Origin of the sequence: Haladaptatus sp. R4 (assembly GCF_001625445.1) — an archaeon.
In the GTDB taxonomy this organism is placed as follows: domain Archaea; phylum Halobacteriota; class Halobacteria; order Halobacteriales; family Haladaptataceae; genus Haladaptatus.
In genome coordinates, this window is record NZ_LWHG01000011.1 from 783,768 (window position 1) to 1,007,941 (window position 224,174).

A 224,174-nucleotide genomic window follows, 5' to 3' on the forward strand; every position below is an offset into this window, starting at 1 on the left:
GGTTTTCGCCGTTCCCGGTGGACCGACGAACAGGAGTTTTCCGATCTCACGCAGCCCGATTTGGGCGAGATACTCGCGGTGCTCGATGGCCTTCACGATCTTGTGGATCTCGGCCTCCTGGTCCGCCGTGAGCACGAGGTCGTCCAGCGTCAGTTCGACCTCCTCGGGTGCGTAGACGTCCACGAGGTCGAGCATGCTTTCGCCGTCCTCGTCTTCGTCCTCGTCGAAGTGCTCTTCGAGGAGGCTGTCTATCCACGCCCGGTCGGATTGCACGGGGCGGTTCGCCTCGCGCACCTCGTCGTAGGTCACGTCCACGCCATCCCGGTCTTCGAGGGCGTAGGCGAGCGTCGGATTGCGCTCGACTCGCTCCTCGTCGCGGTCGGCGAACCACTCTTCGGCCATCTCCTGTTGAGTGAGTTCGAGCCCGCCCGAGAAGGTATCCCGGTCGGTAAACATCAGTTCGGAAATCGCTTCCCACGGTTGATCGAGACCGGTCGCTTCGCGCGCCGTCTCGATGGTCGTCCGAAGCGGCCGCTCTATCGTTCCGTCGTGCCAGAACACCTGCCGAATTGCCGGTGGCAGGTCGTTTTCGTCCAGATCTCTATTCTCGCTGTAGACCCGCGCAGTGAGCAAGAATTCGATTACGTCCAGCGCCCCGCTGTTCATTCTCCCGTGGGTAATCACGGCAGAATCTTAAGGGCGTCGGAGACGCTTCGTCGTCGTCAACCGTCGACCCCCGTAATTCGTGTCACACACAGTCACGCACACACATCGCGTTCGCGTCGGCGTTACGACGACAGGGAACTGTTCTTACGACGATAGAGGGGAGTTCTTACGACGACAGAGAACTGTTCTGCACGTAGATGACCGTCGTGCTGACGGTACAACCACTGTTGTAGCTGAACCGCTGGAACTCGTAGCGCGTGTAGCCGGACATGTAGCCCTCGATGTCCTCTGCGGTGCTGTCTTCGCTGGAACAGGTCGAGACGTTGGCCGGTGCGATGACGATTGGCGGTTTGTCCCCGCTCAACGCGGAGGCGTTCTGCGTGCTGGCCATCTGCGCGTCGGCGGTTTCGAGGTACCAATTGAGCGGGAGGCGGGCGAACCACCCTTCTCCGCCTTCACCGCTCTCGACGGGATACACGTCGTCCGCGGCCTCGTTCGACGAGTAGAACTCACTTCCGTAGAACAGCACGTCCGTTCCCTCGTTTTCGCGTGAGATGCGTTCGAGGGTATGAAGGAGCGGCTTCGAGTGCGTCGAGGAGGACTGTGCGTACTGGACGAACTGGTTATCGGGGTCCTGTGGGTGCTGGTAGGTCGTGCTGTAAGCCGTCGTTCCGGCGGAAGCGACGACGAGCAACAGCAGGACGGCGGCGGCCGCGAGGCTCACGTCGTCGTGGTCCTCGTACGCCTCCCATCCCCAGCGGAAGACCAGCGCGAGGCCGACGGCCGCCGGGAACGCGAGTGGGATGATGGCGTGAATGGCGGCCCATCCGGCCTTGATGTCCATCACGAGCGGGTAGCCGAGGATGCTGGCGACACCCCAGTAGAAGCCGAACGCGACGATGTCACGGGGCCGGTCACCCGAATAGCGGTCGAGGACGAACCCCACGACCGCGAGAATACAGAGCGCCAACGCGCCGACTTTCAGCGTCGTGAGGAGGTGTTCGAGGTAGGGGAGATAGGCGTGGTCGGCGTGTCCCTGCCACCCGATGAAGTTGTTTCCGACCGTCACTGTCGCGGCGACGAGCACCTTCGGAATCATCTCCGGGTGCGAAAGGGACTTCCAGAGGCCGGGACCTGACTGGCCCTGCGAACGCGGCGCGTAGAAGTAGATGAAGATGATCAGGAACTCGATGACGGCGGCGAGGCCGACTCCGAGCGCCTTGAGAACCGAGTTCATGACCGACCGGTCCCCTTCCATCAGTCGAACCGCGCCGATTCGGTAGCGTCGCGGAACCGCCGCCCCGACTCCCTCGTTGCCGACGCGCTTGAGCATGAGACGGTGGTCGTACAGCAGGACGCCCGCGCCGACCCAGCAGGCCACGTACAGCAGAGCGTTTTCCTTCATCGTGAAGCCGAGCGCGAAACAGGCCACGGCCGCGAAGAAGTACGACAGGCGGCGGGTGTCGAAGTAGCGGACGAGGAAGCCGAGCGCGAACACCATCGCTACCCCGAGAATCACGTCGTTTCGCATGAACCGCGAGTAGTAGAGCAGAACGGGATTCGCAGCGAAGAGGAAGGCGAGTGCGACCGTTTCGGAGGGCCTGAGTCGCTCCCGGAAGAGGAGCGCGGCGAGCGGGAGCAGTCCACCCAGGAGAGCGACGACGAACCGCATGGTGAAGTCGTTCGCGCCGAACAGCGAGAACACGATGGAGTTCACCTGCATCAGGAACGGACCGTGGATGATGTGTCGATAGTACCAGACGCCGTTCTGCGAGTACGTGTAAATCCAGTACGCAACCCTCGCTTCGTCCTGATGGGCGACACGCGCGCCGAGGTTCACGAGGCGGAGGGCAAGCCCGACGACGGTGATGAGGACGACGAGCGGAACCGGCTCGGTGAGTCGCTGGAGGAGGCTCGATTCGTCGCTCGACGTGAGCGGGCGAGTACGTTTCTGGGCGGTGTCGGAACCTTGCATCGTCTGAAGTTACCGACGATATGGTATGGGTCCGGACAAATAGTTTCTGAAGCCCCATCGATTGTCAATAAACTTTCAAACTGTTCTCCATTTACTTCGCGTTCTACCCCCACTTAAGGACGTAGAGCGAGAATCGTCAATCATGGATAGCGATACCACACCAGTCATCGTGAAGGCGATTCGAACGCCACAGGGCAAGGAAGGTGGCGTCTTCGCCGACGTTCGAAGCGAAGACCTCTCGATCCCGCTCGTCAACACGATCCTCTCCGAGACGGGGGTAACCGGAGACGACATCGACGACCTCATGTGGGGCGTCGCCCAGCAACGCGGGGAACAGGACAACAACGTTGCCCGCGTCATCGCGCTCCTCTCGGACCTCGGCGAGGGCGTCCCGGCGACGAGCATTAACCGATGGTGTGCGTCCTCCATGCAGGCGCTCATCAGCGCGAGCGACGCGATTCGGGCGGGCCAGCGCCAAGCCATCATCGCCGGGGGCGTCGAGAACATGTCCCGCGTGCCCATGAGCGGCGGGTACGAGGGGCGGGGCATCCACCCGGAGATGGCCGAGAAGTACAACCTTCCCACGCTCCAGATGGGAATGACCGGCGAGAAGGTCGCCGAGGTGTACGAGGTGTCCCGCGAGGAACAGGACGAGTACGCGCTCCGAAGCCAGCAGCGCGCCGCCGAAGCGACAGACTCCGGCCGCTTCGACGACGAAATCGTCCCCATCGAAACCGAGGACGGACTGGTCGAGGAGGACGAAGGGATCCGACGCGGCACCAGCATGGAAGCCCTGCAGGGCCTCCCGAGCGTGTTCAAGGCGGACGGCACCGTGACGCCGGGCAACGCCTCCCAGATTTCCGACGGGGCGTCCGCCCTTCTCGTCACCAGCAAGGCGTTCGCGGACGAACACGACCTCGAAATCATGGCCACCGTCGGCGACAACAACGTCGCGGGCGTGGACCCGACCGTGATGGGAATCGGCCCCGTCCCGGCCACGAAGGGCCTGCTCGAACGGACGGGCGAGAGCATCGACGAGTTCGACCTCGTGGAACTGAACGAGGCCTTCGCCAGTCAGACGCTCTACAGCCAACGCGAACTCGGCGTCCCGGACGACAAGTTCAACGTCAACGGCGGCGCAATCGCCATCGGCCACCCGCTCGGTGCCTCTGGCGCACGTCTGCCCGTGACGCTCGTCCACGAGATGCAAAAGCGCGACGCGAAGAAAGGACTCGCCACGCTCTGTGTCGGCTTCGGACAGGGTGCGGCAATCACGCTGAAGCGCGAGTAATCGACGCGAATCCCCGATTCGCGGGCGACGAGTGACTGTCGAGGTGGGACACCTCGAAAGGAACGAGGAAGTCCTTTTGGTCGAGCTTTTACAGGGAACGAGGGAGCGGAGCGACCTCGTGACCGTCGTAAAGGGTCGTCGTGGCAGGGTGCGGCGATAACGCTGAAGCGCGAGTGAACTCACCGTCCGCTGAATTTTTCACTCTTCTTTCACGGATTCCGGGACAGAATAATTACGGAGCAGGTCGAGTTGCGGAATGTGTCTCGAAGTCGCCCCTCCACGGCCACGCTCGCGTGGCTCGTCCCGCCCCTCCTCGCCAGCCTCATCGTTTTCGCGGCGTACCTGCTGACCCATCCGTACCCCGCCGAGGGCGGCGGCCTGTATCTCGCGATGGCCGACGCGATTCGCGCTCACGGCTACCGCCTCCCGGCACGGGTCCCGCACTACACGCCGAACGGAATTCCGTTCGGCTACCCGCCGCTGGCCTTCTATCTCGTCGCGTTCATCCGCGACGGGTTCGGCGTCGGTCCGCTGACGCTGACCCGCTATCTTCCCGGTCTCGTCACCGTCCTGACCGTCGTTCCGGTCTACTTCCTCGGCCGCGAGGTGTTCGCCGGAACCCCGGATCGAAACCGGCGCGCAGGACTCGCGGCGCTCGTCGTCGCCGTCAGCCCCGCCGTGTTCAAATGGCACCTCTCGGCTGGTGGCATCGTCCGCGCCCCGGCGTTCCTGTTCACCGTGACGGGGCTGTACGTCGGGATTCGCCTGTTCCGGGAGAAACGACTCGTGTGGGCGGTTGCGGGAGCGGTCCTGTTCGGCCTGACCTGCCTCACACACCCCTCCTATCCCGTGTTCTTCGCCACGAGCTATTTCGTCTTCTTCCTCGTCTTCGACCGCTCGCTCGCGGGACTCGCTCGCGGCGCGCTCGTCGCGGCCGGTGGCCTGCTCCTCGCCCTGCCGTGGTGGTGGGGGGTCGTCTCGGTCCACGGAGTCGGCCTCTTCACCCGAACCGCTGGCTCGCGCCTCGGCATCGGGCAGGGGTTGTTCTGGTTCCCGTCGAAGTTCCTCTACGGCCGTCGCACGCGATTTCTGCCCGTCTGGCACGTCCTCACGCTCGTCGGCGTCGTCGCGCTCACGCTACGGAAGCGCTACTTCCTTCCGTTCTGGTTCGCCGCGACGGTGGTGATGTTCCCGAAGCCGCGGTTTCTCATGCTCATCGGCGCGCTCGTCGTTTCCGCGCTCGTGTTCGACTGGCTATCGACCGTCGCGGCGTCGCGGTCGGAAACCGACCGCGGCCGTCTCTCGGCCGACGGCGGGCGATTGGCGCGCGTTTCGCTCGTGCTCCTCCTGTTGCTTTCGGCCTACGGCGTGGCGACGGGCGGACTGTACGCCAGCAACTACGGGTCCATTCCGGCGCGTCCGCTGGATCGATTGCAGCAGGACCCCATGCCATCGTACATCGACGGGGACGACATGACGGCGATGCGGTGGGTGCGGGAACGGACGCCCGCCGACGCGACAGTGCTCGTTGCCGGGGACGCGGCCGAGTGGTTCCCGGTGTTCGCAGAGCGGACCGTCGTCGCCTCGCCGTGGGGGGCCGAGTGGCTCCCGCCCGACCGGCGCGAACGCCAGATCGACCTCTATCGTGAGAGTTCGACCTGCGCGTCGGCGAAGTGTCTCCGGAAACTGCTCGCCCGGGACGACGTATCGCCCGATTACGTCTACCTTACGCGGGAAGGGTCACGGAGTTGGATCGCCCGCGAGACGCTGACGACGGCACAGTGGCGGGGGATGTTGGGGAGGCTAAACGGATCGGCCGGAACGAGCGTCGTCTTTCGAAATCGGGACGTCGCGGTCGTGAAAGTCGAATCGTCTCGGGGATAGCGACCTCGGGGGTGACGGTGACGACTTCGGCTTCCGCTTTCACGTCGCCCGACCACTCATGCCCCGTGCCGTCCGCCTTCCCGTCAACCGACCACGCACGCTCCGTGCCGTCCGCCTTGTGACCGATGTCGAATTCGGGGAGGGCTTGTTTCTCCGACGAAGAGTTGTAAACAGACGAATATCTTTTTGCGCTCAGCTACCCAAGGTGTATCGTGCACAGGGCAGGGCGGGGGACTGGCAACGTTCGACGATGAGTATCGAACCATCGACGGGACCGGAGCCGATTTCGCGCGACACCGCGTTCGAAATCCTCACGAACCCACGGCGTCGGTACGCCCTCTCTTACCTCCGGTCGAAATCGGAGCAGGTCTCCATCGGCGAACTCGCCGAAGCGGTCGCCGCGTGGGAACAGGACACCAGCGTCGAACTCGTCTCCTCGAAGGAGCGAAAATCCGTCTACACGTCGTTGTACCAGACGCACCTGCCGAAGATGGCGGATGCGGGCATCATCGTCTACGACAGACAGCGCGGGCAGGTGCAACTCAGCGACACCGCGACCGAACTCGACAAGTTCGTCCACCCACCGTCGAGGGGTCGAAACTGGAGTCGATACTACCTCGCACTCGCCGTTCTCGGGGCGTTCACAATCCTCTGTAATTTCCTCGGAATGTATCCGTTCACCCTCGTGAACGTCCTCGTCTACGTCGGCCTGCTTCTCGGCGCGTTCGCCGTCCTCTCGGCCGTCAACCTCGAATTCGTTCGACGACGGCGTTAGGACTGACACATGGAGATGGTCTCCCTGACGGACTCCTTCCGCCCGAGGAACGTGACGTGGTCCCCTTTCTGGAGCGTGAACCCCTTGTTCGGGACCTGCGTTTCGCCGTCCCGTCCGACGAGCGCGATGAGGACGCCGTTCGGCATTTCGGCGTCCAACTCGTCGATGGTTTTACCGACCAGACTTTCGGCGGTGATCTCGATCTCCTGCACGTCGCCGCTCCGCCCGAGTTCCGTCATCCAGTTCGAGAGCGCCGGGCGTTCGATGACGTTGTCGATGGCCCACGCGGTGGCGAGCGACGAGGAAATCGTCCGGACCCCGAGGTCCTCGAAGGCGTCCACGTTGTCCGGGTTGTTCGCCCGGGCGATGATGGTCTCCACGTCGAACTTCGACTCGGCGAGTTGTGCGACCAGCAGGTTCACGTCGTCGTCGCCGGTGGCGGCGACGACGATTTTCGCATTTCCTGCCCCGGACGACCGGAGTACTTCTGTGTCCGTGCCGTCGCCGTCGTGGACGGTGTATCCCTCCTCGCGGGCGGTTTGCACTATCGTTTCGTCCTGCTCTATCAGCACGACGTTCTCTCCACGGTCTTCGAGGCGTGCGGCGAGCGACCGGCCCACCTTCCCGCCTCCGATGATGAGTACGCGCATTGGAATCACGTTCAGATATTCAGCGATAAATCGGGCGAACCCGCCTTCGAGCACGACGGTCACGACGATGACCAGGAAGACGGTGCCGATGAGCACCGTCGCCGCGTGCTCCGCGTTCGGAATCACGTCGGCCGAGTTACGGATGCGGAAGGCGAACAGGGTCGCGACGGACGCCGGGATGATGCCGCGCGGGCCGACGAAACTCATGAACAACTTCTCGTCCCGCGTGAACCGCCCGCCCGATGTCGAAATGAAGACGATGAGCGGCCGGATGACGAACATCACGACGAACACGACGATGGCCCCTCCGATCCCGAGCGCGAAGAGGTCTTTCGGCTTGAGTAAGGCCGCCAGCGTGATGAACACGAACGAGAGGACGACCAGCGTGATGTCCCCCTTGAACTCCTCGATCTTCTCCTCGTAGGGGAGGTCCGCGTTGCCGAGAAGGATACCGGCCGTCGCAACCGCCGCGATGCCGGACTCCCTGGCGACGATATCGGCGGCGGCGTAAGCGGTCAACGCGCCGACCAGCACCAACAATCGGGAGTTCTGCGGCGCGTTCCCCGGCGAGAGGTTGAGATGTCGGAGGATGTACCAGATTATCCCGGCGACGAGGATTCCGACGAGCATGCCGGTTCCGAGGCGGCGAACGAACGACGCGAAGAACTCGCCGACGTGGAACGTGTCCGATCCGGTGAGAACCAACACCTCGAACATCACGACGGCGAGAATCGCGGCCGTCACGTCGTTGGCGATTCCCTCGGTTTCGAGTGCGGCCGCGACCCTGTCCCTGACCGGGACGACCGACAGGATCGGCGTGATGACCGTCGGACCGGTCGCGACGAGCAACGACCCGATGAGTAGCGAGAGGTCCCACGGTTGATCGAGCGCGAACCGGATGACCGTCGCCGTCCCCAACAACGAGATGAGCGCGCCGACGGTGACGAGGCGAATCTGCGCCGACGGTGCCTCCCGTAGCTTGTTCACCTTCAGATGGAACGCTCCTTCGAAGACGATGATGGCCACGCTCAGTCCCACGATGGACGAGAGCGCGTCACCGAACGCCGACGGATTCAGCAGGTGTAACCCGACCGGTCCGAAGACGATCCCTGCCGCGATGAGAAACAACACGCTCGGCACTTGAAACCGATCCGCGAGCACCTGTGAGATGACACCGAGTCCGATGATGGCGGTGACTATGTACAGCAATTGCGCACTCGCGCCTCGGCACTCACTGCTGGCCCTCCATGTACCGGGTAGGAGAGGGTGGACAGTTATAAAATCAATGGAACAAACGCGCGACTGCACGGGGTGGGTCACGAATATTGGTGGGCGTTTGTTTCGATCTTCGGAATAAAACGCTCTGTTTGTCAAAAACACGCCCGACAGAGAAACGGCATTGGTGTTCGGTTTAGGGGGAACTGATATGAATCTAGCTGGAAACTGATTTGTTGTCGGCAATCGATAGCAGCGAACGGGGTCTCATGGGGAACGGACATTCGACGCGGCGAGCGGTGCTCGGGTTCGGTAGTGTAGCGGCCGGTGTCGGCATCGTTGGAGGGTTCGGACAACGACCCGAGAGCGACGCCGATTGCACGTCCGGCGACGACGGGACGACCGACGAAACGAACGCGCCGGTGGACGTTCGGGGGGCTATCTACTTCCCGTCGCGGGCGTTCAACACGTTCCAGATGTGGAACGGCTACGATTCGGACGTCATCGAGCGCGACCTCTGTTATGCGAGTCGTATCAACCTCAACGCGTTACGGGTGTGGTTGAGTTTCGAGGCGTGGCAACGGGAGCCGACGCGGTTCGGACTCCGACTGGAGCATTTCCTGACGACGGCGGCGGACCACGGGTTGCGGGTGCTGTTGGGCATCTTCGAGGGTATCGGGACGAATCCAAGCAACCACGCCCTGACGAACAGGGACCCGATCACCGCCCGTCCGGTGTTCTCGCCGTCGCGGAAGATCATGGAGCAGTCGAAACGGTGGCACCTTCCGCGGGAGTTCATCCGGTGGTTCATGGACCGCTACCGCGACGATTCTCGCCTGTTGGCCATCGAACTCATCAACGAACCGTGTTGGCGGCCGTGGAAGCTACAGTTCGCACAGGGGATGTTTCGGACGCTGTGGAACCAACGCGGACGGGTGCCGCTATCGGTCGGTTCGACGAACATCGAGAACAACGAGCAGTATCGAAAGTGGGGGAGCGAGGTGTTCCAGTGTCACAGCAACTTCGGGCGCACGAAGAAGAACTATCGGAACCTGTTGGAGCGTATCGACGCGGCCGAGCGTCGCTTCGGCCGCCCCATCTGGCTGTCCGAGTGGCAGTGTCTCAAGCCCCCGCGCAAGGGACAGGGAACCCATCCGCCGAACTACTCGTCGCTCGCGCCGTTGATTCGGCGGGCGGGCGTCGGGAACTTCTTCTGGTCGCTGATGGTCAAACCGGCCTATCAGGTGTACCGCAGGAGACAGGGATTGTTGAGCGGGATCTTCCACGAGGACGGCGCGGTCTGGAGTCTGGACGACGCGCGTGCCATCAAGGCCATGTCCGGCGACCCGTCGTTTTCGGGAGAGGAACGTCAGGAGTGGCCGGAGTGGGCGAAACCGGTCGAGCGGTCGCTGACCGACTAGATATCACGGATCGCTCGCTCGGCGGCGTCGAGCGCTTTCTCGCGGTCGAATTCCGCGACGATGGATTCCAGTTCTTCGGGCGAGGTGTCCGTGAGTTCGCGGGCGTGTTTCGTCATGTTCGGCAGCGCTCGAATGATGTTGTCGATGATCGGAACCGCGGCGGTTCGCGGCGAGCGCGAGAGCGGATTGAGGTCGATGACGATTTCGGTTTTGCCCATCTCCGCGAGCGCTTCGGCCCGGTCGCCGTCCTCCAGCGGAACGAGAACGACGTCCGCGTCGTAGATACCGTCCGCGTCCACCTTCCCGCGTTCGTGTTCCAAGCCCGGAATCCGGGCGTCGGCGGTGAGTCCCTTGACGTTCTCCGCGCCGTGCGCGCGCAGGTGGTCGGCGATGGCCCGCATGCGTTCTTCGGTTCGGCCGAACAGGTTGACCTCGATGTCCGCGCCGGTGGCCTCGGCGAGTTCGACGGTTTCCTTCGGAACGAGCGCCGCCACGTTGCCGTTCACGGAGAGCACGGCGTGGTCGGCGAGGAGCAACTGCGCCGCCGCCGCACGCTCCGCGTCGTCGGCGCTCGGGAGTGTCGCTTCGCCCAGCAGGTAATCGAACGCCTCGCCGCGCCCTTCGGCGATGAGGCCCTGCTTGCTCGTGACTCCCTTCTCGACGCCGTCCTCGATGCGGTGTCGCGTGAGAAGCGATTGCTGTCGCGGATGGTCCTCCGGAATCTCTACCTCGTGGCTCATGGTCGATATCGGAAACGGAGGGTCAAAACAGCCGTGATTTCCCGTTTCTGTGGGCGGTTCGATGCTCACTCGATGAGCGTCCGAGCGTGGTGGGTCCGGCACGCGTTCGCGTCGTAGCCCGCGTCGGAGAGTCCGGAGTCGAGCGCGAACACCGTCTTTCCGAGCATCGCCATCGACGCCCGTCCCCCTTCGTCGTGAACGTCCTCGATGACGTCCCGAACCTCGTCGGTGAGCAGTTCCGCCCGCTCGGCGAACTCGTTGGACTGTTCCATGAACGTCTCCATCGTCGGTTCGTTCACCAACGCGACGAGCGCCTCCACGCCCGCCTCCGAAAGCCGGGTCGTGCTCCCCGAGAGGACTTCCGCCGTCGAGAGTTCGCCCAGCGAGAGATACTCGATGTTGGCCCGCGTCGGGACCCCATCGAGGCGATTGTGCGCCGGTGCGCCCGGTTCGAGGCGGATGGGAATGCCGCCGCGGGCCTGTGCAACCACGTCACCGAGTCCGGTTCCGGCCTCGACTTCCGCCCGGTGTGCGATGGTGACGAGTTCGTTCTCCGAGCGGCCGCCGCCGAACACGTCGTTCGCGGCGAACGCCGTTCCGAGTGCGAGCGCACCCGAGATTCCGAATCCGGCCCCCAGTGGAAGCGTCGTCTCTGCCGAAATACGGGCCGTCAGGTCGAGGTCGTCCAACACTCGACGCCCGGATTCGACGGCGGCGAACTCGCCGTTCAGGTCTATACTCGTCTCCGCTGCCGGTTCGACGGTCACGGTGACGCCTTCCGAAAGTGTCAGCCCCGCCCCGCGAGACCCCGCTCGCTCGGGGTCGTCGTCCTCGTGGATGCTGAAGAACCCCGTGATATGGCCGGGAACGAACGCGCGACCAACCTCGTCGCTCATACCTCCCGGTTTCGGCCGACGGCGTATAACGGTTAAAATTCGTCCGCGTCGTCGCTCCCCGTCTCGTTCCCGTTCGGTCGGACCGTCTCGAAGTCGTCCACGGCGCGGGCCGCCAGTCGCGCCACGCGAAGGGGTTCGGGACGCCCCCCTTCGGGTGTGAACGCGCGCACGACTTCCGTGGCTTCGTCGGCATCCATTCCGACGTGGCGAACGAACACCGTTTCGCCGTCCACGGCGATTTCGCGGCGAGGTGGCTGTTTTCGATAGGTCTCCCGGCGTTGGTCGAGTTCGTCGCCCGAAAACTCCGACTCCAGCGATTCGAGCAGGCCGTCGCTCTCCTCGAAGGTGACGTCGATGACGGGGCGGTCGACGGCATCGTGGAGGCGGTGCATGTCCAGCACGTTGTACCACGCGAGGGCGATTCCACTGACCATGACATAGCGCACGTCCTCGCGGTCGAGGCGCTCCACGAGGTCGATTATCGAGTCCGTGAGGTCGGTACCGCCTACCGTACAGGTTCCAAAAACAAAGCCATCGGTCACCCGGCTTGCGCGGGTAACGACGCCAGCGAGCGTGCTGGTGTCGCGGCGATAGGACTCCGCGACACCGAGCGCTCGAACACCGGATTTCACGCTACTCTTCTTCGTCTTTCATCTCGTTGAGCCGGTTCAACAGCTCGTCGTTCGACGCACCGAACTCGAAGTCGACGCTTCCCTCGTGGTCGTGTTCAGACGTTTCGACGCCGCTGTCGTCGTCTAAGTCCGCGCTATACTCCTGGTTCTCTTGTTCAGATTCGTCGTAGCTCCCGAAGCCCATGCGTTGTATGGTTGGAGCTTCGAACACTAAAAACGCTCGCCGCCCGTCAGAATTTTGGTAGATGGGAGGAAACAGTCCCGTATGCAAGTCGTTAACGTCACTGCCGACGCCGAGACGTTCACCTGCAACGCCTATCTCGCGCTCGGCGACCGCCCGGTCCTCGTGGATGCCGGGACGATGGACGGCGTCGTGGACGTGCTCCACGACTACACGGACATGCTCGATGCGGTCGTCCTTACACATCAACACGGCGACCACGTCGGGGAACTCGACGCCGTACTGGACGAGTTCGACGCGGAACTCGCGGCCTACGGACCACACCCCCGCCGCGATCAGGCGATTGCGGACGGTGACACCGTCCAAATCGGCGACGAGGAGTTCGAAGCCATCCACACGCCCGGGCACGCCGACGACCACCTCTCCTTCGTGAGCGATTCGACCATCTTCAGCGGCGACGTCGTCGTGCACGACGACGGCGCGTTCGACTACGGCAGTTTCGGGCGCACCGACATGGCGGGCCAATCCCGCGAGGAACTCATCGAGAGCATCAGCGAAATCCTCGACCGGATGCCGGATTCCGTCGAGCACATGTACGCCGGGCACGGCGAGGAGTTCCACGGGGATGTACGCGATGTCGTCGAGACTGCGCTGGAGCGGGCGGAGAAGCGGGAGCCAAAGTACCCGGAATAACTTCGAAGACGCCGTTTCATTGCTGTGTGCTAACACGTTTCACGAGACCTTTTCTCGCCGGTACTCCAGTGTTCGAAGTATGCCCGGACCTACATTTCTACGTGGCGACCGGATCGAACTCAGAACGATAGAGGAGGACGACTTGGACTTCCTGCAGGGGACGATGAACGATCCGACCGTCCGCCGATACCTCGGTAGCCGCTCGCCCATCAACGGCGAGCAGGAACGGGAATGGTTCGAGGAGCGCGCCTCGGACACCGACGAGGATCACGTCCACCTGCTCATCTGTCGCGGCGAGGAAGTCATGGGGTCGATCAGTCTCTACCCGAAGGATTCGACCGGCGTGAACGCCGAAATCGGTATCTCCCTCGCGGAGGGGTTCTGGGGCAACGGCTACGGAACCGAGGCGGCCCGGCTCATCACCGACTTCGGGTTCCGCGAACGCCGTCACCACCGAGTTATAGCTCGGGTGTTCGAGGGCAACGTCGGTTCCGCTCGTATCTGGGAAAAGCTCGGCTTCCGCCACGAGGCGACCCACGTCGAATCCGCGTTCCTCGACGGCGAGTACGTGAACGTCGATTTCTTCGCCGTCCTCGAAGACGAGTGGTTCGGACGGGACGAGTAGCGATTCGTCTCCCCGTTCGACTCCAACGAAAAACCGCGAAACCGATTATGCGCTGCGCGCTTCCTTGCTCTTCGGGCGGAGCTTGCTGTAGCCGCATTTGCGGCATTTGTCCGCCTTCTGTGGGTTGCGTGCGTTACAGCGCATGCAAATCATCTTTTCGAGCGTTCGTTTCTCTGCTGCGTCGAAACTGGCCATACCGTGCGTTTTCGTCCGCGCGCGTTTAAACGTTATTGAGTTACCGCGTCGTTTCCGTCCGCATCGATTCCCCGCGTCGTCCCCGTTCGCCTCCGTCCGTTCTACTCCTCCCCGGCGTCCAGATATTCCTGCTGTACGGCCACTACTTCCGTCGAATCCTCGCAGTCGGCGTATCTGCGGAGCGGTTCCTCGTTCAGTTGGAGAAACGTCTCGCCCCATCTGAACTTCGAGAGGATTCGCTCGGCCTGCGCACGTTCGCCGAGGATACAGAGCCCCGCCGCGAACGCCTCCACGGTGTTCAACCGGAACGGTTTCCCGTAGTTGACGGGGTTCGCGGCGACGAGAAACGGCAGTGCACGGTGCAGTCCCGGCATCTCGAACAGCGCCCGCTCGGCGCTCTCCCACGAGCAGTCGAGGGCGACGAGCGTGTCCGTTTCGGCGCGGTCCGCGGGCGAGAGCGCCTGCTCCGCGTGCGGATTGAGCACGATGCCGTACGGCGTCGCCCGCGCGCTTCGGTGGAGTTCCGTGAGGTCGAACCGGGCGAGCTTCCGGGCCGTACACTTCTTCGGGTCGTCGTCACCCTCGTACCGGACGTGGAGGTTCACTGCCGAACGCTTGGCGTGGCTCGGTAAAAAGTGGCGCGAAGAAAGCCCCGCCGGGGTGTGACAGGCGGAGCGGGGCTGTATGGAAACAGTATCCTCTTGTCGTACCTGACCGGATTTCACCGGCGACTGAACCAGTGTACACGTACCGTAAAGGCATTTATATGACCCCTATTGTCCCGTCGTGTTTCTTCCGTCGTCTCCGGAGACAAACGTAGTTTCCGCCGAGGGGCTAAAGAGGGTCCTCCGCGTCTCCCCGCGTATGGACTCCGAAGTGGTCGTTCGCGCCTACTACGACGCCATCGACGCACACGACTACGAGACGTTCGCCGGACTGTTCGCGCCGGACGTGGTGCACTACCGCCCCGACCGCACCATCGAAGGCCGGGACACGCTCGTCTCGTTCATGCGTGACGACCGACCGAACAAGGAGACGAGCCACGAACTCTCCCGCATCGCCGAAAACGGCGGAACGACGGTTGCCGAGGGTCGGTTGCTCGACGCCGACGGTGACGTGCTGTTCGCCTTCGAAGACGACTTTTCGCTCACCGACGGCCAAATCACCGAAATCCGCACTCGAACTCGTTAATTCTCCATCTCTCCCGTGAAATATTCCGGAGCGACATGGAAACTGTAATTCCGCGATAGCTGTTTACATATCAACCCGGTCTTATTCGACATTTGGTATCCTGTTGCATACCGGATGGCATCATCACAAACGACGGACCGAGGCACGCGGAATAGACTCATGGGGACGATAGCGTTACTGGCTATCGTGCTGCTGATCGCGGCGGCGATCGGGCAGTATCGGTTGTTTTCGTATCTGGCCGCGCTGTTCATCGTGGCGAACTTCGGCGCGGCCGCCATCGAGCGAAACGACGGCGAATTCGACCTCGCGCCGTACACCGGGTTGGTAGCCGGTTTGGGCGTGGTTTTCGTCGTCGGGTTCACGGTGATCTGGTCGCAGTGGAACCCGGACGTGACCGAGTACACCTACGTTCTCGGACTTCCGGTTTCGACGCTGGCGTACTTCGTCTTCCTCTGGTTGCTTCCGATCCTCGGCGCGCTCTACTACGCGCTCGTCTTCCCGGAAATCGGGAACGACGACGCGGTAGACGACATCCTGGACGAGGCGCGACGGGTTCAACGACGGGAGCGATTCCCGTTGTCGGTCGCCAGCCCCGACCCCGATGGCGGTGTGGGTAACGCCGAGGGGACGCCGTCGGAGAACACGGCGTCCGGAACCCCACAGAGCGCGACCCAGGAGTCGCCGCAGGCCGAAGGAGGGAACCGGCGATGACGCCCCTTCCGATCCCGCTACAGGAGATTCCGGTCACCGACAGTCCGTACGTCCTCCTGTTCGGCGGGGTCTATCTGCTGATCGTGCTGGGAATCGGCGTTTGGGGGTACCTCCGAACGGAGAGCACCGAGGACTTCCTCATCACCGGAAAGAGCATCGGGACGTGGGTGCTCGCGTTGACGGCCTTCTCGGTCATTCAGTCCGGGTTCGGGTTCGTCGGCGGCCCCGAACTCGTCTACTCGTTCGGGACGACGGCGCTGTGGATTTTCTTCACGGCCCCGCTCGGGTTCATCATCACGTGGGTACTCCTCGCCAAGCGAATGCGCCTGTTGGCGGACATCCGCGACGTGTTGACGCTCGCGGACGGGATGTACGTCAGATACGAGAGCGCGTGGGTTCGCGGACTCACAGCAATCTCCGTCATCGTCGGCGTGATGGCGTACTTGGCGACGAACCTCGCCGCGCTCCAGTACGTCATGCGCGCCATCTTCGGCCTGTCGGTGATGTGGGGACTGCTCATCGGCGCGTTCATCCTCCTGCTCTACAGCATGCTCGGCGGCATGATCGCTGGCGTCTGGACCGACTTCGTGCAGGCGATCACGATGATCTTCGGATCGGTGTTCGTCTTCGCCTACGCGCTGTCGTTCGGCGGCGGGATGAGTTCGATTTCGCACAACCTCGCCACCGCCGACCCGGCGTTCATCTCGCCGTTCGGCGCGATGGGCGCACCGACCGCGACCATCTTCACGGCGCTCGGGTGGTGGATCCTGTTCTCGGTCGGCGCGGCCGGACAGCCACATCTGGTCACCAAGTTCTACATGAGCCGCAACCTCAAGATCCTGCGCTGGGGTGCGCCCATCGCGGCGGCGACGTACGCGATTTCGAGCCTCCTCGCGTTCTCGACCGGACTGTCGATGCGCGCGATGGTCGAAGCCGGTTCGACCGCCGCCCCGAAGAGCGCCTCCATCGTCGGCCCCGTCTTCGTCCTCAACCACACGCCCGGCGCGGTGGCCGGACTGATCCTGGCGGCGCTGCTCGCGGCCATCATGAGCACGAGCGACTCGTTCCTCAACATCGGCGCGGCGGCGGTCTCCCGCGACATCCCGCGGGCGCTCGGCCGACCCATCGACGACGACAAGACGGAGCTTCGGGTGACGCAGGCCGCGCTGGCCGGTCTCACCGTCGCATCGACGCTCATCGTCTTCTACTCGCAGACGCTGGTCGGGATTCTCGGCACCATCGGCTGGGGGTTCTTCGCGGCGGCGTTCTTCGCCATCGCGGCCCTCGGCCTGAACTGGAAGGGCGCGACGAAGGAGGGTGCGATCGCCGCCATCCTCGGCGGGTTGGCAGTCAACCTGTTCTACAGCGCCGTGCCGCACATCGCCGATACCGCAGGGCTCTCGGGCGTCAGCGAGTTCATCGGGAGCCTCTACCCGTTCACCGAATCGTTCCCGGTCGGAACGGTGGCGCTGTTGGTCGCCATCGCACTGTTCGTCGGCGTCTCGCTGATAACGCAGGACAGACGGACCGTCCCGGAGGATATCGCCGTCCTGCTGGAGGGATAGAATGAGCATGACAGAGACACGAGACGGCGAGGACGAAACGCGTATCGCCCACCTCTCGGGGTGGTTCCGTCGGCGACCCACGTCGATGGAGTACTGGGAACTCCTCGTCACGGAGGAGCGTCTCGTCTGGTGCTTCGTCGGCGAGTCGTTCAAATCGATGCTGTTGCGGGCGGACACCGGCGAACGCGGTCGCGGCGAAATCGAGGATGCGACGCCGGACCGGGCGCTGTCGCTCGACGAGCGGAACTTCGCCGTTCCGCTCGACTCGCTGGAATCGGTTCGGCTACGAGACGGCACCCTGTTTCGGCGAGCGAAGTTGGTGGTGACGTGGAAAGAGAACGACGAGGCCGACTCGTACGAACTGTACGCGACGAAGACGGCCGATTCGCAGGTTGACGACGTCGAAGCGCTCGCGGACGACCCGCGACTCTCGCACGTCGATGTCGGCGTCGAGACGACGGACGGGTTGTTCTGATTTCGGTCGCGTTTCTGTTTTTCCGGTTACTTGCCGATCAGCGCGTCCTCGGAATCGACCTCGGGGAGGACACTGACGACGCGTTCGAGGAGTTTCCCCTCGGCACGTCGCAGGTTGTTCGAGGTCGCCGTCTTCGAGATATCGAACTCGTCGGCCAACATGCCGAGCGTCGCGCGCCGGGGTGTCTGAAAGTATCCCCCTTCGACGGCTTTCGTGAGCGTATCGCGCTCCGTTTCGGAGAGTTCCCGACAGCCGTCGATGACGTTTTTCGCCGCGCCGAGGTGCTGGATCACGTCGAGGTACTCCTCGAACGACGTGGCGTTTCGACTCTCGACGCGGACGTCGTTCCCGTCTTCCAACTCCGAGAGGGCGTTGTCCGTGTTGTCGGCGGTGTCGAACCCGACGCTCCACAGTTCGCTCCCGTCGCGGATCTGAAACGGCCCGGTGATGTAGCCGTCGTGTTCGCGGATCGTTCGCATCGCGTTCGTCTGGCCGATGAAGGACTTGATGACTGCCGTGTCACCCCGCCGCGAGAGCAGTTCGAACTCCAGCATTCGGTCGTGTTCCTGGAGCGCGCCGAGGCCGTTCGTCAGCGCCCCCCGGTCGTCCCCCTGCACGAGAATCCTCGTCTCCAACTTCTGCTTGGCGGTGTTGAAGTCCCAGTGCATGGTGTGAAACGAGACGTCCGTCTCGTCCGTCACGTCGATGTACGGACAGTCGTACTGCACCATGTCCATCGTTACCGAAATCATAATCCAACTCATCGTTCATTATGGAAATAGATGGCGGAACCCATCTTTTTTAAGTAATTCTACAATGAGAATGTAATCTCGGGAGGGTCTCCCCTATTTGTCGAGTTTCCCATGAAGGACTTTCGCCGCCGTGAGTATCGGGTCCCAGACGGGACCGAACGGCGGTGCGTACGCCAGATCGAGGTACTCGACCTCCTCGACGGTCAGTTCGGCGTGGAGCGCGGTCGCCGCTGTATTGATTCGCTGTGCGACCCCCTCGTGACCGACCATACTCGCGCCGAGGAGGCGACCGGACTCGCGGTCGGCGGTCAACCGAACCGTTATCGGCGACCCGCCGGGGTAGTAGTGTGCCCGTGATTCCTGCTCGATGACCTGCGAAACGGGGTCGAACCCGGCGGCTTCGGCTATCTCGTGGTCGATGATACCCGTCCGGGCGACTTCGAGTCGAACGCCTTCACGACCGCCGTCCCGACGATGTCCCCGACGGGTGTCGGTTCTCCCGTCACCGTTTGCCCGATTGCCCGTCCTGCCCGGTTCGCGGTCAACGCGAGCGGAACGTAGTCCGGCGACCCCGTCACGGCGTTGCGCGCTTCGGCGCAGTCGCCCGCCGCGAAGACGTGGTCGTCGTTCGTCCGTCCGTACTCGTCGGTCGCGATTGCACCCGTCTCGCCCGATTCGATCCCGTTCTCTTCCGCGAGTTCGGCGTTCGGTGCGATGCCGGTCGCCACCAGCACCACGTCCACCGGAACCTGTTCACCACCCGCTTCGATTCCGGTGACGCGACCGTCATCGCCGACGATGCGTTCGACCGTCGTGTCGAGGGAGAGGGAGACACCGTTCGATTCGAGGTGGTCTTCGACTTCCTCGGCGACGTCCGCCCCGAAGGGGGCGAGCACGTGCGGTAACATCTCGAAGACGGAGACGTCCAGACCACGGGCGTCGAACGCTTCGGCCATCTCCAGGCCGATGTAGCCGCCACCGATGATGCCGACGGCGGGGGACGTCGCGGCGAGGTACTCGTGCACCTGTGCCCCGTACCCTTCGCGGAATTCGTCGCCCGGTACTCCCGCCGCTGGCGCGAGGGCGCGTTTGACGGTCGCCGCCGACTCCATGCCGTGAAGCGTGAACACGCCGTCCAACTCCGCACCGTCGATGGGCGGGACGACCGCCCGCGCCCCGGTCGCGACGAGCAGGTCGTCGTACGACTGTTCGATCCGCTCACCGTCGTGGACGGCCGTGACCGTCATCCTGCTCCGGTCGATATCGACGACCTCGTGGTTCTGCCGCAGATCGATGCCGCGTTCCGCGACCGCCTCCGGAGTGAGCGTGACGAGGTCGTCCAACGACTCGATGTCGTCTTTCACGTAGTACGGAAGCCCACAGGCACCGTAAGAAACCCACTCCCCCTTCTCGAAGACGACGACTTCGAGGTCGGGGTCGTCCCGCTTTGCCTTGCTCGCGGCGCTCATTCCCGCAGCGTCACCACCGATGACGACGAACGTTTTCCCCATACGGGACACTTGGACGGTGACGGCTAAAACAGTATTGCACAAATCGAACAATACGAATTGGTCGAACGGCTCAGTCCCGCTCGCCCGATCCGAGGGCACTCTCGCCGACGGGGTCGTGACCCTCGATGACTTCCGTGCCGCCCATGTACGGGCGGAGCGCTTCGGGCACCGTGACGGTGCCGTCGTCGTTCTGGTAGTATTCGAGGATGGCGACCATCACGCGCGGGAGCGCGAGGCCCGAGGCGTTCAGCGTGTGGAGGTATTCGGCCGATTCGTGGCGCTCGGGCCGGTAGCGAAGCCCTGCCCGCCGCGCTTGGAAATCCTCGAAGTTCGACGCCGTCGAGACTTCGAGCCAGCGGCCGCCCGCTTCCGGTCCGTCTTCCATGTCGTCGCCGGGTGCCCACACTTCGAGGTCGATCTGTTTGGTCGCCTTGAAGCCGAGGTCGCCCGTACAGAGTTCGAGAACCCGATACGGGAGTTCGAGGCGTCGCAGGACCTCTTCGGCCTCGTCCAGGAGCGCATCGAGGCGGTCGTAGCTCGTTTCGGGTTCGACGAAGTTGACCATCTCGACCTTGTTGAACTGGTGGACGCGCACGATGCCGCGGGTCTCGGTTCCGTGCTCACCGGCTTCGCGCCGGAAGTTCGGCGTGTACGCCTGATGTTTCAGCGGCAGGTCGTCGCGCAGGAGGATGTCCCCGGCGTACATGTTCGTCACCGGAACCTCGGCGGTCGGGCAGAGCCAGAGGTCCTCGCCCTCGATCTTGTACGCGTCCTCGGCAAACTTCGGCAGTTGGCCCGTCCCCGTCATCGAGTCGCTGTTGATCGGGATCGGCGGGAAGATGTCCACGTACTCCTGTTCGCGGTGGACGTCCAGCATGAACTGCATGATGGCGTGTTCGAGCCGTGCGCCGTCGCCCTTCAGGAAGTAAAAACCGCTTCCGGTCGTCTTGGCCGCCCGCTCCTCGTCGATGATGTCGAGTTCCTCACCGAGGTCGTAGTGGGGCACCACGTCGGCGGGCAACTCGCGCAGGTTCTCGAACCCTTCCCGGCGGACCTCCACGTTGTCGTCCTCGTCGGCCCCGATGGGGACGCTTTCGTGCGGAACGTTCGGGATTTCGAGGCTTCGTTCTTCGAGTTCCTCCTCCAGTTCGCTCGCACGCTCCTCGATTTCCTCCAGATCCGCCTTCAGCGCACTCGAACGTTCGATGGCTTCCTGTGCTTCCTCCTCCTTGCCTTCCTGCTTGAGTTCGCCGATGCTGCGGCTGACCTCGTTTCGCTCGTGGCGGAGGTCGTCGCCCTGCGATTTGAGTTCACGCCACTCGGCGTCCAACTCCAGAAATCCGTCCAGATCAACGTCGTCACCTCGGTGTTCGAGACCCTCCCGTACTTCGTCCGGGTGTTCCCGAATGTACTTCCTGTCGAGCATTCCTGTCTCGGGTTTCAACACCCCTGCAAAAAACCGTGTCGCTATCGAGGGATACTGTGACACTGTCGGCGACGGGAGATATCGGATCGTTTCGATCCGTCGGCCCGGAAGGTAGTGCGAGTAACGACTACGCTATTTCCGAGAGACCACCCACAAGATCACGCCGAGTCCGACGAGCAGCAGTGCGTACGAACCGGCGGCGATTGCGGCGTCGGTCGTCGTCGCATACCCGTCCATCTGAAAGGTGATAACCTTCCGAACGAGCGCGATGAGTCCGGCGTACACGGTCGCCCGGACGACCCCGACTTCGCCCTCCGACTCGATGTAGGCGATGATCGTTCGATAAATCTCGGCGACGATGAACAACAGGAGGATCACGTCAATGAGTTCGAGCAGCGTTCGCGGATCGGTCGCACGTCCGGCACGGAGAAACGAGAAGGCGAGAAACCCGAAATCCAGGAGACCGACGACGAACAAGCCGACGAGCAGATAGGCGGCGACGAGTTCCGCGATGCGCATCACCGACTCCGAGTAGGCGACGGCCTCATCGATATCCATGTGGTCCGTGCGATTGCCACCACCGTAGAATTTCCGCCGAAACATCACTTCGTGGTGTAACCCTCCGCGGTATCGCCGACCCACGACGATCGTTCGGTCACACGATCGTTTTTACCGCCGCTCCGCGTAGTATCGCGCATGAACGACCCCGACATCACGCCCGCCGTCACCGCCGCCGCGGACGATATCTCCGAGATGGAGATCCGCGGGGCGGCGACCATCGCGGACGCGGCAGCGGCCGCCATCAGCGAGCAGGCGCAGGCCAGCGAGGCCGACACGCCGGACGCGTTTCGAGCGGAAATCCGGGCCGCCGCGCGACGACTCCACGAAACCCGACCGACCGCGGTGAGCCTTCCGAACGCGCTGCGCTACGTGTTGCACGGGATGAAAGGGGATACCGTCGAGGAACTGCGCGCGAGCGTCATGGCGACCGTTGAGGAGTTCCGATTGGACCTCGACCAGGCGCAGGACAACCTCGGTCAGATCGGCGCGAACCGCCTCCGCGACGGCGACACCATCATGACCCACTGCCACTCGACGGATGCGCTCTCCTGCGTGCGAAAGGCGTTGGACGACGGCAAGGAGATAAGCGCCATCGTCAAGGAGACCCGACCGCGAAAACAGGGTCACATCACCGCCCGCCAACTCCGGGACTGGGACGTTCCGGTCACGCTCATCGTGGACAACGCGGCCCGCCGGTATCTGGACGACACCGACCACGTCCTCGTCGGCGCGGACTCCATCGCCGCCGACGGGAGCGTCATCAACAAGATCGGAACCTCGGGGCTGGCCGTGAACGCCCGCGAACGCGCGTTCCGATCATGGTCGCGGCGCAAACCCTGAAGCTTCATCCGGGGACGATGACGGGCCACACCGTGGAAATCGAGATGCGCGACGAACGCGAGATTCTCCCCGACGTCGAGCGCGACGACGTGGGCAACGTCCGCGTCGAAAACCCCGCGTTCGACGTGACACCGCCGCGCTACGTGGACGCAATCGTGACCGAACGAGGACAGTTCCCGCCCGAGAGCATCGTGACGCTGATGCGGGAGATGTTCGGGGACCAACAGAAGGGTGAACCGTGGGACGAACGATAGCGGTGCCCAAGTCGTTAAGCCAGTAGAAACGAGATACGGGACAGTATCATGGCGGTCGTTGCCGAACTCACCCTGAAACCGTTCGACTTCCCGCTGGGAAAACTCCTCACCGCTGGCGCGCGGATCCACATCGAATTCGAACGAATCGTCCCCGTCGGACCGCGTGTCGTCCCGGTTTTCTGGGCGTGGGGGGACGATTTGCCCGATTTCGAAGAGCGAGTGCGGGCCGGGTCGTACGTCAACGACCTCACGGAACTCGACCGCGTCGACGACCGCGTCCTCTATCTCATGGACTGGGAGATTCCCGACGAAGCGTTCCTCGAAGGACTTCAGGAAACGAACGGCATCATCAGGTCCGCGGAGGGATACGACGGCGAGGATTGGTCGTTCGAACTGCTCTTTCCCTCGTACGATGATCTGTCCGAGTTCCACAACTACAGTCTAGAAAACGACATCGAGTACACCCTCGGGCGGATCTATACCCTTCGGGAGGCGGGGAAGAACCAGCTTTCCTTGTCGCTCACCGAGAACCAGCGGGAAGCGTTGCTCCTCGCGCTACAGCGCGGTTATTTCTCCACGCCGAGTCGTGTAACGCTCGATGAGTTGGCGGCGGAACTGGATATCAGCCAGCAGGCGCTCTCCGAGCGTATTCGACGCGGAAACGAATCGCTCCTCGAACAGACGCTCCTCGATCCCGAGAGCGACGACAAACGTGAATGACCTGTCACCTCCGCCTCCACTTATAAATGCCCAGTTCGAACAACCTTATTTTTGAATTTGGTGCGTCCAGTATCCCCCGAACGGATCCGAAATGGAGGAAACCAATTCTCACCGACGTCCCCCGCTTTCCATCGACGACATCCTGACGGTAATGGCCGACTCCCATCGCCGCAGGCTCCTCGGTCATTTGTCGTCCACGTCCGAGAACCGGAGTTCGGTCCCGGAACTCGTCGACGCCATCCGGTCGGAAGCTGACGGGGGCGCACAGTCAAAGGAGCGGATACGGCACCGACTGCTTCACGTTCACCTCCCGAAACTGAGCGAGCACGGACTCATCGAACACGACGAACGGTCGAACGAGGTGCGATACGTCGAGATCCCACCAGCGGAAACCTTCCTCGACGAAATACGGTCCGATTCCGACGGCGATTCCGTCGACGACGATTCCGTCGACGGCGGTTCTCCCGACGCCGACGCCGCCGATGCGGATACTTCCGGCGACGGTTCCATCGATGGGGACACGTAGCGGTTGCGCTCGATACCCGCCGTTAGCCGCTGTCGACGGACGAAACACGATTTAACGAATCGTCGATGTGAAAGTGGCACAGACCGCAAACCTTTCCACACCTCCGTTCGCGTGTCCGAGTATGGTACTGCCGGACGGGTTCGCACTCCCCCCATTGCTGTATCTTCTTCCGCTTCTGCTGGCGGTCGGTGCCGTTCTCTGGTTGCTCTGGGAGGCGGAGCCGACTATCGGGGAACGAACCGTCGTATCGCTCGCGCCGTGGATGGTCGTCGGCGCGGGATTCAATGCATTGCATCAACTCCCGAACTCCCCGGTTCCCGACGTCATCGATCCACTGTTCGGGACGCCGTCCGTCTATCTCACGACGTTCGTACTGGCGGGAATCGTTTGGCTACTCGCGATCCATCAACTTCGAACTCCCGTCCCGCGTGCGCTCGCGAGCGGCGGTTTGGTTGGCGTCGCACTCGTCCTGGTCGTCGCGCTGTGGTTCGGCATCGAACACGACAGCCTTCGACTGTTCTGGCCGTTCGTGGCGCTCGTCGTCGCGGTCATCCTGACGGGAATGCTCTGGGCCGCGACGCAGTTCTTCTATCCGGATGTCGCCATCATCACGGGTGCGGTCGGCGTCCTCACGCTGTTCGCACACGCCTTGGACGGCGTCTCGACGGCCGTCGGCATCGACGTTCTCGGGTTCGGGGAGCAGACGCCGCTCTCGCGGGCCATCCTCGAAATCGCCCATTCGATTCCCGCCGGGGATTCGCTCGGTGTCGGCTGGCTGTTCGTCCTCGTCAAACTCGCCATCGCCGAGTTCGTCGTCCTGCTGTTCGCGGATTACGTCGCCAGCGAACCGACCGAGGGCTATCTCCTGCTCGGCGTCGTCGCCGCCGTCGGACTTGGGCCGGGTGCACACAACCTCATCCTGTTCGCCATCACGGGCTAAGTCGTCGGGATTTTTTACTCCTGCCGAGGAACGTGAACGGTATGCCGTCCACGAACCGCGCCGGGGGAGTTCGCGTCGTAACTGCCGGACATATCAACTGGGATGTGACGCTCAGAGTGGACGCCTTACCCGAACCCGACGGAGAAGCGCGCATCACCTCACAACAGCGCTCCGGCGGCGGGAGCGCAGCGAACGTCGCGTCGCACTCTCTCGAATGGACGTTTCGACCGGCCTCGTCGGGAGCGTCGGTTCGGACGACAACGGTCTGCTGGTGCAGCGCGAACTCACGAGCGCGGGCGTCGATTGTACGCACGTCCTCGAAGTAGCGGGCATCGAGACCACGACGAAGTACCTGATCGTGGACGAAAGTGGCGAGGTGATGGTGCTCGGCAACGAGGGTGCAAACGAAACCATCGCACCGGACGACATCGAACCCGGGTACGTCCGTGCGGCCGACCACCTCCACCTGACCAGCCAACGACCGGACACGGCGGCGGAACTGGCACGAATCGCGACGGAGGCCGGGGTGACCGTCAGTTTCGACCCCGGCCGTCGCCTCGCCGAGCGGGACTTTTCGCGGGCGCTCGCCTACTCCGACATCGTCTTTCTGAACGACCGAGAGGCAGCGACGATTCTCGACCGTGATTTGGAACACCCCTCCTCGGAACTCCACGGGCGGGTCGTCGTGATCAAACACGGTCGGAACGGCGCGCGGGTCGACACGACCAATGGCGTCTACACCCACCCCGGATTCGGCGTCGAATCGGTGGATTCGACCGGCGCGGGCGACGCGTTCGCGGCGGGGTTCATCACCACCTTGCTCGATTCGGACGACTACGAACGGGCGCTGGAGTTCGCCAACGCCTGTGGCGCGCTCACGTCGATGGCCGCCGGGGCGCGAACGTCCCCGACGCGGGCCGACGTCGAGACGTTCTTCGACGAGCGGTTTTAAATCTCGTTCGGGCCGCCAGCGCTCTGTACCTGCCACCCGCCGCGAATTCCACAGGCTTCCCGCACCTCGTAGACGATTTCGGTTTCCGGTCCCATCCGCTCGCCGCCTTCCACGGACTCGACGCGGAGCGGGACGTCGAGTGTATCGCCACAACAGCCCACGTCGAGGAACTCCTCCCACACGTCGCCCGCTTGGACGTGATCCTTCGTCTTCCGGAGGTACGCGAGGAAATGCCTCGTTCCGATCTGAAATTGCCCCCAACTGCTCAGATCCTCGGGATACGAGACGACGACTCGGGTCGCCGATTCGCCCGTCTGCTGTGCGTTTTCTGTCGCCATAGTGATGTAGAGGAGCGCGAGACAATTATGCCTTCGTACGACTTTTTCCCTTTTACACTCCCGTTTCGCATGACTGTTTTGGCCGTAGTAATTAAGAAAGCTTATTCAGGGCCGTCCCGGACCCATCCGTTATGGTAGAGTTTCAAGTACCGGAGGTCGATTACACCCGGTACTCGAATCGGCAATTAGCGGGGGTTCCCCTCGCCATTCTCGTGCTGGCGTTGCTTGTCCTCGCCGGTTGGTACATGGCAACCGGCGCACCAGTGACGCCCGGCATCGATTTTACAGGCGGAACGGAAATGAGAATTCAGACGACCGCGTCCCAACATCACATCGAGACGTCGTTCGATTCTCAGGTCGCGTCGGTGACGCCGTCGGCATCGCAAAACAACGTGTACCTCGTTTCGTTCCAAAGTACTGATACGAACTCGCTGACGAATCAGGCACAGAGTAACGGATACGAGGTACTCTCGGTGCAGAGTACGTCCGCGAACTTCGGAGCGGGTGCCCAGCAGCTCGCGCTGTACGGTATCGTCGCGGCGTTCGTGGGGATGAGCATCATCGTCTTCCTGATGTTTCGCTCGTTCGTCCCCTCCATCGCCGTCGTCATCTCCGCGTTCGGCGACATCGTGATTCCGCTCGCGTTGATGGACGTGTTCGGCATCAAGCTTTCACTAGGTACCGTCGCCGCGCTCCTGATGCTCATCGGTTACAGCGTGGACTCGGATATCCTGCTCAACAATCACGTCCTCCGGCGCTCGGGTGACTTCTACGAGAGCACCTATCGCGCGATGCGGACCGGTGTGACGATGACTGTCACCTCGCTTGCCGCGATGGTCGTGATGACCCTCGTGTCCGCCTTCTTCCAAATCGGGCTTCTCACGTCCATCGGCGTGATTCTCGTGATGGGACTGGCGACCGACCTCATGAACACCTACATGCTCAACTTGAGCCTCCTTCGCTGGTACAAATACGAAGGGGTGGCGCGATGAGCATCCGCGACCATTGGCGTACCGGGTTGCTCCTCATCCTCCTGCTCGGGAGCGCGTTCGCGCTCTTCGTCCCGCAGGGTGGGAACAGTAACAGCCTTTCCGCAAACGCCACCTCTTCCGGTCCGACCAACCTGAAGTACGGGCTCGACCTGGCGGGTGGGACGCAAATCCGTGCGCCCGTCAACGGTGTCACCGCCGAACAGGTACACATCGCCAACGGAACGTCCCAAACCGACCTCCAGAAGAGCGTCGCCAGCAACATCAAGGGCGTCGGTCAGGCGGACGTGAAGTTCCGGGCCACGCAGTCTGCGACTGTCGGCACCATCGAGGTGTACTCGAAGAACGTCAAACCGGCACAGCTGAAATCCGCGCTCGACAGCGCGAACGTCGAGTACGGCACCGTTCGACAGGGTGTGACCGCACAGACGCGCTCGGAAATCGTCAAGGTGTTGAGCGACAAGATTTCGAAGGCCGGACTCGCCGGTGGCCGCGTCCAGCAGGTTACGGCCGCGAACGGCGACCACTACATCCAGATCGAGATGCCGAACGCGAACCAGTCCGAGATGCAGGAATTGGTCACCCACCGCGGTCAAGTGTCCATCGTCGCCCACTATCCGACGGACAACGGCACCGCGAACACGACGGTGATCACCAAACAGAACATCACCAACGTCGGGCCTGCACAACAGAGCCAACGGGACCAAACGTGGGGCGTCAGCGTCTCGCTCACCGACGGCGGTGCGAAGTACTTCTCCAAGGTGATGAAGGATCGCGGATTCACCAGTTCGAAGGGAACATTCTCCTGTAACTATCCCGGGCAGTCCCCGGACCAGGCGGGATACTGTCTCTACACGGAAACCGACGGGAAAATAGTGTCGGGCGTGAGTATGGGTGGTCTCGCAAGCTCCATCAACAACGGCGATTTCCAGAAGAATCCGACGTTTACGATTACGACCGGTCACAACGCCTCCGAGGCGCGGAAGATCCAGATCAACCTGCAGGCCGGTGCGCTCCCGGCCTCACTCGACACGCAGGCGGGTTCGACGACCTACCTCGCGCCGAGTCTGGCGAGCCAGTTCAAACTCTACTCGCTCCTCGCGGGTATCGCGGCGGTGCTGGCCGTCAGCGGCGTCGTCTTCATCCGCTACGGGAAGAAGGAGGTCGCCCTGCCGATGATCCTGACCGCCCTCTCCGAGGTGTTCATCCTGCTCGGCTTCGCTGCGGCGATCAGTTTGCCGCTCGACCTCTCGCACATCGCGGGATTCATCGCGGTCATCGGGACCGGGGTGGACGACCTCATCATCATCGCCGACGAGGTGATGAGCGAAGGAAAGGTCAGTTCCTCGCGCGTCTTCCAATCGCGCTTCCGCAAGGCGTTCTGGGTCATCGGGGCCGCCGCCGCGACGACCATCATCGCAATGAGTCCGCTGGCAGTCCTCTCGCTCGGTGACCTGCAAGGGTTCGCCCTCATCACCATCCTCGGCGTCCTCATCGGCGTGCTGGTGACGCGACCGGCGTACGGTGACATCCTGCGCTACCTGCTGACGGACCGATAAGCTGTCTAACTTCTCACCGTTTTCTTCGAATTTTGGTCGTGCTGTAGTAGTCGATCTCGACCGGCTCTCGGCTGTGTGAAGATAATATCTGTGATATAAACAAATACATTGATATAAATTTATATAAAATTAATCAATCTAGAAATAGAATTTATCTGTGTAGACTATCCATCTGAAGTTGCAATGTCTGATCGAGATACGAACGAGGACGTCAAACGGAGCGACGTGCTACGAGACGTCACAAAAACGGCGTCGGAGACGAAGACGAAACGACGGGGATTCCTCCGTTCCTCCGGTGGTATCGCCGCATCGCTCGCTGCACTTCCCTTGGTTTCGAGGGTCACTTCCGCAGCCGAGCCGCAATCGGCCGAGGAGCGGCTTCACGAGCTTGCAAAGAAGCACGAGTCGCCCGAAGTCGCCCGCAAAGCGGTCGAAGAGACGGGAGGAGAACTGCTACGTGCGCTTTCGACCCGTGGACTGCTGGCGGATGCCGACGTGAACTCGCTCGGTATCGAGGAAATCCTCCCCCATCAAGACAGCAGTAAGGTGGACGACGGCGTCATCGTTCTCGCGTACGACCACAAAGGGACGCTGACGACGCAAGTGCAGATAATCAAGCGACTCGCGGATAGCAGGCTCCGTATCATGGTGGAACCACAACTCGACCGCAGTTTTGCGCTGGTCGAACCCGACGCCGACGAAGAGTCAGCCACGGTTATCACGACGAACGACGACGGGGTGACTGTTCAGCGAAACTGCGATACGAGCTGGTACGGCGGCTGTAACCACAACCCGTCAGATGACTGTGGTTGTACGGAAAACAGCATGTGTGGATGTTATCAGACCGAAGTCAGATGCTGTCAGACCCTCGGTTGCTCGATAACCGGGTACAAATACGGAAACTGTGTTACGACGCCGAGCGGCTGTTGCACGCACGAGGGTTGTGAGTCCTTCTGCTAACGAACTCGGTTACCGCTGACGAAGCCTTTTTTCGAAAACGAGTGGCCGTATTCCGTCACCCAATGTAATCATCTCCTGTGGCCACCGTAGGTACCGTCTACTCCCGAAACGATGCGTCCCTTATAACCACCACAGCGTGGAATCGGGGACGATGTTGGAATACCTCCAGCACGGCAGACGACGGGTCGCCGTGGAGATGGAGCGGTTGCGCCTGCGGCCGGACGCCCAGCCACGGGACACGGCACGTGCGGTGCGGTCGCTCCCGCCAGAACCGGCGGTTCTGTTTCTCTGCCTCGGAAACATCTGTCGCAGTCCGCTCGCCGAGCGATATCTTCGTGAGCGACTGCAGACGTCGGCGTTCGATTGCTCGACCGTTCGCTCGGCCGGATTCATCGAAAAGGAAGGCCGGTCGAGTCCCGACGCGGCGGTCGCCGCCGCAGGAGAACTCGGCGTCGATTTGTCCGATCACCGTTCGCAGTGCGTGGACGAGACCATGTTGCGCGAGAGCGACCTCGTCCTGCTCATGGACGCGTGGAACTACTGGTATCTGAAACGCGACTACCCCGACGCGCTCGGGAAGGCCTACTTCGCGCGGTCGTTCGACGCCTCCCCGGAGTTCGAAATCGAGGACCCGTACGACGCCGACAGAGCCACGTTTCGGCGGGTGTACGGCGAAGTCACGGGAGCGGTGGATGCGTTTCTGGCGACCGTCGAAGACGGTGAAAGCGAGGTGAGTGAGAACGACGTGGTGAACGGGAACGTCGCGGGGGAGGAAACGCGGGCGGAGGACCGGAGCGCATGAGCGTCGTCGTCCCGGCCATCGCGGCGGGAAGTAGCCTCGCGTGCATCCGTTCGCTCGGCCGGAAGGGAATCCCCGTCATCGCGGCCTCCGAATCCCCCGAATCTCCCGCGTTCGCGTCGAAGTACGTCGACGAACGCGCGTCCCTTCCCGCACCGATCGACGGCATCGAGGGGTATCGGGACGGACTGCTGTCGCTCGCGGAACGGCCCGACGTGGAGACCATCGTTCCGCTCCGGGAACCCGAGAGCTACGTCCTCTCGAAATATCGGGAGCGATTCGCGGAGCACGTCGGCACGCCGTGGCCCGACTTCGAGACGATGGAGTCCGCCCGCGACAGGAATCAGTTGTTTCAGCGGGCAGAGGAGGTCGGGATTCCGATTCCGGAGACGAAACTCCTCACGGAGTGGGACGACTGGCGCGACGACACGGTCGTGAAATCCCGGTACACCGTGCTCGTCCGCGACAACCGAACGCAGTATCCGGGCGTGCGGTTCGTCTCCGGCGATCCGGACGAACTCGATACCCCCGACGAGGACCGCCTGATCGCCGAGATGGGCCACGTCCCAATCGTCCAGGAGTGCATCCCCGACGGGACGGAGTACGGCTTTTTCGCCCTCTTCGACCACGGCGAACCGGTCGTCACCTTCCAGCACCAACGAATCCGGAGTTACACCTACTCCGGCGGCGCGAGCGTCTTTCGGCGGGCCGTGTCGATCCCCACGCTTCACGAACAGGGCGTTCGGCTCCTGTCGGCGCTCGACTGGCACGGCCCCGCGATGGTCGAGTTCCGTCACGACCCGCGCGACGGCGGGTTCAAGCTACTCGAAGTGAACCCGCGCTTCTGGGGATCGCTACAACTCGGGGTCCACGCGGGCGTGGACTTCCCGTATCGCTACTATCAACTCGCGAACGGGGTTCGAAAACCGGATTACGGCTACACGGTCGGCACGGGGAGCCACATCCTTCGGGGCGAACTCGTCTACCTCGTCAGCCTGCTGCGCGACGATTACGACCACGTCGAACGCCCGTCGGTTCCCAGCGCCGTCGCTCGCGTCCTGTTCTCACTGGCCACTGACCCGAACTTCGATTACTTCTCCTGGGACGATCCGGGACCGTTCCGGCGAGACCTGACGAACCTCGTCGGCGAGTACGCGCCCTCGAAATCCGCGCCGCTCAAACGTGCCGTGTCGGCGCTGGTCGGCAAATGACCGTCGAAAATCAGAACTGATCGAGTCCCGACTGTTCCCGGGCGGCCAGCACGTCCTTGCTCGTCCGCCACGAGGTTCGGGCACAGCCTGGTAGTTCGCCGTTGGCTTCGACGTACTCGCGCAGGAATTCTCGGGTGTTGGGGTCGCTCGGATAGCCGCTGCCGACCCCGCCGTGTTTCTCGGCGAGTCGCGCGACGTGCGCGTCTCGCTCGACCTTGGCGACGATGCTCGCCGCACCGACGATGGCGTGGGTTTCGTCCGCCCCGTGCTCCGCCTCGATTTCGACCGTACCCTCGATACCTCCCCGCTCCTCGACACCCGCCGTAACCCGCCGGGCGAACCGCGCTTCGCTGGTGTCACAGGCGTCCACGATTCCGCGCGCGCAGTTTCCGTTTCCGTCGGCGGCGACCCGCGAAATCGCCTCGACGTGCGCCGCGACGGTCAGCGTGTTCATGTCTGTCTCGGGGTCGTCGATCCGCTCCGTCGTGATCTCGGCGACGCCGACCGAGATGGATTCGTCCGCGCGAATCGCCGCCGCGAGCGCCTCCCGGCGCTCCGGCGGGAGGTTCTTCGAGTCGTCCATACCGTCGGGGAGGGCCGCGGGGTCGTCAACCGCGACCGCAGCGGCGAACATCGACCCCAACACCGGCCCGCGCCCCGCTTCGTCTACACCGAACACGACCGGACGATGGGAGTGGGACACCATGGTCGTTTCTGATTCACCGACGGAAGGGATGTGATTTTTACAATCGTTTTTGGTGTGGTTACTAAGAAGATGAGTTGCGATTGTTGAGTGCCAGGCTCCGAAAGTCTTCACCTGTTCGCTTCGAGAGACTACCACTTATTCTCAGACCACAGTTACCGAGCCGCATGAATACCGCACCGCTACTGCACCGCGAGCCTCCCCAGCCTCCTCGCTCCCTATGGTCGCTCGTCCACCGTCGGAGACACGCTCCGACGAGCCATTCTTCGCGGTGCTCACGAAGACCTCGCGCGCCATGCGGTTGGCCAGTAGCGCCCAGCTCGTCCAGCGGATGGCGCGCGCTGACGAACAGCGCGACCAGCGGTCGGTTGCGCTGTTCCGGAATTTGTCGTGCGAGGGATGACGAGCGTGAGCGAGGAGTCGGTTGGGGAGGCGTGTGGCGTGGTGGCGGTGCCGTCGGGGTGGGACTGAAAGGGGTCGTCGCTCGCGTTTACCGTGGTCGCTTGCACGGGCCAGTATTTTGGCCGTGCGGTGTCCTCGTGAACGAAGCGAACGAGGGCTTGGAAGAGCTTCGCTCTTCCAGCGCGGAGAGGCCAAAATATCCCGTGCAACGACCACGAGCGGGCGGGGGCTTTCGAGGTAGTTTTCCCAGTAACTGCAGTCGCTAAGCCATCAAACACCTCTTTGTGTAGCGGGCGGGGGATTCAACGACTGCCCCTCAGCAACTAGAATCGCAACAGAGTCAAAATGAGGACCGTCAGTCGGATTCGATGGGTCGGATACTCCCTCCTCGTGGATTACTCCTTCAAGTAGTCGTCGTGGCCGAATATCTCGTCCTCGCCCTCGACGGCGACGACGTCCAGTGCCGTGACTTCCGCGTCGACGCCCAGTAGTCCAGCCAGACTCGGCTCTGTTCGCCCTTCGTCGCCGCTGACGAGTTCCTTGATGTAGAGGCCGCCCTCGCCGTGGATTTCGACTTCGCCGTGACGCTCGTCGTCCATGTGTCCCTCGATACTGTAGACTTCGCGGACGCGCGTGAGGTTGGCCCGGCGGTGGTCCACCCGGTTCGGGGTGAACTGATCGACCGTCGCGCCGTCCAGTTCCTCGATGGCGGCCGCGAGGTCCTCCTCCGTGACGGCCTCGTCGAACTCCACCTGTGCGCGGTAGGTCTTGCTCGCATCCAATCCCTTCACGCGCTCGACCATGTCGTGCGTGGCGAGGGTGAGCGTATCGACTTCGGCCTTTCCGTCCGCGAACTCGTTGATCTCCGCTTCGAGTTCGTCGGTGTCGGGTCGCCGCCGTCGCGGTTTCTTGACTTCGATGGCGAACGGGCGTCCCGTCCCGAGCATCAAGGCGTCCACGTCCTCGCGGCCCGCGCCGTGGAAGATGGCCTCCTCGCCGTCCATCGCCTCCAGCACGGGCGGCGTCGTCAGTTGCTCGACGCTCTCGTCGTAGAGGAAACCGCTGCCGCCGCAGTAGTCACAGGATTCCTCGCCGCCGCCCTCGGCTAGTTGCTTGCCCGACCCGCCGCACTCGCGGCAGGGCCATTTCGTCTGGGGGATGTCCCGTTCCAGCTTTCGATAGCGGCCGAAGACGAAGGCGGGGTTCACCTGCACGTCCACGTCGCCGCGTTCGAGGTTCAGGAGCGCCAGCACGTCCGGGCGGTCGAAATCGACTTCGGTGTCGGTGAGTCGTCCGACGCGCTTGCCGACCTCGCGGTTGAATTCGGACTTGAACAGTTCACCGGTATCCTCGGGCAACTCGGCCAATTCGCGGAGCAGGATTTCGTTTTCCTCCACGAGCGGTGGTGCCCGCGTTCCGACCTGATACGTCTCGAATTCGACGTCAGCGAGGGCCTCCGCGACCTGTTCCGCGTACGCATCGAACTCGTCGATGAGTCCTTCACAGACCCAACACTCCTCGTCGGGTTCCTCGAAATCCTCGTCGTCCTCCAGTGCGACCGCAACCCGGAGGGAGTGGCCACGTTCGGTGTTCGTCAGCCCGAAACTTCGGTCGGCGAACTGGCGACCGAGACAGGCATCACACACCGGATCCTCCGCGATGACCCGCCGCGCCGCCGAAAGTACGTCCATGTCTCATCCGTGGGAGTCACGCGGTAAACCGGTTTCCGATTGCGTCGAAAGAAGAAGGGAAAATCAGTCGCGAGTGAGCGTTATCGAGTCGGTATCCGTGAGGCCGTCGTCGTCGGTGACCCGGACCCTGATGGTCCGCTGATCGCAGAAGTCCGTGTGGACCGTGACGTTCTGGCCGGTGGTCTCGTACGCTCCGTCGCCGTCGAGGTCCCACTCGTAGCTGATGATTTCGTCGCTATCGGCCGTCGATGCGTTCGCGTGGAGCGTCACGGTGCGGTTCCCGTGGAACGTCCGGTTTGCCGCGTTCTTCGGCGACGTCTCGATGATGACGTTCGGGGCGTCCATCTCGTCTCCGGCGACTTGATGGTCGAGCGACGGCCTGTGGTCGCTCGATTCGAGGACGTGCAGTTCGCTCTCCTCCGATAGCACGCCGAGCCACTCGTGAACGGTCACGTAGAGTTTCCCGTCGGCAACGACAGGTGCGTACGGGACGAGGGGGCTCGACTCGCTAACCGAGTAGTTCCACTGTTCCTGGCCGGTGCTCGCATCGAGGGAGTAGATGGCGGGCGACGCCGGTCTGTCGCTGTGTCTGGTGAAATGGCGTCCGCCGACGTACACCGAGTCGTTGGTGGCCGTCGGTGCCGACAGATGGTCCGCCGCCGTGTCGTACGTCCACTGCTCGTCGCCAGTTGCGGCGTCGAGGGCGTACACAGTCCCGTGACCGTCTCCACGGGTGCTGACGTACACGGTATCGTTTCTGACCGCCGGTTCGGATATCTCGTCCCTCTCGGTGCTATCGGCGCGTGCCACCGAGTGGGTCCAGACGACGCTTCCGTCGTCGGTCGAGAGCGCGTAAACGGGTTGTGTGTCACCGTCGGTTTCGGCGGTGAGGAAGATGCGGTCGCTCGTCACGGCGCTGTCGAAGCCCTCGGTCGCATGGGGATTCGACACGTTCCACTTCGGCGCTCCGCTCGACGCGTCCATCGCCGACACAGTCGTGCCGTTCTGTGCGTACGCGGTCCCGTTCACGACGCCGATTATTCGCTGGCCGTACGCGGACCAAAGCTCGTCGCCCGTCTCCGCGTCGTAGGCCGTGTTTGCGACGTAGACGACGCCGTCGGCGACTATCGGACTCGCTTGGGCGGAGTTGTTGACGCGCCACTGGACTTCGCCGGTCGCGGCGTCGAGGGCGTACAGACCGCCGTTGTGGTCGTAATCATCGGCGTGCGTGCCGCGCGTTTGGACGTACACGGTCCCGTTGTCGACGGCGGGCGCGCCGGTCGCCGCACCGACCGTCGTGCTCTTCCAGCGTTGGTCGCCGGTCTCCGCGTCGTACGCGACGACGTATCCCTCGGCGGCAGTTCGGCGTTGGTCGTTATCGATACGTACGCCGTTCCGTTCACGACGGCCGCCCCCGAGTCGGCACGCGCACCGAACTGTGTGCTCCAGTCCTCGGTCGCGTACGGGGCCGGACCCGTATCGTTCGTCGCACCGGTTCGTCCCGAATCGGCGCGGTCGGACGCCCAACCGTCGTCCGCAGACGTCTGTGACTGCGGTGCCGTCGCCGCGACGAACGATATCGACGAGACGACGACGAGGAGGGCGAGTACTAATCCGACTCGTGCCCGATTTCGTTTCATCGCTCACTTCCGTTGTTAGCTACTGTCATGGTTTCCTTCGGATCTGTGAACGTCAATCTCGAATCACTCGACTGACGTACCATCAGATACCGAAACATGTCTCCTTACTATATGGTTATTAACCGAAATAATGAAGAATGAGTTTCGTTTCGGAGTGGAATTAACTGTCTGTTATCGGAACTGGATTCGGTAGCCGGTAGTCGTTCGATTACGACGCGCAGTCCCCGGGACATCGCGTCCACGACTTCGAGCGCCACCGCCGTCTTCCCCCCGCTATCCCCCCTCCAATTAGTGTGAGGAGTTTGACAAGGTTGTCCCATGGGAACCCCTCCCGCGAAAGATTTATTCGATGCGCGTTTGGAATGCAACGTCGTGTTGGCAGTATTGTACGTTGTGCATATGGGGAACCGAAGGGGCTATATGCATGCTAACGCAGTGTGACGATATGCCTTCCGAGCCGCCGTTTATCTCTGTTATCATTCCGGTCTACAACGACCCGAGGGGCATTCGCATGACGCTCGATGCCGTCATCGACCAGACGTATCCAAAAGCGGCGTACGAAGTGTTGGCTGTGGATAACGGCTCCACGGACGACACGCAGGATGTCATCAGGAGTTACGAAGAGCAGTATCCCGATCTCGTACAGTTGCTCGTCGAAGACGAGGTGCAGGGTCCCGCCGCGGCCCGTAACACGGGCGTCGCCGAGTCCGAGGGATCGATCCTCGCGTTCATCGACGCCGACATGACCGTCGAGGAAACGTGGCTCGAACACGCCATCGCGTCCATGGAATCCAACGATTGGGACTACATGGGTTGTAACGTCGAAATCTACGTCGAAGACGGAAAGGACACCCTCACCGCGAAGTACAACCAGATTTTCGGCTTCCCCATCCAGAAGTACATCGAGGAACAGCAGTTCTCGGGGACGGGCTGTCTATTTACCCGACGTGAAGTGTTCGACGAAGTCGGCAACTTCGACGAGCGTCTGTTCTCCGGCGAGGACCAGGAGTTCGGCAACCGGGTGTACGACGCCGGGTTCGGTCAGCACTACCAGCCCGCGATCACGATGTATCACCCCGCTCGCTCGTCTCTCACGTCCCTCCTGAAAAAGCACTTCCGACTGGGTCGTGGCCGAGCACAGATGCAACGCTACCATCCGAGCCGCGTCAAGAAGCCGAGCGTTCTCAACCCGCGAAACTATCTCCCCCCACATCCGATTCGATTCTACAAGAGCGTGACAGAGGTGGCGACGCTGACGTGGACCGAAGTGATTCTCCTGTTTTTCATCGCCTATATGAAGCGGCTCACCTCGACTGCGGGCTGGGCCTACGAACACTTCGGCGAGGGCGACTGATCGCGCCCGCGTTCAGAAGCGACTTACACCCCCCGAGACGACTATCCGTATGCGACAGTTCATCGTTCTCGGTCACGACGCCCCGACGACGCCCGACTTCTCGCTGGACGACTTGGCGGGCGCCGCAGGGCGACTCGACGCCCTCTGTCGGTGTGTCAACAGCGCGTTTTTCCTCTCGCACGACTTTCGAAGCGACGTTCGATGCTTCCTCGTCCTCCAGGACGAGCTGACGATTCGCTTCGAGGGGAGCGAACTCCGCCGACTCAACCCCGACGAGCGAAGCACGGCGGCGCTCGTTCGCAAAGCGCTGGAGGCGAAGGGGGAAGCCATCGGCCACATGGAAGCCGAGAGCACGCCCGGCGTGTTCATCTCGAAGCGCGACTTCGAAACCATCCTCTCCGAGGCGAGTCGGAATTCCACCGTCGTCGAACTCCACGAAGAGGGGACGCCCGTCGTCGACCTCGAACCGCCGGAGAACCCGCTGTTCGTGCTCTCTGATCACGGCGACTTCACGGACGAGGAGGCGGAACTGCTGGCCAACGAGTCCGACGAACGGGTTCGACTCGGTCCGGAACTCCTCCACGGGGACCACGCGATGACGGTCGCACACAACTATCTCGACACGCGGGGGTACACGGAATACTGACCATGCGGGTCAGCGTCATCGGCGGCGGAACCGTCACCGAGACGGAAGCGGAACTGGCGACGGAAGTCGGCCGATTGCTCGCCGAGCGGGACCACACCGTCGTCTGTGGCGGTCTCGGCGGCGTCATGGAGGCCGCCTGTCGCGGCGCACAGGGTGCGGATGGACGGACGGTCGGAATCCTGCCGGGGACCGACCGCGACGCGGCGAATCCGTACGTTGACGTGGCCATCGCGACCGGACTGGGTCACGGACGGAACCCTCTCGTCGTGATGAACGGCGATGCGGTCATCGCCATCGACGGCGGGTCGGGGACGCTCTCCGAACTCGGTTTCGCGGGCGTGTTCGACCGTCCGACCGCCGGGTTGACGACCCACGACGTGCCGAACGTTCACCCGGTCGATACCCCCACGGAGGCCGTCGAATACGTCGAGGACGAAGCGGCGGAGATATCCTGACTTCGGAAGCGTTAAAGGTACCCCTCGCCATCTTCAGAATGCGGGCCGGTGGGGTAGCCTGGTATCCTTCGGCCTTCGGGTGGCCGTAACCGCGATTCGAATTCGCGCCGGCCCATTCTTATCCCCACACTCAACGCCGACGAGCGGAGCATTTCGCATACGCTTACGATACACGAGTTCCGCCGAACCGTGTGCTACCGTTTCGACGCTCGAATACACACGAACGTCGGTCGCTTCAGCCGTTTCTCGTACGACCCCGGCTTTTTCTCCTCGAACGTCGCCGTCGGAGTGGGTTCGACCAGTTCGTCCAGTCGAAAGCCGGTTTCGAGGAGAGGATCGATGATTTCCGAAAACGGTCGGTGATAGAACGGGACGTCGACGTCTCCACCACTACTCGTCCACGTCATTTGCTCCCGTTCGGTTTCGAAGTAGTTCACGCCCTCGTACGCGAGGTAGTCGTCGAGCGGATGATGGGCTGAAAATGCGAGGAACCTCCCGGTCGGAGGAGGCGGGAAAACTCCGCGAACGGTCGCCGCCAGTCCTCCACGTAATGGAGCGAGAGACCGCTGACGACGCCGTCGAACGCGTCGTCGTCCGCGACGTCGAGCGGCCGTTCCATGTCCCCTCGGAGAACGGTCGCTCGGTCACCGATGCGCTCTCTCGCCCCGTCGACCATCTTCTCACTCGTATCGAAAGCGACGACGTCCGCTCCGTGGTCGAGCAACCACTCCGAGTATCGTCCGTAGCCACACCCCGCATCGAGGATTCGTTTTCCCTCCACCTCCGGAACGAGGTCTACCATCGCGGGAAATTCCAAATCCGAACAGTAGGGGTCGTCTTCGTGTTCCCTGTACGCTTCCGCCAGTTCGTCGTAGGCGTCCTCCGCGATGGGCCTGTCGTCGGGTGACATGGACACGATTGTCTGTCGGTTCCCATGGTAACTGTTCCGATTCATATTCATTCGTGTTCACATGTCGTCGAACGACACCGACGAGCGGAACGGTTCGACCCACCGAGTCACCACCGTTATCCCCCTCCCATCCCTAGCTCCATCAACATGACCGAGGGAGTCGATTTCGACGTCGCAAGTGCAGAGGAGATCGCGGGACAGCGGGACGAAGTCGTCGCCGCGGTCACGGACCACGCGGGCACGGTCGCGCGCGAACTCGCGTTGCTTCAGGGAGGGGACTACGGCCAAGAGACGTTCAAGACGAACGCCGGGAAGTGGACGCTGAAGTACGAAGCGGGTACGGTCCAGTACCTTCGATTCAAAGGGAAAGCGGGCGGCGAAACCTACGTCGTCTCGTCCCAGCAACCGCCGGACCCGGACGAACTCGCCACGGCGATGCGGGACTACGACGCGTTCGTCCGGGCGTACAACGATTTCGTTCGATCGAAGGAAGGCGTGCTGGACGACGTGGAAATCGACTTTCCCGCGGTCGAATCCACCGACACGGTCGTCTCCGAACGGGACCGCGTCGTCGGACGGATTCGGGAAGTGGCGGACGTGATGGCCGGTGAACTCCACCGTTACGACGGGGTGGACTACGGGACGTTCACGGCCCGCGTCAACGGCAAGCGCTGGGAGTTGAAACGCGAGGAGAGCAGAGCGTCGTACCTTCGCGTCGGCGGTCAGGGCGGCACGTATCTCGTCTCGCAGTACGAACCGCCCTCCGCGCCGGACGTGCGTGAACTGGCCGACGACTTCCGTGATTTCGTCGCGGAGTTCAACGAGTACGTGGACGAGTTGGAAGCCGACCTCGGGCACGTCACCCTCTAACCCGTTTTACACCGCTTCCCCAAGGGACAAAGTCGTCCGCGACGACTCTCCGGGCATGGATTCCGAACCAGTCGCAATCGTCACCGCCGCCGGGCGGGGTATCGGCGAAGCGTGCGCTCGAAGGCTCGCGGACGACGGCTACACGCCCGTCCTCCTCTCGAAATCCGGTGCGGCGGTCGACGTGGCCGAGGACCTCGGCGGCGTCGGATTCGGGGGCTCGGTGACCGATCCGGACGACCTCGATGCACTGGTAACGGCCGCAACGGAGCGCTACGGCCGTATCGACGCGCTCGTGAACAACACGGGCCATCCGGCGACGGCGACCTCCTCGACATCTCGGACGAGGAGTGGCACGACGGGTTGGACTCGTCCTCCTGAACGCGGTTCGAACCGCGCGGCTCGTCACGCCGGTCATGCGTGAGCAGGGTGGCGGAGCGATCGTGAACATCTCGACCTTTTCGGCGTTCGAACCGAGCACCGAGTTTCCGGTCTCCTCGGTGCTCCGCGCCGGACTCGGGAGTTTCACGAAGCTCTACGCGGACCGCTTCGCCAGCGACGATATCCGAATGAACGCCGTGCTTCCAGGCTTCGTGGACAGCTACGAGGTTGACGACGAGACGCGAGCGAAGATTCCGATGGGACGCCCTGCGAAGACCGAAGAAATCGCGGACACCGTCGCGTATCTGGTCTCGCCCGCGGCGAGTTACGTCACCGGGCAGAACGTCCGCGTCGATGGCGGACTGACGGGATCGGTATGAAGGAACGGCAGGTGCGAGCGGCCGTCGTAACGGAGCAATCCGACGGATTCCACATCGAGGAACTCTCCATCGACGAACCGAGCGCGGGCGAGGTACTGGTTCGAATCGCTCGCGACCGGCGTCTGTCCTGCGGACATCGCCGTCCGCGACGGTGGGTTCGGAACGTCGATCCCAGCGGTTCCCGGGCACGAAGGCGCAGGGGTGGTCGAAGCGGTCGGTGACGACGTGACGAGCATCACGCCCGGCGATCACGTGGTGTTGAGCTACGATACCGACGGGACCTGTCGAAACTGTGCGGAAGGTAACCCGGCCTACTGTTCGGCATTCGCCCGGTACAACTTCGATGGCGTTCGCGGCTCGGACGGGTCCTCCCCGCTCCGCCGGAATGGGGAAAACGTCGGGTTGTTCTTCGGTCAGTCCTCGTTCTCGACTCACTCGGTCGCCAACGAGCGCCAGATCGTTCGGGTTCCGGACGACGTTCCGCTCGAACTGCTCGGCCCCCTCGGGTGCGGCATCCAGACCGGATGTGGCGCGGTGATGAACTCGCTCGACCCGAACGCGGGCACGTCGATCGCTATCTTCGGCGTCGGTGCTGTCGGCCTGAGCGCCGTGATGGGCGCGGTCGTGTCCGGTTGTACGACCGTCGTCGCCGTGGACTTGCTCGAAGAGCGACTCGAACTGGCGAACCGTCTCGGCGCGACCCACACTATCGACGCCGGGAGCACGGACGATCTCTCCGGAGAAATCCGATCGATCACCGACGGCGGCGTCGATAACACCCTGGACACGACCTCCGTTCCGTCGGTCGTTCGGGCCGCCGTGGACGCGACGCGCGTTCCGGGGACCTGTGGACTCCTCGGTGGCGCGCCGACCGAACCGGACCCGAACCTCGATATGGGTCGGATTTTGAGCGGTCGAGCGATTCGCGGCATCTCGCAGGGCGATTCGATTCCACAGGTGTTCATCCCCCGACTCATCGATCTCTACCGCCAAGGTCGGTTTCCGTTCGACGAACTCGTGGAATTCTACGACTTCGAGGACGTCAACCGGGCAGCCGAGGATTTGGAGGCGGGGCGGACGATCAAACCAGTACTCCGAATCGGTGAGGTCTGATCGAGCGTTCGGGTCGTGACGAATCCCCGCGTGGAGTCCTTCCGCGACGACTCACTCGGTGTCGTTCCCGCCGCTCGTTCCGCCTCCGCTCGCCGTTCCGCTTCCACCTGCCGTTCCGCTGCCATCTACCGTTCCGCTTCCGGTGTCCGGCGCGTCAGGCGAGTCGCTCGGCGTGCTCTCCACCGGCGTACTCGACTCCCGTGACGTACTGGCCTCCCCGGCAGTCTCCCGCTGTCGGGCTGTCGTCGGGTTGGTTGTTTCCCGTCGTGTCGTCCCTCGTTTCGTTTGGGTTTCTGTTTCGGTCGTCGTCTCCGTTGTCGCCGTTTCCGTCTCGGTTGTCGTCGCCTCCTGCTTGAGCTTTCGATCACATGCCTTCGTATTCGGGTTTCGCTTCGATATCGTCGCCTTCCCGCTCCCCGACTCGTAGGCGGTGATGTTCACGACGACGAATCCCGACTCGCCGACGTCACCGACGTTCGAACGGTCGATCCGCGTTCGACCGCTCACCGGTCCGATTTCGCTGTACGACGTGGCGATCCCCGACGAGTCGTACCACGAACTGTTGATGGTCACTCGCTCGAACTTCCCAGTCACCACCGCCTTCTCACAGCCGAGGAACTCGATACGTGCCGACTGCTTCCCCGACTTCTCGTTCGATTCCCGTTTACCCTTCCCACCCGATTCGTTGCCGGTCCGCGACCGGTGTCCCTTCGCCTTTCGACACCACGGCCCGGCATACGGATTGTCCGCCGTGAACTTCGAGGGTTGGCCCGGGTACTCCAACTTTCGCGTGTCGAGGCTCACCGAGTCGATGGCGAACGGATACGGGTCGTGTGCCGCCGCCGGATGAAGGACGGTCGTTCCGCTGATCGGCCCCGGAAACAACACGTTCGTCCCGAGACCCGTCTCGTCCCAGAAACTCGTGTTCATTTCGACGCCCCGGAAGGACCCTTTCACTCGCGCCGTGTTGCAGTCGAGAAACTCTATGGGCGTGTTCGCGGCGGGTGCATCGCCGAGTTCGTCCGGACGGACCCGACGACCGTTGAGGTAGATGTCGACCTCGTTCTGCCGCTTGGCCGACAGCGAAACCCGAAATCGAGTGATTCGCCCGGTGAACCGATAGGCGTCCCCGCCCCCGGCTATCGCGCCGCTGGCGTGTTGCCCCCGGTTCGAAATACGGTCTTCCCCGTCGATGGTGACGAATCGGTCGAGGATGGGCGCACCATCGCCGCTTCCACTCTTCCGGAGACGGCCGCTCACCGAGAATTCGTATTCGATGACCGCTTTCGGACTTCCGCCGAAAATGACTAGGTGATTGATGGTTTTACTCCCCGTTCCCTCCGCTTTCGTCGGTCGCGTCGTATCGACCATTCCCGCCGTCCCGATTACACTGGCCGACGCTGCAAGTACCCCTCGTCGGCTGATCCGCTTCGTGTTCATGAATCCCGGATGAAATCCGACGCCATCACGAATAAAGCACGGTAACCGTTCTATTGATAGTTCGGCGGCAACGGTATCCTACCGGCCCGACGGTCGACTGTCGAACACTATCGTTCGCTTCGACGGCGTTCGGAAGACCGGTGTGTCTTTGTCCCCACCCGAGACAGACTGCATATGGCATCCGACAAGGACCCACTCGCGTGGGAGACGGTCGATTCAGACGTTGCCTACCACTGTCCGGGGTTTGACGTTCGAAACGAGAACGTCCGCCTGCCGGACGGCACCGAGACGGATTTCGATTACATCACGGAACCAGAAAGCGTGGTCGTCCTTCCGTTCACCGAGGACGGTGACGTGGTGATCATCGAGGAGTGGCGACAGGCCGTGTCGCGGGTCTCCCGCGGACTCCCAGTCGGCGGCGTCGAACCCGACGACGGCGACCTTGCGGCCGCCGCCCGGCGCGAACTGATCGAGGAGACCGGCTACGAAACCGACCGCGTCAGTCACCTCACGACCGTCGAACCCGCAAACGGCTACGCCGACAGCGTCCACCACTACTTCGTCGCCTACGATTGCACTCCGACCGGCGAACAGGACCTCGACCACAACGAGAGTATTCGGTCCGCCACGACGACCATGGACGAACTGCGGGAGGAAATCGCGGAGGACGGCGTGTACGACGGGCGGACCGTACTCGGCGTGCTCTACTACGACAGTTTCAGCGAGTAGACGCGTTTACGACCGAACGATTGGTCTACGCAGCGCTCGACTCCTCGAACACGACGAATTGCTGACGGTTCCTGATTATCACGCGCGGTACTGACGGACGAATTTATTACGGATGATTCATAACACATCTCGTACTAAACAATGTCGACACTATCTACACCGGCCATCAGGTCTCAAATGTGCCGGAATCTTGTGCCTCGACACAAGTTCACAAAATCATGCGGAGGGGTTGTCACTTGATGGCAGCTCGAAGCGCCGCGTCACTGATGGTCGTCGCCGTCCTCCTCTGTACGTTCGCCGTTGGACCGTTTTCGTCGGGTATCGCGGACGGACAGAGCGCCACTTTCGTCAACAACTCACCCACTAACGACCGTGGTGACGTGATTCCGATCACCGTCCACACGGATCACGGGGGAACCGTGAACATCGGATCAGCGGCTAACGGCTTCTGGGTGCAGGTGAACGTCACGAGCGGGACGACGACGCTCGACCTCAACACGTACCGCGCGGCCGATCCGAACCGCACCGTGACGGTCGGTAAGGGGGGGATCAAGGGAACGCCGAACGTGAGGATTCCATCGGAAAAGGGACCGCTGCAATCCGGCGTGTACGACATGAACGTCACGGTCGATGGCGTCACGCAGGATATGGGTTCGTTCACGGTGAAAAAGCACACGTTGGGAGCGGCACGCACGGGGGTCCTTCCCGAGAAGACGGACGTGTCGGAGTTCGACACGGCGGACGACCTGCGCGCGGCGGTCTCCCCGACCGAGAACGGGACGGTTGCGAAGGACGATCAACTCGTCCTCGCCGTCAACGTCTCCGGCATGTCCGGGTTCCTCGACAAGTCCATGCTCGACGGGAGCGGCGAGGACGTTCGGGTTCGCTTCCGTGAGACGAACGCGAAGCGAAACACCGTCGCGAACGAGTTCGACGGTGACGAGGCGAAACGGCTGTTGATCGACGACGAAAACGACGTTCTGTATCTGATGCTCGACACCGACGGACACGGAATCGAGGCCGGTGACAGCTACGAGGCCACGTTCGAGATCAGGGAAGACAATCCCTTGGTCACCCAGACTGAAACGGCGAGTACGAACTTCACCGTTGAAAAACGCCGCGTCTCGCTCGACCACTCGGGCGACGTGTTGGTGGTGGACGGCAAGACGAAAGTCGGCGGGACGACGAATCTCGCGCCGGGAACGACCATAAACATCTCCGCCCACGACAAGGGTTCGGGGGCGTTCTTCTGGCCGAAGACGGCGACGGTCACGGAAGACCGGACGTTCGGAGCGACGTTCGATTTCAGCGGGTTGGAATCGGGACGGACGTTCACGGTCGAACTCCGCGATCAGGATCAGACTCTCCCGGGTGTCGTCGCCTCCAGTTCGGAGGAATCGACCACGACGACCACTACCACCACGACCACGACGACTACTACCACCACGACGACCACTACCACCACGACGAATACGTCCACGACTACGACGTACACGACGACCACGGAAACCGCACCACCGGTCACGACCCAGCAGCCAATCACTGCCCAGTCGGTGTCGAAGGACGGTCTGCCGGGATTCGGTATCCCGGTTGCGCTCGTGGCACTCGCGGCGGCGGCCGTTCTCGTCGTTCGCCGAGCACAATGGTGAAAATGTCCGATAATTTTTATACGATGGTTGATCATACCAGCACAAACCAGGCGTCCTTCCTCAGATCATGATACGACAGATACCACAGTCCGCGTTTCCCGATTTCGTCGCCACTCTCTGGCGGAAACAGGGATGGACGACGACGGTGAAGGAGAAGGCAGAAAAGACGTTCGTCGCCCTCCAACGGGAAGGTGCGGAAGGACTCATCTGGGCCACGCCGCGAACGGGGGACGGCGTCAGCGGGAAGGAACTCCAGCAGTTCGTCAAGATTTGCAAGCAGTACGGCGTCAACGAGGGTGCCGTCGTCACTCCGGGAACGTTCACCGAGGACGCGGAGAAAATCGGCTCACAAGCAGGCATCCAGTTGGTCGATGGCGAGAAACTACGGACCATCGTCGAAGCGCGCGAACTTCACGACCTCGTCGAGCAGTTCGCCGACGGCGACGCGACTGGGGCGGACGAATCGGGTGACACGGATGGAATCGGCCCACTCCCGATTTCGCTTCCCAACTCCCTCCCGATTCCGGACGCGGTTTCTCGGAAGATGGTCGCCGCCGTCGTCGTCGCGGTCCTCGCTATCGCGCTCGCCGCCGTCGTCGCCCCGACGATTCTCGGTACTGGCGGCCACGTCGCGACCGACGACGGGTGGAACGTCTCCGCGAACTCGACGGCGACCCCGAACGCGGCGAACGCGCTCGAAGTCCGCTGGAACGCGAAACGCGTCCCGAAAGTGGACCCGAAGACTGGGGACGACGGCGTGTACAAAGCGAGGGACGGGAAACAGTTCCTCCTCGTCTCGATGAACGTCACGAACGACGGCGACGATACCGTCGGCCTGCAATCGCAAGATTTCGCCGTTCGCTCGAACGGGTCGCTGCTGGGCGCGCAGGCGCTCACGAACACGACTGGCCACTCCGGCGTACTCGAATCGGGTGACTCCACGACCGTGTGGTACGTCTTTTCCATCGACGAGGACGCGCCGAGCGCGACTATCGTCACGAGCGGTCGGATGCGTCGCAGTAACGTTCCCGTCCGGTTCGTGCGCGACAAATCCGTCGAAGCGAACGTCTAAATACAACTCCCGAGCCGTCCGTACCGATTCGGTGCGAACCGACCCCTAACGCGGGCAACCCTTTTGACCTATCATCCCTAATTCGCCTCCATGAGCGCCGACCGCGCCGCCTTACAGCGCGCTCTCGACCGGGGAGAGCAGGAAGGTGGCAGCGTGGAGTTCAAGGAACGACTCACGAGGGAGATCCACCTCGCCCACGGGCGAATGGAAAGTCTCGCTGCACAACTACGCCACCGTGTCCTCTCCGGGGACGGCGAAGCGACGTACGTCGTCGGCGTCACCGACGACGGTGGGCTAGCGGGCATCAAACCGGACGTGTTCTCCGAAACGATGGACGTGCTCTCCTTGCTCGCCGAGGAAGCGGGGGCACACATCGAGGACGTCCAGACGTGGGGTATCGACGCCGACGAGACCAGCATCCACGCTTCGACGCGAAACGGAAGCGGCGGACTGGTCGGCGTCGCCACCATCCGCGAGGGTGCCGTGCTCGACATCGACAGCGAACACATCGTCGTCGGCACGGCGGGCCACGTGGACCACGGGAAGAGCACGCTCGTCGGGAGCCTCGTCACCGGTCAAGCCGACGACGGCGAGGGCGAGACGCGCGGTTACCTCGACGTCCAACCGCACGAGGTACAGCGCGGCCTCAGTGCGGACCTCTCCTACGCGGTGTACGGCTTCGACGATGACGACGGGCCGGTTCGCATGGACAACCCGCATCGGAAAAACGACCGCGCTCGCGTGGTCGAGGAGAGCGACCGTCTCGTCTCCTTCGTGGACACCGTCGGCCACGAACCGTGGCTTCGGACCACGATTCGCGGCCTCGTCGGCCAGAAACTCGACTACGGCCTGTTGACCGTCGCGGCCGACGACGGCGACGAAGACGACGCGCGAACATCTCGGCATCCTGCTGGCGACCGAACTTCCGACCATCGTCGCCATCACGAAGATCGACGCCGTGAGCGAGGAGCGATCGACGGAGGTCGAGGCCGAAGTCGAACAACTCCTCCGCGAAGTGGGGAAGGTACCGCTCCGCGTCGAACGACACGGCGTCGACGTCGCCATCGAGGAGGTAAACGAGAACGTCGTCCCAATCCTGATGACCAGCGCGGTCACGATGGAGGGACTCGACGCGCTCGATACGATGTTCGAGCGCCTGCCGAAGACGACGGCCGACAGCGGCGAGTTCAAGATGTACATCGACCGCAGTTACAGCGTGACCGGCGTCGGCGCGGTTGCGAGCGGTACCATCAACTCCGGGTCGGTCGAGGCGGGTGACGAACTCCTCCTCGGTCCCATGGCCGACGGGAACTTCCGGACCGTCGAAGTCCGTTCCATCGAGATGCACTATCACCGCGTGGACGAGGCCAAGGCGGGCCGGATCGTCGGTATCGCACTGAAAGGGGTCAGAGAGCCCGAAATCGAACGCGGAATGGTGTTGCTCCCGGCGAACGCGGACCTGAAACCCGTCCGCGAGTTCGAGGCCGAGGTGATGGTTCTCAACCACCCCACCCGCATCGGCACCGGATACGAACCCGTCGTCCATCTCGAAACCATCAGCGAAACCGCCGTCTTCGAACCCGAGGGCGGCCATCTCCTTCCCGGCGACAAGGGGAAGACGAACGTTCGATTCAAGTTCCGTCCGTACCTCGTGGAGGAGGGCCAGCGGTTCGTCTTCCGCGAGGGGCAGAGCAAGGGCGTCGGTACCGTGACCGACGTGCATCCGAACGAGTGATCGAACGCATAGTCGAGTTTCTGGAGTTTTTACGATAGGCACGTGGTGCATCGGTAGCGCATCCTTCATACGTCAGAACGGCCTTTAAACTGGGGTTGAAAGGATGAAGACGCAATACTACACGTCAACGAGTATCGACGGGTATCTCGCCGACGAGAACAACTCCCTCGACTGGCTCTTCCAGTTCGGAGAGATCGATGAGATAGAGGGCGCGAAGGACGACTACCCGCAGTTCATAGAACAAGTCGGGGCCTTGGCAATGGGTTCGATGACGTACGAGTGGATTATCGAACACGAAAACCTGCTGGAGGAGCCGGAACTATGGCCGTATGAGACCCCGGCTTGGGTGTTTAGTAGTCGGGAGTTGCCGGAGATAGATGGGGCGAACATTCACTTCGTGCAGGGAGATGTCGCACCCGTCCACGAGGATATGGTGGAGGCAGCAGCCGGAAAGAACGTCTGGCTCGTCGGTGGCGGTGATCTCGTGGGACAGTTCCACGAGAACGGTCTCCTCGACGAAATCATTCTCACCGTCGCTCCCGTCACGCTCGGTTCGGGTGCACCACTACTGCCGCGCCGGATTACCGACCCGCCGTTGAGACTGACGAACGTAGAACAATACGGTGACATCTTTGCGGCTTTGACCTACGAAGTGCAGTAGCTCGATGAGCTACTCGGTCAGGCGTCCCACCTACCCTCGGAATCCGATATCCGGAGAGGGCGCGTTCGGTCCGGGAAGTCGAGGTCGGTGAAAACGGGTCGGTCGCGGAACCGTCGATAGATGGCCGAGAAACCGCTCGATATCACGTTACGAGGCGAGCCGAGAAATCGTTTGAAATTCCGTCGGACCCCACGAATCGGGGCCGTGCCACCCTCCGTATCTACGGCATCCGCCACGGTCGTTCTGTGAGCGGATGCAGCGTCTCGAACGCGAAATCCGGGGTCGGGTCGGGCGTCTCGTCCGGGTCGGCCGGAACCCACACCGCGCCGAGTCCCGCGGCTTTCGCGCCGGGAACGTCTGTGTCGAGCGAGTTACCGACGTGTAGGGCGCGTTCGGGCGTGGAATCGAGTTCGGAGAGCGCACGTTCGAACGGTTCGGGGTTCGGTTTCGCCGGTGCGTCGTGACCCGCGAACACGATAGTGTCCACGTACCGTTCGACGCCGAGCGCGGCCATCTTCGCTCGTTGCATCTCGGGCGCGCCGTTCGTGACGATTCCCAGCGCGTGCTCCCCCGTGAGCGCTTCGAGCGTTTCGGACGCGCCGGGGAGGAATCGGACTCGGGAGTGGTCTCGAACCTCGGCGAACGCGGCGGCGACGGCGCGTCCCGTCTCCTCGTCGTAGCCGTTCTCCCGCGCGATGGCCGCGAAGCAGTTGGCTCGCTGGTCATTCACGCTCAGCCCCGCTTCGAGGAACTCGTCGTACCGGGCGTGATACGCCGGAATGTCGAAAAACGAATCGACGCCGACGCGGTCGAACGACGCTGCGAGGACGTCCGGCGACCGTTGTTCGTACTCCAACAGCGTGTCGTCCAAGTCGAACAGGAGGGTATCGATTGTCACTCCCGATACGTACGCGACGAGTCGATAAAAATGAACGTGACGCGCCGATTGTGCCCCCGCGTGAACGGGGCTACGAAACCCGTCTTTCCGCTCGTTGTGGGTGTGAGAGGGCCATCGACACCTGCTCGCCGCTCACCACCTCGGGGATGATGACCTCGTCCGCTCCGGCCTGCCGGGCGAGCGATTCGTACGTCGCGTCACCCGCGCGGGCGATGAGTTTCACTCCCGGTGCGAGTTGGGTGGTGGCGATGATTATCTGGATGTTGACGTTCGAGTCGTCTATCGCGCCGATAACCGTCTCGGCCTGCGACGCACCGGCGTCGGACAGTACCTGCTCGTGCCGTGCATCGCCTTCGACGGCGAGAAAGCCGTCGTCTATCGCTTTCCGATGTCCCGTCTCCTTCGTCTCGATGACGACCACGTCGCGTCCCGACTCGTCGAGTTGGGCCGCGATGGTCTTTCCGAACGTTCCGTAGCCGCAGATGATAACGTGATTTTCGAGGTTGTCGATTTCGTGTTGAATTTGCATGTGTCGTAGTTCTTCGTGTATTTGTCCGCCGAACGCCGCCGAAACGAACGTTTCACCGATCCAGAGTCCGACGACGACGAGACCGGTGAATATCACGATGGCGTACGCCTTGACCAGCGTCTCGGGGCCCTCGTGCGTTTGGAAGTGGAGTTCGATGCTCGTCGGGTCGATGAGCCAGAACAACGCGTCCACGACGCCGACGCCGTGAACCGTGCTGAACCCGACGACCCCCGCCACGACGAGGAACACGAACGCCGCGACCGGCCGTAACAGTCGGCGTAGAAGGGTCCTCCGAACGAACGCGCCGAGTGGGAGGGGGGCCGAAGTCATCGGAACCGGAGGCCGCGAATTTTTTCATGATCGAATTCTCTTCTCGATTTCTGCTCAATTGAATCATTAGACACAGAATATTCGGCTACTTGGAAACAGATAACGCTGTTCGTGCCCGGAATTGTATTTTATAACGGCAATTAAATTGTATAATCACGCGACTACGCTCGAACGTAGCCGTCCTCGACCCCCTCCGCGAGTCCCAACAGCACCGCCCAATCGAGCACGTTGTCGACGCGCTCGCGCCTCGCCGCCTCGACTCCCGAATCCCCGTCCCGTCCCCGCGATGGAACCTCCTCCCTGAAGCGCTCGAAAACGGCGTCCGCTTCGAGAGGACCCTCGTCGGAAAGCACGTCCAGCACGCTCGAAGCCCGGTACACGCGGGTTTGGAACGCCTCGGCCAGTTCGTCCCGTTCCGGTTCGCGGCGACGACGAACGAACGTCCCATCTTCTGTCTCCTCGGCCAGTTCCAGCGCCCGCAAGAACGTGAGCCACGTTCCTGCACTGTCCCGGTTTTCGACCCCTCCCCGTCGCATCACCCGGGCACAGCAGTCGTCCGTCACGTCGGGCACCAGCGGGAGGGCACGCTGGACGTCCCGAACGAAGTCGAGGTTCTCGGGCGCTTCGGGGACGGGCTTGAACTTCACAGGTCGAAGCTACGTTTCAGGAGGTCCTCGTTCGTCTCCCCGAGGACGTGCGTCGGCCCGTCCACGACGTCCACCGTCACCTGCGCCGGGGCGAAGACGCTCTCCGGAATCTCCTCGAAGTCCCAGTCGGCGTCGTCGAAGAACGCCTCGAACGGCGTGCCGTACTCGTCGCCCGCGGTCGACGGCAGTTCGTCGAACCGGTCGAACTCCTCCTCCACGGTGAGGTGGACTTTCCCGCCGTAGGCCAGCGCGTCGTTCGTCCGTCCGATGGCCGTCGCCTCGTCGTGGCTGACCGGAGCGACCGGGGCGGAACCCATCGCGGAGCGAATCGCCAGCGGATCGTATCCGAGTTCCGTCAGGCGGAAGACGGCGAGTTCGGCGGCCCGCGACGCCACCGAGACGCTTCCGGTCATGCTCCCGGTTGCGAACGTCGGGAGGTAGACGGAATTGGCGTCCACCTCGGCGAGGTCGGCGACGTGTTCCGCGACTTCCTCGGTCGGCGGTGTGTCGGATTCGACGGCGAGGACGGCGAAGTCGAACGCGTCGGTGTAGCCGACGCGGCGGTACTCGTCCTCCTCCGCGACCAATGCGCGTGCGGGGCCGCTCCCGAGTCCTTCGAACCCGTCCACGGCGAGTTCCCACCCGGCCTTCTGCGAGCAGAGCAAGGCGATTGCGGGATGGTCCGTCGAGAGTTCGACGGTGGGAATCGGCGCACCAGCCACGTCGCCCATCCGGTTCTGTATCGTCGCCAATCCGGCCGTCTGGAGTTCGGCGAGCAGGAGTCCGGCCTCCATTCCACCGGCGGTTTCGACCCCGAAGTCGAGCACGGTGGCCTCGTTGTCCAGTTCGTACGCGGCGACGTTCAGTTCGTCCGCGAAGTCGATGGCCTCGTCCACGAGTTCGAGCGCCATCCGATTGAGACTCTCCATACCTCCGGGTTGGTGGTCATCCGGTAAACAATTCCGGATTCGGACGTTGCGGAGACGTGTCGGCGTGTCGAGTTCGACCATCCCGACGACTCATGTGCGTCGCTAGCGTACATCGTCCGCATGTCCGAAACAGGCATCGACGAGACGCTCGCGGAGGAGATCGCAGTGACCTGTCGGACGGGGGTGGGGGACACGCTGCGGAGCGTGATTCACTTCACACCGAACTCGTCCGAACTGCTGTATCTTCGGAGCGACCTGTACGGCGGGGACCGTGAGATGGCCATGGAGCGCAAATCCGTTCTGGTGGGGAACGAGCGGCTCGGGTTCAGCACGCACGAGACGTACCAACGGCTCGAAGAGGAGGGATTCGCACCGGACATCGGCGAGTACGAGCTAACGATCCGCGCGTTCTCGGACGGATTCGTCAGTCGCGTCATCGTGGGAGACCACGGCATCCTGCTGACGAGCGACAACCTCCCGATCGCGGATTTCGAGGACGTGGCGGTGTCGCTCCGCACGGAACTCGCCGAACGCGTCGAAGAGAGTGATGGAACCGACTGAAATGACCACAGATTTGCATACTTCCCCGGTGGCCAACGGCAACCTTTACACCGCTGTGCCCATATCGTGGCGGTATGAGTGACACCGTACTGCTGGTGGGTGGTGGCGGCCGAGAACACGCGATCGCCCGAGCGCTGGCCGAGAGCGACGCGAGCCTCTACGCCTGTGCGGGCAACCGGAACCCGGGAATCGCCCGGTTGGCCGACGGGTTCGAGACGCTGGACACGACGAACACGACGGCGGTCGTCTCCTACGCGGAGGAAGTCGACGCGACGCTCGCAGTGGTCGGACCCGAGGGACCGCTAGCGGCCGGTGTTTCGGACGCGCTGGATGACGCCGGAATCTACGCCTTCGGCCCGCACGCCGACGAGGCGCGAATCGAGACGGACAAGCGTTCCAGCGGCGGTTCATGGAGGAGCGCGATATTCCGGGCTGTCCGGATTTCGAGACCTTCGACGACATGGAGGCGGCCTGCGAGTTCATCGACGAGTACGACGGGGACCTCGCGGTGAAACCCGCCGGACTGACGGGCGGCAAGGGTGTGAAAGTCATCGGCGACCAGGTGACCGAGGAGGAAGCGAAGGAGTATCTGCGGGACAGCGACTACGAGCGCGTGGTGCTCGAAGAGCGACTCGTCGGCGAGGAGTTCACGGTGCAGGCGCTCGTGGCGAACGGCCAACTGCGCGTGACGCCCGCGATTCAGGACCACAAGCGCGCCTACGAGGGCGACGAAGGGCCGAACACGGGCGGCATGGGCAGTTACAGTGACGCCGGTCTCGAACTCCCGTTCATGTCCGAGGAGGACTACCACGAAGCCGTCGACGTGCTGAAGGAAACCGTCGCCGCCTTGGACGACTACCGCGGCGTGCTCTACGGTCAGTTCATGCTCACCGCCGACGGCGTGAAGGTCATCGAGTTCAACGCCCGGTTCGGCGACCCCGAGGCGATGAACACCCTTCCCGTCCTCGCGACGGACTTCCTCGACGTGCTCGTCGCCGCACGCGACGACGAGGATTTGCCCAAACTCACCTTCGAGTCGAAGGCGACCGTCTGCAAGTATGCGGTGCCTGACGGCTATCCGACCGACCCTGAAGCCGGTGCGAAAGTCAAGATCAGCGAGGAGAACGCGGGCGACGCCATCCTCTTCTACGCCAGCGTGGACGAACGCGACGACGGGATTTACACCACGACGTCCCGCTCGTTCGCCGTCGTCGGTCTCGGAGAGTCCATCGAAGAAGCCGAGGAAATCGCCGAGGAAGCGCTTTCCGTCGCTGGCGAAGAGGGTCTCCACATGCGACACGACATCGGGACGCCGACCTCGTCCAGCGCCGGATCGACCACGTACAGGAACTCCGTAACTGAACGGTACGCACCGGCTACCGGTTCGTCAGTCGGCCTATAATCAAGTCCGTTCATCCTGATGAAAACGGTATGGAACGGCAACTCACGTGCGACGAGATCTTCGATGTCCTCGGAAATCGCCAGCGCCGACACGTCCTCTCCGCGCTGTTGGAATACGACGAGGCGACGACCGTCTCGGAACTCGCGGAGATGACGGGGTCGGAAAACGGCGGCAATCCCGAGCGGATCGAAATCGGTTTGGTCCACTCCCATCTCCCGCGTCTCGAAGGGATGGGCATCGTGGAGTACAACCCCGAAACCCGCATGGTCGAACCGACCACCGCCGTCACCGACCTCGAACCGTTTTTCGAACTAATTGAGAGTTGGTAGCGCGCGAAACGGGAGACCAGCGGAGAGGTAGGTTCAAGCTATTTCGGACGAAAGCGGCGGGCGTGAGCGACGATACGACCCGGCGCCACGAGCGAATCACGCGCCACGAAACCCCCGGTGGCCTGAACTCCTTGCAGTACTGGGCGGACGCCCGGAGTCCACTTCGGGTTGCGATACAGTACATCGTCATCTGGCTCGTGCGGATCAACCCGAGCCTACGACTGAAAAACTGGCTCCTACGCGGAATCGGCGTCACGATCGGTCGTGGCGTGTCGTGGGGGTTGGAATCGACGCCCGACGTGTTCTGGCCGGACCTCATCACCGTCGAGGACCACGCCATCATCGGCTACGACGCGACCATCCTCTGTCACGAGTTTTTGCAGGACGAGTATCGAACCGGCGAAGTCGTCATCGGCGAGCGCGCCATGATCGGCGCGAACGCCACCATCCTTCCCGGCGTCGAAATCGGCGACAACGCACGGGTCGCCGCCAACTCGCTCGTGACGCGGGACGTCCCCCCGGGAGCAACCGTCGCTGGTGTCCCCGCGACCGAGATGTCGAGCGACGACTCCGACTGACGCGGTACTCACAACTCGACGATTTCGACGTTCTCCGTCGCTTCCTTCGCCAGTTCGTACAACCCGTCAGGCTCCGCGTTGTCCACGATTTCGTGGGTCGCGTTGGTTTCGGGGTAATCGGGCGCGAGACGGTTACAGCCCGCCGGAATCGTGGATTCGGTGAAGGTGTCGATGCGGCGGGCGCGGGCGACGATGTCGCTCTTGTCCATCGTCAGGAGCGGACGGTGGACGGGCATGCTGGTCGAGGTGCTCACGACGCCCAGATTCCGGGCCGTCTGGCTGGACTTCTGCCCGATGGCTTCGCCGGTGACGATGCCGTGGGCGGACTCCTCGTTGGCGATGTGCTCGGCCACGCGGTACATGAACCGCCGGAAGACGAGCATGCGGGCGGGGCCGACCTCCTCGCCGAGGAGGTTCATGGCTTCGCCTGCGGGAACCTTCCGGACGCGCATGTCCTGGTTGGGGGCGTATCTGGCGAGCTTTCGGACGGTTTCGATGGCCCGCGCTTGGTGATCGATGCCGCCGTAATCCCCCAAATCGAGGTAGATGGGGACGATGGGACTGCCGCGCTTCATCACTTCCCACGTCGCCACGGGGGAGTCGATACCGCCGCTGACGAGCGAGACGAGTTTCGTTTGGGTGCCGAGCGGGAGGCCGCCGGGGCCGTCGCGCTTTTCCAGGAAGACGAAGGCGTCCGAGTCGCGCACTTCGACGAAGAACGTGATGTCGGGGTCGTCCAGATCGACTTCCGGGTCCTCCACGGCGTTCCAGACGGCCGTGCCGCCCTCTCGTTCGAGTTCCGTGCTGGTGAACGGGTGGTCCTTCGTCGCCCGCCGGGCGCGGACGGCGAAGGTACCGCCGTCGTACTGTTCGCGCGCCGCGTCGGCCAGCGTCTCCTCGATGACCTCCTGTTCCGGCGAAACGACCGCGGCGGGGCTGGCGGACTGCACGCCGAAGGTGTCCGCTGCGGCGGCCGTCGCCTCCTCGACGTCGGCTTCGGTCGTGTGGACCAGTAGGCGCGACCACTGTCGTTCGACTTCGGCGTCGATATCCCTCGCTTCGAGTATCGCGGCGATGTTGTCCCGAAGCCGCTTTTCCATCTCGGTCTGCACTTTCCCACTCTTCACGCCCACGTCACCGTGTCGGACGAGGACGGTGTCGGCTCCGGACGGATGCATAGCCGGGCATAACAGTGGGCCGGATAAACGACTGTCGAAGGCGTATGGGGTGTCGATGTCGCCGGACACGGCGACTGTTCCCCTTTTCAAACCCGTTCGCTGGCGTCGAGATACGAATCGAGTAACGGCGGGAAATCCCTGCCACGAAGGTATCGGAGGCCGAAATCCTCGGCCCAGTTGACGATGCCCGTGTCCTCGGTGACGACGCCCGCATCGAGTTCTCGGGCGAGGATGAGCAGGTCGAAATCCTCGCGGGAGTCCAAGACGCCGCGACGGAGGGTCGAGCGGTACTGGCTACGCAGGTCGGAGATGACGGACCCGACGTTGGAGTGACCGTCCTCGGACGCCTCGCGGACGGCGTTTTCGGAGACGCGGAGCCCTTTGTCCACGCGTCCGCTCATCTCGTCGATGAACCGGTAGACGAGTTCGGCGGGGATCATCACCTCGAAGCGGGCGGGGTTCTTCTTGATGACCCACGTTTCGAGCTTCGAGACGGTCGTTTCGGACACGTCGCGCTCTTCGAGGATGGTGGTGAGTTCGTCGTGGACGGACGGCGGCATGTAACAGGAGATGTTGAGCACGAGTTTCGCGGTGGCGATGGAGTCGAGGAGACGGTCGAGTGCGTCTTCCAACCCCTCGTCTTCGTCGCGGATTTCCTCCGAGAGGAAGAGTGACGTATCGAGGACGAACCGCTGTTTCAGCGGATGTTCCGGCATGAATGGCGATACGCGTGAGAGGGCAAAAACACTTCCATGTCATTTGTTCACATTCATCATGGCAGAACTTCTGAACAAAGTTCATAACGATAGATGACCAAGGTACAATTGTCGCTGGGACCACGGGAACACACCGGATGGCCCACGTCGATAAGACGTAGACGCGGAGCAAACACCAAGTCGTCGGTCAAACGACAACGAGGTCAACGCTCCGACGGAAAACCGAAGCGATGCAGAAATCGTCCGGAAGGACGGTCGTGAAGACCAAGTAACGGACGGCGTGAAAACGGCGTTCGTGAAACTGACGAGAGTCAGCCACGGTCGAAAGCGTCGTGGAAAACGTTTCCCATCCGGGTTCTAATCGTGGTTCCTGCGCGTTTCTCGTACTTATAACCTTCCGAGCCAGCGCGCCATTTCCAAACGGTTTATACCGGAGGGAGCGCAATTCCGCGATATGGCGAAAGAGCAAAAGGAAGTCCGCGAACTTAAAGAAGGCAACTATCTGATGATGGACGACGCAGCGTGCGTCATCAAGTCCTACAGCACCGCAAAGCCGGGCAAACACGGCAGCGCGAAGGCCCGTATCGAGGGCAAAGGCGTCTTCGACGACAAGAAACGAAGCATGAGCCAGCCAGTCGACGCGAAGATCTGGGTCCCGATCATCAACCGCAAACAGGGACAGGTCGTCAACGTCGAGAGCGAAACTGTCGCACAGGTCATGGACCTCGACACCTACGAGACCATCACCATCAAGACGCCCGAGGGAATGGGACTGTCGCCCGACGACACCATCGAATACCTCGAGATGGACGAACAACGCAAGATCGAACGCTAAATGTTTCCCGGCGCGTCTACTGACCGCGGACGAGCGGACTTCGTGGTGGTGGGTGCGCCGCTCGACGTATCCACCTCATTTCAGCCCGGTACACGGTTCGGTCCCGACGAAATCCGAAAGTACGCCCGAACCTTCGACGATTACGACCATCGAACCGGGCAGTTCTTTTCCGAACTCGGCGTTCACGACCACGGCGACGTCTACGCGTGGGACGATGCCGAGGAGTATCTGGAGTACCTCGAAGGCGTCGTCACCGACGTCGTCTGGGACGATGCGTGCCCGTTGCTTCTCGGTGGCGAACACACCATCACGGGGGCGGGTGTCAGCGCCACCGAGCCAAACGTGTTCGTCTGCCTCGACGCCCACCTCGACTTGCGTGAGGAGTACGACGGCAATCCCCTCAGCCACGCGACCGTCACTCGCCGCGTCCTCGACACCGTCGACGAAGCCGTAATCATCGGCGCTCGAACCGGTAGCGAGGACGAATGGGAGCGCGCTGCGAAATCGGACGTGACCGTCGTCCCGCCCGAGGAGGCGGCCGACTGGGAACCGGATTTCGACGGGGACGACAGCACGTACCTCAGCGTGGACATCGACGGTGCCGACCCCGCGTTCGCACCCGGCACCGGGACGATGGAACCGTTCGGTCTGTCTTCGCGGGAGATGCGCGACGTCGTCCGCGACGTCGCGCAAACGACGGACGTCGTCGGTTTCGACGTCGTCGAGGTCAACGACCGGGACGACGGCCAAGCCGCGACACTCGGCGGAAAATTATTGCGGGAGTTCGTGTTTTCGGCGGCGGAGCGTGGAGACTGACGGGCGTTTTGACTGACGAACGTTTTTCCCAAAAAGCGAATGAGGCGCGGTTAGAGCGCGCGCCGTACTTTGCGCATGATACGTCGCCTGAATCGTCGTGGGATTCGTCGCCACGTAGCCATGGCCTTACGGAACTTGCTCATATTCGTTCACCTCGGTATCGCTTTCCCCGAGACGGGGGAATGAACATCGCTCTCCCGCTGGCTTAACCGTGATGGCAGGTGAAACGGAAGGTCGGTCCGGACGGCGAAACGAAACTGGAATCGGACGTGCAAGCCGGGGCTTACAAACCGACGCCGACACGATACCCGTGCATGAACCTCGCCGAACTCACCGAACGGTACGACGACCGACTCCGAACCGACGACTTCGCCGACATCGACGCAAGCGCGAACGGGTTGCAAGTCGGGCCGAACGATCCGGAAGCCGTCGACGTCGAACGCGTCGCGTTCGCCGTCGATGCCGCCGAGCGGACCATCGAGGAAGCGGTGGAGCGGGACGCCGACGCGCTGGTCGTCCACCACGGACTCTCGTGGGGCGGCATCGAGCGCGTGACCGGACGCGACTACCGACGAATCGCGCCGCTCATCGAGAACGACGTAGCGCTGTACGTCTCCCATCTGCCGCTCGATTCGCATCCAGAACTCGGCAACGCGGCAGGGGTTGCGGATCTGTTGGGACTCGAATCGCGCGAACCCTTCGGACGAACGGGACCGGAGCACATCGGCCAGCAGGGACACGGCGACTTAACACGGGTGGAAATCGGCGACCTGCTTTCGTCCGAACTCGACACGGGCGGGCGGGACGTCCAGCAGTTCGACTTCGGCCCCGAGGAGATCGCACGCGTCGCCATCGTCACCGGAAGCGGCGTGGACTGGTTGGACGAGGCCGTCGAAGTCGGCGCGGACGCGCTGATCACCGGGGAAGGGAAGCAAAAGGTCTACCACGAAGCGCGTGAAGCGGGGCTGAACGTCTTCCTCGCGGGCCATTACGCGACGGAAACGTTCGGCGTGAAGTCGCTCGAATCGCTCGCCGAGGAGTGGGGGCTGACGACGACCTTCATCGACGCGCCGACCGGTCTGTGAGGGCTATCCTTCGACTCGGTACTCGTCGACCGCCGCTCTGATTTCTTCGGCCTTCACTCGACCGTGAGCGAGAAACGGGGCGATCACCGAAATCTGGTATCGTAACTTCGTGTTCGCCCCCGACACGTCGTCCGTCTCCGACAGGATTGCGAGGAGCATCCCGCTCGCGTTCCGGTACTCTATCGAGTCGTCGACCGTCTTCGAGCGAAGACCCTCGACGGACTCCATGATGTGCTCGTGTGCGTCCTCCTTTTCTATTTCGAGGTAAGCCGTCGCGAAGGTCATCTCCGAGCTAGTTGGTTCGGTACCGATGGATATAGTTCGGCCGGGCGACGCGGCAATCTCGTCTCCGATGATCGCCGGATGTCGTACGACGGCACTTCGAGGTAAAACCGAGGTTTATCTGCCTTCGCGGGATACCCACATCGTATGACGGTCTACGAAACCGACGTTCCCGGCGTCGGGAAGAAGTACGAGGTGGACACCGCCGATGGAACTCGGCTGGTAATCCTCCTGCACCACGACGGGAGACGTGAGATATATCTTCGCCCCGACGACGACGCGGACAGCGAACGGCTGTTTTCGCTCACCGGGAAACAGGCCCGTCAGGTCGGATCGATCCTCGAAGGGGCCTACTTCCAACCCGTCGAATTGGAGGACGTAACCGTACCGCTCGGGGACGCCATCATCGAATGGGTCGACGTGCCAGCGGATTCCGACGTGGTCGGGAAAACGCTTCAGTCGCTGGGATTGCGTAATCGAACCGGCGTCTCCATTATCGCGATTCAACGGGGGAAAGAGACGGTCCCGAACCCCGGTCCGGAGGAGACGATTCGAGCGGACGACATCCTGGTTACGATCGGAACGCGGGAGGAACAGGCCTCCCTCGCTGGCCTCGTCGCTGCCGATCAGCCGATGGAACCCGACGACACGGGGTACTGATGGCCGATGTACTGCTCGTCGAAGTGGGTATCGCGCTGACGGCAATCGCCGTCGCGGGCGCAGTGGCCAATCGGATCAGTCTCTCCGTGATTCCGGCGTACATCGTCGTCGGCATTCTCATCGGACCACACGAACCGACCTCTCTCGGAGGAATCTCCCTCCAACTCGTCCAGAATCGGGAAGTCATCGACCTGCTCTCGGAACTCGGTATCGTCTTCCTCCTGTTTTTCCTGGGATTGGAGTTCAGCATCGACCAGTTGCTCGGTGCACGAACTGAAATCGGGAAGATCGGTTTCGTGGATTTCGCCGTCAACTTCGGTCTCGGACTGGCGCTCGGCGTCCTGTTCGGTTGGTCGCCCCTCGAAACGCTGTTCCTCGCGGGTATCATCTACATCTCGTCGAGCGCCGTCATCACGAAATCGTTGCTCGAAAACGGCTGGATCGCGAACCCGGAAAGCGGTCCAATTTTGGGGACTCTCGTCTTCGAGGACATCCTGATCGCGATCTATCTCGCGGTTCTGTCCGCAGTCGCCTTCGGCGGCGGGAGTATCACGAGCGCCATCGTTTCCATCGGAACTGCGTTCGGTTTTCTCGCCGTACTGACGGCCGTCGCGTGGTATGGGACGGGAGTCGTCGAACGGCTATTCTCGACCGAGTCGGACGAACAGTTCCTCTTGCGGATACTCGGGGTGACGGTGCTCATCGCGGGCTTCGCCCTCGTGAGCGGCGTCAGCGAAGCCGTCGCCGCGTTCTTCGTCGGAACGGCGTTCAGCCAGACGGGACACGTGGAACGAATCGAGCGAGTCGTCTCTCCCGCACGCGACCTCTTCGCCGCGGTGTTCTTCCTGTCCATCGGATTGACGACGGACGTCACGCTCCTTCGGGACGTCCTCGGACTGTTGCTGGCCGCCATCGCACTTTCAGTCCTCGGCAAGATTCTCAGCGGTGTGGTTTCGGGACGAACCTACGGACTCTCGCCGACGCGTTCGGTTCGAGTTGGCTTGGGGATGGTTCCGAGAGGGGAGTTTTCTCTGATTATCGCAACGCTCGCGGGCGGTGTGGGCGGTGTCGCGTTCCAGTCCGTGCTTCCCGCGTTCACCGTCGGCTACGTGCTGTTCATGAGCATCATCGGAACCGTGCTGATTCAGCATGCGGACCGGGTCACCGGGGTACTGGTTCCGCTCGTCGCCCGCCTCTCGAAAGGTGCCGATACGTGAGACGGCCGTTCGCTGCTTGCGGTCACGCGGCCCGTTTTGCCGTAAGCGCCGCGAGCACGCTCCCCCCGATGAGGGTTGGAACCCAGTAGATCAGTCCGCGGAAAATGACGACCGCCGCGACGACGATCGCCGACTCGACGCTCGTCGCTGAAGCGAGGAGCGCGACGAGAACCGTTTCGATTCCCCCTGCACCACCGGGGAGCGGAGTCACGCCAGCAATGGCGCTAATGGGAATCGCGAACAGCACGACGGAGAAGGAGACGCTCGTACCGATCGCGTAAAACGCCAGCCACAACGCACCCGCCTGAAACAGCCACCCGGCACCGGAAAACCCGAGCGCGATGGCGAGTCGTGTCGGACTCGCGGCGACCTGTTCGATAGTGCCGACGAAGTGGGCGATTCGCTCCCGAATCGACTCCTGACTGGGGGCTGAAAAGCGGGGGACGTAACCCGCGACGCGGTCGAGGAGGCTAGCGGCCCCGGCCGAAATCCGTCGCTCGGCGGTCGCTCTGGAAGTCCACAGATAGTACCCCCCGCCGACGAGAACGACGCCGATTCCGCCGAGGAGGACGGCCGCGAACTTCAGACGCGACGAGAGCGTCAGTACGATGGCGTAGTAGCTGATCCCGACCGTTGCGAACACGAACGAGGGGACGAAGTTGAGGGTATCGACGCTGGCGATCGCCGCCAACCCGGTTTCGTATCTGGTCCCGGACGTCCGTGAGATGAGGTAGGCCGTGATCGGCTCACCGCCCGCTTGGCCGAACGGCGTCACGTTGTTCGAGAACGTCGCGCCCGAGAACAGGAAGAACGACCACGGGACGGACACCGAAACGTCCAACGTTCGGAGCACGGTTCGGAGCGATTGACTCCACGCGAACAACCAGCCAATCGTCGTCAACAACACCAGTCCGAGAACCGTTCGCCGTGCCTGTTCGAGCGCCGCGAGAACGGGGTCGATGTCGACGAACCAGAACAAGAGCGCGAAGACAGGAACGGTCAGAAGAAATCCGAAGAGGATTCTCCGCACGAGTGAACGATCCATACCTCCTGGGATGCAGGGGTCCAATATGACCCTTGTGGCATCCGATTGTCGATGACGGCGACGACCCCGAGGCGAGGTGCCCGAATCGCCCGCCGAACATTGTTGGCTGGTAACATCCTTCATTGACGCGGCGACGTATCTGTAACTACTCATTCGGTCACCTACAACTACGTCCCGTGTCGTCTGCAACTACTGTCTCATTCGTCTACAACTACCTCGGTGATGGTACTGATTTTTCGAGATGTATCGTACGATTTCGTCCAAAGAGGAGGTATTAAAAGGGGGGAGTGCGAGGAAACGGACGTGTCCTGCGGGTTTCAACGGCCCATGAGGACCGCCGGAACTATCGAGGTCACGTTTCGGTCTCGCTGGACACGGGCCGTCGCCGACCGGCCCCGATAGCCGAACTTCGGTTACGGCTAATCGAAGCGCCGCTGGTGCCCGACCTCACACCACGCGCGCCCTCGTGGCAGTCGGCAACACCGTTTCTCAGAGGACAACGGGCTACGAGTTCTCACTGTAACCAGAAGACGGAACCAGTTGCACGCCGTTACTACAGCACTCAAATGAGCTTTATCGTCGAAATCGAAGTCCCCACCGATTCGTTTCCACTGGGGGAACTCGTTCAGCAGTATCCGGAGGCACGTATCGAACTCGACCAACTGGTTCCCAGTGAGGATAGACTACTTCCGTTTTTCTGGATTCGGAACGTGAACCCGGACGAAATCGACGAGATAGAACTCGGGGCGCCGTCACTCGAATCGATCATCGTTCTAGACGACACCGGCGAAGCGCTACTCTGCCGAGCGGTCTGGAACAGAACGCGACCGGGATTCCATGATATCTTCATGAACGAGCAGATGACGCTTCTCCGAGGGAGCGGGTCATCGGATGGGTGGTATTTCCAGTTTCGGTTTACTCACCACGCCGCCGCGAACCAGTTACGCGAAGACCTTACGACGCGCGAGATTCCCTTCGAGGTCATTCGTGTCTATTCGGTACGGGAGATGCGGGAACGACAGTACGACCTCACCTCCGACCAGTACGAAGCGCTAGTTGCAACACATCAGGCGGGGTTCTTCGAGACGCCACGTCGAGCGACGTTGGCGGAAGTCGCATGCACCCTCGACATCTCACCACAAGCACTGTCAACTCGATATCGACGTGGATTGAACTCGCTACTCGATACGACGCTCTACAAACTCGACGAGGACCAGCCCTCATAAGAACATAAAGCCTCGAAGGTTTAAACCCGAATCCACCAACCGGTAACCGACTAACGGAACCATGTGAAAGAACCATCGAATCCGGAAAACGTCAGCCAGTACGGTTCCCGTCTCGGGGGAGATTCTCCGCCTCGTCCCTCCGAGGCCGTCATCGAAGCGGTTGCAGCGGTCGAAGAAATCCAACCGTGGGACCTCGAACCGCCGTTGTACGACACGCTCGACCCGGACGCGCTCGATTCGTTACTAACCGGCGTTTCGGCGCGGTCTCGACTCGAATTCGACTATCACGGGTACACCGTCGTCATCGAAGATGGCGGCACCGTGGTCATCGAGTAACCGCGACGTACAAGCTAGCACACGGGTGAACATGACCGACCACGAGAAGCGCTCGTAGGGCAAACTCGAAAAGGCCGCGCGCAACGTCTCGGCGTACGTCGACGCGACGATTACGCTCACGCTGGTGGTCGCCGCCGCACGGGAACGGGTCGAGTAGAGCAGTCGAAAATCAGTAGCGGGTGAACGTCCCGGACCCGACCTCGATTCGCACGAGCGTGTTCTCCGGGTAGGCGTCCGTATCGGCGCCGTATCGCGGATTGATCCGTTCGGCGGCTTTCATCACTTCCTCCTCGTCCTCGACCACCGCGGCCGTCCCTTGCATCGTGACCTTCCACTCGGCATCCCCGGCGGTGTCCTTCTGGATCGAGAGCGCGACGCGCGGGTTCGTTCGGATGTTCGCTAGCTTGCGCCCGCTCGTGAGGATCGAAACGATCCCGTCCTCGTAGTGGTACCAGACGGGTGCGACGTGCGGTCGGTCGTCCGAACACGTCGCGAGGTGGGCCATCACGGACACCTCCGAGAGGAGCGTCTCGGCTTCGTCGGGGAGTACGTCTGCCATGGTTGAAAGGGAGGACGGAAGAAGAAAATAACTTCCTGCCGAACGCTCCGGACGATTTCGCGCCGCAGTCCCCGATCACAGTGGCTCATCGGATCAGTGGCCCATCGGCTACACGATGTCGTTCTACACGGGGTCGTCCGGGTCGTGGCGCGCTCGCATGCGCTCCGCCTCGTTCGCGTACCGTTCACGGGTCTCGGCGTCGGTGACGGGCGTCAGGCGCTCCGCTTCGACCGTGATGGCGGCCGTCACCTCCGGCCCCGGTCCCGACCCGAAGCGGTTGAACGCCCGCTCCTTTTGCAGGTATCGGGACCCGTCCGGCGTCGCGTAGACGGTCACCAAGATGTGCGGCGAGTCCGCCGAGAACGTCCGTTCGACCATCCAGACCCGCTCGGTCCGCTGTTCCGACTCGGCGTGTTCCGATCCGGATTCGTCCGCGTGCATGGTCGAACGTTCGTCTCCCGCGGTCTTGTACGCCGGTCGTAGTTCCCGTCGCTTGAGAACAGATCGTTCGACGGAAACGCTCTTTTCCCCGGTGTCCCTATCGGCGGATGGCCGATGACGAGAACGGCGTTCCGAACCGGCGTGGCGGCCGGTGATGACGAACCCTATGAGTGCCGAGGCCGAACGAGTATCGACCGTTCATTTCTCTCGTTCCTCACGCGTTTTACCCTCTGGTGATTCGGGATGGTCCGCTCCATCTTCGTCCCCCGGTATCCGCCGTGGCAGGAACGTCGATGCGACGAGCAGGAGTAACACGAACAGTACGAGGAGGAGCAGCGCCGCCCGTTGCGCGTCGAACATTGCGGCCTCGAAGATGCCGCGGAGCAATCGTCGTTGCGGAGGGGTGAGTTGACTCAGGAAGTGTTGCTGTGTGGCTTCCGTCGCTGTCTCCGCCGCATCTTCGAGCGCGATCACCAACTCGTACCGTTGTTTCATCGTGAGTGTTACCCCACGCGCCCGCAGGACGCCGTCGACGACGCTGCCGTAGAACCGTCCGAGAAGAAACGAGCCAACGACTGCCGTCCCCAGCGAAAATCCTATCGAACTGCTCACGTTCAGGACTCCGGACGCCTCGGCGGAGTCCGCGTCGGGGACGGCCGACATCGTCATGTTGGTGATCTGTGCCAGTATGAGTCCGACTCCCGCCCCATACAGCGCCACCGGAATAACCATCCTGCCGACCGTCTGACCGGGACCCGTCTGCTCGTACAACAGCACCAGTCCGAGGCCCATGGACACGATGCCGACCTGGATGAGCGTCTTCGGCGAGACGAACTTACGCCATCCGGGCGTCACCGTCGCGAAGAGGATCGATGCGAGGGAATACGGTAGCAACGCTATCCCGGTCTCGAAGGCGGTGTATCCGAGTACTGCCTGGAGATAGACCGGGAAGATGAACATGAAGCCAGCCGAGATTATCGACCGAATATTGTACGTGACGACTCCGGACAAAAAGGAACGGTTCGTCAGCACGTGCAGCGGAACGAGCGGGGATTTCCCGGCACGTTCCATTCGGCGTTCGTACTGAACGAACGCGGCGAACGCGAGAAATCCGACCCCGAGAAACCAAATCGTCGGCGACGTGCCGAGCGGGTTGAACTGTACGTCGCGAGAAAAACGGTCGCCTCACGAGTAACCACCCGTACTTCCCGCTGAGAAGGAATCCGGTGACGAGCGTCGTCGCACCGACGACGGACAGCGCTGTCCCGCCTTTATCGAGCGAACTGGGCGTTTCCGACAGTGGATTCGGACTCACGTACCGGACGAAGAAGAGAATGACCCCCATTCCGATGAGTTGGAGGGAAAACCCCCATCGCCAACTCGCGTACGTGGTCAGGGCACCACCGATAATCGGTCCAAGGGTCGATGCAACGCCATTCACGCCAGCCAACAGTCCGAACGCCTTCGCCCGGTCATCGTCCTCGTAGCTGACGGTCAAGACGGTGAAGGTCAAGGGAAGTAACACCGCCGCCGCGGCCCCCTCGATGAGCGACCAACCGATATAGAGGACCGTCGTGTTCCAGCTAATCGCGGCCACCAGCGTCCCACCGGTATAGATGATCAGTGCGACCGCCATTACACGCCTGCTACTGTGCCGAGACGGCAGCGTCCCGGCCGGGAGAATCAGCGCAGCGATCACCAGTGAATAGAGTGAAACCGCTCCCTGAATCGCGGTGACCGAGGTATCGAACTCGTCCACCATCGTGGGAATCGCCACGTTCATCAGGGACGCATTGATGACCACGATGAACGTCGTCAGACTCACGGCGATCGCTGGCCCCCAGTATCGTACGACAGTCTTCACGTCCGTAGAGCGATGAGAGCTCCCGTTGGACGTGGACTCACCCGGGACCATACAACGGCCTACCACTTTGATCCTGAAATAGCATGGACCCGGTCAGTCGCCGAGCGTCGAGGAGCGCCGTTTCACTTCCCGATTCGGGCGTTGTGTGCCACTGTTTAATTCCTTGGCGACTGTACGGTGAGCGATGCGAACCATCGCGGTCGAAGAACACTTCGTCGCAAGCGGTTTCGCCGAGAAAGGGGCAGGCGACGACCCCGGAGAGGGGGACACATCGGAGACGTCGCTGACGAACCGACTCGGGAATCTCGGCGAAGGGCGCGTGGCGGCGATGGATGACGGGGGTATCGACGTGCAAGTCATCTCGGAAACGCAGTTGCACGGCGTGGAGTTGACGACGGAGGAGTGGACCACGCTCGCCGAGGCGGCAAACGATGAACTCGCGGACGCGGTCGCCGCCCATCCCAACCGATTCGCCGGGTTCGCCACGTTGCCGATGGCAACTCCCGAGAAAGCGGCCGACGAACTCGAACGGACCGTCTCGGGGCACGGGTTCGTCGGCGCGATGATCAACGGGACGACCGATGGCCAGTTCCTCGACCATCCGCGGTTCGTGCCGGTACTCGAACGGGCCGCGGAACTCGACGTGCCGCTCTACATCCACCCCGGGTTTCCGCCCGAGACGGTCGAAAAGCAATACTACGAGGGGTTCGGCCCGGAGGTCGACTTCTCGCTCGCCACCACAAGTTGGGGGTGGCACGCCGAGGCGGGACTCCACGCGTTGCGGTTGATCGCGTCGGGCGTTTTCGACCGCCTTCCCGACTTGAAAATCGTTCTCGGCCACATGGGCGAGATGATTCCGTTCATGCTCGACCGAATCGACGAGTGGCTCAGTCCGCTGACCACCGAATTGGAACACGACGTCCCGCACTACTTCCGCGAACACTTCTGGCTCACCACGAGCGGGATGTTCAGCCGAATACCGTTCAGGGCGGCGCTTGCGGCCGTCGGAGCCGACAACGTCATGTTCGCCGTGGACTACCCGTACAGCTCCAACGAGCAGGGTCGCCGGTTCATCGAGAACGTGGACGCCTCACCTACGGACCTCGAAAAGATCACACACCGCAACGCGGAACGGCTTTTCGGGCTGTCCGAGGACTGAGACGCGACTGTTTTCCGCGGTGTCGTCCGACCGCGAACCCGTATTCGTCCGTCAGTAGACCGGGCCGACTATCCGTCCGTGGTCGTCTCGTTCGCCACCGTCCCGTTCGGTGGAGCGGAACCGTTCGGCGGTGCCGACCCGTTGGGCGGGGCCGACCCGTTCGGTGGAGCGGAACCGTTCGGCGGAGTGCGCCCTCCCTGTGAACCGGACGCCGAGTCGTCCTCGTTCACCTCCTCGTCCTTGTACAGTGCGACGTCGAGCGTTCCGGAGTATCCCGAATCGGTCTTCGTGACGTCGAGCAGGAGTCGTGAAGCGTTCCCCTGTTGGAAGATGTTGTCGTCGGCGTTGCGCGTGTCGCGCTCGTCGCGTTCCGAGTACGGCTCTTTCGTGTACACCGTGTCGGTGAGGTCGTCGTCGAAGAACAACTGCGACGTGAACTCGTAGGCGTCGGTCGCGTCCTCGGACGAGCGAATCTTGAAGTGGATGTGAACCGCCCGACCCGGATACCAACCGGGGTAGATGGTCGTGAACGACGCTCCGCCGTTCTCGTCCGTGCTCTGAATCCCGCGAAGGAAGTCCTTGCCCACGGTTCCCTGCGCTTGGACATCGGAGTACACCCCGTCGACGTTCGCGTGCCAGACGTCGACGATGGCATTTTCGAGCGGTTCGCAGGTGTCATCCGACAGGTCGTGCACCGTGAAGTCGAGATCGAGACGGATTCCATCCTGCTGATTGCCCGTCCCTGTGTCCGACCGGATGTCGGAGCGACGGAGGTTCTCGTCGACGTAGTACGGTCCCTCGGTCAGTTCCGTCATGGCGACGCACGCGGTCGTTCCGTCGCCCGTCGTGACGGTGGTGCTCGTCATGGTACCCGTCGCCGGGTAGTCCGAATCCGTCGTCGACATCGGGGTAGCGGTCACCGTCCCGGACGAACCGTTCGTTTCCGTACTCCCGCTCGAATCGCTCGACGTCGAACAGCCGGCGAGAAACGCCAGCGCGGGGGCACCACCGAGTGCGATGGCCTGTCTACGAGTGAGTAACCGACCGACCGGTTCATCGTCGTCGTCCATATTTCGACGTTGTCGGATTCCCTTATGGGGATTTGCCGAAATCACGCGAAAACGACCCGGAAGTCAGGCACAAATTCGTCCCACAACGGGGACACCACGGGATAGAAAGGCGTCAGCGACCTATGCTCGATTCGTCCTGTCAATCCGCAACGAATCATCCCTCCCTGCTACGAGACAGCACAACCGGTACACGCGACGTACTCCACTTGCCTCCAGAAATCGAGATAGCCGGTGCCATTCTTTACCATCGGATCTTTATTGCATCGTATGGGCAGTCGCGAATCGCCACGAGCACCATCCGATTTTCGTGATCGGGTGCAGTTTTATCTCGTCGATCACCGAACGCCGCTCGGGAAGGCGATCGACGTCTGGTTACTGGTATTGAACCTGCTGTTCGTCGGCGTCTTCGTCGCACAAACCTACTCCCTTTCGGCGACGGCGGAGGCGTGGCTGTGGCGACTGGAGGTCGGCATCGCGTTCGTGTTCGTGGTCGAATACGTGCTCAGGCTGTACGGCGCTCGGAACCGCCTCGCGGAGTTCACGAACCCGTACACGATGGTCGATCTGCTGTCGGTGCTCCCGACGCTGGCGGTGTTGTTCCTGCCCGCCTCGGTCGTCCTCGTCAATATCGGGTTCCTCCGGGCCATTCGAGTCGTCCGGGTACTTCGATTCTACCGATTTACGGAGGACGACGAGTTCTTCTTCGGCACCGTGTCGGTCGGCACCCTTCGAACCATGAAACTCCTGTTGACGGTGCTGGTCATCTTCTTCGTCTCAGCGGGCCTGTTCTTCAGCGTCGAGTACCGGACGAACCCCGCCGTGAACAACTTCGGTGACGCGTTCTACTACACGGTCGTAACCCTCACAACCGTCGGGTTCGGCGACATCATTCCGACCACCTGGATGGGCCGATGGGTGACGGTAGCCGGAGTACTCACTGCGATCATCCTCGTCCCGTGGCAGGCGGGAAAGATCGTTCGGGAATGGACACACAGGGGAAAAGTCAACGTCACGTGCCCCCAGTGCGGTCTCGCCTACCACGACCGGGACGCGTCGCACTGCAAAGCGTGCGGTCACGTCATCTATCAGGAGTACGATTCGCGGCAGTAGTGGAACCCAGAAACCGCATCCGGTACCGATCATCCGATCACCGCTCTCCGTCGACGTTCCCATCGATCCAGTCCCGACGATTCACCAACCAATCCGACCAACTCAACAAGTCCGACTAACCCGACCAATCCGACCAACCCTTAACCTCCCACCACGAGACGGGGTACCCAATGCCCAACGCAACCGTCTGTTTGTGCTTCGACTTCGACGCAGTTTCGGGATGGATTCACGGCCACGGTGCGACCGATAGCCCGGTGAAACTCTCGCGTGGTCGCTACGGTCCGGAGGTCGCCGCGCCCCGAATCCTCGACCTGCTGGACCGAATGGACGTGCCCGCGACGTGGTTCACGCCGGGGCACACCATCGAGAGCTTCCCCGAAATCTGCGGCGAGGTACACGACTGCGGTCACGACGTCCAGCATCACGGCTGGCACCACACGCCGCCCGCAAAGTTCGCGGGCAGGGAGGCCGAGCGCGCCGACTTCGAGCGCGGCATCGAAACGATTCGGGACCTGACGGGCGAGAAACCGACCGGGTATCGATCACCGTCGTGGGACTTCTCGGCGCACACGCTCGATATCCTGCAGGAGTTGGATTTCGAGTGGGACTCCAGTCTGATGGGTCACGACTTCGAACCGTATCGTGTGCGCGAACTGCCGACTGCCGACCCCGATGAACCGTACGTGGCGGGCGAGGAGACCGACTTGCTGGAGTTTCCGGTGTCGTGGCACCGGGACGACTGGCCCTCGTTGCAGTTCACGCCCGGACGAAGCGGCAGGCCGCGGGCCGACGAGGAAGCCGTCTTCGACGGCTGGTACGAGCAGTTCGATTGGATGTACGAGAACGTCGAGGACGGCGTGTTCACGCTGACGATGCACCCGCAGGTGACTGGGCAACCGCCCCGACTTCGCTATCTGGAGGCGTTCGTGGAGTCCGTGCGCGCGAAGCAGGGCGTGGAGTTCGCGCTGTTGAACGATGTGGATCGGCGAATCTCATAAGGAAAACAACTGCTCTAGATTGATATCTAATTTTTTATACTTAACTAGAATATTCGGACAACTGAACATCCAAAGAGATTTGTATCGGTACTGACTCTAGCGCACGAACGAATCGATAGTATCGATTTTGATAACTGTAGACAACCGTCTCCCCATCCAATAACTATGTCACGAAATCACGGCCGTATCCGTGCGGCCCTTCTGGTAGTAATCGCGCTGATGGTCGTCGTCGGAATCACGCCACCATCGGTGAGCGGTGCAAACAATATCGGCATCGGCATCAATGGGGAGGACGAGACGATTGCGCCGGGGGATTCGTTCGGCTATTACACATACGGTTTCTCCGGTGACCACTACGTCTACGTCGTTCTTGACAAGAACGGAGACGGTTTCTACAACGCGTCCGACGGGTACATGAACGTCTCCGTTTCCACCAGCGATAGCAACTTCAACGACTACTTCCCCGCCACGAAGACCACCGGCTTGGACGGGACGTACGACGTGTATGCTGTCGACGATAAATCCCTCGACGACGGACTACTCGATACCGGTGACAGTCTGACGAACGGTTCCTCGACACAGATTCACATCGACGGGAGTCCACCGTGGGTTTCGGACGTGAATTTCACGAACCCGACCAACCAAACGCTCGATTTTTCCTTCACCACGAACGAGCAGGTGAACACATCGACTATCAGCATCTCCGGACCCGAGTCGAGAATCCTCGACGGCAGTAACTTCACCGAGACCAACGACAACGGGACCTACACGTACAACACCTCCGTCGCAGTCACCCACGACGGTGACTACACGGCGGAAATCACCACGGCGAAAGACGACATCGGAAACGACGCCGCGAACAACCAATCGACATCGGAACTGTCCGACAACGTTACCGTCGATACCGTTCCGCCGGGACTGCAACACGTCGAGGCGGAAGTCGGCGACGACACTGCCACCGTCACGTTCAACGAGAGTGTCGTGGACGGCGACGGAAATGCACTCAGCGCCGACGATTTCGTGTTCACCAACGCCGACGGAGGCGGCGCGACGAATATTGGCTCCGTGAGCCACACGACGGGCACGGACACGGCGACGGTGACCTTCGACGCCTCCGTCTCGGCGGGTGACCTCGAAAACGACACCATCGCGGCGAAATCGGGGCACGTCTACGACCGGTACGGGAACGCCGCGGACACGACGGCTAAATCGCTGGAAGATACGGTGCAACCGGGGGCACCGACGGGAATCTCCGCACCGGACATCAACGCGAGCAATCGAGGGTCGTACGACGTTTCGGTCACCCTGCCCGACGACCACGAAGCCGGAACTGTACAGCTATCGCTAGCCGGTAATGTGACCAGAAGCACCACGGTCACGGCCGAGTCGGATGGCGACTCGACCGGTGAAACGGTCACGTTCACCGGTATCGATACCTCCGGTATCGCCGACGGATCGGTGTCCATCGACGCGACGATGACCGACTACGGCGGGAATTCGAACAGCGCGTCAGGAGTCGAGGTGACGAAGGATACGAGTCTCCCAGGCGTCACCGATGCGAGCATCTCGAACGCACCCATCGGTACCTACGACGCCGGGACCCAACAGACGGTGACCGTCGAGTTCAACGAGAGCATCGATACGAGCGCAAGCCCGACGGTTCGGGTCGTGAATCTGAATCGGACGTACGCCGTCAACGGGAGTTTCGACGACGATACGACGTGGACCGGGACCGTCACCATCGCGGACGACAACGAGCAGGCGACCGGAGCCATCGACATCTCCGGTGCGACCGACGGCGTGGGGAACGTGATGGCCGCCGACAGTTCGAACACGTTTCAGGTCGATACGACGGGACCGGCCAAACCCGATTCCACCGACGCGGCGAACATCACGCGAAAGAATCAGGATGACTACGACGTCACCGTGAACCTCGTCTCCGACTCGGAAGCCGATACGGTGAGCGTGAAGGTTTCGGACGGGACGAACTCGGTCGTCGAGAATCGGAGCGTCACGAACGGTACGGATTCGGTTACCGTCCCCGGTATCGACGTTTCGACGCTGGACGATACGGGAACCATCACCGTCACCGCGCTCGCGTTGGATGGCGGCTATCCGAACAGCGAGGGGTACACGGCGGGGACGACGGTGACGAAGGACACGACGCGGCCGACAGCGACGAACGTCGAAATCGGCGACGGCGAAATCAACGACACCGATGCCGGGACGTCACGGACGGTGACCGTCACGTTCGACGAGTCGATGAATCGGAGCGTCGACCCGTCCGTTCGGGTGGCGGGTCTGAACCGGACGTACGTCGTCGTCGGGAGTTACGATAGCGACACGATATGGACGGGGACCGTCACCATCGCGGACGACAACGAGACGACGACCGGGAACGTCACGGTCGAGAACGCGACCGACGCCGTCGGAAACGAACTGGCGGCGACGAAACACGCGTTTTCGGTCGATACGGTGTCTCCCTCCATCACCGGATTCGACGTGCGACGTACCGGCGGCGGAACGGTCGAGCTATCGTTCAACGGCAGCGAACGACTCGACGCCGCTTCCGTCACCCTTTCGACCCCGAGCGGAACGACGACGCTCACCTCGTTTACCGAGTCGGGGAGCGGGCCGTACGAGTACACGACGACGTACGCGGGCGGTGACGGCACCTACACCGCGACGTTGACCGAGGCCCGCGACGATGCGGGCAACGACGGCGCAAGCGGGCAATCCGACGCGGTGACGGTGGACACGACGCCGCCGACGTTCAGCGATCCCGTTCCCAGCGACACGACGGTCACCGACAACGAATCCACGGTGCGTATCGACGTCGCGGATGCGACCGGGAGCGTGAACGGGAGTTCGATTCGCGTCACGGTCACTGATTCGTCCGGAACCGAACTGAACGCGGTCGGAACGGCCCACAGCGGGGTTTCGTTCGACGGGAGCACGCTCACCGTCGACCCTTCGGCGGCGGGAATCACGCTGGCCGACGGCGACGTGAACGTCACCGTCGCGGCGAACGATACGGACGACAACCGGAACACGACCGAGTTCTCGTTCGGCGTCGATACGACGACCCCCGGCGTTCAGCAACCCCGCGCCGACCGGGACGTGACGGACGATTCGACGACGATTCGCGTCGATATCGACGACGCGACGACCGGCGTTGACGGGTCGAGCCTCCAAGTCACGCTCGACAACACGAGCGGCCAGTTCTTCAGCGGCGGAACCGGCACCGACGGCGTCTCGTTCGATGGCGACACGCTCACCGTCGACCCGACGAAGTCGGGCGTCCCGACCCTTCCGAACGGTACGGTCACCGTTACCGTCACCGCGGACGATGCGGTCGGAAACGAACGCTCGAACGGGTTCGAGTTCGACGTCGACGTCCCGCCGTCGGTCAGCGGTTTCACGGCGACGAACACCGACGGGATGAACGTGACCGCGTCGTTCGATTCGACCGACGAACTCGATACCGTGGCGGTCGGCATCAGCGGTGCGGAAAGTTCGACGTTGACCACGGCCGATTTCTCCGCGACGCCTGACGGCGACGGCGGGTACAACTACACGGCGACGTACACCGGGGGTACTGACGGAAACTACACGTTCCGGTTGAACACGGCCGACGACGGACGGAGCGACGGTGCGACCGGGGAAACGGAGACGGTACTCGTCGACGACACGCCGCCGTCGGTAACCGTTTCGACGCCCGACGGTGGGGAACAGTTCCACGACGGCGAGACGGCGACTGTCGAGTGGACCGCGACGGACTCCGTGAGCGTGGACACCGTTTCGATCGACTACTCCGCGGACGGCGGTGCGAGTTGGGCGACCATCACGGCGGCGACGAACGACGGAACCTACGACTGGACGGTTCCCGTCATCGACTCCGAGTCCGTCCTCGTTCGCGTCAACGGGACCGATACCAGCGGGAACGTCGGCACCGACACGAGCGCCGGGACGTTCACCATCGACTCGACGGCACCGACGGTCGAAAACTACAGCGTGAGTAATCCAACCGGGCAAGACGTCGTCGTCTCGTTCGATACCGACGAACGACTTGGGGCGATTACCGCGGAGGTCTCCGGTACCGAGTCGGGAACGCTCACGATGAGCGATTTCACCGAGACGGACAACGGCGACGGAACGTACACCTACGCGACCACGTACGCCGGGAGTTCCGACGGCAACTACACGGCGACCCTGACCGAGGCGACCGACGCCGTGGACAACGACGGCGCGAGCGGCCAGTCGGAAAGCGTCGAGGTCGATACGACTGACCCGTCGATCTCGAACTTCACGGTGACGAACCCGTCGGGGCGGAACGTGACGGTCGAACTCGATAGCGACGAATCGCTTTCGGACATCGATGTCACGCTCTCGGGTGCCGAGAACGCGACGCTGACCCGAACCGATTTCACCGTGAGTGGAACGACCTACACGGCGACCTACGACGGAAGCGTGGACGGTACGTACACCGCGACGCTCGACTCCGCGGCCGACGACGCGGGCAACGACGGCGCATCCGGGGAGACGGACGCGGTCAGCATCGACACGACGCCGCCGACCATCTCGAACGTCACCGTCTCGAATCCGACCCAGCAGGAGGTGCAACTGCGCTTCGACAGTTCAGAACCGCTCGCCGCCGTCGGTATCGCCATCTCCGGCGCCGAAACCGCGACGTTACGTCGAACCGGTCCGTCGAACGCGAGCGGATCCTACGTCGTCACGTACACCGGGAGCGTCGATGGTACGTACACCGCGACGTTGACCGAGGCGACGGACGATGCGGGTAACGATGGCGCGAACGGCCAATCGGGTAGCGTGACCGTGGACGCCCTGTCGCCGACCATCTCGAACCTCACTGCCTCGAACCCGACCGGTGACGAGATACGGGTCCGAGTCGTGAGTTCGGAACCGCTCTCCGCGCTCGAAACGGACCTCTCCGGGCCGGAGAACGCGACGCTCACCTTCGACGACTTCGTTCGAAACGGGACGACGTACACCGCGACGTACCCGGACGCCCCGAACGGCGAGTACGACGTGACTGTGGTCGGGTTCGCCGACACCGCGAACAACACGGGGTCATCGGGTCGGACGGACAACGTGACGCTACAGACCAGCGCGCCGACCGCCTCGAACTTCGTCGCCACCAATCCGACCGGAAGACGTGTCGTCATCAGCTTCGACGGATCGGAACCGCTTTCGGCGATCGACGTCTCGCTCTCCGGCGCGGCGAACGCGACGTTGACGCGGGCGAACTTCACCGAAAACGGAACGACCTACACGGCGACCTACAACGGGAGCGTCGATGGCACCTACACCGCGACGCTGGATGGGATAACGGATGGAACGGGTATCCACACCGTCCCGGGTAAAACGGCCAGCGTCACCGTCGATACGTCACAATCCGGTGGTGGAACCGGCGGCGGAAACACCGGTGGGAGCGGGACCGGCGGTGGGAGCAGTGGCGGAGATACCGGAGACGGAACCGGTGGAAACGGGACGGTCGGTGATGAGGGCACTGGCGGGTCGAACGATGACACGGCCGACGACACGCACGACGACCCGCTCTCGGTCACGGTCACACCGGGTAACGGGGAGACCACGAACGTCTCCGTCGAAAACGCCGACGCGTATCGGAACGTCGGCGTGACGTTCGAAAACGAGACCGGTACGGGTGGACTCAACGTCAGCCAGTTGAACCTCACCGTCGAGCGGCGGGCGAATTACGACTTGCGCGTGAACACCTCGGAGAACCTGTCCACCGAATCACCCGATTTCAACGGACGTACCGTTGGACTCGCTCGAATCGATCACTCGATCCCCGATTCGGAGATCGATGGCGTCCAGTTCACGTTCCGGGCCGATGCACGCCGCTTCGAATCGACCGCCATCGACCCCGACGAAGCGGTAGTCTACCGCTACCACGACGGACGGTGGAACGCCCTCGAAACGAGCGTGGTTCGACGGGACGGGGATTCGTACGTCCTGCGTGCCGACTCTCCGGGCCTGTCCACGTACGCCGTCGGTCTTCGAAACGAGGACCTCCTCTCCGTCTCGGGTGCGAGTCTGTCGGGTCCGTCCGGAACCGTCGGGGATTCCGTCACGGTCTCCGCAACCGTCACGAACCGCGGTAACTGGATGGCGGACGAGACTGTCTCGGTGACGGCCAACGGGACGAACGTCGCCACTCGAACGATCACCGTCCCCGTCGGGGAAACGAAGGCGATATCGTTCGATATCACGCTCGATCAGCCCGGGACCTACGCCCTCGCGGTCGATGGAACGTCGGCCGGAACCCTCGTCCTCTCGGGCGTTTCCGAAACGACGGAAACGAGCGGGGACGTCGCCACGACCGAGTCATCGACCGCTTCGACTTCGTCACGGACGACGGGGATGGTCGGGACGACCCACACGACGGCGCTCGGCGACTCGTCGAAAACGAACCGGGACCGTCGTCCCAAAAGCTGGTCGCTCCTCGCGGTTGGTGCTCTCGTCCTCGCCGCGCTCCTCGTGATTCGCCGACGGTGATCACGGGGCGGCGATTTCGTGAAACGTCTGAATATGGTAACTGAGGATATTACGGAAGTCCCCGCTCGTTGTGTCGAATCGGAATCAAAGACCCGAATAACCGCATATATGTGTCTAGATGGCCACAATGAGGTTCCTAAAACGAATATGTGTCTAAAAATCACTCGTTTTAGAGAACGAATGCAGAACCCTTAACCGTGTACCCCAATTGTGTATAGTTGTAATGGCAAACGGTAAAGTTGATTTCTTCAACGACACAGGCGGCTACGGTTTCATAGAGACGGACGACGCGGACGAGGACGTTTTCTTCCACATGGAAGACGTTGGCGGCGAGGACCTTACGGAAGGTACCGAGATCGAGTTCGACATCGAACAGGCCCCCAAGGGCCCGCGAGCGAAGAACGTCGTTCGCCAGTAAATAACGATTTTACACTGTCGCCACGTGCGACAAGGTATATATCGATTTTTTTAGCGCAGTAGTATCCGAGAGCGACGGTTAGAACAGTCGCCAGAGTACCGACCGAACCCGGTAGCCGAGCGACCCGGCTCGATAGCCGCGCCAACCGCTCATGCCCCCCGCGAGCGTACTGACTTCGTATCCCTCCTCGTCGAGAATACCGGTCGCCCGTTTTGCGACGACGCCCATCTTGCAGACCGTGACGACGGGGTTGTCTTGTGGGATTTTATCAAGACGGCTGCGGAGTGCGTCCTCGTCTCCCCCGCGTAAATCGTCGTACACAGGGATGTTACGACTTCCGTCGATATGCTCCGACTGAAACGCTTTTCTCGGCCGAATATCGAGAACGTACGGCGCGTCATCGGCGTCGAGTCTGTCGTCCAGTTCGTCGGGTCGAATCTTGCTCATTATGCCCACAAATGTACCGAAGCGTTAAAGCCGTGACGTCATCGGGTGACGGTAGCAACTGTCGAACGCCTCGGTCGGTCGCGTTTCAAGTCGCACCGCTCGGTGCGAGCGGAGACCGCTGGAAAAATCTACACGTACGCTGAATCGACGGTTAGAAGTCCGTTTCAGTTCACCGAAGGGATCACTGGATGTGGCCTTCGCGGCGGAGTTGGTCCGCGTCCTGGCTGGTGTATCGCCATTCGATGTTGGCCTTCTCGTCCTGCCAGTCCCACGGTTCGATGAGGACGACGTCGCCCTCTTCGATCCAGGTTCGGTATTTCATTCGACCGGGAATCCGGCCCATTCGCTCTTTTCCGTCGTTACATCGGAGCTGTACGTGGTTGCCACCGTTGTGTTGGGTGACGACCGCGAACATCTCGTCCTCGTTTGGCATTCGGAGGTTCCGACGCCCACTTTCTTCACTCACAGGTGGAATAAGTAGCGGACACGGTTAAGTGGTAGGTGTCTTTCGATACCGTTTGACATGCAAACTGGATACTGGATCGGGGTGACCCCCCACCGAAACGAGGAGTATTTACTCGCATCTGAAAACACAATTCCGCCGAAATCGGCGTTATGAGGGCACTAAGACGGCCGTACACCATACATAATTATACGTTCGTAGGTGGGTCGTACAACCACGATGTCAGACACTGGGCAGTCAGTCCAATCCCTGAAGTCGAAACTCCCGAATCCAATAACGGCGGACAACGTTCGCTACAACCCGTCGTTTTCGGAACTTCGTGAGTTTTCGCGGGAGTTGGAGACGACGGCCGAATTCGGTTCCGCGTCGTACGTCAGCCGCGAACGGTCGCGCAACTCGGACAAGACGAGAAATGCCGTCGACGAAGGATTCGACGCGGACGACTACGCACACATCGAGGACGCGGTCGAGTTCGCCCGAGAACACGAGATGCTCTGCGTGGACCGCCTGATGGGCCGCCACACCGACCACTCCTACCGGTGCAGACTCTACGTTCCGAAGAAGTACGGCCGTATCGCCCTCGCGTGGGCGAACCTCTTCGAACCGGTCGAGGAGGAGGGTGAACCGGATTTCGTCACGATACAGGTTCCCGACTGGGACGAAATCGCCGTTCGAGTCCTTCCCGAGGAGGGCGTGACCGTCGCTCTCGGAAGCGACTACACCGGCGAGGCGAAGAAGTCCTTCCTCAGGTTGTTCATGTTCCACGCAAAACGGAAGGGCGGCCTCGGACTGCACGCCGGAAGCAAGCGAGTGACGCTTCGGGACGAAACCGGCGACCTGCGCGATGTGGGGCAGGTTTTCCTCGGTCTCTCCGCGACCGGCAAGTCCACGCTGACCGCCCACGGTCTCTGGCTCGACGACCCCGAATCGGCGACGATGCTCCAGGACGACGTCTGTGCCCTGCTCCCCGACGGAAGCGTCGCGGGCAGCGAAGGTAACGGGTTGTACGTCAAGACCATCGGCTTGGACGCCGACGAACAGCCCGCGATGTACGACGCCGTCACGCACGAATCCGCGGTCCTCGAAAACGTGGACGTGGACGACGACGGTACCGTCGATTTCGACAGCGACCTCCACACGTCGAACGGCCGGGCCATCATCCGCCGCGACCAACTCTCGTCGTCGAGCGAGGACATCGACCTGGAGCGGGTCGACCAACTGTTCTTCATCACCCGCAACCCGACGATGCCGCCGGTGGCGAAACTGTCGCCGGAGGAGGCGGCGGTGGCGTTCATGCTCGGCGAGTCCATCGAGACCAGCGCGGGCGACCCGTCGAAAGCCGGTGAGTCCATCCGCGTCGTGGGCACCAACCCGTTCATCATCGGATCGAGGGGCGAGGAGGGCAACCGGTTCCGCTCGCTCATCGACGACCTCGGCGTCGAAACCTACATCCTCAACACCGGCCACCTCGGCGGCAAGGACATCGGCGTCACGGAGTCGGTGACGTTGCTCCGGGAGATCGCGCGCGGGACGGTCGAGTGGACGGACGACGACGCGAGCGGACTCACCGTTCCGAGTTCGGTCCCCGGTATCGACATCGGCGAGTTTTCGGTCGCGGACAACGTCGACGACCACGATTCGGAGTTGTCACGACTCCGTACCGAGCGACGGGTCCACCTCGACACGTTCGAGGATCTGGACGAGGACATCCGGGACGCGGTTTACTGAGCCGAAAGCGACCGGAACCGATCCCGGTCGGTCGTTGCTTCGTGTGCGATTTCAGTTCAGCGTCTCGACTTCTTTCGTCAGGTCGGTCGGTTCGTCCACCGGACCGTTGACGAACAGGCCGTGACCGATGATGGCGACCGCGACGAGCGCCGCACCGATTACCGCGGCCGTCAACGAAACCGAAGTGAGGTAGCCGACACCCACACCGAAGAACATGCTGACGGCTATTCCGCCCAGTACGAGGTCGTAGTACTGCCACGTGTAGGCCATACGATGAGTTTCCATCCGTAGACCCGAATAACTAGGGGCCGAAATCCGTCGGTCAGGAACGCACCCGATGCGTACTCGCCCGCCTCTCTCGAAAACAGAAGGAAAGAATGGCTTCGAATCGACCGTCGCCATCGTTCACAGCGTCGATTACGCGCTGCTGTTCGGTTTGCCGTCGTCCGGAGTGCCGCCCAGAACCACGTCCTGCTCGGCGAGCGTCGGGAACGCACCCGATTCGTACTCGTCCGCCCACGGGTTCTCCGGATACTTGTCGGCGGGAGTGTCGTTGGGGTCGCGGAAGCGTTCTTCGGGGTTGTGCCGGGACTGTTCGGCGTAGAAATCGAAGTTGACCCGGATGCTGTCGCCCTGTACCTCGTTGCCGACGTCCTCGGGGAGTTCCCACCGAACCGTGATGTACTGGCACGTGCCGTTCTGGAACGGATCGATCGGTTCGCCGTCGGGATACGCACCGCCGACCACGTCGGGGGAGTCGCCGTCACGGACCCCGTCGAGCAGCACGGGGACGGACCCGTACTGCGGCGTCGTCGTTTGCGTCCCCTTGAGGTCGAGTGGCTTCTGGATATATCGGTCGTTCCAGAGGTTGCCCGACTCCGGACCGTCGCCCACCGTCGCGTTCTTGTTCTGGTCGTAGAACGTACGGAACTCCAGGTTCTCGTCCATTTCGCCGTAGCCGTTGGTATCCGTCCCTTCGGCTTCTTTTTCGGGGTCGTTCTGTCCGTTTTCTTGGGAGTGGCTGAGCCGACCGCGGAACCACACCCACGCCGGGTTGTCCACGTTCTCGATCGTGAACCGAATCCATCCCTGGTCGCCGGGCTTGATGTCCTTGAACTCGATGCCGAGCTCCGTGTTGTCGGTATCCTGTGCCGGAACGACTTTGGGATCGACGTCGTTCCCGTAGTGATCGACTTCCCAACCGATCTTCAAGTCGAGGTCGCCAGCAGTGAACGTCGCGTTGGTTCCTTCCTTGTCGTTCAGGAACGCCATCGTGCCCGCGCCGCCGAGCGCTGCCGCGACACCCATGCCGCCGATACCGAGAAGTACGTTGCGCCGATTGAGAGTGAGTTTTTTATCTGACATTAGTTGTCTCCGTTCTTCGACACCCATCGTCGGTAGCTTCCGACGGTTCCGAGTCGAAGACGCAACCGACCCGATGACCTATCACCGTGTATATATATACTCGATAGTGGTTTCATAGAGATCGTATATCCATCCCATAAACGGTCTCTAGCGGGTTTACAAGCGATTCGAGGGGGTTCAGGCGCGACCCATAGAGACCGTATAGTGGGTCACAAGCGGCAGTTGACGCTCATATTCGTTCGCGGTAACGTCGGGAGACAGCGTCTCGGAGCCATTGGTCCTGACAAATATATAACTAATGAATTATGGAAATGCATCTATCAGGTTCATAAATATAATACTACAGTTCCAGCTATCTACCCGGGCAAAACGATGATAACGACGAGCCGGGGGGGCAGTGATGAAAGATAACGGCAGGGTCGACGTATGAGCACGACGACCCCCGTCCCGACTCAACCCGAACAGACAACACAACAAAATCGAGAACCCAAGACACTCACACAGGAGACGGCGTTCAACATTCTCAGCTGTCAGCGGCGGCGGAACGTGGTCCACTATCTCCTCCAGCAGGGCGAATCCGTCTCGCTCCACGAACTCTCGAAGCAGCTCGCGGCGTGGGAGAACGAGATAGTGCCCGAGGAGGTCACGTACGAACAGCGAATGCGCGTCTACACGGCGCTTCGACAGGCACATCTGCCGAAGATGGACGACGCCGACGTCGTCCACTTCGACGCGAACGGAGGGACGATACGGCTCACCGACGCTGCGACGAAGTTGGAGGTCTATTTGGACATCGTCCCCCACGACGGAATCCCGTGGAGCGGTTACTATCTCGGACTCGGCGGCGTCTCGGTAGGGCTGATCGCGCTCGCGTGGATCGGTCTCTTCCCGTTCGACCGACTACCGGGCCTCGCGTGGGGATTCGTGATTTCGCTACTGTTCCTCGCATCCGCCGTGGCACACAAGCGACACGACGAACGGCACCGCCTCGGCAAGGAGGGCCGCCCGCCGCTATGATGGCCGTCGCCGCCGCCCGAAAGCCACGGCGAATCGCACGCCTCGGCGGGATGGTGCTCCTCGTCGCTGGCATCCTTCTGCTGGCGGTCGTCGTGTTTCCGCAACTCGTCGGCGCGAGCGGGAGCTACGTCGTGCTCTCGGGGAGCATGCATCCGACGATACACGCCGGGGACGTCGTCGTCTCGAAGCACGTCGAACCGAGCGCAATCGAGGAAGGCGACATCCTCGTCTTCCATCGCGAATCGGCTTCGAATTCCGACCGCACGACACACCGCGTCGTCGACGTCGTCCACCGCGACGACGGACTGTACTTTAGAACGAAGGGAGACGCGAACGAGAATCCGGACGTCGGACTCGTCTCGGCCGACGACGTGATCGGCCGCGTTTGGTTCCACGTCCCGTACATCGGGCATCTCCTGCTGTTCGCACGGACGCGCGCAGGGTTGCTCTCGTTGGTCGTCCTCCCCTGTCTGCTGATCGTGATCTCGGAAGCGTACTCGCTCGTCGGTGCGACGCGGGCCAAAAGCGAAGACGAGGACGAAACGGGCGGTGACAAGGACGAAACGGATGGTAAAGATACGAGATGATACACGGACCCAATCCCAAAGCGACCGTGCTCGTAGTCGCGGCGCTCTGCCTGCTAAGCACGATCAACACCCCGGTCACACACAGCCTGTATGCGGATTCCGAGGTGATGAGTTCGAACTTCGTCGGCGGAAACGTCACGACTACCGCCGTCGAGAACGCAACGAATCACACCACGACGAACGTGAACGAAACGTCCGTCGAACCGACGACCGTCTCCCCCACGACCAGCGGAACGACGCCACCACCGAACACCACGACGTCCTCCTCGCTGGTAGGGACGACGACGAACGAAACGACGGATACCGACCCGGTCACGACACGAAAAACGGTGACCGAAAACAGTGGCTAACCGGGATAGCGTCACCGTGATCGGCGGCAGGCCGAGCTAGCATCGTTTTAGGATCGGCGGTACGTATCCGAACCGATGGACGACCTCGCCGCTCGGATCACCGCCGTTACCGACGAACCGCCGACGGAGCTTTGCGAACTCGACGGGGGCGAAATCGGCGCGGTGTATCGCGCCGATTTCGCTTCCGGCACGCCGCTCGTCGCCAAGACGAGCGACGCGACGCTGACGGTCGAGGCGACCATGCTTCGCCACCTCGCTGACCACGGCCTTCCCGTCCCCGACGTGTATCACGTCGAGGACGACCTGCTGTTGCTCGAATTCATCGACGGCGACTCGACCATTACGCCCGACGTGGAGCGGGAGATGGCCGACCACCTTGCCGCCCTGCACGACACCGCCGCGCCCGCCTACGGGTTCGACTGCGACACGCTCACGGGGTCGCTCTCACAGCCGAATCCGTGGACGGAATCGTGGATCGAATTCTACGGCGAACACCGTCTCAGGCACGCGGCGGAAGTCGCGCGGGAAACCGGTGAACTGCCGGAGTCGATGGTGGAGCGAGTGGAAGAACTCGTGAGCGACCTCGATTCGCTCGTCGTCGAACCCGACGCGCCGTCGCTGATCCACGGCGACGTGTGGACGACGAACGTGCTCGAATCGGACGGGGAACTGCGCGCGTTTCTCGATCCGGCGGCGTACTACGCCCACTCGGAGGTCGAACTCGCGTACATGGACTGGACGAACTGCGTCGGAAACGCATTCTTCGAGCGCTACGACGAACGCCGCGGTATCGAGCGGGATTCGAATCGCGCCGGGACGTGTACGTCGTCTATCCGCTGCTCTCGCACGTCTTTCACTTCGGGGAGGGGTATCTGTCGGAACTCGACCGGACGCTGTCGCGGGTGGGCTACTGAAGCTAGTCCAAAATCTCGAAAATTTCGGGCAAGCCCTCGATCTCGTACGTCGGTTCGACGGAGAGTTCGTACTCCGTCCTGTGCGGGCGGCGGATGAACGCCGAATCCAGTCCGGCGTTGTCGGCGGCGACCACGTCGCTCTCGCTGTCGCCGACGAAGAGGGCGGTTTCGGCTCCGATGTCGGCCAGCGCGCGGTCGAGGAAGTGCGGGTTCGGCTTCTTCCGGCGGATTCCCTCGACGGTCGGTGGCCTGCCGTAGTAGGTCTCGAAGTGGCGTGCGAGTTCGAAGTAATCGAGCATGAACTCGACGGTTGCCTGCTGGTTCGAACTGACGAGGCCGAGCGGTTGCTCGAACGAGGAGAGGGCGTCGATGTCGTCGTAGGTCGTCGTCCGTCCGGCCTCGATTTCACGCAGTTGAATCTCCGAGGCGGCGCTGTCGCGCGTCTCCCAGAACGAATTCGGGTCGAAACCGTACGCCTCACACACCTCCCGAAAGCCGTCGGGGGTGGCGCTGTGCGTTACAGCGGCAAGGTGGTCCTCCGCCGGGTCTACGTCGAACTCCTCGAAGGCCGAGCGCGCCGCTTCCTGGAGCAACTCGCGTTTCGGCGGTTTCACGAGGACGCCGTCGTTGTCGAACAACACCGCATCGTACATGAATCGAGTTCGTGAGCGGAGGGGGGTAGGCGTTCCCATTTCCGGCGGCCAAAGCCGGTTTGGACCTCGATGCCGAAAGTAGGTTCGATGGACCCGAATTCGGACTTTTCGGACGAACAGGAGGGCAAACGCGTCGTCGCGGACGACGGCACCGAAGTCGGCGTCGTGAAGGAGGTTCGGGACGGGACGCTGTACGTCGAAGTCGGGGGCAACCCGAACCCGGACACGATCGATGAACTCGGCTGGGGCGGGGTCGTCAACCAGTCGGTGCACGAACTCAAGCGGCAGTTCATCGGGACGATCACCGACGAGACGGTTCGCCTGTCCGTGTGAATACACGACCGCGGTGGCAAAGGTCGCCGCTTTCTGCGACGGCCGTTCGAGCACCCTTTCGGACAGTTCGGCGGTTTCGGCGCTCATACGGCGTTATTCACCGAAACGTCACGTCATCGCTCTCGGTGACCGTTTCCCGATTTCTCCCACCTAACTACGTGGAATGACAAAGGGGGGGTAATGAATACGGATTCGAGACCCTCGGAGGCCACTCGCTGATGTCCGGGGAATCGACGGTACACCCCGGGGAGTTCGTTCGAAACCTGCGTCAGTTCCGCTATCGGGAACTGATGATGGCGGTCGCAACCGTCGCCGTCATCGTCGGCGCAATCGGTCTCTTTCCCGGGACGGCGAACGTCACGCAAGGGTTGAAGACGAACGCGACAACGACTGACCTCGTCCTGTTCGTCGCGCTCATCATACTGGCGGCGATGCTGAAGGGGATGGTCGGGTTCGGCTTCGCGCTCATCGCAACGCCGCTCGCGGCGTCGGTCATGAACGTCGATATCGCCGTCGTCGTTCTCGCCGTCCCGCCGTGGATGATCAACGTCTTTCAGGTGGGCGAGACGAACACCGGCCTCGGCTACGTCCGCCGTGAGTGGTCGCTCATCGCCCTCGCGTTGGTCGGTACCGTTGCTGGCGTGTTCTTCTTCTCGGCGTTCAAGACCAGCGCGGTGGTGGTGTTCCTCATCGGCCTCGTCCTGTTCGGGTACGTCCTCTTCCAACTCGGGAAGGGGTTCGTCTCCATCGAGGGGACGCACAATCCCGTCGCACTCGGCGTCGTCGGCCTGCTGGAAGGCTTCCTCCTCGGCGCGGCCAACCTCGGTCCGCTGCTCCCGACGTACCTCCACACGTTCGAGCGGGACAAAGAACGGTACGTCGGCGGCCTCTCGATGGTGCTCGGTCTGGTGTTCACGGTGAAAATCCTCCAGATGCTGGTGACGGGCGTCATGACGACGTACTACCTCTGGTTGGGTTCGACCTTCGCAGTCGTCACCCTCGTCGGCCTGTTCGCCGGGACCTATCTCCGACGCGTCGAAATCGACGAGCGGAAGTTCAACTGGTTGGTCGTCGCCATCCTGCTGGTCATCTCGCTGAAAATCTTCTCGAAGACGGTTCCGGCGCTGTTCTTCTGAGAACTACTGTACCGTGGCGACGTTCCACCCGTCGTCCGTTATCCGCTCCTCGGCGACCGTTTCGCCGTCGCCCAGGACGCGGAACAGGAATCCTTCTCCGTTCCGCTCCGTCGCGAGTCGAATCGTCCTCACGTCGGCGTCGAATTCGGTTCGCCGCTCCTCGGGGACCCAATCGTCACGGATGGCCGTCATGCCGAAATCGCCGTACGAAACCGTAGTCGATTCCTCGATGGTTCCGTCGGCGCGAACCTCCGCGACGATTCCTTCGTTGCTCTCGTTCTCCCGAATCACGAGCGTGTACGTCGTGAGTGACATGGAGGAGCGTTTGCCACCGCCGACCATTCGCGGCGTGGTTGCAAATGCTGGCCTTTTTACTCGACCCGTTCGAGAACGATTCCGTCCGTGAACCCGCCCCGGTCGTCGGCTTTTTCGGCGCGAATCCGTTCCAACTCGTCACGCGTGAGTCCGTCGGAGTCCGCCAGCGCATAGACGACTTCGAGCACGTCGGCCAGTTCCGCCGGTTCGCCGGATTCCCGGAACTCCGTTACCTCCTCGTCCAACTTCTCCGCGAGTCGTCGCTCGTACTCGTCATCGTCCGCGACGTGCGTCACCGGGCGCTCGTCGTTTTCCTCGATGATTGCCGGAATCCGGTCGCGTACCAGTTTGTCGTACGTTCGGGTCATGGAAATGATACGGCGACGTGACGCCAAAAAAACGCCGAACGACCGATGGTTAACGCAAGCGCTACGTTTTGCGTCCCGTCACCGATTCGATTCGCAGTTCGTACAGTTCGGGTTCCACGTCGCTGAGCGATTCGTCGAACACCCGGAGCGGGACGAATCGCTCGTTTATCTCGGCCTCGCTGAGCGTGTCGGACGCGGGAGCGAGACTGCCTCGCACGAGGATGCTCCACGACTCTTCGCCCGTCGTTTCGTACACGACGAAACTGGCGGTATCGGTGGTTTCCACGAACGATACCTTCTCGCTCCCCTCCTCGACGCCGAAGCGAAGCAGGATTTTCTCGCCATCGTAGTGGAACGAGACCGGGAGCGAGTAGGCGTCGCCGTCGCGAGCGAGCGACAGGACGCCGGTGTCCGTCGATTTCAATTTCCGTTCGAGTTCCGTTTCGTCCATGCCGAACGTGTAGACGTACTCCAAATGTTCCATACCGGCACTACGGAGGCCATCGGCATAACTCGGCCGACTGAACCGTGTCGATTCGAGTGGCTTTTCCCGCATCGCACCGGAGTCGGAACCATGGAGGAAGACCGGTCCTTTCGCGTGCTCGCCACCCGCTCGGACGGAAGCCTGCGGTTGCTCGACCGGGAGACGTACGAACCGGTCGTCACCGCCCCCGACGGCCACGGAGGGACCGTAGACGACGTTCACCCCGGCTACCGTATCGACGCCGACCTCGACTGGTCGAACGCCGAACCGACGGTTCGGTCGCTCTCGGTGCGCCGGAAGACGCTGTACTCCTTCGCCGACGGCATCGACCCCGTCTTCGAGGTCGCACAGCAAGCGTGGACGGAGGCCCGGATGGCGGGCGAATCGATGAACAGCACCGTGACGCGAAACACCGACAACGAGGTCAACGGCGTGCTCTACGTGTTCGCCGAGGACGAGGGGGGACGCGTCTTCGAGTCGTTCCGCGACGGCACCCGCCCGTTGGAACCGCTGATAGACCGGGTGAACGAGGGGAAGGGTGACGACCCGCGGGAGGTATTCGTGCTCCGTCCCGCCGAGGGAGCCTACGTCATCGTCACCATCGCACTCCGAAAGGGCGGTCAGTTCGCGGAAACGCTTCGGGAGACGTACGACTGTCCGGCACCGTCGGAAGGGTGACCGAATCCGTCTCCGTCGTTTCTATCCGATCCGCGGCTACAACGTCTCGTCGAGATAGTCGGCGACGATCCGGTGCGATCGAATCTTCTGGTCGATATCGAACGAGCCGTGTCCCTGCTCGCCGAGTTCCTCGTAGACGAATTCCTCGCCATCCGCCCACCCACGCGCTACGAGCGCGTCCCGATACAGTCGCGCCTGCGAGACGGGACACCGCGGGTCGTTGACGCCGTGAATCATGAGAATGGGGGACTCCGCCGAATCGACGTGGGTCAGCGGCGAGCGCTCGCGGTACAGGTCCTCGTTTTCGTCCGGCGTCCCGAGTTGCTGTTCGAGGATGTGCTGGTAGTGCGGCATGGAATCCTCGTACAATCGGCGAAGGTCGGTGATGCCGACGTTCGCCACCGCAGCGGCCCAGAGGTCGGGATACCCCACGTGCTGGCTGTAGGCGCTGTAGCCGCCGTAGGAGCCGCCGAACACCGCGACGCGGTCCTCGTCTATCCAGTCCCGTTCCATCAGCCAGCGGCCGCCGTTGGCGATGTCTTCCTGTTCGCCGCCGCCCCAATCGCCACGGATGGCGTACTTGAACGCCCGACCTCTCCCCGTCGAACCGCGATAGTTCGGCTGAAAGACGGAGTAGCCACGCGCGACCAGAAACTGCGTGAGTTCGTTGAACGACCGGGTGTACTGTGCGTGCGGCCCGCCGTGTACCAACACGACCGCCGGTTGCCCGGTCGCCTCGGGATCAGCGCCGGGTCGTTGTCGGGCGTCGTACAGCAGTCCTCCGATCATCCAGTCGCCGGATTCGTAGGTGACGTACTCCGCATCGACGAACGCCGACGGATCGATGTCCCCGTATTCGGCGTCGAGGACGACCTCGTGCTCGTCGGTACCGAGGTCGTAGGCGAGGAGCCGCTGTCGTTCGTCCGGTGTCGTTTGCGTGAGAACGGCGCGGCCATCCGCGAGGAACGGCCGGTCGACTCCTTGGACGACGGTCGTGTTGCCTTCGAGGAGATCCAGTTCCCGCCCGGCTCCGGTTTCGAGGTCGTAGATGACGGGGACCGTCGCCGCCCTGCGGGTGCGGAGGACGAGCGCGCGGCGGCCGTCCGGAGTGAACGTCGCGGGGTATTCGACGTGTTCGCCGTCCCCGAGCCACTCGACGGAATTCCGTTCGAGGTCGTAGATTCCGGCGCGAGGTTTGTCCTCCGCGTTGTCCTCGATCAGCAAGCGCGTGCTGTCCGGTCCCCAGTCGGCGACGGACGTTTCCGACCCGTTTTCGCCGACGTCGAGGCGTCGCGGGTCGCTCCCGTTCGAGGCGGCGACGTACGCGTCCATATTGTCGAGGTCGTCGGTTTCGTTGGTCACGTAGGCGATTCGGTCCCCCTCGGGACCGTACATCGCGTTCCACGTCGGTCGGCCGTAGTCCGTGAGTTGCGCGGTCTCGCCGGTTTCGATGTCGGCGCGGTACAGGTTCATCTGCTCGCCCTCGTCGCTCGCGTACAGGAGGTATCGACCGTCCGGGGAAACGTCGCAGATCACGCACTGGCCGTCGGTTTCCACGATCGTTTCGCGGTCGCCGTCCGTCGTCAGCGCGTGAACGTCGTTCTGTTCGTCGCCGCCGTCGTCACGGTGGAAGAATATCCGTTCACCGTCAGCATCCCAGCAAACGTGCCAGCGGGCGCTCTTCGGGACGTTTCCGTCGCTCACCTGTTCGAGTTCGCCGGATTCGACGTCGAGGATACATAGTTCGTTTCGGCCGCTTCCGTCGTAGTAACACGCGACGCGTTCGCCGTCGCGTGACACCATCGGATGGTAGAACTTCGGGAGGGACGCGAGCGCTTCGAGCGGGACCGCCGAGTCGGAGGAATCGTGCGTCGGATCGGACATACCTGTCTTCGATGCGTATCCGACGGTAATAATGTTGTTCGTCTATCAACTACTCAGTCGAGCGGTTGGGCGTCCTCGGTGACCCCTTCGACCGCTTCGTCGTCCTGTTGGAGGCCCTTGTGGAGGTAGTAGAACGCGCCGAGCGTCCCGATGATGCCGACGATACCGCCGATGTAGAATGCGTCCTGAATCCGAAACGTGTCCGTGATGGCTCCGAACCCGACCGGGCCGAACACCTGTCCGGCCGAGAGGGAGGCGGTGAACGCGCCCGTCACGAGACCCATCCCGTGGACACGGCCGCGTTCGGTGCGGATGGCGACGGCGGAGGTTCGGGAGACGGCGCTGAACGCGCCCATGCAGATCATGAGGCCGATTAACAGGGGAAGCGTGGTGGCGAACGGTACGGCGAGCATGGTGAACGCGCTCAACAAACCGCCGGTGACGATGAAGTGAACGCGATACTCCGCGTAATCGTCGGATAGCCGACCGAGTGGAATCTGGAGAACCCCACCGACCGCCATATACACCGAGAGGACGACGCCGACCATCGTCGATGACAGCCCGAAGGCCGCCGAGGTTGCGAGGACGGGGAAAAAGGAGTTGAATCCCCAGCGGTAGAATCCACGCGCAACGATGTAGGTCATGATACCGCGGAGTTCGAAGTCGGCCCAGACGGCACGGGCGGCCTCCCACGGGTTCGGAGCCCCCGCGGTATCGCGCACGTCGTCGGGGAGTTCGGGAACGAGAACGACGACGAGGAAGAACGAGACGACGGTCAGCGCCGCCATCACGTAAAACGGCGTCGTGATTCCGGTGAGGGTGAACCACGGCGTGTGGATCGCGTGTTCGGCGAAATAGCCGCCGACGGTCGGCCCGATGGCGATGCCGCCGAACAGCGAGACGTAGAACAGGTTCGTGATGGAGCCTTCGCTTCCTTCCGGCGTGATGTCGCCGACGTAGGACTGTGCGATTGGCGTCACGAGGACCGACGAGAACCCTTGACAGAACCGCACGACGCCGAGCATGAGCGGCGACGACACCATCGAGTACGCGATGGAGAGGACGGCGAACAGACCGAGACCAGTGAGAAGCAGGTTCTTCCGACCGTAGGAGTCGGAAACCCGACCGGTGAACGGCGCGAGAACGCCCCGAGAGATGGCGAAGCCGGAAAAGATGAGTCCGACGATGACGCCGGACGCGCCGAGGTCCTGCGCGTACGTCGGGAGAATCGGTTCGAGGATGCTGAAGCCGAGCATCGAGACGCCGGTTGCAACGAACAGGCCGACGAACGCACCCTTGTGTTCGCCGAGTTCGTCAAGCATGTCTCTCACGCCCCGTGGCGTGGCTACTCGTGTTCGAGAGGCGGTTCATACACGACTTACTGACCAGTTAGTAAAAACGGTTACGAACGAGGTAGTCCGTGGCGTTATTGTCCGAAAAAAGAACCGTAGCGCGCGAAAAAAGCGGTCAAATCGACTATATGGATGGTCAGTCGTTCGTCGGAATCTCGACGACATCGATAACTTCATCCATAAGAGATGCACAAAATGACATCGTATATACCGATGTACCGACGCCGTTTCCTGCAAGTCTCTGCCCCGACGTTCGTTGCGATTGGAAGTGGCTGTCTCTCTCGGCAGAAACAAAAACCGTCCCTATCGATCGTTTTTATCAGTGTCAAAAACCTCTCGTCTGCTGATTTGGAGTTCGATATAGCGGTAGTCACGGAGAACGAGACCGTGTTCGAATCGAGTCGACTCATCAGTGCGGGAGATGCGATAGAAATCAAGCGACCGGTCGATGACCCGGGGGATTACTCACTCAGGCTTTCAGCTCAGGGACGAACCGTGACACAGGAAATTTCCCTCTTCGCGAAGGGGGATGATGAGTGTGTCAGTCTGACCGGCGAACTCGACCAGAGCGGTCGGCTTTTAATCGAAGGCAACGGTTACAACCGATGCCAGCCGTGAGGATAGTACCGTTTTGCCTTTCCATTCGTGTGCGTGGCTAACGACGTCGATGCTGTATCCGAGCGTTGTCGCTCGGACTGACCGTTGATCGACAGGGTAGCACGGGGTTGTCCGAAAAAAGAACCGCGACGCGCGAAAAAACGGACGAAACGCTCTCCGGATGATCAGTCGTCGCTCGAAGCCGTCGAGTCGTCCGAGGACATCGCACCGTCCATCGGCTCCGCGCCGCCCTCGCCCATCGAGACGTGGGCCTCTTCGCTGAGTTCCGCGTTGGGGAGCGTGAGCGAGACGACGAACGCGAGGATGAGTACACCCATTCCGGCGAGGAACACGGTGTCGATGCTGTTCGCCATCGCCGTCACCACCACGTGCTGAATCTGGTCCGGGAGCTTCTCGATGGCCTCCGGGCCGATGCTCGCGGCGTCGGACGTGAGCTGTCCGGAACCGGCCTGTCCGGCGAAGGCGTCGGAGAGGCGGTTGGTGAGTTGGTTGTTCAACAGCGCACCGAGGACGGCGACGCCGATACCGCTCCCGAGGCTCCGACTGAACGTGACGGAGGTGGTCGCGACACCGAGGTCCTCTCGGTCGACGGCGTTCTGAACCGCCACGGTGAGGACGGGCATGACGAATCCGAGTCCCATCCCGGTGACGATCATGAAGATGGTCGATTCCGTCGAGGTGGTCGATGGTCCCATCGTGTGGAGGAACCAGTAGCCGACCGACGCGACGAGGGTTCCGACGACGGCGAAGACCTTGTAGCGGCCGAACCGGGTCATCAACTGTCCCGTCGCACCGCTCGTGACGAGCATCCCGCCGACGAGGGGGAACAGGAGCAGACCGGAGTTGGTCGCGCTCGCACCGAGGACGTCCTGCAGGAAGACGGGGAGGTAGATGGTCGCCCCGAACATCCCGATGCCGAGACAGAAGCTCAGTGTCATGACGCCCACGACCGTGTGCCTGTCGAGCAGGTGAACCGGGAAGACCGGTTCGTCGACGCGCAGTTCCTGCAGAACGAACAGGACGCCGAAGACGATGGTCGAAGCGATCAGCCCAAGGATTTGGACGGAATCCCAGGCGTACTCGCTACCGCCCCACGTCGTGGCGAGCATGAGCGAACCGACCGCGACGACGAGGAGCGCCGCCCCGAGGTAGTCGATATCGAGGTCGGTTGCGTCCGGCGTCGGAAGGTCGAGTTTGAAGTGCGTGATGAGGATCGCTGCGAGTCCGATGGGGACGTTGATGTAGAAGATCCAACGCCAACTGTAGTGGTCGGTGAGGTAGCCGCCGAGGAGCGGTCCGCCGACGGTCGCACCACCGAAGATGAGCATCATGTAGCTCATGTACTTCCCACGTTCGCGGGGCGAGAAGATGTCGCCGAGGATGGTCGTCGCCATGGCGATGAGACCACCCGCGCCGATACCTTGCAGCGCGCGGAAGGCCGCGAGTTGCGTCATCGGGCCAACGACGTCGTTGATCGCGGCGAACTCCCCGGCGAGTCCGGAGAGGATCGAGCCGATCAGGAAGATGGAGATGGACGTCTCGAAGATGAGCGAGCGTCCATAAATGTCGCTCAGCTTCCCGTACAGCGGCGTCGTCACCGTGACCGTCACGAGGTAGGCAGTGACGATCCACGACATCTTGCTCGCGTCACCGAGATCGCCGACGATGCGCGGGAGCGCGGTCGAAACGATGGACTGGTCGATGGAGCCCAGCAACATCCCCAACATGAGTCCGCCGAGAATGATGGCCCGTTCACGACCGAGTCCGTTACTCGATTCCGTACTCATACGTTGATCCTCCGTTCGAGCGGTGGATCACTGCGTAAATATTGAATGAACATTCAGTCACCTATGGCTTACTGAACAGTTAGTCAGTGATAAATGTTTCGAGAGAAGAATTGGCACTCAGGTCTCCATTTCGGGTGCGAGAACGCTTCTCTCCCTCAATCCTCACGATTAGTAATTTCGTTTTGGCGGTCGCCGTCCGCTTTCAGCGCGGTAGCGAGTCGTCGCGGGGAGACGACACGATTGCACTGATTGCACGGTGCACACCGCTTGCACAGAACTCTCAGGTTCTTCTACCTCCGTTTCACCCCTACTTCGGTTCGATGACAGTCCAAAGCAGTCAACAGACGAACAGTTCGTGGGGCGAGTCGCAATAGTCACCGACGCTTCGCGCGGTATCGGCAGTGCAGTTTCGAAGCGACTCGGCGGCGGATTTTCCGGCCGATGGCTCCGATTAACCCGCCATGCTCCAGCACGGTGGGGCGGAGATAACTGAACGTTCATTCAATTTTTATACCCGGAGTCCGTAGCTAGCGTATGCACCGATTCGATGCGAAAGCCATCGCGTTCGGTGGTCGGTCCCCGGAACGCGAAACGTTCGACCCGCCTCGCCCAGCGACGCGGAAACGGATAAACGAGGGTTTCAGCCGGTAATGACGGCGAAACCATCTTTTCTTGAGGATCCGAGCGACACCCGTGGCGCCATCATGCGGGCGACGTATTTGGCCCTCTGCAAGCACGGCTACGCCGACCTCACGATTCAGCGAATCGCCGACGAGTTTCCGAAGAGCAAGTCCCTCCTCTACCATCACTACGACGGAAAGGACGACCTCCTGCTGGATTTCCTGGGATTCATGCTCGAACAGCAAAAGGAGCGAATTCCGGCGAAGCAGTCCTCGGGCAGTCCGCGGGACCATCTGAACGCCATCTTCGACCGCATTTTCGTCACACCGATTCCCGACGACTACCGGGATTTCTCGCGTGCGATGGTCGAACTCCGCGCGCAGGCCGCCCACGACGAGAAGTATCGGAACCACTTCACGCGCAGCGACGAGTTCTTCCGCGGACTCCTCACGCGCGTCATCCAGTCGGGTATCGACGAGGGCACCTTCCGCGACGTGGATGCCGAGGAAGTCGCGGAATTCCTCCTTCTGATCGTCACGGGAGCGATGACCAAACGCGTCACGACGAACAACGATGCCATCGAGACGGCCCGTAACGAACTCGACGCCTACGTCCGCCGTCGCCTCCTCGCTGACGAGGAGTAAACCGACATCGGACTCAGTGAACGATGGTGACGGGAACCGGTGACCGCCGCGTCACGGACTCCGCGACGCTGCCGAGGAAAATCCTGTCGAGACCGGTTCGTCCGTGGCTTCCCATGACGATACCGTCGATGTCGTTCTCGCCGTCTCCCGCGTATTCCACGATGGTGTGTGCCGGACGCCCCATCAGTTTGACCGTCTCCGTCGTGACATCCAGTTCGTCCGCCAGTTCGGTCATCTTTTCGAGGAGTTCGTCCGTGGCTTCCTGTTCGGCCTTCTCCACGTCGTCCGCGTAGAGCATGTCCCCGAACTCGTCCGAGGAAATCCACGATCGAGGATCGAGAACGTGCAGGAGGACGATTGTCGCCTCCGGATACACGTCGGCGGCGTGTTCGAGAGCTGTTTCCGACTGTGGTGCAGCGTCTACGGGGACCAGAATTCGCCGAGACATAGGTCGTCTATCGACAGCGACCAGTACAGTTGTTTCGGTGGAAACGACGAACGCGAGGAAAAGAACCCCGGTCAGTCGGCTGGTGACGGGGTGTTGGCTCCCTCGACCTCGCTCGTCTTCCACGTCCCACGGCGGAACCAGAGGAACGCGATGACGGCCGCGGCGACGTTCGAGAACGCTATCGCGTACCAGACGCCCGTGGGACCCATCCCCCGTATCTCCAGTAGATAGTACGCCACAGGGAGACGGAATACCCACAGCGAGAGGATGGTGAACACCATCGCGGTGGTCGTATCCCCGGCCCCGCGGAACGCCGAGGTGACGACCCGGAAGACGCCGAGGAACAGGAACGTCGGACCGATGATGCGGAGATACTGTGCGCCGATGTGGATGACGGTTTGACGGCTGAAGTTCTCGCTGCTGCCGACGAAGATACCGATGAGAGGTTCGGCGAAGTGCCACGCGACGACGCTCACGACGACGAGGACGACCGCCAGCGTAGCGGACGCGTAGTACACCGCCCGCTCCGAGCGCTCCGGTTTGTCCGCGCCGAGGTTCTGTCCCACCATCGTCGTCGTCCCTTGCGCGAGTCCGATACTCGGGAGGAAGACGAGCGAGTTCAGCCGATTACCGATACCGTAGGCCGCGACCGCCGGGTCTCCGGCCATGGCGACGATGGCGGTCAGGAACGTGATACCGAGCGCCCGCATCGACATATCGACGCTCGCCGGGACGCCGATGCGAACGATCTTCTTCACCGTCTCCGGTTCCGGAACGACGTCGTCGAACGAGAGGTGAATTCCGACGCGGCCGCTGAACAGGATTGTGAGGCCGATGACGGCGGCGATTCCGCGCGACAGGACGGTCGCTATCGCCGCCCCTTGAACGCCGAACCCGGCGAAGCCCGTGGCGTCGAACAGCGTCGTCTGGAGGCCACCGAGTCCGAGCGCCTGCAACAGCAGGTTGTCGGTGAACCCGTAAACGAAGAACGGGTCGAGGACGATGTTGAGCGTGACGCCGAACGCCATGAGATACATCGGCGTCCGCGTGTCGCCCCAGCCACGCAGGAGCGCCTGAAACATGAAGAAACCGAACATGAAGAACACGCCGAGGAAGGTCGTCCGCGTGAACTCCACGGTCCACCGATATATCTGCGTCCCCGGCGTCGTCCCGATGAGCGAGACGAGGGTCGGTGCGGCGAGATATCCGATGACCGCGAACACCAACGACGCGAGCAGCGTGAACGAGATGGTCTGTCCCGCGACGTGGTCCACGCGCTCGTGGTTGCCTGCCCCCTTGTTCTGTGAGACCAACGCGGTTCCGGCGATGGAAAAGCCGGTTCCGAGGCTGATGAGCAGGAAGATAATCGGGAACGCGTAGGAAACCGCGCTCACCGCGCCGGGACCGATCTGGCCGACCCAGAACGTGTCCGCGAGGTTGTACACGACCTGCATCAACTGGCTGGCGACGATGGGTGCCGACAGGATGAGGAGCGGTTTGTACAAGTCGCCGTCGGTCAGATTCAGATCCCTGCTTCCGGCGCTCATTCGTCGCCTCCGGCGCAAATATCGTCGACGAACTCGTCGATGACTTCACGCCCCACTTCGTTCGGGTCGTTGGATCCGAGGACTACTCCTCGGCCCCGGACCCCGTCGAGAAATATCAGGAGTCGTTCGGCCGCCCGTTCCGGATCGATGTCCTCCTCGAACTCGCCGCGCTCGATACCCTGGGCGATGATATCGGCGAACAGTTCCCGCAGTCGGTCGTTGTTCTCCTGGAACTGGTCGCGGAACGCGTCGTTGTACGGCGCTTGCATCCCCATCTCCAGCATGGCGATGTCGAAGTCGCTCTCCGAGTCGGGGTCGGGAAACAACGCATCGATGCTGAAGAGCAGGGCGTCCGTCGCGGTGTCGTAATCGTCCGTCGAAATTTTCGCGTCGAACTTTTCGTGGAGGTGGTCCAGAAACGAGAGGAGCAACTCCTCCTTACAGTTATAGTGGTAGTGGAGAAGCGACTTGCTCTTGCCGAACTCGTCGCTGATACGCTTCATCGTGAGGTTCGCATAGCCGTGCTTGCAGAGCGCCCGATGTGTGGCGGCCATGATGGCCTCGTGTGTTTCGGGCGGCGGCCCGTTCGACTGCTGTGTTCCCATCTCTAACTGAATAGTTAGTCAGGAGAGTTAATAGTTGTGTTGTTCATCGGGAGAAAAACGAGGACGAAACGGAGGGATGCCAATTCACGTGTCATACTGGTCAATACACGCTGTTCGCATCGAGACCACAAGCGTTTTGCCGTGATAACTAGTTGTTTAGTTAATGGCAGCGCCTTCCGACGGTGACGAGCGTTCCGACGCCGAACAGGCGATAATGCAGGCGACCTATCGGGCACTCTGTGAACACGGCTATGCGAACCTTACGATACACTCCATCGCGGAGGAGTATGGCAAATCGACGGCCGCAATTCACTATCACTACGACACGAAAGACGACCTCCTCGCGGCGTTTTTGAGCTATCTGTTGGATAAGTTCATCGACCGGGTTCACGAGGTGGAGACGACCGCCCCGCGGGAACGACTCGACTCCCTTCTGGATCGACTGCTGACCGACCGCGAAGGCTACCCCGAATTCCTGACCGCGATGCTGGAGATGCGCGCGCAGGCGCCGTACAACGACGCCGTGCGCGAACAGTTCCAGCGCAACGACGAGTACACACGATATCTGCTCAAGACCGTCATCGCCGACGGGACGGACGCGGGCGTGTTCGCCGCCGAGGACCCGGCCCACGCGGCGGAGGCGCTGATGCTCATCGTGGACGGCGCGCGAAACCGGTACGTCTCCCTGGACGAGAAGAACGCGCTCGAAGAAGCGCGTGAGACGGCCAGGGAGTACGTCGAACACGTTTTGATGGACGAGTAGGAAACCGCCGCTGCCGCTCGATTTCCGGAACTATCGCGGCTCGTTTCTCTCCATCGCATCCCGAAGCGCTTGGCGAGGCTCGCCTCTTCGAGCGGCCCGTCGTACCGCGCGCCGTCGATGAAGAACGTCGGCGTACCGTTGACGCCCCCGTGGATTCCGCCCTTGAAATCGTGCAGAATCCGCTGTTCGAACCGATTCTCGTCGAACACGTCGCGTTCGAACTGGGTCGTATCCAGTTCCAACTCCTCGGCATACCACCGAAGGTCGTCGTCTTCGAGCGCGTCCTGATGCTCGTAGAGGTGGTCGTGCATCTCCCAGAACTTTCCCTGCACACCGGCCGCCTCGGCCGCCTCCGCGGCGTGGAGGGCGTGTGGATGGGCCTGTTTCAACGGGAAGTTTCGAAAGACGAACCGGAGGTCGTCGCCCATCTCCTCCCGGATCGACTTGACGATCGGATACGCTCGGCCACAGTGGGGGCACTCGTAATCCCCGTATTCGACCAACGTGACGGGTGCATCCGGGTTCCCTCGTAGATGATCGGTTTCATCGATCGGACCGGCGAGCGTGTTGTCCGGGGAAATCGGTGTCCGATCGCTCATCTCGCGTCCCCGTTTTCGAACGCATTGAGCGCCTGTAGTATCCCGCTCGCGCCGGGGTTCACACCGACGGGGGAGACGAACGTCCATTGGATCACCCCCTCGTCGTCGATGACGAAGAGCGCCCGCTCGCTCGTTCCGTCTTCCGGTCGATACACGCCGTACGTTTTCGCCACCTTTCCCTTCGGTTCGAAGTCGGCGAGCAACGGGAAGTGGAGGTTGTGGTCGTCGGAGAACGAATCGTGGCTCCAGACGCCATCGACCGAGATTCCCAGTAGCTGTGCATCGTATCGTCCGAACTCGTCGAGTATCTCGTTGTAGAGCGACATCTGGTCGCCACAGACCGGACTCCAATCCGCTGGATAAAACGCGAGAATGACGGGTTGTCCGCGAAATTCGCGCAACGAAAGCGTTTGGTCCGGCGTCGAATAGAGCGTGAAGTCGGGCGCATCCGTGCCGCATTCGAGCGCGTCCGCCGGGTAACTCGCTTCCCCCGAGTCGTTCGCCCCACAGACGGAGAACTTCTGATCGTATGGTGATTGTTTCATGTCCCGTTCCCCCCTCTCTGGAAAGTCACGGGTTTAAGTAGTATATCTGTTGCGGGTGGCGGGAGTACTGACAGTCGAAACGCCGCGGTACTACCTCGAATCCTACTCCGGGTCCATTTCCCACGTCACGAATAGCAGTCCGACAACGCCCAAAACCAAAACGAGCGCGGTTATCCTGCCTCCAACATAGCAGAAATGATAGTGTGGACCACTGGTGAGACAACTAGCCTTCGGGAAAAACACCGCCGGAATGACGACGAGCGCTCCAACGACGACGGTCAAGACCAGCATCGCTTCCTTTATCGCTTTCATGCTGTTTCTCACTTTCCTCAATTCCGAACGTGTCCGCAGAAATTATTATTCTTGCCATCGTTACAGGTCTTGTCCATCGCTGCAGGTATCGACCGCACAGGGTCGCCGAACACGTTACGATGAAATCGAACTCCTCACTCGTGGCGGAGCGCGTCGATGGGGTCGATTCTGGCGGCGTTCCACGCAGGGTACAGACCGGAGACCAGTCCGACGCCGATACCGACGGCGATGGCGACGACGAACCACTTCGGCGCGAATGCGAGGTCGAAGCCGATGGCCTGTGCGGCGGCGTATCCGCCCGCGATGCCGACGACGGTGCCGACGAGCGAACCGATGACACCGAGGATGACCGCCTCGACGAGGAACAGTTGGATGATGTCGCGTTTCTGCCCGCCGATGGCCTTCATGATGCCGATCTCGCGGGTGCGTTCGGTCACGCTCACCAGCATGATGTTGGCGATGCCGATGGCCCCGACGATGAGCGAGATGACGGCGATACCGGTGATGAAACTCGTGAACGTCCCGATGACCTCCTGAATCTGATCGACGAGTTGTTGGTTCGTCTGGAGGGACACCTCGTAGGACGCGGGTTTGAGTTGGCTGGCGTCGGAGTCGTTCACCAGATACGACTCGACCGCCGGTTGGACGCTATCGACGTGATCGTAATCGACCGCCCGTACCGTCACCTGCGGGTAGGCCCGTTGCTGTTCGCCGGTCGCCGGACTCTTCACCGTGGTTCCGTAGAACGGGTCCGTGGGCACGTAGATCTGTGGCTGCGACGTGCCGAACACGTTCGCGCTGGACGAGGCGTTCAGGATGCCGACGACGGTGACGTTTTGCGGGCCGTCGCCGAACTGGAGCGTGAGGGTGTCGCCGGTCGAGACGTTCGTCGCGAACAGACTCGCCGCCGGTTTGTTCAGCACGACTTGTTCCTTCCCGGAGGTAAAGGCGTGTCCCGACTCGAACGAGTCCGCGGCGAACGAATCCGCCGTCGTCGCCGTCACGCTCTCCCACCCGACCGTTTGGCCGTCGTAGCCGAGCGAGGACACCTGCACGTTCCCCTGTGGAATCACGGAATCGACGTCGTCGAGCCCTCGTAACTGCTCGATGTCGTGTTCGGTGAACACGGGTAGCGACGCGCCCTGACTTTGCGGGCCGCCGGGACCGTCGTTCGTACTCGCCGGGCCGACGCTCGCGACGATGGACGGGTTCGACCCGGCCGAGACCTGGCCGACGACGGCGGCTTGGAGGCTCGCCCCGAGGGTGACGAACGTGATGACCGACCCGACGCCGATGATGATGCCGAGCGTCGTCAACACCGACCGGAGTTTGTGGTCGCGGATGGAGCGCCAACTCATCGCGAAACTCTGCCCGATGTTCATGGACCCACCTCCATCCGGCGCGGGGAGTCCACCGTCTCGATACGCTCGATTTCGCCGTCCAGCAGGTGGACGATGCGTTGGGCGTGCTCGGCGACGGTGCGCTCGTGGGTGACTAGGAAGATGGTGTTCCCCTCGTCGTGCAACTCCTCGAACAGGGCGAGAATCCGGCCTTCGGTCTCGCTATCGAGGTTGCCGGTCGGTTCGTCGGCGAGGATGATGGCCGGGTCGTTCGCCAGCGCGCGGGCGATGGCCACGCGCTGGCGTTGGCCGCCCGATAGTTCGTTGGGTCGGTGGTCGAGTCGGTCCCCCAACCCGACGCGTTCCAGCAGTTCGCTGGCTCGTTCGTTTCGTTTTTTCTTTCGCTCCCCTTGGAAGACCATCGGGAGCGCGACGTTCTCCTTCGCGGTGAGTTTCGGCATGAGGTTGAACGTCTGGAAGACGAAACCGATCTCGTCGCCCCGAAGCGTCGTTCGCTTCGTATCCGAAAGCGTCGTGATTTCGGTTCCGTTCACCGTGATCGATCCCTCCGTCGGCATGTCGAGACAACCGACGGCGTTCATCAGTGTACTCTTCCCCGACCCGCTCGGCCCCATGACGGCGGTGTACGACCCCCGTTCGATGGTGAGGTCGATACCGTCGAGCGCGTGGACGGGTTCGCCGCGATGGTAGGTCTTGCGCACGTCCGTCAGCGTTACCGCCGAAGGGGATGGCGTTCGTTCGGTTGTATTTGGCATTTGGTTGGTAGCGTGTTCGGTGTTCGACGTTCGGACGGTTCGTTTTGTGGGTAGGGGCGACCGGTGAGTCACTCCCACCGCACTGACCGAACATTCATTCAGCAAGGGATAAACCTTCCCCGAGACGTGATACCAAACGGACGGCAACTCTCTACACCGACCGCTGACGGGCGCGGGATTGACATTCACGGGGGTTGACGAACCACCATGGGGGTTTGTGATATTTGCGAACAGCGCAAGTCGAACGGGACGCATCTCGTCGGCCGAACCGGCGAGTTGTGGGTGTGTCGTGGGTGTATGATGCGGGCCGTGACCGGGAAGAAGGAGGAACTGTCGTTCGTGAACCCGTGAGACGAGTTTTATGTTCCTCGTCGTCCTCGTAACGAACAATGACGAAGACACGGGCACGTGAGCTGTCGCGGCTTCGATACGCGAAGAACGATGTCGATTTCGAAAGCGAGGGGACGCGGTGTGCCGGATGGCTCTACACGCCGGAAGGCGTCTCGAACCCGCCCGTCGTCGTGATGGCGGGTGGCTTCGGCGCGGAACGGACCTTCGGTCTCCCGGAGATCGCAAAGGAGTTCGTCGCCCGCGAGTACGCCGTGTTCCTCTTCGACTACCGGAACTTCGGCGACAGCGACGGCGAACCGCGTAATCTCGTAAACGCGAGCCGTCACGTCGAGGATTGGAAAGCGGCGATCGACCACGTTCGCGGACTGAACGCCATCGACCGTCGAAAGATCGCGCTCTGGGGAACGTCCTACAGCGGCGGACACGTCATCGAGGCGGCGGCCGACGACCACCGAATCGCCGCCGTCGTCGCACAGGTTCCGTTCGTCGACGGACGGGCCGTCGCCCGAGCGTCCGGCCTCAAAAAATCGCTGAAAGGGACCGTCGCGGGGGTGCGTGACCTCGTCAGAAAGTACACCTTCAGGAGTCCGCACACGGTTCCGATCGCTGGGTATCCCGACGAGTTCGCCGTCCTGAACACCCCGGATGCGATGGAGGGGATGGAAACCATCGTTCCCGACCCGCCGGTGTGGGAGAACGAGGTACCGGCACGTGTCTTCCTCGAAATTCCTTTCTACCGCCCGATTTCGTCCGTGGAGGACGTCCCGTGTCCGATGCTTCTGATCGCCGGACGCGACGACGACATCGTTCCGGTGTCGTCGGTGCAGTCGGCCGCGGAAGCGGCCGACGCGACGTATCTCGAACTGCCGATCGGCCACTTCGACGTGTACGACGACGCGCTCGATACGGTCGTCGGTTACGAGGCGGCGTTCCTCGACCGGAACGTACGCGTGTAACCTGTTCCGAATTTACTTCTTTCTCAGAATTATAGTTACATTTATTGTCATGCAATTTAATAACTGATCTTATGTCGGTGAAAATAAACGGCGACGAGACGGCAGCCGCCCTTGCGCTCGATGAGGTCTTCGACGTACTGGTCTCGTCCCGTCGAAGAGCGGTACTGTACGAACTGTACGGTCGGTCGGACCCCATCGCGCTCTCCGACCTCGCTATCGCGGTCAGCAGGAGTGAGCCAAACGGAATCGACACCGAGGGGATCACAGCGGACGAGACGGTGACAACGGATCGAGGAGTAGTTCTCGCCTTGGATCACGTCCACCTTCCGAAGTTACAGCAGGCGGGACTCGTCGAGTACGACCGGACGGAGCGAACCGTTCAGTTGAACCGAATTCCGGGGCAGTTCGAGCGCTATCTTCGGTTTGCGGCCGAGGACGAACAGCGAACGGGCACCATCGACGCGACCGTTTAGGCGAACTGATTCCCGAGAAACAACGATCCTCCGGCGGAGACGACGCCGAACACGAACAGCACTGCGTTCGCTCGTGTATCGCTTGCGAGCACGATATCGAAGGTGAGCTTCCGGTCCGAGAGCGGCCAGAAGGGTCGGATTCCCATCGGCGTGATGACGTCCGCGAGGAGATGGGCGACGATTGCGAGCGCCCCGACCAAACCGCCGAATTCAGCACCGTTCGCTCCCGCGAGTAGACCGCCGCCGACTCCGGTGAGCAGTCCGACGAACGCCGCGAAGACGATGGAGTGGGTCGGGCCGCGGTGCCGAACCCGGTCCGTCCGCGTGTCGAGGTCGGGGAGCATCGTCAACGCGAGGACGATGCCAGCGCCGAGAAACGCCGTCGAGGTGGACCCAGACGCGGCGAGCACACCGGTGACCGGCGCGTAGAGGGCGAGCGCCACGCCACAGTGGCCCGGCTGATACATGGTTCTCAGTTACGCTGGACGCGGATAACTGCAACGCGACCGCTGGGAGGTGACGACCCGGGGGACGACGGAAACCGATTTCACGCAGCCATCCGTCCGCTTCCGCATGAACGAATCGACGGCGGTCGTCACCGGCGGGACACGAGGCATCGGCCGACAGGTCGCGGGCGCGTTGGCGAACGACGGTGCGACCGTCGCCCTCTGTGGACGCGACGCGGAGGAAATCGAGGCGAGCTCGAGGCCATCGAGGATGAGGGAGGGGAGGCGGTGGGCCTCCGCGCCGACGTGCGTGACGAGTTCGACGTGGAGCGGCTGATGGAAACCGCCGCGAGAAGCGGCACCGACGGCATCGACGTTGTCGTCGCCAACGCCGGAGTGTACCACGGGACGCCCGGCGAAACGCCGCTGACGACGGAATCCTACGCTGCCTTCGACGACACCCTCCGGACGAACTGCCGTGGGGCGTACGCGGCGGTTCGGGAATCGCTTCCCCACCTGAACGACGATGCTCGGATACTCGTCCCAACCGGCAGTATCGGGCACGAGACGCACGCGGGCTACGGTTCCTACGCCGTGTCGAAGGCCGCCGCCGAGGGGTTGGTTCGCGGGTTCTCCGCGGAACTCGACGTTCCCGTCGTCGGCATCGACCCCGGCGTCGTCGGAACCGAGATGATGGGCGGGAACGGACGCGACCCGGAGGACGTGGCCGAGTTGTTCGTCTGGGCCGCGACGGACGCGAACGCCGAGGACGTGGACGGCAAAATCATCGGGCTGAAGGAGTGGCGGAAGGCGACGCGGGGGTGAGTTCGTCGATCAGTCGGAGCGATTCGGAGCGATTCGGGTGGTCGGTCGAAGTGAGCCGAGTGGTCAATCGAGTCGGGTCGGCGTGTGAACGTGAAACTCCGTCTTCGGACAGTACCGAACCCGTGGCTCGGTCTCGGGTTCGGGAAGGGAACTCGCTTCGAACAGGGAATCGGCGCGCACGTCGGCCGCCGCTCGCTGGAGCGTCCACGGGTCGTGTTCGACGCGGGCGGTCATTCCGGCCTGTGGAACGAACAGTCGATAGCGCTCGGTCAGAAAGTAATCGAGCGTCCCGTGGTCGGGAGTGGTCGCTGGTCCTTCGGGGCGATAGGTCGCCTCGAATTCGACCGGGAGCGTGTCGGGGTGAACGCGCCGACTCAGCACTCGATTTTCGGTTCCCGTCTCGCTGACGATGTCGGCGTAGTAGTACGGGAGATGGTAGAGCAGTCGGGCCACGCGGGCCGCTATCCGACTGCCGGTATCGAGGCTCAGAAAGTAGACGCCCGGCGCGTTTCCCAAGCGGACGTACGTGCGGAAGTTGATCTGGGGGAACGTCATCCCCACGACGCCGGGTGTTCCGGGTATTCGCGCGTTCTCGATGGTCGACGCGAGGACACTGACCCACGCCCGGCCATCGTGGGTGTCGAGCGCCAACGAATCCGGAATCGCGCCGTCGAGTGCGGCCGACTCGACCGGCCAGTGGACGAACAGACAGTCCCGCCACGTGAACCGGAGTGCGCGAACGGTCACGGTTCCACCGTCTTCGGCGCCATGCTTCCTTTCCCGGTTCCGCCCCGCAATAGTTTTGCGGCGGGCGACCGACGGGCTTAACAACTCCACGAACAATTTTAATAACAATGTCAGGACTCTCTCGTCTGGGTCTCGCCGGGTTCGTCGCCTTCGTCGTTCTCTCCGGGGTCGGGATCGTGGCCCATCTCTCGAAGGTACTCGTCATCGCGTGGGTCGCGTTCGCCGCCATGGCGGGCGGTGCCGTCCTCGGTGGCCGTGTGAACGACTCCATGCACGCGAAGCAACTCGTCTGGGCGTTCGGGTTGGCGAGCGGCGCGATGATCACCAGCGCCGCCGTGTTTCTCGTCCCGAGCGCGATTTCCCATCAGGCCGAATTCGGCGGCTTCGGCATAGCTTTCGGCATTCTCGCCGGATTCAGCGCCCACACCATCGGTCACCGGGCGACGCACCTCGAAACCGCGCTTGACCACACGTCGATAGAACTGACCGCCCACTCGCTCGCCGCAGGGGCCATCGTCGGACTCGTCTACGGCAACATGCCCGGCCTCGGTTTGCTCCTCGGGCTTACCATCGTTTCGCACAAGGGTCCCGCCGGATACGTCGCGGCCCACCGCCTTCGGGGGAGTGGCAAATCCGTCTCCGTCCTGCTCCTCCCCGCCGCCGGAATCGGCATCGCCGCCATTAGCTCCGCGCTGCTCCACCTCCCCTCGGACCCCGCGATAAACGGCTTCGTCTTCGGGTTCGCCGCCGGGGTCTTCCTCCACGTCGCCATGGACTTCCTCCCGCGCTGTGAACTCGGCGGTGAGGTGTACGAAGTCGCCCAGTTGAGCGACAACGCACACCACCTCCTCGACGAACTCCGTACGCACGCGGTGGCGAGCACCCTCCTCGGCGGTGCCATCGTGTTCGGCTTGTGGGCGGTCATCAGTCGCCCGATGTGACCGTCGGCGTGCCATCGCACGAAAGCGACCACGCAACGACTATTCGTCCGCTCGGGAAACTCACGTGTATGCCGACGCTGATGGACACCTACATCGAAAACCGCGAACGCGTGCAACCGAACCACGCCAACAACTACGAGACCGCTCACGGGGGAATCGTGATGAAATGGATGGACGAAATCGGGGCGATGTCGGCGATGCGCCTCGCGGGTGAGACGTGCGTCACCGCCAACGTGGATCAGATGGACTTCCAACGACCGATTCCCGTCGGGGATACCACGGTCATCCGGTCGTACGTCTACGACACTGGACGGACGAGCGTGAAGGTGAAACTGCGCGCCTTCCGCGAGGAACCCCGGACGGGCGAGCGCGAGCAGACGACCGAGTCGTACTTCGTCTTCGTTGCGGTGAACGACGAGGGACGGCCCACGAAGGTGCCGGACATTCAGGTGGAAACCGAACGCGGCGAGGAACTCCGTGAAGCCGCACTCGCCGGTGAAAAATAGCCTCCTTCTCGACGGGCTTGGCACCCAGGTACTGGCGAGGCACGCTTCTCCCTACCGAACGATATACGGTCCGTTTCGCGTCCCGAAAACCAACGATTGTGAGCTGTTTTCGGTCGAATTACTGCCGGTCGTGCTCGAACTCGAAGTCACGCGACCGACCCGCAACCGGTAGTACTGGGTGTCTTGCGACGGTTTGTTTTTCGACCACTGCATGCGGGCGTTCCCTCGGAGCGTGAACCCCTCTTCGAGCGAAACGTTCGACACGCGAATCGCGGAGCCGCCGTTCGTGACTTGGATGTCCCGGCCGAGTTGATTGCCGTTGAGGCGGAGGTTATTCAACTGCGTGGTCGCCGAAGTCGGCGCGACCACATCGAGGAGCAGGTCGGTGTACGGCCCCGTATCCGTTGGTGCGTACGTCAGGTCACTCACGCCTTGGTTACCGTAGGTGACGATGGTAGTTTGCGGATCGTACGTGAGCGTGAACGGGCGGGTTTCGTTGTTCTGCCAGTCCTTGTTCGATCTGTTCTTCGGATTGTTGATCGTCGGACCGAGCCGATGCTCCGTCACCCCGGATCCGGATCCACCGACGCGTCCCTGCGCGATGAACGCCTGTTGCATCGTGATCGAGTTGTACTCCTGTTGTGTGAGCGTCGTTATCGTAGGATCGGACGCCTGTCCACCCCCGGCCTGCAGCGATACCCGCGTCGTATCCACGTCGCTCCACCCGGCCGGGGAAACGCGCGAATTCAACGTGAGATCGAGATCGAAAACGAGGCGGTCTCCGTACGCGGCGGTCGATCCCGTCGGATAGTTCACCTCGAACACGAACACCGCCGGGGACGATCCGAGCGACGGTGACAGTTGAATCGCCTGCTCCGGTCGCCCCGCAACCGTGCTATACGAGGCCAACGACGAACCATCGCCGAAAAAGTAACCGACCGTCGTCCCGTCACGTTCGAGGGACGCCCTGAACAGTAGTTCGTCGTCTAGTTCGCCGCCGTCTGCAGTGGACGTGTTCGACTCGCCGGATTCCGTCGTTCCTTCGTCAGTTGTAACGGTGGTGACGCCGAGGCTGATCGATTCACCGCCGGTGCTTCCGGCGTTCGTGAGCGACGTTCGATGAGTGTACGAACCGCCGGAACCGAGAACGAGGTCTCCTGCGGCAGGAATCCGATCCGTGTCGGATCCTTGCAGTTTGAGGTCGAGTGTCCCCCCGTCCGTTTCTCCGGCCGTCGAATCCGAAACGCCGTACAGAGCGCCCCCCGTCCCCGTCATCGCTGACGAACCGACACCGACCGCGAATAACTGGAGCGCACGTCGTCTCGATAGCTCTCTCATCGACTCACCGCGAACCAGTAGGGAGCGCAGATATTTGTGACTTTTTCATTAGAATAAAATTATTCTAACCGAGTAAAAAAGTAGCCAGCGGCTCCCATAAGCACACCGCCGCCGAGGATCGCGTAGAGATACGCACTACGCGAGAAAACCGGGTGAACCAGATACCCGTATAGCGGAATCGACAGGACGACTTCACCACGAATTTGGTCCCGATGGACGACGAAGGAATCCGGATACGTTCGAGCATCACCTTTCGTCACGAATCCATCGTTCGTCTTCCGAACGATCCGGTGAGTGACGAGTTCACCGTTCTGTGCGAAGGTGATCGCATCCCCGGATTCGTAGTGACCCGAATCGTACGTGTAAACCACGCTCCCGGGCTTGAGGGTTGGTGTCATACTTCCACTCAGGACGACGTAGCTTCCCACGCCGGGCAACAGCGTGAAAAGGATTTGTCCGACTATCGGGAGTAGGAGGATTCCGAGAACGATCCAACCGAGTCGGGAGGGACGGACGAACCTCATCAATCTGAATACGAGCACAACACACTTAAAATAAGTATGGCATTATTTGATTATTGGCTGCTGTCCTGATTGAGCGTGAAGTTGACCGCGATGTCGACGCCGTCAGCCATCACATCCTCGTCAGCTCCGGTTAGATTACCGGTCGTATCGGCACCGGTCCAGTACGCAGCGTTGTCGTTTGCGACTTCGAGGTCGAGAGTGAAGTACGTCGTACTCGAACTGTTCGGAGCGGGTGCTTGCAGATCATCGAGCACGTTCGTCTGCGCGTTCACCTCTTGGAGATCGACGTATCCGTTCCCGTTCGTATCCGTCACGTTCGACGTGATGTCGTCGAGGACGGTCCCTTGCGGGCTCTCGTACTGCATCGTCTGAACGCGAATAAGACTCGCCGTCTCGGACGCGTTCAGCTCGTTGGCGAGCTCGGAGTCGTTCGGTTCGGCACGGAGGTCGTTTTCCGTATAGTTGAAGCCGATTTCGAGATGATCCGCCTCCGTCGATCCCTCGTTCGTCAGCGCGTACGTGTGATTCACCTGGTCACCTGGTTGGGCATTGATCAGGTTGAAATCCTCCGTTGTGCCATTCGCGCTGCCGTTTATTGCGAGGTCCATCGTACCGGCCTCGACCGTGTTACCCGTGCTTGAGTCCGTGTCGCTCCAGAACGCCCACGTCCCGACACCAGCGAGAATACCACCGGCGATGACTATCAACGCAAGCGCAATTTTGGTTCTTCTGTTGTTTATTTCCATCTTTGCAGTACATTACACAATAATAACCCCGTTAAATCTTTTCTAGCCCTATCCATATTATTTATAATTATTCAAAAATGTGCGAATATATATAGAAACGGAACTGTGGTACGACTCGGGTCGGAAAGTGAAATTCCTCGGGTCAGAGTTCCCGCGCCGAATCCGGATTCTCGACGTCCCAGAGATATTCGGGCAAAAAGGCGTCGAGGTGGTCGATAATTTTGTGCTCTCCGACGTTCATCCCCTCGCAGTGATCCCACGCCGATTCCCGGATATCGACGTACATCTCCCCGTCTTCCGTGCGAATCGAGACGGGATAGACGAAACAGCGCGCGGGTTTCCACCCGTCTTCGGCCTGCAACTCACAGAGTCCGTCCCCGCGGAGGAAGTGACAGGCACAGCCGTCCTCGCCCGTTTCGTCGTGGTCTTTCGCCTCGCGGCGGACGAAATCCTCGCCGCGAAAGCTCGTCGTCGCGTCGTTCAAATCGGCGTGCTCGCCCAACTCGAAGTACTCGCGGTCGTACAGCATCACGCCGTGATGACAGCACCACGTACAGCTATCGACGCATTCGAACGTGAGGTCGGGGTCGAACTCCACGACCACCTCGCGGCCCGGATGCACTTCGACGCGAACCGGAGTGTCTACGCTCACGTTCGCGGTTCGGCCGTGCGCGGGGAAAGGTCGTCCGATTCCGGTCGGTCGTTCGGACCGCCTGCAGAATTCTATTCGAATCGAACAGTTCTCTGCCGACACTCCGAATAAAGCGCGTATACCTTTAGTTTTCCCCCGACTCCCTGTCCACGAGAACGGTAATAATTTAAATACGTTTGCCCCAGTTCCAGCCATGAACTCAGCGGGCGACGTATTCGGGAACTCCGCTCTCGGGAAGCGAGTGGACATGGACGAACAGCTTTCGGAGATGGGTCTCGACATGGCGGAAATCGAGCGACGCAAGTCGTTCCTCGACTTCGATAGTGCGGACGCTCGACGACTAGCGGCCCTCCGTCCCGTATTCGAGGACCATCGCGCGGAGATCGCCGACCGATTCTACGCGAACCTCCAGTTGGACGAGGAGACGCACGAGATTCTCAACAATTCCACGCGCACCATCGACTCGCTCAAGCGGACGCAGGGGGAGTATCTCGTCACGCTCGCCGACGGGTCCTACGGGACCGAGTACGTCCGCAACCGCGCGCGGATCGGAAAGCTCCACGACATGCTCGGGATGCCGCTGAACCACTACATCGGACAGTACGGCGTCTACTACGATTTGATCTCGTCCATCGTGGAAGAACGACTGCAGGACGAGATCGAAGCAATGGTTCGTGACGAGTTTTCGTCCGCGATGACCGACGGCGGGCAACTCGCCTCGTCCACGAACGCCGACGACCTCCTGGGCGGAGTCCGGGACGCGGTACACGAGAGTTTCGAGGAGATGTTGTCCGTGCTTCGCGTGCTCAACCTCGACATGCAGATCACGGCGGACACCTACGTCCACTCGCACAGTCGGCAGATGAAGCGGGAAATCGAGCGGTCGCGCACCCTGCGCGAATCGACCGAGGAACACGTTCTCGATGCACACGAGTCGGCGGGGGACGTCGCGGCGAGTTCCGCCGAGATCAGCGGATTGACCGAGGAGCAATCGAACAACATGGACCGCATCGCCAGCGAGGTGTCCACCCAGAGCGCGACCGTCGAGGAAATCGCGGCCAGCGCGAGCGAAGTGGGGCGACAGAGCCGCGAATCCCAGACGCTCGCAGAGGAGGGAAAGCAACTCGGGCAACGGGCCATCGGCGCGACCGAATCGACGGAGGATGCCCGTGAGAGCATGGTTGAGGACGCCGAGGAACTCCAGAACGCGGTGGCCGAAATCAGCGACGCCGTCGAGATGATAAACGACGTGGCGGATCAGACGAACTTGCTGGCGCTGAACGCCTCGATCGAAGCCGCACGGGCAGGCGAGGCTGGCGACGGGTTCGCCGTCGTCGCCGAGGAAGTCAAATCGCTCGCAGAGGAGTCGAAGGAGCGCGCCGCCGAAATCGAGTCGATGGGTGACCGCATCCAGTCCCGGACCGAGAGCACGCTCGACAGCCTCGGCGAGAGCGAAGCCTCGATCAGCGAGACGGTCACCGCCGTCCAACGAACCAGCGAAAAACTCGAACGGATCGTCGAATCGGCCACCGAAACGGCCGTCGGGATGGAGCAGATCACCTCCGCGACGGACGAACAGGCCGCGAGTACACAGGAGGTCGCCACCATGATAGACGAGGCGGCCGAACGGTCCGCACGGATATCGAAGAAGGTGTCGTCGATAGCGGAGACGAACGAAAAGCAGGCGGCGACGATCGAGGAACTGGACGACATCGTCGCCCACCTCGGCGAAGCCGAGAGCGACATCGACCGAATCTGAGCTGTAAACGGCCGTTATCCCGTATTTTTCATCCCCGCCGCGACACCGGTCACGGTGAGCCGGAGGGTTCGCCGTTCGGTCTCGGTCAGGTGCGACTGCCGGAGCAATCGCACCTGCAGGAGGTTGAGCGGATCGACGTAGGGATCCGGCGGGAGAGGCTCTCCTGTAGCCACTCCCGAGAGAGAAGGTCGTCGCGTCCCGTTATCTCTAATACGAGTTCGACCGAGCGTTCGTACTCGGCTTGGAGTTCGGGGAAGAACTGCTCGCGCAGTTGCTTCGGTGCGAGGTCGGCGTACTCAGCCGTGATTTCCAGGTCGGTTCGGGCGAGCGCCATCGCCGCGTTGTCCACCGTCGTCCGGAAGAACGGCCAGTTCTCGTACATCTCCCGGAGGGTGTCGATGTCGCCGTAGGCGTCCAACCCCTGGGCGAGCGAGTACCATCCCGGCAGGATGCAGCGGGCTTGCGTCCACGAGAACACCCACGGAATCGCACGGAGGTCCTCGACGGTTCGTTCGCCCGAGCGCGACGCGGGCCGCGACCCGAGATTCAAGTCCTCGATGACGGTTATCGGCGTCGTCTTCTCGAAGTACGAGACGAAGCCGTCGGATTCGAGCAGGTCGCGGTAGGCGTCGCGGGCGCGTCCGCCGTGACGTCCATCGCTTCGGCCCACTCGTCCGGAATCGTCTCCTCACCCTCTTCGAGGGAGGCGTACCGCGCCCGAATCTGGGCGTCCAGCATCTGCTCGACGTTTCGCTCCGCGATGATGGGATTGGCGTACTTCTCGGCGATGGCCTCGCCCTGTTCGGTGAACTTGACCTGCCCCGAGACGGTCTCGCGGGGAAGCGCCAACAGCGCCTCGTTCATCGGGCCGCCGCCGCGGGAAATCGACCCGCCGCGCCCGTGGAACAGGCGAAGGGTGACGTCGTACTCGTCGGTTATCTCCGCGAGCCGCTTCTGGTTCTGATAGAGGCTCCAGTTGGCCGCCAAAAAGCCGTTCTCCTTGTTCGAATCGGAGTAGCCGAGCATGATTTCCTGTGAACCGCCGCGGGCTTCGAGTGCGGCGGCGTAGGCCTCGTTCTCGAACAGGGTTCCGACGATGCGCCGCGCGCCTGACAGCGCGTACTCGGTTTCGAGCAGGGGCACCACGTCGAGTCCGGAGTAGCCGGGTAGGTCGACGATTCCGGCCTGGTCGGCGAGAAACAGCACTTCGAGGACGTGGCTGGCCTCGTCGGTCATGCTGATACAGTACGTGTTGATGGTCTCCTGTCCGTACTCGCGCTGCCAGTTGGCGGTCTCGGAGAACAGCGTGAGCACTCGGCTCGCCGTGTCAGAAAGCCCCTCGGTATCGAGGTCGATTATCGGTTCGTCCTGGAGGATGGCGTCGGTCAACAGTTCGACCCGCTCGTCCTCGGTCATCGAATCGTAGTCGAACCCTTCGCGTGCCAGCGCCTCCGCGATGGCCGTGGTGTGGTTCTGTCGGTGGTCGCGCAAGTCGAGCGCGGCGAGCGAGAAGCCGAACGTCTCGACGCGTCGTCGAAGCGGGTCCACTTCCGTCTCGACGACGCTCTCCGCGCCGTCGGTGCTGAGGCTGTCGGCGATGGTGTCCACGTCGGCGAGCAGTTCGTCGGCGTTCGTACCCGCCGGGACGAACGTCGCCGACGCGGTCGATTCGCTCGCGCATCAGCGCGAGTTTCTGCCGGTACGGTTCGTCCGGGTAGCGTTCGGTCGCCCGCTCCGCAATCGTGGGCAACTGCTCGCGGTCGGCGTCGAGCGAGGAATCGAACATGGAACTCGTCTCGACGCGGTCGCCGTCCTGGCTCAGCACTCCGGAGAGGCGTTTGAGTTCGTCGCGGTAGTGTTCCAGCACGACTTCACGCTGTCGCGCCAGCGTTTCGGCCGTGACTTCCGGCGTGACGTACGGGTTACCGTCCCGGTCGCTCCCGGCCCACGACCGGAAGGCGAACAGTTCCGGCACGTCCACGTCGAACTCCTCGCCGATGGTTCGGTCGAGTTCGTCGTACACGTCGCCCACGATGTCGAATAGGACGTTCTCCAGATACCAGAGGATGTTCCGCGCCTCGTCGGACACCTCCGGACGGCGCTTTCGAACCTGTCGCGTCTCCCAGAGGCCGGTGACCTCGCTCTCTAACTGGCGCTCCAGTTTGTCCTGTTCTTGATCGGTCAACATGCGCTCGTCCAGTTCAGCGAGCAGCGCTTCGACGGAGCGGAGTTTCGCCTTCACCGTCTTCCGGCGCGCTTCGGTCGGGTGCGCGGTGAACGTCGGCACGACGTTGACGTCGTCCAGCACCCGCTGAACGGTCTGCGAGTCGGCTTCGTCCTCCGCGAGGGTTTCCGCGGTCGCACGAAGCCCATCTTCGAGTGTTCCGTCCTGCGTTCCCTCGCGGATGGCCCGCACGCGTTCGCGCTCCTCGGCGAGGTTGATGAGTTCGAAGTAGGTGGCGAACGCCCGCGCGACGTTGCCCGCGAGTTCGGGCGAGAGGTCGTCGAGTTCGTCGCGGAGCGCCTCACGCGACTCTGAATCTCCGGCGCGGTAGTCGATCGCTTCGGTTCGGGCGGCTTCTACGGCCTCGAACGCCTCGCGGGAACCGAGGCGCGAGAGTACGTCACCCAGCAGTGCAGCGAGTTCACGGACGTCCTGTCGTACGTCCCGGGTATGCAATCTCATACCATAGCGGTGGTGGGCACCCAACGTAAAACGTCGGTCTTAGGGTAATATCTGCGAGAAATTTGAAATGAAAGTTAGTTGTATTCGCGCCAGCGGTAGCCACACTCCTTGCATTTGAAGAAGCGCGTCGGTGCCTCGTCGGCGGACGCGGTCTGTTTGATGGTGTACCACGCGACGTCGTGACCGCACTTGTCACAATGCACGTCTTTGGCGGTCGGTTTCCCCTCGAAGTCCGCGCCCTCCTCGGTTTCGATGACGTCGGAGTCGTCCTGTGCTTCCGTCGAGACGAACTCGGCGCGCGTTCCTCGTCCTTCTCCATCGTCGCCTGACAGTCCTCGTTCGAGCAGACCATCTTCGACCCCATCGTCCGCATCATGGAGCCACAGTCGTCGCAGAATTGCATACCCCGTGTTGTGCGTCGAGCGTGAAAAGCGCCACGTACGAACACGAGGGCGAGAAAATTGAGCGGTGTTTGACAGTTTTGCGATTACAGTTGCTGGGAAATAGACCGCCTCGAAATCTCCTGGTCGGTCCCGCGAACGCAGTGAGGGGGACGTTGTCAGAGCTCCGCTCTGACTGAACTCGCTACGAAACGGAGTGGTTGGTTGGTGTGGAGTTGCAATTGCTGGAAAGTAGACCGCCTCGAAAGCCCCCGCCCGCTCGCGGTCGCTGTGCAGGATATCTGCGCTCTCCGCACAGCGCGCAGATAGTGGCCTGCACCAGACGCCCAACGATAAACGCGAGTGCGGCCCCCTTTCAACCCACCCAGACGACCACACCGCAACCGCCCCGCCGCCGCACCACACACCTCCCCAACCGACTCCTTCGCTCACTACGTTCACTCAGTCATCCCTCGCGCGGGCGCACTACCGTGCGCGTCGCGCGCCGTGTTGTTGGCCGAATATCTGCCAATCCGTCCAGCCCGGTGGCGCGTGCGAGAAACGCGCGCGAGGGATGAGTGAGCGACTGCAAGGAGCGAAGGAATCGGCTGGGGAGGCGTGTGGTTCGGTGTGGCGGGACGGAGGCGGTTTCATGCGGCTCGGTCGTTGTACTCACAACAATATCAGACCCGCTTCGTAGCGAGTGAAGACACCGCCAAAGTCGAAGAAATGAGCGTTCTCTACTTCGTCGCACCAATATCGTCGTCTGCGACCATCGGACAATCAGCGACCCGAAGGTGGTCCATATCGTCCATCGAGAGGATGTCGGTCCCCTCGTGGGTACAGCGCAAGGTCGGCGGGTCGGCGACGTGCGGACACCCTTGACAGGTCGTCTTCGGAACGACGCGAACGTCGCGGTCGTCCTCCTCGACTCGGGGCGCGGCGACGACCAGTTCGCCGCTGTCCTCGCCCAACAGGTCGGCCCAGACCTCCTCGGCGTCCACCTCGCCGACGTCCATCTCCACGAACGTCTCGTCGGCCGCAACCGCTTCCGAGCGCCGATTGCGACGTTCCTCCACCTCCGCCGCGAGGGTCCCGAGCGGTTCGTTTGGGTCGGTACCGGTATCCTGCCCCTCGTCCGAACCGCTCCCAGTCATTCCTCGGTCACCTCGGTCAGGAACTCCTCGACCTCCGAGTCGGCGTCGGCGTCGAAACCGTCGGCGTCGAAGTCATCGCCCCCGAGCACGTCGCCTTCCAGGGCGGGCGGACGGCCGACGACCAACCGGTTCGCGCCGAAAAATCCCTCCTTGGGTTCGACGTCCTCGAACGTCGCGCCGCAGTGCGGACAGGACGGTTCGGTCAACAGCGCGATGGTGACGCTCCCCTCGCAGTCGCCGCACTTCGCGCTCGCCATCCCGTGGCGGTTGGCCGTTCGAGCGAGTTCCGCCGTTGCTGCTTGCGTCGCGCTCCGCGCCGCGAGGATGCGCGTCTGGTCGCGGACGGAGACGAGGGCGCGCGCGAGAACGTCCAGACGCTCGTCCAACTCGTCGGTCGTGTCCGTGAGATATTCGAGCACCTCCTCGTAGTTCTCGAACCCGGAATCCAACCGTTCGCGGTTGTCCGCGACGCGCTCGGAAAGTGCATCAAGTTCGTCCACGAGTTCGTCGATGGCGACGTCGTCGCCCTCCTCGGCATCCACCGCCTTCCGGAGTTCGAACAGTTCGGTCCGGAAGCCGTCCAATTCGTTCCGGAGGTCGTCGTGTTCGTGGTCGGCGGGTGCCTTTCCGTCGGTTTCGCGCTTTATCTGTACGACGCGTTCGCGGACGTCGGTCAGTTTCTCCATGAACTCGTCGTGGAGTTCGTCGAGTCGCTCGTCGGAAACGTCCTCCTCGTGGAGGGTACGGTGTGTCGTGAACAGTTCGGAGCGGAGGCGTTGGCGGGAACAACCGAGTTCGTCGGCCGTCTCGTCTAGCCACTGGGAAATCGGTTCGGGCAGTTCGACCGCCGGTACGTGACCCACGTCTTCGCTCTCCATTCGGATGAATGACTACTTCTCACAGAACTGACTTAACGTTTCGCCTCGTAGTGAGCGAGACGCTCCGGAAAATAAATGAAATTTGATGTTATCGGTTGGCGTTACCTGATCTTCCGAACGTTGCTGATGTCGAACCCGTCGCTCTGTGTCTCGGTTTCGAAACGGACGATGTTCTCCTCTTCGATGCGCGAGAGGACGCCACGGAACTCCCGGACGAACATCGTCCGCGCTCGTTCGTTACCGCCGCGTTCCCACTCGAAACAGATGGTGCCGTCGGTTGCGTTCATCAAAGCACCCATCTGTCTGTCCGTCAGGCTTTCCTGTGCGACGTGAATGAGGATCAGGCCGTCCCACGCCTGTGATGCCTTCTTCATCCCCTTAACGAGCATGACCATCTGATTCCAGTTCACTTGGTCGTCGGGGAGCGAACAGAGGTCGGTCAGAGAGTCGATGACGACGAGGTTGCCGGGCGCGTTCTCGGTGAGGTACCCTCCGAGCGCTTCGAGGACGTCGCGCCGGTCGTGGCTGTTTCCGAGGTCGGTGATGGTGCGGCGCTTTTCGACGTACCAATCGTGAGGGATGGGACTCAGTTGGAAATATTCGGACGAGAGATCCTCGAACGTGATGGCCTCCAGCGCCGGGGAAATCAGCGTTTCGTCGAGTGTGTGCGTCACTTCGTCGTATATCTCGGACGCGTTGGCGGTAAACGAAACGTAATGAATCTCGTCGGGAAGCGCGGCGCGGGGATCGATCGACCCGTAATGGAGACCGAACTGGTCCGTATCCGCATGACCGAGGGCGTTTATCGTCGCGCTGGTGTACGCGAACTCGCGCGCGCCAGCACCGGCGTCACCAGCCAGCAATACGACGCTTCCCGGCGGGGACCCCCCACCGATGAGCGAGTCGAACTGAGAGACACCGAACGGGATTCGATCCATGCACTCCCCTCTCATTCCTGATGTTTACCGTTTACGCTCGTTCCCGTCCACGTCCGCACCTCGGTTCCGCGGCGATACGACCAGGACGTCGCCGCCGACGGCCGCCGAATCGAGTGCGGTCCGGGCCGCGTCAACCGCCTCGTCGGCCAGTTGTCGCGTCGTCACGCCGTACACGGCAGGTCCCCACGACGACTGCCCCGCGCCGAAAACGGCAGGTGACGTTTCCATCTCCGTTACGATCTCGCCGACGGGTGGTCGGTAGACTCCACCCTGCTCGTCGGCGTACCACGCCCCGTTTCGGCGGCCGATCTCGGCGACCGAACACCCGAACCGCTCCGGATCGTCCTCCGCGATCGCCGGAAGGGTTCGCCTGACCAGTATCGACGCGATGTCGTCCGCGATGGTCGGATCCGCCCGCTCGACGGCCGAGCGCATGCTCGCGTCCTCGTCGTCGCCGCTCCTGACCGGGTTCGGCGTCCGGAAGGGCGAGGACGAACCGCCAATCGGCGGGAACGTCGTGGCGCGCGAGGACCGGTGGAACCGACCAGTCACCGCGGGGCGGTCGGTCGGTCGTGAACCGTTCGGTCGGATGCCCCGCGTCCACGACGAACCCACCGTGTTCGAACGTCGAAACGCCGATACCGCTCCTCCCGGCCCTGTCGAGCGCGGGAGCATGCTCGCGGACGGATGGCTCGCGTCCATGCGCGCGTGCGATAGCGGCGAATACGGCCAACGCGAGTTGCGTCCCGCTCCCGAGTCCGACGTGTCTCGGGAGCGTGTGAAGAACACGAACGTCCGCACCGGAAACGCCGAGCAGATCGACGGTTCGACGTGCGTACTCGCGAGCACATCGGTCATCGCAGTACACCTCGTCGGCCGGGGTTGCCTCGACGGTAACGGTCGGCGATTCGAGCGCGACTCCCAGCCCACCGTACAGTCGCTCGTGAGCGAGCGAGAGGTTCTGAAACCCGAAATGGAGTCGGCCGCCGACCGTTACTCGTGCCATACCTACCCGTCAGTGGATGGAAAAATGGCGATTTCGGCAGTGGCAAATTACCGTGCTATCCCGTCGCGGAGAGGCCGAAAACTACTCCATATGGTCGAGAACGTACTCCGCGGCCCGCGTCGCGCCGTTCTCGTATTCGGGGGACTCGGGCGGATGGCGCACCGCCCGCACGACGTGCGGGATCGAATGTTCGACTTGGAAACCCCGAAGCCCTGTGCGTTCGATGACCCGCGAAACACCGTGTTGTTCGTCGGTGAACGGGTGAATGATACACGGCGTCCCGGCCACGGCGGCCTCCATCACGGTCGAGTAGCCGGAACAGACGACGACGTTCGCCGCTTGAATCCACGGGAGAAGCGATGGCACCGATTCCCAGTCGTCGTTACCGACGAGCGTTACGTCGTTACCTTCCGCTTCCAACGCACGCGTGAGTTCCTTGAAATTCGTCGTGTAAGTACTCGGAACGAGGAGCACATCCACGTTCTCGGGTCGTTCTTCCCCGTTCGGTTCGAGCGCGACGGGAGGGATATGGACGACTCCCGCCGGGTCACCTCGGTCTGGTGGCCACACGGAGGGGTAGAGGAACGCATGGGAGATCGAGATCTGATAGCGGTTGAGAATCCACGTGAACACCTCCTCGACGGCGGCGTCGTAGTAGGAGGCGGCGTTGTGAGTGAGAACGTACAGCGGCGTGTCGGTGCAGTGGGCCGCCATCGCGGCGAACATGTCGTCGGTGACGAGCGCGGCTGGGTCTTCGCGGCGAAGCCATCGAACGAAGTCGAAGACGCGCCGTGCACTGTTCGGAACGCTTCGGGTCAACACGTCGAATATCGACCCGCCCTGATAATCACCGATGTAGTCGACCGTTGCAGGCCGATACACCTCGTAACCGTTGTGCTCGATGAACTGCGACCCCGGACCACCTCCCGCGAGGACGACATCCGTTTCCGGCCCTTCCAATGCCTGTGCTACCGCCAGCATCCGGGTCGCGTGTCCCGCGCCTTCCGGATAATGTGCGACAGCAACGGTCCGGCTCATGCGCAACTGTCTACCCTGCCGTGGGAAGTAAATTTGGATTTTCAGTTTGAACGGAAAAAGGAGTCGGACACGGTCGATTACGAGGATTTCGGTCGCGCCGCGCTGGAACGCGAACGGAACTGCGGGCGAGCGGACGTAGCTCTCGTCACGGGAAAAGAACGAACGACGAGTACACTCGCCGCTCACGAGAATGTCCGCCGCAAAATCATGGGACCACGGAAGGACGAGCGTTGCTCGTCCTTCCTGCATCCATTTTCAACTTGACGACAAACGATTCGCGTCGCTCATCGTTTGTCGTCCGATTGAAAATGGGACCGCCGAGAGTCGAACACCGTCGTTCCGCTTCGCTCCACGACGAGCTTCGGACTCACTTCGTTCGTCCGACATCGCGCAATGCACGATGCGACGCTCGGCGTTCGACTGATTTTCCTCCTCACGTACGTTCGTCGTAAAATCATGGGACCGCCGAGAGTCAACTCGGGTCCTACGGACCCCATCCGCAGAGGATACCACTACCCCACGGTCCCGCTACATTTCTGAAATGGTGGGTTGCCCTGTTAAGCCCTTCGTTTCACTCCCGAGATCGCGGGACGACGAGGTCCCCGTCGTCCCGGACCGCCAAACTGGTGACAGGGTCGTTCTCGTAGGCCGCGACGCCGTGATAGCGCCCGACGACGTAGCCGTCGTAGTCGGTTTCCACCGTCGCCTTCGACTCGCCGTGTGGCGTCACGATGTCGGCGATCACGTCGCCCTCCTCGAACGCGTCCCCCGGTTCGACGCGATGGCGGACGATTCCCGCCGCGTCGGTGTGCGGATGGACGGCGCGCTTGACCGGGAAATCGACGGGTGTGTCGAGTCCCGTCGGTTCGGGGTCGCCGGGGAGCATGTCGAGTTCGCGCATGACGTTCAACAGCCCGATGACACCCTTCGCGCGGGTGTCCTCCTCCACGACCTCGAAGCCGCCGAGTTCGACCGTGAACGACGGAATCCCGGCGTTGTTCAGCGCCGCGCCCGCCGTCGAACGCTGGAGGTTCTGCTCGACGTACTCCTCCGCGACGTACTCGTTGATGACCGGGAAGTCGTAGGCGTCCACGAGGCGTTCGAGTTCGTCGGCGAGGTCGTGGGCTTCGTCTTCGGTACGCTCGGACCCATACAACACTCGATCCCGAATCACGAACGGAATCGACCCGACCTGAGCGGTGTGGAGGTCCACGAGCGCGTCCGCCGACTCCGCGAAGGCGTCGAAGATGCGCTCGTCGATGAGTTCCTGCACGCGCGGCGGGCGCGACCCGTCCGCATCCGGGTCGGGGAAGTAGCGGTTCGGGTCGTCGCCGTGGTAGTACGAAGTGCGGGTTGTTTGGCGAAGTCCTGCGGGATTCAAGTTAGGGAGACAGACCACGGTGCCGTGAACCTTCGACTCCAAATCCTCCTTCATCACGTCCTGTGCGGTGGCGAGGGCGGTCACCTCGTTGCCGTGAATCGACGCCGTGATCCAGAGCGTCGGGCCGTCTTCTTCACCCTCCGCGATGAGCACGGGGAGCCGTTCGGGCGTTCCCGTGGGGAGGTCAGTGACGTCCAACCACCCGGTGACCAGTTCGCCGGGTTTCGATTCCGCAGTGCCGACTTGCATACCTGGTGGTGACTCGCACGCGACAAAAAGACGCCCCAACCGGCAGGGGAAGCGAAAATTCCGGAAATCGCTACACCAACACGCGCTCCAGTTCCACGACCGTCCCTTCCTCCGCATCCGCGTCGCCGACCATGTGACCGAGACAGACGGCCGCCCCGTTCGGCGTGTGACAGGCGACGAGTTGGTCTTCCTCCGCCTCTTCGGCGTCGATGACTCCCGGCGCGTACACCTGTGCGCCCTGTGCGACCTGCTCGGCCGCGTTGGGTGCGATGGTCACGCTCGGCAGGTGGGTCAGCGCGTCCTCGGCGGGGCGGACGACCTCACGTAGCCAGTCGTCCTCGCCCTCCTCCCGCCAGCGCGCCAGCGCGTCCGAGAGGTCGTGGAGTGTCACGAGGTCGGTGTCGTCGAACGGGCCGGTGGCGGTTCGACGGAGGTGACCCATGTGTGCGCCCGTCCCGAGCGCGAGGCCGATGTCGTGACAGAGTTTTCTGATATAGGTCCCGCTCTCGCAGCGAATCCGGAGGAGCGCCTGTCGGTCCTGCACTTCCAGGGTGTCCAACTCGTAGATTTCACGCACGCGGAGTCGTCGCGAGACGGCGCTCTTTCGCGGCGGTTTCTGATACAGCGGTGCCTCGAACTCCGAGACGATGGCTTCGAGGTCGGCTGGCGCGGTGTCGTGCAGTTCGAGGACGGAGACGTACTCCTTCGAACCCTCCAGAAAGACCTGCGAGAGGCGGGTCGCATCGCCGGTCAGCGTCGGCAGACACCCCGTGACCTTCGGGTCGAGCGTGCCCGAGTGTGCGGCTTGCTCGACGTCACAGAGGTCCCGCACCCACGCCGCGACCTGGTGGGCCGACGGGCCGGGCGGTTTGTCGAGGTTGACGACGCCGAATTCGAGGAGTTCGCGTGGCGAACGTTCGGTTGGTGGGCCGCGAAGCGTCATCAGAAATCGTACGAGATGCCTTCGGTGGGGTACTTTCCTTCGTCGGACGCTACCTCGTAGTTCTCGATGGCGGTCGTGAGCATGGCGAGAACGTCGTTAGGGTTCCAACGGGCGGTGTTGATGCTTAGGTCGTAGATGGTGAGGTCGTTGATGTCGATACCGTAATATTCCTCGTAGCGCTGTGCCTCGCTACCCGCACGGGCGCGGGTTTCGGTCGCCGCCTGCTTCACGGACTTGTCCTCGCGGTCGGAGATACGGGCCGCACGAACGTCGAGCGGTGCGTTGAGCCAGATTCTGAAATCGGCGTACTCCCCGGCGAGCCATCCGGCGAGTCGGGATTCGAGGACGAGGTCGTCCTCCTGCGTGGCGATTTCCCGAAGCCGTCGATCCAAATCGCGGTCGATATCCTCGTCCTCCTCGGCCAACTTGTTGAATTCGAGCGGCGTCAGATCGCGTTCCGCGGCGAGTTCGCGGAAGATGTCGCCGCCGCTGACGTGGTCCAGATCGAACGCGTTTGCGAGTCCCTCCGCAGTCGTGCTCTTCCCACTCCCCGGTGGGCCTGAGACGGTCAATAACATATGTGCCCTCGCACGGGCACCAAGAAAGAGGTTTTGAACTTAGGTCGGCGTCGTCTGGATGTTCAGCGCCTTCCGGATGAGTTGCGTGAACGCCATCGAGCAGAGGAAATACCAGACGATCCACGCCATCATCGGGCCGACGACCCCTGCCTTCCACGCCGTTTCCCCGATCATCGGAAGGACGATGTGGGAAGGTACCACGGGCGTCGGATGGCCGCCGATGCGCCAGTACATCCAGAGGAACGCCGGGATGGTGATGAACATCGACCAGACCATCGGGCGGAACTGCTCCTTGAACATCCCCGTCTGGTCGCCCATGGCTTCCATCTGCTCCTGGCGGATGGCTTCCATCTCCTGCTCGTTGCCGCGTTCCTTCGCTTCCTTCTGACGCTCCTGGATGTCCTTCATGCGCTCCTGATACATGCTCATCTTCTCCATGTCCATCAGGTTGTCCTGCAGGAGCGTGGTGTACAGTCCCGTCAGCATGGAGACGATCATGATGACGATGTAGAACGGGAGCGCGTGATCTATCGGGCCGAGGACGACGTTGACGACGCTTCCGACGGCGGCTTTGATGGTGTTGTTGGAGTAGCCCAAGAACAACCCGATGCTCGCCACCGCCGCGAGTTTGTCCCACATCGACCACGAGGTCGATTCCATGTCGTCCACATCACTCGACGAAGAGGAAGTAGTCGTCGTCGTCGCCGCCGTTCCGGAATCATCGAGCGCGTCGGCGACTTCGTCGGGGTCCGACAGTTCGAATCCATGAATTCCATCTTCGAGAATCCCCTTCTCTATCAAGCGACCCCACTGACCGCTCGTGAGGTCGTCGTTTACGTCCTGCCATTGGACTTCGTCCGACCCCTCGTCGGTCCGCTCGTAGATGACCGAGAGGGCGTCGGCCATCGCCGGGTCCTCGGCGATGAGCGTTTCTACCTTCTTCGCTGTCCGTGCCATTACAGCACGATTAGAATTCGGCGTTAATCAACCTTCGCCATCGACACGGGCGTTACGGCGACCGACGGGAGCGTCGGGAAGACGAGATACCGAAACGGTACGTAGACAAGTGGCGTTCGAACGTCGATGAAGCAGCGTTCGGACACCGACTCGATACGCTCCCCGAAACGGAATCAACGAAGCCGCACGAAAAAGATTGTTCTTCGAATAGCGACCGATTCAGGCCTGCTCTTCTATCGTTTCACGGATATCGTCCCACACTTCGTCGGGCGTCTGCTCGCCGTCGATGCGGATGAGTTCGCCGGACTCGTCGAAGTGGTCGATGACGGGTTCCGTGTTCTCGTGGTAGACGCGGAGGCGTTCCCGAACCGTTTCCTCGGTGTCGTCGTCACGCTGGACGAGTCGTTCCTTGACCGCTTCGTCCTCGGCGGGGTTGTATTCGACGTGGTAGATGTCGCCCGTTTCGGGGTCGAGACGACGGCCGGTCAGTCGGCCGACGAGTTCGTCCTCGCTCACGTCGAGGTACAGGACGATGTCGAGGTCGGTGATGTCGGCCAGATACTCCGCCTGCGAGAGGTTTCGCGGGTAGCCGTCGAGGACGTAGCCGTCGGCCTCGGACAGCGCGGCATTCACGATTTCGTTCACGACCGGGTCGGGAACGAGTTCGCCCTCGTCCATGAAACTCGCGGGCGTTCCGTGTTCGGTCTCCATGTGCTTGTTCGCCCGAAGCGCGTCGCCGGTCGTGACGTGTTCTACGTCGAATTCGTCGGCGATTCGCGCACTCTGTGTCCCTTTCCCAGCACCGGGCGCACCCAAAATCAGGATGTTCGGGTTCATGCAATCACCTGCGATGTCCTCGCATAAAGGCTTACGGAAAGGAAGCAGGGCACCCGGTTTTTGTCGGCGGGGGACGAATCTTCGGGTATGACTCGATTCAGCGCGGACACACCGACGGAACGCCGGAAACTCGTCGTGGACGCCATCACCGCACACCGCGAGCGTACGAGCGCGTTCTGCACGCTCCAAGCCGACGTGGAAAGCGAAGCGGAGGAAGACGATTCCGAGGAGGAACTGGAGGTACCGCCGTGGATCCAGTTTGGCGACCGCACGCTCAACCTGGACTGTACCGAGGAGGAACTGGAGCGACTCAAGGACCTGCTCCGGGAGTTCCCGGCCTTCAAAATCGAGCAGTTGGAGAGTCCGGAGGACGCCGATGGAACGAACGTCCGTATCAGCGCGAAGGCCGACGCCAACCGTATCGCGCAGTTCGTCGAACGCGCGTTCCGCGAGGTGTACGGCTGTTCGGAGTCGGTGACGCTGTGGGCCGTCGAAGTGTAAAATTCGTCGCGGAGATCAGACGGTCGCGGTTCCGGAAAAGCCCTCCAAGGCGTCGTCCGACACTCCTTCGCGTGAGAACACGGTAACGACGTCGTCGGGGCGGATTCGGGTGTCCCCCCGCGGCGTCAGCATCGAATCGTCGCGTTCGATGGCGATGACGAGGATGTCGTCGCCGATGAGTCCCTCGGCACCGGCCTCCTTGAGCGTCTTGTCGGCGATGGGTGAGTCCTCGCTGATGGCCAATTCCGCGACGTCGGCTTCCCCGGAGAGGCTGACGAAGTCGGTCATCGAGATGTGGCTCCCCTCCTTGTCGGGGCCGAACGGGTGGTACGGCTGGAACCGCTCGTTCTGGATGAGGTCTTCGCCCTCGATTTCGAGCCCGCGGTTCGACAGTTCGCGGGCGATACGCGAGAGGTCGCTGGTGTCCTTCCCGACCGCTTTGACCTGGATGTTCCCGCGACCGGTCATGAGTTCCCGGACGTTGACCACGCCGGGTATTTCGAGGATTCGCTGCGCGAGCGTCTCGCGGTTCGGGACCGGCGCGGTACACGTGAACTGGTTCGTCAGTCGTCCATCGACGCGTTCGAAATCGACGTTCGCGTGGAACCCCGTGAGGATACCGTGGTCTTCGAGTTGTTGAATCCGGTTGCGTATCGTCCCCGACGAGACGTTGACTTCGCTCGCAATCTGCGGGGCGGAGGTGTCACGCGCGTTCCGCATCAGATAGTAAATTATCCGCCGGTCGATTTCGTCGAGCCGATATCCCATACGGAACAGTAGTCCCAAGGACGTTAAACCGTTTTTCGCCTGCGGCCGGGATTCGTCGGCGAATCGCGTTCGAGACGCGGGTAATCTGGGCCTACCGGGGTAACAGTTACATTCCTCGGTGTTGACGACTGATTAACACGTCGTTCGGCCTCATCCGGCCGGACGGTCTCAACGAATGTCCCTCGATACGAGCCTCCGCAAACCCACAGATCGGTGCGATTCGCTGCTTTCCGTACTCGACGGTGCCGAATCATTGTCCGTCGTGTGTCACAACAATCCCGACCCGGATAGCATCAGCAGCGCGCTCGCACTGGCCGCGATTGCGGAGTCGGCGAGCGTCGCCGACGTGGATCTGTACTACAGCGGCGAGATAACGCACCAGCAAAATCGGGCGATGGTCAACCTGTTGGACGTGGACCTGTGCCCCTTCTCCGAGGAGTGTCTCGATTCGACGGATCTCATGGGCTTCGTCGATCACGCCGTTCCTGGTCAGAACAACCGCGTGCCCGACGGCTACGTCCCCGACATCGTCATCGATCACCATCCGAACGAGTCGGTCGAGGGGGTCCACGTGGACCACCGGGAGGAGATCGGCGCGACGGCGTCGATCCTGACCGAGTACCTGGTCGAACTCGATATGGAACTCGACGCCCGACTGGCGACCGCGCTGTTGTTCGGCATTCGACGCGAGACGCTCGAATTCACGCGCGATGCCACGGAAGCGGAATACACGAACGCCCGGTATCTCCATCCGCACGCGGACGTGGACCTGCTCCGCCGCCTCTCGGATTCGCTGTTCACCCACGAAACACTCGACTCCATCGCCGACGCGATTCAGAATCGCGTCGTCAAAGGGTCGCATCTCGTCTCACACGCCGGACGGACGACCGAACGGGATACGCTCCCCCAGGCGGCGGACTACCTGCTCAATCTCGAAGGGATTTCGACCACGCTCGTCTTCGGCATCATCGACGAGACGATCCACCTGAGCGCACGGACGAGAAACCCCCGCGTTCATGCGGGCACCCTCGTGACCGAGGCGTTCGGCGATATCGGAAGCGTCGGCGGTCATCGAGCGATGGCGGGCGGCGCGATTCCGCTCGGCCTGTTCGGCGCGCTCGACGACCGCGACGACGTGCTCGTGGAACTCGTGAGCGAGGTGCTCACCGAGCGGTTTTTCGAACAGGTCGTCGGGACGCCGTAAAACCGAAACGGGGGCGTCAGCGAAGCCAGCGCGAGAGCCAAGAGGTGATTCCGAGGTGGCGCTTCGCCATGATGATGGTGCTCTTCGAGCGCCAACCGACCTGCTCCGGCAGCGCGCCGAAGACGAACTGTTGGAGCAGTCCTTCCCGCGTCGCGCCGATGATGGTCAGGTCGTGCTGGCCGGTTCGTTCGACGATGGTGTCGACGACGTCGTCGCCGGTGAGCAGTTCGGTCGTGACGGGCGTCCCCTCGCCGAACGACGCCTTCGCGTCTTCGAGTGTCTCCTCCGCGTCCGCCCGCTCGCTCTCGTCCGCGTCCGGACGGACGACGTGTACGACTTCGACGGTCGCGTCGTTCGAACTGGCGACGTGTTCGGCCACCTCGACGGCGAGTTCGGCGTGTGGGCCACCGGCGGTCGGGACGAGGATGGATTCGACCCGCTTTTCATCCGGTCCGATTCGCTCGACCAACACGTCACAAGGGGCGTTTTGGACGACTTCGTCCACGTTGCTTCCGAGGACGATATCGCGTCGTGCGCTCGTGCGCTGACCCTTCCACCCCATCAGCACGGTGTCGCTGTCGTACTGTTCGACGGTGTTGAGGATGGCCTTCGAGATGTCGTGGCCGATGCGGACCGTCCCGCTGACGGGAACGTCGCTGTCCTTGGCGACTTCCATCGCTTCCCGCAACACTGCACGCCTTGGCTCCACGAACTTCCGACCTTCCTCGATCGGCGTCTGCTGTGGCACCGTGACGATGCTCATGACGAGAATCTCGGCGTTCCGGTCACGCGCGATGCTGATCGCGGTACGCATCAACTGCGGTACGCTCTCGGGGTTGGCGATTGGGACGACGATTTGGTTGTCGGTCTCCGACGGGACGCGTTCGGTGACGATGGTCGGCGTCTCCTTCTCCAACTTCTCGACTTCCTTGTTGCGGGAGTAGCCGTAGTAGATGGCGAGACCAAGCCCCATCCAGATGACGGTCGTGACGAGTGCGACGAATCCCTCCGAGTTCGCCCCGATTCCGGGTTCGAGTCCCAGTTCGAGCAGGAGGAACGGCGTCAGGAGGAACTGGAGGACGAGGCCGATGAGCGGCGGCCACGGCATGTACGGAATCCTGTACGTCCGTGGCAGGTCGGGGTGCGTCTGGCGCATCCGGATGACCGTCCAGTTCACCTGCACGAATAGCAGGATGAACATGAGGTCGGCCGAGGCCGCGACGCTCTCGATGGGGAGCGTGACGGCCATGGCGATGATGAGGACCGAAGAAAGCGCGAGTGCGATGTGCGGCGTGCGCTTTTCCGGGTGAATGTTGTCGAACATCGCCGGAAGCACTCGATCACGGCCCATCGCGAACGACACTCGACTGGACGAGAAGATGGTCGCGTTGAGTGCCGAGAGCGTCGCCGCCAATCCTGCGATCAGCAGGAGCGGGATACCGTACGGGACGAACGACCCCGCCGCTTGGATGATACCGAGTTCTCCGAGGTCGCCGAGGAGATTCCACGTCGGGACGTTCGCGGGCGACCCGCTCATGCCTGCAATGTTGAGTAGGTGCTGGGTCACGTCGATACCGCCGATGGCAGCGAACGAGACGAGGACGTAGATGGGCACGACGATGATCATCGAGTAGAAGATCGCTTTCGGGATGTTTCTCCCGGGGTTGACGACTTCCTCTCCCGACTGGACGATGATCTCGTATCCCTCGAAGGCGATGTAGGTGAACCCCATCGCGCCGAGGATGCCGATGAAGCCGTTCGGTGCGAACGACGGACTACTGACGAACTTCGCGGTCCAATCGGGCGTGGTCAGTGTCGCTTTGATACCGAAGGCGACGAAGACGCCGAGGATTATCAGTTTGAGACCGGTGACGATAATCCCGGCCGTCCCGGTCTCCTCCGCGCCGCGGAAATTGATGTAGGCGAAGAGGAGGACGACCAGCACGGCCATCCCCTTCTCGGCCATGATGGGCGTCACAAAGCCGAACAACGCGAAGTCGTGCGTGAGGCCGGTTCCGTAGATGACGAACTCGACGAAGAACGTCCCGAAGGTGACGGCGTACAGGGCACACGCGACGGCGTGTGCGAACCAACTCATCCATCCGGCGTAGAACCCGTTGGGGTCCACGAGCGCCTCCTTCACCCAGAGGTAGCCACCACCGGCCTCGGGGAACGCCGCGCCGAGTTCCGCGTAGGAGATAGCGGTGAACATCGCCACGAACCCGTTGAGGATGAACGCGACGGTGAGCGCCGGACCGGCGATACCCGCCGCGAATCCGGTCAGGGCGAAGACGCCCGCCCCGATCATCGCGCCGACGCCGATGAACGTGATATCGAACAGGCTCATGTCGCGCGAGAGTTCGGTCTCGACGGAACCATCCTCGACGCCCCCACTCGCCGCGTCCGACTCGGTCGAACTACGGTCCATCAACCTCACCTCGCTGTCCACCGAGTAAAGCTCTGCCGTGGTCGTTTGTTATCGACGACATTATTTCGTATTCCCCAATACAATCGGCAGTATAATACTTTTTCCCCATTCCCTTCATAAGGATATTTCTGGGTAGCTATCTCTGGCGCGAAAATAGGTCCGATGGTACCTTCGCTTTAGAGCTCTTCGTGAATCCAATAATGGGAGATTTGGGAGGCATCCACCCAGTGGACCTGGTCGTCGGCGTCGATGCGGATGAACGGCTCCTCCTCGAACTCGACGTTGTGCGTGTGGAGTTCGAGTTCCTCCCCGTCCCCGAGCTTTACCATTATCTCGCCCTTCTCCTGAAGGCCGTCTTCCAGCCGTTGGTAAATGGATGTCATTCCATCGATTCCGACACCGTGACTGCTCAAAAGATTTGTTGCCAACGAAAGAAAATATTAGGGGGGCGAGGCCCCTTTCCGCGGAATCGACGGTCGGAGTTTCGGTTCACGCAACGTCGTTGTCCCGGAGCAGGTCGGCCAACACGTGAAAGTACAGCACGACGGCGGTGAAGACGGCGACAGGTGGCCAGAGGACGACTAACACGCCGACGAGAACGCCGCCGATGGCGACGTGTGAGAGGATACGCAGGTGTTCCAGTTCCGCGCTGTCCACGTCCTCGAACACCCAATCCTGATCACCGAACGCGTCCCGTGGGTTCGCCAGACATGCGCGGAGATGTCGCCAACTGCCCGTCTCGAAACGCGTGAGAACGAAGTGGTCCAGGTCGATGAAGACGCTCAACAGCACCCCGTAGACGAACAGGGCGGCGAGCAGTGGCGTTCCGAATCGACTCGAAAGCGGAACGAGGAGAAGCGCCGAAACGACGGCACCGATGGCGAGGTGCTCCCGCGAGTACATTGATTGGGTGAATCGACACCGCCTCCGGGCTAAAAGATGGCGTTCGTCACGTCTCCCATGTCACTTTCACTAGATGGCAAAATTATTTATATCATAGCCTTTCCCATGGGAACACTAACCACGGTATCAGCAAACGAACTTCGCTACGTTCAAGGTGTCTCTCCCGCAGTACTGCATTCAATGGGAGGACACAGCGCGGAGCGAATCCCGCTCGCCCGACTGCGTCGGGCGTCGAACTCGAAACGACGATACACACCTACGAGGGTGCCGAAGACGGCCCTACCCTCTACGTACAGGCGGCCCAGCACGGCCGCGAGATCAACGGAAGCGAAGTGCTCCGACGGTTCCACGAGGAGATCGAGACGGAGACCCTCGCGGGCCGAATCGTGGCGGTGCCGGTCGCGACCCGCTCACGTTCGACCGGGTGTCGTACACCACGCCCGAGCAGTTGGACAGTATCAACCCGAACATGAACCGGGTCTGGCCCGGCGACCCCGGCGGGACGATTCACGAGCGCATGGCGGCGACGCTCTGGGAGTACGCCAGCGAGGCGGACGCCATCGTGGACCTCCACACCGGCAGTCCGAACATGATGACCCACGTCGTCTTCATGGAGGGCGACGAGGAATCGCGCGCGTTGGCGGAAGCCTTCGGCACCGACCTCCTGCTGTCGGAGGAGGCGGGCGACGACGCCGACGTGGAGTGGTCCGAGCGCAACTTCGGCGGCAAGTTCCGCGTCGCGGCCACGCGCGAAGGTATCCCGTCCATCACGCCGGAGCTCGCGCACAACAAGGAAGTCGTCGAGAACGCGGTCGAAACCGGACTTACCGGACTCACGAACGTCTGCCGGGAGCTCGGAATGCTTGCCGCATCTCCGCTGGAGAACGGGGAGAAAGTACTGGCCCGCAATCACCTCGGTCGCGTCGATGCCGACGATTCCGGACTGTTCGTCGTGGAGTCGAACCACGAAATCGGCGACGAAGTCGAGGCGGGGGAGCGCATCGGAACCCTGTACGACCCGGCGACGTACGAGGTTCGACAGGAGGTAGAAACCGACCGCGACGGAATCCTCTACGCGTTAACCCGCGAATCGACCGTATGCGGGGGCGGCAAGTTGCTGAGTGTGGCGCTCCTCCGCGAGGAGTGAGAGCGACGTACCGTTCCGTTCCATCGAGCCAGTTCGTGAAGAACGGGACCCCGTGAACGTCACGCTATTTTTCGAGGAGTGAGAGAGCGCCGGTGACAGTTTACCGATTTTCGGGACGCGAGCGATGGCGACGCCGATGATCCAGCCGGGACGAACCGGCGAGGAGATGCCGACCGCTTGGTCGTAATACCCGTTCGCGTCCCCTTTGGTGATGAATCCCGAGTGCGGTGCCGGACAGTTCCGAAGTTGGGCACAGCTATCCGCACCCGCGACGTACGATGCGTTCGCTTTGTCGTACCAGTTTTCGCCCTTCGTGACCCAGAACCGCGCACGATGGAGGACGGGAATCGCCGAGTCGTTTCCGTACGGGTGGTAGACGAGGACGTTGCCGGGACCGCCGAGCGTCTCGAAACCGTCCTCCTTCCCGCTCTGCGCCGAAACGACGCCATCCCGACTATCCGGCGGCGTGACGCGGTGTTTGTCCATCACCACGACCACGTCCGTCTGGTTGACGTGCGGCGACATGCTCCCGCTGATGACGGTGTACGCGGGCGGCCAGACGCCCAGCGTCACCACGAAGAGAATACTCACGACGAGAACGACGGCGACCACGCTGGCAATCAATCGACGGAGGCTGAACACGACACGGTGGGACGCGAACTACGAGCTTTGTTATCGCCCGCCTGCAAAAGGGAACGTAGTCCTTTCCGCCGAGCTAGCGAATGACAGTGACGGCGATACTGCCGGGCAGTGATGGCGATACTGCCGGACAGTGACGACTATACTGCCGATAAGTATCGTGCGCGACAGGAACCGAAAGGCCGGACCCATCTCCCAGAAATCGAATGCTACCCGTCGTAATCACTCGCTTCCGAAGTCGAGAAGCGACCGTTGGTGGCGCATCAGCGGACGGGCATCGTATCCGTGTTTCTGGAGGTGCCCCGCGAACTCGTCGGCGAATCCGTGTTGCGTGTAGACGATTTCGGGGTCCACCGCTTCCACGGTCGAAACGAGCTCGTCGAAATCGCAGTGATCGGAGAGCGGAAACGTCGTATCGTAGCCCCCGCGGTAGCGATAGGAATTCGTGACGGCCCATCCCGAAAATCCGACCATCGACCCGCCGACCCGTTCGACGAGGTCCCGAACCCAGTCCGTTCGGGAGCGATTGGATGGGAGCACGACGATTTCGTCGCCCGAGAGCCTATTCACGTCGAACGGTTCCGCGTCGAAGATGATGTCCGTCGTCGCCTCGATGGCCTCGTTCACGTTCCGAATCGCGTCGCTGACGACGATGGGGCGGTTCGTCGCCCGCCGAGCCAGATGCTGGAGTTTCCCCGCCCGTCCGAGCGAGTAGCCGAACAGGAACAGCGGTTCGTCGTGGTCGGCGAGCCAATCGCAGATTTCGCCCTCCAACTCCTCCTGCGGCGGAAAGCGATACTGCGGGTCGCCGTATGTCGTCTCCATCACCAGCACGTCGGCGGGGACCGGGTCGAACCCGTCGAGATACTGTCTGTCCCGAGTCGAGAAGTCCCCGGTGTACAGATACCGTCGGTCGTCCTCGCCCGCGACGAGCGTCGCCCGCGACCCGACGACGTGTCCCGCCGGGAGGAGTTCGATGCCCGGAACGGTGTCGGTGTACTCGAACTCCGCGCCCGTCCGCGCTCGAACGAGCGCGGCGGTCTCGGCAGAACAGAGCACCGTCTCCGGCGTCGTCCGAAACGTGTGGTCGGCGTGGGCGTGGCTCACGACGTTCACGTCACCCACGGCGCTGCGGGCGTCCGCGACGATGGTCCGGTCCGTCTCGATGTGGATGCCGTCCCGCAGTCGAATCACGGTTGTTGAGTTGCTGTTGGGACGCGATGGATTTGAACTCGCCGAGACGGTCCTGCTCATCTCACGTTCGTCTGCGCGGGCGTGCGACTCGTCTGCTCAAATCCCAGTGAACAGTTTCACTGACACGAGTCGTACGCGCCACCTAGCGGCGTCGCTTACGGAGTTGCGTCAGTGAAAAGTGCGCTGACTGGGATTTGAACTCGCCGGGGCGTTCCCGGGATTCAGATGGCTTCACCTGGGGTTCGAGAAGATAGTTGAATAGATGAACAACTATTCAACTATCGTGGTATTGCCGATCCCGCATGGCCAGCCAAGCGTTGCGTTGAAGTCGCCGTGACGAACCACTCTCCCTATGGACAAAGCCGACCTCCGCGACCGAATCTGGACGCAGTTGGAGGACGAGGGAATCGCCCGGTTTCCGTTTCCCCCACACGGTCGGATTCCGAACTTCGCGGGCGCGAAGAAGGCGGCCGACGACTCGCCGAACTTCCGGAGTGGCAGGAGGCGTCGGTCATCAAGGCGAATCCCGACGCGCCGCAGTTGCCGGTTCGACGGCGGGCGCTCCGGGAGGGGAAGGTCGTCTACATGGCCCAACCACGGCTCCGCGACGAAAAGCCGTTCATGAAACTCGATCCGGCGGAAATCGAGGACACGGACGCCGCGGCGACGGTGTCGAAGATGGACGGCTACGCCGAACCCGTCGCACCGGACGACGTTCCCCACGTGGATTTCATCGTCTCGGGGAGCGTGGCGGTGACGGAGGAGGGAACCCGGATCGGAAAGGGCGAGGGATACAGCGACCTCGAATTCGCCGTCCTGCACGCGTTGGGGGCGGCGGACGACGACACGACGATCACGACGACGGTCCACGAAGTACAACTGGTCGACGACGCGCCAGCGCCGGAACCCCACGACGTGCCGATGGACGTCGTGGTGACGCCCGAGCGCGTCGTTCGGACGGAGACGACGGTCGAGCGACCGGACGGTATCGACTGGGAGGTACTTCCGGAGGAGAAGATAGAGGAGATTCCGCTCCTCCAGCGATTACGGCCGTGATTTGAGACCGGGTTGTCGTCGCAACCGGAGTGCAACGAACGCTTGTCCGAGGGAGACGAGCAAATAACGAACCGTGAGCGCGGCGAGTGCGTTGACATGCGCCGCGACGTTCCGACGCTACTCACGATTCCGACGCTACTCACGACGCTGCTCGTCGTTTCGCTGGTCGTCGTCTCCCTCACCGCAGGTGCTGGAGGTGCTGGAGTCCGCCCCGCTGCGGGGCAGGAAAACGCCGCCAACGGCACGGGGATCGACAGCTGTACGACAATTTCGTCTCCCGGTCGCTACACGCTCACCGGCGACATTCGAAACGCGACGATCGGTACGTGCCTTCGAATCACGGCGAACGACGTGACGCTCGACGGACGCGGGCATCGAGTCGACGGCGTCGGTGCGTTCGGTACCTCCGGCGTCCTCGTGACCGGCGGGTCGAACGTCACGGTTCGGAACGTGGGGGCGACCGATTGGGACGACGGAATCCGGTTCGTCGGAACCCGGAACGCGAGGGTGGCCGAAACGACCACCGCCCGCAACCGCGTCGGACTGTCCCTCGTCTCGTTTCGGGATAGCGAGGCTGTGGACAACGTCGCCCGCTCGAACGCCGTGGCTGGCGTCTTCCTCGTCGGCAGCAGTTCGAACAACACTCTCCGAAACACCACGGTGCGCGACAACGCCCTGGTCGGCGTCCAACTCGTGGAAGCCACTCGAAACACCGTCGTTGGCACCGTCGCGCGCAGAAACGAGTTCGGCGTCGCCCTGCTTGGTGCCAACCGAAACACCGTCCGCGGGAGCGTGGCGACCGGAAACCACATCGCCGGACTGTGGCTCTCCGCGGCGAGCGACAACCGAATCCGCGAGAGCCGCGTTTCGAACCGATTCTACGGCATCTACCTCGCCGACGGCGCGCGGAACAACACGGTCGAGTCGAACGTCGCCCGTGGAAACTCCGTCGGCGTCCGGTTGCGGTCGAGCCACCACAACGCCATCCTCGGCAATCGGCTCGTGAACAGCCGAGACGCTGGAATCCTTCTCATTTCGAGCGACCGAAATCGCATTATCGGAAACCGCGGAACCGGAAATCGACGGGGAATCGCCGTTTCGTCGTCGTCCGACGGAAACACGCGGTCGAACAACTCCGTGGACTAGTTTCGTCGAACGCTCACACGTCAGCGTACTCGCGGGCGAACACCGTGAGCAGGATGCGGAGCATCCCGAGGACGATGGGACCGAAGAACAGCCCCATGAAGCCGAACACGTAGACGCCGCCGAAGATGCCGACGACGAGGATGCCCGGATTCAGCTTCGCCTCCCGCCCGCTGACGATCGGTCGAAGGTAGTTGTCCGAGAGGCTGATGACGAAGGTGCCGTAGAGGAACAGGAACCCCGCCGCAACCGGCCGATTTACGAGGAAGAGATACGCTGATGCCGGGAGCCAGATGACGGAGGCACCGACGAGCGGAAGCAGGGAGAGCAGCGTCGTCACGACCGTCCAGAACACCACGCCCGGGACTCCCGCGATGACGAAGCCGATGCCGGTCAGGATGCCCTGTACGATTGCGACGAGGACGTTGCCGACCAACACGCCCCACATCACCCGGTCCATCTCGGAGTACAGTTCGTCCTGTACGTCGTCGTGGAGGGGCGTACACCGGCGAATCCAGCCGACGAACTCCTCGCCGTCGGTGAGCAGGTAGTAGAGCACGAACACCATCACGGTGAGACCGATGAGGGCGTTCGAGACGCCGCCGAAGATACCGAGCGCGTTGTCCACCAGACGTGAGGAACTTCCCGCTGGCAGGAGTTCCTGTAACGTTCGACCGTGGATGGTGACGCCGGTGTATCGTTCGACCAACGCGATGAGTTCGGCGACCTGCTGGTCGCCGCGAGCGATCACTCGGATGAGCGTGATCGCCTGCCGGGCGGCGATTGCCAGGAGCGCCGTGACGGGAACGAGGACGACGAGCGTGGTGAGGACGAGGAGCGAGAGTGCGGATACCCGAGTGCCGACGCGGTGTTTCAACCGGCGTTGAACGGGGAACAGGACGTATCCCAACAGGATTGCGGCCAACACGTACTGGAGAAACGGTTTGACGAGCAGAATTGAGAGGAGGCCGAACACGGCGATGAGAAACAGTAGGAATCCGCGTTCCCGATTCATGCCGGAGAAACGACGGGAGGGCGTATAAATCAGCACGAAGGACGTCGAATGGAGTCCGGGGTACCGAAGCGTTCAATCGTCGAACTCGATCTCGATATCGTCCTCCAACGCGTCCAACGTCCGAACCGCCGATTCGACCTCGCCCTTCGTTCGGCGGGCCGATTTCATCGTCCGTGCGATGGTCCGTATTCGCTCGGCACTCACGTCGAGGTCGAGCACGTCGATGATCACGTCGTCGATGGCGGTTTGTCCACCGTCGTCGCCAGCGGCTAATCGCTCGAATCCCTCCCGAACCGTCGCTTTCTGCTCGTCCGTCAACGCTTCCGGGTCGACGACGCGAAGGGTTCGAAGGTCGGAACTGGAGAGGTTGATCGCTCCCCCACCCGTCACCCTCCCGTGGCTCTCGATCACGACCTTCGAGAGACTGGCGTTCAACAACCCGAGCAGGAGCGTCACGTCCCCCTGTCGAGGGTGAACGAGCAGGAATCGGTTGCTGGCAACGACTTCCCCATCGGTTCGGAAGAAGAACCGACGTGTGTCCATCGCCTGCGGGCAGACGATGGGTGCCGTTTTGCCGTCCAGTCCACCCATCGCGAACCACGGGTCGTTGATCCGCACCGAGTCGTTCGTGCTCGATGGATGGTCGTCGGCCCATCGAAGATAGGCGGCCACGCCGTCGTGGCCATCCCGTTCGAGCGCCGCGATGACGCGAGTTTCGCTGGAAACGGCGGCGACATCGTCGCAGTCGTCCCCATCGACGGATTCGGACGAGGAGAGCACCGTCTCCGAGTAGTCGGCCACGTCCAGCATCCACTTCTCCGCGTCGTCCACCGAGTGCTCGTACCCATCGACTTCCTTCACGCTCTTTATCGCCGGACGGAGGAATCCGTCCTCGACTCGGCGGACCCAGTCATCGTCCGTATCGAGGATGAAGACGGGGTTCGCTCCGGTCTTCTTTCCTCGCGTGACGGTGGCAATCTCGGACAGCGAAACCGTCTCGGCGTGTTCGAGAACCGCGGTGTAGAGTGCCGGAGCCGTGACGTAGTGATGCAATTTCCCGCCGAGACGCGCCGCCAGATGCGACTGAGCGACGGTAATTGTCCGATGGCTCCGTTCGCTGCTGATTCGAAGGTTCCCGGAACCCGTCGCGTCACGGTCGATCACGTCGATGACGTCGTCCGGGCCCATCCGCTCGTTGAGACGGACGAAGTTCGTCCGCGTGTTCCGTCGTGTCGTCGCGTCGTCGGTCCGTTCCAATAGCAACAACACCGTGTCCACGAGCGCATCCTCGAACAGGCGGTTTCGAAACCCGACCACCGCTTCGACCTTGTAGTGGTCGTAGAGGAATCGCTGCAGCGACGGACCGTAATCCGCGGTCATCCACTTCGTCGGCACGATCCACGCCACCCGTGCGCCCTCCCGAAGAAAGCCCGTGACGTGCGTCAGAAAGTAACAGTACAGATCGCTCCGTCCGTCGAGCGCTGCCCCCGAATCCAGCGCTTCGAGATGCTCGCGGAAATGCTCCCGATCCGTGGCGATGGACTCCTGTCGAACGTAGGGTGGATTCGCAACCGTCGCGTCGAACGTTCCGACGGCTTCCGGGTCGAGATCGAAGAAGTCACGGTGATGCACTAAGCGTTCGTCCGCCGGTTCGTGGCGGTTTCGCGCCGCCAGGTTCAACTCGGTCAGTCGAAGCGGGAACTCGTCGATATCCACGGCCGTGAGTTGCCGAAGCAGATTCCGATGCGAACGGTTCCCCGACCCCAACGCATCCAGTCGCTTGTAGGCCTCCACGAGAAGCGACCCGGACCCGCTCGCCGGGTCGAGTACCCTGTCGCTCGGTGACCGAACCGCCCAGCGGGCGAGCAGTCGCCCGATTTCGTCCGGCGTGTAGAACTGGCCGAGTTCCGCCCGTTCCTCGGCCGGGATGAGCTTCTGGTACACACGCCCGAGAACGTCGGTTTCGATGTCGTCCAACGGTTCGCGCTCGACGCTCTCCGCGAATTCTCGCAGGCGTTCCAGCGTCCCACCGTCGTTCGGTATCTCGCTCCAAAACCCGTCGTTCGAATCCTTCCACGCCTCGGTTGCAAACCCCTCTCTCGCTTCGCTCGGTTCACGGTCGCCATCCCGAAGGTATCCATCGAACGCGATGCGTGCCACCAGTAAACAGCCGTACTGTTGGGCGGCGATCCGAACCGCTCGGTCGAAATCAGAATCGAGGGGATAGCCGTTTTCGTCCGCCCACGTCGCCATCGAGTCGTGAAAGCCGTCGTCCTCCTCGAACGCGTCGGCGATGAGCGACTCGTATCGCGGCACGAGGGTGGCGTGAAAGCTTCGAAGCCGACCGACGAAGAAATCGCCGAACCGAACCGGCGATTCCGTGCCCTCCTGTAGCGCCACCGCGTCCCGAAGGAGTTCCCCGCAGAATTCGGCCATCGACCGGGTTCGCAGGTCGTACCCTCGCCGGGTGAACTCCGAGACGTCGGTCGTCGGGGATGCGCTCTCGGAGTTCGGACGGCGAAAGAGGAACGCGTCGTTCTCGTTGACCGTCGCAAAGACGCGGGTTCCGTTCTCGATGGCACGCTGCTGTCCTCGCCCGACCACGTCGTCCGAGTGCGGGTCCACATCGGACGGCACCGCTTCGAGTACGACGGCGTCACGACGGGACGACGGAACGAGAACGCTCGCGCTGTCGCCGTCCGCACGAGGTTCGTCGTCGGGAACCTCGAACGGCGTCTCGTGTGCCGAAACGTACGTCGCCATCTCGGAACGGAGACGGGAACGAAACACGAACGCCGAGTCCATGGTCCGTGAATCATCGGCGTGATTCAAGAAGTTTCCCCGAGTTCAGCGGATACGCTTTGCCAAACTGGTGGTAAAAAAGGAACCGCAGTGAAAATCGGAAGTCTGTAACGACCTTATCCGCCGAACATCTCGCGCATCATCGGATGCATCTCCATCAGCTGTTCCTCCGCGATCTCCTCGTACAGCTTGTACGTGATGGACACCGCGAGCAGCAGCGAGGTACCGGAGGTGCTACCGATGGTACCGAGCATGTTCGCCAGGACGGCCAGCAGGCCGACCAGCGCGCCGCCGAGGACGGTAACCTGCGGGATGTACCGCTCCATCACCTTCTCGATGACGCCCGTGTTCTGGCGGAAGCCGGGAATCTGCATCCCGGAGTTCTGGATCTGTTTCGCGGTCGATTCGGGACCCATGTCCGCCGTCTCCACCCAGAAGACCGCGAAGATGGCCCCGCCGATGACCATGAATCCGAGGTCGAGACCGACGCGGATCAGGACCTGCCACCACGCCTGTGAGAGGGCATTAGACCACCACATCCACTGATTGGGGCTCTGGATGGGTGCGAGGTAGTAGAACAGCCCTCCGACCGGCTGCCCATATTTGTCGAAGTCACCAAGCCACATTGGCATGCTCTTTCCGAGCTGACTGTTCAGGATGCGCCCGAGGAACTGGATATTCGCCTGCAGGGCGCGGACGAGGATCATCGGCAGGACGCTCGCGTAGATGAGCTTCACGGGGAAGCGACCGCGTGCGCCTTTCACCCGTGCGTGGCTCAGCGGAATCTCGACGCGCACGCTCTCCGCGTACACGACGACGATGAAGATGAGTATCGTCGTGGCGAGCGCGATGATTTGCCCACCGCCGAACAGGAGGTACTGGATACCGCCCGCCGTGAGCAGCGAGACGTTCTCCGCGTTCCCGGTGATGATGTCTATCCACTGCGGGATGAGGCCGGTGTAGGTACCGAGGCCCTCCGGCGAGATGAGACCGCCGACGAGGCTCTGGCTGACGTTGGCGACGATGAACAGCCCGATACCGCTCCCGACACCCCACTTGCTGACGATCTCGTCCATGAACAGGATGAGGATCGCGCCGACGAAGATCTGGGCGAAGATGAGCCACTGGACGCCGAAGTCGCCGATGCCGAGGCTGGCAGCGACCTGGTCGTTCACCGGTAGGAACCCGCCGATGAACACCATCGGCAGCCCTTCGAGACAGACCATCACGACGACCAGCAGCTTTTGTAGGCCCTGATAGAGCACTTGGTCGCGTGGGTCGTCAGTGTCCAGTCCCAACAGGTCCGCACCGCCGAGCAACTGGAGGACGATGCTCGCGGTGACGATCGGTCCGATACCGAGGTGCAGGACAGTTCCTTGTCCACCGCCGAGGATCGAACGGAAGTTACCGAAGATATCGGCACCTTGGTCTGCCCCGTACAGGAAGACGTTTGTCAGGAAGAAATACAGCAGTAACACTCCCCCCGTCCACATCAGCTTGCGCTTGAAGGGTATGTGTCCCTCCGGGCGCTGGACGGATGGCATTCGTGTGAGGACTGGTTCAGCAGTCTCTTTCCAACCCATGTTCAACATCAATTCGCACCTCCCTACATGTATCTCCTTCGACTCGCATCACAGACAAAAATAGATAGTATAATGTAGCGAGGGGGCCACAGAATACGGTCTCGGGCGGTTTAGGGTAATCCGAGAAACGGCCACAAAGTTTTAAGCTCGAAGCCGCACTTCATTCCTGGTTCGGAGAATCGCAATTATATTCCGATCAGCGTTACTACTCGATAGGGAACTGCATCAAAAAACGGTCAACGAACGGAGTTATTCCGCGTCGTCTTCGTCTTCGCTTTCGCCGAACTCCTCTTCCTGGGCCCGGTCGCTCAGGACGGCGTCGCCGTCCGCTTCCTCGATGAGTTCGACCGCGGATGCCGAGAAGGCGTCCGCAGTGATGTCGAGGCTGTTGCGAACCTGACCGCTGCCGAGCACCTTGACGGCGTCAGCGTCCCAGCCGTCGTCGACGACATCGCGTGCGTCGAGCTGGTAGCCGTCGTCGGTCTCCTCGGCGACTCCCTCGGCCGCGTACAGCGCGGCGTCTTCGTCGAGTTTCTGCACGGAAACGGTGAGCACCGTTTCCTTCGAGTCTTCGGGTCGGGAGAACCCGTGCTTTCCGAGCGGTTCGTAGTTGTGGAACTCGTGTTTTGCGCGACCGGCGCGTCCGCGACCACCACGGTGTCCGGCACCGCGGCGGTTCTTGTGGGTTCCGCCCCCGTGCGTCCGCGAGCCACGCTGGCGTCGTTTCTTGCTCGTCATGGTTATCGCATCGCCTTGAGGAGCGTGCTGATTTCCTCTGTCGTGTGTTTGCCGAGCTGGCCTCCTTCCTTCGTCGGATGCTTGATACCCTCGTGTCCACCACGCGGTGGGTGAAGGCGGAGGACGGGCGTCAGGCCCTGCTCACGGAGCGTCGTCTCGTCGTCGAGGAGCGCGCTCGTGAGGTCGGCAACGTCGTCGTAGTCGGTGTTCTCTGCGATCCACTCGTCGTCGACCTCGTCGCTGCCTTCGAGCGGCTGTGCTCGCTTGGCGAGAACCGTCTCCAGGACCTCCTGGTCGGGTTCCCCGTGGGCGACGAAGTCGTTGACCTTCGTGATCATGCCGCGGTAGGTCTCCGATTCCGGAACCAGTGCGCAGTGATTGACCTTGTGGATGTTGAGCATCGACAGGGTGTCACGAATGTCCTGGTTCATGTTGACCTCACCGCGAACTTGGACGACTGCTTCCATCAGTCAGCCACCTCCGGTTCCTCGTCGGGACGGGCGCGTGGCCCACGCGCTTGGGAGGCGTTCTCCAGCGCGTTGTAGGTCGCCTTGGCGAGGTTGAGCGTCGTTCGCGTGTTGCCGTGGCTCTTCGTCCAGGCGTTCTCGACACCCGCGAGTTCGAGGATTTTGCGAACGGTGTCGGTCGCTGCGAGACCCAATCCGGCCGGTGCCGGGATGAGTTCGACCTCGACACTGCCCGCCTTCCCCTTCGTTCGGTGGGTGAGCGAGTGCGGTCGGTCGCTTCGGTCTTCCCACGACCCTGCGCCGCGGGGAACGTCGATGATGTTCAGCTTTGCGATCTCGATAGCCTTCTGGATGGCACCACCGACCTGATCGTCTCGACCTTCCGCGTAGCCGACGAAGCCGTCGCGGTTGCCGATAGCACAGACGCAGCGGAACTTCACCCGCCGACCGGAGTCGGTCATGCGCTGGACCATGTTGATGTCCAGCACTTCGTCTTCGAGACCGGGAAGGAGCTGATCGACGAGCTCCGGCTCCTTGAGCGGAAGGCCGGAGTTCAGCGCCTCCTCCATCGTCTCGATGTCGCCATCGGCGACCTTTCGGCCGAGACGAGTCTGGGGTTGCCAGCCGTTTCTGTTACTCATATTATTCGTCCTCCTGGAGGTTCGAGAGCACTTCGTCGAAGTGCTCGGGTAGTTCTGTGGCGTCGAAATCCCCGCTGTACAGCGGGTCGTCCAGCTGTTCAGCGTACTCGGCGATGTGCTCGCCGCGGTTACGCGACCAGTCAGCCATCACGCTTTCGTTGTGGGGGATGTCGAGACCAGCGTCGATTGCACCTTCCTGTACTGCGAACGCCTTACTGCCGGGCGTCGCCGTGTTGAGACCGATGTCGAGCACTGCCTCATCGTAATCAGTGTCGAGTGCGCGTTTGCCGAGCAGGTATCCAGTGAGGTACGCGCTGGGGATGTTGCCCGTGGGGGCCTCCCAGCCGTACTCCGCCAGATCGCCGGAGTAAGCACTCGCAACTGTGTTGTCGCCGTCGGGACCCATCGTGACCAGCTGTGCCCTGACATGCTGGTTGCTCTTCCGAGCGACCAGACGTGGCTTACCCGATTTCAGCAGGCGCAACCTTTGATGGTAGTCAGTCCGGACCTCACGGCGGCGGCGCATCGGCACCTTGTATCGTGGTCCAGTTGCCATTGTTAGTAGTTGTTCTCTATGTAGTTCAGCAGGTATTGCACGCTACGGAACTCCCCGCCTTTGGCCTTGTCGTACAGAGCGCGGTACTGCGTCTGCGTGATTTCGCCGTCGGCACGGAGTTCGCGGAGCTTACGTCGCTGTGCGCGGATACGGTTCGTCCAATCTTCTTTCGAGTTCTTGCGACCACCCTTCTTCCCCTTGCGGGTTCCGGGCCCGGTTCGGTGTCCGTAGGCGCGCTTCTCGTTGCGCTCACGGGCACGACCGCGGGAGTTGGTCTTTGCGTCCTTCGACTGAATCGACCCGTCGTCGACCAGTTCGCGGATATCCTCACGGGTGATCGCGTCAGCGATGGCACCCTGTGCGTCGGGGTCGAACCAAACGCGGTTCTTACCGACGTCGAGAACGTCCGATGCGAGTTTCTTCTGTGCACTCAGGTCACTCATTGTCTACCTCCACTTCGATGTAGGTCGGGTTGAGCACGCGAATGCCGTCGTCCTCGGCGACTTCCTCGATACGCTCGCGTTTGCGAGCGCCGACTTTCGAGGCGATGCGAACCGCTTCGGTGTCGCCGTCCACGCCGTCGAGATCATCGACGTTGTGAACGCGAACCTCGTCGAAGCCGCTCGGGTGCTTGCCCCGAACCGCTTTCGGCGTGCGGTAGCCCGCCTCGACCATGTCGCCCTTGCCCTTGATTCCCCGGCGCTGCTTGCTGAGGTTTCCGCGCGGCTTGCGCCACGACGAGGGCGTGCGCTTTTTCTTGTGGTAGTCCTGTCGATTGAACTGCGGGGTCCCGACACGTTTTCGCTGCTTGAGCAGTCGTGCCTCCTCGTCTTCGAGGTCGGGCGTCTTCTCGGTCAGCCCGCGGGGTTGCAGTTCGGTTTCGACGTCTTCGGCCGGTTCTTCCTCCTCGGCCTCCGATTCCTCTTCTTCGATCTCGGCTTCGGTCTCCTCTTCGACTTCGAGGCTTCCGACGTCCGCCTTGATACGGGCAGCGAGTGCGTTGCCGATTCCGTCGACTTCCGCGAGGTCCGATTGCTCGGCGGCTTTGATGTCCTCGACGGACTCGAAGCCTTCCTCACGAAGCGATTCGGCCTTGCTCTCGCCAACACCGCTGATGTCTTCGATCTGTTCTGGTTCGTCTGCCATCTATCAGGCACCTCCCGTGGACGGCTTCTCGGTAATGTAGACGCCGTCCTGGAACACGCGCGTGTCTTTGCCCGACACGCGGGTGAGTTGTTCGATGTCTGCGGCGGTCTGACCGACGTCTTCGATACTTGGGCCGCGCAGGCTCAGTTCCTCGTCGCTGACCTCGACGACGGTGTCCCCGTGGACGTTCGTTCGTCGTGGCGCTTTCTCTCCGAGGAAGTTCTCGATGACGACTTCGTCGCCCTCGGAACGGACCTGCATCGGGAAGTGAGAGTAGAAGACTTCCATCTTGTACTCCCACTCCTCGCTCACGCCGTGGACCATGTTTCGCACGTGGCTCTCGAACGTTCCCACCGTCGCGTTCGTTTTCGCGTCGGTGACGTCGCTCTCGATGACCACTGCGTCGTCCTCGACCGTGACACTGATGTTCGGGTACCAGAGCCGTCGCGTGACGGATCCCTCCGGTCCTTCGATGGTCACGTCGAGGTGGTCTACGTCGGCGGACACCTCGTCCGGAATTTCGATTTCTACTCGTGGCATTGTTAGTAGACGTATGCGATGACCTGGCCACCGATGCCCTCCTCACGGGCTTCGTAGTGGCTCATGACGCCGTGGCTGGTCGTGACGACGAGTGCCCCGTAGTCACGGGCGGGGAGGAACCGTTTCTCCCACTTCTCGAAGTCGTCCTTGCCCACCGAATAGCGGGGCTTGACCGCGCCACATTCGTTGATAGCGCCTTTTAGTTCGACCTCGAACCGACCGGCTTTACCGTCATCGACGAAGTCGAAGCCGTCGATGTACCCGTGGTCGTAGAAGACCTCGAGCACGCTGCCGATCTCGTTCGAAGCGGGCTGTACCGTGTGGGACAGATGACCGACACCTTCGGCGTTGTCCACGCCGGAGAGTGCGTTGCTAAGGGGGTCGTTTCCTGCCATTGTTATCGGTACTTCCTGAATCCCATGTCGCGTGCGATCTCACGGAAGCACTGTCGACACAGATTGATGTCGTACTTGCCGACCAGACCTTGCTTTCGACCACATCGTTGGCACGTTTCCATTTGGCCAGTGCGCTTGGTCGAATGCTCGCCGGTCGCATCGTTTTCACTTTCGCTCATTCATCCACCTCAACGTCGAAGTTGGCCTGGAGGAACGCGAGCGCGTCCTCGGCCGTCAGTCGGTGGTTCGACGGAATCTGGCGGGTGACCTTGTCGCGCTTTGCGACGCGGTAGCCCGGCCGAACGAGGTTGACGGTCACGTCAAGCCCGTAGATTCCGACGTTCGGGTCGTACTCCTGGTTCGGGAACTCGGTGTGCTCGTTGATACCGAAGCTGAAGTTCCCGGTCTCGTCGAACTGCTTCGACGAGAGGCTCACGAGCGGGAGCGCCGTTTCGAGGAAGTCGTGTGCTTCCTCGCCACGGAGCGTCACCTTCGCACCGATGGGGTCTCCCTGACGGATTCCGAAATCCGGCAGGGTGGACTTCGCCAGCGTGCGGACGCTCTGTTGTTCCGTCACGTCTTCGAGGATGTCCTCGGCGTTGGCGAGTTCGCGACCACCTTCACCGACGCCCATGTGGACGACGACTTTCTCCACTTTCGGCTCTCGCATCTCGTGGAATTCGGCTTCGCTCATTCGTCATCACCCGTGAAGTTCTCGTCGATGACGACGAGGTACTCCTCGACGGTCTCGAACTCGTTCTCGTCGCCGGAAACGGCGACGGTGTTCGAACCGCTGCCGGGCGTCACCGTGATGTCGGTGACTTCGCCGATTTCGCCGGCGTGCTGCCCGCTAACGGCGGTAACGAGACTACCTTCCTCGTACGGGAAGTGGGCAAGGATTTCCTTGTCCTCCGTCCCGACGACGATGGAGTCCTTCGTGTTGTAGTCCGAATCGGACTCGACACGGAGGTTGCTGCCGTCGTGGAGATTGAGTTGCGTTTCGCCACCGGGGACGTTCGTCTTGTCCTCGATTTTCGCCAGTCGGCCGTCCGCCGCATCCTCGTCGATGGGGGTCAGCGCGAGGCGACCACCCTCGTCGGGGAAGACGCGGTAGTATTCGTCGCGTTCTGGGAACGCGAGGATGTCGAACATGCCGATGGGTCGCTGTTCGTCACTCACTGATTGTCCGTTCACGAGTACGGAATCTTGGTTGAGCGCGTAGCGGGCTTCCTTCTTCGAAGCGGTGTAGCCCAGCACGTCCCGCAGGATGATGAGGAGCGGGACACCGTCACGACCGTGCGGGCCGGCGCCGGCCTTCACGGTGAACGTGGCGGTCTTTCGCTCGACCGGCCAAGAGTTCGGAACGGAGAGTCGTTTCTGATGGTTGCTCATTCGGAATCACCTTCCAGACGTGCCTCACGGCGGTCGTCGGACAGGTCGAGGTCTGTTACGCGGACGTTGCTCGCGTCGAGCGGTCGCGCGACATCCTCACCGTCGGCCTTTTCGAGGACGACGTCCTCGACGCGAATGGTCGCCGACTTCAGGTCGACGTCCACGACTTCGCCTTCTTCGCCGGCGAAATCGCCGCGCATGACTTCGACCGTGTCGCCCGCGTTGACGCGGACGCTACGCTGGCCGAACTCCTCGCGGAGGTCGTCGGACAACGGCGCTTTGACCTGTTCGTGCCGCTCGTGGAGCGGTGCGCGTTCGGTCCGGTTTCGCTGTTTGCGTGGTTGTCGAGTCATACTATCATCGTAGCTGTGCTTGCGATACTTCCGAACCGCTCTGCGACTTCCTGCGCGATGGGACCCTTGATCTCGGTCCCTCGCGGTTCTTCCACGTCGTCGATGACGACGGCCGCGTTGTCTTCGAATTTGACACGCGTGCCGTCGGGACGACGGATGGACTTTCGCTGTCGGATGATGACGGCTTCGAGCACCTGACGGCGCATCTCCGGCGTCCCCTTCGTGACGGACACGGTGATCTTGTCACCGATGCCTGCCTTGGGATGGCGGCTCTTCGTGCCGTGGTAGCCGGAAACGCTGATGACCTTGAGCTCGCGTGCGCCGGTGTTGTCGGCGCAGTTGAGCAGGGAGCCCTTCTCGACGCCCTGTGTCACGTCAGCCTTCAGTGCTTCCATTAGTCGTCACCCTCCTCGGTCAGGTTCTCGACGACGACGTGTGATTTCGTCTTCGAGAGCGGTCGGGTCTCTGCGATACGAACCGTGTCGCCGACTTCGAGCGACATGCATTCCGGCGCGTGGGCCGGAACGCGGGAGCGACGCTTCATCTGCCGATCGTATTTCGGCACTGCAACGTCGTACTCTCGCTCGACGACAACGGTTTTATCCATGTCAGTGGAGGCGACTTCGCCCTCGATGATCTGTCCGCGCACGGAAAGCGTTCCGTGGAACGGGCAGTCATCGTGGGAGCAGGTCTCCTCCGGTTCTGGTACATTCAATCCTAACGCCATTTCGAATTTCCTCCAATTTCGGTACGCAATGCGGGTCGTGAGAGCAAATTCGTGCCATCCACCGTAACGTAAGCCACGCCCTCGCCACCGTCGGAAGTGTTCCGACGTGTCTCCGAGCAAGACTCGGAGAAAAGACCAGACTGACCGGAGCGGACTCCAGCAGTTTCCGACCTCCGTTTGGACGCGGTCCCCGCTTCCTTGACGGAAGCGGCGGCTTCATCTGTGAGTTCGAATTCGAACGTCGTGCCCTGTTTTGGTACCTGCCACGACCGAGACGCGGACTCGACCGTAAGCGTGTTCATCGTCTCGGAAACGACCCGTCCCTCGATCGATTCGAGGGATGGGTTCGTCGCCGAGGCGACTCGCACGCGGAGACCGGCGAGTTCGTGTTTCGTTATCGTCTCGGGTGTTAGTGGCATGGTTATGAGGTGTGTGCGATTATTCGTCGTCGTCCGACGCGTCGCCTTCCTCTTGCTGAATCGTCTTGATTCGAGCGATGGTTCGACGGAGTTCCTTGATGCGACCCGGATTCTCCGGGGCACCACCGGCCGCTTTGACCGCCTTCGCGTTGAGCAGTTCCGTCTCGATCTCTTCGAGTTCGGCACCGCGCTCGGCGGGCGTCATGTCGCGGATTTCTTCGGTGTGAAGGATGGCCATTATTCTTCAGCCTCCTCCTCGGCTTCGTCGTCTTCTTCCATCTCTTCGAGGAGTTCCTCGGCTTCGGCTTCGACTTCCTCTTCGAGCTCGTCGAGTTCCTCTTCGACGGACTCGGTTTCGGACTCGTCAGCTTCCGCTTCGGACTCGTCGTCGATGACTTCCTCGACGACTTCCTCTTCGACTTCGGTCTCGCCGGGTTCCGGCGATTCCTCGTCCTCGTCGGCGCGGAGCTCTTCGAGCTCCTCGTCGCTCGGCTCTTCGATGAGGTCCGCGGCCTCGTTGGCCTCGACCGCTTCCGGAACGAGTTCCTCGGGGCTTGCGCCCTCCTCGATCTGGAAGTCGTCGGGGAGGTCCGCTCCCGGCGGGATGATCTTCACGTCGACACCGATGGTGCCGAGTTTCATCACCGCGACGCCTTGACCGTGATCGACGATGGTCTGTGCGGGTTCACCGTTGTGCTTGATGTAGCCACGGTTGAACTTCTCCACGCGCGAGCGTGCGCCGGTGACCTTGCCGGACAGGACGATCTCGGCGCCGAGTGCGCCGGAGTCCATGATTCGGTCGATGGTCGTGTGACCCGCCTTCCGGAAGTACCAACCGCGTTCGAGCGCGTTGGCGAGCCGGTCGGCGACGATACGAGCGTTCAGATCCGGTTCGTCGACCTCTTGAACGTCGATTTGCGGGTCGTCGAGGTTGAACCGCTCACCGAGCTCTCGGGTGATCTTCCGGATGTTCTTCCCGCCCTTTCCGATGACCATACCGGGTTTTTCCGCCTTGAGGACGATCTGAGTCCCCATCGGCGTCTTGGCGACATCCATGCCGCCGTACCCTGCGCGGCCGAGTTCTTCCGCGAAGAACTCGTCTATCTGTGACCGCTGTAGGCCGTCCTGAATGAACTGATGTTCGTCTGCCATTAGTTGTCGACCTCCTCAAGGATGAGTTCGACGTCAACCTCGGGCGTGTTCCACGCGCTTGCGCGGCCGAACGCACGGGGTTTTCGACCCTGCACTTCGCCGACCTTGTGGGCGGCGACGTGCTTGATCTTCATCGATTCGCCGTCGAATCCTTGGGCGTCCGCGTTGCTCACGACGTTGTCGAGCAGCGTGATGAACGCCTCGCTCGCCTTCTCCGGGTAGCGACCTGCGTCCCAGCCGTCGATGTCCGAACGGTGACCGACGCCGCTGTTGTGCTGCTTAAACGGCACCGATCGCTCTTCGTTCACGACCTGCTGGAGGTACGCTTTCGCGTCCCCGGCGGTTTTGCCCTTGATCTCTCGGGCAATCGCCTTGCTGTGCTTGTGGCTCATGTGCTGATCCCGAAGCATCCCCTTGGCGGTGGTGTCCGGGTCGGCATCGATGCTGTAGCTGATTCCCATGGTTTATTTGAGTGGTACGAACTTCGAGGAACGGGTCGCACCGATTCCCGCCTGTCCGTGTTCGACCGATGTGCGGGTCAGCTGGAACTCGCCGAGATAGTGGCCCAACATTTCCGGCTCGATTCGCACGCGCTCGAAGTCGCTGCCGTTGTAGACGGCGAACGTCTTGTTCACGAACGATGGGAGCACGGGCATGTCGCGCAGGTGCGTCCGAATCGGGCTGTTCGCCGATTCTTCCTCGGTTTTGTCCTGGGCCTTGTCGAGCAGTTTCTCCTGTTCGACGGTCAACCCGCGAAGGATGCTTCGCCGCATTCGTGCGGGCAACAGTTCCGCGACTTCCTCAAGACTCATGTCCTGCAGTTCGTCGAGGTCGTAGCCGCGATAGGTGAACTCACCTTCGCGTCCTGTTCGGTATTCGTTTCCGCTCATTTGTTACCTCCACGTCCAGTTCGCTTGGACGCGATGTCCCCGACCTTTCGTCCCGGCGGAGCGTCTCGGGAGACACTCTTCGGGCGTCCGGGGTGCTGGCGGCCACCGCCACCGAACGGGTGGTCGACGGCGTTCATCGCCACACCACGCACGTTCGGCCACTTCGTACCGCGAGCCTTCATTTTGTGATATTTGTTACCGGCTTTGACCATCGGTTTCTCCGTCCGCCCGCCACCGGCGACGACGCCGATGGTGGCACGGCACTGGGGCGAGAGTCGTCGGACTTCGCCGCTCGGGAGTTCCACGACAGCAGCCTCTCGGTCGTGCGTGATGAGGTTCGCTCCGACGCCGGATGCGCGGGCGAACTTGCCGCCGTCACCGGGCTGGCGCTCGACGTTGCACACCGGAACCCCTTCCGGGATTTCGGCGAGCGGGAGCGTGTTGCCCGGCTTGATTTCGGCGGAAACGCCGACCTGAATCTCTTCGCCAACGCCGACGCCTTCGGGTGCGAGGACGAGTCGCTGGTCGCCGTCCTCGAACTCGATGGCTGCGACGGGTGCACTGCGGGCGGGGTCGTGTTCGATACCCACGACAGTCCCGGTGACCAAGTCGCTGTCCTCGGCGTTTTTGTGGTCCAGTTCTGCTTTGTATCGGTGCGACGGTGCGCGGAAGGTCGGTCCACCGCGTCCACGTCGCTGTCCCTGAATCCTTCGTCCCATTATCAGAACACCCCGATTCGGGAGGCGACGTCCTGTGCGTCGTCGTCGTCCGACAACGAGACGGTCGCCTTCTTCTTCCCTTTCATGGTGACTTGGGTGTTGATCTTCTCGATGGTGACATCGTAGCGGTCCTCGATTTCATCGCGGATTTCGGGTTTCGTCGCGTCGAGCGACACGATGAACTGGAGCTTGTTCTCGAAGTCCATCTCGTTCATCGCTTTCTCCGTAACCCACGGGTATTCGACGACGCTCATCGGTCAGCCACCTCTTCGAGTGCGCTTTCGGTCCAGACGGTCAGTCGTCCTGCCTGCGTACCGGGGGCGAGGTCTTCCGTGTTGACCTCACGCGCCGTCGCAACGTCGGCACCGGCGAGGTTCCGCGCTGCGCGCGAAGGCTCCTCACTGGTGACGAAGAGGATCGACTTGGGCGTCTTGTACTTGCGGCCACGGGTCGTCCCACGGCCAGCGCGAACCTTCTTGTTGTCCTCCGCGCGTGCGATGTCGGCGTCGATGCCGACGGCTTCGAGGAAGGAAACGACCTCCTGAGTCTTCACGAGGTCTTCGAAGTCGTCGCTCACGACGAGGGGGAGTTCCGTGTCCTCGTCGAAGCGGTGTCCGCGCTCCGAGACGCGTTCGGCGTCCGTCGTCGCCGCGATGGCGCTTCGAACTGCCAATTTACGCTCCTTCTTGTTGATCGAGCGGGAGCGGTCCTTCTCCGCTTTCGGCGGGTGTGCGACACGACCGCCCACGGTGAATGGAACGCGAGCACCTCGTCCGTTCGTCTGCGGGACGTGGGCCATACCGCGGCCACTGCCCGGCGACTCGGCGGAGGTACGCATCCCGGCGTGGGGGTCGGTACCGTAGTCCTGTTTCCGGTTTGCCTGTGCGGCGAGCACTGCTCGCTTGATGAGGTCGGTGCGGACGGTCGTTTCGAACACGTCCGGCAGGTCGACCGTATCAGCGTCCTCGCCGTTCAGGTCACGTACTGTTGCCTGCATGGGTTATCCCTGGTTGGACTCCGTACTTACGTAGCGCACCTCGGGGTCGAGGCGCGGTTGGTCGGTCGGTCGAACGGCAGGGCGGAAGCGCACGAGGCGCTTGTTCGGGCCCGGCACCGAACCCTTGATGAGCGCGTACGGACCATCGACCTCGCCGTAGTTGACGAAGCCACCGTCGACGGAGGCCTCGTCGTCGTCGCCGAGGGAGATGAGACGCTTGTTGAGTTCGGTACGCTGGTGGTAGCCCATCTGACCCAGCTGCGGAACCGTCGAGCGAACGCGCGACGGATTCCACGGGCCGAGGTTACCGATGCGGCGTCTCCAGCCTTGGCGGGCGTGTTTGCCCTTCCGCTTCTGGACGCCCCATCGCTTGACGGGACCCTGCGTTCCTTTACCTTTCGTGACGCCACTGGTGTCGAGGTACTCGCCTGCGCGGAACACGTCAGTGATGTCGTGTTCCCCGCCGTCTTCGAGTAGTTCGAGGGCGAAATCGGCGCGCTCGTCGAGGGAGCCGCCGCCGATTCGCGTTTCCATGACGTCCGGTCGTTTCTTCGGTACGTTCTTGAGGTCGCTGGGAACGGTGTGTGTGATGACCCGGAGGTCAGCCACGTCGCCTGCCTCGATGGCCGCGCGGAGGTCCTCCTCCGCGCCGTCGGCGTCGTGATTCTCCGGAACGTTGAGCGTGCGGCCGAGTTCGTCGTGGAACTCGGAACCCCACACTTCCGTCAGTGGTTTCTTCCCATACGGCGTGTCTTCGTAGGCTCGAAGAGCGACGGCGCGCATTGGGGGAGTCTCGACGATGGTGACCGGTACGGTCTCCTCCATCCCTTCGCGGGGGGAGTTTGCCTCATCGTTGACCATCACCACATGGGTCATTCCAGCCTTGTAACCCGCGAATCCCTGCAGCGACGGCTGACCGTCACTGTCGGGCCACGAGTTGAAGCGCGGAACTTCGCTCGTCGCGCGCTTTCGGGGGCCGAAGCCCAGCGAACCTTTGCGTGGTCTGCTTGTTTCTGGCATCGTATCACTCGATGTTGAGGGTAAGGCAGCCGAGGGAGGCGAACATCGCTTCTTCAGTTCGCACGACCCCGCTGCCTTGGTTTGGAACCGTATTTAGCCAGAGGTCGAACCGGGCTAGGACGCCGGATTCGACCGTGGAGATTCCTTCGGGTTCTACCCCGAACATCTCCGGCAGTCCTCGACCCGGCGAACCAAAGGCGACGGTCATTCCGTCGCGGTTGGTTCGTCTGACGACTTCGTCGAGTCGCCGAACGGAGAGCGGTTCTCCGTGACGCGACGTGCCGATTGTGACACCGGCGTCGTCGCGGTCGAGGGCCGCCGAGAGGTCCGTGCGCGTCACTGTGAGACCCGGAATGGGGTCATCCACGAGCTTCGCACGGACCGGTCTTCTCGAAGAGATCCTGACGGTAACGCGTTCCCCCTCGGCGACCGTCATGGAAGACGGTACGACGAGTGAGATCGGGTGTTGCAGTCCGCAATTGACCCGAACGCGCCCTTCAGGTCCGACCTCGGTCACGATTCCCTGTCTTAACGACCCCGAACCTTCCGATTCGGAGCCGGTCTGTGATGGAGCGCGGAGCGGCGGTAGGACGCCTACGTACTCCAATTCGCTCTGCCTCCCGAATGCCTCCTTTCGGAGGTATGGCGGTGTGGCAGCGTACTTCAGTACGGTTTCGACGAATCCACCGCCCCACTTGTTCTCGCCTTCCACGTCGTGGAAGACGGTCAAGCGGTCCGCCCGGAATACGGTCGCCGCGCGGGCGACGTAGCCGATCTTACGAGTTGCCTCGCGTTTGTCTTCGGCTTCCCGGACGAGGGACGATGGGACGAGTAGGTTGACGCTCATACCGTTACGCTTCGACGCCTCATCACTAGACTGTAGCGAAGTTTTCGTACTGACGGTTAAAAGAGTGCCGCTTCGGATTCGGCCGCGTGACGTATTCACACGCCCGGTATCCTCGAAATTACGAGAAAAACGGTGAGTGAATCGTTCACGGGGAGAGTCCGAACTCGCAAGTCTTATACTGTAGTCGGGAATACGAAAGAGTGCAAGCAGCACTGCGCTGGTAGTGTAGTGGTATCACGTGACCTTGCCATGGTCACAACCTGGGTTCAAATCCCAGCCAGCGCACTTCTATCGGGAACAAACCGTCGAGCATCGCGTGTAGCGCGTGCTCGCATGGCGTGAGCGATGAAATCGTAGCTGGTGATTTGAATCCTGCAAGTCACACGCCCGGAAGCGCAACGACCGAAGGGAAGTGAGCATCCCGGACCGCCGCTCCAGTTCAAATCCCCAGCCAACGTTTCAACGACGAATCCCCATCTTCAGAAACTCGCTCGTCAGGACTTGAGTTCGGATTAGATGGTACAGAAACAGATATCAGGTACAGCTACGACCGGATAGCTATGTTTGAGGACGACTTCCGAGGAGTTGGTGATGTTCCGCTGGCGATATGGGTCGTCATGGGAATGGTAGTTGGTACCGGTCTCGGAACCACGTTCGGCGTCGTTCTGAATAATATCGCGCTTGGACTCGCATTGGGAAGCGCGATGGGACTGGGGTTGGGGGCGGCCTTGGGTGTGGCATTTGGCGCGACGTTTGACGACGAATGAGTGTAGGTGATTGAATCGCCATTCTATTATTTTGTTTTTCGCGCGCCCACGCGTGAACCGCCACTCACACAGTACGGATCAGTCGTGTATCCTGTAGTGATGTTGACCGTCCCACCTCGCTTGCGTAATGCATTTATACCCACGCGTGGCAAGATAGTAATGTCGCAACACGCGACGAACGAAACGCGCTGGTAGTGTAGTGGTATCACGTGACCTTGCCATGGTCACAACCTGGGTTCAAATCCCAGCCAGCGCATTTTTCACTGACGAAACTCCGTAAGCGACGCCGCTAGGTGGCGCTGACGACTCGCGTCAGTGAAACTAGCCACTGGGATTTGAATCCTGCAAGTCACACGCCCGGAAGCGCAACGACCGAAGGGAAGTGAGCATCCCGGACCGTCTTGCTCTGGTTCAAATCCCAGCCAGCGCACTTCTATCGCGAGCAAACTGGCGAGCGAGGAAATCGAATCTGTGGATTTAAATGAGACCAGTCGCATGCCCGCGCAACGAAGTGAGCAGGACCGTCTGGGCGTAGTTCAAATCCCAGCCAGCGCATTTTTCGAACTCACGACGACGAGCACCGCGTCGCGTGTGCTCGCCACAGTGTGCACGACGAAATCGTAGATAGCGTCACTTTCTCCGAACCGGTCGCATCTCCCACCAACCGTTTTCTACCATCGAGTTGTACGGACTCGCATGCAGGGGCTACGGTGGGTGCAGATGACGGACGAAGAGCGAAACGAATTCCTCAGCAACGGCGGAACGGGTGTCATCTCGTTTTCGACATCTCCGTCCGAACCGCCGTTCTCGTTGCCGATCTCGTACGGCTACTACGCGGACACGGGAAGTCTTTACTTCCGATTCGCGTTCCCGCCGGACAGCGGAAAGGAGGCGTTGCTGGACGACCCGATTTCGTTCGTCACGTACGAGAAGACGGACGAGGGGTATCGGAGCGTCGTCGCGAGTGGTCATCTGGAGGAGGTGGACGACCTGCCGTACGATTCGGCCGTCGCCCAACGCATGTGGGAGGTGGATATTCCGCTGGTGGACGTCTTCGAACAACCGCCCGAGGACGTGACGTTCCGTCACTTCCATCTCGATCCGGATCGGCTGACGGGGCGGAAGGAAGTCGATTCGCAGGAGTGACACGGTCCAACGGTCACGAAACTGCCCGAAATACTCTTGGTCGAATCCGTCCTTCTGAGTAGCGAGGTGGGGAGTATGAGTGACACACAAGACAAACCGACAGCGAGGATGTTTTTCACACAGAACGATATTCCGGACGACGAACGCGAGGCGCTCGTCGAACTGCTGAACGAGACGCTCGCGAATACGACCGACTTGTTGACCCAGACGAAGTACGCCCACTGGAACGTCAAGGGGCCGAACTTCTATCAGCTACACCTGCTGTTCGACGAGTTGGCCGACGTGTTGTTCGAACACGAGGACGGTATCGCGGAGCGGACGACCGCACTCGGCGGTGAGGCCCGAGGGACGGTTCGAATGGCGGCGACGAACTCCCGTATTCCTGAGATACGAACGGACGCCGTGACCGGCTTGGAGTACGTCGAAGCGCTGGCGAACAACCTCGCGATTCACGCCTCGAACCTCCGGAGCGGCATCGATACCGCGGAATCCCTCTCCGACAAGGACACGGCCGACCTGTTCACCGAGCAGTCCCGCGAAGTGGACCAGTACCTCTGGTTCCTCGAAGCGCACCTGCAACGGGAACCGATCCAATCCGTGCCGGGGAACGGAGAGCGGGAGAGCGCACCACCGCGACGGCCCGAAGCGCCGAACTCGGAAACGCCGCATCACGAACCGCGCCGCTACGAACAGGGTTCGACGCCGACACGGTAACCGCGCTCGTCGGTATTTCTCGTTTTTCGCTGTCTTCCGAATCTGACCAGTGCTCGACCCATACGTTCAGGGGACTCGCTTCCGATGATCCAGCTATGACAGTGATTGCTCTGCTGTCGGTCGCACCGGTTATCGAGGGAAGCATGGCGAGCGAAGTAGCGAAGGCGGTCGAAGCCTTGGACGATTTCGACGTGTCCTACGAGACGAACCCCATGGGAACCGTCATCGAAGCCGATTCGGCCGCCGAACTTTTCGACGCGGCGCGTGCCGCTCACGAGGCCGTCGACGGCGACCGTGTCAGCACGGTCCTCAAAATCGACGACAAGCGGACGCGGGAGCAACGCGCACAGGAGAAAGTCGATGCCGTCGAAACCGAATTGGGACGAGCGGCGAGACGCGAGCGGTGAGGTCCTCGGAACAGGACTCCCCGTCTCCCGAACGTTCAAATACGGAAACGGACCCATTCCGAGATGGCCGACATCGTGAACGTACCCGTCGGCCTTGCCACCATGAATTGCCAGAACTGTGGACACTCCGATTCGTTCGTTTTGCTGTTCGACCTCGCCGCCCGCGTAACGGGCGCGGAAAACACGCCGCTCGACTGGTCGTTCTGTGTCCAGTGTTCCGAATGCGGGAGTACGGACGTCGAGGGTGATCCGACGCAGTTGTTCACCCGGCTTCAGGACTCGATGACTCCCTCGTAAATCTCGTCGTAAATCGCCTCGTTTGCGCTCGTCGTCTCGTCGGTCCACGTGACGAACGTCGTGGCGGTTTCCGCCGCGATGGCCGCGAACCGAGCTTCGAGGTGGGCGACACGACGTTCGTGCCAGCAGTTCACGAGCCCCGCGTGATAGCGCAGCCAAAACCCCTCGAAGTCCCGCTTGGAGAGCAACTGCTTCACGTGTTCGATGGCGTCCGGAACGGTTCGCGTGTCGAACCGCGCTCGTACTCGTCCGCTGCTCGTCGGAGTCGTGACGTACAACGGCAGGTAGGTGTGTTTCCATTCGTGCATGGCGATAGCGCCCGCATCGAACGTTGCGACGGAATCGAAGTCGTCGAGCGGCGCGCGCCGCCCGCGGACGAGAACGCTCACGGCATCGGAATCGTGTGCTCGGCGGACCATCGCCAGTGTCGAAATAGTCATTTGTGACTATCTAGTCGAAATAGCTAAGAATCCATAACAATACCGATTGCCTTGGGGGGAGTAGATGACTGAGCAGATACTCGGCACGACGACGGTGACACAGCGATGGCGAATCAGTCTCATCAAAGCGGTTCGTGAGGAGTTCGAGGAAGCAGGTGTGGAGGTAGAGGAGGGCGACCGACTCGTGTTCAAGAAACGCGACGGGCAGATAGTCGTCGAACCGGCGTAAAAACCGTCACCGAACTGTTCTAACACCCACCGGCAGCCCCGGGGGAGAAACCAAAACATTACTTCCTTCGCTTCGAGGGTTGGGGTATGCCCCTTCGGAAACCGCCGTTGCGCGACCGACACGACGAGCGGGGCGCGACGTTTACCGAATTTGGCGGCTGGGACATGCCTGTCGAGTTCGATTCGATAACGAAAGAACACGAAAGCGTCCGGCAATCCGTCGGCATCTTCGACGTCTCTCACATGGGTGAGATAGAGGTCAGTGGACCCGATGCCGAGCGCCTCATGCAACGATTGACGACCAACGACGTGACCCTGCTGTCTCCGGGTGACTCCCAGTATGCGATGATAACCGACGAGGACGGTATCATCATGGACGACACCGTCGTCTATCGCCTACCGGAGGACGACGATGCGGAGTTCCTGTTCATCCCGAACGCCGGTCACGACGAACAGATGCACGACCGCTGGAAACGGTTCCGCAACGAGTGGGACTTGGACGCGGAAATCCGCAACGCGACCGACGATTACGCGATGTACGCGGTCCAAGGACCGGATGCCGCCGATGCGGTCATCGGTGCCGTCGACGACGACACCGCCGAATCCGTGGCCGACCTCTCGAAGTTCGAGGCGACCTACGCCACCGTCGAGGACGTTCGGTGCTGGATAGCCCGCACCGGATACACGGGCGAGGACGGATTCGAACTGATCCTTCCGTCGGACGAGGCCGAGACGGTCTGGGACGCGTTCGACTGTCAGCCCTGTGGGCTCGGCGCGCGCGACACGCTCCGAACCGAGATGGGATTCCTCCTCTCCGGGCAGGACTTCGATTACGAGAACGACCCCCGAAACCCGTACGAGGCCAAAGTAAGTTTCACGGTGAAACTCGATACCGAGTTCGTGGGACGTGACGCGCTCGAAGCGGCGAAAGAGGACGGGGTCGAGGAGACGTTCGTCGGCTTCCGACTCGTGGACAGGGGCGTCCCTCGCCACGGGTACGACATCACCAGCACCGAGGACACCATCATCGGGACGGTTACGAGCGGGACGATGAGTCCGACGCTCGGGGAACCGATCGGGTTAGGTTACGTTCCGACCGAGTACGCCGACCCCGGAACCGTCATCCGGGTGATGGTGCGCGGACAGTCGAAGAAAGCAAAGATTGAGAGCACACCGTTTCTGAAAGACAAATAATGAGCTTCGAAGTACCAGAAGACCGTAAATATCTCGAATCGCACGAATGGGTAGCAGCAACCGACGGAACCGGCCGAATCGGCATCACCGACTTCGCGCAGGACGAACTGGGCGACGTCGTCTTCGTCGAACTCCCGTCCGAAGGTGACGAACTCGAACAGAACGGCGACCTCGGCGTCGTCGAGAGCATCAAAGCGGTTTCTGACCTCTACTCGCCCGTTTCGGGCACTGTCACCGACGTGAACGAGGAGTTGGAGAACACTCCCGAACTCGTCAACGACGACCCGTTCGGCGACGGATGGATGCTCGAAGTCGAACTGGACGACGAGAGCGAACTCGACGACCTGCTGTCCGCGGACGAGTACCGCGAGCAGATCGAGTAACGACGGCACCACACTTCTCACCGTTTTCGTCCGACAGTAGCGACGGCACCGGTCACGACGAGTAGCACGGATGAGCGCTGCAGTGTGCAATGCGGACGTATACCGTAGATATTTGCTCTGTCGTGCATACTTTTCCGCTTCTTTCCGCACCCAGTCGCGATAAGTGTGCAAGCTCGTGCAATACGGGCGTCGGCTTTCCTCTCATATTAAAAGGGTGGACTCCCTAGCCCGACTCAATGACCGGAGGCAACGCGAGTGCGGGCAGCCCGTACGCACCGCACACGGCCGAGGAGACCGCAGCGATGCTCGACGCGGTGGGGGTCGAAAGCGAGGAGGAGCTTTTCGACATCCCCGATCCCGTCCGCTTCGACGGCGAGTTCGGCATCCAACAGCGTACAGAGCAGGCGACACGCCGGGAACTACAACGAACCCTCGGCGAAAACCGAAACCTGACGGAGTTCTTGGGGCGCGGCCACTACAGCCACTACGTCCCCTCGTTGGTCGATCACCTCTCGGATCGGTCGGAGTTTCTGACCTCCTACACGCAGTACCAACCGGAAATCACGCAGGGGTTCCTGCAAGCGTTGTTCGAATACCAGTCGATGCTGGTCGAGTTAACAGGTCTGGGAATCGTCAACGCCTCGATGTACGACCACGCGACGGCGCTGGCCGAATCGGCACTGCTCGCCGCCCGCGTCCGAAAGACGAGCGGCAACCGCGTCCTCGTTCCCGACTCCTTGCTTCCCGAGCGAAGGAGCGTCCTCGAAAACTACATCGATGGGCCGGGCCTCGTCGTGGACGAATACGGGACCGACGACGCGAACGTGGACGTGGATTCGCTCGCCGAGGCCATCGACGAGGACACCGTGCTCGTCTACGCGGAGAACCCGACGACGCGCGGAACCATCGAGGAGAACCTCGCGGCAATCGGCGACATCGCACACGAGAACGACGCACTGTTCTGTCTCGGTACCGACCCCGTGGCGCTCGCGCTGTTGCAGGAACCCGCCGCCGTCGGGGTGCGGACGTCGTCGTCCACGACGCCGCGACGCTCGGCCTGCCGACGAGTTACGGGATGGGTCTCGGACTGTTCGCCACGCGCGAGGAGTTCGTCCGGCAGGTGCCGGGCCGACTCATCGGTATCAGCGAAGACGGCGATGATAACCGCGCCTACACCCTCACGCTCCAGACGCGCGAACAGCACATCCGCCGGGAGCGTGCGACCTCCAACATCTGCACGAACCAGGCGTGGGTCGCGCTCCGAACCGCGATGCACATCGGGTATCTGGGTTCGTCCGGACTGGTCGAACTGGCCGAGAAGTGCGTCACGCTGGCCGACGACCTCGCGGGGCGACTGGACGACATCAACGGCGTCCAAGCACCGGTCAACGACCGCCACCACTTCCGCGAGTTCGTCGTCCACACCGACCAACCCGCACCCCCAATCGTCGCTGATTTGGAGGAACGCGGCTTCGCCGTCCACGAAGTGAGTGAACACGAGATTCAGGTCTGTGTGACCGACGTGAACGAACACGCCATCGGTGAGTTCGTCACGCTGTTCGAGGAGGTGGCAAACTAATGAACTACACGCAAGCGAAGTGGGAACACGACGAGGAGGACCTGTACGAACCGCTCCTGTCCGAAAAGGACGGCAACGAGGTCGAAATCGAATCCTCGCTCCCCGACGAGTTGACCCGTGAATCCCTCGATTTGCCCGAACTGTCGGAACCCGAGTTGGCCCGCCACTACACCCGACTGTCCCAGATGAACTACGGCATCGACAGCGGGCCGTACCCGCTCGGTTCCTGCACGATGAAGTACAACCCGAAATTCACGGAGGACGTGGCGGCGCTCCCCGGCGCGAGCGTCCACCCCGACCGTTCCGAGGACAGCGTGCAGGGAACCCTCGAACTGCTCTACGGTCTCCAGGACTACCTCGCCCGGATCGGTGGGATGGACGCGGTCAGCCTCCAACCCCCCGCAGGCGCGGCGGGTGAATTCACCGGCATCCTCGTGGCGAAGGCCTTCCACGAGGCGAACGGCGAGGGTGACCAGCGCACGGAAATCATCGTCCCGGACAGCGCCCACGGAACCAACCCGGCGAGCGCGGCGCTCGGTGGCTACGACGTGGTCGAACTCCCGAGCGCGGACGACGGCCGCGTCGATATCGAGGCACTCGAAGCCGCGACCGGCGACAGCACCGCGCTGTTCATGCTCACCAACCCGAACACGCTCGGCCTGTTCGAGCGCGACATCGAGCAAATCGCCGAAATCGTCCACGGCGCGGGCGGCCTGCTCTACTACGACGGTGCGAACCTGAACGCGCTCCTCGGCCGTGCCCGTCCGGGAGACATGGGCTTCGACATCATGCACTACAACGTCCACAAGACGTTCGCCACCCCGCACGCGGCGGTGGTCCCGGCGCCGGACCTATCGGCGTCGGCGAAAAGTTGGCCCCGTTCCTGCCCGCCCCGCGGGTGCGGGACTGCGAGGCGCAAAGCGCCTCGAGGACGAGCGAGCGGCGAGACGCCGCGAGCAACCGAATCCGGGTACGAACGGTTCGACCCCGAACACACCATCGGCAAGGTCCACGGCTTCACGGGTAACTGGCTCGTGCTGGTCAAAGCCTACGCCTACATCGCCCGACTCGGCGACGAAGGATTGAGCGACGCCAGTGCGAAGGCCGTCCTCAACGCGAACTACCTCGGGTCGCAGATAGAGTACGAGGTGCCGTTCACGCCGTTCCACCACGAGTTCGTCGCCAGTGCGGGCGATCAGGACGCGGCGGACGTGGCGAAACGCATGCTCGATTACGGCGTTCACCCACCGACGACGAAGTGGCCCGAAATCGTCTCCGAGGCGCTGATGACCGAACCGACGGAAATCGAGAACCGGGAAACGCTGGACGAACTCGCCGAGGCGTTCAACGCCGTCGCCCGGGAGGACGACGAGGTCCTCGAAGCGGCACCCCGGAAAACGACCGCGAAGCGAATCGATCAAGCGAGCGCCGCGCGGAACCTGCGGCTCTCGTGGCAGGCGTTGGACGAGTAAGTCGGTTCGACGGGATGTCGCTTGCCGTTTTCGCAAGGAGGGACGTGGTTTCCGACGACTGTGGTTGCTATCAGATCACAAGATATATGATTTCATTATTCCTTCACTGATGGGTGAAACGAGTCCTGAAACCCCTCTGTTTAGTCCTCCTCTTGCTTCTCGCGGGCTGTAACGGTGCGACGCTCGGTTCGACGTCGACCACGGGGACGCAGACCGCCTCGACGACGTCCCCCGTGGCCACTGGATCCACGGATCGGACGGCGACAGGCCAAACGACCTCGGTGACGACGGACCGAACGACGACGCCCACGGCGAAACCCTGTACCGTCACGAACGAATCGAGCGACGGTGCGGCGTGGGTCGTCAAGCCGACGATGGACGGCACCAAAGTGATGCTCATGACCCAATGGAACAGGAGCGCCACCGTCACGAAACTCGATGCGACGCTGGATGGAAAGCGGCTGTTTCGGGCGTATCCGGAACGCGACGCACCGAACGCGACCGGATGGGGACGGTACGTTGGCACCGTCCGCTCGCGGGACAACTCCGGGTCGAACTGTACGACAACGGAACGCAAGTCGGCCGATACAACGCGTCCGTTGTCTGTGAACGATAGGGCGGACTGATCCGTTCGATTTCGTGAGACGGCTTCGAGAGAGCTATGTGGCGTTGGTTTGCCCGAGCAGGGTGGCTTCGACTTTATGGAGGTGTTCGTGGAGCGTCGATGTGGAGATATCCAACTCGTCCGCTAACTCTCCGGCCGACGATTTCCTCGGATAGTCGTAGTATCCACGTTCGCGGGCGAGTTGAAACACTTCCAGTTGGCGTTTCGTGAGTCGATCCACCGGGAGGCTATTCACGGTCGTCTGCCGACTCGCTTGCTTCATTCCCCTGATGTTGATTTCCGCACCCATCTCCTCACGAACTTCGTCGAACTTCACCTGAACCGTCCGTCGGTCGTGGTTCGTCACGAGGGTCCAGTACTCCCGCCCGTCACGGATGTCTATCGGGCCGCTACACACGAACCCTCGCGACGTCAACGGTTGGCTGATCTGTTTTCTCCCATCGTGAACGACGAGCAGTTCGCGTATCGCGTTTCCCGGCGGTTGGACGGTCGTTCGCTGGAACATCGGGGCCATTTCGGAAATCGAATGTATCTGGTCCATCCCGGAAATGGCTTCGAGTGCGTCCGTAATCGTCCCCCGTTCGTCCGCGTAAATCGTGAAGAGTGTCGAAACCTCGTCCCCGGTCGCATAGATTCCGTACCCGAGAAACCCCACATCGAATCGGTCCGTGATTTGGATTTCCCAGCAGTCAGGATACCAGAGATCGATCGATACACGAAGTGCTTCGTCAGGGTTCTCGGGCACGGTCATCCGTCGTTTTCCTCCCGTGGTCGATAGTTCCCAGTCGGAATAATCCCTCCGTCGAAGCGTCTCTCAGTCGCCGTGTTGCTCGAACACCGCATCGGCAAGCGTGTTCTTGTGGCCTTCGTTCGGGCCACCTGCGATGGTGAGGAGTTTCGCGTCGCGGAGATACCGCTCGACGTGATGCTCGGTCGTGTATCCGACGCCACCGTGGAGTTGGATCGCATCGTTCGCGTTGTCCACCGCGGCCTGTGTCGCGTTGATTTTCGCCATGCTGAACTCCCGAGTTACGTCGCGGCCGCGGTCAGCACGGTCGGCCGCTCGGAGCGTGAGCAACCGTGCGGTATCGACGCGTTCGGCCATTCTTCCGACCTCCCACCGTACTCCCTGAAAATCACCGATGTGCTGTCCGTACTGCTCCCTGGACTTCGTGTACGATACCGTGTCTTCGAGGGCCGCACGGGCGATACCGACGCCGCGGGCGGGAACGTTCACGCCGGTCCGGATTCGACCGCGCTGGACGTACCCATTACCTTCCGCTCCGACGAGCCTGTCGGCGGGGACGCGGACATCTGAGAGCGAGACGCGTGGGGATTTGACGCTGTTTGCACCGAGCGTTTCCCACACCGTCTCGACCTCGAACTCCTCGGTCGGCACGAGGAACGCGCTGATGTCGTGCGGTGCGTCCTCGTCGGACCCGGTTTTGGCGTACGTGAGCACGTAGTCGGCGTCGAGGAAGTTCGTCACCCACTGTTTGTGGCCGTCGAGGACCCACTCGTCCCCTCGTCGTTCGGCCGTGGTTTCCATCTCCAGTTTGTTGCTGCCCGCGTTCGCCTCGCTCAGCCCAAGCGCGCCGACCGTTTCGAACGTCGCCATCTCCGGAAGGAACGTCTCGCGTTGCTCATCGGACCCGAATCGCTCGATAACCGTTGCGACGCCGAGGTGAAGCCCGAGGGTACTGGCCACCGACATGAGCGCCGCCGAAAGTTCCTCGACGACCAAAGCGAGTTCGACGAGTCCTTCGCCACGCCCCCCGTACTCTTCGGGAAGCGTCAATCCGGTCAATCGTCGAGCCCCGAGTTCGTCGAGTATTTCGCCCGGATACTCCCCCTGTCCGTCCAACCCTTTTGCCGTCGGTTTGATCTCGTTTTCCGCGAACTCGCGAACGTCCGCTCGAAGCGAGCGTTGGTCTTCCGTTAGCTCGAATCGCATATACGAATGGACGTTTCGTCGGTGGATTAAGTACAGGACCGGCTATAGCAGGTTCACCAGTCTCGGGCCGTACTTTCAGGTGGGAATTCGATCACGTGATGGGACGTTTCCCCTGGGAGAGCACTCCGCGAGAGGACGACCACTGCCACGACGGTATCCACAACGAGACCGCCCCATCGCGTACGGAGATGACCACAGTCGGAACTCCCCCGCCACAGACGACGGTTGTGGCGGGGGTGTTCGCGCTCGGAGATTCATATTTGCTATAGCGATATCAAATTTATTGGGCCGAATCGACGGACGAACGATAGTCGAGAGAAACGTCGTCACTCGCCGTCAAACACAGTAAAATACGGAAATCGACTTCGACTTACGCCGACGCCGAATCGATGTCACCGTCGATGCGCACCAGCGCGTAGTCACACTCCGAGCAGTGCCACTTGGTTTTCTCGCCGAGATGCAGGTTCGTGCTCGCACAGCGCCAGAACGTCTGTTCGCTTCCACACTCGGGACACTCGTGTTGGATTTCGAGGCTCATACTCGGTATCGGTTATTGGCGAAGTTTAAGATGCTGGTTTCTCCTCACGCTTCGCCCCGTTCGAGATGCAGCGCGTCGAAGAATCGATGCAGCACGCGGCGCGAGGCGAACTCCACGAGGTCGTCGTCGTCGGCATCCGCGTCGGCGAACAGACCGAGCGGAATCTGCGCCCCGGCCATGTCCGCGTGTCCACCCGCGCTTCCGACGTCGCCGAACGCCTGTTGGAGGACGTTCCCCGCGTGGACGCGGGGGTCGATGGACCGCGCGCTCATCTCGACCGATCCGTTGACGACGCCGAAGACGAGCACCGTATCCACGCCTTCGACGTTCAGCAGGTAGTCGGCGGCCTGTGCGAGCGCATCCCGCTCCGAGGTTCGACCGGCCGACGTGGCGAGGGTCGCCCCGCGCTGGACGCGGTTGCGAATCGCTTCGCCGATGGCATCCACGGTTGCCGGGGAGAACGCCGCACCGTAGAGCTCTTCGAGCAGGTCGAGGTCGGCGTGCCGACAGACGTACAGCGCGGCTTCGTACTCGTGCGGCGTGGGGTTGCGAATGAAGTCGATTCGCTCGCGGTGGAGGGCGAACAACAACGCGGACCCCAGTTGAACGTTCGCTTCGATACCGAGGTCGCGCAGATATTCGACGAGGATGCTCGCCGTCGCGCCGTAATCCTCCCGCAAATCCACGAATTCGGCCTCCGGATTCTCCGTGGCGTGGTGGTCGATGACGATGTCCGGCTTCACGGCATCGAGTTCGGTATGCCCTGCCGGTGTGGAATGGTCGACGAACGCGACGCGGTCGAACTCCTCTGGGTCGAACGTATCGAGGTGGTCCAACTGAACGTGGAGCAGGTTGACGAAGGCTCGATTTTGCTGATGCGAAATCGCCCCTCCGTAGAAGAGTTCCACGTCCTCGACACCGTTCGACTCGGCGATGACCGAAAGCGCGAGCGCGCTTGCGATGCAGTCCGGGTCGGGGTTGTCGTGGCAGACGACCGCGAGCGAGTCGACCCCCGCGAGGTACTCGACTAACTCCTGGACGCGGGTCATGATAGCTGTTCGACGCGAGACAGTATCAAAGCGTGGCTGGGAATCCGGTACGCTCACGAGAAATAAACGATATACCACGATACAAAATTTGTTGGGCGGGGATGGCCGGACGCGGAGGTCATCTCACATCTCCGTGTTCTGTGCGTACTCGGTCAAGACTCACGTATTGGTGTTCAGTTCGTACTCGGTCATGACGCGACGTTCGATGCGTTGGAGACGGTCACCGATCGTTCCCGGAGTGACACCGAGACGGTCAGCGAGGGCGCGCTGGGTCGTTTCTTTCGGTACCTCGTAGTATCCTTCCCGGATTGCGAGGTCGAGTAAGTCGGCTTGCGTATCGGTCAACACGGCCGTCGATTCGCTTTTCGATTCGAGATGCCCGATTCGAGTGACCGAGGCATCCACCAAATCCGGGACGTCATCGATCGCACGCTGAAGGTTGCCGTTCGTTCCGATGACCGTGAACCTGAGTTCGGGTCCGCGGTCCGTCAAGCGGTGTTCGACCGGCCAATCGAGGACGATTTTGTTGCGGTAGAGGATGCTGAGCAGGTCATCGATCGGTCCGTCGCTCCGGTAATGAGCGTAGATGACGCCGCGTTCGTCGGTGCCCGCGATGTCGTACTGGAGTACTTCGTCGCTCGACTCCAGCAGTTCCTCAGCGACCGAAAGATCGCCGCTGATGTCAGTTAGGCCGAAGTATTCCCCGTCCGCGACCGGACTCATGTACCGCATGGAATCGATCGAGATGGCCGACGAGCGGTCGAACCGGTCGAATACCGGGATGGATATCTCACGGGAGAGCACGAGGGTGGCGTATCGAAACGTTTCGGAGGCCATAGCGTGAAACGGTGTTGACGTTATAAATGATTCTAGCATGTTAGAATAAGTCCTCAATAGAGTTGCGGGCGTCCGTTCAATAGATGAGCAACGAACCAGCGGTCGGTACGTTCCCACCGGGACCGTCGGGTCTCCCGGTCGTGGGCGCGGCACCACATGCGATTCTAGGCGGTCTCGATTTCCGCGAGCGGATGGCGAACGAGTACGGCGATGTCGTTCATTGGGAGGATCACCACGGGCACGTCTATCAACTCAACCACCCCGACGATATCCAGCAGGTCCTCGTCTACAACAACACGAACTACGTGAAAGGAAATCAGTTCCAGCGCGTGCTCGGTCCCCTGACCGGAAACGGCATCCTGAACAGTGAGGGTGAGGAGTGGCGGGGGAACCGCCGCGTCATTCAACCGGCGTTCCACCCCGACCGCATCGAGGTCTACGCCGATATGATAACCGACCTCACCGATGCGTCGATCGATAACTGGCGGGACGGCGAAACCCGTTCGATCCACGACGATATGATGGAGTTGACGCTGCGCGTCGTCGCACAAGCGTTGTTCGGCGTCGACATCGACCGCTACGTCGGGGACATCGAGACGGCGGTCAACGACTTCCTTCCGGCGACCTCCAGCCTTCCGAACATCATGCTCCCGGAGAACGTTCCGCTACCGTCGAGGTGGCGGATGGACAGGGCTCGCGAGACCCTCGACGACGTCGTCGACGAAATCATCCGGGAGAAACGCACCAACCCCGGTGAGCACGACGTCATCTCGATGCTGCTCAACGCGGACGACGAGGACGGTGGTGGTCTCTCGAAGAAACAGATCCACGACGAGGCGATCACGCTCCTCTTTGCGGGCCACGAAACGACGGCGGTCTCGTTGACGTACACGACGTATCTCCTCGCACAGCACCCGGAAGTCGAAGCGAAACTCGTGGCGGAACTCGACGAGGTGCTCGGCGGCGAGACGCCGACGATGGCCGACCTCTCCGAACTCACGTACACGGAACAGGTGGTCAAGGAGTCGATGCGACTGCTCCCGCCGGTGCCGTTTATCACTCGCGAGGCGAAGACAACCGACGAAATCGGCAACTACCGGATCCCAGCGGGCGCGAGAGTGTTCATGAGCCAATGGGTCGTTCACCGCGACTCGCGGTGGTACGACGACCCGCTCGCGTTCCAACCCGAACGCTGGACGAAGGAGTTCCAACGGTCCCTTCCGCCGCTCGCGTACTTCCCGTTCGCGGCGGGACCGCGGCGCTGCATCGGCGACCGCTTTGCCATGCTCGAAGCACGGCTTATCCTGGCGATGCTCTATCAGAACCATCACCTCGAACTCGCCTCGGATCGGAACCTGGAGGTGATCCCGACGGTCACGTCACGACCGAAAGAGGACGTTCTGATGACGGTCCACGAACGTTCGGCGGACGAGACGGCTGAATCGGATCGGTAGGCCGGATTTTCCTCGACGCTTTGGCGGTGGTGAATGTTGGAGGTACCCGTATCGAGGCCGACGAGGACGTTTCAGAAATCGTTCTGGCACGCTTGAATGACCAGCTTGGGTTCGTCGTACAGGCTGTTGACCGTGTGTTTGCCCTTCCCCCGTCCGCGTCCGCGCTGGTCCTGTTTGATGAGGTCGAGGAACTCCAGTTCAGTCAGCAAATCCCTGACGCGACGCTCCTTCAGGGGTTCCGAATCCATCTGTTCACAGATCTGTCGGTAGGAGTGTTGGACGACCTTGTTCGGAATCTTCGGTTCGTCGTCGTTGGACTGTTGGACTTGCGATGCGAGTGCAAGTAGGACGTATCGCGCGTGGGGCGGCTGTTTGGAGATGAGTTCCGAGATGCGGTTTGCGCCCTCCCGTTCCTGTGCGACGTCGACGTGGGCGTCCCGAACGAACGACTCGCGCTCTTCCTCCGCGACTTCGCCAGCGAAGCGGAGCACGTCGATCGCCTTGCGGGCGTCGCCGTGTTCCCGGGCGGCCAGTGCGGCGACCTTCGGGATGACGTCGGTTTCGAGCACGCCGTCCACGAACGCGTCGCGGCGCGATTCGAGGATTTCGCGTAGCTGTGTGGCGTCGTAGGGTGGGAAGACGTAATCGCGTTCACAGAGGCTGCTTTTGACGCGCTCGTTCAGTTCGTCCTTGTATCGGATCTTGTTCGAAATGCCGATGACGCCGAGGTTGCACGCGTCGATCTTCCCGGCCTCGCTCGCACGCGAGAGGTTCATGAGGAGGTTGTCACCGGCAGTGTCGCCGCTCGTGTCCCCGATGCCTTCGAGTTTGTCCACCTCGTCGAGGATGATGATGGCGACGTCGTACATGCTTTCGAGGACGGTCCACAGCCGGTTGTAGTACATCGAGGTGCTGATTCCCTGTTCGGGGATGGCCGTCCCGGTGAGGTCCTCGTCGTTGAGTTGGTCCGCGACGGATTGGACGACTTGGGTTTCAGTCGAGTCCTGTAGACAGTCAATGTACGCGAAGCCAGCGTTCACCCCGTTCTTCGATGCTCGTTGCATCATCTGTCGGCTGATGAACTTCGTGCAGAGGGATTTTCCGGTGCCGGTCTTTCCGTACAGGAAGATGTTGTTCGGGGTGTTGCCGTTGAGCGCGGGCCGGAGCGCGGTACCAAGTCGTCGCAATTCGTCTTCACGGCCGATGATTCGGTCGCCGTCGGGGAGATGAGAGACCTGAAGGAGTTCCTTGTCGTTGAAAATAGCCGTGTCGTCTCCAAAGTAGTCCACTGACTCGGACATCTATGAACCCTATGTCGAGTGAGGGTATTTAAACATACCTCCATACTGCCGCTGTAATTATCGAGATAGGATGGTAGACGGTGTATCGAAGCTGTTTTACACCCCTCATTGCCGTTGTAACGGACCGGATTGCCGCTGTAAAAGCACGGATCGTCGTCGTAAAAGAACGGACCGACACCGTACCGGGCCGGGTTGCCGCTGTAAGTTCGGCGAGCTTTCGTGATAAATTCAGCGAAGTAGTTCGGAACGACGACGGAATCGGACCGACATCGAGAGTCGGGACGACGACGGAATCGGACCGACATTGAGGGTCGGAATGACGACGGAATCGGACCGACATTGAGGGTCGGAATGACGACGGAATCGGAACGACACTGAGAGTCGGAATGGTCGATGATCGGACCGACATCGGTGTTCTGGTTATCGGACTGTTCTTCGAGTGCCACGAGGTTTCTGATGCGAGGGAGGATATCGATTGGGTGGGAGTTGCATGGACACCGCGTTGCCGTTGTAAACGGGGTGAAGAGGTTCTGTTTCCCGCGAATATTGACCTTTTGTTGTGGAATTCTTTTCTCTCGACCCTGGACTGCCGTTGTAAACGCGCGTTTCCGTCGATTGTTTGATCCGTTTGTCGGGGACCCCACGTTGCCGCTGTAAGTGTGGGGGTGTGTGGTGGAGGGGAAGGGCGGGGTTTCGGGGGGACGGTTTGATCTGAAGTCCACACTGGTCCGGCAGGGACAGGCGCTGATAACACGAAAGACACTGTCTACGTACCGAGAAACGATACTCTCTATAGGTCAAAAACGACAGCACGATTTCAGCTGTAGACAAACCGCGACCGAGTCGCTAGTTCCGGTTTGCGACTCTCTCGGGGGATTGTTGGTAAAATAGGTATATAACCCTATTGCTTCGCCCATTGTTGTTGTTGTTCTCTTATATGACTTTTTACCATCATCATATCGTCTCTGGCCAACTCTTACAATCGGCAATTTTCCCCGTTTCCCGAAGAACACGGCCTTTAACTCCCACTTACAGCGGCAACGTGGGGTCTCCGACAATATTCTCTGAATACATCAGAGGTCTACCTTGTAACGGTCTTCTTCGTAACGGGTCGACACTTTCCGGTCGCTCACTCCACCACCCTCAGCCACTCTTCTCTCCTCTCTTCTCACTTCTCTCTTCTCGACGATTTCTTCACCTTCGACCATTCCGCCACTTCCGACCATTCCGCCACTCCCGGCTACTCCGCCACTCGCGACCATCCCTCCATCCTCGATCTTACTCGATTTTACCATCTGCCCCCGAGACCGACTCCGTCTTCCGGCCTCACCGTCATCCAAATTCCCATCGAGTCGCGTCGTTCGGGTAATCGCTCCACGCGAAGACGGTTTTGGGACGAACCGTGAAAAACGGCGTTCCGTGCTGGATGCCGTACTTTCCCTGGTACGCCGTGTCGAGTCGTTCTTCGAGGTCCGTATCGGTCACACGCTCTGCAACGCCTTCGATGATGACGACCGCTTCGCCGCTCTCTCGATGTGCGACGATACGGGAATCGGCCTGGATGTTCCGCACCCAACGTGTTCGCTCGCCACCGCCGCAGTGGAGGGCGTCATCGACCCAGACACCCCAAACCGGACGAACGTGTGGATGGCCGTCGGGCCGCGTCGTGCACAGCCAGTAGTTTTGGTCCTCCGCCATCGCATCGCGGACGAACGTCCACGAAAGCATCTCCCCTTCGTCGTCGGGAATCCCATAGCTCTCCTCGGTTACCGGTCTGCTTCGATGTGCGTCGTATTCCGAAACGTCGTTCCCCACCATCATTTGAGGTACGTCACCAAGGGACAAAGAGATACGTGTCAATCGACGGTGGATTCACCAAAATAAAAACCGCCAAACGTCCGATTAGAACGTCCTCCACTCGTTCAAAACGTCACCGGTACGTTCAGAACGTCCTCACGTCGCCATCGATGGCGCGTTTCGTGATGTGGGTCACGTTCGACAGTTCCTCGTCCACGAGGGCGACGATGTCGTCTTCGATGTCGCCGAGTTCGACACCATCTTCGGTGACGACGTGAGCGTCGGCGACGTGCGGTTGGTCGATGGGCCGCCCGATTTGCGAGAGCAGGCGGACCCGCATGTCGCGGATTCCGTCGACTTCCGCCACCACGGTTTCGGCGATTTCGGTGCTCAGTAGGTTGTAGATCTTCCCGATGTGGTTGACGGGGTTCTTGCCGCTGGTCGCCTCCATGCTCATCGAGCGGTTCGGCGTGATGAGACCGTTGGCACGGTTTCCACGGCCGACGGAGCCATCGTCACCCATCTCGGCGCTGGTGCCGGTCGTCGTCAGGTAGATGCTCTCGTCGTCGTCGGCGGTGTTGACGTAGACGTTCACGTCGCGGTCGGTGTACTCGTGGGCGACCTGGTGGACGTAGTCGCGTACCTCCTCGACGACGGCGTCGTACTCCTCACGGTTGTCGATGTACTTGTCCACCATCGCGGCGGCGACGGTCACGTCGATGGTGTCGCGTTCGCGCTTGCCCATGATCTTCACGTCCGGGCCGAGTTCGGGGTGATTGGCCGCGAACTCGCCGTTGAGGCGGCTTTCGGCGTTCAGGACGATCTTCTCGGTTTCGGAGAGTGGTGCGTGACCCACCCCAAAGCTCGTGTCGTTCGCCATCGGTACCGTCGCGCTCTCCTCGGAGAACACGTCTTGGAGGTCGCCGCTCCCTTCGCCGAGTTTCACGTCGATGATGACGTCGTGGCCGACTTCGAGTTCGGGGATGTTCTCGTTGAGATACTCGCGGGCGGCGTCCAGCGCGACGGTGTCGGTCGGTATTTTCGTTCCTTCGTACTCCTTGGTCGCGCGGCCGACGAGGAGGATATAGATGGGTTCGACGAGTTCGCCGCCGCCGTACTGCGGGTTGGAACTCCCCGCGACGAGTTGCGTTTCGTCGGTGTTGTAGTGAAGGACTTTGCCGACGCGGTCGAGATAGGTCTGCGAGAGTGCGCTAGAGACCGCTTCCGCGATACCGTCACAGATAGAGTCGGGATGACCGATTCCCTTCCGCTCCACGATTTCGATATCCTGGTCTTCGACTGCCCGACGGTCGATAGGTTCCACCTGAATGTTCCGCTCAGTCATTATATCGGTTTCACGGTCACGGATTCTATAACTTGCGGAAACGCGTCTCCCCGATTTGATTACTGTTACTCATTTTCGAGTGGTGATTACCCATCCCATAGCGACTCCTTCTCTCACTCGCTTTTTCTCCACTCTTTCCTTCCCTGCACCTTCCTTCCCTGCACCTTCCCTACACCTGCTACTCATTTCCCTACACCCGCTACTCATCACCCGTCTTCCCTTCGAGTAGCAATCCGAGATACGACGTTCGGATCTGCTCCTCAGGGTCCAACCCCAACTCACGAAGTACATCGTAGGCACCCACACGGGCGGATTCGACGTCGCTCTCCTCGTCCGCTTCCGTTTCGACTTCTACGAACTCCCCGAGTCCGGTTACGGCGTCGAGGCTGACGACGTAGCCGTCGAGTTCGTACCGTTCCCGCTCTTTGTGGACGGTTGCGGCCGATTCGAATCCGAGCGCCGAGAGCAGTTCGTCCACCGTGTCACCGTTGCCGATGACGGTTTCGTGTTCCTTGCGCGTCTTCGACTCCTCCTCCACCAGCGGGCCTTTGTACGTCACGACCTCCACCGCATCGTCGTCGTCGGCTTCACGGCGAATGCGGAGCGCTTCGTCCGTCTCCGCGAAGTCACGGTGGGGCGCGTCGTAGTAGAAATCCTCCTGCGTGACCACGCCGACGGAGTGGGCATCGAGGTCGTCCAACCGTTCCCGAACCGCCGCGTGGTCGGCTCGTACCTTCACTTCGACTTCGTACATGGTCGGAGGGAGGAGCGGGGGGTTGAAAAGATACACGACGGACGCTCCATTCGTTCCGTTCCCCAGCCTTTCATCGTCTCAGCTCGTTCCGTTCCCCAACTTTTCTCCGTTTCCTTTCACCGTCACACCCGTTCGCGGTCCCGCCACTTTCCGTTCACCGTCACACTCGTCAGCGGTCCCGCCATTCCTCACGGAGCAGGCCGTACTGTACCATATCGCGGTGTTCTCCGTCCACGAACATGTACTGACGGCGGCGACCTTCTTCCACGAAGCCGAGGGATTCGAGCAGGCCGCGGGACGCCTCGTTGAAGTCGTACGCCTCCGCACCCACGGCGGGTGTGTCGTACTTCCGGAAAACGTAGTCGAGAACGAGTGAGACGGACTCCTTCCCGTAACCGTTGCCCTGCACCGCAGGAACGAGCCAGTAGCCGATCTCGGGGCGTTTGTAGTCGGCGTCCATCACGTTCACTTGGCCGATTCGCCGCACTTCGTCCGCTTCGCCACCCCTCCTATTCTTTCCATCCTCCCCATTCTCTCTATTCTCTCCATCCTCTCCATTCTCTCTATTCTCTCCATTCACATAGACGAGGAACCTGTCCGCACTGCCGTCCTCGTGAAGTTTCGAAACCTCGTCCCGGTTCATCACCGGATTCCCCATCGGGTAGCGGAGTTCGGGGTTCGCCAGTGCGCGCTGAACGAACGGAACGTCCTCCTCCTCGACCGTCCGAAGCGTGACCCGTTCACCGCTCGTGATTCGTGCTCCCGGCATGGATTACTCGTGGCACATATTATTCGTGGGTGAACATGCAGGTTCGGTCGTCGTCGCGGAGGATGCAGAAACGCATCGACCCGGTCGGTTGAAAACTGTGCCCCCGCTCTTCCGTGACGAACACCTCCGAAAACGGTTCGCCACAGACCGAACACGCCACGGAATCCCGATTTTCGAACAGGGAACTGTGTCCGGCATCTTTCTTCAATTTCAGGCGGTGGCGAATCGCGTGCTCGTCGAATCCTTCGGTCACGATTCGTCCTCCTCACGGCTCGCTTTCCACCGTTCTCGCGTGATGGTGTAGCGCTGGACGTCGTTCACTTCGTCGTCCATCGGAACCCAATTTCGAAGCAGGCAGTCGTGTTCCCCACCGAACCGTTCGACGTACTTCTCGATGGCGCGCCGGGATTTCGTGTTCCCGGCGTTGTGGCTCACCGATACGAGTTCGAGGCCGAGACGGTCGAACGCGACTTCGATGAGTGAATCAGCGCGCTCGCCGGAGTAGCCGCGTCCCCAGAACCGCTTACGGAGCCAGATACCGAGTGTCCCGGTCCGTCTCTTCCAATCGATGTGGAGACCACAGTTCCCGGCGATTTCACCCGCGCCGTCCTCACCCTCTTTCGGGCGGATGACGTAGCTCACGTCCGAGGCGTCGTCCCAGTTCTCCTCGCTCTTCGCGACGAACTCCAACGTCTCCTTCGGTGTGGAATGTGGGTCCCACGAAAGGAACTCCGTCTCCTCCTCGATTCCCTCACGGTGCGAGCAGAGCCAGTACAACTCGTCGATATCGACGTTCTCGCGGCACATCCGCTCCAGCACCAACCGCTCGGTTTCGATGCGTTCGGGAAAGAGGTCGACCATGGCGCTTCACTCTCGACTCTCGGCCCACTGTTCGCGCGACACCGTGAACCGATGTGCGTCGCGAACGACGTCGCCGTCGGGGTGCCGATTCCGGAGGATGCCGTCGTACTGCCCGCCATGCGCTTCCACGTACTTCTCGATGGCGCGGCGTGACTTCTCGTTCCCCGCGAGGTGTTCGACCGCGACGAGTTCGAGATCGAGGCGGTCGAACGCGAGTTCCATCAGCACTGATGCACGTTCGCCGGAGTACCCGCGCCCCCAGAACGGCTTGCGGAGCCACAGCCCGAGACTTCCGGTTCGCGTCTCCCACTTGACGTTTAGGCCGGTGGTACCGGCGATTTCTCCCGCGCCGTCCTCGCCCTCTTTGGGTCGGATGATGTACTCCGAACCGGCCGCTTCGGCGCGGTTCTTCTCCGACATATCGATGAACTCCTTCGTCTCCTTCGGCGTCGTGTGCGGCGTCCACGAGAGATGTTCGGTGATCTCCTCGATATCGGGGGCGTCGTGTGCCGTGTGTCGGTAGAGATCGAAGGTGTCCACCCGGTCGTGTGTGATCGCCTCCAACCGGAGGCGGTCGGTTTCGAGTTCCTCGGGAAACATACCTCTGACGAGACAGCAGGCGGACAAAAGTTTACTGAGAGATTGTTACTGTCTGGCACGGAACTCCGGAAAGGCGACACGAGTGCTATGATGGATGTTCACTAGGGACACAGAGTGCATAATCGTGTTCCACCCGTAGCGGAATAGGATGGTGAACCAACGGTCTTCGACGGGGAGCGTCGAATTGGTTTTCTCGTTTCACGACGAGCGATGTTTCTTCGTCGCCGTGTCCGAGCGAGCGGACTGCGGACTCGTCGCTGAGGGTGCGGTTCATCGGGAGGACGGGAACATGCTCGAATTTTTCACCGTTCACGGTGCACGACCCGAGACGGTCCTCCATATCACCGATGACCTCCCATCGGTGCGCGATGCACGCGTCGTGAGTGAACACCCCGACACGACGTTGATGGAGTTCGTCGTCACTGACCCGTGTTTCACGGCGACGTTGGCGGACACCGGTGCGGTGGTGCGCGAAGCGACTGCCCAGAGAGGCCACGCTCGCATCGTCGCTGACGTCTCGCCGAACAGTGATGTCCGGCGGGTCGTAAACCGTTTTTTCGACCGATACGAGGACGCCGAACTCCTCTCCAAACGAACGCTCGGGCGGACCATTCCCGCGCTCTCGAACCGAGCACAAAACGCACATCTCACGGCGGAGTTGACCGACAAACAGTTGCGGGCAGTGGAAATCGCGACACGCGAAGGGTATCTGACGTGGCCGCGGGAGAGTACCGCGACGGAATGTGCAGCGAAGATGGACGTCTCACAGCCGACTTTCAGTCAACACCTCTGGACTGGATTGGGGAAGTTGCTCACTGCCATGTTCGAACCGTACGAGGGTACGGAGATGAGTGTGCCAAATGATATCTCCTAGCGAACCTTTCGGGAGAGGCGACGCTGTCAGGTGGCATCGCTCCTCAGAAACGGATACGACGACCGGCACGGGATACGAGCTACCTCGGTCGGTCATTTCCAACGATGCATACCACGAACTCACCCCACGAAACGACGAACGGATCGCGTTCAGGAGAGCGAATAAGCCAGCGCGTCGTGCTCGCCGTCGCGAATCGAGCGGACGTACAGGTAAACGAACTCCCACCGCTGTACGATTTCCTCGACCCCGACGCCCTCAACGCGGTCGTCAGGAGTAACGATGCCGACCTCGAACTCTCGTTTTCGTTCGCAGGGTACCGAGTAACGGTCGAGAGTGACGGCACGGTTCAGGTCCGACAGGAAGCCTGACGGACACGCTTCGAGTTTCTCACTGGTCATACGGAGCTATCGATGTCGATGGCTGCCGTCGGTCTCTATCCCTCCGTGAGCGCTTCCTTTCGACTGGTTATCTCCGTCGGGTGGAGGTGGAAGAACTCGAACGTCACTTCGCGCGAATCGCGTTCGAACAGGTCGACGAGCGGAATATCGACCCGTTGCACCCCCTGTACCACCTCCGAAGTGATGTCCGCTTCCGCCACCTCGTCCAACTCCCCCCTCACGACGACGCTCCGCCAGCCATCGTCCGTGTGGTCGTAGGTGACGAACGTGACCGGGCGGTCGATGACTTCGTCGCGCTCGCCGCCTTGCTCGACCGCGAGTCGGAAGTAGAAGTGGACGTCGGTCGGGTCGTAGCCGTACGACACCGGCACCGAGTACGGCGATTCGTCGATACCTATCGGAAACGAGATGACGCCCGTTCCGCCGCTGGTGAGAAATTCGTCCCGCTCTTCGTCGTCCATTCGGACGGATTCGATGTCCCCCATGGCAACCGAAGTACGTCACGCTGGTCGAAAAAGGTGGGTGGTCACGCCGGTCGAAAAAGGTGGGTGGTCACGCCGGTCGAAAAAGGTGGGTGGTCACGCTGGTCGAATTTCGTGGATTGTGGAACGAACAGAGGGAACACCGAGAACCGGGGGAACATCGATGGGAACCAATTTCTCCCGCCGCGGAGACGGTTACGTATGGCGGACAACCGATTTCACGTGGTGGACGTGTTCGCACAGGAACAGTACGCGGGTAATCAACTCGCCGTCGTCCACGATACGGCGTCGATGGCCGGAGACGAGATGTTGGAGATCACTCGCGAGACGAACTTCTCCGAGGCGACGTTCATCGATTCGCCGGAAACGAGGGACGGCGGATACGACGTGCGCATCTTCGACCCCGCGGAGGAGATTCCGTTCGCCGGTCACCCGACGCTCGGGACGGCGTTCGTGATCCGCGAGTTCGTCCGCGACGACTCCCCCGACGAACTCACGCTCAACCTCGGTGTCGGGCAAATCCCCGTCCACGTCGAGCGCGACGAGGACGGCAACGAATTGTTCTGGATGAACCAAGTACCACCGACGTTCGGAGAGACCGTCCCGCACTCCCTCGCCGCGAAGGTTCTCGGTCTCGAAGCGAGCGACGTGGACGACGCGTTTCCCGTCCAGATCGTTTCGACCGGTTTGCCGACGCTCGTCGTCCCGCTTCGGTCGCTCGGTGCGGTTCGGCGGGCCGAGACGAACCACGAGCCGTACTACGAGGAGTTCATCGAACCGTACGGCGGTCACAACGTCGTCCTCTTCGCGCCGGAAGCGGAGGACGAAAACGACATCCACGCGCGAGTGTTCGCTGACTACGCTGGCATTCCGGAGGACCCCGCCACTGGGTCCTCGAACGGCTGTCTGGCGGCGTGGCTGGTCGAACACGAATACTTCGATACGAGCGAAATCGACGTTCGAGTCGAACAAGGGTACGAGATGGGCCGTCCGTCGCTCCTCCACCTCCGCGCGTCGAAAGCGGACGACGTCATCGACGTCGAGGTCGGCGGCCGAGTGATTCCGGTCGCCGAAGGACGGTTGTTGTAGAGCCTATCGGAAAACCGTTCGAAACTGCGGTCATTTCATTCGTCCATTCGTCCGCTCGTCGTCATTTCGTGTTCGCCCGTCTGTTCGTTCGCTCGTCCGCCCGTCCGATCGCGTTATCTCGTCGTTATTTCGTCGTCATTTCTCCGTGACTTCGTCGAACAGTTCCGCCACGCGCCGTTCGATCTCGTCCCGGATCTCACGGACTTGCTCGACGTCGTTTCCATCGGGATCGGACAGCGCCCAATCCCGCACGTCTACGTCGGTGCCGACCTCGCCGACGTCGAGCGTCGAACAGCCCATGGTCGCCACGTAGTCGCACGTCCGGAGTTCTTCGATGGAAATCTCGCGCGGCGTACGGTCTGTGAGGTCGAATCCGACCTCGGCCATGACCTCGACCACGACGTCGTGGACGTGGTCCGCCGGGTATGTTCCGCCGGTCAACAGCTCGATTTCGTTTTCGAGGCCGCGACGCTCGACCTCGCGCTCGGCGAACGCGAGCGACATCTGGCTACGCCCCGCATTCTGGACGCACATGAAGGCGATTCGAGTGAGATTCGGTTCGGTGTCGAATTTTCGGGTGGGATCCGATTCGGTGTCGAATTTTCGAGTAGCGTCCGTTTCGGTGTCGGATCGGGTGGTTGGTTCGGTCATGGTGTTAGAATCGTGATTTTCGTTCGTCGTGATCAGTCGGTGGGGAGTTCGCCGGGAACGCTCGATTGGCCGTCGAAGAGTCGATGTTTGGTGGCGAGCGCGACCCGCACGAGGGCCAGCATCACCGGGACTTCGATGAGCGGGCCGACGACGGTCGCCAGCGCGACGTTGCTCCCGATACCGAAGACGGCGACTGCGACCGCGATGGCCAACTCGAAGTTGTTCGAGGCGGCCGTGAACGCGAGGCTCACGCTTTCGGTGTAGTCGAAGCCGAGGAACGCACTGAGTCCGTACGCGACGGTCCACACCCCGACGAAGAAGACGAGCAGTGGAACCGCGATGAGCACGATTTGCCCGGGGTTCGAGACGATGTACTCGCCCTTCAGCGCGAACATCACGACGACCGTGAACAGCAGTCCGAGCAGTCCGAGCGGACCGATTCGCGGGATGACTCGTTCGTAGTACGTTTCCCGCCCGACGGTTCGGAACGCGAGTCGTTGTGTGAGATAACCGAGTGCGAGCGGGAGACCGAGGAAGACGAGGACCATCCGTGCGATGAGTCCCATCGAGACGTGTACTGCCGTCCCCCGGAGGACGGTGAGGAAGAGGAACGCGTACGGGACGAACAGCACGATTTGGAGGAGGCTGTTGACGCCGACGCAGACCGCACACATCTCCCCGTTCCCGGCCGCGAGTTCGTTCCAGACGAGTACCATCGCGATGCAGGGCGCGATGCCGACGATGATGAGGCCGGTGACGAAGTCGGGATAGCCGTCGAGGAAGAACACGGCGAGGCCGTACATGAAAAACGGCGCGACGAGCCAGTTGAACGCGAGCGTCAGGCCGATTTCCGCCCGCGCCGTCCGCGTCACTTCCGGAATTTTCCCGTACTCGATTTCGGCCATGATGGGGAAGATCATCACGAACAGGCCGACCGCGATGGGGAGGCTCGTCCCGTGCCACGAGACCGCATCGAGCGCGTCGGCAACGCCGGGAACGAACTCCCCGAGGGCGACCCCGACGATCATCGCGAGTCCGATCCAGACGGTGAGGTAGCGGTCGAGGAGGGGGAGGGCGTCGCCCTCCGAAGCAAGTTCGCCGCTCACGCGGAACGCACCTCGCGGTCCGCCGTCGAGAATAGCTCATCGGCGAGCGACGTTGCGGCGTAGTAGCGCCAGTTTCCGTCCTTTCGACGGGCGAGGAGACCGGCATCCACGAGGTCCGAGAGGGCGTGACTGACCGCGCTCTCGCTCACGTCCACGAGGGGTTCGAGTTCGCAGACACAGAGTTCGTCGTCGGCGGCGACGAGTGCACGCGCGAGTCGATACCTCGTTTCGTTGCCGAGCACCGCGAATATCGGTCGCGTCCGGTCGTCACGAAACGCCGTCTCGGCGAGCGTTTCCAGTTCGTCGAGTCGGTGTTCGACGTCCGCGTCACAACACTCCCCGAGTTCGTCGGTGAGCAACCGTCTGATTCGAGCGTTCGTTCCGGCCATCGGGAGCTAGTTGAAAGAAGATTCATATAGGTGTTCTGAATTGAACTGTGGTTCAGATAGAGTGAGTCGTCGGATGCGGCGTCGAAGGTATTTGGCCGCTCGACAGGACGAACCGGACCGTGCTCCGCAACCACTAAACGGACTACATTCCTACACTCGTTCAATGGTAGACTGGACGGAGAAGTATCGCCCGACCACGCTTTCGGAGGTCCGGGGGAACAACAAGGCCCGTGATCAACTCAAAAAGTGGGCCGATACGTGGGAGAATCACGGGGACGCCGTCATCCTCCACGGTAGCCCCGGCGTCGGGAAGACGTCGGCGGCCCACGCGCTGGCGAACGACATGGGCTGGCCGACCATCGAACTGAACGCCAGCGACCAGCGGACCGGCGACGTCGTCAAACGCATCGCGGGCGAGGCGGCGAAGAGCGGCACCCTCACCGGCGGCACGTCGGGACGACGAATCGTCATCATGGACGAGGCGGACAACCTGACGCACAACGCCGACCGCGGCGGTTCGCGGGCCATCACGGACGTGGTGAAATCGGCGAACCAACCGCTCGTCCTCATCGCGAACGAGTTCTACGACATGTCGAACTCGCTGCGAGACGCCTGTGAAACCATCGAGTTCCGCGACGTGTCGGCCCGGAGCATCGTCCCCGCGCTTCGGGACATCTGCCGACAGGAGGACATCGAGTACGACGACGACGCGCTCGATGCCATCGCCGAAAACGACAGCGGCGACCTGCGCTCCGCGGTGAACGACCTGCAAGCGGTCGCAACTACTGGCGGACGGTTGACGCGCGAGGACGTGGTGACGGGCGAGCGCGACACGACCAGCGGCATCTTCGACTTCCTCGACGACCTGATCAAGAAACAGGACGCCGAGGGCGCGCTGAAGGCGTCCTACGACGTGGACGAGACGCCCGATAACATGCTGAACTGGATCGAGGACAACCTGCCGAAGGATTACGAGGGACAAGAACTCGCGGACGCCTACGGCTACATGGCCAACGCGGACCGCTGGCTCGGGCGGGTGCGGGCCACGCAGAACTACAAGTACTGGCGCTACGCGGGCGACAACATGACCGCCGGGGTGGCCGTCGCCAGAAATGGAACGAAGGGCGGATGGACGCGCTACGGCCCGCCGAGTTACTGGCGAAAGCTCGGCAGTTCGCGCGGCAAGCGTGACACGCGGGACTACATCGCCCGGAAGATAGCCGAGGAGAGCGGCATCAGCATGAGCACGGCCCGCCGCGAAGTCATTCCGTTTCTCTCCGAGATGACTCATCACTGCAAGAACCGGGAGTTGACCGTGACGATGGCGGCGCGCTACGATTTGGAGGAAAAGCACGTCTCCTTCGTCACGGGCAGCGGGAAGACGACGAACAAGGTCGAGAAAATCGTGGCCGACGCCGAGGAACGAAAGAGCGAACTCGCCATCGAACATTCGGGTGGGGCCTTCGAGGAGTTCGCGGCGGATTCGGCGTCGGACGACGCCGAATCCGCGGATGGAGGGGCGGATACCGCGGAAGAGGCGGAAATCGAAGCGCAGGAGTCGGCGGCGGACCCCGAACCGACGGACGCTCCCGAATCCGACGACGGCCAGTCCGGACTCGGCGACTTCTTGTAGGCGGTTTCGCGTTCAGTTTCCCGGTTCCGAATTCCACTCGTCGTCCGCGGGCCTGAGCGTGATGGGGTCGTTTTCGGGAAAGATCGGACTGGGTATGACGACGACGTTCGTATTCTGGCGATGGAAAAGTACACTAGGTGGAGGATAGAATGAAACCCCGTCTCAGTACGGGAAGATCCGGAAGCTCCCGGGGAGGAAGAATCCGAGGGTGAGGAACAGGACCGCCGCAATGCTCGCACAGAGGACGGCGTAGGGAATCTGTGTCCGGACGTGAACGAGGTGGTCGCTGCCGCTGGTCGAGGACGCGAGAACGGTGGTGTCGCTGATCGGCGAACTGTGGTCGCCGAAGATGCCGCCACTGAACACCGCGCCCATGACGAGCGGGAGGTTCGCGCCGGTGGTGAACGCGATGGGGATGGCGATGGGGAACATGATGCCGTAGGTGGACCACGAACTGCCGTCGGAGAAACTCACCATGCTGGTGATGAGGAATAGCGAGACAGGAACGAGTTGCGGCGGCACGCCGGAGAAGTTGTTGGTGACGAACGAGGAGATATCGAGCAGGGAGACGGCGTTCTGGATGGAACTGGCGAACATCAGAATGACCGCCGCGAGCAGGATGCCCTTGAACCCGCGCGTCATCGCCTCCGTCGCGTCCTTGTTGCTCGGGATGTCGCCTTTCACGCGGTAGAGGATGAACGCGACGACGAGCGCCGAGAACGAGGCGAGGCCGAGTTGAACGCCGCCGATGTTGAACGACCACTTCCCGCTGCCGGGGAGAACGAGGTGATAGCCGCCGAGCGAGAACAGGGTGTTCATGTGCGGCGCTTGGATGACCGGACTCCCCCGCCAGAACATCGCGCTCAGGCCGACGATGATCATCGTCACGATGGGAATGGCGAAGTTACGCCAGTCGGGCGTTGCGGTGTCCGACATCTCGTACTCGTCTATCTCGTCGGAAATCATCGGTTCGTGGTCGTCGCCGACGACGCCGCCGCCGTTGCGCGCCCGCGACTCCTCGTCCCCCATGCCCATGATGTTGGGGACGACCTGCCACGCGACGAGTCCGGCGATGATGAGCGCGGCCCACGAATAGAAACCGAAGAAGATGCTGTTGAAGAACAGCGGCCAAATCTGATTCGTCACGGCGTGGGCTTTGTCGCCCTGCCCTGCGACGTACTGGCTCATCCCGTCGGGGAGTTTGTCCTGTTTCTGTGCGGTGACGAGCGCCTTTCCGATGAATCCGATGAGCGCCGCACCCCACGTCGAGTAAAAGGCGAGTCGGGCGGCGGGACTGCCAGCGGAATCGACGTAGTAGGCGAGTTTGGCCCGTGAGACATTGTACTTGTCCGTCAGCGGGCGCATCATCGATCCGACCACCAGACAGTTGAAGTAGTCGTCGATGTGGATGATGATCCCCGCGAGGAACGCCGCCTTCTCCGCGTCAGCGGTGAATCGGTCCGTGCGGTGAGGGCTTCGAGGACGCCACGAAGCGCGCCGGACCGGATCATCAACCCGATCACCCCGCCGATGGCGAAAATCGCCAGCAGGACGTTCTCGACGTACCACGAGTCCGAGAACATCGGCGAAGTGGCCATTATCGTCGGGACGTGTTTCAGGCCGAATATCCCGCCGAGAACGTTTCCCGCCGTTATCGGGCCGAACGACGTATGCAAAAGCGACGTTTTCGGAATCAGGACGTCCCCCATGAAATGCTTCGGAACGCCCGCGGACCCCGGCTTCAACGCACCGTAAACCACACCGGCGCTGGCGATTCCGGCGAACAGCCCGATGATCGCGTCGCGTGAATACCACGCGAGGCTGATGGCGACCAGTGCCGGAATAACGGACCAGACGCCCGCATGAATCGTATCCATACCCTTGTTCCCGACCAGCCGAATAAATGGGTTTTGGCATACCAACGGTCGGGAGGCGGGGAAATTCCGCGTCACCGTATATATCGTTACGCCCGAAGAACTAGCAGGAATACACGATGACCGACTTCACCATCCGTCGGTTCGAATCGTCGGATACAGAACGGATTCGGGAACTGCACGAGGAAGCGATGCGGGTAGAAGGAGCGTACGACGAAAACATCCCTGACACCGATCTGGAACGGGTCGAGGAGGAGTACCTCTCGGACGGCGAGTTCCTCGTCGGTCTGTTCGGCGGAAAAATCGTCGCGATGGGCGCGATACGATCCGTTTCGGAGTCGATGGCCGAACTTCACGAGACGAAAGCCACTCCGGTAGCGGAACTCAAACGGATGCGGGTGGACCCCGACCATCAGCGCCGGGGGTACGGTCAGCGGATCTACGACGCACTCGAATCGACCGCGAGAGAGCAGGGCTACCGTGAACTCGTTCTGGATACGAGCCCCACGCTGGATGGCGCACAGCGATTATACGAGGGGAACGGCTTCCAGCGCGAACGCCACGTCGAACTCGACGCGTTCGACGGATCCATCGAGTTGCTCCTCTACCGAAAACCGCTGTCGGACTAACGACGGCTATCGCCGTTGGGGTCGAGTCCGTTTTTCAGACAGCGAAGCACGTGATACCACGCGTCCGCCGAGGCGAACGCGTTAGTCCTGTTCGTTCCCCCGAATCGGTGTTCGCCGTCGGCCGGGTCGTTCCCGCCGAACCGATAGGGAACTCGAATCGCGTGTCCCGCGTCGGGATAGGATCGATGTTCGACCGTACACGGGTGATCGTGGCGTTCGAGTCGTTCGGCCACACGGTCGGCCAGCATCGCCGAGGGCCACACTTCGTCAGATCCCCCCGAAATCAGCGTCACCGGCCCTTCGATGTTTTCGACTTCGATGGTCGCCTCGTCCAATCGTTCGTCAGTTGCGCCCTCGATTGCCATCGTGGACGCGTCCGGTGCGTCCTTCTCCAGTGCGTCGGTCAAGCCGTCTTGTTGTTCGGCGACGTATCGTTCGACCGGCAGATACGGAACTGGTTCACCGTCTACCGTCCATGCAGCACACTCCTCCTCGACGCCAGCCATCCACGTGGGGGCGGGGAAGGAGTAGCAACTCGGTACGTATGCGGCGACGGCACCGAGACGCTCGAAGTGGCTCGCAGCGAGCAGGGCGGCCTCACCACCGCGAGAGAACCCGACGACACCTACCTGTGTACCGGCAGCGTTCGGCCGTTTGAGGAGCCATTCGGCGGCGTCGCGGAACCGCGAGAGGGGTATTTCGGCCAGCGCATTGGAAACTCCCGGAGCACCGAAATAGCTCACACAAAACGCCGTGTAGCCGTGTTCGGCCAACCGTGCGGCGTAGGTTCGTTCGTACTCTCCCGCACCGCCGCTTCCGTGCAGTATCAAGACGCCGGGATGTGGTCCCGGACCGAGTCCGGAATACAACTCCCCCGTTACTCTGTCCGTTCGAATCGAGCGGCCGGAGAGGAAGGCTTCACCCATGCCTGTGCTGTCGTGGATCCGGGAGTATAAAATCCCTCACGAGTCATCGCCGGATCACCAACAAAAACCTACCCGTCAGTGAACGCGTTCGAGAAATCGCTTCGCACGCTCGGTCTCGGGATGGGCGAAGAAATCGGCGGGTTCGCCCGACTCCACGATGCGACCCTCTGACATCAGAACTACCCTGTCGCCCACTTCGCGGGCGAAGCCCATCTCGTGGGTGACGACGAGCATCGTCATCCCCTCCTCGGCTAAGTTGCGCATCACTTCGAGCACCTCGCCGACGAGTTCGGGGTCGAGCGCGCTCGTCACCTCGTCGAACAGCATGACGTGCGGGTCCATCGCCAACGCACGGGCGATGGCGACGCGCTGTTGTTGCCCGCCCGAGAGTTGATTCGGATACTTCTCGGCTTGGTCGGCGAGGCCGACGCGGTCCAGCATGGCCTTCGCCCACTTTTCCGCTTCGTCATCCTCGAACCCCTTCACGACCATCGGGCCGAGCGCGACGTTTTCGAGCGCCGTCTTGTGCGGGAAGAGGTTGAAGCTCTGGAACACCATCCCTGTGTGCTGGCGGAGGCTGTTCACGTCCACGTCCGGGTCGGAGATGGGTTCACCTTCGAGTCTGATTTCGCCGCCCTGTATCTCCTCCAGGCGGTTCGTACACCGCAGCAGGGTCGATTTTCCGCTCCCGCTCGGCCCGATGATGACGACCACTTCGCCGTCATCGACGGAGAGGGACACGTCCTTGAGCACGTGCAGATCGCCGAAGTACTTGTCAACGCCGTCGAACTCGACTTCAGGGACGTTCATCGTGGTGTCCGCTCGCTCACGACTGTCCATCGCACCGTCCTCGTCCTCGGGAAGGCTCATCGTTCGGACCCCCACATCGAGCGCGACTCCAACGTCCGGACGGTTTTGCCGAGCGGTACCGTGATGACGAGGTAGGCGACGGACACCACGACGATGGGCGTCCACGCGTCGAACGTCGCGCTGTTGACGTTCCGGAAGACGCTGATGAGTTCCGGAATCGCCAGCACCGTCAGCAGTGACGTGTCCTTGACGAGGATGACGAGGTCGTTGCCGATGGCCGCGAGCGCGTTCCGCCACGCCTGCGGCAGGATGACGTAACGCATCGAATCGATGTACGACATGCCGAGCGACCGCGCGGCCTCCGACTGCCGCCGGAGACGGAGTTGATGCCGCCTTTGACCGCCTCGCCGATGTAGGCGGTGTGGTTCAGCGTGAGGCCGATGATGGCCGCGGCGAAACTCCAGTTCTTGAGCGGGAACTGCCCGTTCGCCCAGAGCGCCGGAACCCCGAGGTAGACGACGAACAACTGGAACAGCAACGGCGTCCCGCGGAAGAACTCGACGTACAGCGTGGCGATCCGCTGCGTGAATCCCGTCTGCGAGACGCGTCCCAAGCCGACCAACACGCCGAAGATGAGCGCGAGGACCGAGGAGATGACGATGATTTGTAGGACGAGAATCAGCGCCTCGATGAACTGCGGTAGGATCGTGACGAGCAGTTGGTAATCGACGAACTGCGTGAGGATCAACAGCAGGAAGAACAGCACGCCGAGGGTGAAGATGCCCGCGACGGCGATGCCGAGCACTTTGACCCGGCGGTCGGTCAGCCACTTTTCTTCTCCTTCAGTCGGTTGCTCGATACCGCGTTCGGTGTATGTTTCCGCCATGAGGACTCCTGCGGCGCTCAGCCGCTGGTCGTGCCTCCCGAACCGGAGGTCTGGAAGTACTTGTTGTAGAGTTTATCGTACGTCCCGTTATTTCGGATGGTCGAAAGCGCCCCGTTGACCTGCTTTCTGAGTTTGTCGTCGTTCTTCCGGAACGCGATTCCGTAGTCCTCGACGGTGAGCGTGAGGTACGGCGGTGCGTTCTTCTTTCCCTGCCGTTCGGCCGCGCCCTTCCCCTGTAACAAGGTGACTTGGTTGTTCTGCTGTGCGAACGCCTGATTGACCGTGTTGTCGTTGATGACTGCCGCGGCCTGATTGTTCCCCAGCGCGGAGAACGCGTCCGGAATCTGGTCGTAGCTGTCGATGGTGAGGTTGCCGTTGAACTGTTTTTTCAGCATCTGGGCGGCAGCCTCGCCGGTCGTCCCCTTCTGGACGGCGACCGTCTGTCCCTTCAAATCCTGTAGTTTCGTGATGCCGCTGTTTTTCAGGACGAGGACAGTCTGGTACGCCGTGAAGTACGGGTCCGAGAAATCGACTTGCTTCGCTCGTTCCGGCGTGATGGTCATCGCGCTCATGATGACGCGGAAGTTTCCGTTGTTCAGGCTCGGGATGATGGTGTCGAAGCTCGTTTGGACGAACTCGTAGTTGTCCCCGAGTTGTTGCTTGAAAATCGCGTTTGCGATGTCCACGTCGAAGCCGATGAGCTCCCCGGTTGCGGTTCGGTATTCGAACGGTCGATACGGGATGTCGGAGCCGATTCTGATGGTGCCGCCCTGTGCGCTCGCGTTGCCCGCGAACGTCAGGCCAGCGATAGCTCCGCCGCTCCCCCTGAGAAAGGTCCGTCTGTGCATTGTGGTTCTCCCCCGATACTACATAGTCAAACAGCGTATAGAAAGCTACTATCGGTTTCTAGCGGCGGGTCAATAAAATTTCCGCGATGATATGTTAGTCGTCAGACGGATATGCGCCGGGTGAATTCGTCGCGGACGTCGTGGCCCGGTCTGGTTCCTCGTAAGCCCACAGCGTCGTCGCCAACAGCGCCGCGAATATCAGCAACGCGGTGGCGTGATGGGCCACGAGGACGGCCGGACCGTAGATCAGGACGGTTGCCCCGCCGAGGAGTACCTGCACCGGGAGGACGACCAACGCGAGGGTCGCGGCGGCCCGAATACGGGTGCTCTCGTAGTATCTCCACGCGCCGATGGTGGTTCCCAGAATGAAGAAACCGGTCACCATCGCCACGAGTCGGTGGAACCATTCGATGAAACTCGGGAACGTCTGTGGAATCAGTCCACCGTCACAGAACGGCCACTGTTGACCACACGAGAGACCCGCACCCATCGCGGCGGTGTACACGCCGAGCAGGATGAGTACGAACGTCAGTACTGTCGTGACGGCGGCGAAACGCCGAAATCGGGTCCCCATTAGTTACGCACCTCGGGTCGGTTGTCTCCTAACATACTGATCCCCTTTCTCGGGATTTGGGAAGGGTCGTACTTAGGTCTGTCCGACTTTCCCGGAGAGTGAGAGCCGAACGAAATGGAACCGGAGGACGGAGGGGGAATCGGAAGACGAGATGGATTCGGAGGGCAGGGAGGGAGAGCATCGAAAAAGGAGGGCACGTGTTGGAAAAGACGGAAGAAGTGTCGGAAAGACGGGGGTTGGTTGTGGGGACGGAGCGAGTTCAGCCGGGACCACACAGCTGTGATACCACCAGCGGGCAGGACTGGGTTGGCTTCCTCACATTTATGTAACTCAATAATAAGTTTTGTGGATAAATACTGTCGAACCGGCGGCAACAGTGGACTCAAGCAGGTGTTTGAAGGAGGCCGCTCGCAATAAGGGAACCATGACCAAACGAGACCGTCTCGACAGCCTCCTTGCCGAGCACGATATCGAATCCGTCTGGTTCGCGCGTCCGAACTCGTTCGCGTGGCTCACGGGCGGCGACAACGTCATCGACCGTGAGGGTGACATCGGCGTCGCCGCCGTCGGCTACGACGGCGATACGTTCCGCGTCGTCACCAATTCCATCGAAGGAACCCGCCTTCGGGACGAGGAATTCCCGGACGGGATGCCCGTCACCGAGTACCCCTGGTACGAATCGTCGTTGGCCGACGCAGTGTCGGAGCACGCAGACACGCCCGCCGCCGCCGACTTCGACGTGCCGGGCTTCGAATCGGTCGACGCCTCGCCGCTTCGACAGCCGCTCACCGACGAGGACGCCGACGCGTATCGGCAACTGGGCACCGAAACCGCCGCCGCAGTCGAAGCCATCTGCCGGAAGCTGGATCCGGACGATACCGAACGGGAAATCGTCTCGGCGTTCCGCGGTGCGCTCGACGCGCGCGACATCGAGACGCCCGTGGCGCTCGTCGGCGGGAGCGAACGCGCACAGCAGTATCGTCACTACACGCCGACCGAGGCGAAGTTGGGGGACTATGCACACGTCTCCGTGACGGCGGAGCGGGCGGGACTACACGCGAGTTGTACCCGCACCGTCGCGTTCGATGCGCCGGAGTGGCTGGCGGAGCGACACGAGGCGGCGGCGACGGTCGAGACGACGGCGCTCGCCGCCACACAGCGGTTTGGGACGGAAGCAGTCGAAGGAAGCGAGGGGAGTGAAGGAAGGGATGGACGGGCGAAGGACGTATTCGCGGCGATTCAGGACGCCTACGACCGCGTCGGCTATCCGGGCGAGTGGGAATACCACCACCAGGGCGGCGCGGCGGGGTACGCCGGACGTGAGTGGATCGCGACACCAACGACGGACGACGTAATTCGACTGCCGATGGCGTACGCTTGGAACCCGACGGTACAGGGGGCAAAGAGCGAGGACACCGCCTTGGTCGACGAGGATCGGATCGAAATCCTCACGCAGACGGGCGACTGGCCGACGGAAGCCGTGACTGCGCTCGACGACGACGTGACGTTGCCGCGCCCGTCCATCCTCGAACTCTGAGTTCGACAAATGTCGAATGACGATTTCGACGCGGACGGATAGCTTTTTACACGCGGGTAGAAACAGTATCCGGCATGGGACTCGACGAGGATTCACTCGATTACCACCGGAGCGACCCCCCGGGAAAGATAGAGATTTCGACGACGAAGCCGACGAACACACAACGTGACCTGAGTCTCGCCTACTCTCCCGGCGTCGCCGCGCCGTGTGAGGCGATAGCGGACGACGCGGGGGATGCGTACTCCTACACCGCGAAGGGGAACCTCGTTGGGGTCGTCTCGAACGGCAGTGCCGTTCTCGGTCTCGGTGACATCGGCGCACAGGCGTCGAAACCCGTGATGGAAGGGAAGGGCGTCCTGTTCAAACGATTCGCCGACATCGACGTGTTCGACATCGAACTCGATCAGCAGAACCCCGGCGACATCGTTCGAACCGTGAGCGCGATGGAACCCACGTTCGGGGGCATCAACCTTGAGGACATCAAAGCGCCCGAGTGCTTCGAGATCGAGGAGCGCCTCCGCGAGGAGATGGACATCCCCGTCTTCCACGACGACCAGCACGGCACCGCCATCATCAGCGGGGCCGCCCTCATCAACGCCGCAGAAATCACGGACAAGAACCTGGAAGACCTGAAGATAGTCTTCTCCGGCGCTGGCGCGAGCGCCATCGCTTCGGCCCGGTTTTACGTCTCGCTCGGGGCGAAGAAGGAGAACATCATCATGTGTGACTCCACGGGCATCATCACGGAGAACCGCGTCCAGAAGGGCGACGTGAACGAGTTCAAGACCGAATTCGCCCGCGACATTCCGGAGGGCGATCTTGCAAGCGCGATGGACGGCGCGGACATGTTCGTCGGCCTCTCGGTCGGCGGCATCGTCAGCCAGGAGATGGTGCAGTCGATGGCCGACAACCCGTTCGTCTTCGCCATGGCCAACCCGGACCCGGAAATCGGCTACGAGGATGCCAAGAACGCCCGCGACGACACGGTCATCGTGGCGACCGGCCGCTCGGACTACCCGAACATGGTCAACAACGTGCTCGGATTCCCGTTCATCTTCCGCGGCGCGCTCGACGTGCGCGCGAGCGACATCAACGAGCGAATGAAAGTCGCCGCCGCACGCGCGCTGGCGGAACTGGCCAAGAAGGACGTTCCGGACGCCGTCGTCAAAGCCTACGGCGACCAACCGCTTCAGTTCGGCCCGGATTACATCATCCCGAAACCGCTCGACCCGCGCGTGCTGTTCGAGGTCGCACCCGCAGTCGCGGAAGCGGCCATGGAAACCGGCGTGGCCCGCAGCGAACTCGACGTCGACGAGTACGTCGAGACGCTCGAAGCGCGCCTCGGCAAGTCCCGCGAGATGATGCGCGTGGTCCTGAACAAGGCCAAGAGCGACCCCAAGTGCGTCGCGCTCTCGGAAGGCACGGACAGGAAGATGATCCGCGCCGCCTACCAGATGCGCGAGGAGGGTATCGCCAACCCCGTTCTCATCGGCGACCGCGCGGAAATCGAGGCGAACGTCGAGGACCTCGGCCTCGACTTCGAACCCGAAGTCGCTGACCCCGAGAACGGCGACTACGACGGCTACGCCGACCGATTGTACGAACTGCGCGGGCGGAAGGGCGTCACTCGAAACGAGGCGGCTGAACTCATCGAAAAGGATTCGAACTACTTCGGCAGCGTGATGGTCGAACAGGGCGACGCCGACGCCATGCTGACGGGACTGACACACCACTACCCGTCCGCACTGCGCCCGCCCCTCCAGGTCATCAGCACTGCGCCGGACGTGGAGTACGCCGCCGGTGTGTACATGCTCACGTTCAAGAATCGGGTCGTGTTCTGCGCCGACACGACGGTGAATCAGGCACCCGACGAGGACGTGCTGGCCGAAGTCACGAAGCAGACCGCCAAACTCGCACGCCGGTTCAACGTCGAACCGCGGGCCGCGCTGCTCTCGTACTCCAACTTCGGCAGCGTGACCAACGAGGGAACGCGCAAACCGCGCGACGCCTCCAAGATCCTGCGCGACGACCCCGACGTGGACTTCCCGGTCGATGGCGAGATGCAGGCCGACACGGCCGTCGTCGAGGAGATACTCAACGGCACCTACGAGTTCTCCGAGTTGGACGAACCCGCGAACGTCCTCGTCTTCCCCAACCTCGAAGCGGGCAACATCGGCTACAAACTCCTCCAGCGCCTCGGCGGCGCGGAGGCCATCGGCCCGATGCTCGTCGGCATGGACAAACCCGTCCACGTCCTCCAGCGCGGCGACGAAGTCAAGGACATCGTGAACTTGGCTGGCGTTGCCGTCGTGGATGCACAGAAGGAATAGAAACGCGAAGAAACGAGGCGCTGATTTTTGCGAGGAGGTTTGGTCACACGCTTTTGAGAAACTCCACGACGAGGCTGCTTTGAATCTGTTTTTTCGACAGCAGTGAGTTCGATGACATCTTCGAAAGTCCCCGCCCATTCGCGGTCGCATCGAAGTGGATGTGGGTGTGCTGAGACGACAACTACCGAGCAACAATGAATTACCGCACCGCCACCACCCACACGCCGTCCCCAACCGACTGCGTTTCTCGTCGCTAGCGCTCACTGTGATACTCATCCCTCGCACGCGTTTCTCGCGCGCGCCGTGGCGGTTGATCTGTATCGGCCACCCCGTCCAACCGGGTGCGCGCGCTGGCGGGACGGGGTGGCCAGCGGTCCGGCCGTCCCGTTCCGCTGACAGCGTGCGAGGGATGACGACCGAGGACGCAGTGACGAGCGGAGGAATCGGCTGGGGAGGGTGTGGCTGTCGCGGTGCGGAGGCGGTCGGGGTGGGATGAAAGGGGCCGCCCGTTCGTGTTTACGTGGTCGTCTGCGCGAGCAACTATTTTGGCCGGGCGGTGTCGCCGCGAGCGAAGCGAGGGGCGGCTCGGGAGAGCAACGCTCTCCCGGCGTGGAGAGGCCAAATATCTCGCGTCAGCGACCGCGAACGGGCGGGGGCTTTCGGGTCTGCCTCCCAGCAACTCTAGTCACAAGAATATCAAAAAACTTCGTAGCGAGCGGGCGGGGGACTTTCGAAGTGGTCTGCTTTCCAGCAACTGTAATCGCAAAACAACAAAAATCGTCTCGTAGCGAGCGGGTGGGGGCGTTCGAAGTTCGTTCACTTTTCACAACCTATCTTCGCCGAATCCCCATCTTTACCTCTCTGAGTCCACTCACCCACAACTATGACCGCACCTACCGAGCGAAATCGACTGGACGAGGAGGAAAGTCCGTACCTCCGCCAGCACGCCGACAATCCGGTGAACTGGCAACCGTGGGACGACGCCGCGCTGGAGGCAGCGAAAGAACGCAACGTCCCCATCTTCCTCTCGATTGGCTACTCGGCTTGCCACTGGTGTCACGTGATGGCCGAGGAGAGTTTCGAGGACGAGGAGGTCGCGGCGTTGCTGAACGAGAACTTCGTCCCGATCAAGGTGGACCGGGAGGAGCGCCCGGACATCGACGCGATTTACATGAGCATCTGCCAGCAGGTGACGGGCGGCGGCGGGTGGCCGCTGTCGGCGTGGCTGACGCCGGAGGGCAAGCCGTTCTACGTCGGGACGTACTTCCCGAAGCGCTCCCGGCAGGGGCGTCCGGGGTTCATCGAGTTGCTCGAAAACGTCAAAAACACGTGGCAGGAGAACCCGGAGGAGATGAAAAATAGGGGCGAGCAGTGGACGAGCGCCATCGAGAGCGAACTGGAATCGACGCCCGACGCGGACGACGCGCCCGGCCCGGAACTGCTCTCCAGCGCGGCCTCCCAGACGGTTCGCACGCGGACCGTGAGCACGGTGGATTCGGGCAGGGAGGGCCGAAGTTCCCGCAACCGGCGCGCATCGAGTTGCTCCTGCGCGCCTCCGACCGACTCGGCGGGGAGCAGTACCGCGACGTGGCCGTCGAAACGCTGGACGCGATGGCGAACGGGGGGATGTACGACCACGTCGGCGGCGGGTTCCACCGCTACGCGACCGACCGCAAGTGGACGGTACCGCACTTCGAGAAGATGCTGTACGACAACGCGGAACTGCCGCGCGCGTTTCTCGCGGGCTATCAACTCACGGGCGACGAACGCTACGCGCAGGTCGTCCGCGAGACGTTCGAGTTCCTCGGCCGCGAGATGCGCCACCCTGACGGTGGCTACTACAGCACGCTCGACGCCCGCGGAGCGAAAACGAGGACGGCGAGGACGTGGAGGGCGAGTTCTACGTCTGGACGCCGAGCGAGGTGTTCGAGGCGGTCAACGGCGAAAACACTGATACCGAAATCGACGCCGAGACGAGGGCCGACATCGTCTGCGAGCGCTACGGCATCTCCCGGTCGGGCAACTTCGAGGGTCGGACGGTCCTCACGTCGCGGATGGGGGTCCCCGAACTGGCCGAGAAGTACGAGTTATCCGAGGAGGAAGTCGAGGCGTTGCTCGAAGACGCTCGCCAATCGATGTTCGAGTTCCGCGAGAACCGACCCCGACCGCCGCGCGACGAGAAGATTTTGGCCGGATGGAACGGCCTGTTGATCGCCGCGCTCGCGGAGGCGGGTCTGGTCCTCGACGACCGTTACGCCGACCGCGCGGCGGAGGCGCTGGACTTCGTGCGCGAGCACCTGTGGGACGAGTCCGAAGGGAAACTGTCCCGGAGATTCAAGGACGACGATGTGGCCATCGACGGCTACCTCGAAGATTACGCGTTCCTCGCCCGCGGTGCGTTCGCGCTGTACGAGACGACCGGGAACCCGGACCATCTCGGCTTCGCCCTCGACCTCGCGCGGGCCATCGAGCGCGAGTTCTGGGACGAGGAGCAGGGAACGCTGTATTTCACCCCCGAGAGCGGCGAGCGACTGGTCGCTCGCCCGCAGGAGCTCGCCGATCAGTCCACGCCGTCCAGCCTCGGCGTGGCGACCGACACGTTGGCCGTCCTCTCGGAGTTCGCGCCCGACGAGGCCTTCGCGGGGATTCCGGAGGCGGTCCTCGAAACGCACGCCCGAACCATCGAATCGAACCCGTTCCAGTACGCGACGCTGGCGCTCGCTGCCGACCGCAACGCGACCGGATCGCTGGAACTGACAGTCGCGGGCGACGAACTCCCCGAGGAGTGGCACGACCGACTCGCGGAGACGTATCTCCCGACGCGAATCCTGACTCGCAGACCGCCGACCGCGGACGGCGTGGCGGAGTGGTGTGAGAAATTGGAACTGGACGAAGTGCCGCCGATTTGGGCGGATCGAAGCTCGGAGGGAGAGCCGACGCTGTACGTCTGTCGGTCGTTCACCTGCTCGCCGCCCGTAACGGACATCGACGCGGGACTGGAGTGGGCCGACGACCTCGCGCCGGAGTGACGGTATAAAAACGGAGTCGTTATCGAAACGGAGTCGTCGCGGGATCAGGCCAACGCGTCGCTCGCGAGCAGTTCGCGGGCGAGGTAGTCGGCGGCGGGGACGTCTTCTTTCTCCTCGAAGCGGGCGATTTCCTCGTCGGCGCGTTCCACCACGACCGTCGGAATGAGCGTCACGTCGTACTCCTCGGTGAGTTCGCCGTTCTTGTCGTCGTCGACCTCGTAGACGTGAATCCTGTCCTCTTCGATGCCCGCCGCGTCCAGCGCGGCGAAGAAGTCCGGGAGGCGCGACCGGCAGTCGCCACACCAGTCGGCACCCCAGACGCGATAGACGAGTTCACCGGCGCCGGATTCGAAGGCGTCTATCGTCTCGCTGTGCTCGCTCGCATCCCAGTCGGGGTTCGGTACTGTCGATTCCATAGGCGAGCATGGGGGCGAACGCGAATAAGGATTCTCGCTTCCGGCACTGCCTGCCGGTGTCCAGTAGGTGTTTAGGCGTGGAATTCGTACCGTGGATCATGAAATCCTCCATCCTCGACGCGGTAGGATCGCCACTCGTCCACGTCCGCTCACCCGAGGGTGCGACCGTCGCCGCGAAACTCGAATCGTTCAACCCCGGCGGGTCCGCGAAGGACGCCCGGCGTTGGCGATGATCGAGGCCGCGGAACGCGCGGGCGAACTCCACCCCGGCGACCGAATCGTCGAACCCACCAGCGGCAACACGGGAATCGGTCTGGCCGTCGTCTGTGCGGCCCGCGGCTACGATCTGACCATCGTCATGCCTGCTTCGAAGTCGCCCGAGCGCAGACAACTGCTCAAGGCCTACGGCGCCGACCTCGAACTCGTCGATGGCAACATGGAATCCGCGAAAGCGCGCGCAGACGAACTCACGGAATCCGGCGACGCGATACAACTCGGCCAGTTCGAGAACGCGTCGAACGCGGACGCCCACTATCGAACGACGGCCGAGGAAATCATCGAGCAGGTGGATGGCCGCGAAATCGACGCCTTCGTCGCAGGTGTGGGCACGGGCGGAACGATCACCGGAACCGCCTGGCGCCTCAAGGAGGAGTATCCGGACATGGAAGTCGTCGCCGTCGAACCCGACCGCAACCCTGTCCTCTCGACCGGCGAACCCGGCGAGGACGAGTACCAGGGGATGGGTCCGGGATTCGTGAGCGAGTTGCTCGACACGGACCTGCTCGATTCGGTCGAGCGAGTCCCGCTGGAGGACGCCGAGGACGAATGTCGCCGCCTCGCCCGCGAGGAGGGTATCCTCGTCGGCCAGTCCAGCGGTGCGGCGAGCATCGCGTCCTACCGGGTCGCCGAGCGCCTCGCCCAACCCGACCTCAACTGCCCCGAAGTCCCGGAGGAGTGGCAGGAGGCGATGGACGAAGGAAGCGAAAAAGCGAGGTCTGACGGTGGCGTCGACGACCAGTCGACGGTAGATCAGAAGGAATCTGAGCGTGGCGTCGACTACGACGACTGCCCGCTCGTCGTCACCATCTTCCCCGACAGCGGCGAACGCTATCTCTCGACCGGGATGTTCGACTGAGGTATCGTCCCGCGCCACTGTCTTCTATCTACTCACCACCGACATCGTACGCTACTGCACCGTTTTCACAAACTGAGAACGATGGTCAGCCGTTTTTAGGTCGGACCTCCTGTGTCGAACTGGGTTCGGACACGAGTGACTCATGCCTCCCAATGGTCTTGCTGACGCACCCAACTCGGTCCCCCCACATCACCCGCCCACTCCCCATCTCTAGTCGTTCTCCCGACGTTCTCCCGACTAATCGCTCTCCCGGGCTTCGATCAGTACCGCGACGGAGTTTTGGAGGTACCGCATTGCAGTTGCGAGGCTCATCAAGCCGTCCATTACCGCCTGTCTGCTCGCTCCGTCGGGGTAGATGCGATGCTCGAGTTGAATCGAGCGTGCATCCTTGAATTCACACGAACTCCCATCCGCGTCGAGAAACGTGTAAAACCCGGGCGTCGATGCCAGCATCGGACCGATTCGGCCCAGAAGCTCGTTTCGCTCCTCCTCGTTTTCGATGAGCGCCCGTGTTCTCTCAGTATCGAAAGCGGTGTTGCTGACCAAGCGAACCGGGCCGAGCGTGTCCTCCTTGATGAGATGTAGCGGCAGTCGGGCGAGTCGAAGCTGAATGTTGAACTCCGTCCCCTCTTCGGTCACGTGCTGAACGTCGTTGACGACGTTCCCATCTAGCCACGCCGCGACCTGTTCTTCGCTGATTGGCCCCACCATACAGCACCGTCCGCCGAGAACGAGCAAAAGGGTTGTGCCGGGTAGAAGCTCAGCCGAGAACCGTGTTCGAACGGACGAGATCCGTCTACGAGCGGAATTCTTCTTCGGTCACGCGGACGACCACGGTGTCGTCCACGTCGCGCAAATCGTATTCGGGGACGCCATCGACGGTTCGGGCGACGTACATCGGTTCGACGAGTTCTGCGCCGAACTCGTCCTCCACGACGCCGTACACCTTCAGGAGCGGGTCCGTTTCGGCCGGTTCGACTTCGCGGTCGCGCACCCGAGCGGCGAGCTTTCGGGAGAGCCACTCCTCGTCGCTCACGCTCGGGTCGAGCACGAGCGCCTCGTCGACGAACCGAACCAGGTACCAGTTCAGGTCGTTCAACAGCGACGTCGCCGAGCCGACGCTGATGGTCTCCAGTTCGAGGCAGTTGCGATACGGTTCGCGGAGTTGGTAGGTCCCGAGCGCGTCGCGCGCCGTCTCCCTGGAGAACAGTTCGGCGCGCAATTCGACTTCCTCCGAACCGACGAGCAGGACACGGGTCACAGTTTTCGGTGGCAGCGGCGAACTAAAGCGATTTCGTCTTCCACCGAACCCGAAATCGAGTTTCGGTGTGGACGAATCTCAGGAGAGAAGGGTGGTCACGTCGGTGGACGAGACCATCCCAACGTACTCGTCATCGACGACGGGGAGGTGTTTGATTCCGTACGTGGTCATCATCGCGGCGACTTCCTCCATGTAGAGGTCGGGCGTGACCGTCTCGACATCCGTCGTCATCACATCCCCGACCGTTACTTGCGTGGGGTCCAGACCGTCAGCAGCGACTTCCAGCACGTCGGAGCTACTGATGATCGCTCGGGGGGAGGTCGTCACCACGAGCGCGCTGATTTCGTTGTCGCGCATCACTTTCGCGGCCTCGGTGATCGTCGCGTCCTTCGATACCGTCATCAGCGGCGTCGACATCATATCTCTGACTTGTTTTCTGTCGTTATTGCTCATCCATCCCATAGATGTGGCGAGGGACCATTGTTGTTTTGCCGCTACGAAGGGAAAGCAACGGACGAAATGTCCGGGAAGGACGACGCCGAGAACGCACCCGAACTGCTCGTTCGCCCCGTGGGATACGTCGAAGACCGGGCGGTAATCCGTCGCCTCGGCGACCGGGATCTGTACCTCGGAAACCGGTTCGCGGCGCGCCCCGACTATCACGACCGGGAGTTCGATTACGTCCTCTCGGCGTCCACCGAAAGACATCCGCTGACGACACACCACCATCCGCTCATCGACGGGACGGGAAACGAGTGGTCCACGTTCGAATCGGCGGTGGATGCGCGCGCCGACTGTATCGAGCGGATGGCTCCCTACTGATTCACTGCAGGGCGGGGATTTCACGTAGTTCCACGCTCGTCGCAACCACGCTCGCCGCCGAAGAGAATCGGCGGTTTCACGACGCGCTCGCCCTCGTCCAAGAGGCCAGACCGTACGCGATGCCCAACCCCGCACTCCACGAGTTGGCGGTGGTCTACCTCGCCGCGAACCCGTAACCGCGTCGTCGATTTCGACTGCTCGCGCCGACGTCGCTCTGCGTGCGACGGTAGCGACTACAACTCTTTGGCGACCATCTCTCCCCAGTGGTCGAACCCGTGGCGCTCGTAGAACGCCCCGGCGCGGTCGTTTTCGCGGTCCACGTCGAGGACGAGGCGGTCGAGCGGGAGGTTCTGGTCGTCGGCGAGCGCGACGGCGGCGTCCATCAACTCGTCGGCGACGCCCGTTCCGCGGTGGTCCGGACGGACGAAGACCTCGTTCAGGATGGCGGCGTCCCAGATGAACGCCAGTTCGTCCGGGAGGACGAAGACGTAGCCCGCCAGTTCGTCGCCCGCGTCGGCGACCGTCACACAGCGTCCGTCCCGATTCACGCACCACGCGACCCAATCGAGGTAGCGCTCGCGGTATTCGTCGGTCAGTTTCCCCTCGTACAGGTCGGCCTTGTTGTCGCCGCCGGTTCCGCTCCCGAGACCGAGTTCGAACGCCCGTTTCAGCGCCCAAAATTCGTCGGCGTCGCTCGGTTCGTACGGTCGAATTTCCATACCCCCTGTGGGTGTGATAGGGGCTTACTTCTTACGCGATTCCCAGATTCGAAAGCCGAGGATGCCGAAACTCATCGCGCCGAGGAGCAACTGCCGCCCGCTTCGGACGATGGGGAACATCCGCTCCTCGTTGCTCGGGTCGGGTCCCTGCGCGAGGTCGAAGCCGGTATCGTAGTGAGTCGTGTGCGTCGTTCCGTGGGTTTCCGGTTGGAGGAACGTGTCGATGATTCCGTGTTTGTTCGAGAAACTGAGCTTTCCGGAGACGCTGTAGAACTGGTCGTGGATCGGGTAAAAGACGTTCACGCCGTTCGTGAACAGATCGAGTCCGATTCCCGCGCCGACGTAGGCGACGAGTGCGACCCACGCGACACGAACGCCGTACGGTCCCCATCGCTGTTCGATTCTGTTCTCCCCGACGAGGTCGGCGAGCAGGACGATTCCGATCGCTGTCGGGAGGAGGAGGTTGTGAAGGATCGCCCGATGTCCCCCCTGAATCCACAGTCCCAGCAGCGTGTCGAGGTCCGGAAACGCGGCGGCAGCAAGCACCACCACGGCCGCCCGCGTGTCGAAGTGTTCGGCAAGCAGCGACGTGGCGAGTAGGGCCCCCACCGCGACGTGTACCACCGTCGATGGCATCGGGCGATGAACGAGCGCATCGCGGAAAGTAGTGCGGTGGGAACCGTCGCCGTAGGGGACGCATACTTTCGGATGGGAGCAGATAGGGACGGATGGATGTCGGCTGAGTGTAGCTGATTCCGCGATGGGCCTCGAAGCGCTTCCGCCTACGCCGCACTACTCGATTGTGGCGGCGTTTCGCGGCGGACGATTCTCCTTCCGCCATCTCACTTTCGACACCCGTCGAATGCTGGTTTCGATACTCTTTTCCGAAGCTCACTCTCATGCCAAAATATGACAAACGCGCGCCGGACGCTCGCCGAGCAGATTGCGGGCGAGATAACGCTGAGTGACGACCCCGGAGCGACGCTTCGCAAGTGGCGAACCGACTTCGACGTGTCCCAGACCGCACTCGCCGACCATCTCGACGTCTCGTCGTCGGTCATCTCCGATTACGAGAGCGGGCGGCGCGAGAATCCGGGTATCGGCGTCGTCCGCCGCACCGTCACGGCACTGCTCGACATCGACGAACGCCGCGGCGGCGACCGTATCCGACAGTACGCCCGCGTCCTGTCGGCGGGATTCGACAGCACCATCGTCAACGATTTGCGCGAATACCCGACGAGCATCCCGCTCGCCGACTTCTACGACGAAATCAACGCGACGGAACTCGCGTCGGGGACGACGTCGAGCATCACGGGCCACACCGTCATCGACAGTATCGAAGCCATCACCCGCCTCTCCAGCGAGGAGTTCTATCGACTGTACGGGCAGAGCACGAACCGTGCACTCGTCTTCACGAACGTCACGCGCGGGGAATCGCCGCTGGTCGCCATGCGCGTCGTCACTCCGACGCCGAACGCCGTCGTCCTCCACGGTATCGACGCGGACGAGTTGTGGGATTACGCGCCGAAGATGGCCCAACTGGACGGCTTCTCGCTCGCCGTCACGAACTGTGAGAAGGAAACCATGTTGGACGCCATGCGCGACTTCGCCCCGTAACGAACGGTTGGATACTCTCGACTCATCTCGGACCATTTCCGAATCATATCGAGACCGACTGTCCCTACTTCGTGACATAATAAAGGGTGGCGTGGTGAAGGCCATAATTGAACCATATCAGATGTGTCTGATTGGATTAATGAGTGTGGAGAAATCACGGAACGGGGGCGACGGTTGTCGTTCGACGTGTCCGTGGTGTGCTGAAGGTATCGAGAATATGTCTAATTCCGTCCGAATCGCGCCGCCTGACCACCGCCCGCCCGAACATCGTCCCGACGATAGGGGATGGCAACTACACACCGACTGCGCCGCCGAGTGGCGCGAGTTCGTGACCCACCTCCGAACCATCGCGGGGCGTGGCGCGTTCCGGGCGCTCGTCGAAGGACCGCTCTCGGGTGACGTCAACGACATGGTCGAATGGGAGTTACCTGACACGAGCTAAAATATATTTTAGCTAACACTTTTCCGCTCTCCAGCCTTTCGTTTCACCATGTCCGATACCATAGTGAAGACCGGTACGACGACGGTTGCGTTGACGACCGACGAGGGCGTCCTCCTCGCCGCGGACCGCCGGGCCAGCCTCGGCGGTCGTTTCGTCTCCAACAAGAACGTCCAGAAAGTGCAGGCCGTTCACCCGACGGCTGCGCTGACGATGGCGGGCGGCGTCGGCAGTTTGCAGGCGTTCATCCGCACGCTCCGCGCCGAAGCCTCCCTGTACGAAACGCGCCGGGATACGTCGATCGACATGGCCGCGCTCTCGACGCTCGCCGGGAACCTCCTTCGCAGCGGTCCCTACCGCGCCGACCAACCGACGCTCGGCGGCGTCGATGCGACCGGAGCGCACATCTACAGCCTCGACCCCGCGGGCGGCGTCATGGAAGACGACTACATCGCCGCCGGAAGCGGAATGCAACTGGCCTACGGTGTTCTCGAACGCGAGTACGACCCCGACCTCTCCCTCGAAGGCACACGGCGCGTCGCGGCCAACGCCGTCGAAAGCGCCGTCCAGCGCGACACCGCCAGCGGCAACGGTGTGACGATTGCCACGGTGACGAGCGACGGCGTGGAAATCGAGTCGTACGACGAGTTCGCGGAGATCACGGAGGTGGCAGCATGAACGGCGGACAACAGCAGGCCTACGACCGCGGGACGAACATCTTCTCGCCCGACGGCCGCCTCTATCAGGTGGAGTACGCCCGCGAAGCGGTTCGTCGGGGAAGCGTCAGCGTCGGCGTCCGCGCACGGGACGGCGTCGTTCTGGCGGCCAAAAAGGCCGTCCGGTCGCCGCTGATGGAGGCGACGGCCATCGAAAAGCTTCACAAAATCGACGACCACATCGGCGTCGCCAGCGCGGGCCACGTCGCCGACGCCCGCCGACTCGTGGACTTCGGCCGCCGCCGCGCTCAGACCGACCGCCTGCGTTACGATGAACCGATGGGAATCGATCCGTTCACCAAGGCGATGGTCGATCACGTGCAGGAGTTCACCCAACAGGGCGGCGCGCGGCCGTTCGGCGCGGCGCTGCTGATTGGCGGCGTCGAACCACGTTCGACGGATTTGTCGAGCGGGGTGACCCCGCGAGACGGTGTCGAACCGACTACCGGCGAGGACGAACCGCCCCAACCGCGGTTGTTCGAGACCGACCCGTCTGGGACGTTCTACGAGTGGCAGGCGACCGCCATCGGCGCGGAAGACGGGACGGTTCGGGAGTACCTCGAAGCCAACTACGACCCACAGGGTTCGGTCCAGTCCGGCATCGAACTCGCGCTGTCGGCGCTCGCGGAATCCGAAGAAGGTGGCCTCTCGCCCGAGGAAGTGGACGTGGCGACGGTCGCGCCGACCTACCAGGCGCTCGGCATCGAGGAGCGTCGGGAGACGCTGGAGTCGTTGGACCTGCTGGACGAACGGGCGTCCTAACGGCGGTTCGAAATTCGGTTCTCGTTTTTCGGCGTGAAATGGTTACCGGACGAAGGGCTGACTGAGGATTAAGGTCGTCCGAGTAGGAGGTCTCGATGTGAAATCGAACCTCCTCGCGCTCTTGGACGAACTCCGAATCATCGGTCAGAACGGGCTTCGATATGCGGATAACCATCACGACGAACGGCGGTACGGTCGAATACTCGACCTGGTCGCGGAACACTACGGCCAAACGCTCGCGGTGAATCCGGACGACGTTCGCGAACGGTTCGCCGAGGAGGTCGGGCATATCACGCCGAAAATCGCGGCCGGTGCCGCGATTTTGACGACGACGGACGAATCCTGTTGATGAAGCGCGCCGACAGCGGTGAGTGGATGGTCCCAGGCGGGTTCCTCGACCCGGGTGAGGGTCCCGAACGGGCGGTGGTTCGCGAGACGAAAGAGGAGACGAATCTCGATGTTCGAATTCGGACGCTGGTCGGCGCACACTACCAACCAGCGACCGAACACCACGTCAACGAAGCCGTCGGACTCGTCTACCTCTGTGAGCGCTTGGGCGGAACGCTTCGAGGGTCGGAGGAGAGTTCGGACCTCGGGTATTGGCACATCGAGGACGTTCCGGTGTGGCACCGCGATTTTCACGAGATAGCGTACGAAGCACGTGACGTGTGGCAGCAATGACACGAGGCGACATCGAACTCGTCGTGAGCAGGTGGTCGTCGCAGCGTTTCTTGACCTCTCAGGACGCGGTCTGCCCCGTTTCGCGCACCGTCACGACCTCCAGATTCGAGGCGACGAACAGCGACAGCACGTCGCCGTCCACCGCCGTCGAAACCCGAACGCACCACGGGTCCTCCGAGACGACTGCTTCGCGCCACTCCTCGCCGACGTTCCAGACGGGGCGCTCCCGGATGTCGATGCCGTGGCGGTGGTAGAACGAGATGACCGCCGGATGCTCCAGCACCGCGAGCGTGACCGGCGAGCGAAGCCGACAGCCACAGCGCTCGCAGTCGAACTGGACCTGCGGGCGGCGGTGGTCGGCTTCGTCGTTTTCTGCATCGTGATACTCCACGTGTGCGTTCGCCGGGGCACTGCACTCCGGGCAGACGCCGTCGGCCATGAGCGACAGGCGGTGGCGGTGGTGCCGGTCGAACGCCGTCAGCAGGCCGTCGGGGTCGTGGGCGCGGTGGCCACCGGGCGGAAACGGTAACGTGAGCGTCGGGCGTTCGCAGGCCCGGCATTCGACGACGACGTAGTTGTCCTCGCCGTGGGCTTCCAGTTCCTCTTTGCCGCAGAACGGGCACGGGTCGCCGATCCGAATCGGGTCGAAATCCACGCTATCGGTGTACGTCCCGGCGCGAATCGCCCGCGCGATTTCCCGCCCGGCGTAGGTCAAGGTGTATCCGCCGTCCGTCTTCCGGACGAAGTGCTCGGCCAACTGTCGCAGGTGGTACGAAAAGCCAGCCGTATTGTCGGCTGGCGACGCCTCGAACAGGTCCGAGAACGCCAGCGTGTCCTCGCCGTCCGCCTCGGCGTCGAGCAGCGCGCGGAGCGCGGCCATCCGAACCTCGTTGCCGAGGACGCCGAAGGCGTCCGTCGGGTCCACTTCCTCCGCGTCGGATTCGAGGACGAGTTCGGGTTCGGAATCATCTTCGAACTCGGTTTCGGCATCGAGTCCGGTATCGAGTTCGGTTTCGACTGTCTCCGGCAGTTCGTCCGCCGTCTGGGGTTCCGGCTCGGTTTCGGTCATTTCGTTCGGTGTGGTTTCGGGTGGATTTTCGGAGTCGGACGTGTGTCGCTTAGTTGCACGGACGGGCGCGACTCGGATAAGTCGTCCGCTCACGGCGACTACGTGGAGGAAAACAGCAAGTGGGACGACTTCAACAGACGGTGGTTCTTCGACTGGAGAGCAGACTTCAGCGACTAGGCAGAAGGCACACCCGACGGCGGATGCTTCGCTCGCCACCGCTTCGCGTTGGCTCGCCTCCGCGCCCAACAACGATTGCAGTCGTGGTGAAGGACAGTTCGCAGAAAATAGACCCGCAGCGCAAAACGAAAATCGCCGTTCTTCCCGGCCGTCTTTGTCCTTCTCCGCCGTCTTATTCGACGTACTCGTAGACGCGCTCGTCCATCTCGCCGCGGCCGGTGAAGACGAACTCGTCTTCTGGTTCGGTGAAGTCGTCGAGTTCGACGCGCTTGTCGTGGTTGTGCCGGTCGTGGACCTGCTCGTACTCGTCGTAGGAGAGGTTGTAGCGGTTCCGAATCTGCTCGTCGATGGAGAGTTGGTCGATTTCCTCATCCCAGCCGTCCTGGACGGTTTCGGCGTGGATTTCGGCCTGTGCGCCGCTCCCGTAGGAGCCGACGAGGAGCTTCTTGCCGACCATTTCCATGTCGTTTTCGGCGGCGTACTGGAGCGCCGAGGCGCGGGCGATGTGGACCGACCCGGTGTACCAGTTGCCGACCTCGCGCGAGATGCGCAGCGTCGGTTCGATGGTGTTCGCGTACCACTCCTGGTACTGTTCGGTCGCCTTGAGGTCGTCCATGTACGCGCTGATGGCTTCCTCGAACTGCTCGCGGTTGTCGTAGTCCTGCTCGCGGGGTTGGTGGCCGATTTCGGCAGCGAGGTCGTCTTCGATTTCCGTGTCCCGAATCGTGTGGCGGAAGGCGAACAACCCGGCCTTGCGGACCATTCCGGGGAACGGCGTGTGGTACGGACCGAAGACGTAATCGCCGGGGTGGGTCTCCCCACCGGCGCGCTCGAAGTCCTCCAGCGCCTCGCGCATGCGGGCGAGGTACACCTGCATGGACCGCTTGCCGTCCACGCTGGGGAACTGCTGGTTGGGCTTCAAGAAGTCCGTTTCGTCGGCGCTGCCGTAGCCCTGTTCGGTCGAGAGTTCGACGAGGGACGGGTCCTCGCTGATGAGCATCGCCACAGCACCGGCACCCTGCGTGGCCTCGCCGGGGTCGCCGCGGGCGTACAGCGCCGTGTCGGTCGCGATGACGAGCGCGGAGCGCCCGCGGTTGCGGCCCGCCTTGATCCAGTTGTAGGCGTCGTCCAAACTCTGGGTTCCGGCGATACAGGCGAACTTGCGCTCACCTTTGTTGGCGTGGTGGAAGTCGCCGTCGTACACCTGTTCGAGACAGCCCGCGATGTACGTCGAGACGGGCTTGGAGTTGTCGAACGCGCTCTCCGTGGCGACGTCGATACGACCGATGTCGTCCGGCGTCAGTCCCTTGCGCTTCATCAGTCGATGGGCCGCGTTCGCGCCCATCGTCACGATGTCCTCGTACGCGTCGGGGAACGAACTGGCGTTCAGTCCCAATCCCTTCGTGTAGTACGCCGGATCCTTGTCTTTGACCGGTGCGACTGTCTCCGGGAGGTCGAGTTTCAGCTTCCCAGTCCAAATTTCGATGGCGTCGATACCGACGGCGGTCATTCTTGCCCCCACGTTGCATAACACAGTATAAGTTTTTGTCGATAGAAGTATCGACGGTCGTCGAAACGCTATCCGGCCGTGTCGGATCGCTCGACGGAGTCGACGACGATGCCGTCCGAATCGTAGACGAGCAGTTTTATCGTGAATTTCGTTCCACCGCCGTACCCGCCGTCCAACCGGAACGTGCCGTGGCGGTCCGTGCTACTGTCGTATACGGCGTCCCCGTTTCCGCGGCTGATGGCCGCGCCGGTGACTCTGCTGAAATCGCTTCCCGACGAGAGGTCGTAGTCGAGCGTGTATCGCGGTTGGCCGTATTTCGTCCGGTCGTCGACACTGTACGAGTCGATGGTCGCGCTGTCGGCGGTGCTCAAGTCGTCGTTTCCGTCCGGATCGAGGCTGTCCGCTTCGTCCGTTATCGACCGCTCGGCCGCGACGTACTCCGTCCCGTCGGCGTGTTCGTAGACGACCTGCACCGTCATTCGCCACCGTTCGTCCGAACCGTAGTTCAATCGGTAGGCGGCACTGCCACGCTTCGACGCGGACGCGTTCGTCTCCTTCGCGTCGTTTCCACGTTGAAGGTCGTCGGTGACGACTTGCACGCGCTCGAACGACGAATTGGTCCCCGTCACGTCGTAGGACGTGGTGTATCGCACCTTGTCTTGATCCACGTGCGAAAGGTCGTCCACTCGCATTTCTATCCGTGGCGTTCGCGCGTCGCCGTCGCCGTTTCCATCGTTACCGTCGTTCCCGCTCGGAACGAACGTGACCCGCTTTTCGCCGGTCGTCCCGTTCTCCAAGCGATAACCGACGGTGACGGTCACCCGTTTCCCAGCCATGTCCACGTTCCGATACCCGTTCCGGTAGCTACCCCGGAACAGTTCGTACAGCGAGAACGTCGCCGTCCCGTCGCTCGACACGACGGGGTTGTGGCCGTGTACGCGACCGTCGTCATCGAGGTCGTATGAGTTCCTGAGGTAAGTTCCGTCCCGGGCGGTCGGGAAATAGAGGTCGCTGAAATCCACGTACCCCGAGTCGTGGTCCGTTTCGACGACGACTTCGCTGTGCCCGACCGAACCGTCGTCACCGGACCGGTCGGCGATGACATTGATACCGGTGTCGGCGGGATCGATCTCGACGTTCGTGATCGCGGCGGATTGAGCGAACCCGTTCCGCAGGCTGAACTCGACTCCGCCCTTCGTGTCGCCATCGTCCGGCCCATCGACTGCGATGGCGTCGTTCCCGTACACGAACCGACCGGGTATCCCGTCCGTTCGAACGACGTGGACGAGGACCGGGTCGGCGTCTCCGCCGCTCGCGGCGAGCAGTCTCACGTCGCCCGTCGAACTCGCCTCGATGGTCGTCCGCACTTCCCCGTTCGAATCCGTCGTCGCGCTCGTCGGCGACGTGCTCAGGATCCCCGTTCGGTTGAGACCGAAATCGACGTTCGTCCCCGTGACGGGTTGGTCGTCGTAGGTAACGTTCGCCGTCAGCGTGGCGGACGGGCGCTCGCTCCTGTCGAGGGTACACTCGTCGAGCGAGGGGGTACAGTCGAGTCCGTTCGACGCAACCCACTCGACGTCGTAGCTTCCACCGCCGCTCCCACCTCCAGTGCCGCCTGCAACCGCGTGGATGGGGAACTCGACGCGCTCGCGTGCCGCGCTGCCGTCGTCGATGGAGAGCGTCACCGTTTCGTCACCCGGTGCAGTCGCGTCGTATTCGAACCGAACCCGTCCCTGGTCGTCCGTCCGATGGCTTCCCGCCGTCGTCCCGCCGCTCGCGTTCACGGTGACGCCGCTCACGGGGTTGTTGTACCTGTCGCGCACCTCCGCGACGAGCGTCGTCGTCGTTCCGACTGCCACGTTCCCGCCGCCGCTGACGTTCGTGATGTACTCCTCGCTCGTGGCTTTCGTCCCCGATCCAACGCCGATCTTCGCCATTCGAAGGTCGTAGGTGACGGGGGACCCGTTTTCCTCTCCACGGAGCGTGAGTTCGAGGATGCCGTCCTCGACGCTCACGCTCTCGACGTAGCCGTTCGCTTTCTGTTCCGCGAGCAATCGGTTCCACTTCTCCTCGGAGAGGGCCGTCGGCACGCGAATCGTTGGGTCGCTCCCGTCCGACTGCACCGAAATCGTGCGCGTCACGGTCGAAGGACTCAGCGCCTGTGGGTCGAGGCTGACCGTTCCCGACTGCGCTCGGGAGAGGTTCCCGTCCAGCGTGACGAGCGTGATCCGCTTTCCTTCGACGAGTTGCTGGCCGGTCAGGGTGGCGTTGCCGTCACGTCCGCGGTTGTAGACAACGGAGCTTTCGTACACCGTGTCGGGCGCGCTGCCGTACTGGTTGTAGTCCGGCGCGTAGACGAGCGACCGGGTCGAAAACGAGTGTTCGCTGGCGTCGAAATAGTCGGCCGTCTCCGGGTCGGTCGCCTTCAGGTTCTCGATTTCGACCGTTCCCGATTCCCGCGTTCGGAGTGTTCCCGAGGCGGATGGTGGGTTGACGAAGAGGACGTGTCCGGGATACTGCGTGCCGAGCGTGACCGATGTCGGTTGGCCTGCTCCGGTCGCGGCCGTGCGGAGGATCGCGTTGCGTACGTCCTGCATCTGGCTCTGTACCCGCTCGTCGTGACGAAATTCGACCTTCGCGTTTTGACTCGGGATGGCAGTCGCCTGATACAGCGACATGGCGACGACCAGCGTGGCGAACAGGAGAATCGCGCCGACCTGCACGGTCACGCCACGGTCGTCCGACCGGAACGTCATGCGTGAGACAGATACGTGAAAAGGATAAAAAACCTGTTACTCGATTACTCGTCGTCTTCTTCGACGAGCTCCGGGTCGCTCATCGCGCTCTGAAGGCTGTCGAGGCCGTTTACCCACTCCGTAACGAGACCGTAATCCATCTCCTCCATGATTGATATGTCGAGTTCGTCACCCGCGAAGATGCGCGTTCCACCCGCCGCGACGAGACCGAGCGCGGAGTCCAAATCCTCCGCTTCTTCGGCCTTCTCGGCTTCGATGATGTAGTCCTCGACGGGCGCGTCCTCGGCGGGCCCCTGTGCGACGTACTCCTCCGACGCGTAAAACACGCAGAGCAGGCTCGTCTGGACGCCGTCGATGAGCATCGCTTTCTCCTCGTCCTCGAATTCGACCTCGCCGAGGACGGTCTCTCGGATGTCGGTGAGTTCCGAGAGGGCCGTCTCCTCGTCGATGTCCTCGTCGTCGTACGCGGTGACGATTTTGGCGACGGCGATCGCCACGTCGTCCTGCAGGTTAAGCAGGAGCCGTGCGGAATCCTCGTCCTCCGGATCGATTTCCTCGTCCTTGATTCTGTCCAACCAGTTCTGCCAGCGTTCTTCGGAGTAGAACTCCTCTGGAGGAGCGCTCATACCTCTTTCGTGCGTAGCACGATTCATAAATCCTCCGAGGCTGCCTCAACAGGGTGAGACCGCCCAAAACGGCCGAAAAACTCATGCTACACCGGGACGTGCGGATGTTTCGCCGTCCATCGACGTTAGGATAGCCCCAAACTGATCAAAAAGCCTGCACGATGGCCGTGTGATCGGTTGGCAAGTAAAAACCGACTCCCGAGCGACGGCTCACGTCGAGAGCGTCGCCTCGGAGTTGAGCGACAGGTCACTCCGTGAGCGTCGCCTCGGTATCGAGTCCGTACACCAGTTCGGGAGTCGAGACGTGGGCCGTTCGAATCGCCTCGTCGTACCCCCGTTCCTGCATCCACGACACTCGTCGGGGGACCGTCTTCGGCCCCATTACCGCACCGGGACGGTCGGGGTCGTCGATGAAGTCAGTCTCCATCAGGAACGGTTCGCCGCGCTCGACGGCGAGTTCGAGGCGGTCCTTGTCGCTCATCACGCTCGGCGTCACACCCGCCAGTTCGCCGCCCGCGTAATGCTTGACCACGCGTTCCGGTGGCAAGCCTGCCGCCTCCGCCCACTCGGCCACCTCGGTCAGATCGTCCGTCGCTTCGGTGTGCAGTTGAACCGCGCTTCCGGTCTCCGCGCCCAGTTCCAGTGCGCGTCGAAGGACTGCGTTCGAGGCGTCCCACACCTCGTCGGTCACGTCGTAGTGCGGTCGTCCGGATTTCAGGGCGACGGCCCGCCCGTCCGCGACGTACTCCGCGGCGACTTCGAGTCCCGATTGCATCAGGTCACGCGCGTTCGCGGGCGTGAAGTCACGGTCGTCCACCAGTTTCGAGACGAGTCCCGGATGCACGCCGAGGACGGGCCACGCTCGGCCCGGCAGAATTTCGTTCGCCCGTTCTACCACCTCGACCGTCGTGTCGAAGACGGTTCGAAAGTCCGCACCCGTTTCGGCTTCGACGCCGAGCAACCAAGACGGCTTGTTGACGACGAGTAGGTGTGTGCCGCCGCTCCGTGCGAAATCCTTGACCGCTTCGACGCCCCGGCCGTGGTCGGGGTCCAGATGGAGGTGATCGTCGAGTACCGGCGTCCCGAGGTCGTTCATACGTGTTCGTTGGGTTCCAGCGAAAAAACGCCCGTGGTTTTTCGATTTACTCGTCTTCGAGGACGAACGCCTCGTGGGCCGCGTTTTGGAGCGCGTCCGACCGGCCGTACTTGCCGGGCGCGATGGCGACCGTCCGAATCCCGTTTCGGGCCGCCTTTTCGAGGACGGGTTTGAAATCCGTATCCCGGGAGGCGATTGCGAGGACGTCCACTTGGTCATCGAGCGCGAGTTCGGTCGCGTCGATGGCGAGCTTCACGTCCACGTCGCCGCTCGTGATGACGACCTCGAAACCGCGTGCTTCCGCCGCCTGAATCAACCCCGGTGTCGCGTGCTCGTCGAGGTACAGACGCGACGTCGCGAGTTGTCCGAGTTGCCGTCCCGCCGCTCGAACGTCGTCCAGATCGACGTCGAAGTCGTCCCGAAGGACGTTCGGTCCGTCGACGAAGAGTGCAACAGTTCGTTCGTGTTCGTCGCCGTCTCCCTCGTGGAGAGACCGCAAGCCGCCGCTCATGGTCCGAGATAGACGATAGCGGGACATAGCGGTGGCGGTTCGTTCTTTGCCCGACCTATTACCAGAGTGATTGATTTAACATCAGTAAACTTGTTCAGCACAGAATTAATTAATACTCTTAACTCTAGCTTTTATTTATTTGTTCGGGCGGAAAGATTTCAGCATCTCTAATGGATAAAATTTAAATACATATGCGAACTTCGTTAACTTGCCGTATGGCAGACGACAACATATCGCGGTTCGATAGACGTACATTCCTCAAAGCAACAGGTGCAGCCGGTGCGGCGGCGGCCATGAGTGGCGTTACGATGGCGACGCCCGGTCGTGAGCCCGGACCGAAAGAGGACGAGATTCTGGTCGGCGTTTCGGCCGGTCACGGTGACATCGAACAGGCAGTCACCGCAAAATCCCCGATGGACATCAACGTCGTTCACAAGAACGAACACCTGCGCTACGTCGCAGTGAAGCTCCCGAGCGCGATGCCCGACTCGGCCCGACAGAGCTTCATCGACGCAATCGAGAAGCGCGAAGGGATCAAATACGCGGAGCAGAACACGACGCACTCGACGTACCTCACGCCGGACGACCCCAAATTTAGCCAGCAGTACGCGCCACAGATGGTCAACTCCGACGACGCGTGGGACACCACCCTCGGCAGTCACGACGTCACCATCGCCGTCGTGGACACGGGTGCACAGTACGACCACCCGGACCTGCAGGCGAACTACAAATCGGACCCCGGAAAGGACTTCGCCGACGACGACAGCGACCCGTACCCGGACGCGCCGCAGGACGAGTACCACGCGACCCACGTTTCCGGCATCGCCGCCGGTGCCATCGACAACGGCACCGGTGTCGCAGGACAGGGTAACTCCTCGCTCATCAACGGCCGTGCGCTCGACGAGGGCGGCAGCGGTTCCACGTCCGACATCGCGGACGCCATCCGCTGGGCCGCGGACCAGGGTGCCGACGTCATCAACATGTCCCTCGGTGGCGGTGGCTACACGAGCACGATGAAGAACGCGGTTACCTACGCCTCCAACAACGGCGTCTTCATCGCGTGTGCAGCGGGTAACGACGGCTCCGGCAGCGTCTCGTACCCGGCGGGATACAGCGAATGTCTCGCTGTCTCCGCTATCGACTCGAACGGAAACCTCGCTTCCTTCTCGCAGTACGGTAGCAAGGTCGAACTCTGTGCCCCCGGTGTGGACGTCCTCTCGACGACGACCGAAACGCGCGGTTCCTACGAGAAGCTCTCGGGTACCTCGATGGCAACCCCCGTCGTCTCCGGCGTCGCCGGACTGACGCTCGCACAGTGGGATCTCACCAACTCGGAGCTCCGAAGCCACCTCAAGAACACGGCCGTCGACGTGGGCCTGTCCTCGGATGAGCAGGGCAGCGGCCGTGTCGATGCCTACAACGCCGTTACTACCGATCCCGGCAGCGGAAGCGGCGGCGGTGGCGATGGCGGCAGCGATTCCACGAGCGGATCCGCCAGCGGTTCGCTCTCCGGCTATTCCGACTACGCCGACTACACGTGGTCGTGGAACTACAGCAGCCCGAGCCAAGTCGTCGTGGAACTCGACGGACCGAGCGACGCCGACTTCGACCTCTACGTCAACACGGGAACGTCGAGCGCGGCGAGTCCGAGCAGCTACGACTACTCGTCCACCACCACGAACAGCCAGGAAACGATCACCATCGACAGTCCCGACACGTCCACCGACATGCAGATCGACGTGGACTCCTACAGCGGGTCGGGTAGCTACACCGTGACGATCACGGAATACCAGTAATTCCCATTCGATTGGTCCCCTCCTCTCGTTCTCACAGCCGAAGAGTGACGACGTTGCGAAATTTCCACCGCGGTTCGCTATCCGCCGGTTTCGAACTACGGCAGTGGAGCCGTCTCCGAATTTTACACCGGATGACACCACGCGGTTTATCCCTCGCTACGACAAATCGTCGGTCATGGTCGAGCCGACTGGAATCACCGCCGGACTCATCAACCTCCTCGCCGTTTTCATCATCGCGGCGAGCGTGGGTGTTTTCGTTGCCAAAGTCGGACGGTTTCCCTACACTATCGCCCTCCTCCTCGCCGGACTCGCCGTTTCGATACTCGGTATCAACATCGACATCACGCTCACACACGACCTCATCCTGCTCGTGCTGTTGCCGCCGCTCCTGTTCGAGGGCGCGGCGACCACCGACCTCGATAGCTTCCGCGAGAACCTCGGGTTAGTGTTGACGCTCGCGGTTCCCGGCCTCATCGTCTCGATTCTCATTCTCGGGGTGATGGGCCACTACGCCTTCGGCTATCCGCTGTTGCTCGCCACGCTGTTCGCCGCGATGATCCTCCCGACCGACCCGGTGTCCGTCTTGGCGCTGTTCGAGGAACTCGGTGCGCCCGAGCGGTTGTCGGTACTGGTCGAGGGCGAGAGCCTGCTCAACGACGGCGTCGGCGTCGTCGTCTTCTCCGCGCTCTTCGTGCTCGTGAAACGGTCGGTGGAGAACGACATCGAACTCTCGAAACTCATCACCCCGAAGGTCATCGGTAACACAGCGATCGAAATCGTCGTCGCCAGTATCGGCGGTTTGGTCGTCGGCCTCGCCGCTGGCTACCTCATCTACCGCGTCATGGTCAACCTGGACGAGCACATGACCGAAATCGTCCTCACGCTCATCCTCGCCTACGGGAGCTTCCTGCTCGCGGAACACTACTTCCACGTCAGCGGCGTCATCGCAACCGTCACCGCCGGACTCCTCATCGGCAACCGCGGCGCGGAGTACGCGATGAGCCCCCAAACGAAGATTTCCGTGTTCAACACGTGGGACACCGCCGCGTTCCTCGTCAACACGCTCATCTTCGTCCTCATCGGCGCGAAGACGCCCATCCACCAGATGGTCGATAACTGGCAACTCATCGTCATCGCCATCGTCCTCACGCTGGTCGTCCGCGCCATCACCGTCTACCCCTTCACCGAGGCGGTCAACCGATTCACTCGGAGCGATATTCCGTTCTCCTATCAGCACGTGATGGTGTGGGGTGGCCTACACGCCTCGATTCCCATCGCGCTCGTACTGGGGCTTCCGTCGAGTTCCCGCACATCGGGGAACTCCGTTCGATGGTGTTCGGCGTCGCCGCGTTCAGCCTCATCGTCCAGGGGCTGACGATGAGCAACCTCCTCGACCGCCTGAACATCGTCACCCGAACCGAGACCGAGGAACTGTACGAACTCCTCCTCGGGCGCGCGCGTGCGGTCGATTCCGCGCTCGAAGCCGCCGACCGCCTCCACAACCGCGGTGACCTCCCGGGCGACGTGTACGACGACTTCCGCGGCGAGTACGAGGCCGAAAAGGACGACCTGAACACGACCATCTCCCGCCTGCTCCACGAGAACCCCGAACTCCGCCGGGAGGAACTTCTCGTCGGCGAGCGCCGCGTCCTCAAACAGGAAAAGAGCGCCGTCATGGACGCCATGCGCTCGGGCGTCATCAGCGACGACGTGGGTGAACGACTGTTGGAGGAAGTGGACTTGAAACTCGACCGCGTCGATACTGGTCAGAGCACTGTCCGCGACGACCCCGACAACGAAGCCTACGAGGAGTTCTGGCGCGCTCGCGTGAAGGAGTACGGCCTCGATACGTCCTCCGGCGACTAGGAAAGCGACAGTGGGGAAGAGTTGTAGTCGGTTCTGCTTTTCTCGGAAGTGCAGTAACTGAGAAGACGACCCAGAAAGTTCTCGCGCGTTCGCTATGAGACGTGTTTGATTGATGTGTGGTTGCAGCTACTGAGAGGCAGTCCTCGAAAGCCCTCGCCACGCTCGCGGTTGTTGTGCGGGATATTCTGGCCTCTTCGCCACGTTCGGCCAGAATAGTGGCCCACACAACAACCACGATAAACGCGAGCGGGCGGCCCCTTTCATTCCACCGTCAGAGCAAAGCTCTGACGAGGACACCCAAACACAGCACCGCGACGTCCCCACACACCTCCCCAGCCGATTCCTCCGGGAGAGCTTCGCTCTCCCGTGCTCTCGCTCACTTCGTTCACGAGAACTCCGCTCGTCGCTAGCGCTCCTCGGTCGTCATCCCTCGCACGCTATCGGCACCGACCGTCGGCAAACCACTTGCCTCCGGCCGGTGTCAGCGCGAGCCACCCGGCTGGACGGGGTAGCCGATACTGACCAACTGCACGGCGCGCGAAGGCGCACTACTGTGCGCCCGCGCGAGGGACGAGCGACCAGCGGGAGCGAGGAGGCTGGGGAGGCGTGTGGGCGGCGGCGGGGCGGATGCGGGGCGGGGTGGGACTGAAAGGGGCCGTCGCTCGCGTTTACGTGGTCGTCTACACGAGCAACTATCCGCACGCGGTGCGGACGCGGATATCTCGTGGAGCGACCGCGAGCGGGCGGGGGCTTTCGAGTCGTCTTCTCGGTAACTGAAATCGCAAAACTAGGAAAGTCGTGTCATAACGAGCGTGGCGAGGGCTTTCGAAGTCGTCTTCTCGGTAACTGAAATCGCAGAATCATCAACCACGACTTGGAGCGGGGGCAATTTTCGAGGCGGTTTACGTCCCAGCAACTCCACTAACAAACTAACCAAACATGTCTCTTCAGAACCGACCGACGACACCACTCTTACGAAAAAATCAGCGTTGAATCCGCTGTTACGATCCCCTGTTGCAGCTGTAGCCAGTTGGGTACTCTCCAACCGTTTCAATCGAGATGCTGTCGAGTCCCTCACAATGGTCGTGAATCAACTCCAGTAACTCCTCGTCCACATCGGCGGGACCGAGTCCGTTGAGACGTAGGATAGTCTGTTCGGTGACGGTACTCTTTTCTTGAGAAGGTTCGTTGTTTGGCATGCTTCGATAGCCTCGAAGCAATCGGGGTCAGTGCTCTGACACTGGCCTTTCAGCGAATACCCCGATTACTTCCCGTGGGAATTTTGACTACGACGAGTTAATTCTATTGGTTTGTGAGGTTGAAAATTCGGCAGAAACCAGCGTTTTGAACCCCGAACTCACCTCTCTCCAGTTCGTTGCCATCGCTCTCTATTTATTGTCGTCAGAAGTTTTGCGAGAGCCTGTGGTTAGGCCCCTTCGCGTTGTTGCGAGGGAAGAACGCTCGCTGCGGTCTTCCTGCACTCGTGTGAGTGCGAGGGAAGGGAGTTGAACTACATCCAGACGTTCCGTCTGGCCTCATTCAACGCCCTTCGTTCGCAGTCGTGCGCTCAGTTGATTGCGCACAGACATGCGAGGGAAGGGAGTTGAACCCTTGGACCTCTACAGGAGCGGATCTTGAGTCCGCCGCCGTTGGCCGGGCTTGGCTACCCTCGCACGCAGTTTCTATTCCATCCTCCGGGTGTTAAAACGTTCCGAATCGAGAAACGACACTCCTTTTCCATATCGCCGCGCCTCTCGAACCATGACGAACGTCGATTCCCGCCTCGAATTGGCCGAACGCGCCGCGACCGCAGGGAGCGAAATCGCGTCCGAGGGCTTCCGACACGACCTCGCAGTCGAGACGAAATCCAACAAGACGGACGTGGTGACGGAGTTCGACCGCCGGAGTCAACGCCGTGTCATCGAGGTTATCGAAGCCGAGTTTCCCGACGATGCAATCGTCGGCGAGGAGGAAGACGCGCTGAAGGAAGTCCCCGCGGAGGGCGACGTGTGGGTCGTGGACCCCATCGACGGGACGAACAACTTCGTCCGCGGGATTCCGCTGTGGACGACCAGCGTCGCGGCGGTCCGCGAGGGCGAAACCGTCGCGGCCGCGAACGTCTGCCCGGCGCTGGGTGATGTCTATACGGCGAACGAGGACGGCGCGTATCTGAACGGCGAGACGATTTCGGTCAGCGACCGCACGGACCCCGAGACGTTCACGGTCTGTCCGACGATTTGGTGGGAGTTCGACCGGCGGGACGAGTACGCCGCGACCGTCGAGGGAATCGTGAAGCGCTTCGGCGACATGCGTCGGTTCGGGTGTGCCCAAATCGTTCTCGGGATGGTGGCCAGCGGTGCGCTCGACGGCACCGTGACGAACGTCGTCCCGAACCCGTGGGACACGGTCGCGGGCGTGTTCATGGTTCGGCGGGCGGGCGGAACGGTGACGGACATTCACGGCGACTCGTGGACGACCGAAAGTCGGGGATTGGTCGCTTCCAACGGGGAGGCACACGACGACGTACTCGCGGCGGCTCGCGAGGCGGAAAAATAGCATCGAAAGCAGACGATTATGATTTATAATTCCTATTTGCGACTCGATTCCGATGCGGGTGTACAATTATTTAGCGGTGGGGCATTACCGTAGCGATATGAACCTGGATGACACAGACCGCGCCATTCTGAAAGCCCTCCAAGTGAACGCACGAACACCGTTCAGCGAGATAGCACGGCAGATCGACATGTCCAGTGCGACGGTTCACGACCGCGTCAACCGGATGGAAGAAGCGGGCGTCATCACCGGCTATCACGCCAGCGTGGACCCGAAGAAGATATCGCTCGGTATCTCCGCGTTCGTCGGTCTCCGCGTGGAACAGGGTCGTGAGAAGGACACGCTCAAACGACTCGAAGGGATCGAGGGAATTCAGGAGGTTCACCTCACTACTGGGTCGTGGGACGTTTTAGCACGGGTGTACGCCGAGAACGCGGACAGTCTCCGCGAACTGATGTTCGACAACATCGCGCAGATGGACGGTTTCGCCCGCTCACAGACGATGGTCGTCCTCGGGTCGCCCTACGAAAGCAACGAACTCCCCCTGAAGATGGGTTCCGAGGAGTGACAAGACCGGAACCCTAAAACCTGTTCGCTTCGCTTCGTGCGATATGGATACCGCAAGCGAGGGACTCGAAAACGAGCGCCTGTGGTTGGGGGCGGTCGCCGCCGCCATCGTCGCCCTGGTCGGTGGTGCGCTCGCCTTCCCGAAACAAGTGTACGACGGCTTCATCTGGCAGTATTTTTGGGGACCCGTACTGGCCGACGCGAAAGGAGCAGAGTGTGCCGTCCGTAGCGGCGGCGCGACGAAATACATCTACGACGCGGGCACGTGCGCGACAGCGCCCGGTCCGGTTGCCGTTCCCGGTTACACTTTCGTCTCGGAAGTCGCTACGCCGTTACGCTCATCGTCGCGCTGATGGGCGTCGTTTTCCTGCTCCGCCGCCTGAACGTCGGCGAGGAGCGAGGCCTCTTCTTCGCGCTCTTCCCGTTCATGCTCTTCGGCGGTGCCCTTCGGGTCGTCGAAGACGCAAACAACGCGCTCGGAGCGGGGCACAGCTCGATCCCCTTCCCGTGGAACACCCTCATCATCAGCCCGGTGATCTATTTCACCGTCTTCGCCGTCACCCTCGCGGCACTCGTCGTGAGCGTTGCCCTCGAACGACGGGGTATCGTCGAGAACTACGAATATCCGCTCGCCGGAATCGGAACGCTCGTACTCGCCCTCACGGTGGGCCATCTCGTCGTGCTTGCGATGACGACGAGTCAACTCGAATTCTATCCGCAGATACTCGTCGTCGTCCTCGGCGGTGCGACGCTCGTCACCGGAATCGTCTGGTGGTTGGTGGAGCGGTTCGCCCCTGAAGTCAACGCGGGAACGGCCGCCATCGGTGCGGTCGTCATCTGGGGGCACTCGGTGGACGGCATCGCAAACGTCGCCGTTCTCGACTGGTCCGGTGCGCTCGGTCTCCCGGGTCCCTACACCGCGAAGCACCCCGTCAACCGGGCGATTATCGACATCACGTCCGGTGTACTTCCCCCGTCGATAACCAACGTCATCGGGACGGCATGGCCGTTCCTACTCGTAAAAATCGTCGCCGCGCTCGCCGTCGTTTGGGTGTTCGACGAGCAAATATTCGAAGAAAGCCCTCGCTACGCCATTCTGCTCCTCATCGCCATCGTCGCGGTCGGTCTCGGTCCAGGGACTCGCGATATGCTTCGGGCAACGTTCGGAATCTAACTGAACCGTTCCAACGTCGATTCCGGGAAGTATCGGTCGCCACAGTTTCGACATTCCGCAACTTCGACTGATCCCGCGTTCAGTTGGTCGATACTTATGTTTCGTTTCGATAGGGATGACCCACACGTCGCACACGATAGGTCGAACTCGGTCGTCATACGGTTACCACTCCGGACATGTATGAAGAATTACCCATTATTTACACCCTCTACCATAGTAGTTACGGCCACCCCCCACATAAAACCCATGTGTCTAGCTAGCGCGGTTC

General features: G+C 61.9%; 226 protein-coding genes, 4 tRNA genes and 23 pseudogenes (1 of these 253 only partly in view). 111 read left to right on the forward strand and 142 right to left on the reverse strand.

Annotation, left to right across the window (positions count from 1 at the left end):
* Positions 1-666 carry the 5' portion of an ATP-binding protein gene (locus A4G99_RS07635; RefSeq protein ID WP_066141494.1) on the reverse strand. It extends 663 nt beyond the left edge of the window, so the window shows 666 of its 1,329 coding nt (coding positions 1-666); it begins with the start codon at positions 664-666; the stop codon falls past the left edge of the window.
* 166 nt (positions 667-832) lie between these two features.
* Positions 833-2,641 carry a flippase activity-associated protein Agl23 gene (locus tag A4G99_RS07640; RefSeq protein ID WP_066141497.1) on the reverse strand — a complete coding sequence of 603 codons (1,809 nt, stop codon included), beginning with the start codon at positions 2,639-2,641 and terminating at the stop codon, positions 833-835.
* Positions 2,642-2,783: 142 nt separating this feature from the next.
* Between A4G99_RS07640 and A4G99_RS07645 the strand changes: the two genes are divergently transcribed.
* The 3 genes from A4G99_RS07645 to A4G99_RS07655 all read left to right on the forward strand — a co-directional run bounded on the left by A4G99_RS07645 (position 2,784) and on the right by A4G99_RS07655 (position 6,591).
* Entirely contained in the window at positions 2,784-3,932 is a 1,149-nt protein-coding gene (locus A4G99_RS07645) for a thiolase family protein (RefSeq protein WP_066141500.1), read from the forward strand.
* 258 nt (positions 3,933-4,190) lie between these two features.
* Entirely contained in the window at positions 4,191-5,816 is a 1,626-nt protein-coding gene (locus A4G99_RS07650; protein WP_223301761.1) for a glycosyltransferase family 39 protein, read from the forward strand.
* A gap of 250 nt (positions 5,817-6,066) precedes the next feature.
* Positions 6,067-6,591, forward strand: coding sequence for a hypothetical protein (locus A4G99_RS07655; protein ID WP_066141504.1), 525 nt, complete (start codon positions 6,067-6,069; stop codon positions 6,589-6,591).
* Here the strand turns inward: A4G99_RS07655 and A4G99_RS07660 are convergent.
* Entirely contained in the window at positions 6,588-8,450 is a 1,863-nt protein-coding gene (locus A4G99_RS07660; RefSeq protein ID WP_066141507.1) for a cation:proton antiporter, read from the reverse strand. The two genes, A4G99_RS07655 and A4G99_RS07660, sit on opposite strands and share 4 nt — an antisense overlap.
* A 275-nt stretch (positions 8,451-8,725) precedes the next feature.
* Here A4G99_RS07660 and A4G99_RS07665 point away from each other — a divergent pair, with 275 nt between their 5' ends.
* A complete protein-coding gene (locus A4G99_RS07665; protein WP_066141510.1) occupies positions 8,726-9,877 on the forward strand; it encodes a glycoside hydrolase in 1,152 nt (383 codons plus the stop codon).
* Here A4G99_RS07665 and A4G99_RS07670 read toward each other — a convergent pair.
* The 4 genes from A4G99_RS07670 to A4G99_RS07685 form a co-directional block, all read right to left on the reverse strand.
* Positions 9,874-10,617 (reverse strand): 4-phosphopantoate--beta-alanine ligase, encoded by a 744-nt coding sequence (locus A4G99_RS07670; RefSeq protein ID WP_066141513.1) that lies wholly within the window; start codon positions 10,615-10,617, stop codon positions 9,874-9,876. The genes A4G99_RS07665 and A4G99_RS07670 overlap by 4 nt on opposite strands.
* A 65-nt stretch (positions 10,618-10,682) precedes the next feature.
* Positions 10,683-11,513 carry a pantoate kinase gene (locus tag A4G99_RS07675; RefSeq protein WP_066141516.1) on the reverse strand — a complete coding sequence of 277 codons (831 nt, stop codon included), beginning with the start codon at positions 11,511-11,513 and terminating at the stop codon, positions 10,683-10,685.
* 32 nt (positions 11,514-11,545) lie between these two features.
* On the reverse strand, positions 11,546-12,145 hold the full coding sequence (locus tag A4G99_RS07680; RefSeq protein WP_066141519.1) for a DUF99 family protein: 600 nt from the start codon (positions 12,143-12,145) through the stop codon (positions 11,546-11,548).
* A gap of 1 nt (position 12,146) precedes the next feature.
* Entirely contained in the window at positions 12,147-12,329 is a 183-nt protein-coding gene (locus A4G99_RS07685; RefSeq protein WP_066141521.1) for a DUF5786 family protein, read from the reverse strand.
* An 81-nt stretch (positions 12,330-12,410) separates the two neighbouring features.
* Here A4G99_RS07685 and A4G99_RS07690 point away from each other — a divergent pair, with 81 nt between their 5' ends.
* Both A4G99_RS07690 and A4G99_RS07695 read left to right on the forward strand, forming a co-directional pair.
* Positions 12,411-13,019, forward strand: a complete 609-nt coding sequence (locus A4G99_RS07690) for an MBL fold metallo-hydrolase (RefSeq protein ID WP_066141524.1) — start codon at positions 12,411-12,413, stop codon at positions 13,017-13,019.
* Between the two features lie 79 nt (positions 13,020-13,098).
* Positions 13,099-13,644 (forward strand): GNAT family N-acetyltransferase, encoded by a 546-nt coding sequence (locus tag A4G99_RS07695; protein ID WP_066141527.1) that lies wholly within the window; start codon positions 13,099-13,101, stop codon positions 13,642-13,644.
* A 45-nt stretch (positions 13,645-13,689) separates the two neighbouring features.
* On the opposite strand, the gene A4G99_RS07700 is transcribed toward A4G99_RS07695, so the two are convergent.
* Together A4G99_RS07700 and A4G99_RS07705 are read right to left on the reverse strand one after the other, a co-directional pair.
* A complete protein-coding gene (locus A4G99_RS07700; protein WP_066141530.1) occupies positions 13,690-13,839 on the reverse strand; it encodes a 50S ribosomal protein L40e in 150 nt (49 codons plus the stop codon).
* Between the two features lie 101 nt (positions 13,840-13,940).
* Positions 13,941-14,444: a DUF367 family protein gene (locus A4G99_RS07705; RefSeq protein WP_066141534.1), complete on the reverse strand. Its 504-nt coding sequence runs from the start codon at positions 14,442-14,444 to the stop codon at positions 13,941-13,943.
* Positions 14,445-14,703: 259 nt separating this feature from the next.
* Between A4G99_RS07705 and A4G99_RS07710 the strand changes: the two genes are divergently transcribed.
* From A4G99_RS07710 to A4G99_RS07725, 4 genes are all read left to right on the forward strand, one after another.
* Positions 14,704-15,030 carry a nuclear transport factor 2 family protein gene (locus tag A4G99_RS07710; RefSeq protein ID WP_066141536.1) on the forward strand — a complete coding sequence of 109 codons (327 nt, stop codon included), beginning with the start codon at positions 14,704-14,706 and terminating at the stop codon, positions 15,028-15,030.
* A 159-nt stretch (positions 15,031-15,189) separates the two neighbouring features.
* Positions 15,190-15,741, forward strand: coding sequence for a hypothetical protein (locus tag A4G99_RS07715; RefSeq protein WP_223301762.1), 552 nt, complete (start codon positions 15,190-15,192; stop codon positions 15,739-15,741).
* Positions 15,738-17,306: a sodium/proline symporter gene (locus A4G99_RS07720; protein WP_066141537.1), complete on the forward strand. Its 1,569-nt coding sequence runs from the start codon at positions 15,738-15,740 to the stop codon at positions 17,304-17,306. Before A4G99_RS07715 ends, A4G99_RS07720 begins: the two co-directional genes overlap by 4 nt.
* Positions 17,307-17,313: 7 nt before the next feature.
* Entirely contained in the window at positions 17,314-17,781 is a 468-nt protein-coding gene (locus A4G99_RS07725) for a hypothetical protein (RefSeq protein WP_223301763.1), read from the forward strand.
* Positions 17,782-17,807: 26 nt separating this feature from the next.
* On the opposite strand, the gene A4G99_RS07730 is transcribed toward A4G99_RS07725, so the two are convergent.
* The 4 genes and pseudogenes from A4G99_RS07730 to A4G99_RS07745 all read right to left on the reverse strand — a co-directional run bounded on the left by A4G99_RS07730 (position 17,808) and on the right by A4G99_RS07745 (position 22,028).
* Positions 17,808-18,533 carry a helix-turn-helix domain-containing protein gene (locus A4G99_RS07730; protein WP_066141542.1) on the reverse strand — a complete coding sequence of 242 codons (726 nt, stop codon included), beginning with the start codon at positions 18,531-18,533 and terminating at the stop codon, positions 17,808-17,810.
* A 93-nt stretch (positions 18,534-18,626) separates the two neighbouring features.
* Positions 18,627-20,044 (reverse strand): annotated as a pseudogene (locus tag A4G99_RS07735) (FAD-dependent oxidoreductase).
* 70 nt (positions 20,045-20,114) lie between these two features.
* Positions 20,115-21,470: a serine--tRNA ligase gene (serS, locus tag A4G99_RS07740; RefSeq protein WP_066141544.1), complete on the reverse strand. Its 1,356-nt coding sequence runs from the start codon at positions 21,468-21,470 to the stop codon at positions 20,115-20,117.
* 132 nt (positions 21,471-21,602) lie between these two features.
* Positions 21,603-22,028, reverse strand: coding sequence for a phosphate-starvation-inducible PsiE family protein (locus A4G99_RS07745; protein WP_066142437.1), 426 nt, complete (start codon positions 22,026-22,028; stop codon positions 21,603-21,605).
* A 138-nt stretch (positions 22,029-22,166) separates the two neighbouring features.
* Between A4G99_RS07745 and A4G99_RS07750 the strand changes: the two are divergent.
* The 5 genes and pseudogenes from A4G99_RS07750 (at position 22,167) to A4G99_RS07770 (ending at position 26,263) form a co-directional block, all read left to right on the forward strand.
* Positions 22,167-23,125, forward strand: a pseudogene (locus A4G99_RS07750) (ribose 1,5-bisphosphate isomerase).
* Between the two features lie 48 nt (positions 23,126-23,173).
* Positions 23,174-23,845, forward strand: a complete 672-nt coding sequence (locus tag A4G99_RS07755; protein ID WP_066141547.1) for a helix-turn-helix domain-containing protein — start codon at positions 23,174-23,176, stop codon at positions 23,843-23,845.
* A gap of 91 nt (positions 23,846-23,936) precedes the next feature.
* The gene (locus A4G99_RS07760; protein ID WP_066141549.1) at positions 23,937-24,371 is read left to right on the forward strand and encodes a hypothetical protein; all 435 of its coding nucleotides are present in this window, start codon (positions 23,937-23,939) and stop codon (positions 24,369-24,371) included.
* Between the two features lie 121 nt (positions 24,372-24,492).
* Positions 24,493-25,311, forward strand: a complete 819-nt coding sequence (locus tag A4G99_RS07765; protein WP_066141551.1) for a DUF63 family protein — start codon at positions 24,493-24,495, stop codon at positions 25,309-25,311.
* Between the two features lie 41 nt (positions 25,312-25,352).
* Positions 25,353-26,263, forward strand: a pseudogene (locus A4G99_RS07770) (carbohydrate kinase family protein).
* On the opposite strand, the gene A4G99_RS07775 reads toward A4G99_RS07770, so the two are convergent.
* Positions 26,260-26,601: a hypothetical protein gene (locus A4G99_RS07775; protein ID WP_066141554.1), complete on the reverse strand. Its 342-nt coding sequence runs from the start codon at positions 26,599-26,601 to the stop codon at positions 26,260-26,262. The pseudogene A4G99_RS07770 and the gene A4G99_RS07775 sit on opposite strands and share 4 nt — an antisense overlap.
* Positions 26,602-26,732: 131 nt before the next feature.
* Here A4G99_RS07775 and secF point away from each other — a divergent pair, with 131 nt between their 5' ends.
* From secF to A4G99_RS07800, 5 genes are all read left to right on the forward strand, one after another.
* Positions 26,733-27,593 (forward strand): protein translocase subunit SecF, encoded by an 861-nt coding sequence (gene secF / locus A4G99_RS07780; protein ID WP_066141555.1) that lies wholly within the window; start codon positions 26,733-26,735, stop codon positions 27,591-27,593.
* Positions 27,590-29,149 (forward strand): preprotein translocase subunit SecD, encoded by a 1,560-nt coding sequence (locus tag A4G99_RS07785; protein WP_066141557.1) that lies wholly within the window; start codon positions 27,590-27,592, stop codon positions 29,147-29,149. The genes secF and A4G99_RS07785 overlap by 4 nt, the downstream gene beginning before the upstream one ends.
* A gap of 183 nt (positions 29,150-29,332) precedes the next feature.
* Positions 29,333-30,109 carry a hypothetical protein gene (locus A4G99_RS07790; protein WP_066141562.1) on the forward strand — a complete coding sequence of 259 codons (777 nt, stop codon included), beginning with the start codon at positions 29,333-29,335 and terminating at the stop codon, positions 30,107-30,109.
* A 151-nt stretch (positions 30,110-30,260) separates the two neighbouring features.
* Positions 30,261-30,911 (forward strand): protein tyrosine phosphatase, encoded by a 651-nt coding sequence (locus A4G99_RS07795; RefSeq protein ID WP_082837764.1) that lies wholly within the window; start codon positions 30,261-30,263, stop codon positions 30,909-30,911.
* Complete coding sequence (locus tag A4G99_RS07800; RefSeq protein ID WP_066141567.1) at positions 30,908-32,119, forward strand: ATP-grasp domain-containing protein; 1,212 nt, start codon at positions 30,908-30,910, stop codon at positions 32,117-32,119. The genes A4G99_RS07795 and A4G99_RS07800 overlap by 4 nt, the downstream gene beginning before the upstream one ends.
* A 10-nt stretch (positions 32,120-32,129) precedes the next feature.
* Here the strand turns inward: A4G99_RS07800 and rnhB are convergent, their stop codons facing one another.
* Positions 32,130-32,798 carry a ribonuclease HII gene (gene rnhB / locus A4G99_RS07805; protein WP_394337442.1) on the reverse strand — a complete coding sequence of 223 codons (669 nt, stop codon included), beginning with the start codon at positions 32,796-32,798 and terminating at the stop codon, positions 32,130-32,132.
* Positions 32,799-33,093: 295 nt separating this feature from the next.
* Between rnhB and A4G99_RS28640 the strand changes: the two genes are divergently transcribed.
* On the forward strand, positions 33,094-33,225 hold the full coding sequence (locus A4G99_RS28640; RefSeq protein WP_255359057.1) for a hypothetical protein: 132 nt from the start codon (positions 33,094-33,096) through the stop codon (positions 33,223-33,225).
* Positions 33,226-33,619: 394 nt separating this feature from the next.
* On the opposite strand, the gene A4G99_RS07810 is transcribed toward A4G99_RS28640, so the two are convergent.
* Together A4G99_RS07810 and A4G99_RS07815 are read right to left on the reverse strand one after the other, a co-directional pair.
* Positions 33,620-34,915: a tRNA pseudouridine(54/55) synthase Pus10 gene (locus A4G99_RS07810; RefSeq protein ID WP_066141575.1), complete on the reverse strand. Its 1,296-nt coding sequence runs from the start codon at positions 34,913-34,915 to the stop codon at positions 33,620-33,622.
* A 63-nt stretch (positions 34,916-34,978) separates the two neighbouring features.
* Positions 34,979-36,562 (reverse strand): PQQ-binding-like beta-propeller repeat protein, encoded by a 1,584-nt coding sequence (locus A4G99_RS07815; protein ID WP_066141577.1) that lies wholly within the window; start codon positions 36,560-36,562, stop codon positions 34,979-34,981.
* 438 nt (positions 36,563-37,000) lie between these two features.
* Here A4G99_RS07815 and A4G99_RS07820 point away from each other — a divergent pair, with 438 nt between their 5' ends.
* The 4 genes from A4G99_RS07820 (at position 37,001) to A4G99_RS07835 (ending at position 39,125) form a co-directional block, all read left to right on the forward strand.
* Complete coding sequence (locus A4G99_RS07820; protein ID WP_082837731.1) at positions 37,001-37,909, forward strand: glycosyltransferase family 2 protein; 909 nt, start codon at positions 37,001-37,003, stop codon at positions 37,907-37,909.
* A gap of 49 nt (positions 37,910-37,958) precedes the next feature.
* Positions 37,959-38,555 carry a tRNA (pseudouridine(54)-N(1))-methyltransferase TrmY gene (gene trmY, locus A4G99_RS07825; RefSeq protein ID WP_066141580.1) on the forward strand — a complete coding sequence of 199 codons (597 nt, stop codon included), beginning with the start codon at positions 37,959-37,961 and terminating at the stop codon, positions 38,553-38,555.
* Between the two features lie 2 nt (positions 38,556-38,557).
* Entirely contained in the window at positions 38,558-39,010 is a 453-nt protein-coding gene (locus tag A4G99_RS07830; protein ID WP_066141582.1) for a TIGR00725 family protein, read from the forward strand.
* 42 nt (positions 39,011-39,052) lie between these two features.
* Positions 39,053-39,125 (forward strand) — tRNA-Pro (locus A4G99_RS07835).
* Positions 39,126-39,204: 79 nt separating this feature from the next.
* Here A4G99_RS07835 and A4G99_RS28645 read toward each other — a convergent pair.
* Positions 39,205-39,447: a hypothetical protein gene (locus tag A4G99_RS28645; protein WP_255359058.1), complete on the reverse strand. Its 243-nt coding sequence runs from the start codon at positions 39,445-39,447 to the stop codon at positions 39,205-39,207.
* Positions 39,444-39,920 carry a class I SAM-dependent methyltransferase gene (locus A4G99_RS28650; protein ID WP_255359059.1) on the reverse strand — a complete coding sequence of 159 codons (477 nt, stop codon included), beginning with the start codon at positions 39,918-39,920 and terminating at the stop codon, positions 39,444-39,446. Before A4G99_RS28650 ends, A4G99_RS28645 begins: the two co-directional genes overlap by 4 nt.
* A gap of 147 nt (positions 39,921-40,067) precedes the next feature.
* Between A4G99_RS28650 and A4G99_RS07845 the strand changes: the two genes are divergently transcribed.
* The 4 genes and pseudogenes from A4G99_RS07845 (at position 40,068) to A4G99_RS07855 (ending at position 42,661) form a co-directional block, all read left to right on the forward strand.
* On the forward strand, positions 40,068-40,790 hold the full coding sequence (locus tag A4G99_RS07845; protein WP_066141585.1) for a hypothetical protein: 723 nt from the start codon (positions 40,068-40,070) through the stop codon (positions 40,788-40,790).
* 55 nt (positions 40,791-40,845) lie between these two features.
* A pseudogene (locus A4G99_RS29805) lies at positions 40,846-41,548 on the forward strand (SDR family oxidoreductase).
* Complete coding sequence (locus A4G99_RS27070; RefSeq protein WP_223301764.1) at positions 41,545-41,769, forward strand: hypothetical protein; 225 nt, start codon at positions 41,545-41,547, stop codon at positions 41,767-41,769. The pseudogene A4G99_RS29805 and the gene A4G99_RS27070 overlap by 4 nt, the downstream one beginning before the upstream one ends.
* On the forward strand, positions 41,717-42,661 hold the full coding sequence (locus A4G99_RS07855) for an NAD(P)-dependent alcohol dehydrogenase (RefSeq protein WP_255359078.1): 945 nt from the start codon (positions 41,717-41,719) through the stop codon (positions 42,659-42,661). Before A4G99_RS27070 ends, A4G99_RS07855 begins: the two co-directional genes overlap by 53 nt.
* Before the next feature lie 51 nt (positions 42,662-42,712).
* On the opposite strand, the gene A4G99_RS07860 is transcribed toward A4G99_RS07855, so the two are convergent.
* Positions 42,713-44,101, reverse strand: a complete 1,389-nt coding sequence (locus tag A4G99_RS07860; RefSeq protein WP_066141588.1) for a hypothetical protein — start codon at positions 44,099-44,101, stop codon at positions 42,713-42,715.
* Positions 44,102-44,275: 174 nt separating this feature from the next.
* On the opposite strand from A4G99_RS07860, the gene A4G99_RS07865 reads away from it, so the two are divergent.
* The 5 genes and pseudogenes from A4G99_RS07865 to A4G99_RS07885 all read left to right on the forward strand — a co-directional run bounded on the left by A4G99_RS07865 (position 44,276) and on the right by A4G99_RS07885 (position 49,947).
* Positions 44,276-44,830, forward strand: coding sequence for an NUDIX hydrolase (locus A4G99_RS07865; protein WP_066141589.1), 555 nt, complete (start codon positions 44,276-44,278; stop codon positions 44,828-44,830).
* Positions 44,831-45,069: 239 nt separating this feature from the next.
* Positions 45,070-46,479 (forward strand): BGTF surface domain-containing protein, encoded by a 1,410-nt coding sequence (locus A4G99_RS07870; protein ID WP_066141591.1) that lies wholly within the window; start codon positions 45,070-45,072, stop codon positions 46,477-46,479.
* A 67-nt stretch (positions 46,480-46,546) separates the two neighbouring features.
* Positions 46,547-47,551, forward strand: coding sequence for a restriction endonuclease (locus A4G99_RS07875; protein WP_066141594.1), 1,005 nt, complete (start codon positions 46,547-46,549; stop codon positions 47,549-47,551).
* A gap of 90 nt (positions 47,552-47,641) precedes the next feature.
* Positions 47,642-49,286 (forward strand): annotated as a pseudogene (locus tag A4G99_RS07880) (GTPBP1 family GTP-binding protein).
* 103 nt (positions 49,287-49,389) lie between these two features.
* Positions 49,390-49,947 carry a dihydrofolate reductase family protein gene (locus A4G99_RS07885; protein ID WP_066141599.1) on the forward strand — a complete coding sequence of 186 codons (558 nt, stop codon included), beginning with the start codon at positions 49,390-49,392 and terminating at the stop codon, positions 49,945-49,947.
* 220 nt (positions 49,948-50,167) lie between these two features.
* On the opposite strand, the gene A4G99_RS07895 is transcribed toward A4G99_RS07885, so the two are convergent.
* The 4 genes from A4G99_RS07895 to mch form a co-directional block, all read right to left on the reverse strand.
* Positions 50,168-50,845, reverse strand: coding sequence for an HAD family hydrolase (locus A4G99_RS07895; RefSeq protein ID WP_066141605.1), 678 nt, complete (start codon positions 50,843-50,845; stop codon positions 50,168-50,170).
* Between the two features lie 70 nt (positions 50,846-50,915).
* Positions 50,916-51,704 (reverse strand): TrkA family potassium uptake protein, encoded by a 789-nt coding sequence (locus A4G99_RS07900; protein ID WP_066141614.1) that lies wholly within the window; start codon positions 51,702-51,704, stop codon positions 50,916-50,918.
* Positions 51,705-51,865: 161 nt separating this feature from the next.
* Positions 51,866-52,351, reverse strand: a complete 486-nt coding sequence (locus A4G99_RS07905; protein WP_066141617.1) for a hypothetical protein — start codon at positions 52,349-52,351, stop codon at positions 51,866-51,868.
* Positions 52,348-53,280: a methenyltetrahydromethanopterin cyclohydrolase gene (gene mch, locus A4G99_RS07910; protein WP_066142441.1), complete on the reverse strand. Its 933-nt coding sequence runs from the start codon at positions 53,278-53,280 to the stop codon at positions 52,348-52,350. Before mch ends, A4G99_RS07905 begins: the two co-directional genes overlap by 4 nt.
* A 120-nt stretch (positions 53,281-53,400) precedes the next feature.
* Between mch and A4G99_RS07915 the strand changes: the two genes are divergently transcribed.
* The 4 genes and pseudogenes from A4G99_RS07915 (at position 53,401) to A4G99_RS07930 (ending at position 56,150) form a co-directional block, all read left to right on the forward strand.
* The gene (locus A4G99_RS07915) at positions 53,401-53,841 is read left to right on the forward strand and encodes a hypothetical protein (protein WP_066141619.1); all 441 of its coding nucleotides are present in this window, start codon (positions 53,401-53,403) and stop codon (positions 53,839-53,841) included.
* A gap of 74 nt (positions 53,842-53,915) precedes the next feature.
* Positions 53,916-55,203 (forward strand): annotated as a pseudogene (purD, locus tag A4G99_RS07920) (phosphoribosylamine--glycine ligase).
* Positions 55,204-55,272: 69 nt separating this feature from the next.
* Positions 55,273-55,572: a winged helix-turn-helix domain-containing protein gene (locus A4G99_RS07925; protein WP_066141622.1), complete on the forward strand. Its 300-nt coding sequence runs from the start codon at positions 55,273-55,275 to the stop codon at positions 55,570-55,572.
* Positions 55,573-55,634: 62 nt separating this feature from the next.
* Entirely contained in the window at positions 55,635-56,150 is a 516-nt protein-coding gene (locus tag A4G99_RS07930; RefSeq protein ID WP_066141628.1) for a DapH/DapD/GlmU-related protein, read from the forward strand.
* An 8-nt stretch (positions 56,151-56,158) separates the two neighbouring features.
* Here the strand turns inward: A4G99_RS07930 and thiI are convergent, their stop codons facing one another.
* Positions 56,159-57,328: a tRNA uracil 4-sulfurtransferase ThiI gene (thiI, locus tag A4G99_RS07935; protein WP_066141631.1), complete on the reverse strand. Its 1,170-nt coding sequence runs from the start codon at positions 57,326-57,328 to the stop codon at positions 56,159-56,161.
* An 86-nt stretch (positions 57,329-57,414) separates the two neighbouring features.
* Positions 57,415-58,044: an RNA ligase partner protein gene (locus tag A4G99_RS07940; RefSeq protein WP_066141634.1), complete on the reverse strand. Its 630-nt coding sequence runs from the start codon at positions 58,042-58,044 to the stop codon at positions 57,415-57,417.
* A 454-nt stretch (positions 58,045-58,498) separates the two neighbouring features.
* On the opposite strand from A4G99_RS07940, the gene A4G99_RS07945 reads away from it, so the two are divergent.
* The 3 genes from A4G99_RS07945 to A4G99_RS07955 all read left to right on the forward strand — a co-directional run bounded on the left by A4G99_RS07945 (position 58,499) and on the right by A4G99_RS07955 (position 60,780).
* Entirely contained in the window at positions 58,499-58,879 is a 381-nt protein-coding gene (locus A4G99_RS07945; protein ID WP_066141637.1) for a translation initiation factor IF-5A, read from the forward strand.
* Positions 58,880-59,695 (forward strand): agmatinase, encoded by an 816-nt coding sequence (gene speB, locus A4G99_RS07950; RefSeq protein WP_066141640.1) that lies wholly within the window; start codon positions 58,880-58,882, stop codon positions 59,693-59,695. It abuts the gene before it with no gap.
* A gap of 314 nt (positions 59,696-60,009) precedes the next feature.
* Complete coding sequence (locus A4G99_RS07955; protein WP_066142443.1) at positions 60,010-60,780, forward strand: Nif3-like dinuclear metal center hexameric protein; 771 nt, start codon at positions 60,010-60,012, stop codon at positions 60,778-60,780.
* A gap of 3 nt (positions 60,781-60,783) precedes the next feature.
* Here A4G99_RS07955 and A4G99_RS07960 read toward each other — a convergent pair whose 3' ends face one another.
* Positions 60,784-61,065, reverse strand: a complete 282-nt coding sequence (locus A4G99_RS07960; protein ID WP_066141642.1) for a hypothetical protein — start codon at positions 61,063-61,065, stop codon at positions 60,784-60,786.
* 144 nt (positions 61,066-61,209) lie between these two features.
* Here A4G99_RS07960 and A4G99_RS07965 point away from each other — a divergent pair, with 144 nt between their 5' ends.
* Entirely contained in the window at positions 61,210-61,722 is a 513-nt protein-coding gene (locus A4G99_RS07965; RefSeq protein WP_066141644.1) for a cation:proton antiporter regulatory subunit, read from the forward strand.
* Positions 61,722-62,939 carry a cation:proton antiporter gene (locus A4G99_RS07970; protein WP_066141653.1) on the forward strand — a complete coding sequence of 406 codons (1,218 nt, stop codon included), beginning with the start codon at positions 61,722-61,724 and terminating at the stop codon, positions 62,937-62,939. Before A4G99_RS07965 ends, A4G99_RS07970 begins: the two co-directional genes overlap by 1 nt.
* A gap of 22 nt (positions 62,940-62,961) precedes the next feature.
* Here A4G99_RS07970 and A4G99_RS07975 read toward each other — a convergent pair whose 3' ends face one another.
* Positions 62,962-63,984, reverse strand: coding sequence for a lysylphosphatidylglycerol synthase transmembrane domain-containing protein (locus tag A4G99_RS07975; RefSeq protein WP_066141658.1), 1,023 nt, complete (start codon positions 63,982-63,984; stop codon positions 62,962-62,964).
* Positions 63,985-64,550: 566 nt separating this feature from the next.
* On the opposite strand from A4G99_RS07975, the gene A4G99_RS07980 reads away from it, so the two are divergent.
* Together A4G99_RS07980 and A4G99_RS07985 are read left to right on the forward strand one after the other, a co-directional pair.
* On the forward strand, positions 64,551-65,210 hold the full coding sequence (locus tag A4G99_RS07980; protein ID WP_066141661.1) for a helix-turn-helix domain-containing protein: 660 nt from the start codon (positions 64,551-64,553) through the stop codon (positions 65,208-65,210).
* Positions 65,211-65,273: 63 nt separating this feature from the next.
* Positions 65,274-65,546, forward strand: coding sequence for a HalOD1 output domain-containing protein (locus A4G99_RS07985; RefSeq protein ID WP_082837732.1), 273 nt, complete (start codon positions 65,274-65,276; stop codon positions 65,544-65,546).
* 169 nt (positions 65,547-65,715) lie between these two features.
* Here the strand turns inward: A4G99_RS07985 and A4G99_RS07990 are convergent, their stop codons facing one another.
* The 3 genes and pseudogenes from A4G99_RS07990 to A4G99_RS29810 form a co-directional block, all read right to left on the reverse strand.
* Positions 65,716-66,105, reverse strand: coding sequence for a pyridoxamine 5'-phosphate oxidase family protein (locus tag A4G99_RS07990; protein WP_066141662.1), 390 nt, complete (start codon positions 66,103-66,105; stop codon positions 65,716-65,718).
* 123 nt (positions 66,106-66,228) lie between these two features.
* A complete protein-coding gene (locus A4G99_RS07995; RefSeq protein ID WP_066141665.1) occupies positions 66,229-66,546 on the reverse strand; it encodes a hypothetical protein in 318 nt (105 codons plus the stop codon).
* Positions 66,547-66,744: 198 nt separating this feature from the next.
* Positions 66,745-68,371, reverse strand: a pseudogene (locus A4G99_RS29810) (MFS transporter).
* Between the two features lie 223 nt (positions 68,372-68,594).
* Here A4G99_RS29810 and A4G99_RS08005 point away from each other — a divergent pair.
* Positions 68,595-69,569, forward strand: a complete 975-nt coding sequence (locus A4G99_RS08005) for an amidohydrolase family protein (RefSeq protein ID WP_066141669.1) — start codon at positions 68,595-68,597, stop codon at positions 69,567-69,569.
* Between the two features lie 68 nt (positions 69,570-69,637).
* Here A4G99_RS08005 and A4G99_RS08010 read toward each other — a convergent pair whose 3' ends face one another.
* Positions 69,638-70,639 (reverse strand): intradiol ring-cleavage dioxygenase, encoded by a 1,002-nt coding sequence (locus A4G99_RS08010; protein WP_223301765.1) that lies wholly within the window; start codon positions 70,637-70,639, stop codon positions 69,638-69,640.
* A 267-nt stretch (positions 70,640-70,906) separates the two neighbouring features.
* Here A4G99_RS08010 and A4G99_RS08015 point away from each other — a divergent pair, with 267 nt between their 5' ends.
* From A4G99_RS08015 to A4G99_RS08030, 4 genes are all read left to right on the forward strand, one after another.
* Positions 70,907-71,749 carry an ion transporter gene (locus tag A4G99_RS08015; RefSeq protein WP_066141672.1) on the forward strand — a complete coding sequence of 281 codons (843 nt, stop codon included), beginning with the start codon at positions 70,907-70,909 and terminating at the stop codon, positions 71,747-71,749.
* A gap of 170 nt (positions 71,750-71,919) precedes the next feature.
* Complete coding sequence (locus tag A4G99_RS08020) at positions 71,920-72,747, forward strand: polysaccharide deacetylase (RefSeq protein WP_066141675.1); 828 nt, start codon at positions 71,920-71,922, stop codon at positions 72,745-72,747.
* Between the two features lie 165 nt (positions 72,748-72,912).
* A complete protein-coding gene (locus A4G99_RS08025) occupies positions 72,913-79,290 on the forward strand; it encodes a PGF-pre-PGF domain-containing protein (RefSeq protein ID WP_223301766.1) in 6,378 nt (2,125 codons plus the stop codon).
* 223 nt (positions 79,291-79,513) lie between these two features.
* Complete coding sequence (locus A4G99_RS08030; RefSeq protein WP_007977946.1) at positions 79,514-79,708, forward strand: cold-shock protein; 195 nt, start codon at positions 79,514-79,516, stop codon at positions 79,706-79,708.
* 78 nt (positions 79,709-79,786) lie between these two features.
* Here A4G99_RS08030 and A4G99_RS08035 read toward each other — a convergent pair whose 3' ends face one another.
* Together A4G99_RS08035 and eif1A are read right to left on the reverse strand one after the other, a co-directional pair.
* Complete coding sequence (locus A4G99_RS08035) at positions 79,787-80,155, reverse strand: rhodanese-like domain-containing protein (RefSeq protein ID WP_066141681.1); 369 nt, start codon at positions 80,153-80,155, stop codon at positions 79,787-79,789.
* Positions 80,156-80,336: 181 nt separating this feature from the next.
* On the reverse strand, positions 80,337-80,621 hold the full coding sequence (eif1A, locus tag A4G99_RS08040) for a translation initiation factor eIF-1A (protein ID WP_082837733.1): 285 nt from the start codon (positions 80,619-80,621) through the stop codon (positions 80,337-80,339).
* A gap of 216 nt (positions 80,622-80,837) precedes the next feature.
* On the opposite strand from eif1A, the gene A4G99_RS08045 reads away from it, so the two are divergent.
* On the forward strand, positions 80,838-82,346 hold the full coding sequence (locus A4G99_RS08045; RefSeq protein ID WP_066141686.1) for a phosphoenolpyruvate carboxykinase (ATP): 1,509 nt from the start codon (positions 80,838-80,840) through the stop codon (positions 82,344-82,346).
* A 51-nt stretch (positions 82,347-82,397) separates the two neighbouring features.
* On the opposite strand, the gene A4G99_RS08050 is transcribed toward A4G99_RS08045, so the two are convergent.
* Complete coding sequence (locus A4G99_RS08050) at positions 82,398-82,616, reverse strand: hypothetical protein (protein ID WP_066141688.1); 219 nt, start codon at positions 82,614-82,616, stop codon at positions 82,398-82,400.
* 147 nt (positions 82,617-82,763) lie between these two features.
* Positions 82,764-83,711 (reverse strand): TasA family protein, encoded by a 948-nt coding sequence (locus A4G99_RS08055; protein ID WP_066141692.1) that lies wholly within the window; start codon positions 83,709-83,711, stop codon positions 82,764-82,766.
* A 426-nt stretch (positions 83,712-84,137) separates the two neighbouring features.
* On the opposite strand from A4G99_RS08055, the gene A4G99_RS08060 reads away from it, so the two are divergent.
* The 4 genes and pseudogenes from A4G99_RS08060 to A4G99_RS08075 all read left to right on the forward strand — a co-directional run bounded on the left by A4G99_RS08060 (position 84,138) and on the right by A4G99_RS08075 (position 86,579).
* On the forward strand, positions 84,138-84,728 hold the full coding sequence (locus A4G99_RS08060; protein WP_066141695.1) for a hypothetical protein: 591 nt from the start codon (positions 84,138-84,140) through the stop codon (positions 84,726-84,728).
* The gene (locus A4G99_RS08065) at positions 84,725-85,315 is read left to right on the forward strand and encodes a signal peptidase I (RefSeq protein ID WP_223301768.1); all 591 of its coding nucleotides are present in this window, start codon (positions 84,725-84,727) and stop codon (positions 85,313-85,315) included. Before A4G99_RS08060 ends, A4G99_RS08065 begins: the two co-directional genes overlap by 4 nt.
* Positions 85,312-85,665 carry a hypothetical protein gene (locus A4G99_RS08070; protein WP_066141697.1) on the forward strand — a complete coding sequence of 118 codons (354 nt, stop codon included), beginning with the start codon at positions 85,312-85,314 and terminating at the stop codon, positions 85,663-85,665. The genes A4G99_RS08065 and A4G99_RS08070 overlap by 4 nt, the downstream gene beginning before the upstream one ends.
* A 153-nt stretch (positions 85,666-85,818) precedes the next feature.
* Positions 85,819-86,579: pseudogene (locus A4G99_RS08075) on the forward strand (fructosamine kinase family protein).
* Between the two features lie 2 nt (positions 86,580-86,581).
* Here the strand turns inward: A4G99_RS08075 and A4G99_RS08080 are convergent.
* Positions 86,582-87,232, reverse strand: coding sequence for an HAD family hydrolase (locus A4G99_RS08080; protein WP_066141702.1), 651 nt, complete (start codon positions 87,230-87,232; stop codon positions 86,582-86,584).
* A gap of 87 nt (positions 87,233-87,319) precedes the next feature.
* Here A4G99_RS08080 and A4G99_RS08085 point away from each other — a divergent pair, with 87 nt between their 5' ends.
* The gene (locus tag A4G99_RS08085; protein ID WP_066141704.1) at positions 87,320-87,565 is read left to right on the forward strand and encodes a hypothetical protein; all 246 of its coding nucleotides are present in this window, start codon (positions 87,320-87,322) and stop codon (positions 87,563-87,565) included.
* 215 nt (positions 87,566-87,780) lie between these two features.
* Positions 87,781-88,701: a sulfite exporter TauE/SafE family protein gene (locus A4G99_RS08090; RefSeq protein WP_066141706.1), complete on the forward strand. Its 921-nt coding sequence runs from the start codon at positions 87,781-87,783 to the stop codon at positions 88,699-88,701.
* 3 nt (positions 88,702-88,704) lie between these two features.
* On the opposite strand, the gene A4G99_RS08095 is transcribed toward A4G99_RS08090, so the two are convergent.
* The 3 genes from A4G99_RS08095 to A4G99_RS08105 all read right to left on the reverse strand — a co-directional run bounded on the left by A4G99_RS08095 (position 88,705) and on the right by A4G99_RS08105 (position 89,868).
* Positions 88,705-89,016, reverse strand: coding sequence for a hypothetical protein (locus tag A4G99_RS08095; protein ID WP_223301770.1), 312 nt, complete (start codon positions 89,014-89,016; stop codon positions 88,705-88,707).
* Between the two features lie 56 nt (positions 89,017-89,072).
* On the reverse strand, positions 89,073-89,384 hold the full coding sequence (locus tag A4G99_RS08100) for a nucleoside triphosphate pyrophosphohydrolase (protein WP_066141711.1): 312 nt from the start codon (positions 89,382-89,384) through the stop codon (positions 89,073-89,075).
* Positions 89,385-89,445: 61 nt separating this feature from the next.
* On the reverse strand, positions 89,446-89,868 hold the full coding sequence (locus tag A4G99_RS08105) for a pyridoxamine 5'-phosphate oxidase family protein (RefSeq protein ID WP_066141714.1): 423 nt from the start codon (positions 89,866-89,868) through the stop codon (positions 89,446-89,448).
* A gap of 90 nt (positions 89,869-89,958) precedes the next feature.
* Here A4G99_RS08105 and A4G99_RS08110 point away from each other — a divergent pair, with 90 nt between their 5' ends.
* Positions 89,959-90,546 (forward strand): DUF6663 family protein, encoded by a 588-nt coding sequence (locus tag A4G99_RS08110; RefSeq protein ID WP_066142452.1) that lies wholly within the window; start codon positions 89,959-89,961, stop codon positions 90,544-90,546.
* A gap of 36 nt (positions 90,547-90,582) precedes the next feature.
* Here A4G99_RS08110 and A4G99_RS08115 read toward each other — a convergent pair whose 3' ends face one another.
* Positions 90,583-92,430 (reverse strand): prolyl oligopeptidase family serine peptidase, encoded by a 1,848-nt coding sequence (locus A4G99_RS08115; RefSeq protein WP_066141719.1) that lies wholly within the window; start codon positions 92,428-92,430, stop codon positions 90,583-90,585.
* Between the two features lie 53 nt (positions 92,431-92,483).
* On the reverse strand, positions 92,484-93,752 hold the full coding sequence (locus A4G99_RS08120; RefSeq protein ID WP_066141722.1) for an MFS transporter: 1,269 nt from the start codon (positions 93,750-93,752) through the stop codon (positions 92,484-92,486).
* Between the two features lie 378 nt (positions 93,753-94,130).
* Between A4G99_RS08120 and A4G99_RS25140 the strand changes: the two genes are divergently transcribed.
* Positions 94,131-94,400 (forward strand): hypothetical protein, encoded by a 270-nt coding sequence (locus A4G99_RS25140; protein ID WP_150123066.1) that lies wholly within the window; start codon positions 94,131-94,133, stop codon positions 94,398-94,400.
* Positions 94,401-94,564: 164 nt separating this feature from the next.
* On the opposite strand, the gene A4G99_RS08130 is transcribed toward A4G99_RS25140, so the two are convergent.
* Entirely contained in the window at positions 94,565-96,187 is a 1,623-nt protein-coding gene (locus tag A4G99_RS08130; protein ID WP_066141728.1) for an MDR family MFS transporter, read from the reverse strand.
* Between the two features lie 650 nt (positions 96,188-96,837).
* On the opposite strand from A4G99_RS08130, the gene A4G99_RS08135 reads away from it, so the two are divergent.
* Positions 96,838-97,452, forward strand: a complete 615-nt coding sequence (locus A4G99_RS08135) for a TetR/AcrR family transcriptional regulator (protein WP_066141731.1) — start codon at positions 96,838-96,840, stop codon at positions 97,450-97,452.
* A 13-nt stretch (positions 97,453-97,465) separates the two neighbouring features.
* Here the strand turns inward: A4G99_RS08135 and A4G99_RS08140 are convergent, their stop codons facing one another.
* From A4G99_RS08140 to A4G99_RS08150, 3 genes are all read right to left on the reverse strand, one after another.
* On the reverse strand, positions 97,466-97,900 hold the full coding sequence (locus A4G99_RS08140; protein WP_066141734.1) for a universal stress protein: 435 nt from the start codon (positions 97,898-97,900) through the stop codon (positions 97,466-97,468).
* 71 nt (positions 97,901-97,971) lie between these two features.
* Positions 97,972-99,447, reverse strand: coding sequence for an MATE family efflux transporter (locus A4G99_RS08145; protein WP_066141737.1), 1,476 nt, complete (start codon positions 99,445-99,447; stop codon positions 97,972-97,974).
* On the reverse strand, positions 99,444-100,052 hold the full coding sequence (locus A4G99_RS08150) for a TetR/AcrR family transcriptional regulator (protein ID WP_066141740.1): 609 nt from the start codon (positions 100,050-100,052) through the stop codon (positions 99,444-99,446). Before A4G99_RS08150 ends, A4G99_RS08145 begins: the two co-directional genes overlap by 4 nt.
* 163 nt (positions 100,053-100,215) lie before the next feature.
* On the opposite strand from A4G99_RS08150, the gene A4G99_RS08155 reads away from it, so the two are divergent.
* Positions 100,216-100,815, forward strand: coding sequence for a TetR/AcrR family transcriptional regulator (locus A4G99_RS08155; protein WP_223301771.1), 600 nt, complete (start codon positions 100,216-100,218; stop codon positions 100,813-100,815).
* Positions 100,816-100,949: 134 nt separating this feature from the next.
* Here the strand turns inward: A4G99_RS08155 and A4G99_RS24340 are convergent.
* From A4G99_RS24340 to A4G99_RS08180, 5 genes and pseudogenes are all read right to left on the reverse strand, one after another.
* Positions 100,950-101,501: pseudogene (locus tag A4G99_RS24340) on the reverse strand (DsbA family protein); the annotation flags it as partial.
* Positions 101,411-101,959, reverse strand: coding sequence for a redoxin domain-containing protein (locus A4G99_RS08165; RefSeq protein WP_082837735.1), 549 nt, complete (start codon positions 101,957-101,959; stop codon positions 101,411-101,413). The pseudogene A4G99_RS24340 and the gene A4G99_RS08165, both read right to left, overlap by 91 nt.
* Before the next feature lie 102 nt (positions 101,960-102,061).
* A complete protein-coding gene (locus tag A4G99_RS08170) occupies positions 102,062-102,271 on the reverse strand; it encodes a hypothetical protein (protein ID WP_066141747.1) in 210 nt (69 codons plus the stop codon).
* A 134-nt stretch (positions 102,272-102,405) separates the two neighbouring features.
* Positions 102,406-103,653 carry an ABC transporter permease gene (locus A4G99_RS08175; protein ID WP_066141750.1) on the reverse strand — a complete coding sequence of 416 codons (1,248 nt, stop codon included), beginning with the start codon at positions 103,651-103,653 and terminating at the stop codon, positions 102,406-102,408.
* Positions 103,650-104,387 (reverse strand): ABC transporter ATP-binding protein, encoded by a 738-nt coding sequence (locus tag A4G99_RS08180; protein WP_066141753.1) that lies wholly within the window; start codon positions 104,385-104,387, stop codon positions 103,650-103,652. The genes A4G99_RS08175 and A4G99_RS08180 overlap by 4 nt, the downstream gene beginning before the upstream one ends.
* A 207-nt stretch (positions 104,388-104,594) precedes the next feature.
* Between A4G99_RS08180 and A4G99_RS25850 the strand changes: the two genes are divergently transcribed.
* The 3 genes from A4G99_RS25850 (at position 104,595) to A4G99_RS08190 (ending at position 106,167) form a co-directional block, all read left to right on the forward strand.
* On the forward strand, positions 104,595-104,738 hold the full coding sequence (locus tag A4G99_RS25850; protein WP_190303721.1) for a hypothetical protein: 144 nt from the start codon (positions 104,595-104,597) through the stop codon (positions 104,736-104,738).
* Between the two features lie 38 nt (positions 104,739-104,776).
* Positions 104,777-105,694: an alpha/beta hydrolase gene (locus A4G99_RS08185; protein ID WP_066141755.1), complete on the forward strand. Its 918-nt coding sequence runs from the start codon at positions 104,777-104,779 to the stop codon at positions 105,692-105,694.
* Between the two features lie 71 nt (positions 105,695-105,765).
* On the forward strand, positions 105,766-106,167 hold the full coding sequence (locus tag A4G99_RS08190; RefSeq protein ID WP_066141758.1) for a hypothetical protein: 402 nt from the start codon (positions 105,766-105,768) through the stop codon (positions 106,165-106,167).
* Here the strand turns inward: A4G99_RS08190 and A4G99_RS08195 are convergent.
* Positions 106,164-106,634 (reverse strand): metal-dependent hydrolase, encoded by a 471-nt coding sequence (locus tag A4G99_RS08195; RefSeq protein WP_066141761.1) that lies wholly within the window; start codon positions 106,632-106,634, stop codon positions 106,164-106,166. The genes A4G99_RS08190 and A4G99_RS08195 overlap by 4 nt on opposite strands.
* A 106-nt stretch (positions 106,635-106,740) precedes the next feature.
* On the opposite strand from A4G99_RS08195, the pseudogene A4G99_RS08200 reads away from it, so the two are divergent.
* Positions 106,741-107,438 (forward strand): annotated as a pseudogene (locus A4G99_RS08200) (SDR family NAD(P)-dependent oxidoreductase).
* A gap of 63 nt (positions 107,439-107,501) precedes the next feature.
* On the opposite strand, the gene A4G99_RS08205 reads toward A4G99_RS08200, so the two are convergent.
* A complete protein-coding gene (locus A4G99_RS08205) occupies positions 107,502-108,185 on the reverse strand; it encodes a YqjF family protein (RefSeq protein WP_066141764.1) in 684 nt (227 codons plus the stop codon).
* Positions 108,186-108,292: 107 nt separating this feature from the next.
* On the opposite strand from A4G99_RS08205, the gene A4G99_RS08210 reads away from it, so the two are divergent.
* The gene (locus A4G99_RS08210) at positions 108,293-109,126 is read left to right on the forward strand and encodes a zinc transporter (protein WP_066141767.1); all 834 of its coding nucleotides are present in this window, start codon (positions 108,293-108,295) and stop codon (positions 109,124-109,126) included.
* Between the two features lie 68 nt (positions 109,127-109,194).
* A complete protein-coding gene (locus A4G99_RS08215) occupies positions 109,195-109,632 on the forward strand; it encodes an acyl-CoA thioesterase (protein WP_066142457.1) in 438 nt (145 codons plus the stop codon).
* A gap of 51 nt (positions 109,633-109,683) precedes the next feature.
* Here the strand turns inward: A4G99_RS08215 and A4G99_RS08220 are convergent, their stop codons facing one another.
* The 4 genes from A4G99_RS08220 to A4G99_RS08235 form a co-directional block, all read right to left on the reverse strand.
* Positions 109,684-110,907 (reverse strand): choice-of-anchor W domain-containing protein, encoded by a 1,224-nt coding sequence (locus A4G99_RS08220; protein ID WP_066141770.1) that lies wholly within the window; start codon positions 110,905-110,907, stop codon positions 109,684-109,686.
* A gap of 122 nt (positions 110,908-111,029) precedes the next feature.
* Entirely contained in the window at positions 111,030-111,494 is a 465-nt protein-coding gene (locus A4G99_RS08225; protein WP_066141772.1) for a signal peptidase I, read from the reverse strand.
* 50 nt (positions 111,495-111,544) lie between these two features.
* Entirely contained in the window at positions 111,545-112,201 is a 657-nt protein-coding gene (locus tag A4G99_RS08230) for a TasA family protein (RefSeq protein WP_342764452.1), read from the reverse strand.
* Between the two features lie 181 nt (positions 112,202-112,382).
* Positions 112,383-112,892, reverse strand: a complete 510-nt coding sequence (locus tag A4G99_RS08235; protein WP_066142460.1) for a hypothetical protein — start codon at positions 112,890-112,892, stop codon at positions 112,383-112,385.
* 193 nt (positions 112,893-113,085) lie between these two features.
* Here A4G99_RS08235 and A4G99_RS08240 point away from each other — a divergent pair, with 193 nt between their 5' ends.
* Positions 113,086-114,651: a globin-coupled sensor protein gene (locus tag A4G99_RS08240; RefSeq protein WP_066141778.1), complete on the forward strand. Its 1,566-nt coding sequence runs from the start codon at positions 113,086-113,088 to the stop codon at positions 114,649-114,651.
* 14 nt (positions 114,652-114,665) lie between these two features.
* Here A4G99_RS08240 and ppc read toward each other — a convergent pair.
* From ppc to A4G99_RS08305, 13 genes and pseudogenes are all read right to left on the reverse strand, one after another.
* Positions 114,666-117,337: pseudogene (gene ppc, locus A4G99_RS08245) on the reverse strand (phosphoenolpyruvate carboxylase).
* Between the two features lie 74 nt (positions 117,338-117,411).
* A pseudogene (locus A4G99_RS08250) lies at positions 117,412-117,740 on the reverse strand (transcription factor S).
* A 717-nt stretch (positions 117,741-118,457) separates the two neighbouring features.
* Positions 118,458-118,874, reverse strand: a complete 417-nt coding sequence (locus A4G99_RS08255; RefSeq protein ID WP_066141781.1) for a hypothetical protein — start codon at positions 118,872-118,874, stop codon at positions 118,458-118,460.
* Complete coding sequence (locus tag A4G99_RS08260) at positions 118,871-119,752, reverse strand: hypothetical protein (protein ID WP_066141784.1); 882 nt, start codon at positions 119,750-119,752, stop codon at positions 118,871-118,873. The genes A4G99_RS08255 and A4G99_RS08260 overlap by 4 nt, the downstream gene beginning before the upstream one ends.
* Positions 119,753-119,853: 101 nt before the next feature.
* On the reverse strand, positions 119,854-120,690 hold the full coding sequence (locus A4G99_RS08265) for an HTR-like protein (protein WP_066141787.1): 837 nt from the start codon (positions 120,688-120,690) through the stop codon (positions 119,854-119,856).
* 24 nt (positions 120,691-120,714) lie between these two features.
* Positions 120,715-121,696 (reverse strand): annotated as a pseudogene (locus tag A4G99_RS08270) (beta-ribofuranosylaminobenzene 5'-phosphate synthase family protein).
* A gap of 81 nt (positions 121,697-121,777) precedes the next feature.
* The gene (locus A4G99_RS08275; protein ID WP_223301772.1) at positions 121,778-122,983 is read right to left on the reverse strand and encodes a glycosyltransferase; all 1,206 of its coding nucleotides are present in this window, start codon (positions 122,981-122,983) and stop codon (positions 121,778-121,780) included.
* A 322-nt stretch (positions 122,984-123,305) separates the two neighbouring features.
* Entirely contained in the window at positions 123,306-124,364 is a 1,059-nt protein-coding gene (locus tag A4G99_RS08285; RefSeq protein ID WP_066141790.1) for a succinylglutamate desuccinylase/aspartoacylase family protein, read from the reverse strand.
* Between the two features lie 70 nt (positions 124,365-124,434).
* Positions 124,435-125,307 (reverse strand): RNA-guided pseudouridylation complex pseudouridine synthase subunit Cbf5, encoded by an 873-nt coding sequence (locus A4G99_RS08290; RefSeq protein WP_066141793.1) that lies wholly within the window; start codon positions 125,305-125,307, stop codon positions 124,435-124,437.
* Positions 125,307-125,885 carry a (d)CMP kinase gene (gene cmk / locus A4G99_RS08295; protein WP_066141796.1) on the reverse strand — a complete coding sequence of 193 codons (579 nt, stop codon included), beginning with the start codon at positions 125,883-125,885 and terminating at the stop codon, positions 125,307-125,309. The genes A4G99_RS08290 and cmk overlap by 1 nt, the downstream gene beginning before the upstream one ends.
* 39 nt (positions 125,886-125,924) lie before the next feature.
* Positions 125,925-126,842 carry a DUF106 domain-containing protein gene (locus A4G99_RS08300; protein ID WP_066141799.1) on the reverse strand — a complete coding sequence of 306 codons (918 nt, stop codon included), beginning with the start codon at positions 126,840-126,842 and terminating at the stop codon, positions 125,925-125,927.
* Between the two features lie 23 nt (positions 126,843-126,865).
* Positions 126,866-126,988, reverse strand: a complete 123-nt coding sequence (locus A4G99_RS28665; RefSeq protein ID WP_255359064.1) for a hypothetical protein — start codon at positions 126,986-126,988, stop codon at positions 126,866-126,868.
* A 73-nt stretch (positions 126,989-127,061) separates the two neighbouring features.
* Positions 127,062-127,679, reverse strand: a complete 618-nt coding sequence (locus tag A4G99_RS08305) for an adenylate kinase (protein WP_066141802.1) — start codon at positions 127,677-127,679, stop codon at positions 127,062-127,064.
* A gap of 87 nt (positions 127,680-127,766) precedes the next feature.
* On the opposite strand from A4G99_RS08305, the gene A4G99_RS08310 reads away from it, so the two are divergent.
* On the forward strand, positions 127,767-128,180 hold the full coding sequence (locus tag A4G99_RS08310; RefSeq protein ID WP_066141805.1) for a hypothetical protein: 414 nt from the start codon (positions 127,767-127,769) through the stop codon (positions 128,178-128,180).
* Positions 128,181-128,195: 15 nt separating this feature from the next.
* Here the strand turns inward: A4G99_RS08310 and A4G99_RS08315 are convergent, their stop codons facing one another.
* On the reverse strand, positions 128,196-128,948 hold the full coding sequence (locus A4G99_RS08315) for an Lrp/AsnC family transcriptional regulator (RefSeq protein WP_066141808.1): 753 nt from the start codon (positions 128,946-128,948) through the stop codon (positions 128,196-128,198).
* A 175-nt stretch (positions 128,949-129,123) separates the two neighbouring features.
* Between A4G99_RS08315 and A4G99_RS08320 the strand changes: the two genes are divergently transcribed.
* A complete protein-coding gene (locus tag A4G99_RS08320; RefSeq protein WP_066141812.1) occupies positions 129,124-130,152 on the forward strand; it encodes a bifunctional oligoribonuclease/PAP phosphatase NrnA in 1,029 nt (342 codons plus the stop codon).
* A gap of 16 nt (positions 130,153-130,168) precedes the next feature.
* Here A4G99_RS08320 and A4G99_RS08325 read toward each other — a convergent pair whose 3' ends face one another.
* The 3 genes from A4G99_RS08325 to A4G99_RS08335 all read right to left on the reverse strand — a co-directional run bounded on the left by A4G99_RS08325 (position 130,169) and on the right by A4G99_RS08335 (position 133,483).
* Positions 130,169-132,580, reverse strand: a complete 2,412-nt coding sequence (locus A4G99_RS08325) for an amino acid permease (RefSeq protein ID WP_066142471.1) — start codon at positions 132,578-132,580, stop codon at positions 130,169-130,171.
* Positions 132,581-132,756: 176 nt separating this feature from the next.
* The gene (locus A4G99_RS08330; protein ID WP_066141815.1) at positions 132,757-132,963 is read right to left on the reverse strand and encodes a hypothetical protein; all 207 of its coding nucleotides are present in this window, start codon (positions 132,961-132,963) and stop codon (positions 132,757-132,759) included.
* Positions 132,964-133,069: 106 nt separating this feature from the next.
* On the reverse strand, positions 133,070-133,483 hold the full coding sequence (locus tag A4G99_RS08335) for a hypothetical protein (protein WP_066141817.1): 414 nt from the start codon (positions 133,481-133,483) through the stop codon (positions 133,070-133,072).
* A gap of 180 nt (positions 133,484-133,663) precedes the next feature.
* Between A4G99_RS08335 and A4G99_RS08340 the strand changes: the two are divergent.
* Positions 133,664-134,630: pseudogene (locus tag A4G99_RS08340) on the forward strand (succinylglutamate desuccinylase/aspartoacylase family protein).
* Here A4G99_RS08340 and A4G99_RS08345 read toward each other — a convergent pair.
* Complete coding sequence (locus A4G99_RS08345; RefSeq protein WP_082837736.1) at positions 134,562-135,242, reverse strand: S26 family signal peptidase; 681 nt, start codon at positions 135,240-135,242, stop codon at positions 134,562-134,564. The pseudogene A4G99_RS08340 and the gene A4G99_RS08345 sit on opposite strands and share 69 nt — an antisense overlap.
* 249 nt (positions 135,243-135,491) lie before the next feature.
* Positions 135,492-136,523, reverse strand: a complete 1,032-nt coding sequence (locus A4G99_RS08350) for an mRNA 3'-end processing factor (protein WP_223301773.1) — start codon at positions 136,521-136,523, stop codon at positions 135,492-135,494.
* A 292-nt stretch (positions 136,524-136,815) separates the two neighbouring features.
* Between A4G99_RS08350 and A4G99_RS08355 the strand changes: the two are divergent.
* A pseudogene (locus A4G99_RS08355) lies at positions 136,816-137,519 on the forward strand (5-formyltetrahydrofolate cyclo-ligase).
* Positions 137,520-137,561: 42 nt separating this feature from the next.
* On the forward strand, positions 137,562-138,665 hold the full coding sequence (locus tag A4G99_RS08360; RefSeq protein WP_223301774.1) for a nitrous oxide reductase family maturation protein NosD: 1,104 nt from the start codon (positions 137,562-137,564) through the stop codon (positions 138,663-138,665).
* Between the two features lie 13 nt (positions 138,666-138,678).
* Here A4G99_RS08360 and A4G99_RS08365 read toward each other — a convergent pair whose 3' ends face one another.
* The 27 genes from A4G99_RS08365 to A4G99_RS08495 form a co-directional block, all read right to left on the reverse strand.
* Complete coding sequence (locus tag A4G99_RS08365; protein WP_066141825.1) at positions 138,679-139,677, reverse strand: AI-2E family transporter; 999 nt, start codon at positions 139,675-139,677, stop codon at positions 138,679-138,681.
* 72 nt (positions 139,678-139,749) lie between these two features.
* On the reverse strand, positions 139,750-142,482 hold the full coding sequence (locus tag A4G99_RS08370; protein ID WP_066141828.1) for a class I SAM-dependent DNA methyltransferase: 2,733 nt from the start codon (positions 142,480-142,482) through the stop codon (positions 139,750-139,752).
* A gap of 113 nt (positions 142,483-142,595) precedes the next feature.
* Complete coding sequence (gene secY / locus A4G99_RS08375) at positions 142,596-144,062, reverse strand: preprotein translocase subunit SecY (protein ID WP_066142476.1); 1,467 nt, start codon at positions 144,060-144,062, stop codon at positions 142,596-142,598.
* 249 nt (positions 144,063-144,311) lie between these two features.
* The gene (locus tag A4G99_RS08380; protein WP_066141831.1) at positions 144,312-144,800 is read right to left on the reverse strand and encodes an uL15m family ribosomal protein; all 489 of its coding nucleotides are present in this window, start codon (positions 144,798-144,800) and stop codon (positions 144,312-144,314) included.
* A 2-nt stretch (positions 144,801-144,802) separates the two neighbouring features.
* On the reverse strand, positions 144,803-145,267 hold the full coding sequence (rpmD, locus tag A4G99_RS08385) for a 50S ribosomal protein L30 (RefSeq protein WP_066141834.1): 465 nt from the start codon (positions 145,265-145,267) through the stop codon (positions 144,803-144,805).
* Positions 145,267-145,908, reverse strand: a complete 642-nt coding sequence (locus tag A4G99_RS08390) for a 30S ribosomal protein S5 (RefSeq protein WP_066141837.1) — start codon at positions 145,906-145,908, stop codon at positions 145,267-145,269. The genes rpmD and A4G99_RS08390 overlap by 1 nt, the downstream gene beginning before the upstream one ends.
* Before the next feature lies 1 nt (position 145,909).
* Entirely contained in the window at positions 145,910-146,464 is a 555-nt protein-coding gene (locus A4G99_RS08395) for a 50S ribosomal protein L18 (protein ID WP_066141841.1), read from the reverse strand.
* A 2-nt stretch (positions 146,465-146,466) separates the two neighbouring features.
* Positions 146,467-146,907 carry a 50S ribosomal protein L19e gene (locus A4G99_RS08400; protein WP_066141843.1) on the reverse strand — a complete coding sequence of 147 codons (441 nt, stop codon included), beginning with the start codon at positions 146,905-146,907 and terminating at the stop codon, positions 146,467-146,469.
* Positions 146,900-147,610: a 50S ribosomal protein L32e gene (locus tag A4G99_RS08405; RefSeq protein ID WP_066141846.1), complete on the reverse strand. Its 711-nt coding sequence runs from the start codon at positions 147,608-147,610 to the stop codon at positions 146,900-146,902. The genes A4G99_RS08400 and A4G99_RS08405 overlap by 8 nt, the downstream gene beginning before the upstream one ends.
* Positions 147,611-147,613: 3 nt before the next feature.
* Positions 147,614-148,150, reverse strand: a complete 537-nt coding sequence (locus A4G99_RS08410; protein WP_066141849.1) for a 50S ribosomal protein L6 — start codon at positions 148,148-148,150, stop codon at positions 147,614-147,616.
* A gap of 2 nt (positions 148,151-148,152) precedes the next feature.
* Positions 148,153-148,545 (reverse strand): 30S ribosomal protein S8, encoded by a 393-nt coding sequence (locus tag A4G99_RS08415; RefSeq protein ID WP_066141852.1) that lies wholly within the window; start codon positions 148,543-148,545, stop codon positions 148,153-148,155.
* Positions 148,546-148,547: 2 nt separating this feature from the next.
* Positions 148,548-148,724, reverse strand: a complete 177-nt coding sequence (locus A4G99_RS08420; RefSeq protein ID WP_066141855.1) for a 30S ribosomal protein S14 — start codon at positions 148,722-148,724, stop codon at positions 148,548-148,550.
* Positions 148,721-149,239 (reverse strand): 50S ribosomal protein L5, encoded by a 519-nt coding sequence (locus tag A4G99_RS08425; protein ID WP_066141858.1) that lies wholly within the window; start codon positions 149,237-149,239, stop codon positions 148,721-148,723. The genes A4G99_RS08420 and A4G99_RS08425 overlap by 4 nt, the downstream gene beginning before the upstream one ends.
* Positions 149,236-149,937, reverse strand: coding sequence for a 30S ribosomal protein S4e (locus A4G99_RS08430; protein ID WP_066141861.1), 702 nt, complete (start codon positions 149,935-149,937; stop codon positions 149,236-149,238). The genes A4G99_RS08425 and A4G99_RS08430 overlap by 4 nt, the downstream gene beginning before the upstream one ends.
* The gene (rplX, locus tag A4G99_RS08435) at positions 149,934-150,290 is read right to left on the reverse strand and encodes a 50S ribosomal protein L24 (protein ID WP_066141864.1); all 357 of its coding nucleotides are present in this window, start codon (positions 150,288-150,290) and stop codon (positions 149,934-149,936) included. The genes A4G99_RS08430 and rplX overlap by 4 nt, the downstream gene beginning before the upstream one ends.
* Entirely contained in the window at positions 150,287-150,685 is a 399-nt protein-coding gene (locus tag A4G99_RS08440) for a 50S ribosomal protein L14 (RefSeq protein ID WP_049969849.1), read from the reverse strand. Before A4G99_RS08440 ends, rplX begins: the two co-directional genes overlap by 4 nt.
* Positions 150,685-151,017 carry a 30S ribosomal protein S17 gene (locus A4G99_RS08445; protein WP_066141867.1) on the reverse strand — a complete coding sequence of 111 codons (333 nt, stop codon included), beginning with the start codon at positions 151,015-151,017 and terminating at the stop codon, positions 150,685-150,687. The genes A4G99_RS08440 and A4G99_RS08445 overlap by 1 nt, the downstream gene beginning before the upstream one ends.
* Positions 151,008-151,436 carry a ribonuclease P protein component 1 gene (locus A4G99_RS08450; RefSeq protein ID WP_066141870.1) on the reverse strand — a complete coding sequence of 143 codons (429 nt, stop codon included), beginning with the start codon at positions 151,434-151,436 and terminating at the stop codon, positions 151,008-151,010. Before A4G99_RS08450 ends, A4G99_RS08445 begins: the two co-directional genes overlap by 10 nt.
* Before the next feature lie 19 nt (positions 151,437-151,455).
* The gene (gene rpmC / locus A4G99_RS08455; RefSeq protein ID WP_066141872.1) at positions 151,456-151,674 is read right to left on the reverse strand and encodes a 50S ribosomal protein L29; all 219 of its coding nucleotides are present in this window, start codon (positions 151,672-151,674) and stop codon (positions 151,456-151,458) included.
* Positions 151,674-152,588: a 30S ribosomal protein S3 gene (locus A4G99_RS08460; protein WP_066141875.1), complete on the reverse strand. Its 915-nt coding sequence runs from the start codon at positions 152,586-152,588 to the stop codon at positions 151,674-151,676. The genes rpmC and A4G99_RS08460 overlap by 1 nt, the downstream gene beginning before the upstream one ends.
* Entirely contained in the window at positions 152,588-153,049 is a 462-nt protein-coding gene (locus A4G99_RS08465; protein WP_066141880.1) for a 50S ribosomal protein L22, read from the reverse strand. Before A4G99_RS08465 ends, A4G99_RS08460 begins: the two co-directional genes overlap by 1 nt.
* Positions 153,050-153,052: 3 nt before the next feature.
* Positions 153,053-153,478 (reverse strand): 30S ribosomal protein S19, encoded by a 426-nt coding sequence (locus A4G99_RS08470; protein WP_066141882.1) that lies wholly within the window; start codon positions 153,476-153,478, stop codon positions 153,053-153,055.
* Positions 153,475-154,197, reverse strand: coding sequence for a 50S ribosomal protein L2 (locus A4G99_RS08475; protein ID WP_066141885.1), 723 nt, complete (start codon positions 154,195-154,197; stop codon positions 153,475-153,477). The genes A4G99_RS08470 and A4G99_RS08475 overlap by 4 nt, the downstream gene beginning before the upstream one ends.
* A gap of 2 nt (positions 154,198-154,199) precedes the next feature.
* A complete protein-coding gene (locus A4G99_RS08480; RefSeq protein WP_066141887.1) occupies positions 154,200-154,451 on the reverse strand; it encodes a 50S ribosomal protein L23 in 252 nt (83 codons plus the stop codon).
* Positions 154,448-155,194: a 50S ribosomal protein L4 gene (rpl4p, locus tag A4G99_RS08485; RefSeq protein WP_066141891.1), complete on the reverse strand. Its 747-nt coding sequence runs from the start codon at positions 155,192-155,194 to the stop codon at positions 154,448-154,450. The genes A4G99_RS08480 and rpl4p overlap by 4 nt, the downstream gene beginning before the upstream one ends.
* Positions 155,195-155,197: 3 nt before the next feature.
* A complete protein-coding gene (locus A4G99_RS08490; protein WP_066141893.1) occupies positions 155,198-156,214 on the reverse strand; it encodes a 50S ribosomal protein L3 in 1,017 nt (338 codons plus the stop codon).
* 4 nt (positions 156,215-156,218) lie between these two features.
* Positions 156,219-157,061 carry a putative RNA uridine N3 methyltransferase gene (locus A4G99_RS08495; RefSeq protein WP_066141896.1) on the reverse strand — a complete coding sequence of 281 codons (843 nt, stop codon included), beginning with the start codon at positions 157,059-157,061 and terminating at the stop codon, positions 156,219-156,221.
* A 214-nt stretch (positions 157,062-157,275) separates the two neighbouring features.
* On the opposite strand from A4G99_RS08495, the gene A4G99_RS08500 reads away from it, so the two are divergent.
* From A4G99_RS08500 to A4G99_RS08530, 7 genes are all read left to right on the forward strand, one after another.
* Positions 157,276-157,346 (forward strand) — tRNA-Gly (locus A4G99_RS08500).
* A 275-nt stretch (positions 157,347-157,621) separates the two neighbouring features.
* Positions 157,622-157,828, forward strand: a complete 207-nt coding sequence (locus A4G99_RS08505) for a hypothetical protein (protein ID WP_066141899.1) — start codon at positions 157,622-157,624, stop codon at positions 157,826-157,828.
* 185 nt (positions 157,829-158,013) lie between these two features.
* A tRNA-Gly gene (locus tag A4G99_RS08510) sits at positions 158,014-158,084 on the forward strand.
* Positions 158,085-158,524: 440 nt separating this feature from the next.
* Positions 158,525-158,974, forward strand: coding sequence for a pyridoxamine 5'-phosphate oxidase family protein (locus A4G99_RS08515; RefSeq protein WP_066141902.1), 450 nt, complete (start codon positions 158,525-158,527; stop codon positions 158,972-158,974).
* A 75-nt stretch (positions 158,975-159,049) separates the two neighbouring features.
* On the forward strand, positions 159,050-159,688 hold the full coding sequence (gene dps / locus A4G99_RS08520; protein ID WP_082837765.1) for a DNA starvation/stationary phase protection protein Dps: 639 nt from the start codon (positions 159,050-159,052) through the stop codon (positions 159,686-159,688).
* Between the two features lie 95 nt (positions 159,689-159,783).
* Entirely contained in the window at positions 159,784-160,095 is a 312-nt protein-coding gene (locus tag A4G99_RS08525; RefSeq protein WP_066141908.1) for an MTH1187 family thiamine-binding protein, read from the forward strand.
* Positions 160,096-160,158: 63 nt separating this feature from the next.
* A complete protein-coding gene (locus A4G99_RS08530; protein ID WP_190303722.1) occupies positions 160,159-160,392 on the forward strand; it encodes a hypothetical protein in 234 nt (77 codons plus the stop codon).
* Here the strand turns inward: A4G99_RS08530 and A4G99_RS08535 are convergent.
* Entirely contained in the window at positions 160,368-160,832 is a 465-nt protein-coding gene (locus A4G99_RS08535; RefSeq protein ID WP_066141910.1) for a hypothetical protein, read from the reverse strand. The two genes, A4G99_RS08530 and A4G99_RS08535, sit on opposite strands and share 25 nt — an antisense overlap.
* Before the next feature lie 64 nt (positions 160,833-160,896).
* On the opposite strand from A4G99_RS08535, the gene A4G99_RS25855 reads away from it, so the two are divergent.
* From A4G99_RS25855 to A4G99_RS08560, 6 genes and pseudogenes are all read left to right on the forward strand, one after another.
* A complete protein-coding gene (locus A4G99_RS25855; RefSeq protein WP_190303723.1) occupies positions 160,897-161,061 on the forward strand; it encodes a hypothetical protein in 165 nt (54 codons plus the stop codon).
* Positions 161,062-161,147: 86 nt separating this feature from the next.
* Entirely contained in the window at positions 161,148-162,254 is a 1,107-nt protein-coding gene (gene gcvT, locus A4G99_RS08540; protein WP_066141913.1) for a glycine cleavage system aminomethyltransferase GcvT, read from the forward strand.
* Entirely contained in the window at positions 162,254-162,637 is a 384-nt protein-coding gene (gcvH, locus tag A4G99_RS08545; RefSeq protein WP_066141916.1) for a glycine cleavage system protein GcvH, read from the forward strand. The genes gcvT and gcvH overlap by 1 nt, the downstream gene beginning before the upstream one ends.
* Positions 162,638-162,873: 236 nt before the next feature.
* A pseudogene (gene gcvPA / locus A4G99_RS08550) lies at positions 162,874-164,216 on the forward strand (aminomethyl-transferring glycine dehydrogenase subunit GcvPA).
* A complete protein-coding gene (gcvPB, locus tag A4G99_RS08555; RefSeq protein ID WP_082837737.1) occupies positions 164,216-165,688 on the forward strand; it encodes an aminomethyl-transferring glycine dehydrogenase subunit GcvPB in 1,473 nt (490 codons plus the stop codon). The pseudogene gcvPA and the gene gcvPB overlap by 1 nt, the downstream one beginning before the upstream one ends.
* 113 nt (positions 165,689-165,801) lie before the next feature.
* On the forward strand, positions 165,802-166,314 hold the full coding sequence (locus A4G99_RS08560) for a hypothetical protein (protein WP_223301775.1): 513 nt from the start codon (positions 165,802-165,804) through the stop codon (positions 166,312-166,314).
* A gap of 33 nt (positions 166,315-166,347) precedes the next feature.
* Here A4G99_RS08560 and A4G99_RS08565 read toward each other — a convergent pair whose 3' ends face one another.
* The 5 genes from A4G99_RS08565 to A4G99_RS08580 form a co-directional block, all read right to left on the reverse strand.
* Complete coding sequence (locus A4G99_RS08565) at positions 166,348-167,064, reverse strand: helix-turn-helix domain-containing protein (RefSeq protein WP_066141920.1); 717 nt, start codon at positions 167,062-167,064, stop codon at positions 166,348-166,350.
* Positions 167,065-167,127: 63 nt separating this feature from the next.
* The gene (locus tag A4G99_RS08570) at positions 167,128-168,267 is read right to left on the reverse strand and encodes an acyl-CoA dehydrogenase family protein (RefSeq protein WP_066141923.1); all 1,140 of its coding nucleotides are present in this window, start codon (positions 168,265-168,267) and stop codon (positions 167,128-167,130) included.
* A gap of 370 nt (positions 168,268-168,637) precedes the next feature.
* Positions 168,638-168,805: a hypothetical protein gene (locus tag A4G99_RS25860; protein ID WP_190303724.1), complete on the reverse strand. Its 168-nt coding sequence runs from the start codon at positions 168,803-168,805 to the stop codon at positions 168,638-168,640.
* A gap of 44 nt (positions 168,806-168,849) precedes the next feature.
* Complete coding sequence (locus A4G99_RS08575; protein ID WP_066141926.1) at positions 168,850-169,854, reverse strand: bifunctional oligoribonuclease/PAP phosphatase NrnA; 1,005 nt, start codon at positions 169,852-169,854, stop codon at positions 168,850-168,852.
* A gap of 159 nt (positions 169,855-170,013) precedes the next feature.
* Positions 170,014-170,691 (reverse strand): helix-turn-helix domain-containing protein, encoded by a 678-nt coding sequence (locus tag A4G99_RS08580; protein WP_066141929.1) that lies wholly within the window; start codon positions 170,689-170,691, stop codon positions 170,014-170,016.
* 83 nt (positions 170,692-170,774) lie between these two features.
* Here A4G99_RS08580 and A4G99_RS08585 point away from each other — a divergent pair, with 83 nt between their 5' ends.
* On the forward strand, positions 170,775-172,145 hold the full coding sequence (locus A4G99_RS08585; protein WP_066141932.1) for a cytochrome P450: 1,371 nt from the start codon (positions 170,775-170,777) through the stop codon (positions 172,143-172,145).
* A gap of 71 nt (positions 172,146-172,216) precedes the next feature.
* On the opposite strand, the gene A4G99_RS08590 is transcribed toward A4G99_RS08585, so the two are convergent.
* From A4G99_RS08590 to A4G99_RS08630, 9 genes are all read right to left on the reverse strand, one after another.
* Positions 172,217-173,446 carry a Cdc6/Cdc18 family protein gene (locus A4G99_RS08590; RefSeq protein ID WP_066141935.1) on the reverse strand — a complete coding sequence of 410 codons (1,230 nt, stop codon included), beginning with the start codon at positions 173,444-173,446 and terminating at the stop codon, positions 172,217-172,219.
* A 1,073-nt stretch (positions 173,447-174,519) separates the two neighbouring features.
* Positions 174,520-174,708 (reverse strand): hypothetical protein, encoded by a 189-nt coding sequence (locus tag A4G99_RS08595; RefSeq protein ID WP_150123067.1) that lies wholly within the window; start codon positions 174,706-174,708, stop codon positions 174,520-174,522.
* Between the two features lie 70 nt (positions 174,709-174,778).
* Positions 174,779-175,264 (reverse strand): pyridoxamine 5'-phosphate oxidase family protein, encoded by a 486-nt coding sequence (locus tag A4G99_RS08600; RefSeq protein WP_066141941.1) that lies wholly within the window; start codon positions 175,262-175,264, stop codon positions 174,779-174,781.
* Positions 175,265-175,388: 124 nt separating this feature from the next.
* Complete coding sequence (locus A4G99_RS08605; protein ID WP_066141944.1) at positions 175,389-176,588, reverse strand: methionine adenosyltransferase; 1,200 nt, start codon at positions 176,586-176,588, stop codon at positions 175,389-175,391.
* 199 nt (positions 176,589-176,787) lie between these two features.
* Positions 176,788-177,342 carry a class IV adenylate cyclase gene (gene cyaB, locus A4G99_RS08610; RefSeq protein WP_066141946.1) on the reverse strand — a complete coding sequence of 185 codons (555 nt, stop codon included), beginning with the start codon at positions 177,340-177,342 and terminating at the stop codon, positions 176,788-176,790.
* Positions 177,343-177,511: 169 nt separating this feature from the next.
* The gene (locus tag A4G99_RS08615) at positions 177,512-178,111 is read right to left on the reverse strand and encodes a GNAT family N-acetyltransferase (RefSeq protein ID WP_066141949.1); all 600 of its coding nucleotides are present in this window, start codon (positions 178,109-178,111) and stop codon (positions 177,512-177,514) included.
* Between the two features lie 19 nt (positions 178,112-178,130).
* On the reverse strand, positions 178,131-178,364 hold the full coding sequence (locus A4G99_RS08620; protein ID WP_066141952.1) for a flagella cluster protein: 234 nt from the start codon (positions 178,362-178,364) through the stop codon (positions 178,131-178,133).
* Complete coding sequence (locus A4G99_RS08625) at positions 178,361-178,972, reverse strand: GNAT family N-acetyltransferase (protein ID WP_066141955.1); 612 nt, start codon at positions 178,970-178,972, stop codon at positions 178,361-178,363. The genes A4G99_RS08620 and A4G99_RS08625 overlap by 4 nt, the downstream gene beginning before the upstream one ends.
* A 6-nt stretch (positions 178,973-178,978) precedes the next feature.
* Positions 178,979-179,572, reverse strand: a complete 594-nt coding sequence (locus A4G99_RS08630; protein WP_066141958.1) for a GNAT family N-acetyltransferase — start codon at positions 179,570-179,572, stop codon at positions 178,979-178,981.
* A 148-nt stretch (positions 179,573-179,720) separates the two neighbouring features.
* Between A4G99_RS08630 and A4G99_RS08635 the strand changes: the two genes are divergently transcribed.
* Together A4G99_RS08635 and A4G99_RS08640 are read left to right on the forward strand one after the other, a co-directional pair.
* Positions 179,721-180,446: a bacterio-opsin activator domain-containing protein gene (locus A4G99_RS08635; protein ID WP_066141962.1), complete on the forward strand. Its 726-nt coding sequence runs from the start codon at positions 179,721-179,723 to the stop codon at positions 180,444-180,446.
* 104 nt (positions 180,447-180,550) lie between these two features.
* Positions 180,551-180,814, forward strand: coding sequence for a HalOD1 output domain-containing protein (locus A4G99_RS08640; RefSeq protein ID WP_066141966.1), 264 nt, complete (start codon positions 180,551-180,553; stop codon positions 180,812-180,814).
* Positions 180,815-180,879: 65 nt separating this feature from the next.
* On the opposite strand, the gene A4G99_RS08645 is transcribed toward A4G99_RS08640, so the two are convergent.
* On the reverse strand, positions 180,880-181,329 hold the full coding sequence (locus A4G99_RS08645; RefSeq protein WP_066141972.1) for a pyridoxamine 5'-phosphate oxidase family protein: 450 nt from the start codon (positions 181,327-181,329) through the stop codon (positions 180,880-180,882).
* A 198-nt stretch (positions 181,330-181,527) separates the two neighbouring features.
* Between A4G99_RS08645 and A4G99_RS08650 the strand changes: the two genes are divergently transcribed.
* A complete protein-coding gene (locus tag A4G99_RS08650; RefSeq protein WP_066142479.1) occupies positions 181,528-182,415 on the forward strand; it encodes a PhzF family phenazine biosynthesis protein in 888 nt (295 codons plus the stop codon).
* A gap of 135 nt (positions 182,416-182,550) precedes the next feature.
* Here A4G99_RS08650 and A4G99_RS08655 read toward each other — a convergent pair whose 3' ends face one another.
* From A4G99_RS08655 to A4G99_RS08665, 3 genes are all read right to left on the reverse strand, one after another.
* On the reverse strand, positions 182,551-182,949 hold the full coding sequence (locus A4G99_RS08655) for a low molecular weight phosphatase family protein (RefSeq protein WP_223301802.1): 399 nt from the start codon (positions 182,947-182,949) through the stop codon (positions 182,551-182,553).
* Between the two features lie 149 nt (positions 182,950-183,098).
* Positions 183,099-184,172: an ACR3 family arsenite efflux transporter gene (gene arsB / locus A4G99_RS08660; protein WP_223301776.1), complete on the reverse strand. Its 1,074-nt coding sequence runs from the start codon at positions 184,170-184,172 to the stop codon at positions 183,099-183,101.
* Positions 184,169-184,561 carry a metalloregulator ArsR/SmtB family transcription factor gene (locus tag A4G99_RS08665; RefSeq protein ID WP_066141980.1) on the reverse strand — a complete coding sequence of 131 codons (393 nt, stop codon included), beginning with the start codon at positions 184,559-184,561 and terminating at the stop codon, positions 184,169-184,171. The genes arsB and A4G99_RS08665 overlap by 4 nt, the downstream gene beginning before the upstream one ends.
* Before the next feature lie 163 nt (positions 184,562-184,724).
* Here A4G99_RS08665 and A4G99_RS08670 point away from each other — a divergent pair, with 163 nt between their 5' ends.
* On the forward strand, positions 184,725-186,194 hold the full coding sequence (locus A4G99_RS08670; RefSeq protein WP_066141983.1) for a replication factor C large subunit: 1,470 nt from the start codon (positions 184,725-184,727) through the stop codon (positions 186,192-186,194).
* A 162-nt stretch (positions 186,195-186,356) separates the two neighbouring features.
* On the opposite strand, the pseudogene A4G99_RS08675 reads toward A4G99_RS08670, so the two are convergent.
* Positions 186,357-188,071, reverse strand: a pseudogene (locus A4G99_RS08675) (Na+/H+ antiporter NhaC family protein).
* Positions 188,072-188,187: 116 nt separating this feature from the next.
* Between A4G99_RS08675 and A4G99_RS08680 the strand changes: the two are divergent.
* Positions 188,188-188,697, forward strand: a complete 510-nt coding sequence (locus tag A4G99_RS08680; RefSeq protein ID WP_066141986.1) for a GNAT family N-acetyltransferase — start codon at positions 188,188-188,190, stop codon at positions 188,695-188,697.
* Here A4G99_RS08680 and A4G99_RS08685 read toward each other — a convergent pair.
* The 5 genes and pseudogenes from A4G99_RS08685 to A4G99_RS08705 form a co-directional block, all read right to left on the reverse strand.
* Positions 188,694-189,623 (reverse strand): alpha/beta fold hydrolase, encoded by a 930-nt coding sequence (locus A4G99_RS08685; protein WP_066141988.1) that lies wholly within the window; start codon positions 189,621-189,623, stop codon positions 188,694-188,696. The genes A4G99_RS08680 and A4G99_RS08685 overlap by 4 nt on opposite strands.
* Positions 189,624-189,698: 75 nt before the next feature.
* The gene (locus A4G99_RS08690; protein WP_066142487.1) at positions 189,699-190,433 is read right to left on the reverse strand and encodes an amino acid ABC transporter ATP-binding protein; all 735 of its coding nucleotides are present in this window, start codon (positions 190,431-190,433) and stop codon (positions 189,699-189,701) included.
* A 56-nt stretch (positions 190,434-190,489) separates the two neighbouring features.
* Positions 190,490-191,319 (reverse strand): annotated as a pseudogene (locus A4G99_RS08695) (amino acid ABC transporter permease).
* Between the two features lie 17 nt (positions 191,320-191,336).
* Positions 191,337-192,167, reverse strand: coding sequence for a transporter substrate-binding domain-containing protein (locus A4G99_RS08700; protein ID WP_066141991.1), 831 nt, complete (start codon positions 192,165-192,167; stop codon positions 191,337-191,339).
* 94 nt (positions 192,168-192,261) lie between these two features.
* On the reverse strand, positions 192,262-192,741 hold the full coding sequence (locus A4G99_RS08705; RefSeq protein ID WP_066141994.1) for a COX15/CtaA family protein: 480 nt from the start codon (positions 192,739-192,741) through the stop codon (positions 192,262-192,264).
* Positions 192,742-193,165: 424 nt separating this feature from the next.
* Here A4G99_RS08705 and A4G99_RS08710 point away from each other — a divergent pair, with 424 nt between their 5' ends.
* The 4 genes and pseudogenes from A4G99_RS08710 to A4G99_RS08720 all read left to right on the forward strand — a co-directional run bounded on the left by A4G99_RS08710 (position 193,166) and on the right by A4G99_RS08720 (position 199,637).
* A complete protein-coding gene (locus A4G99_RS08710; protein ID WP_066142493.1) occupies positions 193,166-194,278 on the forward strand; it encodes a Xaa-Pro peptidase family protein in 1,113 nt (370 codons plus the stop codon).
* A gap of 74 nt (positions 194,279-194,352) precedes the next feature.
* Positions 194,353-196,608 (forward strand): NADP-dependent malic enzyme, encoded by a 2,256-nt coding sequence (locus A4G99_RS08715; protein WP_066141997.1) that lies wholly within the window; start codon positions 194,353-194,355, stop codon positions 196,606-196,608.
* Positions 196,609-196,873: 265 nt separating this feature from the next.
* The gene (locus A4G99_RS25145) at positions 196,874-197,104 is read left to right on the forward strand and encodes a hypothetical protein (protein ID WP_150123068.1); all 231 of its coding nucleotides are present in this window, start codon (positions 196,874-196,876) and stop codon (positions 197,102-197,104) included.
* A 387-nt stretch (positions 197,105-197,491) separates the two neighbouring features.
* Positions 197,492-199,637 (forward strand): annotated as a pseudogene (locus A4G99_RS08720) (thioredoxin domain-containing protein).
* A gap of 44 nt (positions 199,638-199,681) precedes the next feature.
* Here A4G99_RS08720 and A4G99_RS08725 read toward each other — a convergent pair.
* Positions 199,682-200,053, reverse strand: a complete 372-nt coding sequence (locus A4G99_RS08725; protein ID WP_066141998.1) for a thioredoxin family protein — start codon at positions 200,051-200,053, stop codon at positions 199,682-199,684.
* A 98-nt stretch (positions 200,054-200,151) separates the two neighbouring features.
* Between A4G99_RS08725 and A4G99_RS08730 the strand changes: the two are divergent.
* Positions 200,152-201,188, forward strand: a pseudogene (locus A4G99_RS08730) (PLP-dependent cysteine synthase family protein).
* Between the two features lie 237 nt (positions 201,189-201,425).
* On the opposite strand, the gene A4G99_RS08735 reads toward A4G99_RS08730, so the two are convergent.
* The 3 genes from A4G99_RS08735 to A4G99_RS08745 all read right to left on the reverse strand — a co-directional run bounded on the left by A4G99_RS08735 (position 201,426) and on the right by A4G99_RS08745 (position 202,902).
* Positions 201,426-201,899 (reverse strand): hypothetical protein, encoded by a 474-nt coding sequence (locus tag A4G99_RS08735; protein WP_066142001.1) that lies wholly within the window; start codon positions 201,897-201,899, stop codon positions 201,426-201,428.
* A gap of 85 nt (positions 201,900-201,984) precedes the next feature.
* A complete protein-coding gene (locus A4G99_RS08740) occupies positions 201,985-202,449 on the reverse strand; it encodes a DUF5804 family protein (RefSeq protein ID WP_066142004.1) in 465 nt (154 codons plus the stop codon).
* Positions 202,450-202,527: 78 nt separating this feature from the next.
* Positions 202,528-202,902, reverse strand: a complete 375-nt coding sequence (locus A4G99_RS08745; protein ID WP_190303725.1) for a cyclic nucleotide-binding/CBS domain-containing protein — start codon at positions 202,900-202,902, stop codon at positions 202,528-202,530.
* 66 nt (positions 202,903-202,968) lie between these two features.
* On the opposite strand from A4G99_RS08745, the pseudogene A4G99_RS08750 reads away from it, so the two are divergent.
* Positions 202,969-203,447, forward strand: a pseudogene (locus tag A4G99_RS08750) (dual specificity protein phosphatase family protein).
* Positions 203,448-203,504: 57 nt separating this feature from the next.
* On the opposite strand, the gene A4G99_RS08755 reads toward A4G99_RS08750, so the two are convergent.
* Both A4G99_RS08755 and A4G99_RS08760 read right to left on the reverse strand, forming a co-directional pair.
* Positions 203,505-203,990, reverse strand: coding sequence for a GNAT family N-acetyltransferase (locus tag A4G99_RS08755; RefSeq protein WP_066142008.1), 486 nt, complete (start codon positions 203,988-203,990; stop codon positions 203,505-203,507).
* Positions 203,991-204,014: 24 nt separating this feature from the next.
* Complete coding sequence (locus A4G99_RS08760) at positions 204,015-204,626, reverse strand: metal-dependent hydrolase (protein WP_066142009.1); 612 nt, start codon at positions 204,624-204,626, stop codon at positions 204,015-204,017.
* Positions 204,627-204,899: 273 nt separating this feature from the next.
* Here A4G99_RS08760 and A4G99_RS08765 point away from each other — a divergent pair, with 273 nt between their 5' ends.
* From A4G99_RS08765 to A4G99_RS27100, 6 genes are all read left to right on the forward strand, one after another.
* Positions 204,900-205,607 carry a helix-turn-helix domain-containing protein gene (locus A4G99_RS08765; protein WP_066142012.1) on the forward strand — a complete coding sequence of 236 codons (708 nt, stop codon included), beginning with the start codon at positions 204,900-204,902 and terminating at the stop codon, positions 205,605-205,607.
* Positions 205,608-205,824: 217 nt separating this feature from the next.
* Positions 205,825-206,049, forward strand: a complete 225-nt coding sequence (locus A4G99_RS08770) for a hypothetical protein (protein ID WP_223301779.1) — start codon at positions 205,825-205,827, stop codon at positions 206,047-206,049.
* 48 nt (positions 206,050-206,097) lie between these two features.
* Complete coding sequence (locus tag A4G99_RS08775) at positions 206,098-206,724, forward strand: proteasome subunit beta (RefSeq protein WP_066142018.1); 627 nt, start codon at positions 206,098-206,100, stop codon at positions 206,722-206,724.
* The gene (locus tag A4G99_RS08780) at positions 206,721-207,524 is read left to right on the forward strand and encodes an archaeal proteasome endopeptidase complex subunit alpha (protein WP_066142021.1); all 804 of its coding nucleotides are present in this window, start codon (positions 206,721-206,723) and stop codon (positions 207,522-207,524) included. Before A4G99_RS08775 ends, A4G99_RS08780 begins: the two co-directional genes overlap by 4 nt.
* A 97-nt stretch (positions 207,525-207,621) precedes the next feature.
* Positions 207,622-207,873: an NUDIX hydrolase N-terminal domain-containing protein gene (locus A4G99_RS27095; RefSeq protein WP_223301780.1), complete on the forward strand. Its 252-nt coding sequence runs from the start codon at positions 207,622-207,624 to the stop codon at positions 207,871-207,873.
* Entirely contained in the window at positions 207,873-208,205 is a 333-nt protein-coding gene (locus tag A4G99_RS27100) for an NUDIX hydrolase (RefSeq protein WP_255359069.1), read from the forward strand. The genes A4G99_RS27095 and A4G99_RS27100 overlap by 1 nt, the downstream gene beginning before the upstream one ends.
* 58 nt (positions 208,206-208,263) lie before the next feature.
* Here the strand turns inward: A4G99_RS27100 and A4G99_RS08790 are convergent, their stop codons facing one another.
* Positions 208,264-209,274: a helix-turn-helix transcriptional regulator gene (locus A4G99_RS08790; RefSeq protein ID WP_066142023.1), complete on the reverse strand. Its 1,011-nt coding sequence runs from the start codon at positions 209,272-209,274 to the stop codon at positions 208,264-208,266.
* A 42-nt stretch (positions 209,275-209,316) separates the two neighbouring features.
* On the opposite strand from A4G99_RS08790, the gene A4G99_RS28675 reads away from it, so the two are divergent.
* Positions 209,317-209,451, forward strand: coding sequence for a hypothetical protein (locus A4G99_RS28675; protein WP_255359070.1), 135 nt, complete (start codon positions 209,317-209,319; stop codon positions 209,449-209,451).
* A gap of 172 nt (positions 209,452-209,623) precedes the next feature.
* Here the strand turns inward: A4G99_RS28675 and hmgB are convergent, their stop codons facing one another.
* The 5 genes from hmgB to A4G99_RS08815 form a co-directional block, all read right to left on the reverse strand.
* Positions 209,624-210,961: a hydroxymethylglutaryl-CoA synthase gene (gene hmgB / locus A4G99_RS08795; RefSeq protein ID WP_066142026.1), complete on the reverse strand. Its 1,338-nt coding sequence runs from the start codon at positions 210,959-210,961 to the stop codon at positions 209,624-209,626.
* A gap of 68 nt (positions 210,962-211,029) precedes the next feature.
* On the reverse strand, positions 211,030-213,717 hold the full coding sequence (locus tag A4G99_RS08800) for an Ig-like domain-containing protein (RefSeq protein WP_066142029.1): 2,688 nt from the start codon (positions 213,715-213,717) through the stop codon (positions 211,030-211,032).
* A gap of 44 nt (positions 213,718-213,761) precedes the next feature.
* Positions 213,762-214,343 carry a DUF2150 family protein gene (locus A4G99_RS08805; RefSeq protein ID WP_066142032.1) on the reverse strand — a complete coding sequence of 194 codons (582 nt, stop codon included), beginning with the start codon at positions 214,341-214,343 and terminating at the stop codon, positions 213,762-213,764.
* Between the two features lie 247 nt (positions 214,344-214,590).
* Complete coding sequence (locus A4G99_RS08810; RefSeq protein WP_066142035.1) at positions 214,591-215,439, reverse strand: TatD family hydrolase; 849 nt, start codon at positions 215,437-215,439, stop codon at positions 214,591-214,593.
* Positions 215,440-215,485: 46 nt separating this feature from the next.
* The gene (locus A4G99_RS08815; RefSeq protein ID WP_066142037.1) at positions 215,486-215,950 is read right to left on the reverse strand and encodes an NYN domain-containing protein; all 465 of its coding nucleotides are present in this window, start codon (positions 215,948-215,950) and stop codon (positions 215,486-215,488) included.
* Positions 215,951-216,165: 215 nt separating this feature from the next.
* Between A4G99_RS08815 and A4G99_RS08820 the strand changes: the two genes are divergently transcribed.
* The 3 genes and pseudogenes from A4G99_RS08820 (at position 216,166) to A4G99_RS25865 (ending at position 220,389) form a co-directional block, all read left to right on the forward strand.
* Positions 216,166-217,746: a S8 family serine peptidase gene (locus A4G99_RS08820; protein ID WP_066142039.1), complete on the forward strand. Its 1,581-nt coding sequence runs from the start codon at positions 216,166-216,168 to the stop codon at positions 217,744-217,746.
* A gap of 175 nt (positions 217,747-217,921) precedes the next feature.
* Positions 217,922-219,612 (forward strand): annotated as a pseudogene (locus A4G99_RS08825) (Na+/H+ antiporter).
* Positions 219,613-220,218: 606 nt separating this feature from the next.
* Positions 220,219-220,389 carry a hypothetical protein gene (locus tag A4G99_RS25865; protein WP_190303726.1) on the forward strand — a complete coding sequence of 57 codons (171 nt, stop codon included), beginning with the start codon at positions 220,219-220,221 and terminating at the stop codon, positions 220,387-220,389.
* Between the two features lie 224 nt (positions 220,390-220,613).
* Here A4G99_RS25865 and A4G99_RS08830 read toward each other — a convergent pair whose 3' ends face one another.
* Both A4G99_RS08830 and A4G99_RS08835 read right to left on the reverse strand, forming a co-directional pair.
* Positions 220,614-220,811 carry a hypothetical protein gene (locus tag A4G99_RS08830; protein ID WP_066142042.1) on the reverse strand — a complete coding sequence of 66 codons (198 nt, stop codon included), beginning with the start codon at positions 220,809-220,811 and terminating at the stop codon, positions 220,614-220,616.
* A 389-nt stretch (positions 220,812-221,200) separates the two neighbouring features.
* Positions 221,201-221,285 (reverse strand) — tRNA-Leu (locus A4G99_RS08835).
* A gap of 88 nt (positions 221,286-221,373) precedes the next feature.
* Between A4G99_RS08835 and A4G99_RS08840 the strand changes: the two genes are divergently transcribed.
* From A4G99_RS08840 to A4G99_RS08850, 3 genes and pseudogenes are all read left to right on the forward strand, one after another.
* Positions 221,374-222,168 carry an inositol monophosphatase gene (locus tag A4G99_RS08840; protein WP_066142044.1) on the forward strand — a complete coding sequence of 265 codons (795 nt, stop codon included), beginning with the start codon at positions 221,374-221,376 and terminating at the stop codon, positions 222,166-222,168.
* 97 nt (positions 222,169-222,265) lie between these two features.
* Positions 222,266-222,733 (forward strand): Lrp/AsnC family transcriptional regulator, encoded by a 468-nt coding sequence (locus tag A4G99_RS08845; RefSeq protein ID WP_066142047.1) that lies wholly within the window; start codon positions 222,266-222,268, stop codon positions 222,731-222,733.
* Positions 222,734-222,776: 43 nt separating this feature from the next.
* A pseudogene (locus A4G99_RS08850) lies at positions 222,777-223,906 on the forward strand (DUF63 family protein).
* The last annotated feature ends 268 nt before the right edge of the window (positions 223,907-224,174 follow it).

Bases quoted from the DNA above. Each gene is read 5' to 3' on its own strand.
- A4G99_RS07790 (WP_066141562.1), top strand. From the start codon at position 29,333: ATGTCTGATCGAGATACGAACGAGGACGTCAAACGGAGCGACGTGCTA.
- A4G99_RS08645 (WP_066141972.1), bottom strand. From the start codon at position 181,329: ATGGGGGACATCGAATCCGTCCGAATGGACGACGAAGAGCGGGACGAA.
- A4G99_RS08475 (WP_066141885.1), bottom strand. From the start codon at position 154,197: ATGGGACGAAGGATTCAGGGACAGCGACGTGGACGCGGTGGACCGACC.
- A4G99_RS08165 (WP_082837735.1), bottom strand. From the start codon at position 101,959: ATGAAACAATCACCATACGATCAGAAGTTCTCCGTCTGTGGGGCGAAC.
- A4G99_RS08285 (WP_066141790.1), bottom strand. From the start codon at position 124,364: ATGCAAGTCGGCACTGCGGAATCGAAACCCGGCGAACTGGTCACCGGG.
- A4G99_RS08815 (WP_066142037.1), bottom strand. From the start codon at position 215,950: ATGAGCGGCGGCTTGCGGTCTCTCCACGAGGGAGACGGCGACGAACAC.
- A4G99_RS27100 (WP_255359069.1), top strand. From the start codon at position 207,873: ATGAAGCGCGCCGACAGCGGTGAGTGGATGGTCCCAGGCGGGTTCCTC.
- A4G99_RS08105 (WP_066141714.1), bottom strand. From the start codon at position 89,868: ATGGAACATTTGGAGTACGTCTACACGTTCGGCATGGACGAAACGGAA.
- A4G99_RS08195 (WP_066141761.1), bottom strand. From the start codon at position 106,634: ATGTATCAGCCGGGCCACTGTGGCGTGGCGCTCGCCCTCTACGCGCCG.
- A4G99_RS08395 (WP_066141841.1), bottom strand. From the start codon at position 146,464: ATGGCAACTGGACCACGATACAAGGTGCCGATGCGCCGCCGCCGTGAG.
- A4G99_RS07925 (WP_066141622.1), top strand. From the start codon at position 55,273: ATGGAACGGCAACTCACGTGCGACGAGATCTTCGATGTCCTCGGAAAT.
- mch (WP_066142441.1), bottom strand. From the start codon at position 53,280: ATGGAGAGTCTCAATCGGATGGCGCTCGAACTCGTGGACGAGGCCATC.
- A4G99_RS08685 (WP_066141988.1), bottom strand. From the start codon at position 189,623: ATGGGTGAAGCCTTCCTCTCCGGCCGCTCGATTCGAACGGACAGAGTA.
- A4G99_RS08055 (WP_066141692.1), bottom strand. From the start codon at position 83,711: ATGTCAGATAAAAAACTCACTCTCAATCGGCGCAACGTACTTCTCGGT.
- A4G99_RS08680 (WP_066141986.1), top strand. From the start codon at position 188,188: ATGACCGACTTCACCATCCGTCGGTTCGAATCGTCGGATACAGAACGG.
- A4G99_RS08020 (WP_066141675.1), top strand. From the start codon at position 71,920: ATGCCCAACGCAACCGTCTGTTTGTGCTTCGACTTCGACGCAGTTTCG.
- A4G99_RS08170 (WP_066141747.1), bottom strand. From the start codon at position 102,271: ATGAAAGCGATAAAGGAAGCGATGCTGGTCTTGACCGTCGTCGTTGGA.
- A4G99_RS08705 (WP_066141994.1), bottom strand. From the start codon at position 192,741: ATGGGGACCCGATTTCGGCGTTTCGCCGCCGTCACGACAGTACTGACG.
- A4G99_RS08150 (WP_066141740.1), bottom strand. From the start codon at position 100,052: ATGGGAACACAGCAGTCGAACGGGCCGCCGCCCGAAACACACGAGGCC.
- A4G99_RS08330 (WP_066141815.1), bottom strand. From the start codon at position 132,963: ATGACATCCATTTACCAACGGCTGGAAGACGGCCTTCAGGAGAAGGGC.
- A4G99_RS08335 (WP_066141817.1), bottom strand. From the start codon at position 133,483: ATGTACTCGCGGGAGCACCTCGCCATCGGTGCCGTCGTTTCGGCGCTT.
- A4G99_RS08380 (WP_066141831.1), bottom strand. From the start codon at position 144,800: ATGACGAGCAAGAAACGACGCCAGCGTGGCTCGCGGACGCACGGGGGC.
- A4G99_RS08390 (WP_066141837.1), bottom strand. From the start codon at position 145,908: ATGAGTAACAGAAACGGCTGGCAACCCCAGACTCGTCTCGGCCGAAAG.
- A4G99_RS08805 (WP_066142032.1), bottom strand. From the start codon at position 214,343: ATGAGCGCTCCTCCAGAGGAGTTCTACTCCGAAGAACGCTGGCAGAAC.
- A4G99_RS07760 (WP_066141549.1), top strand. From the start codon at position 23,937: ATGGAGGAAACCAATTCTCACCGACGTCCCCCGCTTTCCATCGACGAC.
- A4G99_RS08445 (WP_066141867.1), bottom strand. From the start codon at position 151,017: ATGGCGTTAGGATTGAATGTACCAGAACCGGAGGAGACCTGCTCCCAC.
- A4G99_RS08770 (WP_223301779.1), top strand. From the start codon at position 205,825: ATGTCTAATTCCGTCCGAATCGCGCCGCCTGACCACCGCCCGCCCGAA.
- A4G99_RS08710 (WP_066142493.1), top strand. From the start codon at position 193,166: ATGACCAAACGAGACCGTCTCGACAGCCTCCTTGCCGAGCACGATATC.
- rpl4p (WP_066141891.1), bottom strand. From the start codon at position 155,194: ATGCAGGCAACAGTACGTGACCTGAACGGCGAGGACGCTGATACGGTC.
- A4G99_RS08800 (WP_066142029.1), bottom strand. From the start codon at position 213,717: ATGACGTTCCGGTCGGACGACCGTGGCGTGACCGTGCAGGTCGGCGCG.
- A4G99_RS08465 (WP_066141880.1), bottom strand. From the start codon at position 153,049: ATGGGAATCAGCTACAGCATCGATGCCGACCCGGACACCACCGCCAAG.
- A4G99_RS08365 (WP_066141825.1), bottom strand. From the start codon at position 139,677: ATGAATCGGGAACGCGGATTCCTACTGTTTCTCATCGCCGTGTTCGGC.
- hmgB (WP_066142026.1), bottom strand. From the start codon at position 210,961: ATGACCGCCGTCGGTATCGACGCCATCGAAATTTGGACTGGGAAGCTG.
- A4G99_RS08320 (WP_066141812.1), top strand. From the start codon at position 129,124: ATGTCCCTCGATACGAGCCTCCGCAAACCCACAGATCGGTGCGATTCG.
- speB (WP_066141640.1), top strand. From the start codon at position 58,880: ATGTTTCCCGGCGCGTCTACTGACCGCGGACGAGCGGACTTCGTGGTG.
- A4G99_RS08600 (WP_066141941.1), bottom strand. From the start codon at position 175,264: ATGGTGGGGAACGACGTTTCGGAATACGACGCACATCGAAGCAGACCG.
- thiI (WP_066141631.1), bottom strand. From the start codon at position 57,328: ATGCATCCGTCCGGAGCCGACACCGTCCTCGTCCGACACGGTGACGTG.
- A4G99_RS08635 (WP_066141962.1), top strand. From the start codon at position 179,721: ATGGTGAACCAACGGTCTTCGACGGGGAGCGTCGAATTGGTTTTCTCG.
- A4G99_RS08005 (WP_066141669.1), top strand. From the start codon at position 68,595: ATGCGAACCATCGCGGTCGAAGAACACTTCGTCGCAAGCGGTTTCGCC.
- serS (WP_066141544.1), bottom strand. From the start codon at position 21,470: ATGCTCGACAGGAAGTACATTCGGGAACACCCGGACGAAGTACGGGAG.
- A4G99_RS08370 (WP_066141828.1), bottom strand. From the start codon at position 142,482: ATGGACTCGGCGTTCGTGTTTCGTTCCCGTCTCCGTTCCGAGATGGCG.
- A4G99_RS07810 (WP_066141575.1), bottom strand. From the start codon at position 34,915: ATGGACGTACTTTCGGCGGCGCGGCGGGTCATCGCGGAGGATCCGGTG.
- A4G99_RS08035 (WP_066141681.1), bottom strand. From the start codon at position 80,155: ATGAGCAAGATTCGACCCGACGAACTGGACGACAGACTCGACGCCGAT.
- A4G99_RS07710 (WP_066141536.1), top strand. From the start codon at position 14,704: ATGGACTCCGAAGTGGTCGTTCGCGCCTACTACGACGCCATCGACGCA.
- A4G99_RS08135 (WP_066141731.1), top strand. From the start codon at position 96,838: ATGACGGCGAAACCATCTTTTCTTGAGGATCCGAGCGACACCCGTGGC.
- A4G99_RS08420 (WP_066141855.1), bottom strand. From the start codon at position 148,724: ATGAGCGAAAGTGAAAACGATGCGACCGGCGAGCATTCGACCAAGCGC.
- A4G99_RS07860 (WP_066141588.1), bottom strand. From the start codon at position 44,101: ATGAACACGAAGCGGATCAGCCGACGAGGGGTACTTGCAGCGTCGGCC.
- A4G99_RS08565 (WP_066141920.1), bottom strand. From the start codon at position 167,064: ATGACCGTGCCCGAGAACCCTGACGAAGCACTTCGTGTATCGATCGAT.
- A4G99_RS08700 (WP_066141991.1), bottom strand. From the start codon at position 192,167: ATGCACAGACGGACCTTTCTCAGGGGGAGCGGCGGAGCTATCGCTGGC.
- A4G99_RS07725 (WP_223301763.1), top strand. From the start codon at position 17,314: ATGACAGAGACACGAGACGGCGAGGACGAAACGCGTATCGCCCACCTC.
- secY (WP_066142476.1), bottom strand. From the start codon at position 144,062: ATGGGTTGGAAAGAGACTGCTGAACCAGTCCTCACACGAATGCCATCC.
- A4G99_RS08225 (WP_066141772.1), bottom strand. From the start codon at position 111,494: ATGAGGTTCGTCCGTCCCTCCCGACTCGGTTGGATCGTTCTCGGAATC.
- A4G99_RS07640 (WP_066141497.1), bottom strand. From the start codon at position 2,641: ATGCAAGGTTCCGACACCGCCCAGAAACGTACTCGCCCGCTCACGTCG.
- A4G99_RS08240 (WP_066141778.1), top strand. From the start codon at position 113,086: ATGAACTCAGCGGGCGACGTATTCGGGAACTCCGCTCTCGGGAAGCGA.
- A4G99_RS07690 (WP_066141524.1), top strand. From the start codon at position 12,411: ATGCAAGTCGTTAACGTCACTGCCGACGCCGAGACGTTCACCTGCAAC.
- A4G99_RS08100 (WP_066141711.1), bottom strand. From the start codon at position 89,384: ATGACCCGAACGTACGACAAACTGGTACGCGACCGGATTCCGGCAATC.
- A4G99_RS07965 (WP_066141644.1), top strand. From the start codon at position 61,210: ATGACGGTCTACGAAACCGACGTTCCCGGCGTCGGGAAGAAGTACGAG.
- A4G99_RS08515 (WP_066141902.1), top strand. From the start codon at position 158,525: ATGCAGGGGCTACGGTGGGTGCAGATGACGGACGAAGAGCGAAACGAA.
- A4G99_RS07975 (WP_066141658.1), bottom strand. From the start codon at position 63,984: ATGGATCGTTCACTCGTGCGGAGAATCCTCTTCGGATTTCTTCTGACC.
- A4G99_RS08220 (WP_066141770.1), bottom strand. From the start codon at position 110,907: ATGACGGGGACGGGGGGCGCTCTGTACGGCGTTTCGGATTCGACGGCC.
- A4G99_RS08190 (WP_066141758.1), top strand. From the start codon at position 105,766: ATGTCGGTGAAAATAAACGGCGACGAGACGGCAGCCGCCCTTGCGCTC.
- A4G99_RS27070 (WP_223301764.1), top strand. From the start codon at position 41,545: ATGAAGGAACGGCAGGTGCGAGCGGCCGTCGTAACGGAGCAATCCGAC.
- A4G99_RS08845 (WP_066142047.1), top strand. From the start codon at position 222,266: ATGAACCTGGATGACACAGACCGCGCCATTCTGAAAGCCCTCCAAGTG.
- A4G99_RS25850 (WP_190303721.1), top strand. From the start codon at position 104,595: ATGGGGGTTTGTGATATTTGCGAACAGCGCAAGTCGAACGGGACGCAT.
- A4G99_RS08315 (WP_066141808.1), bottom strand. From the start codon at position 128,948: ATGGGATATCGGCTCGACGAAATCGACCGGCGGATAATTTACTATCTG.
- A4G99_RS07745 (WP_066142437.1), bottom strand. From the start codon at position 22,028: ATGGATATCGATGAGGCCGTCGCCTACTCGGAGTCGGTGATGCGCATC.
- A4G99_RS08775 (WP_066142018.1), top strand. From the start codon at position 206,098: ATGTCCGATACCATAGTGAAGACCGGTACGACGACGGTTGCGTTGACG.
- A4G99_RS07955 (WP_066142443.1), top strand. From the start codon at position 60,010: ATGAACCTCGCCGAACTCACCGAACGGTACGACGACCGACTCCGAACC.
- A4G99_RS08755 (WP_066142008.1), bottom strand. From the start codon at position 203,990: ATGGAAATTCGACCGTACGAACCGAGCGACGCCGACGAATTTTGGGCG.
- cmk (WP_066141796.1), bottom strand. From the start codon at position 125,885: ATGTTATTGACCGTCTCAGGCCCACCGGGGAGTGGGAAGAGCACGACT.
- A4G99_RS08110 (WP_066142452.1), top strand. From the start codon at position 89,959: ATGGAGGAAGACCGGTCCTTTCGCGTGCTCGCCACCCGCTCGGACGGA.
- A4G99_RS08070 (WP_066141697.1), top strand. From the start codon at position 85,312: ATGATACACGGACCCAATCCCAAAGCGACCGTGCTCGTAGTCGCGGCG.
- A4G99_RS08400 (WP_066141843.1), bottom strand. From the start codon at position 146,907: ATGAGTGACCTGAGTGCACAGAAGAAACTCGCATCGGACGTTCTCGAC.
- A4G99_RS07695 (WP_066141527.1), top strand. From the start codon at position 13,099: ATGCCCGGACCTACATTTCTACGTGGCGACCGGATCGAACTCAGAACG.
- A4G99_RS08440 (WP_049969849.1), bottom strand. From the start codon at position 150,685: ATGGAAGCACTGAAGGCTGACGTGACACAGGGCGTCGAGAAGGGCTCC.
- A4G99_RS08490 (WP_066141893.1), bottom strand. From the start codon at position 156,214: ATGCCAGAAACAAGCAGACCACGCAAAGGTTCGCTGGGCTTCGGCCCC.
- A4G99_RS07715 (WP_223301762.1), top strand. From the start codon at position 15,190: ATGGGGACGATAGCGTTACTGGCTATCGTGCTGCTGATCGCGGCGGCG.
- A4G99_RS08305 (WP_066141802.1), bottom strand. From the start codon at position 127,679: ATGAACCCGAACATCCTGATTTTGGGTGCGCCCGGTGCTGGGAAAGGG.
- A4G99_RS08300 (WP_066141799.1), bottom strand. From the start codon at position 126,842: ATGGCACGGACAGCGAAGAAGGTAGAAACGCTCATCGCCGAGGACCCG.
- A4G99_RS08175 (WP_066141750.1), bottom strand. From the start codon at position 103,653: ATGAACATCGGGCAGAGTTTCGCGATGAGTTGGCGCTCCATCCGCGAC.
- A4G99_RS07700 (WP_066141530.1), bottom strand. From the start codon at position 13,839: ATGGCCAGTTTCGACGCAGCAGAGAAACGAACGCTCGAAAAGATGATT.
- A4G99_RS08325 (WP_066142471.1), bottom strand. From the start codon at position 132,580: ATGGACCGTAGTTCGACCGAGTCGGACGCGGCGAGTGGGGGCGTCGAG.
- A4G99_RS07685 (WP_066141521.1), bottom strand. From the start codon at position 12,329: ATGGGCTTCGGGAGCTACGACGAATCTGAACAAGAGAACCAGGAGTAT.
- A4G99_RS07785 (WP_066141557.1), top strand. From the start codon at position 27,590: ATGAGCATCCGCGACCATTGGCGTACCGGGTTGCTCCTCATCCTCCTG.
- A4G99_RS08145 (WP_066141737.1), bottom strand. From the start codon at position 99,447: ATGAGCGCCGGAAGCAGGGATCTGAATCTGACCGACGGCGACTTGTAC.
- A4G99_RS08255 (WP_066141781.1), bottom strand. From the start codon at position 118,874: ATGACTGGGAGCGGTTCGGACGAGGGGCAGGATACCGGTACCGACCCA.
- A4G99_RS08215 (WP_066142457.1), top strand. From the start codon at position 109,195: ATGCCGACGCTGATGGACACCTACATCGAAAACCGCGAACGCGTGCAA.
- A4G99_RS08840 (WP_066142044.1), top strand. From the start codon at position 221,374: ATGACGAACGTCGATTCCCGCCTCGAATTGGCCGAACGCGCCGCGACC.
- secF (WP_066141555.1), top strand. From the start codon at position 26,733: ATGGTAGAGTTTCAAGTACCGGAGGTCGATTACACCCGGTACTCGAAT.
- A4G99_RS08155 (WP_223301771.1), top strand. From the start codon at position 100,216: ATGGCAGCGCCTTCCGACGGTGACGAGCGTTCCGACGCCGAACAGGCG.
- A4G99_RS08415 (WP_066141852.1), bottom strand. From the start codon at position 148,545: ATGGCAGGAAACGACCCCCTTAGCAACGCACTCTCCGGCGTGGACAAC.
- A4G99_RS08185 (WP_066141755.1), top strand. From the start codon at position 104,777: ATGACGAAGACACGGGCACGTGAGCTGTCGCGGCTTCGATACGCGAAG.
- A4G99_RS08050 (WP_066141688.1), bottom strand. From the start codon at position 82,616: ATGGCCTACACGTGGCAGTACTACGACCTCGTACTGGGCGGAATAGCC.
- A4G99_RS08450 (WP_066141870.1), bottom strand. From the start codon at position 151,436: ATGCCACTAACACCCGAGACGATAACGAAACACGAACTCGCCGGTCTC.
- A4G99_RS08130 (WP_066141728.1), bottom strand. From the start codon at position 96,187: ATGAGTACGGAATCGAGTAACGGACTCGGTCGTGAACGGGCCATCATT.
- A4G99_RS07645 (WP_066141500.1), top strand. From the start codon at position 2,784: ATGGATAGCGATACCACACCAGTCATCGTGAAGGCGATTCGAACGCCA.
- A4G99_RS08745 (WP_190303725.1), bottom strand. From the start codon at position 202,902: ATGAGCAATAACGACAGAAAACAAGTCAGAGATATGATGTCGACGCCG.
- A4G99_RS08670 (WP_066141983.1), top strand. From the start codon at position 184,725: ATGGTAGACTGGACGGAGAAGTATCGCCCGACCACGCTTTCGGAGGTC.
- A4G99_RS08535 (WP_066141910.1), bottom strand. From the start codon at position 160,832: ATGACTATTTCGACACTGGCGATGGTCCGCCGAGCACACGATTCCGAT.
- A4G99_RS08010 (WP_223301765.1), bottom strand. From the start codon at position 70,639: ATGGACGACGACGATGAACCGGTCGGTCGGTTACTCACTCGTAGACAG.
- A4G99_RS08030 (WP_007977946.1), top strand. From the start codon at position 79,514: ATGGCAAACGGTAAAGTTGATTTCTTCAACGACACAGGCGGCTACGGT.
- rpmD (WP_066141834.1), bottom strand. From the start codon at position 145,267: ATGGAAGCAGTCGTCCAAGTTCGCGGTGAGGTCAACATGAACCAGGAC.
- A4G99_RS07875 (WP_066141594.1), top strand. From the start codon at position 46,547: ATGATACGACAGATACCACAGTCCGCGTTTCCCGATTTCGTCGCCACT.
- cyaB (WP_066141946.1), bottom strand. From the start codon at position 177,342: ATGTACGAAGTCGAAGTGAAGGTACGAGCCGACCACGCGGCGGTTCGG.
- rpmC (WP_066141872.1), bottom strand. From the start codon at position 151,674: ATGGCCATCCTTCACACCGAAGAAATCCGCGACATGACGCCCGCCGAG.
- A4G99_RS08480 (WP_066141887.1), bottom strand. From the start codon at position 154,451: ATGAGCGTCGTCGAATACCCGTGGGTTACGGAGAAAGCGATGAACGAG.
- A4G99_RS08505 (WP_066141899.1), top strand. From the start codon at position 157,622: ATGTTTGAGGACGACTTCCGAGGAGTTGGTGATGTTCCGCTGGCGATA.
- A4G99_RS08080 (WP_066141702.1), bottom strand. From the start codon at position 87,232: ATGTACGATGCGGTGTTGTTCGACAACGACGGCGTCCTCGTGAAACCG.
- A4G99_RS08260 (WP_066141784.1), bottom strand. From the start codon at position 119,752: ATGGAGAGCGAAGACGTGGGTCACGTACCGGCGGTCGAACTGCCCGAA.
- A4G99_RS07670 (WP_066141513.1), bottom strand. From the start codon at position 10,617: ATGAGCCACGAGGTAGAGATTCCGGAGGACCATCCGCGACAGCAATCG.
- A4G99_RS08605 (WP_066141944.1), bottom strand. From the start codon at position 176,588: ATGACTGAGCGGAACATTCAGGTGGAACCTATCGACCGTCGGGCAGTC.
- A4G99_RS08715 (WP_066141997.1), top strand. From the start codon at position 194,353: ATGGGACTCGACGAGGATTCACTCGATTACCACCGGAGCGACCCCCCG.
- A4G99_RS08615 (WP_066141949.1), bottom strand. From the start codon at position 178,111: ATGCCGGGAGCACGAATCACGAGCGGTGAACGGGTCACGCTTCGGACG.
- gcvH (WP_066141916.1), top strand. From the start codon at position 162,254: ATGAGCTTCGAAGTACCAGAAGACCGTAAATATCTCGAATCGCACGAA.
- A4G99_RS08585 (WP_066141932.1), top strand. From the start codon at position 170,775: ATGAGCAACGAACCAGCGGTCGGTACGTTCCCACCGGGACCGTCGGGT.
- A4G99_RS08625 (WP_066141955.1), bottom strand. From the start codon at position 178,972: ATGGTCGACCTCTTTCCCGAACGCATCGAAACCGAGCGGTTGGTGCTG.
- A4G99_RS08665 (WP_066141980.1), bottom strand. From the start codon at position 184,561: ATGGCCGGAACGAACGCTCGAATCAGACGGTTGCTCACCGACGAACTC.
- A4G99_RS08575 (WP_066141926.1), bottom strand. From the start codon at position 169,854: ATGACCCGCGTCCAGGAGTTAGTCGAGTACCTCGCGGGGGTCGACTCG.
- A4G99_RS08140 (WP_066141734.1), bottom strand. From the start codon at position 97,900: ATGTCTCGGCGAATTCTGGTCCCCGTAGACGCTGCACCACAGTCGGAA.
- A4G99_RS07765 (WP_066141551.1), top strand. From the start codon at position 24,493: ATGGTACTGCCGGACGGGTTCGCACTCCCCCCATTGCTGTATCTTCTT.
- A4G99_RS08595 (WP_150123067.1), bottom strand. From the start codon at position 174,708: ATGGTCGCGAGTGGCGGAGTAGCCGGGAGTGGCGGAATGGTCGGAAGT.
- A4G99_RS08590 (WP_066141935.1), bottom strand. From the start codon at position 173,446: ATGTCCGAGTCAGTGGACTACTTTGGAGACGACACGGCTATTTTCAAC.
- A4G99_RS08830 (WP_066142042.1), bottom strand. From the start codon at position 220,811: ATGCCAAACAACGAACCTTCTCAAGAAAAGAGTACCGTCACCGAACAG.
- A4G99_RS08120 (WP_066141722.1), bottom strand. From the start codon at position 93,752: ATGCTTGACGAACTCGGCGAACACAAGGGTGCGTTCGTCGGCCTGTTC.
- A4G99_RS08570 (WP_066141923.1), bottom strand. From the start codon at position 168,267: ATGCGATTCGAGCTAACGGAAGACCAACGCTCGCTTCGAGCGGACGTT.
- dps (WP_082837765.1), top strand. From the start codon at position 159,050: ATGAGTGACACACAAGACAAACCGACAGCGAGGATGTTTTTCACACAG.
- A4G99_RS08470 (WP_066141882.1), bottom strand. From the start codon at position 153,478: ATGAGCGGAAACGAATACCGAACAGGACGCGAAGGTGAGTTCACCTAT.
- A4G99_RS08725 (WP_066141998.1), bottom strand. From the start codon at position 200,053: ATGGAATCGACAGTACCGAACCCCGACTGGGATGCGAGCGAGCACAGC.
- A4G99_RS07885 (WP_066141599.1), top strand. From the start codon at position 49,390: ATGAAGACGCAATACTACACGTCAACGAGTATCGACGGGTATCTCGCC.
- A4G99_RS08310 (WP_066141805.1), top strand. From the start codon at position 127,767: ATGACTCGATTCAGCGCGGACACACCGACGGAACGCCGGAAACTCGTC.
- A4G99_RS08015 (WP_066141672.1), top strand. From the start codon at position 70,907: ATGGGCAGTCGCGAATCGCCACGAGCACCATCCGATTTTCGTGATCGG.
- A4G99_RS08760 (WP_066142009.1), bottom strand. From the start codon at position 204,626: ATGCCATCGACGGTGGTACACGTCGCGGTGGGGGCCCTACTCGCCACG.
- A4G99_RS08580 (WP_066141929.1), bottom strand. From the start codon at position 170,691: ATGGCCTCCGAAACGTTTCGATACGCCACCCTCGTGCTCTCCCGTGAG.
- A4G99_RS08425 (WP_066141858.1), bottom strand. From the start codon at position 149,239: ATGAGCGAAGCCGAATTCCACGAGATGCGAGAGCCGAAAGTGGAGAAA.
- A4G99_RS08630 (WP_066141958.1), bottom strand. From the start codon at position 179,572: ATGTTTCCCGAGGAACTCGAAACCGACCGCCTCCGGTTGGAGGCGATC.
- gcvPB (WP_082837737.1), top strand. From the start codon at position 164,216: ATGAACTACACGCAAGCGAAGTGGGAACACGACGAGGAGGACCTGTAC.
- A4G99_RS07960 (WP_066141642.1), bottom strand. From the start codon at position 61,065: ATGACCTTCGCGACGGCTTACCTCGAAATAGAAAAGGAGGACGCACAC.
- A4G99_RS07720 (WP_066141537.1), top strand. From the start codon at position 15,738: ATGACGCCCCTTCCGATCCCGCTACAGGAGATTCCGGTCACCGACAGT.
- A4G99_RS07655 (WP_066141504.1), top strand. From the start codon at position 6,067: ATGAGTATCGAACCATCGACGGGACCGGAGCCGATTTCGCGCGACACC.
- A4G99_RS25860 (WP_190303724.1), bottom strand. From the start codon at position 168,805: ATGAGCCTCGAAATCCAACACGAGTGTCCCGAGTGTGGAAGCGAACAG.
- A4G99_RS07795 (WP_082837764.1), top strand. From the start codon at position 30,261: ATGTTGGAATACCTCCAGCACGGCAGACGACGGGTCGCCGTGGAGATG.
- A4G99_RS08095 (WP_223301770.1), bottom strand. From the start codon at position 89,016: ATGTCACTCACGACGTACACGCTCGTGATTCGGGAGAACGAGAGCAAC.
- A4G99_RS08530 (WP_190303722.1), top strand. From the start codon at position 160,159: ATGGCCGACATCGTGAACGTACCCGTCGGCCTTGCCACCATGAATTGC.
- A4G99_RS07665 (WP_066141510.1), top strand. From the start codon at position 8,726: ATGGGGAACGGACATTCGACGCGGCGAGCGGTGCTCGGGTTCGGTAGT.
- A4G99_RS07915 (WP_066141619.1), top strand. From the start codon at position 53,401: ATGTCCGAAACAGGCATCGACGAGACGCTCGCGGAGGAGATCGCAGTG.
- A4G99_RS08265 (WP_066141787.1), bottom strand. From the start codon at position 120,690: ATGGATCGAATCCCGTTCGGTGTCTCTCAGTTCGACTCGCTCATCGGT.
- A4G99_RS08690 (WP_066142487.1), bottom strand. From the start codon at position 190,433: ATGAACGTCCCTGAAGTCGAGTTCGACGGCGTTGACAAGTACTTCGGC.
- A4G99_RS08350 (WP_223301773.1), bottom strand. From the start codon at position 136,523: ATGAGCAGGACCGTCTCGGCGAGTTCAAATCCATCGCGTCCCAACAGC.
- A4G99_RS07845 (WP_066141585.1), top strand. From the start codon at position 40,068: ATGACCGAGGGAGTCGATTTCGACGTCGCAAGTGCAGAGGAGATCGCG.
- A4G99_RS28650 (WP_255359059.1), bottom strand. From the start codon at position 39,920: ATGTCACCCGACGACAGGCCCATCGCGGAGGACGCCTACGACGAACTG.
- A4G99_RS08410 (WP_066141849.1), bottom strand. From the start codon at position 148,150: ATGCCACGAGTAGAAATCGAAATTCCGGACGAGGTGTCCGCCGACGTA.
- A4G99_RS08430 (WP_066141861.1), bottom strand. From the start codon at position 149,937: ATGAGCAACCATCAGAAACGACTCTCCGTTCCGAACTCTTGGCCGGTC.
- A4G99_RS08275 (WP_223301772.1), bottom strand. From the start codon at position 122,983: ATGCAGGAAGGACGAGCAACGCTCGTCCTTCCGTGGTCCCATGATTTT.
- A4G99_RS07940 (WP_066141634.1), bottom strand. From the start codon at position 58,044: ATGCCGGAACATCCGCTGAAACAGCGGTTCGTCCTCGATACGTCACTC.
- A4G99_RS08045 (WP_066141686.1), top strand. From the start codon at position 80,838: ATGTCAGACACTGGGCAGTCAGTCCAATCCCTGAAGTCGAAACTCCCG.
- A4G99_RS07865 (WP_066141589.1), top strand. From the start codon at position 44,276: ATGGCATCCGACAAGGACCCACTCGCGTGGGAGACGGTCGATTCAGAC.
- A4G99_RS07980 (WP_066141661.1), top strand. From the start codon at position 64,551: ATGAGCTTTATCGTCGAAATCGAAGTCCCCACCGATTCGTTTCCACTG.
- trmY (WP_066141580.1), top strand. From the start codon at position 37,959: ATGCGACAGTTCATCGTTCTCGGTCACGACGCCCCGACGACGCCCGAC.
- A4G99_RS08065 (WP_223301768.1), top strand. From the start codon at position 84,725: ATGATGGCCGTCGCCGCCGCCCGAAAGCCACGGCGAATCGCACGCCTC.
- A4G99_RS08640 (WP_066141966.1), top strand. From the start codon at position 180,551: ATGCATACCACGAACTCACCCCACGAAACGACGAACGGATCGCGTTCA.
- A4G99_RS08025 (WP_223301766.1), top strand. From the start codon at position 72,913: ATGTCACGAAATCACGGCCGTATCCGTGCGGCCCTTCTGGTAGTAATC.
- A4G99_RS07820 (WP_082837731.1), top strand. From the start codon at position 37,001: ATGCCTTCCGAGCCGCCGTTTATCTCTGTTATCATTCCGGTCTACAAC.
- gcvT (WP_066141913.1), top strand. From the start codon at position 161,148: ATGCCCCTTCGGAAACCGCCGTTGCGCGACCGACACGACGAGCGGGGC.
- A4G99_RS07990 (WP_066141662.1), bottom strand. From the start codon at position 66,105: ATGGCAGACGTACTCCCCGACGAAGCCGAGACGCTCCTCTCGGAGGTG.
- A4G99_RS08210 (WP_066141767.1), top strand. From the start codon at position 108,293: ATGTCAGGACTCTCTCGTCTGGGTCTCGCCGGGTTCGTCGCCTTCGTC.
- A4G99_RS08085 (WP_066141704.1), top strand. From the start codon at position 87,320: ATGGACCCGAATTCGGACTTTTCGGACGAACAGGAGGGCAAACGCGTC.
- A4G99_RS08810 (WP_066142035.1), bottom strand. From the start codon at position 215,439: ATGAACGACCTCGGGACGCCGGTACTCGACGATCACCTCCATCTGGAC.
- rplX (WP_066141864.1), bottom strand. From the start codon at position 150,290: ATGACTCGACAACCACGCAAACAGCGAAACCGGACCGAACGCGCACCG.
- A4G99_RS07775 (WP_066141554.1), bottom strand. From the start codon at position 26,601: ATGGCGACAGAAAACGCACAGCAGACGGGCGAATCGGCGACCCGAGTC.
- A4G99_RS08525 (WP_066141908.1), top strand. From the start codon at position 159,784: ATGACAGTGATTGCTCTGCTGTCGGTCGCACCGGTTATCGAGGGAAGC.
- A4G99_RS07945 (WP_066141637.1), top strand. From the start codon at position 58,499: ATGGCGAAAGAGCAAAAGGAAGTCCGCGAACTTAAAGAAGGCAACTAT.
- A4G99_RS08765 (WP_066142012.1), top strand. From the start codon at position 204,900: ATGACAAACGCGCGCCGGACGCTCGCCGAGCAGATTGCGGGCGAGATA.
- A4G99_RS08460 (WP_066141875.1), bottom strand. From the start codon at position 152,588: ATGGCAGACGAACATCAGTTCATTCAGGACGGCCTACAGCGGTCACAG.
- A4G99_RS07970 (WP_066141653.1), top strand. From the start codon at position 61,722: ATGGCCGATGTACTGCTCGTCGAAGTGGGTATCGCGCTGACGGCAATC.
- A4G99_RS08060 (WP_066141695.1), top strand. From the start codon at position 84,138: ATGAGCACGACGACCCCCGTCCCGACTCAACCCGAACAGACAACACAA.
- A4G99_RS07800 (WP_066141567.1), top strand. From the start codon at position 30,908: ATGAGCGTCGTCGTCCCGGCCATCGCGGCGGGAAGTAGCCTCGCGTGC.
- A4G99_RS08405 (WP_066141846.1), bottom strand. From the start codon at position 147,610: ATGGCAGACGAACCAGAACAGATCGAAGACATCAGCGGTGTTGGCGAG.
- A4G99_RS07995 (WP_066141665.1), bottom strand. From the start codon at position 66,546: ATGCACGCGGACGAATCCGGATCGGAACACGCCGAGTCGGAACAGCGG.
- A4G99_RS08650 (WP_066142479.1), top strand. From the start codon at position 181,528: ATGGCGGACAACCGATTTCACGTGGTGGACGTGTTCGCACAGGAACAG.
- A4G99_RS07755 (WP_066141547.1), top strand. From the start codon at position 23,174: ATGGCGGTCGTTGCCGAACTCACCCTGAAACCGTTCGACTTCCCGCTG.
- A4G99_RS08780 (WP_066142021.1), top strand. From the start codon at position 206,721: ATGAACGGCGGACAACAGCAGGCCTACGACCGCGGGACGAACATCTTC.
- A4G99_RS07675 (WP_066141516.1), bottom strand. From the start codon at position 11,513: ATGAGCGACGAGGTTGGTCGCGCGTTCGTTCCCGGCCATATCACGGGG.
- A4G99_RS08115 (WP_066141719.1), bottom strand. From the start codon at position 92,430: ATGTCCGATCCGACGCACGATTCCTCCGACTCGGCGGTCCCGCTCGAA.
- A4G99_RS07870 (WP_066141591.1), top strand. From the start codon at position 45,070: ATGGCAGCTCGAAGCGCCGCGTCACTGATGGTCGTCGCCGTCCTCCTC.
- A4G99_RS08290 (WP_066141793.1), bottom strand. From the start codon at position 125,307: ATGACGCTTCGCGGCCCACCAACCGAACGTTCGCCACGCGAACTCCTC.
- A4G99_RS25855 (WP_190303723.1), top strand. From the start codon at position 160,897: ATGACTGAGCAGATACTCGGCACGACGACGGTGACACAGCGATGGCGA.
- A4G99_RS08655 (WP_223301802.1), bottom strand. From the start codon at position 182,949: ATGTGCGTCCAGAATGCGGGGCGTAGCCAGATGTCGCTCGCGTTCGCC.
- A4G99_RS07900 (WP_066141614.1), bottom strand. From the start codon at position 51,704: ATGACTTCGGCCCCCCTCCCACTCGGCGCGTTCGTTCGGAGGACCCTT.
- A4G99_RS07730 (WP_066141542.1), bottom strand. From the start codon at position 18,533: ATGATTTCGGTAACGATGGACATGGTGCAGTACGACTGTCCGTACATC.
- A4G99_RS08790 (WP_066142023.1), bottom strand. From the start codon at position 209,274: ATGACCGAAACCGAGCCGGAACCCCAGACGGCGGACGAACTGCCGGAG.
- A4G99_RS08180 (WP_066141753.1), bottom strand. From the start codon at position 104,387: ATGCCAAATACAACCGAACGAACGCCATCCCCTTCGGCGGTAACGCTG.
- A4G99_RS07830 (WP_066141582.1), top strand. From the start codon at position 38,558: ATGCGGGTCAGCGTCATCGGCGGCGGAACCGTCACCGAGACGGAAGCG.
- A4G99_RS08735 (WP_066142001.1), bottom strand. From the start codon at position 201,899: ATGGTGGGGCCAATCAGCGAAGAACAGGTCGCGGCGTGGCTAGATGGG.
- A4G99_RS08495 (WP_066141896.1), bottom strand. From the start codon at position 157,061: ATGAGCGTCAACCTACTCGTCCCATCGTCCCTCGTCCGGGAAGCCGAA.
- A4G99_RS08820 (WP_066142039.1), top strand. From the start codon at position 216,166: ATGGCAGACGACAACATATCGCGGTTCGATAGACGTACATTCCTCAAA.